This window comes from Lentzea sp. NPDC092896, from assembly GCF_044754905.1.
GTDB lineage: Bacteria > Actinomycetota > Actinomycetes > Mycobacteriales > Pseudonocardiaceae > Lentzea.
In genome coordinates this window covers 142,484-366,002 of the sequence record NZ_JBIVPX010000008.1, presented here as the reverse complement: position 1 = coordinate 366,002, position 223,519 = coordinate 142,484, and the positions used below count along the sequence as shown (strand labels likewise).

The window sequence follows — 223,519 nt, the reverse complement described above, 5'->3', positions numbered from 1 at the left end:
GAGGGGGCGATCAGCCGATGGTGAAGAGCTGCGCGCGGTGGGTGGCGCAGGTGTCCTGGTGCAGGATCGAGTTGTTGTCGAAGTCGCGGCCCGCGATGTCCAGGCACAGGCCGCTGTGACGCGCCCGGAACTTCACCGCGCCGAAGTCGGTGGTCTCGACCAGGAACTGCTGGTTCCACTTGGTGGCGCTGCAGGTGTACTGGATGGCGTCGGCGGTCCGGTCCTGGCTCGAGTCCCAGATGTCGATGCACTTGCCGCTGTGCGCGGCCTTGATCCGCACCGCGCCGCTGCCGTCGCCGACCTGCTCCAGCGTCCACTGCTGGTGGGACTTCGACGCGTCGCAGGTGTACTGGGCGATCGCGGCCTTGTTGGACCGGCTGCCGTCGGCGACGTCGAGGCACTTGGCGGAGTTGGAGTTGCGGATCAGGTCGTAGCTGACGGCCGCGGACGAGGTGCCCGCGCCGGCGAGGGCCACCGCGGCGGCCGTCAGTGCGATCGCGGCGCTCGTGCGGCGAAGAAACGTCCTGGACATCGTGCCCTCCGAAGATCTGCTGACGATCGGTCCCTGCGACCGATCTGTCGGGAATGACACTGGACGTCCGGTGTTCGGCAGATCTTCGGCAACTGTGTGATCGGCTGCTCAGCGGCCGTTCCCGTGCTCCTGAAGGGGAGTGTGGCTCGTGAAGTTCGGACTGCTCGGCGATGTCGAGGTCCGCGTCGGTGACCGGGTTCTGGACATCGGTCATTCCCGGCAGCGATGCGTGCTGGCGGTGTTGCTGGTGGAGGCGAACCGGCTGGTGCCCGTCGACGTGCTCGTGGATCGGGTGTGGGGCGAGAACGTGCCGCACCGGGCGCGCAACGCCGTCGCCGGATACGTGTCGCGGCTGCGGCAGGTGCTGCCGGACGAGGTGCGGATCGCCGGGCGGCAGGGCGGGTACGTGCTGACCGCCGACCCGATGTCCGTGGACCTGCACCGGTTTCACGCTCTCGTGGAACGGGCGCGCGCCCAGCCGGGCGAAGCCGTCGCGCTGCTGGATGAAGCGCTCGGGCTGTGGCGCGGCGAACCGTTCTCCACGGTGGACACCCCATGGCTCGCAGGGGTGCGCACGGCGTTGGAGGCGCGGCGGTTCGCGGCTCTGCTGGACCGCAACGATCTGGTGCTGGCGCAGGGAAGGCACGCCGAACTGCTGGCCGAACTCGAAGCGACGGCCACGGCGTTCCCGTTGGACGAACGGCTGGCGGGGCAGGTGATGCTGGCGCTGTACCGGTGCGGGCGGCAGGCGGACGCGTTGCTGCGCTACGAACAGGTCCGGCTGCGGCTGGCCGACGAACTGGGTGCCGACCTGGGGCCCGGGTTGCGGTTGCTGCACAGGAAGATCCTCACCGCGGACCTGGCGTTGCCGGCCGACGTGCCCCGGCAGCTGCCCGCGCCGCCGCGGTTCGCGGGCCGGGCCCGTGAGCTCGCCGCACTCGACGCCGCGCTGGCCTCGGGGCAGCGCATCGTGGCCGTGTCCGGCATGGCCGGTGTGGGCAAGACGGCGTTGGCGGTGCACTGGGCACATCGGGTCGTCGACCGGTTTCCCGGCGGGCAGCTGTTCGCCGACCTGCGAGGGTTCGGGCCGGGCGGACCGGCCGACGTGCCCGGCGCGGCGGGCAGGCGCATGCTCGTCCTGCTGGACAACGCCAGGGACGCGGACCAGGTCCGGCGGTTGTTGCCGCGCTTTCCCGGCTGCCTGGTGCTGGTCACGAGCCGCGACCGGCTGACAGGTCTGGTCGCCGCGGACGGCGCGCATCCCGTCCCGGTGGACCTGATGTCCACAGAGGACTCACGTGACCTGCTCGCCGGTCGTCTCGGCGGGCTCGCCGACGCCGGGTCCGTGACCGAGATCGTCACGAGGTGCGCCGGCCTGCCGCTCGCGCTGACCGTCGTGGCCGCGCGCATCGTCTGCACCGGGTTCGGGTTGCGGGAGATCGCGGCCGAACTGCGGGGCGGGCTCGACCCGTTCGACGGCGGTGATCCCGCCACGGACGTGCGCACGGTGTTCTCCTGGTCCTACCAGGCGTTGGGGCCGGAGGCGGCTCGGTTGTTCCGGCTGCTCGGCCACCACCCCGGTCCGGAGATCTCGGTGGAGGACGCCGCGGCACTCGCCGGAACGCCGCGGGTGCGGCCCTTGCTGGCCGAACTGGTCCGCGCACACCTGCTCGCCGAACTCCGGCCCGGTCGTTACGTCCTGCACGGTCTGCTGCGCGTGTACGCCGCGGAACTGGCCCTGCTCAGTCGCTCAGCGCCGCCACCACCGGGCACTGAGCCTGGACACCGTTCTCCGCGACGTCCAGCAACGCGAGCCGCACCCGGTCGAGGTCGCGCATCCGCTCCTCGATCTCGGCGACCTTGCCGGTGATCACGTCACCGACGTCGGGGGTCGTGGAGGCGGTGAGGATCTGCTCGACCTCGGTGAGCGTGAAGCCGAGCCGTGCCGCGCGGCGGATGAACTTCAACCGCTTCAACGCTTCCCGGTCGTAGTGGCGGTAGCCGCCGTGGGTGCGGGCGGTGGGCACGACGAGGCCGCGGCGTTCGTAGAACCGCACGGTGCTGATGCCCACCCCGGCGGCGCGGGCCAGTTCGGATATGCGCACCACCGGACGCTACCTCCGGACCAGTGCGCGCAGCTGCGCCGCGCCCCAGAACAGCTCCAGCACCAGGAACCCGGCCAGCGCCGGTGTGTGCCCGTTCCACAACGCCCACGCGAACCAGAGGCTGAACAGGGCGCGCCCGGCGGTGTCGGCGGCGATCAGCAACGGTTCGGGGCGCAGCCAGCGGACGATCGACCACATCACCACCACCGTGCCGAACAGCGTGGAGAACAGGAGTGTCTCCTTGGTGCGGGGCGTGCCGAGGAGGTCCAGCACCAGTGCGCCGGTCCAGGGCGTGACGAACGCGATGCTCGCCACGAGGTCGTACAGCGCGCCTGCTTTGCCCCAACGGGTCACGTGATCTTGTGTCATGCCGTTCACGATGAGCCCTGCACCGTGGTGCAGGGTCAAGCCCTATTTCCTGGTCAGCCAGAGGTATCCGCTGCCGAACACGACGGCCACCAGCCCCGCGCCCCACACGGTGAGAATCCCGAGACCTTCGTAGTTCTGTCGCGCCTCGGGACCGTAGACGGCTTCGTGGGCGCCGACGTCGTAGGCGCGCACAACGCTGCCTCGGCCGAGTTCGGGCCCGGTCGTGCCGTCCAGCCGGACGTCCTCGCGAGTCACCTTGCCGTCGTCGCTCGTGAAGGTGCCGTGCGGGCTGCTGCATCCGGCGCGCTTGCTGCAGGAGAAGCCCTCACCGATCACGTAGTTGCCCGGTGCGCCGAGGTCGAAGAGGACCCTGGCACCCAGCCACGCCCCCTGCGCGCAGAACAGCACCAGCAGGAATCCGGCCACGATCGACGCGCCGATCACGCCGCGGTGTGAATCGTCCACTTCCCACCCCCTGTCACCACTAACGTTGGCAGGCGAGTGGTTGTTGACCTGGAGGAGCCACGTGACCGGCCAGATCGTGCGCCACGCCGGCCAGATCGAGGCCGTGCGCGTGCGGTTCGCGGCCGTGCACCAGGCCAGCGCGGTCGTCGTCGGCGACGAGACCGTGTACGGGCGGCTGTGCCGATGGATCATCCACCCCGTCCTGGAGAAACACGCCCGGCAGGACGAGCTGGTCGCCTACGTCGAGGAGAACCTGCGGCTCATCGTGACCGGGTTGTACGACCTCTACGGCGTGCGGCCGCCTGATCCCGACCCCGTGCGGGAGGCCGCCGTGCCTTCGCTGGTCGCGCCGGTCGAGGACTCGGCACGGGCGGCGATGGAGCTGATCGGGCCGTTGCGGGACGTGCTGGACGACCTCACCGGACTGCCGGACGTCGTCGCCGCACACGCGATGACCTGGTACAACATCGCGGCCGAACAGCAGGACATGGCCGACGAGCTCGAAGGCCTGCTGGAGTACGACGCTCCTGAGTGGAGTGGTGCTCTGGAGCATCTGCGGTTGATGGGCCACAACATCGAGGCGATCCGCGGGCTCAGTTCGGTGTCGGCGGCGTTCGGGGAGATCACCGAGAGCGTCGGGGTGCTCGTCGCGCAGACCCGGCGGCTCGTGCGGGAGCTCGTGATCAGCCTGGCCGTGGCGCCGACGGACGCGACGCTGTGGCGGCTGGCGTGCCGGATCGCGGTGTACGGGGTGGCGCTCAACGCCACCCTCACGCACCTGGAGGACCGCCTCGAGGGTTAGGCCGCCCGTTGCGCGCGGCGGCGGGCGATCTGCGGCAGGAACCACATGTAGACGCCCGTTCCCATCAGGACGAACAACGGCAGCAGCGGCACGTACGACACCCACACCACCGAGTTGTCCACGGTCAGCGCGACGGCCGTGAAGACGACGGTGGCCATGAAGACCATGCTCACCACGCGGTGGAACTGACGGATTCCCTTGCTGCTGGCCATTTTCGCTGTCCTCCAGGGTCGTTGTTGAGGACAACGGTAAGAGAGCGGCGCCGGCCCCGCTTCTCGATTCCTGACCGGCTGCGGAACCAGGGCCTAGTACTGTCGGGCGCCATGCAGTTCCAGTCCCCGGTGCTGGTCGGCCGGGTCGAGGAGACCTCAGCACTGCGGGCCGCGGTGACCAGGGCCGAGCACCGTCGCGGCGGTGCGATGTTCCTGGTGGGGGAACCGGGGATCGGCAAGTCGCGGCTGGCGTCCGAGATCGCCGGGCACGCCTCGGGCCGCGGGTTTCGCGTGCTCAGGGGGCGGGCGAGCCGGGCGGTGCCGCTGCGGGCGCTGTGCGAGGCCGTTCTGTCGGCATTTCGCAAGGTCGGCGCACCCGATGAGCAGCAGCTCGGCGCCTATCTGCCCGTGCTGCTGCGGATGACCCCGGACGCGCCCGCCGGCGTTCCCGATCCGGCGGTGGTCAGGGCCGAGGCCGTCCTGCGGCTGCTCACCGCCGAGAAAACCCTTCTGGTGCTGGAGGATCTGCACGACGCGGACGGCGAGACCCTGGCCGTCGTCGACTACCTGCTCGACAACCTCGCGGACGAACCCGTCCTGCTGGTGGCCACGCTGCGGACGCATCCCGATGGCGCGCGACGACTGGCGGACGAGGCCACCGCACGCCGGGTGGCCGGGACACTGAGGCTGGCCGGGCTGACCGACGCAGAGGTCGCCGAACTCGCCCGCCACTGCCTGGGCGAACCCGCGCCGGCCGACGTGGTGAAGCAGCTGGCCGAGGTCTCCGACGGGGTGCCGTTCGTCGTCGAGGAGCTGATCAACGGTGACCTGCGGGCCGTGCCGCCCACCGTTGCGGCGGCCACACTCCACCGCGTCGACGCACTCGGGCCCGAGTGCGTCGCGCTGCTCGAAACCGCCGCGATCTTCGGGCGGACGTTCCCGCCCGACGTCGTCGCGGCCGTCGCGAACAGCACGGACGAGCTGTGGCAGGACGCCGAACGCGCGCAGCTCGTCCACGGCCACCAGTTCCGGCACGCGCTGACCGCCGACGCGATCACGGGCCGGATGACGCCGACCGCGCGGGCGACGCTCGCCAGAAGAGCCGCGAGAGCCGCGGAAGCGTTGCGTCCCACCGAGTTGGAGCTCATCGCCGAGCTGTGGGAGGTGGGCGGCGAGACCGCGAAGGCCGTGGGCTGCCTGGTGCGGGCCGGGAAGCACGCCGCCGCGCTCGGCCGGTTCGGCACCGCCGTCGAGCTGCTCGAACGCGGCCAGGCCCTGACCGGCGACCCGGACCTCACCGCGGATCTGCTCGACGCGCTCGCCCTCGTCCTGCCGCTGGCCGCGGTCGTCGTTCCCGCCGACAACGGCGCCAGGGCCTTCGCGCTGGGAGAACGACTGCAGCAGGCCCTGACCGCGGCCCACGCCCAGCCCGAACGCCGCGCGGCCGTCCGGCTCGCGCAGGCCAGGGTCGCCGCCGTCGCGGGCCAGTGGGAACGCGGCCTCGACCTGCTCGCGACGGCCAAGGAGACCTGCGCGACCGTCGACGTCGTCAAGGCGACGCTCCTGCTCGGGCTCAACCAGCTCGACCTGCTGCCCAAGGCCCGCGCGCTGGCCGAACGCGCCGCCGCCACGGGCACGCCGGAGATCGTCTGCGAAGCCCTCGAAGTGCTCACCCGGTGCACCAGAGGGCAGGACCTCGCCGAGGCCCGGCAGCACATCCAGCGCTGGCTCCAGGTCGCCGAACAGCACGGACTGGCGGCGTGGCGGCTGCGGGCGTTGCTGGAACTGGGGATCACCGACAAGTACCTGACGGCCGGCGTCGACACCCTGCTGGCCGCCCGCCAGGCCGCGTCGGACACCGGCGCGATCGTGATCCTGATAGCCGCCGATCTGCACCTGGGCGCCACCTATCTGGTGCGCGGCGAGTACGAGGAGTCCGCGAAGTACGGCGCGAGCGCGGGGAAGGCCGCCGGGAAACTGGGCCTGCACGCGTTGAAGGCGCTGGCCGTCGCGATCGAGGCCGGCATCGCCGCCATGCACGGCAACCGCAAGGCGACCGACCAGGCGCTGGCCCGGCTGCGTGACCACGGCGGGTCCGAGGAGATCTGGGCGTACAGCTCGGCGGTCTGCGCGTTGATGGAGGAGCAGTACGACCGCGCGCTGGCCGAGTTCGACGAGCTGGAGAACGCCGTCACGGAACCGCGCATCCTCCGCGGCACCTTCTACCAGGGCCCGCGGCTGCTGGTGCGGGTCGCGCACGGCCTCGCCGCCCGGCCGGAGTACGAACGACTGGCCGAGTCGCACCTGTCCCAGGTCCGGCTGCACCGCACGTACTTCGCGTGGAGCCGCGCGATCCTGCTGGGCCGCGAAGGCCAGGTCGCAGGGGCCAACGCCGCCGCCGCCGAGGCGCTCGACCTGAGCACCGGCCTCGGCCTGCCGCGCTACCTGGGGCTCAGACTCGCCGGGCCGAGCGCGCTGGCGGACGGCTGGGGCGAACCGCTCGAGTGGCTGCGCGAGGCCGAGGAGCACTTCCACCAGGAAGGTGTGCCCGCCGTCGCCGCCGCCTGCCGGGCCGTGCTGCGCGAGGCCGGCGCACCGCAGCAACGCCGCCGCCGTGACCACGAGACCGTGCCCGCCGACCTGCGCAAAGCCGGTGTCACCGTCCGCGAGTACGAGGTGCTGTGCCTGGTCGTGGACCGGTTCGGGAACGCCGAGATAGCGGAGCGGCTGTTCCTGTCCCCTCGAACGGTCGAACGCCACGTCGCGAGCCTCAAGGTCCGCACCGGCCGGCAGAGCCGGGCCGACCTCATCGCCTACGCCCGTCCGCTAATTGGGGGCTCTGTACCCATGTGAGCCGGGCCGCCGCCGGGAAGACTCCGTCACCTGACCGGCGGCGCTGGACTCGGTGGGGTGTTCAGCGCCGCCGTCACTCATGCCGGAAACTTTCTTGGCGCGAGATGTCGATACCGGGCATCTCCCGTTCGACGCACTGATGAGAGCAAGCGCGAACAACCAAGGAGAACCAGATGCGCACCCTGATCGCCACCGCCTTCGTCTCCCTCGACGGCGTCGTCGAGGCGCCCGGTGGCGAGCCCGGCCACCGCAGCTCCGGCTGGACCTTCAAGGACATCGAGTTCGACGAGGCCGCCTACGAGATCAAGGGCCGTGAGCAGGAAGAAGCCGCGGCCATGATGATGGGCCGGGTCAGCTACGAGGCGTTCGCGCCGGTGTGGCCGACGCTCGACTACTTCCCGCAGTACAACGCGATGCCGAAGTACGTCGTGTCCAGCACGCTCAAGGACGACCAGCTGGTCGACAACTGGGGCGACATCACGATCCTGCGCTCGCTGGACGACGTCGCCGCGCTCAAGGAGACCGAGGGCGGCCCGATCTCGTTGCACGGCAGCGCGACGCTGAACCGCAACCTCTCCGACGCGGGCCTGATCGACCGCTACCACCTGCTGGTGTTCCCGGTGCTGCTCGGCGCGGGCAAGCGGCTGTTCAGCGAGACCGACAAGGACAAGCAGATGCTCAAGGTCGTGGAGAGCGAGACGTACGCGAACGGCATCCAGAAGCTGGTCTACGACGTCGTGCGCTGAATCAGGTGCACTCTCGCACCGCGGCCACCACGCCGGCGAACGAGTCGACCAGCCAGGTCGGGTTCGCGCTGAGCAGCTGGTCGACGCTGTGCACGCCGTAGCTGACGGCGACGGACGACATCCCGGCACCGTGCGCCATGTGGATGTCGTGCGTGGTGTCGCCGACCATGACCGCGTTCGCCGGTGCCACGCCGAGCCTGCGCAGCACGAGGAGACCGGACTCCGGATCGGGCTTGGGTTTCGCGACCTGGTCCGCGCCGACCACGACGGAGAACTCCTCGCGCAGGCCGGCGGCGGTGAGCAGCGCCTCGGCGTTCACGATGAACTTGCTCGTCGCGACGGCGAGCCGGAAACCGTCCTCCCGCAACGCCTGCAGCCCGTCGTACACACCGGGGAACACCAGCTGCGTCGCCATCGGCAGCACGATCTTGCGGAACGTCGCCTGGTAGACCTCGACGCAGGCCGTGACGACCGGCTCGTCCTCGGGGACCCCGAGGACCTTCGCGAACGCGGACGGCAGCGGCAGCCCGATCGTGGCGCGGATGGTCGCCGAGTCCACCGTGGGCAGGTCGAGCTGGGCGAACACCGCGGCGAACGTCGTGACGATCCCGCGCGGGGAGTCGACCAGCGTGCCGTCCAGGTCGAAGATCGCGCAACGGTTCACGAGGAGAACTCCTTCGCGTGGGCGGCGGCGAGCTCCCCGGCGACCTCGGCGGTGTTGATCAGCACCGCCATCGTCGCCTTCGCGGAACGCCCCTCCGTCGCGCGGTCAACGGCACGCTCAAGGTACTTCGTTCCCGCGGCGAGCACGGCTGTGATCACGGCCTCCATCTCGGCGCTGTCGATGGCGTCCGCGGGCTTGGTCGGTGTGGTGACGAGGAACGAGCCGCGGCTGCCGAGCGACCAGTGGCTCTCGATCGCACGGGCGAGCACGGCCGGTTCGTCGACGCGGTGCGGACTGCGCAGTCCGCTGGACACGCAGTAGAACGCGGGGAAGTCGTCCGACCGGTGGGCGACGACCGGAACGCCGTGCGTCTCCAGGAACTCCAGCGTGAGGCCGAGGTCGAGGGTGCTCCTGGCACCCGCGCAGACCACCGCGACCTTCGAGCGGGTGAACTGGACCAGGTCCGGCGAGACGCGGCGCGCATCGCGGTGCACGCCGCCGATCGCGGCCGTCGACAGGAACTTCAGCCCTGCCAGCTCGGCCGCGATCAACGTGGACGCGACGGTGGTCGCGGCCGTCGTCCTGCGGGCCAGCACGACCGGGAGATCCCGGTTGCCGGCCCGCGGCACACCTGGTGTGGAAGCGAACCGCTCGAGCTCGGTCTCCGAGAGACCGACGAGGATCCGGCCCTTGTCGACGCCGATCGTGGCGGGCACCGACCCGCTCGCCCGCACCGCGTCCTCGACCAGGCGCGCGGTCTCGGCGCTGTCCTGGCCGGACCTGAGCACGTCCGACGGCAGCGCCACGACGGGTTGCCCCGCCGTGATCGCCTCGGCCACTTCCTCGCCGTACACCAGGGGAATGTTCATCGGCACCTCAGTAGCTCGGGGTCTTGCGCAGGAACTCCTTGCGTTCCAAGATCTCCGGCGCGTAGACCTGTTCCTGCCACGCCTGCGGGTCGACCGGTTCCACGGCGATCGACACGACGCCCTCGTCGCAGCCGAACGCCCGTGTCACCGCCTCGGTGATGGCCGAGACCAGCTCGGACGTCTGCTCCTCGTTGAGCGGGGCGGGGAAGTGCTTGATGTTCACGTGCGGCACCGCGACCTCCTCACGACTGGCCTCCCGCGATGGCGAGAGTGACCGCCTTGGTGACGGCCGCGATCAGTTCGGCCATCTGCTCGTCGGACAGCAGCACCGGCACCGCCGCCGCTTCCTTGCGCACGGTGGCGTTCTGCTCCATCGACGCCAGCAGCTCGTCGATGTCGGGCTCGCGCAGCAGGCTGTAGTGGTCGGCCTCCAGCTCGACGACCACCGGGTCGGTGACCGAGAAGCCCTCGCTGCCCTCGATGAACGAGTAGTCGTCGCCCTGCGCCTTGAAGATCGTGAGCGGCGCGGTGATCGTGCGCTGGGCCAGTTCGCTGAAGGTGTACTTGAAGGAGAACGTCTCGGTGACGATCTTGATGATCCGCCGCACGAGCTCGCTGTCGAGGTCGCGGAACTCACCGCTGATGAACGCCGCGAAGCTGTCCTCGTCCTTCGCGACCTCCAGGCACCGGCTCAGCCGGGCGTCGGTGATGCTGCCCGCGAAGACCGAGAACAGGATCGTCACGAACGCGCTGTTGTCGTAGGAGGCCTCGTCGCTGTCCCGCTCCGAGCGCACCTTCGGCGACCCCGGCGCGATCAGGTACAGGTTCGCGATCTCCTCGCCCGCCTGCTCCAGCTGGTAGGCCGTCTCGAACGCGACCCGCGCGCCGAAGGAGTAGCCCCACAACGTGTACGGGCCCTCCGGCTGCACTTCCTTGATGGCCTCGATGTCGGCCGCGGCCATCTCGCGGATCGTGCTGTACGGCGTCTCGCCCGCGTTGATGCCGTGCGCCTGCACGCCGTAGAACGGGCGCTCCGAACGACTTGCGAGCGTGCGCAGGTTCATCGGGTAGCCGCCCAGACCCGGCCAGCAGAACACCGGCACCGCGTCTCCGTTGGGCTGCAACGGGACCAGCCGGGAGATCGGGCCCTCGTGCAGGCCGTCGACGCGCCGGGAGAGCTGCTCGATGGTCGGCGACTCGAACAGCACCTGCAACGGCAGGGTGGTGCCGAAGTCCTTGTTGATGCGGTTGACCAGGCCGACCGCGATCAACGAGTTGCCGCCGGTCTCGAAGAAGTCGTCGTGCGTCGAGACGGTCTCGCGCTTCATCAGCTTCTTCCACATCTCGCTGATGCGGCGCTCGGTGATGGTGCGCGGCGCGACGAACGGCCGGTCCTGGTCGTCGACGTTGGTCTTGTCCGACTTCTCCAGGGCCTTGACGTCGATCTTGCCGTTCGCGGTGACCGGCAACGCGTCCAGCACCACGACCTTGTTCGGGATCATGTAGTCCGGCAGGAAGTTGACCAGGTCGTCGCGGATCAGCTCGGCCGGGCCCTTCATGTGGACGACGTCCTCCTTCATCCCGGGGCTGCGGCGCTGGTCGTAGGAGACCTTGCCGCCCAGGAAGAAGTACGACGGCCCGTCGCTGCGGCCGGCGGCCTTCAGGATGTCGCAGATGCGCTTGGCCGACGGGAGGTCGTTGTTCGACTTCGAGCTGTAACCCGACGACATGAAGCCGAGGTCGACGTCGTTGGCGGACAGGCGGTGCATCGTCCGGCCGAGGTCGATGTAGCGCCGCCACAGCTCCGTGGACCGGCCGATGGCGCTGATGCCGAAGCTCGCGCGCTCGTACACCGCCTGGTTGATGGCGATGACGTGCTTGCGCAGCACCAGGTCGTCGGACACGCGCTCGAACTCGCCGTCGGCGTAGCGGTATTGGCCGCCGGGCAGGTTCGTGACGCGGCCGGGGTGCGTCTGGACGTAGACGTCGACGTCGTCCTCGCGGATGCCGGTGTAGGCGCACAGTTCGAACGTGCCGAGGTAGTAGTCCTCGTCGGCGACGTCCAGCTGGTCCTTGGTCTCCGGGGTGTGCGCGGCGGCCGTGATGTCGAGTCCGTAGCCGGGCAACACCTCTTCGAAGAGCCCGACCATGTGGCCGGTCTCGATCTCCAGGACCTCCTGGATGTTGTTGAGGTACACCGACTCGATCGCTGCCTTGCGTCCGATGAAGTGCAGTTTCGCCTGCGCCTCATAGCTTTCCGGCAGTGACGAGATCAGCACGAGCTGGTGGCGCAGCGGGTGGTAGTAGTACAACCCGCTCGGCAGGCCCGCGATGTGGTGCAGTTCCAGGTGGAGCTGGGTCGCGTAGAGCGAGCCCGGTGACGCGTAGCCGTACTTCGGCAGCAACCGCTGGTCGCTGAAGTGCGCGCCGAAGTAGCGCAGGATCTCGCCCAGTTCCGCGAAGTGGATGGCCTTCGGGTCCTTGGAGCCCGCGCCGATCGGCTTGCGCTCCAGCAACCGCCGCAGGTCGGCGTCGGTGACCTGGCCGCCCTCGTAGAAGCGGTAGGACTTGCGCGAGAAGACGACCTTCCGTTGCAGGCACGAGGCTTCCTCGCCGGGCAGTTCGAAGCTCTGCCGCTCGCTGAGGTCGTCGCGCACGCCGGGGTTCGACAGCTGCGCGCGGACCTGCAGGCGGCTCGACTTCGACTGGTGGTGCGAGCCGGAGTTGCCCTGGTCCATCAGGGCGGCTTCCTTGGGGTTCAGCTCCACGCACGCGATCAGGTTCTGGAACCCCGTGCGCTCGTCCTCCTTGACGATCACCGCCGCGTTGCGCACCCAGTCGTGCGTCTCGATCGCGAGCCGGATCTCGTCCAGCTCGACCCGGTAGCCGCGCAGCTTGACCTGACTGTCGGCCCGTCCGGCGAACTGCACGGTGCCGTCGAGGTTCTGCGTCACGAGGTCGCCGGTGCGGAACATGCCGTCCACGAACCGTTCCTCGGTCAGCTCCGGCTGGTGCAGGTAGCCGCGGGCGACCTGGACGCCACCGATGTAGAGCTCGCCTATCTCGCCCGGCGTGACCATGTCGCGGTTGGCGTCGAGCACCAGGTACGTCGTGTTCGCGACCGGGAGGCCGATCGAGATGGACTTCGGCGCCTCGGCGAGTTCGGCGGGGTCGACCACGTGCGACGACGAGTTGATCGTCGTCTCCGTGGGGCCGTAGAGGTTGATGAGCCGGACGTTCGGCATGTCCGCGACGAACGCCTGGGCCAGTGTGCGGGACAACGCCTCGCCACCGCTGAATACCTGCTTCAGCGACGTGACGGTGTGGAACTCCTCGGTGTCGATCAACGCCTGGAGCAGCGTCGGCACGCACTGCAGCGTGGTGACGCCGTGCTCCCGCATGGTGTCGATCAACATCTCGGGGTCGCGGTAGATGCCGGGACGGCCCATCACCACGGTGCTGCCGACCGCGGGGGCCAGGATCTCCCACTGCGCCGCGTCGAAGCTCATCGGCGTCTTCTGCACCACGCGCTTCGTGCCGTCGATGGCGTGGGTGTCGTGCAGCCACAGCATCTGGTTGACGATGCTGCGGTGCTCGATCATCACGCCCTTGGGCCGGCCGGTGCTGCCCGAGGTGTAGATGATGTACGCGAGGCTGTTGTGAGCGGGGGAGAAGCCGTCGTCGAACGCCTCGTCGCAGTCGTCGAGCGTGACGATTCTCGTGGTGCTGGGCGCGAGTTCGGCCAGGCGTTGCTTCAGCGCGGGCTGCGTCACGACGACCTTCGTGCGCGAGTCCTCGATCATGTACCGGAGCCGCTCCTCCGGGTACTCCGGGCTCAGCGGCAGATAGGCGCCTCCTCCGCAGAGGATTCCCCAGGCGCCGACCACCAGGTCGAGCGATGGTTCGACGAACATGCCGACGCAGTCGTCCTCGCTGATGCCGAGGCGGCGCAGATGCGTGGCGAGCGCGGAACTCTGCTCGAAGAGTTCGCCGTAGGTGATGCTTTCTTCACCGAAGACGACGGCTGTGCGATCGGGGTGTTCCTCCACCTGCTTGCGCAGCAGGTCCGGGAGGCAGCCGCCGTCCACTTCAGCTTCGTGCGACATCTCAGAAATCCCCCAAGCGGTCGACAGGCATGAGTGGTGCGAGCGCGTTCTTGGTTAGTTGAAGAACGTATGAGTAACGGCTCGAAACCCACTGGAGTGATCTGCCCGGTGGTCAGCCGAGGAGGTCTACCAGAACAGCCTTGAACGGCAACGGATTCCCGCCCGTTGAGACGGGTGGTTCGGTGGCGAATGGTTGCCTGACCGTCCACAGTGGTGTTGGGTAGACGCCAACTTCGAGGGCGGGGCCACGAGGATGAATGTTCTGCAGTACGTGGCCGATCGGTGGGATCGGCTGTCTTTGCAAGCGTTTTTGCACGTCAGTGCCGTTGTGCAGTGCACAGTCCTGGCGACTGTGCTCGGTGTGGCGATCGGGGTCGCGGTCTATCGCAGCCCGGCCGGATCAGCGCTGGCCACGGCGTTGGCGAGCACGATTCTGACCATTCCGTCGTTCGCGCTGCTGGCGTTGCTGATTCCGGTGTTCGGGCTGGGCGCGAACACGACTGTCGTCGCATTGGTGCTTTACGCCTTGTTGCCAATAGTTCGCAACACGGTCGTGGGACTGGCCGGAGTGGATCCGGCTGTGAGTGATGCCGCAAGAGGGATTGGGATGAGCAGATTCGGGGTACTCGCGCGCGTTGAGTTGCGCTTGGCGTGGCCCACGATTCTGGCCGGAATGCGGGTCGCGACGCAGATGCTGATGGGTATTGCCGTGATCGCGGCGTATGCGAAAGGACCGGGTTTGGGATCAGAGGTGTTCTCCGGACTCGCGAACGCGGGCAGTGCGAACTCGATGAACCAGGCCCTCACCGGAACGATCGGCGTGGTGATCCTCGCCCTGCTGCTCGACGGCGTGTACGTGCTGGTCAACCGTTTCACCGTGTCGAGGGGCGTCCGTGGCTGAAGGCATCGAGATCCGGCTCGACCACGTCACCAAGCGGTATCCGGGGCAGAAGGCGGCGGCGGTCGACGACTTCTCGATGGTCGTGCCCGCCGGGCAGATCGTCGTGTTCGTCGGGCCGTCCGGCTGCGGCAAGACGACGACCATGCGGATGATCAACCGGTTGATCGAGCCGACGTCCGGCACGATCACGATCGGCGGCGAGGACGCGCTGAGGATCGACCCGGACGACCTGCGACGGCGCGTCGGCTACGCGATCCAGCAGGCGGGGTTGTTCCCGCACTTCACGGTGGCGCAGAGCATCGGGATCGTGCCGGGGCTGCTCGGCTGGGACAAGAAGAAGATCGCGGCCCGCGTCGAGGAGATGATGGACCTCGTCGGGCTCGATCCCGGCGAGTTCTCCGACCGCTTCCCGCGTCAGCTCTCGGGTGGCCAGCAGCAACGGGTCGGCGTCGCCCGCGCGTTGGCCGCCGATCCGCCGGTGCTGCTGATGGACGAACCGTTCGGCGCGGTCGACCCGATCACCCGCGGTCACCTGCAGGACGAGTTGCTGCGGCTGCAGAGCGAGCTTCGCAAGACGATCGTGTTCGTCACGCACGACTTCGACGAGGCCGTGAAGCTCGGCGACAGGATCGCCGTGCTGGGTGACCGGTCCACGATCCTGCAGTACGACACCCCCGACGCGATCCTCGCCAACCCTGCGGACGACACGGTGGCCGGGTTCGTCGGCGCCGGTGCGTCGTTGAAGGCGCTGACGCTGACGCGGGTGCGGGACGTCGAACTGGGCCAGGCCGTCACGGCGCGCGCGGACGCCGATCCGTCCACTGTGGAGACCGGTGACGCGAAGTTCGTGCTGGTGCTCGACCAGCGCGACCGGCCGGTGCGGTGGGTGCGGGCGAGCGAGCTGAAGCGTGCGACGTCGCTGCATCGCATCGGCCAGCCGGTGCAGGACTCGGTGTCGCTGCAGTCGACGTTGCGGGACGCGCTGGAGGCGATGATCACCGAGGGAGGCCACGCCGTCGTCACCGGTGGCCGCGGCGAGTACGTCGGCACGATCGACCTCTCGACCGTCACCGAGGTCGTGCAGCAGCTGAGGGCGAACGCATGACGGCCGGGCGGATCCGGTTCTGGGCGCAGCCCGTCGCGGTGCTGCTGATCGTCGGCGGTGTGCTGGCGTGGGTGTTCTCCGGTGAGCTGACGGCGACCGAGAAGGGCACGCTGAACGCGTCGTCGTTGCTGACCGCGCTGCGCGACCACCTGGCGATGACGGTCGTGGTGACCGCGATCGTGGTGGTGGTCGCGGTACCGGCCGGGATCGTCGTGACCAGGTCGTGGGCCCGCTTTCTCGCACCGGTGTTCCTGGCGGTCGCGAACGTCGGCCAGGCCGCGCCCGCACTGGGCGTGCTGGTGCTGTGGTTCCTGGTCACCGGTGCTTCCGGCGGGCTGTGGGTGGCCGCGCTGCCGCTCGCGTTCTACTCGCTGCTCCCCGTGCTGCGCAACACGATCGTCGGCATCCAGCAGGTCGATCCGTCCCTTGTGGACTCCGGCAGGGGCATCGGCATGTCCGCGTCCGCCGTGCTGTGGCGCGTCGAGCTCCCGCTGGCCGTTCCGCTGATCCTGGCCGGTCTGCGCACCGCGCTGGTGCTCGCGGTCGGCACGGCGACGTTCGGCCTGTTCGTCAACGCGGGCGGGTTCGGTTTGCTGATCGACACCGGCTACAAGCTGAACCTGGTGAAGGTCCTGGTGACCGGCTCGGCGCTGGCGGCGGGACTCGCGCTGCTGGTCGACTGGGTCGGCGCGGTGATCGAGCAGTGGTTCGGCCCCAAGGGGGTCCGATGAGGAAGTTCGCACTCGTTCTGGTGCTCTGCTTGGCCGGCTGCGGCCTGGACGTCAACAGCGCGTTGCCCTACAAGGTGCTGCCGGGCTCGATCCAACCCGAGCAGTCCCTCCAGGGCGTCGAGATCACCGTGGGGTCCAAGGACTTCACCGAGAACATCCTGCTCGGCTACCTGGCCGAGATGGCGTTGTCCGCGGCGGGTGCCGACGTCGTGGACCTGACCGACCTGAAGGGCTCGCAGACCGCCCGGCAGGCGTTGCTGAACGGCGAGGTCGACGTCACCTGGGAGTACACCGGCACGGGTTGGATCAACTACCAGGGCAACGAGCTTCCGGTGCCCGGCGGCGAACAGGCGCAGTACGACGCCACGAAGAAGGCCGACCTGGAGAGGTACGGCGTCGAGTGGCTGGCCTACTCGCCGCTCAACGACCAGTACGCGTTCGCCGTCACCGAGGCCTATGGCGAGCAACACGGCCTGAAGACCACCTCGGACCTGGCGGCGTTCCTGACCCAGAACCCGGACCAGGCGGTGTTCTGCCTGGAGACCGAGTTCACCAGCCGTCAGGACGGTTTCCCGGCCGCGCAACGTACCTACGGCCTCCCGACGACCGAGGTGAAGAACTTCGGCATCGGCACGATCTACTCGGCCGTCGCGGGCGGCACCTGCCCGGTCGGTGAGGTGTTCACGACCGACGGCCGCATCGCCGCGCAGAAGCTCCGCGTGCTGGAGGACGACAAGAAGGCGTTCCCGCAGTACAACGTCGCACCGACCGTGCGCGCCGAGTTCCTCGCCGAGTACCCGCAGATCCGCGGCCCGCTGGAGGAGGTGAGCGCCGCGCTGACCAACGACCAGATGATCGAGCTGTGCCGTCAGGTGGACGTGGAGGGCAGGGACGCGGGCGAGGTGGCGCGCGACTGGATGGTGTCGAAGGGGTTCATCAGGACGGACTGATCAGCGCATCGCCCGTCCGACCGGCGGCAGCACCGAGACCATCGCGGCGGCCAGCCACAGCATCAGCGCGATGCCCGGCACGATGATCAGCGTGCCGCCGTGGTTGATCGTCAGCCGGACGACGGCGAAGACGTAGTAGGCGACCACGAGGAACCCGAGCCCGGCGAGGATCCAGCGCGCGAACCCGAGCCGGGCGATCACCAGCGCGGCGAGCAGCAGCACCACGCCGCCCGCGACGTAGGTCGCGACGATCGCCGGGTCGCCGTTGGCGATGAAGCCGCGCCCGAAGGCCAGTCCGAGCAACGCGACGGCGGCCTCCGGGGTCTGCCGGATGCCCTTGCCGTCGGCGGAGTTCAGCCCGGCCAGCACGAAGCACAGCACCGCGACCAGCAGCCACAGTCCACCCGCGAGGAACGCCGGCGCGACACTCGGGCGCAACGGCTGGCCCCAGCCGGGGGCGGGGCCGTAACCCTGGCCGTGTCCCTGCGGCGGCTGCTGCGCCTGCCAACCCTGGTTCGGATGCACGGCAGCCACCCTACGAGCCGTGAGGCCAGGCCGCAGGGAATTCGCAGAAGGCTCAGAGCGGCAGGCGTTTTGCCCGATTGACGTTGCCTGTCCGGCGCGGGAGGTTGTGGGGAAACCGAAGGGGGAGAACCGAATGCGCACAACCCTGTTAGGTGTCGTGCTGGCCTTGGGCGGCATGGTGGTCGTGGTAGGACCGGCGAGCGCGGCGGGACCGTGCTCGGTCAACTCGACGCGGGCGACTCCGGGCGGCTACGTCGCCAAGATGACCTGCTCCAGTCCGGACACGTTCATCGACGGGTACGGCAGCACGACCGGTGACGCGAACCGGGAAGGCTTGCTGCTGCGGCAGTTCCAGAGCAACGGCGGTCCGTTGTGCAGCGGCGACGGCAGCCGTGCGGACGTCGGCGGTTTCAGGATCAGCATGTCGTGCGCCAAACCGACCTCGTTCGTCGACGCGTTCGGCACCACGCTCACGGACGCGGCGCGGGAAGCCCGGCTGCTCAAGGAGATCGCGCCCGGCCGGTTCTGCACGCACGACCGCGTGCGCGCCGTCTCCGGCGGGTACGAGGTCTCGGGCGGCTGCACGAAGCCGACCATCTGGTTCAGCGGTGTCGGTGCCACCGTGACGCAGGCCGCGGAGAACGCGCGACTGTCCTCAGGCGTCGGCTGAGTTCTTGCGATCGGTGTGGCCCAGAGACCGTTCCGGCGCCACCCGGTCGCGCACGAGCTGCTTGAGCACGGCGAGGTCCGGGAAGCCCTCCTGAACCTTCCGCGACCACAGGGTCTCGCCGTCGAGCCGCACGTCGAACACACCTCCGGTGCCGGGGATCAGCGCGACCTCGCCCAGTTCCGCGGTGAACGTGGTCAGCAGCTCCTGCGCGGTCCAGCCGGCACGCAGCAGCCAGCGGCACTGGGTGCAGTACTCGATCTCCAGACGCGGTGTCCTCATGCCTGAGTATGAACAGACGTCCCGGTGCGGGTCGCGTCCTTGCCCCAGCTGGCCAGCAGCTGCAGCGCCTCGGCGGACGGGGTGCCGGGCTCCGCGTGGTAGCTGCTCAGGAACAGGTCGGGCTCGGACGGCATCCGCAGCGTCTCGTAGGAGAGCGTCATCTCGCCGACGAGCGGGTGGCGGAGCGTCTTCGTGCCGAACGTCTTCTCCTTGACGTCGTGGCGGGCCCAGAGCTGCCGGAACAGCTCGCTCTTCACCGATAGCTCGCCGATCAGGCCGGTCAGCTCGGGGTCGTTCGGGAAGCAACCCGCGTCCATCCGCAGGAACGCGACGACGTCGGCGGCCTTGCTCTCCCAGTTGACGAAGAGCTGCTGGCAGGAGGTGTTCAGGAAGATCAGCCGCGCCCAGTTCCGGTCGCGTGGCTCGAGCTCGGACCAGTCGCCGAACAACGCCGCGGCCATCGGGTTCCACGCGTAGATGTCCGTGCGCCGCCCACCGATGTACGCGGGCACACCCAGGTTGTCGAGCAGGTGCCTGAGCGCCGGCCGGACCTCGCGGGTGACCCTCTTCTTCCTGCTGTTGCCGTACGGGCAGTTCGTGAGGTTGCGCAGGTGCGTCTGCTCGGTCTCGTTGAGCCGCAACGCACGTGCGATCGAGTCGAGCACCTCGTCCGAGACGTTGCGGCCGTTGCCCTGCTCAAGCCGTGTGTAGTACGCCACGGAAACGCCTGCGAGCTGCGCCAGTTCCTCACGGCGCAAGCCCGGCACACGGCGCGTGCGGCCGTAACGGGGCAGCCCGACGTCGTCGGGGGACAGCCGCGCCCGGCGGCTGCGCAGGAACTCGCTCAGCTCGGTGCGCGGGTCTACGTCCATGCGTCCGAGTATCCCCGGCCAGGGCGAACCGTGCCTGCTACTGCTGGTAGTAGGCACGCCAGACGTACGAAGAGCAGGTGTCTGGGTAGCTCTCCCGAAGCGGCGCAGTGTCTACATCGACACGACAACGAGGAGAAACCTGATGAGCACCGTCGCTGCCTACGCCGCTCCAGCACCCAAGGCACCGCTGGAGCGCACCACCATCGAGCGTCGCGCGGTCGGCGCGCACGACGTTCTGATCGACATCAAGTTCGCCGGCATCTGCCACTCCGACATCCACCAGGTCAACGAGGGCTGGGGCCAGGGCATCTTCCCGATGGTCCCCGGCCACGAGATCGCCGGCGTGGTCGTCGAGGTCGGTTCCGAGGTCACTCGCCACGCCGTCGGCGACCGGGTCGGCGTCGGCTGCATGGTCGACTCGTGCCGTGAGTGCGAGTTCTGCCTGCGCGGGCTGGAGCAGTACTGCGCGAACGGCAACACCATGACCTACAACGGCGTCGACCGCCGCGGCGACGTCACCTACGGCGGCTACTCGCAGCAGATCGTGGTCGACGAGAACTACGTCGTGCGCATCCCGGACGCGCTCCCGCTCGACGTGGCCGCGCCGCTGCTGTGCGCGGGCATCACGCTCTACTCGCCGCTCAAGCACTGGGGCGTCGCACCGGGCAAGAAGGTCGCCGTCGTCGGCCTGGGCGGGCTCGGCCACATGGGCGTCAAGATCGCCGCCGCGCTCGGCGCCGAGGTCACCGTGCTGTCGCAGTCGTTGCGCAAGAAGGACGACGGGCTCAAGCTCGGCGCCCACGACTACCGCGCCACCAGCGACCCGGCCACGTTCACGGAGCTGGCCGGCAAGTTCGACGTGATCGTCTCCACGGTGTCCGCGCCGCTGGACTTCACCGCCTACCTCGGGCTGCTCAAGACCGACGGCGCCCTGGTGAACGTCGGCGCGCCGGAGGAGCCGATCTCGATCAACCTGTTCGGGCTGCTCGGCGGCCGCAAGACGCTGGCCGGTTCCATGATCGGCGGCATCGCGGAGACCCAGGAGATGCTGGACTTCTGCGCCGAGCACGGCCTCGGTTCGGAGATCGAGCTGATCAACGCCGACCAGATCAACACCGCCTACGACCGCGTGCTGTCGAGCGACGTGCGGTACCGGTTCGTGATCGACACCGCCACGATCTGACGTGTGCGCCGTGCCCGCTCAGCTGGGCGGGCACGGCACCCCGGTCGCGTAGGCCTTCGTGGCACCCGCGATCACCGCGTCGAGCTGCAGGAGCGTCTCCTGCAGCTCTTCGATCTGCTTCACCACCGACGACCGGTGCCCGTGCAGCTTGGCCAGCACCTCCGGCGCCGCGACCCCCGTGACCACGCACGGCAGCATCTCCAGGATGGACGCGCTGGAGATCCCCGCGGCGTAGAGCTGCTGGATCAGCTTGACCCGGCCGACGGCGTTCTCGGCATAACGCCGTTGCCCACTTCCGGTGCGTTCGGAAGCGAGAAGGCGCTGCTCTTCGTAGTAGCGCAACGCGCGCACGCTCACGCCCGTGCGTTCCGCGAGCTCACCGATCCGCATTGAGACCTCCGCCACAAAACCTACCTCTGACGTCAACGTCAGGTTTCTACCTTAGCTCTCATGCTGCTCACGAGCTACGAACTCGGAAACCTGACCCTGCCGAACCGCCTCGTCATGGCGCCGATGACCCGCGCACGGGCCGTTGACGGCAAACCGACCGAGGCCACGGCCACCTACTACGCCCAACGCGCCACGGCCGGGCTCATCGTCACCGAAGGCGTGCACCCGAACGAGGTCGGCCAGGCCGGTCCGTTCATGCCCGGCGTCCACAACGACGAGCAGGTCGCGGCCTGGCGGGTGGTCACCGACGCCGTGCACGCGAACGGCGGCCGCATCTTCGCCCAGCTCATGCACGGCGGCCGCATCGGCCACGCCGAGGTCGCCGGGCACCACCCCGTCGGTCCGTCGGCGATCGCGGCCGGCACCGACGTGTTCACCCCGACCGGCATGAAGCCCGCACCGGTGCCGCGAGCGCTGTCGGCGGCCGAGGTCGCCGACCAGGTCCAGGCGTTCGGTGACGCGGCGCGCAAGGCCGTCGACGCCGGGTTCGACGGGGTCGAGCTGCACGGCGCGAACGGCTACCTGATCCAGCAGTTCCTGTCCTCCAGCGCGAACGAGCGCACGGACGGCTACGGCGGCTCGATCAGCGGCCGCATCCGGTTCGCCGTGGAAGCCGTCGAAGCGGCCGTGGACGCCATCGGCGCGGACCGCGTCGGCATCCGGCTCTCACCGGGCGGCGAGATCCAGGGCATCGTCGAGGAGAACGTGCCCGCGCTCTACGGCGAGCTGCTGAAGGCGTTGCCGGACATGGCTTACATCCACGTGCTCGCGACCGTGGACGACGAGCGGCTGATGGAGTTGCGCAAGGCGTGGCCGAGCGCGTTCATCCTCAACCCCGGCGGCCAGATCGGCCCGAACGAGAGCACGCAGGAGCAGGGGGAGCGCTGGCTCGCCAACGGCGCCGATCTGATCAGCTACGGCCGCGCGTACATCGGCAACCCCGACCTCGTCGAACGGTTCCGCCAGGGCCTGCCGCTCGCGAGCTCCGACCAGGAGACCTGGTTCCAGGCGCCCACGGGTTACGTCGACTACCCCGCCCATCAGCACTGAAGCGCGCGCAGCAGGTGGTCGACGAGCCGTTCGAGGTAGTCGGGCTCGACCTCGGCCCGCCGGACCGACAGCCGCCAGTAGACCGGGGCCGCGACCAGGTCCAGGGCGATCTCGAAGTCCAGATCCGCCGGTAGCTCGCCCCGGTCGACCGCCCGCCGCAGCGTGACGGCGCCGAGCGCGCGCCGGGGTTCGCCGATCGTCGCCGCGATCGCGTCGGACAACGCCGGCGTGCGGACGGCCTCGGCGGTGAGGTCGGGCAGGATCGTGGCGAACCGGGGGTGCGTCAGCCAGTCGTGCACGGCCGTGACCGTGGCCAGCAGATCGCCGCGCAACGACCCGGTGTCCGGCACCTCGGCCAGTGGCACGGAGAACTCCGACAGCGCCGCGACCACCATGTCCTGTTTGGACGGCCACCGCCGGTACAGCGCGCTCTTGCCGACCTCCGCGCGCTTGGCCACCGCCTCCATCGACAGCCGGCCGTAGCCGTGCAGGGCGAGCTCGTCGAACACGGCGTCGGTGATCGCCTGCGTCACCTGGGGCTGCAGGACGGCGGCGCCGGTCGGGGTGCGCTTGGTCATGACGCACATCATAGGACTGGACGAGACGGTCCCGTCCCGCCTAACGTTGTGGACGGGACGGGACCGTCTCGTCCACTTCTTTCGGAGGGCTTCCGTGGATCTCATCCCGAGGGCACTGCACCTGCTGCTGGACAAGGACATGATCGGGTTCGCCGGACTGTGGGCCGAGGACGGCGTGATGGAGTTCCCGTTCGCCCCGCCCGGCTGGCCGGCTCGGGTGGAGGGGCGCGCCGCGATCGAGGACTACCTGCGCGACTACCCGAAGATGCTCGACATCCAGGGCTTCCCGAAGCAGGTCGTGCACCAGAGCACCGACCCGGACGTGCTCATCGCCGAGTTCGACGCCGAGGGTGTCGTGGTCGCGACGGGCGAGCCCTACCGGGCCTCGTACATCGCGGTCATCACGACCCGCGACGGCGAGATCGTGAGCTACCGCGACTACTGGAACCCGCTGCTCGCGCAGGAACTGGCATGACCGCGTTGATCATCGGTGGCACCGGGACGACCGGCAGCCGCCTCGTCTCGCTGCTGCCCGACGCCCGCGTCGCGACCAGGAAACCGGTGCGGCCCGGCCAGGTCCGGTTCGACTGGGACGTGCCGGCGACGTTTGAGAACGCGCTGGAGGGGATAGATCGTCTTTACCTGATCCCCCCGGTCGGCGTCGTCGACCCCGCGCCGGTGGTCGAGTCGCTGCTCACTCGAGCGCGGCTCGTGCGGCGAGTGGTACTGCTGAGCTCGTCCGCGGTGCCGGAGAGCGCCACGGGGATGGGCGCTCTCCCGGCGCTCGTGCGCGCCAGGCCGGAATGGGCGGTGTTGCGGCCGTCGTGGTTCATGCAGAACTTCACCGGCGACCACCTCGTCGCCCAGGGAGTCCGGTCCGGCGAGATCGTCACCGCCACCGGGGACGGCAGGATCGGGTTCATCGACGCCGCCGACATCGCCGCGGTGGCCGCGCGGGCGTTGACGGATCCGTTGCCGCACAACACCGATCACCTGATCACCGGCCCCGAGGCGCTCAGCTACGCCGACGCCGCCGCGATCATCACCGAGGTCACCGGGAAGCCCGTGCGGCACCGTTCGGTGAGCACCGGGGAACTGGCCGAACGGATCGCGTCGGTGCTGCCGAAGGAGTTCGCCGTTCTTCTCGCCGCGCTCGACGAGGACATCCGCGGCGGTGCGGAGGACCGGGTCACCACGACCGTCGAGGACGTGACGGGCAGGCCCGCCCGGTCGTTCCGCGACTTCGTCAGGCGAACGTCCAGCGAGTAGCGCCGGCCGGCTCCACGGTGGCCACGGAGTGCGCGCTGCGCAACGTGATCCGGTAGACGTACCAGGGACCCGCGCCGCCGCTCGGTGCCATGAAGGGCGCGGTGAACGCCGCGCCCTCGCGCTGCGCGGGCCAGCCCGACTCGCGGTACCTCGCGGCGACCCTGTCCAAAGTGGACTCGTCGCCGACCAGGTGCGCGTCGCCCTCCAGCACGAGGTCCATTCCGGTCAGCCGCACCGCGATCGTGCAGGCCGGGTTCTCCGCGAGGTTGCGCGACTTGCGGGTGTCCAGCCCGCTCACGAAGAACAGGGTGTCCTCGAACCAGATCGCGCCGATGCCGACCGAGTGCGGCCTGCCGTCCGGTCGCACGGTGTTCAGGAAGAACGGCACGTCCTTCGCCGCGGACTCGGTGGCGAGCAGATCCCGCGCCTTGCTCCACGGCAGAGCCGCGTTGCCGTAGCGGTCGAGGTTGCGGGTCTCAATCGTCGAGTTCGTCATGCAACTACGTCGAACGAGGATCCGCGTTTTCGACGAGTCAGCGCACCGATTCGCACGGAACGATGAAGAACCAGTCGTCCGGCGCGTGCTCCAGCCGTGCCTCCGTCGCTCCCGCGGCGCATTTCGCACGGGCGTTCGCGAGGCTCTCGTCCCACGGAACGCCCCTGAGCACCGTCTCCGGCTCCCGCAGGTAGGCGAAGACGCTGACCACCACGAGGAATCCGATCAGGTAGCGGCTCCCGGCGACCACCGCGCGTTCCCAGGTCTTCGCCGGCGTCGCGTCGAGGCCCACGAAGATCGCGGTGAACAGGAACAGGCACGGCGCGATGCTGTAGCGCTGCGCGGCCATCACCACGTCCTCCGCCTGCACCTGCAGGACCTGCGTCCAGTTCAGCACCAGGCACGCGACGATGAGGATCACGCTGTAGGCGAGCGCGACCAGCGCGAGCGTTCGCCCGACCCGGTCACCGAACCGCAGCCCCGCCGCGATCGGCACGGCGGCGGCCAGCAGCGAGCCGAGGATCAGCAGGTTGCCCATCGCCGGGTAGAGCTCGCCGACCCGTTCGGATCCCGTGAACGCCACCACGGGCACCCGCAGCAGGCTCGCCAGCAGCACCTGCACCGGGTCGACCTCGTCGTGCGAGTACGGCGTGCGCGACGCGAACAGCATCGTCAGCCCCTGCACGACCAGTCCGGCGAGGAACGCGATCGGCACCTCCCTGCGCGGCTGGAAGAGCCGCAGGAGCGCGATCGGCGCCAGGACGAACACCAGCGGGCTGGACAGGGCGGCGAGGACCACGAACAGCGCGACCGGCACCCGTGGGGCGTTGCGCCACAACAACGCCCAGAAGGCGCCGTAGAGCAGGAACCAGTGCAGGTTCGCCATGTTGTTCAACGTCTCGGAGTTGCCCGCCGGCAACACGATGACGAGCGCCGCCAGCGCGAACCGCATCGGCGCCGACTTCAGGTACGCCTTCGAGGCCGCGAACGTGATCAACGCGATGAGCGCCCGCAGCACCGCGGCGCAGACCGCGAACCCCACCGCCGTCCACTCCAGCGGCAGCAGCGCGACCAGTTGCGCGACCAGGCGCGGCAGCATGTGCAGGTAGCCGCCGTACGGGTCGGTCAGGTTCGACAGCACGGGCGAGCGCACGGCGTCGACCATGAACCGGGCGCCGTCCTCGGCCCACAGGTGGTCGAGCCGGGACCAGCCGGCGGGGATGAGCAGCAGGAACGCCATCGCGGCGACGAACCCGCCGAGCATGCCCAGCCAGGTCAGTTCGTGCCGCGGTTCGTCCGGCACCGGCAGCACGCTGTCCGCGAGCGCCCTGGGCCGTTCCGCCGTCAATGCCACCAGTCGGTCCCCCGTGTCCGATTCGAAGCCAGGGGAGAACGTAGCCGGTCAGGGCCGGACGAGGTCCGGCAGGCGCTCGTAGGCGGCCCACTGCTCCGCGGACACCGTGCTGATCTGGGACGAGTTCAGCGACGCGAGCTCGGTCGAGTTGACCACCCACAGCTTGCCGTCGAGCAGCAGCCCGACCGCGCCGTCCGGGTTGCTCACCGCGGGCGCGCCGGCCGGGACCTTGGCCGTGAGCTTGAACGAGTCGACGCCCTGCGGACGGGTGCCGAGCACGCCGCGGGAGAACTTCTCGGCCACCGAGCGACGTTCGAACCGCATCAGGTTGCCGCCCGCGACGACGTCGAGCGTGCGTTCCGGGGACGGCACCGCGAAGCCGTTGAGGACCCTCGCCTCGGCCGCGGTGGCGCATCCCCTGATGCCCCGCACGTCCATGCCGAAGTGGGAGATGTTCGTCGGTCCCGCCGGGCCTTCGACGGTGCCGCGCAGCACGTCGATCGCGACTCGGCCGCACGGGTCCTTGGCGTTGATCGGCGCGTGGCCCTCCGGCGTGCGCAGGAGGCCGGGGCCTTCCCTCCACGGGCCGGGGATCAGCACCGGTTCGAACGGGTGGCGGGTGAAGTCCCTGTTCCAGAAGGTGATGGTGGTGCCGTTGTCGGTCTCGTGGGCGATGGCGAACGACGACACCGCGTCGATCCACATCCAGTCCGAGCTGAACGCCTCGACCACCGACCGGGTGCGCGGCCCGTTGTTCGACGTCACCGGCTTGAAGCCCTGCTTGCCGAGCGCCTCGACGCCCTTGGCGAACGTCGGGTCCTTCGAACGCAGCACGTACTGCCCGGCGCCGTTCTGGTGCGAGGCGAGGCCGGTGGTGTCGGTGAACATCAGGTACACCCAGCCGTCGAGGTAGATCGCCGACTGCTGGCCCGCGCCGTAGGTGTTGTCGCGGATGATGTCCCCGGCCGGGCCGAGGATCGACTGGCCGCCGTTCTCGCGCGTCCAGGTGATGCCGTCCTTGCTGGACGCGACGCCCGCCGAGCTGCCGTTCGCGTGGTTGTCCCGCGACGCGCCCGTGTAATACATGTAATAGACGTCGCCGATCTTGATCACCGACGGGTCGCACGTGTGCATGGCGTCGAAGCTGCCGCCGCTGCCGGAGAACACCGGGACCGCCGTCGAGAACGGTCCACCGACGCCAGGGCCCTCGCTGTAGAGGATGTCGTCGCCGCCGGGAGGGGCCGCGCTCAGCTGGCTGCACCACCAGGCGCGCACCTTGCCGCCGTCGAGCATCACGGCGGGCGCGTAGTTGTACGGCGCGTCACCGGCCCCGGCGATCACCGTGCCACCGCTCTGGCGGTTGTTGTCGATCGCGAGCTTGAGGTTGTCCCTGGGCGGCGGTGCCGGTGCAGGGTCCTTCGACGACGTGGGCTTCTTCTGGTCGGACGGTGCTCCGACCGGGTCGCCGACCGCCGCGTTGGTGCACGCCGTGACCGCACTGACCAGCGCGAGCGCAGCGAGTAACGCGAGAGGCCGACGACTCAGGGACACTCACCCATCATAGTGATCAAGTCCTCCGTACGGGTGAAGTGCGTTGGCGCAAACCCATTCATGTCCTCTCAATTAGCCCTTCTCGACGCCGTGAAAAGCGCGATTCCGCTGCCCAAGTGCCCAATTCCGGCGATCAAAGGCGCTGGCGGAGAGGTCTCGGTGTTAGCCGGTCTTCGTGGGTGGAACGCGAGTGGCGATACCAGGTCGTGAGGCGTTCGGTGATCGGCGGCTGACCGGCTGGGCCGGGCTGCTGCGGTAGGGCTGAGCAGGACGAATCCAGGGTCGGCGTGAGGTCGTCGAGCCTGTCGCCGGGCCCGTGGAACCCGGCGACCGTCTCGGCGTTGGTGAGGGTGGTCTTCACGTCTGTGACGGTGAGCACACCCGCGTCTTTGGTCCGGCGTGCTGTGGGTCCTAGCTGGCCGGCGGGTGTTCGCGGACCGCGCAGCGGCGGCGGAACCAGGCGAGGAACTTCGCCGGGTCGCCGGCCTGCCGGAGTGCGGACACCGCGCCGGTGAGCGGGAACATCGCGGCGTGCGTGCGCGCCCGTTCGTAGTCGGCGGGCCGGACCCGTTTGACCAGCGGCCAGCCGTAGCTGGCGAACGCCGCCGCGTCGAGAGCCGGATCGCCGGCGCAGGCGAAGTCCCAGTCGATGATTCCGCTGACCTTTCCGTTGTGCCAGCGCAGGTTCACCGGTGCCAGGTCGCCGTGCACGAATCCCGTTGCCTCCGGCAGGTCCGCGAACCGTTGCAGGACCTGGGAGGCCTGGTCGCGTTCGTCGGCGTCGAGCAGCGGGAACACCAGCTCGGTGATCTCCTCCGCTGTTCGCCGGCCGCCCGCGTGGTGCAGTGGTTCGTCCAGCAGGGCACCGAGTTCGGCGTCCGGCTTCACCGCCGCGAGCGCGTCCAGCACCTCGCGGACGGCCTCGTCGCTCGCGGTCTCCGCGGGCTCGCCGGGCAGGTAGGAGAGGACGACGTGGGCCTGGCCGAGCGGCAGGTCGAGCCGGTCCTCGAGGACCTCCGGCACGGCGAACGGCAGGTCGAGCCGCGAGATCCGGCGGAGTGCCCGCGCGCGACGCCTCGCGTCCGTGAGGTCTCTGCGGGGGAACCGGGCGACCCACTTCCCTTGCGCCACAACGGCATCGTTGAACGTGCCGCGCGCCAGCACCGCGCCCGGCGTCCTGAGCAGGTCGTCGATCGTCATCAGCTGCCCAGGTAGCGGACGACGGCCATCACGCGGCGGCTCACTCCGGACGAACCGGAGAGACCGAGCTTGTCGAAGATGGCGTTGATGTGTTTCTCCGCGGCGCTCTGCGAGATGTGCAGCTGGGTGGAGATGCTGGCGTTCGTGAGGCCTTGGGCCATCAGTTCGAGGACGTCCTTCTCCCTCGCCGTCAGCGTTTCGAGCGGGTCGACGTGGGTGGTTCTGGTCAGCAGCCTGCGCACGACCTCCGGGTCGAACGCCGCGCCGCCCGCAGCGACCCTGTCCAGCGCCTCCAGGAACTCGTCCACCTGCGCCACGCGATCTTTGAGCAGGTAGCCGACCTTGCCGCCGGTGCTGGTGATCAGCTCGGTGGCGTAGCGGTTCTCGACGTACTGGGACAGCACGAGGACGCTGACCTCCGGCCACCGTTCGCGGATCTCCAGCGCGGCGCGCATGCCGTCGTCCTTGTGGTCCGGCGGCATCCGGACGTCGGTGACCACGATGTCCGGCCGGTGTTCCTCGGTGGCCTTGACGAGCTCCGGCGCGGTGCCGACGGCGGCCACGACGTCGTGCCCCTCCTCGGCGAGCAACCGGATCAGGCCCTCGCGCAGCAGCGTCGAGTCCTCGGCCAGGATCACTCGCACGGCAACCTCGCGTAGATCGTGGTGGGACCGCCTTCAGGGCTGGTCACCTCGAACGTCCCGTCCACCGCCTTGACCCTCCTGGCCAGCCCGGACAGCCCGGTGCCGGTGGGATCCGCGCCGCCGAAGCCGTCGTCCCACACCATCACCGTGATGTCGGCGGGCGTCGGCCACACCGAGATCTCCACGACCGTCGGATCGGCGTGCTTGGCCGCGTTGTTGACCGCTTCGGACGCCACGAAGTAGATCACCGTCTCCAGTGCCGTGCCCGGCGACGCCTTGAGCTCGTTGCTGATCTCCACGCGCACGCTCGACCGCTCCGCCAGCACCTCGAGCGCCGTGTCCAGCCCCGAGTCGTCGAGCACGGCGGGGTAGACGCGGGTGGCGACCTCGCGCAGTTCGTCGATGGCCTCGCCCGCCGTGAGGTGCGCCTGCTGCAACAACTCCTGCAGCTGCTCCTCACCTTTGGCCCGCCGAGCCCGGCCGATCAGCATGCCGAGCGCGACGAGCCGCTGCTGAACGCCGTCGTGCAGGTCGCGCTCGATGCGCCGGCGCTCGTCGTCGATCGCCTCGATCACCTCTGCCCGCGTGCTCGTCAGCTCCGCGACCCTTTGCCGCAGCAGCGTCTGCTGGCTCGTCCCGAGCAGCGCGGTGGCGAGCCAGCGGTCCAGCACCGCCACCCCGACCACCCCGGCCGTCGTCACGAAGATGACCAGCGCACCCGGAATCGCCACCAGCGCGATCAGTGCGAGGGTGACGCGATCCCCGTCCTCGACGAGGCCCCAGTCGCCGTCGAAGAGCCACGCCGTGACCATCGAGATCGCCACGGAGTACCAGAACGCCAGCATCCAGATCACGCCCGCGCCGAGCGCGCCGACCAGCCACCGCACCGCGAGGTAACGACGGCATCCCTTTCGCGTCAACGGGTTCGTGTGCACGGCCCGGTCGAACCGCGCGATGCGGCTCAACTCGTACTCGGTCTGCCGGACCACACCCACGTCGACGGCCGCGGCGGCGAGACCCAGCAGCCCCGTCACCGACCCGATCGCGAGCCCGGCGAGCATCCGGAACCAGCCGCGCACCAGCGAACCCGCACTGAGCTGCCCCTCCTGATGCACATTCGCCACCGTACTGGCCCGTTCCGCCATCGGCATTGCGGTTTACCGCAGTATCGCCCTGCGGTTTCCCCCACGATTCCCAACGGACAACCTCATGGCCCCACCGCTTTCCCATTCCTAACGTGGACCCCGACCGAATTCACCGTTCCCGAGGGGAAATCCAATGCTGGCTGAATGGGCCGTCTCGCTGATGGAATCACTGGGAGGCGTGGGCGCGGCCGTGGTCGTGGGCCTCGACAACCTGTTCCCGCCAATCCCGAGCGAACTGGTGCTGCCCCTGGCCGGCTTCTCCGCGAGCAGAGGCGTGTTCAGCCTGCCGGCGGCCCTGTTCTGGACCACGCTGGGCTCCGTGGCGGGAGCCGTCATCGTCTACCTGGCGGGCATGCTCCTGGGCCGCACCAGAACCCGCGCCCTGGTGGCCCGAATCCCACTGGTCCGCGTAACGGACTTCGACAAAACCGAAGCCTGGTTCACCCGCCACGGCACCAAGGCCGTGTTCTTAGGACGAATGGTGCCGCTGTTCCGCAGCTTCATCTCTTTGCCCGCGGGCGTGGAACGCATGAACTTCCCGAAGTTCCTCGCGCTCACCACGCTGGGCAGTCTGATCTGGAACACCATCTTCGTGGGCGCCGGATACCTGCTGGGCGAGAACTGGCACCAAGTCGAGTCCTACGCGGGAATCTTCCAGAAGCTGGTGATCGCCGCGGTAGCCGTCGCCGTCACGCTCTTCGTCGTCACTCGGCTGCGTCAGCGCGCGTCGGGCGACCCGGAGGCGACGGCAGTCTTACCGCGCGTGAAGCGATAACGCCGCCGCGCACCGCGACCACGCTGCCGCGCACCGCGACCACGCTGCCGCGCACGGCGACCGCGCCCCGATCGCGCGTTGCCGCGCATGGCGACCGTGCTGCCGCGTACGGCGACCACGCTGCCGCGCACGGCGACCACGCTGCCGCGCACGGCTACCGCGCCCCGATCGCGTTGCCGCGCCACGCATTCCGGCGAGGCCGTGTCAGCGTCGTTTCGCACTGCGACCGCCACGTGTCTCGTGCCGCTTCACGCCGTGCCGCTTCACGCCGTGCCGCTTCACGCCGTGCCGCTCCACACCGTGCCGCCGCACACCGCGCCACCCAACACTGCACGGCCCACACCCCGACCGCGTTGCCACGCAACGCAATCCGGAGGGGCCGTGTCAGCAGCTCAGCCCGGCGCCCAGCCGATTCCGTTGGCAGGCCACCACATCGGCGACCCCGCCCGCGCCCCAGACCCGCCAACCCAAGCGACTCCCGCCCGGTCCAGGTCGCGCCCCGCCGAACACGAAGGTGCCCCAGGCCGGGGGAGTTGGCCTGGGGCACCTGGGAGGGGCTGGATCAGACGTCGTAGCGGTCCGCGTTCATGACCTTGTTCCACGCGGCGACGAAGTCCTGGACGAACTTCGCGGCGGCGTCGTCACTCGCGTAGACCTCGGCGATGGCGCGCAGCTCGGAGTTCGAGCCGAACACCAGGTCGTTGCGGGTGCCGGTCCAGCGGACGGCGCCGGTGGTGCGGTCGCGGCCCTCGAAGTTCTCCTGGTCCTCGGTGACCGACTTCCACTCCGTCTCCATGTCGAGGAGGTTCACGAAGAAGTCGTTGGTCAGGGTCTCCGGCTTGGCCGTGAGCACGCCCGCGGCCGAACCGCCGTGGTTGGCGCCCAGCACGCGCAGGCCGCCGACCAGCGCGGTCAGCTCCGGGGCGGAGAGACCGAGCAGGTTCGCCTTGTCGACGAGGAGGTACTCCGACGGCAGCGGGTGGCCCTTGCCGCGGTAGTTGCGGAAACCGTCGATCGTGGGCTCCAGGACGGCGAACGACTCGGCGTCGGTCTGCTCCTGGGTGGCGTCGACGCGGCCCGCGAGGAACGGCACCTCGACGTCGTGGCCCGCGGCCTTGGCGGCCTGCTCGATCGCCGCGGCGCCGCCGAGGACGATCAGGTCGGCCAGCGAGACCTTCTTGCCGCCGGTCTGCGCCGAGTTGAACGCCTCCTGCACGCCTTCCAGCGTGCGCAGGACCTGCGCGAGCTGGTCCGGCTCGTTGACCTCCCAGCCGCGCTGCGGCTCGAGGCGGATGCGGGCGCCGTTGGCGCCACCGCGCTTGTCGCTCTGGCGGAACGACGAGGCCGAGGCCCACGCGGTCTTGACGAGCTGCGAGACCGAGAGGCCGGACTCGAGGATCTTCGCCTTCAGCGACGCGACGTCGTCAGCGGAGACGACCTCGTGGTCGACGGCCGGCAGGCGGTCCTGCCAGATCAGCTCCTCCTGCGGCACCTGCGCGCCGAGGTAGCGCTGGATCGGGCCCATGTCGCGGTGGGTCAGCTTGAACCACGCGCGGGAGAACGCGTCGGCGAACGCCTCGTGGCTCTCCGCGAACTTGCGCGAGATCGGCTCGTAGATCGGGTCGAAGCGCAGCGCGAGGTCGGTCGTCAGCATCTGCGGCGTGCGGTTGAGCGTGCCGTCCTCGGGGTCCGGCACCGTGTTGGCGCCGGCGCCGTCCTTCGGCTTCCACTGGTGCGCGCCGGCCGGGGACTTGGTGAGCTCCCACTCGAACGCGAAGAGGTTCTTGAAGAACAGGTTCGTCCACTTGGTGGGCTGCTGCGTCCAGGTCACCTCCAGGCCGGAGGTGATGGCGTCACGGCCCTTGCCGCTGCCGTGCGTGCTGATCCAGCCGAAGCCCTGCGCGTCGATCGCGGCACCCTCGGGCTCCGCGCCGACGAGGTCGGGGTCGCCCGCGCCGTGCGCCTTGCCGAAGGTGTGGCCGCCGGCGATGAGCGCGACGGTCTCCTCGTCGTTCATGCCCATGCGGCCGAACGTCTCGCGGATGTCGCGGGCGGAGGCCAGCGGGTCCGGGTTTCCGTTGGGGCCCTCGGGGTTGACGTAGATCAGACCCATCTGGACGGCCGCGAGCGGCGACTCCAGGTCGCGGTCACCGCTGTAGCGGGCGTCGCCGCCGAGCCACGTGGTCTCCGGGCCCCAGTAGACGTCCTCGTCCGGCTCCCACACGTCCGCGCGGCCGCCGGCGAAGCCGAAGGTCTCGAAGCCCATGGTCTCCAGCGCGCGGTTGCCCGTGAAGATCATGAGGTCGGCCCAGGAGACCTTCTTGCCCCACTTCTTCTTCACCGGCCACAGCAGACGGCGGGCCTTGTCCAGGTTGCCGTTGTCCGGCCAGCTGTTGAGCGGCGCGAAGCGCTGCATGCCCGCACCGGCGCCACCGCGGCCGTCGTGGGTGCGGTAGGTGCCCGCGCTGTGCCACGCCATGCGGATCATGAACGGGCCGTAGTGCCCGAAGTCCGCGGGCCACCAGTCCTTCGACTCCGTCAGCACGGCGTCGACGTCGCGCGCCAGCTCGTCGAGGTCGACGGTCAGGAACTCCTGGCCGTAGTCGAGCGCACCACCGAACGGGTCCGCCTGGACGGGGTGCTTGCGCAGGATCCGCAGGTTGAGCTGGTTGGGCCACCAGTCTCGGTTGCTGCCGCCCTCACTGGGATGGCTGATGCGACCGTGCGCGACCGGGCAGCCGCCGGCCTCCTCCTCGTTCAGGTCTGCCAGCTTGGCGTCAGTGCTGTCGGACACGGGAATCCTTCCGGGTGTTCAGGAACTTTTCGCGGCGGTCGTGCACTCGGGGCACGAGCCCCAGTAGATGACCTCGGCCTCGTCGATGACGAACCCGTGGTCGTCGGATGCGTCCAGGCACGGTGCGTGGCCGACTGCGCAGTCGACGTCGGCGATGGCACCGCAGGATCTGCACACGACGTGGTGGTGGTTGTCCCCGACGCGCGCCTCGTAGCGGGCGACCGAACCCTGGGGCTCGATCTTGCGCAACAGGCCGGCGCCGGTCAGTGCGCGGAGCACGTCGTACACGGCCTGATGGGAGACCGCGCCGAGGTTCTGACGCACGACACCGATGATCGAGTCCGTGTCGGCGTGCGGGTGGGAGTGCACTGCGGACAGCACGGCTATCCGCGGAGCCGTCACCCGGAGCGACGCTCCACGCAACAGGCGCTCGAAATCGGAAGCCGTGGGCACGAACGCCACCCTGCCGTCTTTTCTGGAATGAGTCAAGTTAATGAACGATGCAGTTCACCCGAAGCGGTCACCGCCGTACGGCGAACACGGCGTCGGCCAGCCGCCGCACGCCCTCGGCGAGCACGTGCTCGGGTGCGCCGCCGTAGGTCAAACGAAGAAAACTGCCCGGCGGTTCAGCGGCGAACCACGGCCGCCCCGGGAACACCACGACATCGCGCGCCGCGGCGGCCGTCGTCAGCTCCAGGTCGTCCACGCCGTCCGGCAACGTCGCCCACAGGTGCAGGCCACCGGACGACTTCGCGAGCGCGAACTCCGGCAGGTGTTCGCCGATCGCCTGCGTCAGAGCGTCACGCCTGGACCTCAAGGACTGCTGGAGGGTGCGCAGGTGCCGCCGCCAGACCGGGGACGTCACGAAGTCGATCGCCGCCTCCTGCAACGGCCCCGCGACGTACAGGTCCTGCCGGGACCGGGTGTTCTTCAGCCGGGTCCCCGCCGGGCCGCGGGCACCGATCGCGGCGACGCGCAGTCCGGGCGCGGCGACCTTGGTGAGCGAGCGGACGTAGACGACGTGGCCGTCGGTGTCCTGCGAGACCAGCGTCGGCGGTGCGGTGCCGTCGATGGTGAAGCCGCGCGCCCAGTCGTCCTCGACGAGGAACGCGCCCATGCGGCGGACGATCCGCATCACCTCGGCACGGCGTTCGTCGGACAGCACGGCGCCGTGCGGGTTCGCGTGCAACGGCTGGCAGTAGAAGACCTTCGCGCCGGTGCGTTCGAATGCGGCCTGGAGCAGGTCCGGCCGCACACCGTCCTGATCCGCCGGCACCGGAACGACCTTGAGTCCGGCGTCGCGCGCCGCCGCGATCGCGCCGAGATAGGTGGGCGACTCGACCAGCACGGCGTCGCCGCGGTCGCCGAGCCCGCGGAACACCGTCGCGAGCGCTTCCTGGGCGCCCGCGCACACCGTGATGTCGCCGGCCCTCAGGTCACCGCCGGCCTCTTTCGCGAACCACGCCCGCAGCTCTTCCTTGCCCTCGACGGGAACGCGTCCCCACGACGCCGGTCGCCGCGCCGCGCGGCTCAGCGCGGCACCGAGTGCGTCGGTGGGCTGCAGTTCAGGGTCGAGATAGCCGCTGGTCAGCGGGATGGCCTCGGGTTTCGGCACCGCGACGAGGTTCGCCACCAGGTCCTCGCCCGGCCTGCCCTCGCCGAGCGCGACGGCCTGCCACGACAGGTCGCGGCCGACCGCGGTCGGCCGCGCGGCGACGTAGCTGCCGCGGCCGGGCCGCACCTCGACCAGTCCCTCGGCGGCGACGCGCTGGATCGCCTGCTGGACCGTCGCGGGCGAGGCCCGGTGCCGCGCCATGAGATCGCGCACCGAGGGCATGCGGTCACCGGCCCGGCCGGAACGTGCCGCTGCTCTCAGCTCCTCGATAACGCGGACGGCTGCGTTATCCTCATTCATGAGAGCCAAGAGTAACGTTATCCTGCCGGCGGGGGTAACACTGGGCGCGCTCGGCGTCCTGGGGTTCAGCTACTCCCTGCCCGCGACCCGCCTGGCAGTGGCGGGACTGGACCCGTGGTTCGTCGCGTTCGGGCGCGCTCTGGTCGCAGGCGTCCTGGCGATCGCCTACCTGGCGTTATCGCGGGCGCCGCGCCCGTCGGCATCGCAGATCCGCCGCCTGGTCGTCGTGGCCGCGGGCATCGTGATCGGATTCCCGCTCTTCACGTCGTTGGCGCTCACCACCCAGACCTCGGCCCATGGCGCCGTCGTGATCGCCGTGCTGCCGATGTCCACCGCGATCTGGGCCGTCCTGCGCGCCTCCGAACGCCCGCCCATCGCGTTCTGGCTCGCCAGCGGCGCCGGCCTGCTCGCGGTGCTGGCGTTCGTGGCCACCGGCGGCGGCCTCTCCGGTTCGCTGAGCCTGGCCGACGTCTACCTGCTGGTCGCCGTTGTGTTGTGCGGCTTGGGTTACGCCGAGGGAGGCGCGCTCTCCCGCGAACTGGGCGGCGCCAGGACGGTCTGCTGGGCGCTGGTCGTCTCGCTGCCCGTGACGATCCCGGTTTCCTTGTACACAGCGGACTTCTCGCGCGCAGACGGCGTCGTGTGGCTCAGTTTCGCCTACGTGTCACTGATCTCGATGTTCCTGGGCTTCTTCGCCTGGTACGCGGGCCTGGCCGCGGGCGGCGTGGCCAAGATCGGCCAGATCCAGCTGGCCCAACCGGTTCTGACGCTCATGTGGTCGGCGCTGGTCCTGAGCGAACCGGTCGGCTGGCAGGCTCTCGCCACCGCGGCCGTCGTGCTCGTCTGCGTCGTGCTGACCCAGCGCAGCCGCGTGCCCAGCAGCCAAAAATTGTCAGACCCTCCTGCCATCCTCGACCCATGCCGATCGAAGTCGCGAGCAAGCGACGCAAGCTGAAGCGCCCGGACGCGGTGGTCATCGACGTGACCTCCCGCGGTCCTGATCCGTGGGTGCGCTTCAGCCCGTTCTACCCGCACGGCCAGATCCCGGTGCCGTTGTCGCCCGGCGTGACGAGCGAGTCCGTCGAAGGCCTGTGGCAGGCCCTGAAGGTCTTCGAGGGCGCCGATGTCGATCCGTCGAAGCTCGCGGTGACGTCGATGAAGGGCCTGAAGCGCACGGTCCGCCGCTTCGGTCAGGTCCGGGGGCATCGTGCGGGCCTGGCCGGCGAGCGCCTGCTCGACTACCGCACGGCCCGGCAGGAGATCTACTTACCGGCCTACCGCTGGGTCCTGGAGCACCGGCTGCGGGAGGAGGTCGCGCGGCTGCACGAGTTGGCCGAGTCCTCCGACGTCGTGCTGCTCGACTACACGACCAACGGCGACGTCGAGGATCTCGGCACGCCGCTGTCCCACGCCGCCCTGATCGCCGACCACCTGAGGAGGCTCACCGCGCACGCGTCCTGAAAGCCGGATTTATACTTTCCGCTCTTCGGCTTTGGGGGTCGGCAGTGGCGACAACGAACAAGCAGCTCTTCAAGACCTTGTACGGGCTCCCCGAGGTGCAGCGGTCGTCCGGGCAGCAGTACGACTCGTTCCGGGTGCGGGGCAAGTTGTTCGGCTACTACTGGCCGCGCACGCAGACGGTCGGGCTGAAGCAGACGCTGTCCGAGCAGCTGGCACTGGTCGCGGAACGGCCCGACGTGTTCGAGGTGCAGTTCACGGCCGGCGGCTTCGGCTGGGTCGTGGTGTACCTCGAAGGCATCGAGGCGGACGAGATGAGGGAACTGGTCTTCGAGGCGTGGCGGTTGTCGGCGCCGGAGGAACTCGTCGCCCAGGTGCCGGATCTCGCGCGATGACCAGGGTCAAGTTCGAGTTGCCGGCTGACGATCTCGGGCGCGCGACGGCCTTCTACCGCGACGTGTTCGGGTGGTCGGCGCAGCAGTTGCCGTTCGACTACGTGCTCGTCGACACCGACGGCGCGCCCGTCGACGTCAGCGACGCCGATGGCGGGATCTCGCCGCGGACCGAGTTCGTGCGGGGGCCCGTGCTGATCATCGACGTGTCGAGCGTCGACGACGTGGCGCGGAAGGTCGAGGAAGCCGGTGGCGTGGTGCTCAACGCCAAGGAACGCGTGGGGGATTTCGGGTTCTCTCAGTACGTCAAGGACAGCGAGGGCAGTGTGCTCTGCCTGTGGGAGTCGATTCAGGACTGACGGCGCACGGCGAGCGACGAGCCGTCCGCGAACGTCAGCCTGACGACCGGCCGTGCGGGCAGGCTTGCTCCCACGCAAGGGGTTTCCAGCGATCGCACGGCGCCGCTGGGGATCTCGGCGAACGTCGTGAACACGCTGGAAGGCTTGGCCTCGAACAGATGCGTCGGGTAGACCACGGCCACGCGCTGGTCGCTCACGGCGAGTCGGGCGTTGCCGCGGCTGAAGGCGAAGTGGTCCGCCAGCGACACGGCGAGGCTCGAGGCGGCGGGCGCGTCGACCCAGTAGCCGAGCGTCGGGTCGTCGGTCCAGTCCTGCGGTGACGGGGGAGCGGGCAGCGGCCACCGCTGCTTGTCCAGTTCCAGCGCGGGCATCGGGCTCGAAGCGGTCAGCGGCAGCTGCACTGAGCCGGCGACGACACCGCCCACGTGGCCGATGACCGGGGGCAGGCCGAGCACGAGGCGTTCGCCGGGGCGCAGCCAGAACTTCGTCAACTCCGAGACGACCACCTCGTCGTCCGCGACAGCAGGGGTCTCCAGCAGGAACTCGAAGCCCGAGCCGTCCACGAAAGTCACCCGGCCAGGCCCGACCGAAGCGATCTGTGCGCGCGGGAACTCCGCCACCACCCGGTAATCCGGCACGGCGACGGGCTCGCCCTCCACGTGCTCGCCGTACTTCCTGCGGTTGTCGGCGAGGATCTTGCCGACCTCGCGGCCGAACCCGATCGCCTTTCCCAGGAACGACTTCTCCGGAGCGACGACCGGCGCGACGTGCCGCTCGGCGATCACCAGCCGGGAGGAGGTCAACGCCCACAGGCGATCCACGCGCGTGCCGGGCTCGAACCGCGCCATCGCCGACGCGGCCAGGGAACCGGCGGAAGGCCCGAACACCAGGTGATCGGCGGCCGGAGCCCTGTCGTCGCCCGAATCACCACCACCGCCCAGCACCGTCAGCGCGAAGTCGCCCACCCCGCGCCCCACGGCGGAGGCACCGCGGGCGAACAGCGAACGGCCCGGTGCGCCGAGCTGGTCGAGGCCGTCGACGGCGTAGTAGAAGGTCCGCCGGTACATCGCCCACACCAGCGCCTCGCCCGCCCGGCAGACCTGCTGCCGGGCGACGTGGCCGGGGCCCAGGAGCTCCGCGAAGATCACTCGTACTCGAATCCTCGGTTCATCGCGTCAGCACGGTCCTCGTCGGAGGACGGGTCCTGACCCTTGTTGTAGCCGTACTTGATGCCCTGCTCGACGGCGAGGCCGGGAGCATTCTCCATGACACCGTTGGTGATGGCGGTCGGCACGTGGGTCGTGCCGCTCAGGCCCGCCGTGCGCAGGCCGGCCTCGGTGAGGTTCGTCGTCAGCGAGTCCGAACCGGGGCCGTCGACGCCGAACCGGCCGGCGAAGCGGTTGCCGGTCTTGGACGCCATCGTCGCCGGGTCGGCCTTGGTGACGATCTTGGCCAGCGGGTTCGCGTCGATCTTGCGCATGAGCCACTTCTCGGCCATGTTGCCGTCGCGCAGGCCCTCGGCCTTCTCGACGAGCTTGCGCAGCGGGCCCTTGCGCAGCGCCTGCAGCAGGTCCTCCAGCTTGTCGATCAGCGGCTTGAGCTTGCCGAGCAGCTGCTTGACCTTCAGGCCCAGGCGCGCCATCGTGCCGCCGACCTGGGCGGTGGTGGCGACGCCCGCGGCGGCCATCGAGGCACCGGCGGTGATCCACGAGGCGGCCAGCGCGGCCAGCCACTCGATGATCAGGCCCATGACCAGCTCTTGCAGGATGTCGATGCAGATCTCGACGAACGCGTCGAACAGGTCGGCGGCCAGCTCCAGCATCTGCTGCAGGCCGCGGATCTCGTTCGAGAACGCCTCCGCGCCCGCGCCGAACTCGTCCATCTGCTTGCGGAACCTGTCGCCCGCCTGCCCGGTCCACGGCTCCGACGTCGCGGCGGCACGGGTCTTCTCGTGCTCGCCGGTCTGCTTCACCCAGTCCGCGACCTTGCCCCAGCCGGCGCCGGTGCTGCGCATCTGCTCCGGGTCGCCGATCGCGGGTTCGAGCACGAGCTCGACGATCGGGCTGATCACGATGCCGATCAGGAACCCGAGGCCGTTGTCGATGAACGACTGGCCGGGGCTCATCACGAACTGCAGCTGCTCCATGCGCGCGTTGACCGCCGCGATGGCCACGTCCGGCGGGCTGCCGGCGCGGGAGATGTCGCCGCTCGTGCTCACCCACGAGCTGCCGTAGCCCGCGTTCTGCTCGAAGTCGCTCTTGCGGTTGCCGTTGCCCGCGCCGTTCAGGTCCGCGAGCGAACCAGGGCCGCCACTGCTGAACTGCTGCAGCCCCTGGTGGATCGCTTCCTCGACGTCGCGGTAGGTCTGCGCCGTCTGGTCGGTGCGCTCGGCCACGCCCTCCAGGAAACCCTTGGCCTTGTTGGCCATCTCCTGGCATTCCTGCAGGCCCTCGAAGTACTTGAACGCCATCAGCTCGCCGAGCGGACCGAAGCAGTCGTCGCTCACGCGTGCCTGGTCGAGCAGGGTCGCCAGCTGTCCGAAGTGGCCTGCGGCCTCCCGCGAACCCTGGCCGTGCGCCGTCAGCGCACCGCCCTGCACCTGAAATCCCGTCATGCCCCCATCACCTCAGGATCGAGTTGCCGCCGAAGTCGTCGTCGTCTGAGACCGGCCTCGGCCTCGGACGGTTCCCGGCAGGCGGTGCGGGCGGCGTCACGTTCTGCGGCACGTACGGCGCCGCGGGAGGCGCGGCATGAGGTGCGGGAGCGTCCGGCACCATCACGGCCGAGTGCGCGCTGAACGCGTCCTTGAACCGCTCGGCCTGATCACCCAGCACGGGCGTCACGGTGTCCTGCAACGCCTGCGCGGCCTGCTGCGTCGCCGCCCTGATGGTGGCGAGGATCTCCTGCTGCAGCTGCGTGTGGCTGTACCTCATCGCGGTCGGCGACAGCTGCAACCCCAGCACCGCCCCCGACGGCGCGACGGTCACGGTGACGGAGCCGTCACCGCTGCGAGCCTGGCCGCGCAGCTCCGCGATCTTGTCCTTGAGCTGGCCCGCCCTGGCGGCCTGCTCCTGGAAAGAGCGGATCTTCTGCTCGATCTGTGCCCTTCTGTCCGGCACGGCGACCCCTTCCCCAGTGTCTGAACAGGTCGCTCACCACCGTAGCAACGCGGTCTGACACCTCACTGACGCTTCAGCGGAAGAGGATGCGGGTGATCTCCGTGTCCGTGGCGCGGCCCTCGTCGTAGGCGCCCTCGCCCTTGAGGTTGTTCATGATCGCGAGCGTGTACCGCGCGTCCTGCCCGACGAACCCGACCGAGTTCATCACCCAGCCGCCCTCTTCCTCCGACCAGCCGTTCTTCGCGCCGGAGTCCGGTCCCCAGACGCCCCACTGCTGCACGGCGCCGACCTGGCGCATCTGCCCGACGATGTACTCGCGGTCGTCGGCGGGGACGCTGTCGAGGATGTAGTTCATCAGGCGGTCGAGGTCGTTCGCGGTGCACTTCTCGAAGCCCCAGTAGGGGAACGTGGCCGTATATCCCTTTTGCGGCACCAAATCGGTCATTCCGTACTTGCCGAACGCCGCGTTGAACGTCGCACCGTTGTACTTCTTCCACAACGAGTCCGCCGCGTCGTCGTCGGACGTGTGCAGCATCGCGTTCATCAGCGAGCGGTCCTCGCCGCTCAGCTTGATCTTGCCGGCGCGGTGGCGCTCCAGCAGGTTCACGACCATCGCGAGCTTGATCGTCGACGCGGTCCACGTCATGTCGCCGGCGTGGTCGTTGCGCCAGGTCGCCCCGTTCTTGCGGTCGCGCAGCACGAAACCGACGGATCCCGGCCTGGTCTCCGCGTAGTCCTGGGCGGCCTTGAGGCGCTTCTGGAAGTCGCACTCGAACCCGCTGTCGGGCAGCGGGCAGACCTCGGGCGTCGCGACCAGAGGCGCTGCCGCAGGCGTGTGGGACGGCGGCTGCGTGCGTGCGGCGGCGGGAGGTTCCGCCGTCACTGCGTGGCCACATGCCGTGAGGGCAAGCGCGCACGCAACAAGGATCGGACGGAGCATGCGCCGCACGCTAATGGGTCCGATCGGAGGTAGTCGACCGCCATACGGACGCGTTGATCACGAAAAGGTTAAGTCAAAGATGTTTGACACGGTGTCTGCTTCGCTTTACCTTGGTGATGTCAGGTTTCTTTGACATCAGGAGCGGGACCATGGCGTTCGAGGAGAAGCGGGCCTGGGCCTTGGCGGTCATCGCCGTGGTCGGTTATGCCGTGTACGTCGGGCTTGTCCTGACTGGAGCGGCAGGCCGTCCGCTGGTCGAGGCGCCGTACATCAGTGCGATGGTGTGGACGATCTCACTCGGAATCGTCGCCGGCATCGTGTCGGGCATCTGGTTCGGCATCGCCTCACGCAACGACGGGCTGCAGGCCGACGAGCGGGATCGCGAGATCGGCCGGATCGCGGACGGCATCGGTCAGTCGTTCGTCGTCATCGGCGGGGTGTCCGCCATGGTGCTCGCGATGCTCGAGGCGCCGTACTTCTGGATCGCCAACGTGCTCTACCTGTGCTTCGTGCTGTCCGCGGTGCTGGGCTCGCTGGCGAAGATCATGTTCTACCGGCGGGGGATGGCGTGAAGCCGACCAAGGTCACGAACTCCATCCGCGCCCTGCGGTTCGCGCACGGCGAGATGAAGCAGGCCGATCTCGCCACGGCCATCGGCGTGACGCGGCAGACGCTGATCGCCATCGAGCAGGGCAAGTACTCGCCCTCGCTGGAGGTGGCCTTCAAGATCGCGCGCGTGTTCGAGGTGTCGCTCGACGACGTGTTCCAGTACCCGGAGGAGGAAGAGCTGTGAAGGCTGTCGTGCAACGAAGATACGGATCGGCGGTGCCAGGTGACCTCGATGTGCCTGTGCCTGGGAACGGTGAGGTTCTGCTGGAGGTGCGGGCGGCGGGCGTCGACATGGGCGTCTGGCACCTGCTCACCGGGAAGCCGTACCTGGTGCGCTTCCTCGGGTTCGGGTTCCGCGGGCCGAAGTCGCCGGTACCGGGCAGGGACGTCGCCGGTGTGGTGAAGGAGATCGGGCCCGGCGTCAGCGAGTTCGCGGTCGGCGACGAGGTGTTCGGCACGTGCGAGGGGTCGTTCGCCGAATACGCCGTCGCGCCGGTCTCGCGGCTGGCTCGCAAGCCGGAAGGCATCTCCTTCACGGAGGCCGCGGCGCTGCCGATCTCGGGCGGGACCGCGCTGCAGGGGTTGCGCGGAGTCCAGCCGGGGCAACGGGTTCTGGTGCTCGGCGCCGGCGGTGGCGTCGGATCGTACGGCGTCCAGATCGCGAAAGCCCTTGGCGCGCACGTGACAGCGGTGTGCAGCACGCGCAAGGTCGAGCTGGCCAGGTCGCTGGGCGCCGACGAGGTCTTCGACTACACGGTCGCTGACTTCACCGGCACGTACGACCTGATCCTCGACTGCGGTGGTGCCAGGCCGTTGTCCAGGCTGCGCGGGGCGACGAACGAGGGCGGCCGGATCGTGCTGGTCGGCGCGGAGACCGGGGGATCGATCACGGGAGGGTTCCACAAGTCGATCGGCGCGTTGCTCCTGAACCCGTTCTCGTCCAGGAAGTTCGTGCCGTTGATGTCGAAGGAACTCGGCGTCGTCTTCGACGAGCTGCGCGTCATGGTCGAGGCGGGCACGCTGAAAGCCCCGGTGGACGAGGTCTTCCCGCTGTCAGAGGCGCTGAACGCGGTGGACCACGTCTACTCTCGGCGGTCGGTCGGCAAGACGGTCGTCGCGATCTGACCACCGATCACCACGGTCGTCACGTGGTGCAACGCCGTGATGTTCCGCATGGGATCTCCTTGCACGGCAATGATGTCAGCATCCCAGCCAGGTCTCAGCACGCCCTTGCTGACGCTCAGCGCCTTCGCCGCCTGGCTGGTGGCACTGGCGAGCACGACCGCGTTCGGAATGCCCGCCTCGATCATGTGACCGAGGGCGTGGGCGGTGATCCCGTGCGGTTTGCCCGCCCCGATCCCGCCATCGGTGCCGGACACCGCCCGAACACCGCGGTCGTGCATGCGGCCCAGGATGTTCAGCTTCGCGGCGATGCTCATCCCGGCGCGTTCGAACGCCTCCTGGACGTGCGGCGGCGGATCCTGCGTGTTGCCGAGGGTGTGGCAGACGGCGATGTCCGCCTCGGCCAGCGCGTCCATCAGCTCCACCGGCATGCGCATTCCTCGATCGGTGAGGCACGTGCAGTGCTCGATGCCGTCCACGCCCGCGGCCACGGCCCGCTGGATCGCGGCCAGGCTGTGCGCGTGGGCGGTCACCGGCAGGCCGTGGGAGTGCGCTTCCTCCACGACCACACGGAGTTCGTGTTCGGTGAACTGACAGTCGTCGACGGCGGTACCGGGCGTCGCGAACCCGCCGCTGGCCATGATCTTGACGACGTCGGCCCGCCGTTCGGCCCGTTCCCGCACGGCACGGCGGAGCGCGTCGTCGCCCGTGGTCTCGCCGCCCATCGACCAGCAGTGCCCGCGCGGGGAGGTGATGGGCGGGCCGGAGGCGAGAACGCGCTGGCGGTGCCTCGAACGCTGGTCGAGCACCGACCAGTTCCGGTCACCGAGATCGCGGACGGTGGTCACGCCGGCCCGCAACTGGCGGTCGAGGCTGTCCTCGATCACCGCGTCCAGGTGTTCGGCGGTGAACTCGGGCAGCCGGTCCAGCGCGCCGTTCTCGCTGTCCGCTCCCAGGTGGACGTGGGTGTCGATCAGTCCGGGCAGGACGGTGGCAGTGCCGAGATCGACGACCTCGGCACCGGCGACGTCCGGATGCCCCTGCTCGACGGCCTTGATCGTCCCGTTCTCGGTGATGACCGTGACGGGTCCCGCGATCGACCGTTCACCGTCGAACGCACGCCCTGCCCGCAGCGCCAGCATCGAGACATTCTGAGCGCCACATGCTGGGAAAGCAATGGTCAGCGTGCGTGCGGCAGGGTGGTGAACTCGTCGACCTGAGGCAGGTCGTGCCCGAGCCGGTCCCGCTTCGCCGTCAGATAGGCGATGTTGTGGGCGTTCGGGGTCATCAACGACGGCACGCGCGCCGTCACCGAGATTCCGTGGGACTCCAGCGCCGCGATCTTGTCCGGGTTGTTGGACATCAGCCGCACGGACTGCACGCGCAGATGCTTGAGCACGCGGGCCGCGGGGGTGTAGTCGCGCACGTCGACAGGCAGGCCGAGGGACGTGGCCGAGTCCAACGTGTCCATTCCGGCGTCCTGCAGCACGTGCGTGCGAATCTTCGACACCAAACCGATTCCGCGCCCTTCGTGCCCACGCAGGTACACGAGGATGCCGTTGCCCTCACGCACGATGGTGTTCAGCGCGGCGTCGAGCTGCTCGCCGCACTCGCAGCGCATGGCGGCGAAGATGTCGCCGGTCATGCACTCGGAGTGGATGCGCACGAGGACGTTCTCACGCAGCTTCGTCTTGCCGTAGACCAGCGCCATGTGCTCGTGACCGTCCGCGCGGAACGCGACTGCGCGGAAGGTGCCACGCCGTGTCACCAGATCGGACTCCGCAACGTCTTCCTCGTTGAAGGCCTGTTCGAACATCTCCGGTCCCCTTGTCGCCAGGCGCCTTCCGAACGTGCAGCTACGCTCGGATGGAGGTCGCACCGTAACCCGACCGCACAGCGGAGGTCATCCTGTTCAGCATCACCGTCCGCGATCACGTGATGATCGCCCACAGTTTCCGCGGCGAAGTCTTCGGTCCGGCACAACGTCTGCATGGAGCAACGTTCCTGGTGGACGCAACGTTCAAACGTGCTGAGCTCGATTCGGACAACATCGTCGTCGACATCGGACTCGCCACCCAGGAGCTGAACAAGGTCCTGGCCGCCTTCAACTACCGCAATCTGGACGAAGAACCCCAGTTCGCGGGCATCAACACCTCCACGGAGTGGCTCGCGAAACACATCGCGGACCAGCTCGCGGACAAGATCTCCGAGGGCTCTCTGGGTGAGGGCGCTCACGGGATCGATGCGATCGCCGTCACACTTCACGAGTCCCATGTGGCGTGGGCCGGCTACGAACGTGCACTTCGTCCTTCCGTCTGACGTCGAGGATGCGGGCAGTCCCAGCGGCGGCAACGTCTACGACCTGCGTGTGAGCGCGGGCCTGAACCGCCTGACCGTCGCTGGTGACTGGCCGCGTCCGAGCGACACCACCGCGTTGCGGCAAACGCTTGCGGCGATCCCAGACGGCGCTGTCGTGCTCCTCGACGGCCTGGTCAGCTGTGGAGTACCCGAAGTCGTAGTCCCTCACGCCGAACGGCTCAGACTCGCTGTGCTCGTGCACCTGCCGCTTGCCGACGAGACAGGTCTGGACCCCGAGACCGCACGCGTCCTCGACGCCTGCGAGGGGCAGGTCCTGAGAGCCGTCAGCGCGGTCATCGCGACCAGCCCGACGGCCGCGCGCGACGTCGCGCGAAGGCACGGGCTCGACCACGTGCACGTCGTCGTCCCCGGCACCGATCCGGCGCCACTGGCGCGGGGCACGGACGGTGTCCACCATCTGCTCTGCGTCGCGTCCATCACACCCCGCAAAGGCCACGACCTGCTGGTCAGCGCGTTGCGGCGGATCGAACACGACTGGCGGCTGACGTGCGTGGGCCCGCACCGGCCGTTCCTGCGCGAACTCCCGCGAGACGAGCGCGTCAGCTTCCCGGGGCCACTCGCCGGCAAGGCCCTGACCAGCGCATATGACCGAGCGGACCTCTTCGTCCTGGCCTCTCGGAACGAGACCTACGGCATGGTCGTCACCGAGGCCCTCGCCCACGGTCTGCCGGTCATCGCGAGCGCTGTCCCGGACGCACTCGGCGACGGCGGTCTGCTCATTCCCGCCGGGGACGAAAATGCATTGGAAGCTGCGCTAACGCGCTGGTTCCAAGATCAGGAATTCCGGGCTGAGCTGCGCTCGAGGGCGCTCGCCCGACGGGCCGTTCTGTCCACTTGGGACGAATCCACAGAGGACCTCCGGAGGGTGCTGGCTACGCTCCGGCCATGACCTTCGCCCCGGAATGGCTGGCACTGCGGGAAAACGCCGACGCACAGGCACGCTCGACCGAGCTCGCCGACGTGGTCCGCGAAACTCTGGTGAACCGAAACCCCCTGACGATCCGTGACCTCGGTTGTGGAACGGGATCGATGGGACGATGGCTCGCCGGGAGGCTCGGCGGCGTGCAGCACTGGGTGCTGCACGACCGCGACCCCCGGCTGCTCGGGCTGGCCGAGGCCGGCATGAGCGCCATGGAGAACGTCACCGCCGAGACGCGTGAGGGCGACCTCACGTCCCTCAAAGCCGCCGACATCGCGGGCGCTGACCTGGTCACTTGTTCCGCGTTGCTCGACTTGCTCACTACTAACGAGATGAACGCTCTGGCGGTTGCATGCGTAGAAGCACATGTGCCCGCTCTGTTCACGCTCTCGGTGGCAGGCCGGATCGACATCGATCCGGCCGAGCCGCTCGACGCCGCCTTCCAGGACGCGTTCAACGCTCACCAGCGCCGCGTCGTGGACGGGCGCCGTCTGCTCGGACCTGATGCTCCAGCCGCTGCCGAAGAGGCATTCGTGGCAGCCGGCGCTTCGGTTCGGACGGCTCAGAGCCCCTGGCGGATGCACGGCGACGCCCTGCAGTCCGAGTGGCTGAAGGGCTGGGTCGACGCCGCGGTGGAGCAGGAACCCACACTCGCCACCGAGGCCTCCGAGTACCTGCGCCGCAGGTCAACGGCCTCCGTGACAGTCCACCACGTCGACCTGCTAGCGATACCGAGGTCTGTCTGATGAAGAAGTTCTGGCCGTGGCTTCGCCTGGTGCTGGCGTTGGCGATCCTGGTCGGCCTGGGCGTGCGCCTGGGCACCGGGGCGTTCCTCGACGGACTGCGGGCGATCGACGCGTTCTCCGTCGCCGCCGCACTGGCGATCGGGCTCGTGACGACGGTGCTCAGCGCGGGTCGCTGGGTCCTCGTCGCGCGTCGCCTCGGCCTGCCGCTGTCCATGAGGTCCGCGGTCAGCGACTACTACCGCGCTCAGCTCGTCAACGCCGTGCTGCCCGCCGGCGTGCTTGGCGACGTGCATCGCGCGGTCAACCACGGCCGTGAGTCGGGCGACGTCGGACGGGGCGTGCGCGCCGTGTTCTTCGAGCGCTTCGCCGGCCAGATCGTGCTCATCGGGATCGGGCTCGCGGTGCTGCTCACGCACCCCGCGCCCGGCCTCGACCTCGCGCCGGACGGCACCACCGCCGGGCTCGTTCTCGCCGGTCTGGCCATCGCCGCGGTCGTCGGCTGGCAGATCGGGCCGGTGCGCCGCGTCCTGGTCAACACCCTCGCCGACGGCATCAGGCTGCTGTCCTTCCGGACCTGGCCCGCGGTCATCGGACTGTCGGCCGCCACCGTCGCCGGGTACGTCGCGATGTTCCTGGTGGCCGCCCGCGCCGCCGGGTCGAACGCCACGATCGCCCAGCTCGCGCCGGTCGTCGTGCTGGCGCTGCTGATCATGGCCATCCCGGTGAACATCGGCGGGTTCGGCCCGCGCGAGGCGTTCCTCGCCGTGGCGTTCGGTGCCGCCGGTCTGGGCGCCGCGCAGGGCTTCACCACGGGCATCGTCTACGGCGTGCTGGCGCTCATCGCCGCGCTGCCGGGTGCGGTCGTGCTCTTCCTGTCACGCCGGAAGACCGAAGAGGTCCAGGTAGTGACGGAACGACTCGGCGAGTCCCGCGAGCAGGAGCTCGCCCTTGCGCGCTGACGCGAGCGAGGGCCGCCCGATGACGCCGGAGGACGTGTACGGCGCCAGACCCAGGGTGAGCATGTGCCGCCGGTCCTCAGCCAGGTGGTCAGAGCCTTCATAACCGGGACGGATCAGATCGGGGTGCGCGTGCAGCAGGATCGAGGTCTCCAGCTCACCGGCGTGCATGTCGCTGTACGCCGAGGTCTCGATGCTGGCCTTCTCCCGCGCGAACGCCCAGTCGTCCCGTCCCGGGAACAACGCCAGACCCTCGCCCTCCTGCACGATGTTCGACAGCACGTAGTTGCCGCCGTGGCCGTTGACCAGCACCAGGTTCGTGACACCGTTGCGCCGCAAGGACTCCGCGATGTCCGTGACCACTGAGATCAATGTGCGCGCGGAGATGCTGACAGTCCCCGGCCAGTCGGCGTGCTCCTGCGAGCAGGAGAACTGGATCGGCGGCAGCAGCCGGACCTCGGGGTGCCTGGCCGCGATCTCCGACGCGATGGTCCAGGCGATCACCGAGTCCGTGGCCAGCGGCAGGTGCGGGCCGTGCTGCTCGGTGCTGCCGACCGGGAGCACGGCCACGCTCTTACCCCGGACGTCGACCGTGGTGTCACTCGGAAACATGAGCCTGACCGTAGTCAATCCGGTGGCACAGCGCCGGAATCTCGCCGTCCGCGAGCTTCGGCATCACGTCCGGGAGCTCCTCGAACGAGCTGTGGCCGGTGATCAGCGCGTCGAACCTGGCGTCGGCCAGCAGATCCAGCGCGACCGCCATGCGTTCGGCGTAGCTGCGGTCGGGACGGCCGACCGCGCCGACCTGGCTGCTGCGGATCGTGAGCCGGCGCGAGTGGAAGAACTCGCCCAGCGGCACGGAGATCTTCCTGTCGCCGTACCAGCTCAGCTCGATCACGCGGCCCTCCGGCGCGAGCAGGTTCAACGCCGTGGTGAGGCCGGGCTCGGTCGCACTGGCGTGGAAGACCAGATCGCAGCCGTCGAGAGCGTTGCCCGGCAAGGCGAATCCGACACCGAGCTCGCGGGCAACGGTTTCCCGAGCCGGATCGGCGTCCACGAGCTCGACGCGGGCACCGGGGAACGTCGCCAGCACGGCCGCGATGCTCGACCCGACCATACCGCCGCCGACCACCGCGATCCGGTCGCCGATCAACGGACGCGCGTCCCACACGGCGTTGACCGCGGTCTCGACCGTGCCCGCCAGCACGGCCCGTTCGGCCGGAACCGCCTCCGGCACGAGCGTGACCGCGGTTTCCGGGACGACGTAACGAGTCTGATGTGGATAGAGGCAGAACACCGTGCGCCCGCGCAGGTTCCCGGTTTCCACGACGCCGACGTTGAGGTACCCGTACTTCACCGGCCACGGGAAGTCGCCCTCCTGGAAGGGGGCCCGCATGACCGCGTACTGGTTCTCCGGCACGCCACCGCGGAACACGAGGGTCTCCGTGCCGCGGCTCACGCCGGAGAACAGCGTGCGCACCTCGACCTCACCGGGACCGGGCTCGGCCAGTGTGACCTGCCGAACTTCCCCTTTTCCCGATTCATTGAGCCAAAAGGCACTCGCCGTACGTGTCACTCACAACACCTCCGCCGCACGAAGTTCGTTAGGGGCACCTGATGATCACACTTCAGCACACCAGGACGGCACCCGTCCTGCGGGAGCCTGCCATCTGGGCAGGGCTTCAGGTCCTCGCGCTGGGCGTGGTCGGTGCCACAGCCGGTCTCGGGCCGCTCGGCTGGGCCGCCGGTCTGGCCTACGGGTTCGCCACGTGGGCGTTCCTCGGCTACGGCATGCAACGGCACCGCACCTCGGCGTTGGGGCCGGCTGACCGGGTCACGCTGGCCCGCGGCCTGATGGTCGGCGCGGTCACCGCCCTGGTCGCGGACCGCGCAGGGCAGGACGTGCCGGTCGCGCTGGTCGTGACGCTGGCCGCCGTCGCGTTGTCACTCGACTGGGTGGACGGTCAGGTCGCTCGCCGCACGGGCACCTCGACCGCGCTGGGTGCCCGGTTCGACATGGAGGTCGACGCGTTCCTGATCCTCGTGCTCAGCGCGTACGTCGCCGTGCACCTGGGTCCGTGGGTGCTCGCGATCGGGCTCATGCGGTACGTGTTCGTGGCCGCTTCCTGGGGTTTGCGCTGGATGAACGCGCCGCTGCCGGGCAGCTACGCCCGCAAGGTCGTGGCCGCGGTCCAAGGGATCTTCCTCGTCGTGGCGGCCTCGGGCCTGCTGCCGTACGCGGCCGTCCTCGTCGGTCTCGCGCTGGCATCGCTGGTGTGGTCGTTCGGTCGCGATGTGCTCTGGCTGTGGACCAACGCCGCTGTCCGAGTGGGACAATCCCGCCATGTCTGAGCAGACCTCGACCACGGCGAAGATCGGCAACATCGTCGTCTGGATCCTGCAGATCGTGCTCGCCGTGCAGTTCGTGATGAACGGCTACGCGTTGTTCACCGACTCGTTCGTCGCCAAGTTCGACGACATCGGCTTCGGCCAGTGGTTCCGGTACTTCACCGGCGTGCTGGAGATCGGCACCGCGATCGGCCTGCTCATCCCGCCCATCTGCGGCCTCGCGGCGCTGGGCCTCGCGGGCATCATGGCCGGCGCGGCGCTGACCGAGCTCACGCTGGTCACCAACGGCGGCTTCGACGACGCGCTGATGCCGCTGATCTTCATGGTGTGGGCGCTGGTGATCGCGGTCTACCGCCGCGAGCAGATCCTCGGCGCGCTGAAGCTCGTCAGGAAGTGACTTTCGGGAAGTAGCGGAGCACCGCGACGTCCCCGACTTTCGTGACGTCCTCCAGGTGGAATCGGCGTGCCGGTCCACCGGGGAATTCGGCGGGATTCACGAAACGCGGGGCCGTCGCCTGTCCGATCAGCATCGGTGCCACCGCCACCCGGATCTCGTCGGCCAGTCCGGCTTCGAGGAACGCCGTGTGAATGCTCGTGCCGCCTTCGACCATGAGCTTTCTCACTCCACGCGCGCCGAGATCGTCCAGGATTTCTGAAAAGTCACTGAAGGTCTTCGTTTCGGCGAGGTGCCCGACCGTGGTCTCGGCGCTGCGCGAGTAGACCAGCCGCTCACCACCGCAGTGCCAGAACCGCAGGTCAGGATCCAGTTGGCCGCTGCGGGTGACCGTGACTCGCAACGGGAACTCGGGTTTGCCGTCCGCTATTCTCCGCGCGCGCCGTTCGTCGCTGTAGACGAGCAGCCGCGCGTTGTCGCGCCGCAACGTCTCGGCCCCGGCCAGAATCGCGTCCGACTCCGCGCGCATCCGGTCGACGTGATCGAAGTCCTCGTCGTTGGAAAGCGGAAACCTCTCGGTGCCGCGATCGTCGATGTGGCCGTCGAGGCTGACGGCGACGCTCAGCAGAACGTGCGGGCGGGTCACGAGAACCGATCGTAGAGCAGGTGAACCGTTCGCGGGCCGCGCCGCGTTTACCTCATAGGGTCTGGAAAGGGGAGTCTCGGTGAGGATGTTGCTGCGGCGGACGGTCACGGTCCTGGCAGGGCTGTTCGTGTTGTTCGTGCTCATCGCACCGAGCGACCTCGAGAAGTTCTCCTTCGAGGCGTTCCTGAGGGTGCCGCTCGAAGGTCTCATCGGCGTGATGGTGCTGGTGCTGCTGCCGGACCGGTTCCGCAGGCCCGCGGCCATCGCCGGTGGCGTCGCGCTGGGCCTGTTCACGGTCGTGAAGATCATGGACATCGGCTTCGACATGGTGCTGTACCGGCCGTTCGACCTCGTGCTGGACTGGCCGTTGCTGGTGCCCGCCATCGACTTCGTGGACGTGACGTTCGGCCGCTTCGCCTCCGTCCTGGCGGTCGGACTCGCGGTCGCGCTGGTCGGCGGAATCGTGTTCGTGGCGGCGATCTCGGTGCAGCGCCTCAGTTCGGTGGCCGCCGGACGGCGCCCGATCGCGATCCGCGCCGTGGCTCTGGTCGCGGTCGCCTGTGTTTCGCTTGCCGTGCCAGGAGTTCCGGTCTACTCCGACGCCGCAGCCACGTCGTTGGTGGATCACGCGCGCCGCGTTCAGGCAGGTCTGAACGACAAGGAGGTGTTCGCGGCGGAGGCTTCGGTCGACGCGTTCCGCGGGCATCCCGGGCTGTTGTCCTCGTTGCAGGGCAAGGACGTCGTCTTCACGTTCGTGGAGAGCTACGGCAAGTCGGCGCTCGACATGCCGGACGTCGCGTCGAAGCTGGCTCAGGGCAATGATCGCCTGAAGACGGCCGGCTACTCGGCTCGTTCCGCGTACCTGACCTCGCCGACCGCGGGCGGTGGCAGCTGGATGGCGCAGGCGACGTTGCTGTCCGGGCTGTGGATCGACAACCAGCAGCGCTACCGCAACCTCGTGGCCTCCGACCGGCTGACGCTGCCGCGCGCGTTCCGCGAGTCGTCGTGGCGCTCGGTCGGTGTCGTCCCGGGCATCACGCAGGCGTGGCCGGAGGGCGACTTCTTCCACTACAACCAGATCTACGCCGCCCAGGACCTCGGTTACAAGGGACCGCGCTTCGGCTACGCGACGACCCCTGACCAGTTCACCTTGGAGTCGTTCCAACGCAACGAGCGCTCGAAGGCGCACAGCCCGGTGATGGCGGCGATCCCGATGGTGTCCTCGCACGCGCCGTGGTCACCGACGCCGGACTCCGTGGAGTGGGACGAGCTCGGTGACGGCTCGATCTACTCGACCATGCCCGCCTCGAACGACCCGCCGGAGTCGATCTTCGGCCGCGACCCGGCGGCCGTGCGCGCCGACTACGCGCACTCCATCTCGTACTCGCTCGAGTCCGTGCTCTCCTACATCGAGAAGTACGGCGACGAGAACCTGGTGATGGTGTTCCTCGGCGACCACCAGCCCGCGCAGATGGTGACCGGCGAAGGAGCGTCGCGGGACGTGCCGATCACCATCGTCGCCAAGGACCCGGCCGTGATGGAGCGGGTCGCGGACTGGAAGTGGGACGACGGGATCAAGCCGGGAGGGTCGGCCCCGGTGTCGCGGATGAGCGACTTCCGGGACCAGTTCCTCTCGACCTTCTCGCCGCCGAAGGCTTAGCCCATGGTCTTCTGACCGTCGATCGTCTCGCGGATGATGTCCGCGTGGCCCGCGTGCTGCGAGGTCTCGGCGACGATGTGCACGAACACGCGCCGCGCCGACCACGTCTTGCCCTCGGGGAACCACGGGGCGGACGGCAGCGCGTGGGAGAGGTCCATGTCGACCGTCTCGACCAGCTTGTCGGTGTAGGCCGCGATCTCGTTGTACTGGGCGATGATGCTCTCCAGCGTCTCGCCCGGCTCCATCCGGAACGTGCGCGCGTGGTTCTCGTAGTCCTCGGACTCCGGGTCGGTCTCCATGGCCGCGGTGCCCTGCTCGATGAACCGCACCCAGCTCTGCTCCACCGTGCCGACGTGCTTGATGAGCCCGCCGATGCACAGAGCGCTGGCCGTCGGGCTCGACGCCGCCTGCTCGTCGCTCAGACCCTGCGCGGTGAACGTCAGGAACCAGCGGTGCTGATTGAGGGTTTCGAGGAGGTCCGCGCGCTCGCCGGTGAGGGTCTCGGTGGTGGTCATCGCTTCTGTCCTTCGCTCGTTTGTCCCGACATGAACGACTCTAGGACCACTTGAGGTCAGCTTGTGTCCTAGACGATGGGCCGCTCTAGCGAAACTTGAGCGCCGTTCAAGCGATACGCAGCTGACCTGTGGTCACTGTCCGTGAATCAGTCGAAAGTGCTTTGTTCGGGCCCGAAGTCGAGCATCATCTCGGGATGCGCCTGGCCCTGTCCCTGCTCCTCGTGCTGACCGCATGCTCGACCACGCCCGCTGATCCGGTGGCCCTGCTCCGGGAGTGGCAGCAGACCGCCCAGAGGCAGGGATCGGTGCGGTTCGACGTCAGGATCGAGGTCGAGGGCAAGGATTCGCGCAGGCAGACCTACGCGGGCGTGCTCCACGTCGGCAACGGCGGTGCCACGACGCAGGAGGACGTGACCGCGCACGTCGAGAACAGGTACCGCACCACCGACTACCGCTGGGTGACCGTGGGCGACGTCGGGTACCTGCAGCACAGCGGGCTCACCCTGCCGCCGGGCAAGGCCTTCACCAGCATGGGACTCAACGACGCGCCCTGGGTGGGGCCGTACGCCAGGGACCTGTCGATGGCCACGCAGGACTACCACCCCGGCAACCTGTTCGGAGACGTCGACCGCGACACCCTCCGCCTCATCGAACGGGACGGCGGCCGGTACGTGTTCGCAGCGGGCGGAGTGCCGCACTCGGGCGGCTACACCAACGGCGACGTCCGTCTCGTCGTCGAGGTGGACGACGAGAACCGGGTGGTCCGGGTCGAGCAGAGCGGGCCGTCGCCCGACAAGCAGCAAGCGCGGCTCACGGCCGTGTACAGCCAGTGGGGGACTGCACCGGACGTGCTGAGGCCTCCCCAGGAGACCGTGGCGAAACCGAAGGAAGTCGTCGCCGTCCAGCGTTAGTGTCGAGGCCATGATTTCCGAGGACCTCCAGCGCTATCTGCAGGCTTGCCGCGACTCGATCGTGTCCTCTTTGGACGGACTCGCCGAGTACGACGTCCGGCGACCGCTCGTGCCCAGCGGCACCAACCTGCTCGGTCTGGTGAAGCACCTCATCGGCATCGAGTTCGGGTATCTGGGCGCGAGCGCGGGCCGCCCGGCGCCGGTCACGCTGCCGTGGGTCGAGGACAAGTCGATCTGGGAGAACGGCGACATGTGGGCCAAACCCACGGAGAGCCGCGAGTACCTCGTCGACCTGTACCGCCAGGCCTGGAAACACTCCGACGAGTCGATCGCGGAACTGCCGCTGGACGCGCCCGCCGAGGTCGAGTGGTGGCCGGAGCACAAGCGGCAGACGACGTTCGGGCACCTGCTCGTGCGGGTCACGGCGGAGACCGCGCAGCACGCCGGGCACTGCGACATCGTGCGGGAGCTCGTCGACGGGCGGTCCGGCGCGGACAACCCCGACGGCTACTACGACCTGGTCCTGAGCATGGCGAGCGCGCCGACCACCGGCCCCGGTACGAGCAACAAGAACGCGTAACGCCAGGTCACGACCTCGGCGAGCAGCGGAACGAGCTGGATGCTGACCACGGTCAGGCCGAACCCGACGGCGGTCAGCGCGGTGAGGGCCGTCCCGACGTAGCGAGGGTCGGCGACCTCGCTCAGCGACGCCGAGAACACCCCGGAGTCCGCGATCACCGAGGCGCCCCACACCGCGCAGAACGCGATCAGCAGCGGCGTTCCCCAGACCAGCGGCGAGAGCAGGCAGCAGAGCCCGCTCACCGTCAGCGCCCCGACGGCGGCGGGCGCGCGGCCGAACCGGTCCGCCGCCCAGCCGCCCACCAGGCAGCCGGCGAACCCCGCCACGCCCATCGTCAGGAACACGGTGAGACCGACGGGTTCACCCGAGCTCAGCAGGAACGTCGGCAGCCACGTCCACAGCGCGTACAGCTCCCACATGTGGCCGAAGTAGCCGAGGTTCACCAGCCGCGGCTTGCGCTCGCGGAACATCTGCACGGCATAACGCGGGTTGAGCTGCGCGGTCGTCCCACTCACGAACGGCCCCGGCCGCACGAACAGAAGCGCGACCACGGCACCGAGGAACGCGATCAGCGCGGCCGCGACGAGCACCTCGCGCCACGGCAGCCGCCCGAACACGTGGGGGAGCGCCGACCCCAGTGTCAACGCTCCGATCAGCACCCCCAGCGCACGGCCGCGGGTGCGGGTCTCCGACCAGGACGCCATCAGCTTCATGCCCACCGGGTAGACGCCCGCGAGCGCCACCCCGGTCAGGAACCGCAACGGGATCGCGGCGGCCAGCCCGTCCACGAACAGCCCGAGCACCAGCGTGAAGGCCGCACCCAAGGCCGCCGAACCGGCGATCAGCAGGTGCGGGCGGACGCGGTCGGCCAGGTTGAGCACCGTGGCCCCGACCGCGCCCACCACGAACCCGAGCTGCACGGACGCGGTCAGCCACACCGCCGCGCCCGCGCTGATGCCCCACTCGACCCGCAGGGAGGGAACGACGGCGGACATCGAGAACCACACGGCCAGACCGAGGACCTGGACGAGTGCGATGGCCGCCCGTCTCATTAGCAGACCGAGTCGCTCGGCTGCGGGTTCGCGAGCCCGAACAACGGCCGCAACCTCAGCCCGATCCACGTGCCGCCCAGCGCGAACACGCCCCACAGCCACCCGTGCAGCGACCCGACGGAGATGCCGCCGAGGTACGCGCCGATGTTGCAGCCACCGGCGAGCCGAGCGCCCACGCCCATCAGCACACCTCCCAGCACCGCCGCGAGCGCCGTCCGCCACGGGATGCTGCTGTGAATCTTCCACGCTCCGGCCGCCGCCGCAGCGATGGCGGCGCCGATCATGATGCCGATGTTCGTCAGCGACGTCTTGTCCGTCCAGATCGGAGCGGCGAGCGCCTTGGCGTTGGCAGGCGTCTGCCAGAACTCCCACGCCTCGGGGTGCAGCCCGAGCAGCTGCACGACCTTCGCACCCCACAGCGCGAACGCGAACGTGACGCCCCAGATACCACCGGACACCAGGAACACCGCCGCCGCCAGCACGCCGAGCACCAGCGCGCCGACCAGCAGAGGCCACGAACCACGGACCACGCGGGCGAGCCCGTGCGCGGTCGGCACCACGTCGGCCGGCGGCGGGTTGCGACGGGCCTGCGCCAGCCGCGTCACGAAGAAGATGGCCGTGAGCGCCGCGATCGTGATGAGCCACGAACCCCACCAGCCGACGTGCTCGGACAGCACCACGGCGGGGAACGCGGGCCAGCCGTCGAACAGCGGGAACGCCCAGGTGTAGAGCACGGACCCGGCGATGAAACCGAACAGCGTCAGCACGATCGTCGACTGCCCCGACCCGACCGCGAACAACGTGCCGGACGCACAGGCGCCGCCGAGCTGCATGCCGATCGCGAACAGCACCGCGCCCACCAGCAACGCCAGTCCCAGGGGATTGCCCACGGCCTTGGGCACCGACCCGAAGAGCCCGGAGCCGGTCGAGATGATCAACGCGATCAGCGTGGCCGCCGTGCCGAGCAGCACGGTGTGAGCGCGCAGCCCCGCCCCGTTGCCCACGGCGATCAGCTGCCGCCACGCCGAGGTGAAACCGAAGCGGGAGTGGAACAACGCCAGGCCCAGCGCCAGGCCGAGCGCGAGCAACACGCCCTGCTTGGCGCCGTAGGAGGCCCACACGAACCAGGTCAGGCCGACCGCCAGGAGCCCGGCGACGACCAGCGGGACGGTGCGGACCGGTTCCTCCGGAGAGGGGACCGGGGCCGCGCACGATGTCGGGAAGTACTGCGTCGTCACCGGGAACTCCTGAACGGGACTAGTTGGGGATGATGAAGTTGGGGGCCTTGACCACGGACTCGATCAGCCCGAAGACCGGGACGCCCAGCGGCGCGGTCGTCCACTTGTTGTTGAGGTCACTGGTGTCCGGCTTGTCCACGACCACCGGGTCGGCGAGCGCGGGCGAGGCGAAACCGGCGAGCACGGCACCGCTGAGCACAGCCGCCGCAACGATCTTCTTCATGGAACTTCCTTTCCTGGAGGGAAAAATCAGCCGCCGACGAACTTGAGCAGTTCGAAGATCGGTGCCAGAGCGGCGGGAACGCCGATCGTCGGGTCGAGCACGGAGCCCAGGTCGAGTCCGGGCAGGACCCAGATCGGCACGGACTCGGTGAGGAACTGCGTCGCCATCTCTCTCCTTCACGACAGCACCGGACTGACCGGTACGACGGTGGCTTTCGGGACCCATTGCCCCGCCAGCTCTTCCTGCATGGGCATGCCGGGACCGTGCGCCTCGCCCGGTCCCATCGGCATCGCGGTCACCTGCGCGACCGCGTAGATCTGCACCTGGTCGCCGGCGGACTGACCGCCCAGCCACGACCGGAACCCCGCGGGCGTCGGGTTCGCGCCACCGAACTCGTTGCCGATCTCGATCGCGTAGCCGATCGGCAGCTGTTCGCGCGGGTCGAACCGCAGAGGCACGGCCAACGTGGTCACCGAGGTCGCGATGGGGGTCGTCAGCAACCACGGCGCGACGTACAGGCCGTGCGGGTAGACCGGGCTTTCCGCCTGCTCGACGCCCGCCCGTGACAACGCCCTGTACCCGTCCGACCAGCCGGACAGCACCACCAGCGCGTCGCCGGAATCGCTCACCGGCAGGGAGGAACGCACCAGCGCGGCGGCCCGGACGCCGCGCGGTGTGCCGTCCTCGACGAGCTTGACGCTGGTGACGCCCTTGTTCTTCAGGAACGTCACCAGCTTCGCCAGCGAGTCCGCGTCCTCAGTGGACAGTTCGTCGGCCGGGCACGACGTGAGCACGTCCCGCCGGCCGCTCACCAGACCACCGAGAGCCGCGGACGCGCACTCCTCGCCGGCCGCCGGACCAGGCGCTGTTCCGGTGTCGAACGAGACCCCGAAGTCGTCCTCGCCCGTGACCACCGTGATCTCGCCACGCCCGGCCGGCAGGTCGACCAGAGCCCACGTGCCGTCCGCGCCCGCCGAGGGCACGGCCGCGATCTCCGGCCCGTCCCCGACCTTCACCCGGTGGTTCCCGGACGGGAAGTGCACCAGGTTCTGGCCGGGCCGGTGCGGGCTGATCAGCACCGGAACGCCGCCCGCCGACGTCAGCACCGGAACACCGGGAATCGGGAGCTCCTGCGGCGAGGGGATCGCGGCCAGCCCGCTCCAGGCGAGCAGCGAGGCCGCGACCACAGGAGTTCCGTACCGGCGAATCCCCAGTGCTGCCAACGGAAGCAGCACCACGACCACCAGCCCGAGGCCGAGCACCGTCTCGTGGATCCGCCGGTCGAACGCGAGCCCGGAAGACACCAGCCGCACCAGACCCGCCAACGCCAGCACGACACCCAGCGACAGCGCGTGCTGCCGGAAACGAGCGCCCGGAGCCAGCGTCAGCGCCACCCACGCGACCGCACCGGCCACGTAGACGGTGTTGGCCACCAACAGCAGGCCGGAGTCCCCCACGGAGGTCTCGATCACCAGCAGCAACGTCAGCGCGGCCGCCACCCACCGGGCAGCGGGTTTGCCCAGCAGCACCGGCACAAGCACCACCAGCACGCCGTGCGCCACCGCGCCGAGCACGTGCGCGTCGAACGCCACGAGTGACACCGTGGCGAGCCCGGCAGCGACCGCCGCGAGTGCGAAGTTCGCGGCCCTCACCCATTTCGGGACCGTGACCGCGAGACCGGAGCCCGCGATCAGGGCCGACACGAGCAGCAGTGCGAGCCGCACGACGACGACCCAGACCGAGACGCCCTCGGCGGCGTCGAAACCTCCGTGGGGATGATCCATTACTTCACGTCCGCATCCGCGATCACGAACAGCTCGGAGTGCGGCTTCGCGTTGCCGAACGGGCCGTGCGGCCAGTCCTTGCGGTTGAAGTTGATGCCGACCTGGCCGGAGAACTCGTCCTTGAACGACGTGTCCAGCGCGAGTTGGCCGTTCGGGCCGATCTTCACGATGTTGACCTTGTGGTCACCGTCGAGACCGGTGCGCGCGACGAAGTAGTTCGACACCGCGATGCGCTTCGGCGAGGTGATCTCGCGGTAGAAGCCGTCGGAGCCGAGCTCGAAGTTGTCGTACGCGCCCCAGTGCGGACCCGCGGCGGGCGTGCCGGGGTTGATCGGGACGGCACCGGCGAGCGACGGGCAGTCGGACTCGGCGCCACCGTTCTGCGCCTCGGCCAGCGTGTCGATGCGGCACTTGAAGTTCGTGCCCGCCGCGAGCAGCTTCTCGATGTTCAGCACGTACACGCCACCGGTGGTGCCGGGGTCGTTCGGGCCGAGCGCGCCCTTGCCCCGTCCGGAAATGGCGCGGTAGAGGTACTTGTCGTCGGGCGAGGTCTGGATCCACCCGCCGTTCGAACCGCCGCCGTTCGAGTCGTTGCCCGCGTGGATCGCCTTGCCGGCCGATCCGTCGTCGAACACCTCGTACCAGTGCGGCTCGGCGGCCGTGATGTCCGGCGTGTAGTGCACCGCGCCGCCCTGCATGGTCTGGGCGAACGCGCCCTTGTGACCGGGCAGGTTCGTCACCGTCGTCTCCATGACCGCGCGGCTCTCCTGGTGCAGCGGGTCGGCGGGATCGGAACGGGGACCGTTCTGCAGGTAGCTCACGGCCCTGAGCTTCGGGTTGTTCCGGTCGGAGATGTCCCACGTGCGCACCGTCGGGCGACGCAGGTAGGGCGAGGGCGCCTTGACCGGGTCGAGAATGATGTTGCGCGGCTCGGCGTAGTCCGAGGTCACGAGGATGTTCAGGTCCTCACGGGCCTGGATGCCGTGAGGGTTCGCACACGAAGGAGCGCCGAGCCGTGGCAGGTTCGCGCACAGCTTCGGGTCGTCGCCCTGAGGTGTCGCCGCCGACACCTGGGAGAGCACCTTGCCGTTTTCGTCGAACCGCAGCAACGCGCCGGGCGAGCCCGCGAAACCGTTGCCCACCACGGTCTGCCCGTTGCCGTAGATGTACGGACCAGGCACCACGGGGCCGCCCATGTAGGTGCCGTAGGCCGTGCCGTCCTTCAACGTCCAGTAGGCGTCCGGAACCGAGCCGCCGAGCGTGTTCGTCGGCAGGCTGATTCCCTTGAGCTTCAACTGGGGCAGTGCGCTCACGTCGAACGCGTAGGTGGCCGCCGCGAACAGCGCGCCCGCGTAGATCGTGTCGCCCTTGTGCCACACGTACTGCATGTGGTGCGGCTCGTTCTCGACCAACGGCCCGACGGTCGCGGTGTTCACGACCTTGCCGTAGTCCGGCGAGCCCTCCGTCGCGTCGATGACCGCGAGGAAGTCAGGCCCCGGCAGCGCGTTGGTGACCTTGCCGAGCCCGCCGGTCAGCGATCCCGGCAGATTCTTGAGGTCCTTGACGAGCGTGTCCGCGATGTTCTCGTCTCCAGCCCAGACGAGAAGCCACTTCTTCCGTTCGCCACTGCTGCTGCGCGTTTGTGCCTGCGGGGTGAGGTGGTTCTTCACCCAGTACTGCTTGCCGTCCGACGCGGTCTTGCTGTCCACGAACGTCTGCACATCGGCATAAGCGGGGGAGTTGTCCCCGCTGGCCGTGACCACACCGGCCGCGAGTACCGCAACAGCGGCTCCGGCCAGAGTTTTTCGCCATCGCATTGCGTTGTTCTCCTTGTTTCGGGCATGCCGAATTCGCCGGGTGAACGGTTGCGGCACGGCAACCGGCCCGGACGTCTCAATACAAATGCGGAGAGGTGCTCAGAAGGAGCGACAGAGCGCGCTGGCCTGGTGACCCAGGTCCACGTGAAGGCGTCCTACCAGGACGACACCGGTGCGCATGGCGCTGAGGATCTCGATAGTCGGCCGATGTTGTCAATCTGGTGACCAAAGGATGAGAAGCCGCTCGGCGGTGTTCTCTTTCAGCCTTTCGGCGCAGCACACTCACGCATGGTGAGGAAAAGCGAATATCGGTTACGGATTATCTCGGTCACCGATGATTCACCTTTGTCATGTCATTTGTAGCACGTAGTCATGAGGAGTGCTCAGTGTCGGAAAACGGAGTGAAGTTCGCTTACTGGGTGCCGAACGTGAGTGGCGGACTCGTGGTGAGCGGCATTGAACAGCGCACCGACTGGTCCTACGAGTACAACCGCGACCTGGCTGTTCTCGCGGAGAACAACGGTTTCGAGTACGCGCTCTCGCAGGTGCGTTATCTGGCTTCGTACGGCGCCGCGTACCAGCACGAGTCGACGTCGTTCTCGCTCGCCCTCCTGCTCGCCACGCAACGGCTGAAGGTGATCGCCGCCGTGCATCCGGGCCTCTGGCAGCCAGGGGTTCTGGCGAAGCTCATCGCCACCGCCTCTCACCTGTCCGGGGGACGGGCCGCGGTGAACGTGGTCTCCGGCTGGTTCAAGGGCGAGTTCACCGCCTTGGGTGAACCGTGGCTGGAGCACGACGAGCGCTACCGGCGGTCCGAGGAGTTCATCCGGGTGCTGCGCGCCTCCTGGGACACCGGCGAGTTCCAGGGCGACTTCTACCGCCTGCACGGCTACGACCTGAAGCCGAAACCCGTGGGCGCGCCCGAGATCTTCCAGGGCGGCAACTCCACGGCCGCCCGCGCGATGGCAGGCCGCGTGTCCGACTGGTACTTCTCGAACGGCAAGGACTACGACGGCGTCTCCGAGCAGATCGCCGAGGTGTCCAAGGCTGCGCAGGACAACGGTCGCAGGGTCCGGTTCGGGCTGAACGGCTTCATGATCGCCCGCGACACCGAGAAGGAGGCGCGGGAGACGTTGCGCGAGATCGTGGCGAAGGCGGACGTGCCCGCGGTGCAGGGATTCCGCGACGCCGTGCGGCAGGCGGGCGCGTCGACCGGCGACAAGCGGGGCATGTGGGCGGACTCGTCGTTCGAGGACCTGGTGCAGTACAACGACGGCTTCCGCACGAAGCTGATCGGCACGCCCGAGCAGGTCGCCGAACGGATCGTGGAGTACCGGCGGCGCGGCGTCGACCTGCTGCTGCTCGGATTCCTGCACTACCAGGAGGAGGTCGCGTACTTCGGTGAGCACGTGCTGCCGATCGTCCGCGAACTCGAAGCCGACCTTGTCGAAAGTTAGGTCCGATCGGTTCCGAACGGCAGAGGCGCCGGCACCGCGGCCTTCGTAGGTTCGGCTGGGTGACCTGGCTGACTGTGGGTACCGACGCGGTGCTCGGTGTGTTCGCGCTGATGTTCTTGTTGTTGTGGTTCAAGCACAAGCTGCGGGCGTTCCTCGCCGGCGCGGGTGTGGTGGTGGCGTACGCGATCAGCGAGGTGATCAAGCTGATCGTGCAGGAGGACAGGCCCTGCCGGACGCGGCCGTCGATGGCGGAGTGCCCGGAGGTGGGCGACTGGTCGTTTCCCAGCAACCACTCTGTGATCGCCGGTTCGTCCGCGATGGCGATCTGGGCGCTGCACCGCACCTACGGCTGGATCGCGGCGGTCTGCGCGATCGCGGCGGCGTCGTCGCGCGTCATCGTGGGTGTCCACTATGTACACGACGTGATGGCCGGACTGGCGCTGGGAGCGTTGGTGTCGTGGGGGATCGCGGTGCTGCTGAAGAAGAGGCAACGCAGGGTGGTGACCAACGCCGACGCGCCGACCGTGGTGATGCAGCGACTGCGATGATGGGTGCCGTGTGGGTTCGGCTGGTCCTGTGGGTGTGCGCGGCTTCGCTGGTGGTGGCCGCGGCGGCGACCTCGCGGCCCGGCCGGCTCGCGGTCTGGGAAGTGGTGCTGTACCTGGCGGTGCTCGGGGTGGCGTTCAAGGTCGTGCCGCGCAGACCGGCGGTGGCGCTCGGACTCGCACTAGGCGCCTGGCTGGTCTGCTACCTCGTCCGGGTCGAGTTCGACAGCGCCACCGGCATGATCGCGCTGGCGCCCGCGCTCGCCATCACGAGCTTCCTCGCCGGGCGGCATGCCCAGGATCCACGCGCGACCGCGATCGCCCTGACCGTTGCCGAGATCGCCGGCGTCGTCGTGGCCCTGACCGAGCGCGGCGGCTCCGACACCGCGCTCGCCGTGACCTCCGGCGTCGGCGTGCTCGGCGTCGTCCCCTGGGCCTTCGGGCGGTTCCGCCGCCGGTACTGGGAACTGCGGGAGGTCGGCTGGGAACACGCCTCCTTGCTGGAACGGGACGTCGACAACGCGCGCAACGCCGAACGTGCCCGGCTCGCGGGCGAGATGCACGACCTCGTGGGCCACGAACTCGCCCGAGCCGCGCTGCTGACCGGTGCGCTGGAACTGGAACCGACGCTCACCGCACAACAACGCGAAGCCGCCAAGACCGCCCGTGCGAGCGTCACGGCCGCCGCGGAACGGCTGGCGGACGTCATGCAGGTGCTGCGGGCCGACGAGGACGAACCCGTCGCGACGATCGAGGAGGTCGTTGCCAGAAGCGGACTCGACGCCGACCTCACCAACGGCCGCACGACGCCGATCGACGGCATCATCGCGCGGACCGTGCACCGGGTGGCCGCCGAGGCGCTGACGAACGTGATCAAGCACGCCCCCGGCGCGAAGGTCACCGTGACTCTCACCGCGAACCTCGAACTGCGGATCACGAACGGCCCGGCGCCGAGGACCCACGCGGTCGGCAGCGGCAAGGGACTGGTGGGTCTCGCCGAACGCGTCGCGCTCGTCGGCGGCTGGTTCGAGGCGGCGCCCTCGGACGACGGCGGGTTCGAGGTCAGGGCGAAGCTCCCGGAACGCCCACGTGCGCGGAACACGCCCACGCACGTGCGTCGCGAGCGCACGGAGAAGGAGCTTCGCAAGAGCGCGCGCCGGACCGTGCTGATCACATCGGTCGTGTGCGCGGGAATCGCGATCGGTGTGCCGGGCTACATGGTGTTCGACGCGGTGACGTCCGTTCTCACGCCGCAGCAGTTCGAACGGGCACAACTCGGGCAGAACGAGGACGACATGGACCTGCCGCTGCGCACCCGCGTCGACAACCCGCTCGGCGTCACCGCGCCGCCCGGCACCGAGTGCCGCTACTACAGCACGCACCCCAACCCGTTCGACGGCGACCGCCACGACCTGCACCAACTGTGCTTCCGGGATGATCGGCTCGTGTCCAAGCAGTGGCTCGCCAGGAGGAGCGGTTGATCAGGGTCGTGCTCGCGGACGACGAACCGGTGGTCAGGTTCGGCGTCAAGGCAGTGCTCGCGACCGCGGGAGACGTCGAGGTGGTCGCGGAGGCCGAGAACGGCAGCCAGGCGATCGACCTCGTCGCGCGGCACCGGCCCGACGTCGCCGTGCTCGACATCCGGATGCCCGTGTTCGACGGCCTGGACGCGGCCAAGGTGATCCGCGAGTGCCATCCGGGCACGAAGACGCTGGTGCTGACGACGTTCGCGGACGACGCGTACATCAGCAGGGCGCTGGGGGAGGGCGCGGCCGGGTTCGTGCTGAAGACCGGCGACCCGCAGGAGATCATCTCCGGCGTCCGCGCGGTCGCGAGCGGCGGCGCGTTCCTGTCTCCCGTGGTGGCCAAGCGAGTGGTGGACCAGCTCTCCCGCGCACACCCGCGACCGCTTGCGACGCAACGGATCGAGGTGCTCACGGCACGCGAACGCGAGGTGCTCGGCCTGGTCGGCGCCGGCCTGTCCAACGCGGAGATCGCGGCCCGCATCCACGTCGTCGAAGGCACCGTGAAGGTCTACGTCAGCACGATCTTCCGGCAGCTCGGCGTCCGCAACCGCGTGCAGGCCGCGATCATCGCCCACGAGTCCGGGATCATCCCCGCCGGATAAGTCCGATGTGGGTTGAATGTTCTTGCGGCACAAGCGAAATCACTCGCATGTGCCGCAGGTCACCGTACACTTCGGACCCGTCTTCCGAACGAGAGAACTGGGGGCCTGTGGTGAGCGGTGCCAAGGTACTGGTGGCAGGGGCGAGCATCGCGGGACCCGCGCTGGCCCACTGGTTGCGGCGGCGCGGAGCCGAGGTGACCGTGGTCGAACGGGCTCCCGGGTTGCGTCCCGGCGGTCAGGCGGTGGACGCGCGCGGGGTGGCCAAGGAGGTCATCGCGCGGATGGGGCTGGACGCGACGATTCGCGCGGCCTGCACCGACACCGCCGGCGCGTACACCGTGGACGTCGACGGCACCGTGCTGGAGACCTACCGCGCCGACGACGACGGCGGTGACGGGTACATCGCGGACATCGAGATCCTGCGCGGAGACCTGTCCCAGGTGCTCTACGACGACACCCGCGACGGTGTCGAGTACGTCTTCGACGACCGGATCGCCGAGCTCACCCAGGACGCGGACGGCGTCGACGTGACCTTCGCGAGCGGCGGGCGGCGGCGCTTCGACCTGGTGGTCGGGGCCGACGGGCTGCACTCGTCGTTGCGCGGGATGGTCTTCGGACCGCGTGAGGAGTACCTGCGCCACCTCGGGCTCGTGCTGGCCTTCTACACCGTGCCCAACGAGTTCGGCGTGGACGGCTGGATGATCGACTACCAGGACCAGGCGACCGGGCGCTCCGCCGGTCTGCGGCCGCTCAAGGACGCCACCAAGGCGATGGCGATGTTCTCGTTCCCCGCGGCCGACTTCGACATCGACCACCGGGACATCGAGGGGCAGAAGCGCCTGTTGCGCGAGCAGGCGGAAGGGCTGGGCTGGTTGGCCCCGCGCATCCTCGCCCACGTCGACGACAGCCCGGACTTCTACCTCGACCAGGTCGCCCAGGTCGTGATGGACCGCTGGTCGGACGGACGGGTCGGGTTGATCGGCGACGCCGCGTTCAGCTCGTCGCCGATGTCCGGCGGCGGCACCGGACTGGCCCTGGTCGGCGCCTACCTGCTGGCAGGGGAACTGGCCGCCGCCGACTGGGACCCCAAGGCCGGGTTCGCCGGCTACGAGGAGCGGATGCGCCCGTTCGTCGAGGCCAACCAGGAGATCGGCCGCCTGCACGTTGACAGCCGCCGGCCCGACGCCGAGCCGCCTCAGGAGGCGGACATGGAGGCGCTCATGGCCGTGGTCGGCCGCGCGATCAACGGTGTCGAACTGCCGGACTACGCAGACTGAGAATCAGGTGCGGGCGCCGATGCCGGAGATCGCCCGCACCTCCATCTCGGCTGCCTTGGCGGTCATCTCCGGCTCGCGCTTCGAGAAGATCGTGGCGAGGAACCCGCACAGGAACGAGAACGGGATCGACACGATGCCGGGGTTGCCGAGCGGGAACCACGCGAAGTCGATGTCCGGGAAGATCGACGTCTTCGCGCCGGACATCACCGGCGAGAAGATGATCAGCACCAGGCACGAGCCCAGGCCGCCGTAGATGCTCCACAGCGTGCCGATGGTGTTGAAGCGCCGCCAGAAGATCGTGTAGAGGATCGTCGACAGGTTCGCCGAGGCGGCCAGCGCGAGCGCCAGCGACACGAGGAACGCGACGTTCTGCCCGTTCGCCGCGATACCGCCGATGATCGACAGGATGCCGACGACGACGGCCGTCAGCCGCGCGACCCTGATCTCCCTGCGCGGCTCCGCGTTGCCGCGCTTGATCACGTTCGCGTAGACGTCGTGGGCGAACGAGGCGGAGGCCGCCAGGGTCAGGCCCGCGACGACCGCGAGGATCGTGGCGAACGCGACGGCGGACACGATGCCGAGCAGCACCGCGCCACCGATCTCGAACGCGAGCAGCGGCGCCGCCGAGTTCTCGCCACCCGGTGCCGCGGCGATCTTGTCCGTGCCGACCAGTGCCATCGCGCCGAAGCCGATCACCAGCGTGCACAGGTAGAAGATGACCATCGTCCAGGTCGCCCAGACGACCGAGCGACGGGCCTCGGAGGCGTTCGGCACGGTGTAGAAGCGCATCAGCACGTGCGGCAGGGAGGCGATGCCCAGCACCAGTGACAGCGCCAGCGAGACGAAGTCCAGTTTGGACATCGCGCTGAAGCCGTACTTCGCGCCGGGGTCCAGCACCGCTTCGCCGAGCTTGTTGTTCTCCGTGGCCTGCTGCATGATCGCCGACAGGCTGAACCCGAACTTGCCCAGCAGGAACACGCTCATCAGCGTCACGCAGAGCAGCAGCAGAACGGCCTTGATGATCTGCACCCAGGTCGTGCCCTTCATGCCGCCGACCAGCACGTAGAGCACCATCACCATGCCCACCAGTGCGATCAGGATCGCCTGGCCCCACTTCGAGGTCACGTTGAGCAGCAACGCGATCAGGCCGCCGGCGCCCGCCATCTGCGCGATCATGTAGAAGAACGAGATCACCAGCGTCGCGTTCGCCGCGGCCGCGCGGACCGGGCGCTGCCTCATCCGGAACGCCAGCACGTCGCCGACGGTGAAGCGGCCGGTGTTGCGCAGGCCCTCCGCGATCAGCAGCAGGCCGACGAGCCACGCGACGACCCAGCCGACGGAGTAGAGAAAGCCGTCGTAGCCGTGCGCCGCGATACCGCCGGAGATGCCGAGGAACGACGCGGCGGACAGGAAGTCGCCGGACAGCGCCACGCCGTTCTGGGCGCCGGTGAACGAGCTGCCGGCGGCGTAGTAGTCCGACGCCGTCACGTTCCGGCTCGAAGCGCGGTAGACGATGTAAAGGGTGATCAGGACGAACACCGCGAAGACGCTGAGGTTCAGCACCGGGTTGCCGGTGGTGGGCATGCCTTACTCCTCGACGCCTGTCATCTCTGCGAGCAATTGACGCTGCGGGTCAAGCCGTCGCTTTGCGTAACGGGCATAACCGAGCGTGATGATGATCGAAGTCACAAACTGTCCGAGGCCCAGCAGGATCCCGAGGTTGATCACCCCGATCACCTTGGTGCTGACGAAGTCTTTCGCGTACGCGGACAGCAGTACGAACGTCAGGTACGACGAGAGGAAAAGCGCGGTCATCGGGAAGATGAACGTCGTGAGTCGTCGACGCAGGACGCGGAATTCGTCGGTCTGCCGAATGAGCTCGAACTTCGGGTTGCCGTCGGAATCGACGTACGACAAAGTCTCGGGGTCGTCGAACGACGCGAAACCCCGGATTTCCCGGTACTCGTGCTGCGCTTCGCCAGGCGACCTCATCGCCTTGGTCATGTACCCCTGCCCCTCGTGTGCGGCGCCCACTGTAGCGCTCTCACGTGTGCAGTCAACGTCGCGGAGCTCCTGGAAACGGACGAAACCGGACCAATGCCGGGCGGTCATCGGACTGAAACCGGACTGAAAACCGGATGCCTCATTCGTCTCAAATGGTACGTCCCGACGTTTGTCTCAAGTGGAGTGTCCGAGGTTGCGCCGGGTGCAACACCTGAAGCCTTGGTCAAGCCCGTTGTCGCACGTGTGCACCTGGCCTAGGATCGATCGGTCCGCGTATTTGGTGACGGTTGGGGATAAAGTGGGGTTCTTAGCGCGCGAACGCCAAGTCGCGCCTCCCGGATGGAACCGCTGGCTCGTTCCGCCCGCAGCACTGGCGATTCATCTCTCCATTGGTCAGGCCTACGCCTGGAGCGTCTTCAAGACTCCCCTGGAGAAAACTCTCGGCATCACCGGAACGCAGTCCGCACTGCCGTTCCAGCTCGGCATCGTGATGCTGGGGCTCTCCGCCGCGGTGCTCGGCACGACGGTCGAGCGCAGGGGCCCGCGCTGGGCCATGCTGATGTCCCTGATCGCGTTCTGCTCCGGTCTGCTGATCTCGGCGGCCGGCGTGTGGGCGGGTCAGTACTGGGTCGTCGTCCTCGGCTACGGCCTCGTCGGCGGCATCGGTCTCGGCATCGGCTACATCTCGCCGGTGTCCACGCTGATCAAGTGGTTCCCCGACCGGCCGGGCATGGCGACCGGCATCGCGATCATGGGCTTCGGCGGCGGAGCGTTGATCGCGTCACCGTGGTCGACCTCGATGCTGACGGTGTTCGGCGCCACGTCGACGTCGGGCATCGGCAAGGCCTTCCTCGTGCACGGCATCGCCTACGCGGTCTTCATGAGCGTCGGCGTGCTGCTGATCCGCCTGCCCTCCCCGGAGTTCACGGCGGAGAAGGCGGCGCTGCTCAAGGACAAGCCGAAGGCGACGGTCTCGTTCAACGTCTCCGCGAACAACGCGATCAAGACGCCGCAGTTCTGGCTGCTGTGGGTCGTGCTGTGCTTCAACGTCACCGCGGGCATCGGCATCCTGGAGAAGGCCGCGCCGATGCTGGTCGACTTCTTCAAGGAGTCCTCGACGCCCGTGGCCGCGACCGCCGCCACCGGCTTCGTCGCACTGCTGAGCGCCGCGAACATGGCCGGCCGGTTCATCTGGTCGTCCACTTCGGACATCGTGGGCCGCAAGAACATCTACCGCCTCTACCTCGGCGTCGGCGCGCTGCTCTACCTGGTGCTGCTGACCGTCGGCTCGACCAGCACCCCGCTGTTCGTGATCGCGGCGATGGTGATCCTGTCGTTCTACGGCGCGGGCTTCGCGACCGTCCCGGCGTACCTGCGCGACCTGTTCGGCACCTACCAGGTCGGCGCGATCCACGGTCGCCTGCTGACCGCGTGGTCGGTGGCGGGCGTGCTCGGGCCGCTGATCGTCAACGCCATCGCGGACGCGGGCAAGAAGGCCGGGCACGTCGGCCCCGACTTGTACGCGACGTCGTTCTACATCATGATCTCGCTGCTGGTCGTCGGTTTCGTCGCGAACGAGTTGATCCGCCCGGTCAACCCGAAGTTCCACGAGCCCAAGGCGGCCGAGGAGACCGAGAAGCCCTCGCCCAAGGGCGATGACGAGGCCACGGTCGCCAAGTGGAACGAAGCCGAGGCCGCCGACGCCGCTGAGACGGCCGGCAAGGAAGACGCTGAAGACGCGGAAGGCGTGGTGAAGAAGTGAGCTCACCCCTGGAGAACCGATCGAGCACGTTGCTGCTGATCGGTGCGTGGCTGTGGGTGGGTCTGCCGCTCGCCTACGGCCTGTACCGGCTCTTCCTGAACGCGGCCAAGCTCTTCGTCTGATGTTCAACGCGCTCGTCAACTGGCGCAACTGGCGCCTGCCGGTGAAGCTCGCCGCGGTGTTGATCGTTCCGGTCACCATCGCGGTGGGCTCCGGCGTACTGCAGATCAATTCACAGATTGATCGTGCCGAGTCCTATGCGGCGCTCCAGCGACTGGTGAAGGTCCGCGCCGCCCTGATCCCCGTGATCGAGGGCGTGCAGGCGGAACGGCGGATCGTCGCCGAAGGCGTCGGCCCGCAACTCCTCGCCGAACAGACCAAGCGCACCGACGACGCCCGCGCGGCGTTGCGCGAGGAGATCGCGAAGACCTCGCTCGGCGAGGTCGTGACCGCCCGCATGAACGACGTGCAGGGCAGGATCGGCGACCTGGCGGCGTTGCGCGAGCGGACCGACGACGTCCCCGCCGTCATCAAGACGTACAGCGAGCTCACCGAGTCGTTGCTCGACGTGGACGAGGTGATCGCCAGCGAGTTCGGCGACGCCGCGCTGCTGCGCACGGCGATGGGCCTGCACCACGTGGTGCACGTGCGGGACCAGGTCCTCTACCAGCAGGCGGTCGTGCTGTCCGGGCTCACCCGCGGCCAGCTGACGACCGCCGAGGTGCGGGCGCTGGTCGAGTCGAACGTCAAGCTCGGCTACATCGCGGGCGAGTTCGCCGCGCTCGCGACCCCGGAGCAGCTCAGGACCTACGGCAAGAACTTCAACGGCCCGGACATCGAGGCCCAGCGCACGATGCTGGCCGCCGCGGTGCTGCACCCGACCTCGGACGCGCCGAACGCGGGCACCAACACCGGCAACAACAAGGCCAGGCCGTTGCCGATCGCGGCGGCGGACTGGACCAAGGCGTCGGGCGCCGTCGTGACGTCGATGGACGGCGTCGTGCAGGGTCTGCAGACCGACCTGCGCGACACCGCGAACCGCCTGCGCGACGAGAGCAGCGACGCGGCCGGAACGGCGTCCGCGATCCTGTTCGCCAGCCTGATCCTGGCCGGCACCATCGGGTTCGTCGTCGGCCGCTACCTGCTGCGTTCGCTGAACGCGCTGCGCCGCTCCGCGCTCGACGTGGCGTGGGAGAAGCTTCCCGAGATGGTCGCGACCGGACGTGGTAGCACCGAGATCGAACGCGTGCCGGTGGACACCACCGAGGAGTTCGGCCAGGTGGCGCGCGCGTTCGACGAGGTGCACCAGCAGGCCGTCAAGTCGGTCATCGAGCAGGCCGGCATGCGCGCGAACATGCGCAACATCTTCGTGAACCTGTCACGGCGCAGCCAGAGTCTCGTCGAACGCCAGCTCAAGCTGATGGAGGAGCTGGAGAAGTACGAGGAGGACCCGGACCAGCTCGCGAACCTCTTCAAGCTCGACCACCTCGCCACCCGCATGCGCCGCAACAACGAGAACCTGATGGTGCTCTCCGGCGGCGACGTCGCGCGGCGGTTCCACAAGCCGATCCCGCTCACCGACGTGCTGCGCGCGGCGGCCGCGGAGATCGAGCAGTACCAGCGGGTCATGGTGCACACGGCGCCCAACGCCGAGGTCGTCGGTTACGTGGCGAGCGACCTGGTTCGATTGCTGGCCGAACTACTTGACAACGCAACGGCTTTCTCGCCGCCGCACACCCAGGTCTCGATCAGCGCGTCGATCGAGGCGGGCGACATCGTGCAGATCGACGTCGTCGACCAGGGCATCGGCATCGACCCCGAGGCACTCACGGGCGTGAACGAGCGCCTGGAGGCCGCGGGGGAGGGCGTGGACGTCCAGGTCTTCCGCGAAATGGGTCTTTTCGTCGTGGGAAGGCTCGCCGCACGCCACCAGATCGTGGTACGTCTGGACGCCAAACAGGGCCAAGGGACTCGCGCGATCGTGTTGGTTCCGGCCGAACTGGCACCAAGGCGGGAAGAGTCCTGGGAGTCTTTCCGAGGGGAGACGATCGATCGGCAGCAGGCTTCGTGGTTCCAGCAGACGACGCCGGCCGCCGCACCGCCGCCTCCCCCCGCACCTGTACGTCAGACGCCGGAATCGGCCCGGGGCTTCCTCGACGCCTTCCAGCGTGGTGTGCAGCGCGGCCTTCCCGACCACCAGGAGAGTCGATGAGCACGCAGGTGGACCAGTTCGGCTGGCTGGTCACCAACTTCGCCGAACGCACACCCGGCATCGAGCACGCCGTGGTGATCTCGGCCGACGGCTTGGTGTTGATCTCGTCGTCGAAGTTGCCCGACCACGTCGCACCGCAGTTCGCGGCGATCGTGGCGGGCGTGGTCTCGCTGGCCGACTCCGCGTCGAAGTGCTTCGCCGGTGAGTCGGTCGTGCGCACCGTCGTGCAGATGGACCGGGGCGTGATGCTGCTCTCGGCGATCAGCGACGGCTCGGTCCTCGCGGTGCTGGCGTCGTCCTCTGCGGACGTCGCGCAGATCGCGTACGAGATGACCGTGGTCGTGCGGCAGGTGGGCCAGCTGCTCACGCCGGAACTGCGGGCAGAGCTGGCATGAGCAGAGAGCCTGACGATCAGGTCAACTTCGGCGACCTGATCAGCGGTTTCAGCTTCGACAGCGAACGGATCCGCAAGCGCGGCAAGAAAGCCCAGCGCGCGCCGGAACCCCCGCCGGAGCAGCCGGACCCGTACGCCACGGCGCCGTTCGAACCGGTCCCGCCGCTGCCGTCGATCGAGGACGACGCGTCGTCCTCGATCGTGCGCGCCTACGCGTGGACCGGCGGCCGCACCACGTCCGACGTGCATCTGGAGATCGAGACCCTGGTCTCGGTGAACGAGTTCTCGGCCACCGCCGTGCGCCCGGAGCACCAGGACGTGCTGGCCCTGTGCTCGCAGCCGCGGTCGGTGGCGGAGATCGCCGCCCTGCGCGGGCTGCCGCTGGGTGTCACCAAGGTGCTGCTCGGCGACATGGCCGGGCACGGGCTGATCGACGTGCACCGGACGGCGTCGTCCTACGGCGGCGACCGGCCGGACGGGATGCTGCTCGAACGCGTGCTGGCGGGTCTGCGCAGGCTCTAGCCCTCAGGAACGGCCCGGCCGCTGATACGGTCGTGGCTCGACTATCTGGGGGTAGCGATGGAGTTCCAGGACGTGGTCCGCCGCCGGCGCATGGTGCGGAAGTTCACCGACGAGCCGGTCAGCGACGAGAGCGTTCAGCGGATCATGCGCAACGCCGTGCGCGGCCCGTCCGCCGGGTTCTCGCAGGGCCAGGGGTTCCTGGTGCTGCGGGACGAGCCGTTGCGGCGGTTCAGCGAGAAGTTCGAGTGGTGGGGCGGGGAGGACGCGAAGACGGCGCCGGTCGTCGTCATCCCGTTCTCGGCCAAGGACGTCTACCTCGACCGGTACGCGCAGGCCGACAAGGGCTGGACCGACCGCGCCGAGGACCACTGGCCGGTGCCCTACTGGGACATCGACACCGGCATGGCGTCGCTGCTGATCCTGCAGACCGTCGTCGACGAAGGCCTCGGCGCCGTGTTCTTCGGGACGGACAAGGACACCTGGCCGGAGCTGCGCGCGGAGTTCGGCGTGCCGGACATGTACGTGCCGATCGGCGTGATCGCGATCGGGCATCCCGCCGAGGAGGGCATCTCCGAGGGCGCCTCCCCGCGCACCCGCAAGCGCCTGCCGTTCGACGAGGTCGTGCACTGGGGTCAGTGGAAGTGAGGTCGTTCGGCCTGCTCGGGCCGTTGGACGTGGTGCTCGACGGGCACCGCGTCCACATCCCGCCCGGCAAACGCCGGGTGGTGCTCGCCGCGCTTCTGCTGCGGCCGGGGCAGGTGGTTCCCGTCGACGAACTGGTCGAGCTCGCCGGCGGTTCGCGCAACGCCCTGCAGACCACCGTCGGCCGGCTCCGCGAGGCCCTGCCGGGGCTGGTGCTGACCAAGCCGGGCGGGTACCTGCTGGACGTGCGGCCCGACGAGGTCGACGTGCACCGGTTCGACCGGCTGGAGCCGCGGGAGGCGCTGGCGCTCTGGCGCGGCCGCCCGTTCGCGGACATCGGCAGCGACGCGCTCGAACGCGACCACGTGCCCGCGTTGACCGAGAAGTACCTCGTGACCCTGGAAGCGCGGATCGAGGCCGATCTGCGCGCCGGCGGGCACGAACGGCTGGTGCCCGAACTGCGCTCGCTCACGAGCCGGCACCCGACCAGGGAACGGATGTGGGCCCAGCTGATCGTGGCGCTGCACCGCTGCGACCGGCAGACCGAGGCGTTGCAGGCCTACGACGACATCCGCGGCAGACTCGCCGCGGAACTCGGCCTCGACCCCGGCAAGGACCTGCAGAAGGCCCACCAGCAGGTGCTCACCGCAGACAACCGCCCGCGCGCCCGCAACGACCTGCCCGGCGACATCGCCGACTTCGCGGGCCGCGCCTCCGACCTGGACGAGATCCTCGCCGCCGTGCCGTCCGGCTGCGTCGCGATCACCGCGATCGACGGCATGGCGGGCATCGGCAAGACCACGATCGCGGTCCGTGCCGCCCACCGGCTGGCCGCGCGCTTCCCGGACGCACAACTGTTCGTGGACCTGCACTCCTACACGGCGGGCGTCGGACCGCGCACCCCGTCCGACGCACTGCTGGCGTTGCTGACCGCACTCGGCGTACCGGCACAGGACATCCCGGACGGCCTGGACGCCCGCGCCGCCCGGTGGCGGGCGGAAATGGCGCACCGCAAGGCACTGGTCGTGCTCGACAACGCGGGCAGCACCTCCCAGGTCCGCCCGCTGCTGCCCGGCACCGGCCTGGTGCTGGTCACCAGCAGACGCCGGCTCGTCGACCTGGACGCCGCGCACACGATCTCGCTGGACGTTCTGTCCGAAGAGGACTCGCTGAACCTGCTGGCGAGCATCGTCGGTCGCACGAAGCTGGACCAGGACCTGGACTCCGCACGCGAGATCGTCCGGCTCTGCGGCTACCTGCCGCTGGCCGTCCGGATCGTCGGTGCCCGCTGGCGCACCAGACCGGCGTGGTCCGCGCAGGACCTGACCCGCCGTCTCACCGGGCAGAGACTGAGTGAGCTGACCGCGGGCGAACGCAGTGTCGAGGGCGCGTTCGCCCTGTCCTACCAGCAACTCACGGCCGAGCAGCAACGCCTGTTCCGGCGGCTGGGCCTGCACACGGGCGAGGACTTCGACGCCCACCTGGCCGCCGCGGTGATCGGCACGACGCGTGCGGAGGCCGAACGGCTGCTGGAAGAACTCCTGGACGCGCATCTGGTGCAGCAGAAGGAGAACGGCCGCTACCGGTTCCACGACCTGGTGGCAGACCACGCGAAGGCCAGCGTCGAGGAGGACGAGAAGGCCGAGGCCACCACCCGCCTTCTGGACCACTACCTGCGCAACGCGGCCGAGGCCGCGGACGTGCTGAACCCCGGCCGGCCGCGCATCGACATCGTCGTCCAGTTCGAACCGACCGGCCCGCTGCGGTTCGCGACGCACGCCGACGCGGTGGCATGGCTGGAGAAGGAGCGGCTCAACCTGAAGGCGGCCGTGTACCTCGCGGCCTACCAAGGGCACTACCGGCACGCGTGGCAGATACCGCACCTCATCGCGTACTTCCTGCTGATGCGCGGTTACGGCCGCGAACGGGTGGAGCTGCAGAGCCTCGCCCTGGCGGCCGCTCACCAGCTCGGTGACCTGAAGGCCCGCGCGGAAGCGTTGCGGGGACTGGGATCGGCGTACATGGAGGACAGCGACCCGCGTGCGGTGGAACACCTGCACCAGGCGCTCGACCTGATGCGGCAGATCAAGGACCTGCGCGGCGAGGCCTCGACCCTGGGGATTCTCGGCAACATCGCGCGGGAGCGCCGCGAGCTGGACAAGGCGATGGTGTACTTCCAGCGCGGTCTCACGCTGATGCGTCACATCGGCGCGAGAACGGGCGAGGCGAACGCGTTGCACAACATCGGCATCGTGTACGCCGAGCGAGGCGAGAACGACCAGGCCCTGGTCCACATCCAGAAATCGCTGGAGTTGCTGACGGAGCACGGCGACGTGCGGTCGTGCGCGGTGGTCCTGCACGACATCGGTTACGTGCACTACAACGAGTACAGGGACGAGGAGGCCGTCGAGTTCATCGAACGTACCCTCGCGGTGTACCGGGAGTCGGGCGACTGGCGCGGCGGGGCGATGGCCATGGCCGACTTCGGCTACCTGCTGTACGCCATGGGCAGGCTCGACCAGGCCCGCGAGATGATGCGCGTGATGCTCCGGCAGACCCGCGAGTCGATGGGCCGGCCGGACGACGAGTCCGTCCTCGCCGCCATGGAGGACGTCAGGGATCACCAGGGCGGGATCGCGATCCTGATCTCCCTCGCCCTCGACGCCGAGCTGGCCGGACGGCTGAGCGCGGCGGCGGGATACGCCCAGCGGTGCCTCGACATGGTCCGCCGCAACAAGCGGGGCTGGGGTGAGGCGCGCCTGCTCATCCAGCTGTGCGGCCTGCACCACGCGCTCGGCGAGACCGCCGCCGCGATCCGCTGCGGCGAGGAGGCGGTGCAGGCCGCCGAACGCCTGTGCCAGCGGCGGACCGTCGACCGCGCGAAGCAGGCACTCGCTACAGCGTCAGCCCCAGCGTCACCAGCGTGATCACGGCCGCCGCCAGCACGGCGAAGGCCACCCACTGCCGCACCCTGTCACCTGTCGTACGCATCCCCGGCTCCCCTCGGTGGTGATGCCACCGAGGGTGGACAGGCCCGTCCCCACCTCGTCCCCACCGCGATCACACGGCCCGTGAAGCCGCGCGAATTCTGTGTGAGACTGAATTCCCCTGACTGGTCCCCGGCGGAAGGGAGCGATGTGCAGACCGCGCTGTTCCCCCGCCCGCACCAGCTTCCCGCCGCCGTCGCCGACTTCGTGGGACGCGAGGAGCTGCTCCAGTCCGTCGTCGACCGGATCATCCCGTTTCCGCAGGTCGTGCTGCTGACCGGACCGGTCGGCACCGGCAAGACGACGCTCGCGGTGCACGCCGCGCACCGGGTCGCGAACGGCCACTTCCCGGACGGTCAGCTGTTCGTGCGGTTGCGCGGGACGACGCCGTACGAGGTGCTCGGCCGGTTCCTCACCGCGTTCGGACTGCCCGCTCCCGGCGATTTCGCCGCCCGGCTGAGCGCCTATCGAGACGCTGTCGTGCGCCAGTCGCTCCTGCTGGTGCTGGACGACGCGACGAGCGTCGACCAGGTGAAGCCGTTGCTGCCGCACGCGCCTGGATGCGCGGTGCTCGTGACTTCGCGGCACACCTTGAAGTTGCCGCACGTCGTCGAGGTCGGTCCGCTGGAACCCGCGCAGGCCATGATGTTGCTGGGCAACCAGATCGGCCCCGACCGGCTGGCCGCCGAGGACGCCGGGGAACTGGTGGCGGCTTCGGACTGCCTGCCGCTCGCGGTGCGGATCGCCGGCGCGGTGCTCGCGGCGCGTCCGCACTGGCCTCTCTCCCTGCTGACCGGCCAGCTGCGCGAATCGCGGCTGGAGTCCCTGTCGCACGGCGGTTTGTCGGTGCGGGCGAGGCTGGAGGAGACGGCGGGGGACCTGAGCCCGCACGCCCGCCGGTTGCTGGGCCTGCTCGCGGACGTGGGCGTGCGGCGGTTGCCTTCCTGGGCGCCGGTGGCGGCGTTCGGCGACGTGCGCGGACAGTCCGCTGTGGACGAACTGGTGTCGGCGCACCTCGTGTCGGTCAGGGCGGACGGCTACGCGGTGCCCGGGCTGGTGCGGGAGTTCGCGGCGGGCCAGTCCGCCGCCGGCGAGGCCCTGCGCCGCGTGCTCGGCGGCTGGCTGTACCTGCTGGACCAGGCTCGCACGGCGGTGTACGGCGGCGACTTCTCCGTAGTGCGCGGCTGTTCCGCCCGCGAGGTGGTGCGGCCGGAACGGCTGCTGCGCAACGATCCGCGGGAGTGGCTGGAGTCCGAACGCGAGAGCCTGTGCGACGCGGTCGAGCTGGCCGCCGCGGCCGGTCTGGACGAACCGGCCTGGGAACTGGCGCACCGGCTGGTGACGTTGTTCGAGACGAGCAGCGGCTTCGAAGGCTGGCAGCACACGCACGACATCGCGCTGGCGGCGTGCGAGAAGGCGGGCAACCGGCGCGGTGCCGCCGTGCTGCACTGCTCGCTCGCGTCGTTGCACATCAGCCAGAGCCGCTACGACCTGGCGCACGAGATGACCTTGCTGGCCAAGGACTTCTTCGAGGACCACGACGACCTCGCCGGCCTCGGGCTCGTCTACCGCAACCTCGGCATCGTCGCCCGCTCGTCCGGCGAGCTCGCCGCCGCCCGCCGGTGGTACCAGCGCGCGCTCGCGGTCTACGAGCGCTTCAGCGACCCGGTCGGCGAGGCGTCCGTGCTCCAGAACCTCGCCCAGATCGACCTGTACGACGGCGACCAGGCCGGTGCCAGGGAACGCCTGAGCACCGCGCTGGCCGCGTGCGACGGCGCCGGCCCGGCACGGGTGCTGGCGCAGATCAACTACCGCCTGGGCAAGCTGCTGGCCGTGGACGGGCAGCACGACGAGGCGTTCGACGTGCTGACCACCGCGCTCGGCCTGGCCCGTGCCGCGCGGGACCGTCGTGGTGAGAGCTTCGTGCTGTACGCGTTGGGGCGCAACGAGTTCGTGCGCTGCCGGCTCGACCAGGCGCGCACCCTGCTGCGTGAGGCGGCGGTCATCTGCGAGGCGACCTTCGACCTCGTGGGCGCGGCCAGGGCCCGCCTGGAACTGTCCCGCGTGCACCGGGCGTGCGGCGAGGTCCAAGTCGCCGACGAGTTGGAAGCGGCGGCCCGTGCGGTTTACTCGGAATTCGGTCTGAAACCCGTGCTCGGCGATTTGATCTTTCAGCCGTAAGACTGGTGTGAGGTATTGCTCCAACCGAGTGCTTGGCTCACCCGTAAGATTCCGTTAGGGTCGCATTCGCGAGCAATTGGCAGGGCGGACGACGTTATCAAAAATCGCCCGAAAATTGATCAAAAATTAGTCACTTGTTCGTTTGCAACCATGATGCTGCTCCGTCCGGGTGGTGCCTTCCACGGCAGGACCAGTCGCTGCTCACCCTGCGGGACGGTGTTGACGGAGACGTGTGCGTGCAGTGGTGCGGGGTCGGCCAAAAGGGGCTTGCGAGTCGTGAGAATCGGACCAGTCTTGTCTAATGGCATCGCCGGGATCCGTCCGGCGGACAGTGGCCTCGACACGGGGGTGGAACGCACCATGGGTGGTGTCCCTACGTTTCCCCACGGCAGACCACTGACGTGGGCGGACCTGGAGGCGATGCCTGATGACGGGCACCGTTTCGAACTCGTCGACGGGGTGCTCGTCATGAGCCCCTCACCCCGCCCCGTGCACCAGCGGGTGGTCGCCCGGCTGCTGGTGGCGCTGACCGCTGTCTGCCCACCGGAGCTGGAGGTCCTTCCCGCTCCGGTCGACGTCGTGCTCGCCGACGACACGGTCTTCATCCCCGACCTGGTGGTGGGCCGCCGCGAGCAGTTCTCGAAGCAGGCGCTCATCGGACCGCCGGTGCTGGCGGTCGAGGTCCTGTCGCCGCGCACGCGACACGTGGACCTCGAACTCAAGCGGGCGAAGTTCCAGGAAGTCGGCTGCGAGAACTACTGGATGATCGACTACGACAGTCCGTGGCTGCGGTGCCTGCACCTGGAGAACGGCGTCTACGTCGAACAGGCGCGCTCCGACGGCGAAGAGATCATCGAGCTGCAGTTCCCCTTCGCGGTGAAGCTGAGCGCCCAGTCGCTGGTGCGCTGAGTGTTCGCCGGTCGGAATCGACTGGGCTGAACGGGCGACGTCGATCTACGAACGTGTGGATCAACGTTTCACCATCTGGCGTCCTCGCGCGGAGGGCTGGTTGCGTGCAACGCGACACGTCCACCGCGCGGAGGTTCACACCACATGCAGCCGTTCCAGCTGCCGGAGTTCTACACGCCCCATCCGGCCAGGCTGAATCCGAACCTCGAACGCGCCCGCGTCCACACACGGGCCTGGGCGCACGAGATGGACATGATCGACGTGCCGCAGCACGGGACGGTGATCTGGACCGACGACGACCTCGAGTCGCACGACTACGCGCTTCTCTGCGCGTACACCCACCCCGACTGCGACGGTGAGACGCTCGATCTCGTCACCGACTGGTACGTGTGGGTCTTCTACTTCGACGACCACTTCGTCGAGCTCTACAAGCGCAACCCGGACATCAAGGGCGCGCAGGCCTACCTCGACCGGCTGCCGTTGTTCATGCCGGTCAACGGCGTGATCACCGAGACGCCGACCAACCCCGTCGAGAAGGGGCTCGCGGACCTCTGGCGCCGCACGGTCGGCAAGCACTCGCTCGACTGGCGCGAGCGGTTCGCCGACAACACCAAGCACCTGCTCGACGAGTCGATGTGGGAGCTGCACAACATCAGTGCGAAGCGGCTCAGCAACCCCATCGAGTACGTCGAGATGCGCCGCAAGGTCGGTGGGGCGCCGTGGAGCGCGAACCTGGTCGAGCACGCGGTCGGTCTCGAAGTGCCGGCGTCCATCGCCCTCAGCCGCCCGATCGGGGTCCTCCGGGACACGTTCAGCGACGCCGTGCACCTGCGCAACGACCTGTTCTCCTACGAGCGCGAGGTGCTCGACGAGGGCGAGCTGTCCAACGGCGTGCTGGTGTTCGAGAAGTTCCTCGACATCCCCACCCAGGAGGCCGCGGAGGCCGTCAACGACCTGCTGACGTCCCGGCTGCACCAGTTCGAGCACACGGCGCTCACGGAGGTGCCGATCCTGCTGGACGAGCACGCCATCGACCCCATCGGGCGCGCGGCCGTCCTGGGCTACGTGAAGGGCCTGCAGGACTGGCAGGCGGGCGGCCACGAGTGGCACCTGCGGTCCTCGCGGTACATGAACAAGGGACTCGCCGCAGAAGCCACGACCCCGTTCGGCATGTCCGCGGCGAACATCCTCGGCTCGTACGCCAAGACCATGCCGCAACGGCTCAAGCAGTTCAGCAGCACGCCGAAGGTCGTTGAGCCGTACGTGCTGCCGTCCTTCGACGTGCCGTTCACCCTCACGCTGTCCCCGCACCTCGACCAGGCGCGCGAGGAGGTCATCACCTGGGGCCGGGAGATGGGCATCCACGGCGAGGGCATCTGGGACGAGGCCAAGCACCGCGGCTTCGACCTCGCGCTGTGCTCGTCGGGGCTCGATCCGGACGCGACGCCGGAGGAGCTGTTCCTCTCGGCGGCCTGGCTCACCTGGGGCACCTACGCCGACGACGTCTACCCGTGGGTGTTCGGGCGGCTGCGGGACCTGGCCGGGTTGAAGATCCAGACCGCGCGGCTCAAGCAGTGCATGCCGCTGGACATGGTGCTGACCGTGGCGCCGGTCAACGCGATGGAACGCGCCCTGGCCGACCTGTGGCAGAAGACCGCCGGTCCCATGTCCGGCGAGTTCCGCGCGACGTTCCGGCAGACCGTGGACGACATGGTGGACGCGTGGGTGTGGGAAGTGGTCAACATCCAGCAGAACCGCGTGCCGGACCCGGTCGACTACCTGGAGATGCGGCGGTCGACCTTCGGTTCCGAACTGACGACGTCGTTGTCGCGCTTTTCGCATTCGACGACGGTGCCGCCGGAGATCTGGGGAACCAGGGTCATCCAGACCATGGAGCGGTCGGCCATGGATTACTGCTGCCTGCTCAACGACGTCTTCTCGTACTTGAAGGAGATTCAGTACGAGGGCGAAGTGCACAACATGGTGAAGGTGATCGAGACCTTCCTCGGCGTTTCTCAGTCCCGCGCGTTCGAACTGACCTACGCGTTGATGGACGCCCGCCTCGGGCAGTTCGTCGCCTCGGTCGACACGCACCTGCCGAAGATGTTCGAGGACCTCTCGCTGGACTCGGCCACGCGGGCGTCGCTGACCCGCTACGCCGACGAGCTGAAGGACTGGATCGTCGCGATCATCAACTGGCACGAGGGAACCAGCCGGTACGGCGAGGACGAGATCCGGACCCCGGTGAACTCGGCGGTGTTCAGCCAGGGCCCGTCGGGCATCGGCACGTCGGCCGCCCGGCTCCTCGTCCGGTAAGTCGCTGTCAGGCGCTGACCGCCGATGGTCAGTGGACGGTCAGCGCCTGCCCGCACCTTGTGAGCAACACCGACTCACAGGGGGCAACACCATGAAGAACGTCCTGATCTCCGGCGCCAGCATCGGCGGACCCGCGCTCGCCTACTGGTTGCGCCACCACGGTTTCGACGTCACGGTCGTGGAGCGGGCCCGCGGCATGCGGCCCGGCGGCCAGGCCATCGACGTGCGCGGCCCGGCCCTGGAGGTCATCGAGCGCATGGGTCTCGGCGACCAGCTGAAGTCGTTCAGCACCAACATGCGCGGCATGAACGTGGTCGACGCCGACGGCAACGAGCTGTACCGCTCGACCACGCACACCCTGAGCGGCGGCGACCTGTCGAGCCCCGACGTCGAACTGCTGCGCGACGACCTCGCTCGGATGATCTTCGACGCGGTGGACGGCGTCGAGTACCTGTTCGACGACACGATCACCGCTGTCGACGGCACCCGCGTCATGTTCGAAAAGGCGGCACCGCGCGACTTCGACGTCATCGTCGGCGCCGACGGCCTGCACTCCAACGTCCGCAAGCTCGTGTTCGGACCCGAGTCGGACTTCATCACGCACCTCGGCATGAACCTGGCCGTCTTCACCGCGCCGAACTTCCTCGGCCTCGACCACTGGCAGACGTTCCAGCAGGGCGAGGTCGTCGGCGGCGGCATCATGAGCGCCCGTGCCAACGCGGAATGCCGTGTCTACATGGGTTTCAACGGTGTGACCGAGTTCGACCACCGCGACGTCGACGCCCAGCGCGCCCTGATCGCCGAGAAGTTCGCCGACGCCGGCTGGGCGTGGCCGACCGCGCTCAAGCACATGTGGGAGGCCCCGGACTTCCACTTCGACTCGATGAGCCAGATCCGGATGGACTCCTGGTCACGCGGCAACGTCGTGCTGCTCGGCGACGCCGGCTACTGCGGTTCGCCGTTGTCCGGGCAGGGCACCAGCATGGCCCTGATCGGCGCGTACGTGCTCGCCGGAGAACTCGCCAAGGACCCGTCGACCGCCTTCCAGCGCTACGAGGAGATCCTGCGGCCTTACGTGGTCGCCAACCAGGACATGGCGCTGAAGAACCAGGAGAACGGCGGCGCGCCCACCGAGGAGTTCGCCGAGGTCGTCAACAGCCTCACCCTTCCGGCCTACTGACCAAGTCACGAGCAAAGAATTGGCTCAGACCATTGACGACAAAAGGGATGTTTGAGCAGGCTGGAGGCAGGGTCGCCGCCCCCGACTCGTGAGGAGGAGTCGTGAGAACTCGCGTTCTCGCCGCGGTCATCGCTGTCACGGCAGCGTTGTCCGTCAGCGCGCAGTCGCAAGCCGCGGAACCACTGCAGAGCCTGGTGCCGGTCCCGGTGTCGGTGCAGGCCAGGAGCGGTGTCACGCACACCCTGACGGCAGCCACGAAGATCTACACGGCCCCGGCCGCACGCGACGTCGGCACCTTCCTCGCCGGAGTCCTGCGGCCCTCGACCGGCTACGCCCTGCCGGTGTCCGACACGACAGGAACGCCGGCCGACGGCATCTCGCTCCTGCTCTCGGGCGCACCCGGCACGGTGGGGGACCAGGGCTACCAGCTCGACGTCGCCGCGAACAGCATCGTGTTGCGCGCCAACACGTCCGAGGGTCTGTTCACGGGCGTGCAGACGCTGCGGCAGCTGTTGCCCGCCAAGGTGGAGAGCACGACCGCGCAGGCCGGTCCGTGGACCGTGCCGGGCGCGTTGATCGTCGACTACCCGCGGTTCTCCTACCGCGGCGCGATGCTCGACGTGGCCCGTCACTTCCACCCGGTCTCGACGGTCAAGCGCTACATCGACCAGCTGGCGCTCTACAAGATCAATTACTTCCACCTGCACCTGAGCGACGACCAGGGCTGGCGGATCGTGATCGACAGCTGGCCGAGGCTCGCGACGTACGGCGGCAGCACGCAGGTCGGCGGCGGCCCCGGCGGTTACTACACCAAGGCGCAGTACAGCGAGATCGTGCAGTACGCGGCCTCGCGCAAGATCACGGTGATCCCCGAGATCGACCTGCCCGGCCACACCAACGCGGCACTGGCCTCCTACGCGGAGCTCAACTGCAACGGCCAGGCTCCGCCGCTGCGCACGGACATCGAGGTCGGCTACTCCTCGTTGTGCGTGAGCAAGGAGATCACCTACCAGTTCCTGGACGACGTGATCCGCGAGATCGCGGCGCTCACGCCAGGCCCGTACTTCCACATCGGCGGCGACGAGGCGCACTCGACGCCGGACGCCGACTACCAGACGTTCATGAACCGCACCCTGCCGATCGTCAAGAAGTACGGCAAGACCGCGCTCGGCTGGCACGAGTTCGTGAAGACCACGACCGACACCACCGCCATCCCGCAGTACTGGGGCACCACCACGTCCAACGCCGTGGTGCAGGCAGCGGCGGCACGCGGCCACAAGGTCATCATGTCGCCCGCGAACAAGGCGTACCTGGACATGAAGTACAACTCCAGCACGCCTTTGGGCCTGTCGTGGGCCGGTCTGATCGAGGTCCAGACCGCGTACGACTGGAACCCCGGCACGCACCTGAGCGGTGTGCCGGAGTCCGCGGTCCGCGGCGTCGAGGCTCCACTGTGGAGCGAGACGCTGGTGACCGGCCGCGACATCGAGTTCATGGCGTTCCCGAGGCTCGGCGCGATCGCCGAACTGGCCTGGTCGCCGTGGTCGACGCACAACTGGGACCAGTTCAAGGTGCGCCTGGGCAACCAGGGCCCGCGCTGGACGACCATGGGCATCAACTTCTACAAGTCCACCCAGGTGCCGTGGGACACCGGCGGCGGCCCCGGTCCCGGCCCGTGCGCGGAGCCGGCGTGGGAGCGCGACAAGGTCTACACCGGCGGCAACGTGGTCTCGCACAACGGCCACAAGTGGAACGCGCAGTGGTGGACGCGAGGTGAGGAGCCAGGCACCACCGGCCAGTGGGGAGTCTGGCGCGACGCGGGCGTCTGCTGATTGAGTTGTGAGGGCCGCGGGACTCTTCCCGCAGCCCTCACCACGTTCTACGGGGGTCCTGATGCGCGTTCTGGTCACCAACGACGACGGCATCGACTCGCCGGGGCTCTACGCACTGGCCCGCGCGGCCTCGTCGCTCGGCTGGGACGTGCTGGTCGCGGCACCCGCGGAGGAGGCGAGCGGAACCGGCACCAGCGTCGCCTCGCACTCCGGCCGGGGCAGGATCGCGATCGAACGCAGGCAGACGGAAGGGTTCGAGGCGCTGGCCGTCGCCGGGCACCCCGCGCTGATCTCGTTCGTCGCCTGCCAGGGCGGGTTCGGTGAACGGCCTGACCTGGTGCTGTCCGGCGTGAACCTCGGTGCGAACACCAGCACCGGGATCCTGCACTCCGGCACGGTCGGCGCCGCACTCGCCGCGGGCGTCCGCGGGGTCTCGGCGATGGCGGTGTCGCTGGACGTGGCGTGGGACGGAACGACACCGCTGTGGGACACGGCGACCGATGTCGCACGGGCGGTGCTGCCGATGCTCGCGGAGATGCCGGCCGCGACCGTGCTCAACCTCAACGTGCCGAACACCGCCACGGTGCGGGGCATCGAGTGGGCGAGCATCGCGCCGTCGAGTCCCTACGAGGTGCAGTTCGAGATGAACGGCGACGAGCTGAAGGTGCGGGGCGCCAAGACCGGACTCGAACCGGTTCCCGGCACCGAGGTCGCGTTCCTGGCCGACGGTTACGCGGCGTTGACGCCGTTGCTCTCCGTCACCGCGGGCCCTGCCGAGGGCCTGCTTTCGCCGGCCTGGCCAGCGTGATCAGAAGCCCGATCAGGGCCGTCCGCACCTCGAGAAAACTTTCGGTCGTCACGTCGTTGAGCGAGAAAGCCAGCATCCCGAACGACAACAGCAGAAGAATCCCGTACATCCGCGCGAGGTCGTGCCGCCACGCCATCGCGACGCCCAGTGCCCCGACGCCGATCTGGATCACGTGGTAGTTCGGGTCCAATCCGAACACGTCGAACCATCCGAACGCGAGCTGCAGCAACCCTGCCGTGAGGGTGAGCGCCTGCGGCCTCGTGAACTCGAACTGATCGTTCAGCAAGGCCATAGGTCTCTACCCTTCGGATCGCCGCCAGACCGCGTCGTACTGCGCTTGTCGTTCGCGGTCCCGCACGGCGTTTCGATCCCGGCGACCCTGAGTCGCCGCCCCTCGTGGATACCCGTACTTCGTGAGCCGGTAGTCCACACTTTCGGGTGCGTAGGAGAGCGCGAAGTACAGTCCTACAACGAAACCGAGCGCTCCGCACGCAATTGCCAGTGGCCACGCCGAGCCGAGTCCGAAGACCAGTGCCAGCGTGATGGCCGTCGTCAGCGGCGTGACCTGCACGAGACTGCGCACCGTGAAGCGCATCAACCACTTCGGACCGGTCACGTCCTCGAAGACGAACTCCCGGTACTGCTGCGGAAGTCTGCCGCCCGCGTAGTACCAGAGCTTGAGCGCGGGGTTCATCGGACGGCCTTGGCGATCACCTTGTGCAGCACCTGGTTCAGCTGCGCGAGCTCTTCGAACGTCATGTCGAGCTGCTCCACGACCTTGAAGGGAATCTTCAGCGCTTCCTTGCGGAGTTCCTGCCCTGCCTCGGTCAGGGTGAGCGCGAGCGCGCGCTCGTCCGCCTTGTCCCGCTGCCGCTCGACGTACCCGACCGCCTCCAGTCGCTTGAGCAGCGGGCTGAGGGTGCCGGGGTCGAGCTGCAGGACGTTGCTCAGGTCCTTGACGGTGCGCGGCGACCGTTCCCAGAGCGCCAGCATCACCAGGTACTGGGGATGCGTGAGGTTCAGCGGCTCCAGGATCGGGCGGTAGACCGCGATCACCGTCCGGCTGGCCACGGCCAGCGCGAAGCAGACCTGCCGCTCCAGTTCGAGCGGGTTCTCCGGAATACTTGGTGTACTAATCATTGGTGTACACACTAACTCGGAGGCGCGTTCGGATCCAAGAGGTGTGGTGCAGGGCTCAGGGGTGGACTACTTCAGAGCTTCGGCGAGGACCTCTGCGGTGACGGCGGCGCCCGCGCGGGTCATCACGGTGCCACCGTGGTCGACCTCGTTGATCAGCACGGGTTCGCGCAGCACGGGCAGGGCGGCGCGGAACTCCCGCGCCTGCTCGACGGTGTAGGCGGGCGGGCTGTCCGGGCCGGTGCTCCACTCGGCGTGCAGGAACCAGGCCGGCACGGTCAGTTCCCGCCAGCGCGACTTGCCGAAGATGACGTCGGTGGCGTCGGCGATCAGGGTGTCGGCCGGGAGCCGCAGGTGGCCGTCGGCGGTCAGGTCGTGAGCGAAGTAGTCGCGGACCAACGGGTCGGTGGCGTCGATCAGCGGGTTCGCCGCAGCTTGGACGGCGAGGTACTCGTCGACGGTCCAGGTGCGTTCGCGCGCGGCCACCTGCGGGGCGAACGCGGCCGAGAGCAGTTCCTCGGTCATCTGGGCGTGGGCGGGCATGGGAAAGCCGCCGTCCACGAGCACGAGCGAGCGCACGCGGTCCGGGTGGCGCACGGCCAGGTCGACGGCCACGTACGCACCCATGGACATGCCGCACACCGTCACGGTCTGGAGGTCGAGGGCGTCGAGCACGCGGACCATGTCGTCGGCGTGCTGCCCGATGCCCGCGCCGGGCACCTCGAAGCTGTCGCCGCGGCCGCGCAGGTCCGGCGCGATGAGGGAGAAGCGGTGTGCGGCCACCCAGTTCCACAGCTTGCGGCTGCCGCTGACGCCGTGGATGGCCAGCACGGGCGGAGTGTCGCCGTCGTGGATCTCGACGGCCAGGTCGCCACCGTCTACCGGAACGAACATGCGGACTCCTTAGGCCTTGCCGGGGTTGAAGAGGTTCAGCGGGTCGAGCGTGTGCTTGATCGCCTGCTGCACGGCGTGGGCGCCGGGGCCGAGTTCGCGGATCATGCCGTCGCGCTTGAGCAGGCCCACGCCGTGCTCGCCGGTGACGGTGCCGCCGAGCGCCAGGGCCCGGTCGATGATGTCCTCGAACGCCGCCTGCGCCGCGATCCTGGCGTTGTCGTCGCCGGGCGGGGTGATCAGCAACGGGTGCAGGTTGCCGTCGCCGGCGTGCGCGATGGTCGCGATCCGGACCTGGTGGCGCGCGCCGATCTCCTCGATGTGCGCGAGCATCGCGGGGACCGCGGACCGGGGCACGCAGACGTCCTCGGTGAGCAGCGGGCCCAGGCGTTCGAGCGCGGGGTAGGTGAGGCGCCGGGCGGCGAAGAGGGCCTCGGCCTCGGTCGAGTCGGTGGACCGCTCCGTCCAGACGGCGCCCGCGTCGGTGAAGGCCGCGACCAGGCCGTCGGCGTCGTCGGGTGTTTCGGCGCGGGCCAGCAGCATCGCCTCGGTGTCCGGCTCGATGCCGAGGTGCTTCCAGTCCTCGACGGCCTGCAGGCACGCACGGTCGATCAGTTCCAGCGCGGCAGGTTGCAGGCCTCGGCTGGTGCTCAGCGCAACGGCCTGACCTGCGGCGACGAGGCTGTCGAACGCGCCGACGACGGTGCCGGCGGGACGCGGGGCCGGGCGCAGGCGGACGGTGATCTCGGTGACGACGCCGAGCGTGCCCTCGGAGCCGACGAGCAGGCTGGTCAGGTCGTAGCCGGCGACGCCCTTGGTGGTGCGCCTGCCCAGGCGCACCGCGGTGCCGTAGTCGACGGGGCCACCCAGCACGGCTTCCAGGCCGAGCACGTAGTCGCGCGTCACGCCGTACTTCAGACAGCACAGGCCGCCCGCGTTCGTGGCGACGTTGCCGCCGATCGTCGACCACGGCGAGCTGGCCGGGTCCGGCGGGTACCAGAGTCCTTGCGCGGCAACGGCTTTCTTGAGGTCGTCGTTGACGACGCCCGGCTGCACCACGGCGAGCAGGTTGTCCCGGTCGATCTCGAGGATCCGGTCCATCCGGCTCAGGTCGAGGACCAGGCAGCCGTCCGTCGCGTTGGCGCCGCCGGACAGACCCGTGCCCGCACCTCGCGGCACGATCGGGACGTTGTGCTCGGCGCACGCTTTCACGGCCTGCCGCACGTCCTCTGTGGACTGTGGCCGGAGCGCCGCGTACGGCGTGCCCGCCGGTGCCCACTCGGCCTCGTCATGACTGAGGCCGGCCAGCGTGTTCGGGTCGGTGATGAGTCCAGGCAGCTTCATGACCGCTCCAACGCGCCGTGCGCGGCCTTGTGCGCGACCCGTTCCAGCTCCGCGCCCCATTCGGCGGGCGTGGTGCCGGCGTGGATCGGGACCGCGCCCATGCCCGCCACCGCGAACCGGGCGAAGAGCACCAGGTCGAAGGCCTGCTCGGGGGACGCGAGCGGGGGAGTCAGGATCGTCGCGATCTGCGCGGCGCCGGTGTTGAGTTCCTGCGTGCCGGTCGCGATGAGGTCCGGTTCCCTGACGATCACCGCGCGGCGGCCGAGTTCCAGGGCCCACTGCTCGGGGGTGATCGTGTCGATGGCCGTGCGCACGGCTTTGCTCAGTGCGGCAACGGGATCCGGGTCCGGGGTGAGGGCGCGGACGACCCGGCTGAGGAACGCGTCGTACCAGAAGATCGCGGCCTTGGTGCCGAACGTGCGGAACAACGTGCGTTCGGAGACGCCCGCGCGGTCGGCGATCGCCTTGGTCGACGTGGCGGCGAAGCCCTGGTCGAGGCACAGGGCGATGGCCGCCTCCTGGATCGCGAGGCGGGTGCGCAGGTCCTTCGCGGCGCGCGTGGTCAAGGTGTCCACGTCGCCACGGTAGCGCGAAATGTCAGTTACTGCCAGAAGTTCTGGCAGTAACTGACACTTTCTGGAGTCTTAGAGCGCGCGGACGGCCGCGCCGAGGCGGGTGATGCCCTCGTCGATCTGCTCCGGCGTGACGCCCGAGAACGCGAGGCGGAGGGCGTTGTCGCCGCCCTCCAGCAGGAAGTCCGAGCCCTTCACGAACTCGACGCCGTGCTCCTTGGCGACCGGCACCAGCTTGTCGATGGACACGCCCGGCAGCTCGACCCACATGAAGTAGCCGCCCTGCGGCGCGGTGAAGACGGCTTCCGGCAGTTCGCGCTGCAGCGCGGCGACGAGAGCGTCCCTGCGGGCGCGCAGCGCCGTGCGGACGTTCACGACCGACTCGTCGAGACGGCCGGAGCGGCAGTACGAGTTCACGATCGACTGCGCCACCATGTTCGGCGAGATGTACGTGGTGGTGGCGATGTCCTGCACGGCCTTGATGACGGCCTTCGGGCCCACCAGGTAACCGCAGCGGATGCCGGGCGCCATGGTCTTCGAGAACGACGACGCGTAGACGACCTTCTCGTTCTTGTCCTGCGAGAGCATCGTCGGCAGCGGCTCGCCCTCGAACCGGACCTTGACGTACGGGTCGTCCTCGAACAGCACGAAGTCGTACTTGGCCGCGAGGTCGAGCAGGCGGGCGCGCTTCGCCTCGGACAGCGTGTAGCCGGCCGGGTTGTGGAAGTTCGGGATGATGTGCGCGAGCTTCGGGCGCACACCGCTCTCCAGCAGCTTCTCGAGCGCGTCGACGTTGATGCCGTCGGTCTCCAGCTCGATCGCGTGGATCTTGGCGCCGCGCTGGCGCAGGTTCAGCAGCGTGCGGTCGTAGGTCGGAGCCTCGACCACCACGTCGTCGCCCTGCCCGACGAGCAGTTCGAACAGGAACGCGTCGGCCTGCATCGAGCCGTTGGTGACGAGCACCTGCTCCGGCGCGACGCCGTGCTGCTCCGCGAGCCAGGTGCGCAAAGGCACGTAGCCGACGCTCGTGCCGTACGCGAAGGTGCCGCCGGGGTCGTCCGTGAAGGCTTTCTGCGCTGCTTCGCGCAGACCTTCCTGGTCGATGATGTCGAGAGAGGGCGCTCCGCGCGTGAACAGGATCGAGGCCATGCGCGGAGCGTACAACTCCCACAATCTGGGCTACGGCCTATATACGTATGAGTTGAGCAGGCTCACCGCCGCCTGGGCATTGCCCAGGTGATAAAGATCGACTGCCAGGAAGTTCGGCTTCTTGCGCGCCGCGGGCTGGCAGAACTGCTGCGCGCGGTTCGCGAGCTTGCCGTTGTCCGTCGTGGCCGTGCTCGTGAACGGAACGTCCCGGAAGTGGTTCATCACGAACAAAGGCTGGAAGCTGCCCGTCGCGGTGAGCGGTTTTTCATCCCATCGGCTGTAACAGGACCAGTCGGAACTGCCCAGGCCCGAACCCATCGACCAGTAGTTCTCGACCGTCCAGTCCTTCTGGTAGAGCACGCCGCTGTCCTCACGCCCGTCCTTGCCGTGGTCGGTGAAGATGATCAGCCGCTTGTTGCCCGCCTGCAGCTGACTGCGCGTGGGCCACCCGTTCTGCTGCACGCCTTCCGCCCGGTACAGGACGTCGTTCAGCCCCTGCACCTTGCGCAGTTCGGCGCGCAACGTGTTCGCGTCGACGTAGTCCTCCAGGAAGACCGTGATGATCTCGCCGCGGTTGTTGCGCAGGAAGTCCACGATCCGCTGGACGTCGACGTTGAGCGCGACCGGCTTGCTCACGAGCGTGCAGCTGTTGTGGCACAGGATCGCGCCGTCCGAGGTCTGGTGAATGTCCAGCATGAAGCCGCGAACGCCGTCACTCAGCTGCTGCACGATGCCGCGCGTCTGGTTCTTGGCGAGGTCGACGAACGGCGGCGCGAACCCGCCGTCCACCCCGTTCGCATAGGCGTTGTGGGCGGTCAGGAACGTCATCTGGTCGAGCCGCGGATCCGCCGGCATCGCCTCGGTCTGACCGCTGACCGGCGTCAGGTACCAGCGCGACTCGCCATTCAGGCTGAAGAATTCCCATTGATCACCGAACTGACGGGGCTCGTGAACCGTATCCCCTTGTGAACACGAACCCATGGTGAGCTGACGGGTGATGCACTGACCCGGCGAGTCGGTGTTCTCGAACCTCCCGTCGCTCAGCCGCCACTGCTGGCGGTCCTCGTTGCCTTTGGGGCGGTGCAGCGCCAGTCCACTGCCGCTCTGGGCGACGTTGAGTCCGGTCCTGACACTGGTGACGTAGAACGTGCCCGCGGGAGCCGCGTCGGCGGTGGCGGGCACCAGGGGAAGTAGCAGCAGGGCTGCGATGGCAGGGAGGTATCGCATGGTGACCAGAGTCATCCATCAGGGTGAAACATGAAACGCTTTCAAGGGTGTGGACGTTTAACACTGTGGGTATCCCCACCATCGTGAATCGCTCTTAGCGAGCAGAGGCACCAGGCGGGAACCGCCACCAGCACGTCGCAGTACAACTCCACGGCAGCCGTCGCCCAGCCGAAGGGTTAGGGCCGGTACTCGGGCGCCGCCTTCACAAGCCGCGCAGGGTTCGACTCCCTCGGTTGCCACTTGCTCCGGGTGCTTCCCGTGAGCGCGCGTCGTCGACATCCCGCGGCGGCAAGGCAGGCGTCGTGGCCGACGGGCCGCGGCGCCTGTGTCGTTTCAGAACGGCGGTTCGCCGCTGAACGTCGTGCCGGTGTCGCGGTCGCGCGGGGTGCGGGACTCGCCCAGTGCGCGCAGCTGATCACCGACGTGTCTCAGGCCCTCGCGCAGTTGTTCCTTGCTCGCCGCGGCCCGGCGGTCTACGCCCATGACGCCGTTCAGTTCGCTGTTCACCGCGCCGGGATAGCGGCCGGTCTCCGTCGCCAGCAGGAAAGCCGCCTTGTTGAGGGACTTCCGCAAGCTGTGCGAGGTGGTGGTCCTGGGCGCGGAGCGGCTGGGGCGCCAGGGGAAGAGCGCGGCCTCGCGTCGGGGGAGCGCAGGCGCCGCCCGGTCCCGCCGCTCGCGGTTCGCACGGCAGGTCGTGCGTTCGGCCGGGGTCAGGTGGGTCCAGCACGCCTTCGGGTCCGCTGTGGGATCGGCGGGGTCAGGTGCGCCCCAGTCCGCCGCGCGGGCCTCGCAGCGGCGGCCGTCCCCGCGCTGCCGGACGCACTGCCGCGCCGTCACCGCGCGGCCTGCTCGCGCGGCAGGCGATCGCGGCGTTCAGGGCGGCGTGAAGCAACGGAATACATGGGCGGTACCAGGCCTTTCGGTCGTCGTGGCTCTCCAAACGAGCTGATGTGTCCACGATGACAGAGGGGTCTGACACTCCCGAAAACCGTCCGGGCACAAAAGAAGCCCGCCCGGCGCGAAGCCGAGCGGGCCTCGAAGAAGCTGAATCAGATGGCGCGGACGTCCTGCGCCTGCGGCCCCTTCTGACCCTGGCCGATCTCGAACTCCACGCGCTGCTGCTCTTCCAGCGACTTGAAGCCCGAGCCGGAGATCTGCGAGTAGTGCACGAACACGTCCGGACCGCCGCCGTCCTGCGCGATGAATCCGAAGCCCTTCTCGCCGTTGAACCACTTCACGGTGCCCTGCGCCATACCGAATGCTCCCTAGATGTTGGTCCCTCGCCAAAGCGAGGTGCGCGGGCAGTCTGCCAGTCGACGGTCTCTCTCACATCGTGGTTAGCCCGGTGGTGTGACGAAGTAAGTTGAACGTGGTACCCCGAGAGGAGCAGGAATGACGAACTGGCTGGACGTCGCGCACGAGGTTGCGGCGACGCTCAGGTCCGACGCGGCGGACAGGGACCGGGCGAACCAGCCACCCACCAAAGAGGTGGAACTGCTCCGGCAGAGCGGCTTGCTGAACGTCAGCGACTGGACTCAGCAGCAGCGGATCGGCCGGATCATCGGCGCCGCCGACGCCAACGCCGGACACCTCCTCGGGTACCACTACCTGCAGATCTGGCGCAGCGGGCTGTTCGACGCGCCGTTCAGCGTCCGGCCAGACCAGTTCTGGGCCGGCGTCAGCAACCCGCTCGACGCGGCGCTCGAACTCAGCCCCGCCGAGGATGGTTTCGTCCTCAACGGTCGCAAGACCTTCGCCACCGGAGCCGCCGTCGCCGACCGCCTCGTGGTCAGTGCGACCCGCACGGACAACGGCGAGAAACTCACGTTCCTGCTCGACGGAAAAGCCGATGGAATCACCTACTTGGACGATTGGGACAACATCGGCCAGCGCCTCACCGCGTCCGGTGGCGTGACCTTCGAGAACGTCGCGGTCTCCGAGATCCTCGGCGTCCAGCCGGCCAACGAGGACCCGCGCATCAGCCTCGCCGCGATCGGCTTCCAGCTCGTGCTGGCCCAGCTCTACGTGGCCATCGCGGAAGGCGCCCTGCGCGAGGCCGCCGACTACACCCGCACCAAGACCCGCCCGTGGTTCGTCAGCGGCGTCGAGGCGGCCACCGAGGACCCTTACATCGTCGCGGCCTACGGCGAGATGGTGTCGCAGACCAGGGCCGCCGGGTTGCTCGCCGACGAGGCCGCGCGGCAGCTCTGGGAGGCGTCCGAACTCGGCAGGCACCTGACCCCCGCCAAGCGCGGCGAGGTCGCGGTCACGATCTCCGAGGCCAAGGTCGTCAGCACCAAGCTCGTCAACGAGGTCACCAGCCGCATCTTCGAGCAGGTCGGCGCGCGCGGCACAGCGGCCAAGTACGGCGTGGACCGCTTCTGGCGCAACGCCCGCACGCTCACGCTGCACGACCCCGTCGTCTACAAGGCACGCGAGGTCGGCGAGCACTTCCTCACCGGCGCGCGCCCCGCGCACACCGGGTACAGCTGATGCAGCCGGTCCTCGCCGACTCGGTGAAGCTCACCGACGACGGCGTCCTGATCCTCGACCGGCGGCAGTTCCCGTTCGAACGGAACTGGGTGCTCTGCCGCACGGCCGAGGAAGTCGCACGGGCCATCGAGGACATGGTCACCCAGTCCTCCGGCCCGTACTTCGCGGTGCTGTTCGCCATGGTGCTCAAGGCACGCGTCCTCGAAGGCCTGCCGTTCGAGCACGCCCGCGCGCAGCTCGCGGACACCGCCCGGATGCTCGAGAACACCAGGCGCACCAACAACGCCCTGCGCAAGGCGACCAAGATCGTCCTCGAACACGTGGACGCCGCCCAGGACGTCAGGCACGCGTTGGGCGGCGCCGAGGAGGGCGACCGCAGGTACCGCGCCAAGAGCCAGGCGCTGGGCGAGCACACCGCGAACCTGCTGCCCGCCGACGCCACGGTCATGACCCACTGCTGGGCCGACCTGTACCTCACCGAAACGGTCAAAGCCGCGCAGGCGCAAGGCAAACGGCTCAGCTTCTTCTGCACCGAGACCAGGCCGTACCTGCAGGGAGCCCGGCTCACCGCGGAGACGTTGATCGAGATGGGCGTCGACACCACGCTCATCACGGACGGCATGGGCGCCGCCGTTCTGCAAAGCGGACAGGTCGACGCGTTGGTCACGGCGGCCGATCGCGTCACCATGGACGGGCACGTCGTCAACAAGGTCGGCACACTGGGGCTGGCCGTGGCGGCGCACGCGTTCGGAGTACCGTTCCACGCCCAAGTGCAGGCACCCGATCTGCTGGCGCCGACGACGGAGCACGTCGAAATCGAGTACCGCGACGGCTCGGAAGTGTTGCAGGTCCTCGGCAGGCCCAGTGCCACGCCGAGGGTGAAAGGGCACTACCCGGCGTTCGACGTGACACCGCCGCGCTTCGTCACGACCGTGGTGACGGACCGGGGTGTTTACGACGCCGGTGCGCTCGACAAGTACTACGAGGGAGAACAGCGGTGAGCAAGTGGGTCGTGCTCGACATCGAGGGCACGCTGAGCGCGACGGACCAGGTGCTGGTCGTCCTCTACGACTACGCCCGCCCCCGGCTCGGGCCGTGGATCGAGCAGCACGGTGACGACCCGGTGGTCGTCGATGCCGTGCGGCAGATCAAGGAGCTCGCGGGCCACGACGACGTTGTCAAAGCACTGCACGACTGGATGGACGCCGACCAGAAGGTCACGCCGCTCAAGACGTTGCAGGGCCTCATCTGGCAGCAGGGCTACGCGCAGGGCGACCTGGTGGCGGAGTTCTTCCCGGACGTCGTCCCCGCGATCCGCAAGTGGCACGACGACGGCGTGAAGCTCGCGATCTTCAGTTCCGGCTCGGTCGCGGGCCAGGTTGCGTTCTTCCAGCACACCACCGACGGCGACCTGACCCCGTTGCTGGAGCACCACTTCGACACGGTCAACGCCGGTCCGAAGCGCGAAGCCGCGTCGTACCACAAGATCGCGGAGACGCTCCAGAGCGACGACATCACCTTCTACAGCGACGTTCCGGCCGAGCTGCACGCCGCGCAGGAGGCGGGCTGGAAGACGGTCGGCGTCGCCCGCGCCGGTGAGCCGTACGGCAACGCAGACTTCACCCCGCACCCCACGGTCTGGGAACTGTCGTGACGGCGGAACTCGCCCGCGAGTGCGTCCGCTACGCCCAGATGGGCTGGATGCGCGGCACGAGCGGCAATCTTTCGGTTGTCCTGCAACGTGATCCGCTCCGGCTCGCGGTCACGGTCAGCGGCGTCGACAAGGGCGAGATCACCGCGGACGACAGCGTGGTCATCGACGTCGACGGCAACGCGGTGGACAGCGACAAGGTCCCGTCCGCCGAAGCCGGTCTGCACGCGCGGATCGCTCACGTCGCCGGAGCGGGCGCCGTCGTGCACGTCCACGCGCTGGCAGCCGTTGTCGCGGCGGAACACTGGCCCGACGGCGTGGTGCTGCGAGACCTCGAGATGCTCAAGGGTTTCGGCCGCTACGACCACGAAGAGGTCGTCATCCCGGTCGTGAGGAACTCCCAGGACATGCTCGAACTCGGCGACGCCTTCGAGAAGGGCTTCGACCCGAAGGTCCCGGCCCTGCTCGTCGCACGCCACGGCGTGTACGTGTGGGGCGAGGATCTCATGCAGGCACGGCACCGCCTGGAATGCCTGGAGTGGTTGCTGCGCTTCAAGGTGGAGACGCGAGACATCTTTACGGGGAGGCACTCATGACGTTGTTGACCGTGTGGCCGGAAACCGGCCCCGAGGAGACCGTCCTGCGCACCACCGACGCCGAGGAGATCGCCACCGCGCTCAAGGAGCACGGCGTGCGCTTCAGTCGCTGGTCCGTTGTGGACGGTGTCACCGCCGAGAACGCCCTGGAGATCTTCGAGAAGGACATCGCCCGCGTCAGTGAGACGGAAGGCTACGGCTACGTCGACGCGATGGAGATGACCCCGGCCGACACCGACGAGTACCGCGCGAAGGCCGTCGAGTTCCGGAACAAGTTCCTCGCCGAGCACACCCACGACGACGACGAGGACCGCTACTTCGCCCGTGGCGCAGGGGTTTTCTACCTGCACATCGGCGACAAGGTCTACGCGGTGTTCTGCACGGCGGGCGACCTGCTGAGCGTTCCGGCGAACACGACGCACTGGTTCGACATGGGCACGACCCCGGACTACGTCTCGGTCAGGTTCTTCCACGACGACGACGGCTGGATCGGGAACTTCACCGGAAGCGACATCGCGAAGAAGTTCCCGACCTTCGACGAGATCAGTTCAGGAATGTGAAACGTTCGCCTATCTGAACATTGTTCCGGAAACTGAACGAAGTATTGATTCCCTCCGTCCTCTGACCTCACAGTGGTACAGACCACTTATCGAAGGTCGGAGGGATTCACCGTGGAAACCCCTGCACTCCACACGCGACGATCCGTGCTCGCCCTCGCGCTGACCGCACCCCTGCTCGTGGCCCCGGCGGCTCAGGCCCTCGCTCAGCCGCCGTCCGCGCAGTGGGTGTCGGCGCCGTACACCTACACCGTCCAGAAGCCGTACAACCTGGCGCTGAGCAGCCGTTACAAGCTCGAAGGCGGCGTCCACACGATGTGGGTGTACGACTACGACCAGCCGCACACCCAGGGCAGCCCGACGGATCCGCGCACCGAGATGCGCTTCAACCAGGAGTACTCCAGCGGTTCGCGCGCCTGGGAGGGCGAGATCTACATCCCGGCCGGCGTCAGCGGCCCGACCGTCGTGCAGATCCTGCGCGGCAGCCGTCCGGACGGCACCCGCGCCACCGACGTGATGCTCAACGTCGCCAACATCAACGGCGGCACCCTGCGCAAGGACAGCAACCAGGTCATCGCGACCGGCATTTACAACAAATGGTTCAAGATCCGCGTCGAACACACCGCGGTCGCGGGCGGCCGGGGCACCGTGAAGACCTACTACAACGGCGCTCTGAAACTGACCCATCAGGACGAGGGCCCGGCGACGCGCTATTTCAAGAACGGCGTCTACCACCACGGCAGCGGCCGCGCGGAGGCCCGTTTCCGCAACATCACCTACTGGCGCCAGTAACCCTAGAGTGAGGGCATGAGCTCACAGGTGGCGGTGGCATCGCTCGGCGGCACGATCACGATGACGGGCTCCGGTGCGGTGTCACCGACCCTGGGCGCCAAAGACCTGGTCCAGGGCCTGGAAGTGGGCGAGATCGCCACCCTCGCCACGATCCCCGGCGCCTCGCTCACGTTCACCACGCTGCTGGACGCCTTCGACTGGGCCGACAAGCAGGTTTCCCAAGGCGCGCAAGGCGTCGTGATCATCCAGGGCACCGACACCCTCGAAGAGACCGCGTACTTCTTCGACTGCCTGTGGCCGCACGAGGAACCGATCGTCGTCACCGGCGCGATGCGGCACCCCGGACTCCCCGGCGCGGACGGCCCCGCCAACCTCGCCGCGGCCGTTTCCGTTGCGGCCGCACAGAACTCACGCGGGCGCGGAGCGTTGCTCGTGCTGAACGACGAGATCCACGCCGCCCGCTGGGTCCGCAAGACGCACAGCAGCCTGATGAACGCCTTCACGTCGTTCCCCGGCCCGCTCGGACTCGTCGTCGAAGGCGCGCCGCAGTACTTCCACCCCGCGCACCGCCTGGCGGCGTTGCCACGACCTCTCGAAGCACCAGCGGTTCCGCTCATCGAGGCCACTGTGGACGATGACGGCTCCGTCCTCGACTGGCTCAACGTCAAAGGCGCCGTCGTCGCGGCCGCGGGCGTCGGTCACGTGTCGGCCGGCATGGCCGAAGCCATCTCACGGGCCCAGTTCCCGGTGGTCGTCGCGACGCGGACGGGGGCAGGGACGACGTTCCGCGACACCTACGGCTTCACCGGATCCGAGTCGGACCTGATCCGGCGCGGCGTGGTCATGGCAGGGTGGTTGTGCCCGCGCAAGGCACGCGTGCTGTTGCGGCTCGTGCTCGGCTCGCAGAGTCCGATCGAGGACGTGTTCGCGGCCCGCGGTGGCGTCTTCTGAGCTTGGTGCGGGACACGAAGAACGCGAGCGGTGCGGCACTCGCGTTCTCCCACTGCCTGGCGCGCCCTGATCAACTCGCTCTGACCACCGACGTGTTCGCCGTCTCGACCGTCACCCGGACGGTCTGAGGCGCGAGCGACTGCAGGTACTGCGCGTGGTCCGAGCCGATCGTGTCGCTGAACGCGATGAACGCCAGGCGCGGCAGTTCGAACGCGGTCGTGGCGCAGAACTCCTCCAGGCGGTCGAAGCCGCGCCGGATGCCGGTGGCGTCGAGGCCGAACACGGCGTGCTGGCCGAGCTTGGCGGCACCGATGTCGAGCAGGTGCAACGCGTGCATGGCGTGCGTGAACGCCATCGCGCACACCTCGATGCGCGAGCACGACATCAGCAGCGTCCGCACCATCGACGGGTGCAGCGACTTGCCGGACGTGCGCAGGACCACGTCGATTCCGGCGGCGCGGAACAGTTCGACGATCTCGAACAGGCCGGGGACTCCCAGCGGTTCCCCGCCTCCCAGCGTGACGGTCTCGGGGCGCATCGAGATGAGCGCCTGTGCGATGTGCAGCATTCGGTCGTGGCTGAGCCGCGCGTGTGCGACGTCCCAGGTGATGTCCATGCGAATCGGGCCCCCTTCGGCGGATACGCCGATCCAAACGAGGGACCAGTCCCGTCGTCAGGTGACCGGTGTCCCTAGTGGGAGGGACTTCCGAGCCCGGCCTCACGGGCGCGGACGATCGCCTGCGCGCGATCGGCCACCTGGAGCTTGGTGAAGATCGCGGAGACCCGGTTGCGCACGGTCTTGCCCGACAGGCTGAGCTTGTAGGCGATCGAGGGGTTGTCGAGCCCGGACGCCATCAGCTCCAGCACGTCCCGTTCGCGGTCGGTGAGCTGCGGGAACAGCACCGCCTTGGACGAGGAGATCGCGGTGAAGTAGCCCATCATGCGCTGGGCGATGGTGGCGCTGAAGATCGCCTCGCCGGCTCCTATCGCCTGCACCGCGCGCACGATCTCGTCGTCGTCCGTCGTCTTGACCAGGTAGCCCCGCGCACCGGCCTTCATCGCCGCGAACACGAGTTCGTCGTCCTCGTGCATGGTCAGCACGAGGACGCCGATGTCCGGCAACACCTCACGGATCTGCTTCGCGGCCTCGACGCCACCCAGCACGGGCATGTGCAGGTCCATCACGACGACGTCGGGCTCAAGATCCAGGACGACCTTCACGGCCTCCTGGCCGTCGGCGGCGTCGCCGACGACTTCGAGGCCGTCCTCGCCGTCCAGCAACGCTTTCAGGCCGCGCCGGAACACGGGGTGGTCGTCTGCGATCACAACCCGGGTCACTGGGCCTCCAACGGGATCCGCGCCACCACCCGAGTGCCGTGTGGTTCCGCGGGTCCTACTGTGCACGATCCACCCAGCTCCGCGCACCGTTCGCGCATCGAGTCGAGGCCCACTCCCGGCTTGGAATCGGCGGCGACGCCGCGGCCGTCGTCCACGATCTCGACGATCAGGTCGCCATCGGCCCGCACCGTGATCACGCACGTCGACGCGCCCGAGTGGCGTGCGGTGTTGGTCAGCGCCTCCGCGACGATCCGGTAGGCCGCGACCTCCACGGCCGCGGACAGCCCGTCGATCTCCTCGGCCTCCACCTGAACCCGCAGGTCGCCGTTGAAGCGCGCGGCCTCGTCGCGCACGGCCAGGGCCAGGCCCTGGTCGAGGATCGGCGGCCGCAGCCCGTCCACGAGGCTGCGCACCTCGCCGGCCGTCGAGTCGACGTCGCCCAGCACCGGGTCCAGCACGTCGCCCAGCGAGCGGCGCAACGCCTTGAGCTGCAACCGGATCCCGACCAGCGCCGGTCCGACGCCGTCGTGCAGGTCGCGCCGCAACCGCAGCCGTTCCTCCTCGCGGGCCCGCACCAGCCGTTCGCGGGCGAGCTGCAGATCGGCGGTCAGCTTGATCGACTGCGCGGCCGGGGCGGTGGAGCGGGCGAGGTCGACGAGCAGGCTCAGTTCCTGATCGCTCAGCCGTTCGTCCGGCGCCCGCGGCTCCACGACGAGATCACCGACGACAGAACCCCGATAAGTCATGGGAAAGCGCAGCTGCGGCCATCCGCGACTACGTCCGTGCTCGGCCAGCACCGACCCGCCGCGAATCGCCACGTACGGCAGCTTCAACGACTCCGCGACGGTCTGCGCGACCGTCGGCAGCACGTCCTGCGACCGTTCGAGCTTCTCGCTCAACGTGGACAGCGCCGCGTAAGGATCCGAGCGCTGGCCGTACAGCCACTGGTCGAGCTTGCGCTGCACCCAGCTGCGAATCGGCGCGAACGCGAGCCCCGCCGCGACCACGCCGATGACCTCGGCGTCGTTCGTGAACAGCTCGCCCGCGCCGACCATCACACCCAGGTAGACGAGCAGCAGCACCACGGTCAACGTGCCGTAGAGCAACGACCGGTGGATCAGCAGGCTGATGTCGTACAGGCCGTACCGCACGATCGCGATGACCGCGGCGGCCGGAAACGCCAGCACACCGACGATCCACGCGATGTGCCCGTCCGTCGTCTCCACGACCGTCGCCACACCGGCCAGCGTCAGCAACGCGAACGCCCAGACGAGCAACCGGCGTTCGTCCCCTTCAGCCCTCCGCCACCGCAGAGCCAAGGACACCACGGCCGCCAGCACGGAGACCCCGGCCGCGAGCACGGCGACCAGCGTGAGCGTCTTCGCGAGCCCGCCGCCGCTGCTCTGCCAGAACGAGGCGGGATCGCCCCACGACGCCCAGGCGATCCCGACCGTGCCGGCGACAGCGCTGAACAACGACGCGCCGATGGCGATCCACCAGCGGTTGCTCAGCGGCTTGCCGTTCGGGAAGACCAGTGCCACCGCGGGCAACAACGCGTACGTGGGCCACCAGACCCACGCCTCGACCCATCGGGCGGGATGGTCCGCGGGCTGACCGGCGACCGCGATGGCGACACCGCCGAACACGCCCATGGCCAGCAGCAGCCACCCGACGGACGACCTGCGGACGTGGCCGATCACCCGCACCCCGAGCAGGGTGCAGGCGAACGCGACCAGCCAGTTCCGCGGATGCGAGACCGCGCCGGTGACCGCTGTGTGCACGACGGCGTAGAGCACACAGGCGGCCACCAACGCGCCGATGACCCGGGCGAGTGTGACCTCGCGCCGAGCTAGTGCGCTGGTCACGATCCCCACCGCGATGCACCCGTCTGACCAGCGAAAGACGCGGCGGGGGTTGGTGACCAGCGCACTAGTCGCTGAGCCAGTGCCACAGGTTGTGGAACGGAGAACCGGCGTCGAGGGTGGTGAGCCCACCCGGCCAGCCCTGGAACGTCATGATCCGCTGGCGAAGCTCTTCGACCGTCACCGGCTTGGCCGGCTGGTGAGCGTGGTCGAAGTCGACGTCCCCAGGCGGCGCGTTCATCGCGCGCGCCTGAAGCTCCGCGTACCAGGCGAGGAGCTCTTCGTCGGACATGTGCGAGAAGTACGGCGGTACTTCCACGTTCTGCCGGGGTTTCGACATGCCTGGAAGGAGTCATGGGCACTCGTCTGGATACACGAGTGCCCACGAACTTCTGAGAACTTTCTCGGATCAGCTCACGGCAGGACCTGGATCTTGCGGCCCTTACCCGCCTTGAACTGGTCCAACGCCCCCGCGTAGTCGGCCAGCGGCACCCTGTCACTGATGAAGATCTCGGGGTCGAGTACTCCGGTCGCGAACAGATCTGCCGCCCGTTCGAACGAGTGCAGCACCGCCATCGAGCCGGTGATGGTGATCTCCTGGTTGTAGATCTTGTACGGCTCAATGGTCACGCGGGCCGAGTAGTCCGAGACGCCGAACTGGAGGAACGTGCCGCCCTTGGCGACCCGCCCGATCCCGTCCTGGATGGCCTTCTCGTTGCCGGTGGCGTCGATGACGACGTCCCAGCCCTGCGGCCGGTCCAGCTCGTCCGCGTTCGCCGCGACCGCCGTGACGCCGAGCTGGCGGGCCGTTTCGAGGCGTTCCGCGTTCAGGTCCACGACCTCGATCGACGACGCGCCGGTCAGCTTGCCAAGCTGCAGCATCATCAGGCCCATCGTGCCCGAGCCGTAGATCAGCACCCGCGACGCCATCTGCGACCGCAGCACGTCGTAGCCGCGCACCGCGCACGACAGCGGCTCGATCAGCGCCGCGTCCTCGGTCCGCACGTGGTCCGGCAGCTTCACGCAGTTCGCCACCGGGGCCTTCGCGAACTCCGCCGCGCCACCGGACGTCGTGACGCCGATGGCCGCCCAGCGCTCGCAGAGGTTGTTCTTGCCGGAACGGCACATCCGGCACTCGTAGCAGTAGAGCGACGGGTCGACGGCCACGCGGTCGCCGACCTTCAGCTCGTTCACCTGCGAACCGATCTCGACGATCGTGCCGGCGAACTCGTGGCCCGGCACGACCGGCAGGGTGGGAGCGAACTCGCCCTGCAGGATGTGCAGGTCCGTGCCGCACAACCCGCAGGCCGCCACGTCGACGACCACTTCGCGGGGACCGCAGGTGGGATCGTCCACAGTGGTCACTTCGACGGACCCGACGCCGGTGATCACTGCTGCTTTCACTTGACTGCTCCCAACGAGAGGCCCTGGACGAGCTTGTCCTGAGCGGCGAACCCGGCGATGAGCACCGGCAGAGAGACCACGACCGCCGCGGCGCAGACCTTGGCCAGGAAGAGGCCCTGCGACGTGACGAACCCGGTCAGGTACACGGGAGCGGTACCGGCGACGACACCGGTGAGCACCCGTGCGAAGAGCAGCTCGTTCCAGCTGAAGATGAAGCAGATCAACGCCGTCGCCGCGATGCCGGGCATCGCGATCGGTGCCACCACCCGGCGCAGGGTCGTGATCAGCCCGGCGCCGTCGATCGAGGCCGCCTCGAGGATCTCCTTGGGGACCTCGGCGAGGAACGACCTCATGAGCCACACCGCGATCGGCAGGTTCATCGAGCAGTACAGCAGCGTGAGGAACGAGATGTTGTCGAGCATCCCGGAGAACTGCGCGATCAGGTAGATCGGCAGCAGCGCCGCGACGACCGGCATCATCTTGGTGGACAGGAAGAAGAACAGGACGTCCGTCCACTTCTCCACCGGCTTGATCGACAACGCGTACGCGGCCGGGATCGCCAGCAGCAGCACGATGATCGTCGATCCGATCGAGGCGCTGAACGAGTTGATCAGCGGCGGCCACGCACCGGCGTTGAAGAACTCCTCGTAGCCGTCGAGCGTCAGCGGCGCCGCGATGGACGGCGGGTTCGTCGCCGCGTCCGACTCGCTGTGCAGCGAGGTCAGGAACATCCAGGCCACCGGCGCGAAGAACACGATGCCGGCGAACCAGGCGAGCACGCCCCAAATGCGGTTCATCGCTTCTCCTCCTTGAACAGCGAGGACACCGTGCGCAGCGCGAACGTCGCGATCAGGATCGACCCCGCCACCACGATGACGCCGGCTGCGGAGGCCTCGCCGTACTCGTGGGCCTGGTAGAAGGTCTGGTAGATCATGTACGGCAGGTTCGCCGTGCCCAGACCGCCCGACGTGATCGTGAAGACCGCGTCGAAGTTCTGCACGATGTAGATCGACCCGAGCAGCCCGCCGAGCTCCAGGTACTGGCGCAGGTGCGGGAACGTCAGGTACCGGAAGATCTGGAACGACGACGCGCCGTCGATCGTGGCCGCCTCGACGGGTTCGATCGGCTTGGACTGCAGGCCCGCCAGCAGGATCAGCATCATGAACGGCGTCCACTGCCACACCAGCGACAGCACGACGGCGCTCATCGGCATGGTGGAGATCCAGTCCGGCTGGGCGTCGAAGCCCAGCCAGTTCAGGATTCCGTTGAACAGGCCGTACTCCGGGTTGTAGAGCACGTGCTTCCAGATCAGCGCCGCCGCCACCGGGACCACGAGGAACGGCGCGATGAGCATGGTGCGCACGAACCCGCGGCCCTTGAACTTCTTGTCCAGCAACAACGCCAGCCCGAGTCCGAGGATCAGGCTGATCAGCACCACCGACGCGGTGAGCACGATCGTGTTGACGACCGAGGACCGCAGATCGGGGTCGGTGAAGACGTTGACGTAGTTGTCGAAGCCCGCGAACCCGCGGCTGTTCGGGTCGAGCGAGTTCCACTTCATGAACGAGATGACCAGCGTCGCCACGAACGGCAGCTGCGTCACGATGATCAGGAAGATGAGCGCGGGCAGCAGAGGTGCCCGCCTCGTCCACTTCGAGTAGTTCCTGCGGGGGACGGGGGGCGGCCGGTCGACGACCGACCGCTCCTCTCGCGTCAGGACCGCCATGTCACTGCCCCTTGTACTTCGCTGCGACCTTCTCGGCGAGCCCCTGACCGTTGTTCAGCGCGTCGTCCACGGACGTCGCACCCGCGATGGCGGAGCTGATCTGCTGCGACACCTGGGTTCCCAGGTCGGTGAACTCGGGGATGCCCACGAACTGGATGCCGGGGGCCGGACGCGGCTGCAGACCGGGGTCGTTCGGCTTCGCGCCCTTGATCGCGGCCTCGGCGGCCGCGGCGAACGAACCGGACGACTGCTTGTACTCGGCGCGCTGGTAGGTCGAGGAACGCTTGCCGTCAGGCAGCTTGGACCAGCCGAGGTTCTTGCCGACGAGCTCCTCGTAACCCTTGCCGGACGCCCACGAGATGAACTTCCAGGCGTTGTCCTGCTTCTTCGACGCCTTCTGGATGCCGAACGCCCAGGTGTAGAGCCAGCTCGAGGTGTCGGTCTTCACGACCGGCGCCTGGGTGAAGCCGAGCTTGCCCTTGATGGGGGAGTCGTCGGCTTCGAGCAGGCCGGCGGCGACCGTGGCGTCGTACCACATCGCGACCTTGCCCTGCGTCATGTTGTTGAGGCACTCGGCGAACCCGGCCTGCGGAGCGCCCGCCTCACCGTGGTTGCGGACGAGGTCCACGTAGAACTTGGTGGCCTCCTTGAACTCCGGCGCGTTGACCTGCGCCTGCCAGTCCTTGGTGAACCACGTGCCGCCGAAGGTGTTCACGACGGTCGTGAGCGGCGCCATGACCTGGCCCCAGCCCGGCTGGCCGCGCAGGCAGATGCCGCGGACCTCGGGCGTGGCGACCTTCGCGGCGGCGTCGGCGACCTGCTGCCAGGTCGGCTTGTCGGGCAGCGAGACGCCCTTGGCCTCGAAGATGTCCTTGCGGTACATGAGGAACGACGACTCGCCGTAGAACGGCTGCGCGTAGACCTTGCCGTCGGCCGCGGTCAGCGACTGCCTGATCGGCTCCAGGATGTCGGCCTGGTCGAACCCGCTGTCCTTGGACACGAAGTCGTCCATCGGCGCGAGCCAGCCGTTCTTGGCGTACATCGGCGTCTCGTAGTTGGAGATCGTCGCGACGTCGTACTGGCCGGCCTGGCTGGAGAAGTCCTGGCTGATCTTGTCGCGGACGTCGTTCTCCGGCAGCACGGTGAAGTTCACCTTGATGCCCGTGTCCTTCGTGAAGTTGTCCGCGGTGAGCTTCTGCAGGTCCTGCATCTGCGGGTTGTTCACCATCAGGACGTTCACCGAGTTCTCACCACCACCCCCGCCACCGGCACCCGAACAGGCGGACGCGAGCAGCAACACGGCGGTGGCGGCCCCGAATGTGCGAAGTGGTGTGCGAATCGACGGCATCGTCGGTTCCTTTCAAGGGTTTTTGGGCGCGTCAAACAGAGGGGGGATGCACCCAAAGGTGGGGGCGTTCAGTGCCCGAAATGATCAGGCGCGGATGACCTTGGGGCCTAGCAACGTGTAGCGGTGGGCCTCGTGGGCGGACAGGCCGCTGTCCGTGACGACCGCCTCCAGATCGGAGACCTCGGCGAACCGGTGGAAGCTGGAGACGCCGAACTTCGTGTGCGTCCCGACGAAGATCTTGCGCCGGGAAGCGCTGAGCGCCTTGGCCTTCACCGCGCCGACCGCCGGGTCCGGGGTGGTCAGGCCGTGCTCGCGGGAGATGCCGTTCGCGCCGATGTAGGCGAGGTCGATGACCATCTCGCCGAGCATCCTGGTGGTCCAGTGGTCCACAGTGGCCAGTGTGTGGCCCCTGACGCGACCGCCCAGCAGCAGGACGGTGCACGACGGGTGCTCGGACATCGCCGCCGCGGTCGGCAGCGACGCGGTGATGATCGTGAGCGGGTTGGTCGTGGGCAACGCCTCCGCGACGAGTTGTGGCGTGTAGCCCTCGTCGATGAAGACGGTCTCGGCGTCGTCGAGCCGTTCGGCGGCGGCCTTCGCGATGCGGCGCTTCTCCGGGACGTGCGACCCGGCGCGGAACCGGAGTCCTGTCTCGAAGCCGGCGCTCTCGACGGGGACACCGCCACCGTGCGTGCGGCGCACGAGGCCGTGTTCGTCCAGTACGCGCAGGTCACGCCGGACCGTTTCGGGCGCGACGTGCAGTTCCTGCGCCATCTCCACCACGTCGACGCGGCCGTCGGCGCGGGCCCTGGCCAGGATGCGCCGCTTGCGTTCTTCGGCTCGCATGTCACCTGCCCACTCGGCTCTTGGGTTGCCCGTTCGGGCCGTGCATAGATGAAACACCCTCGAAACATTGTGGTGGGTGCCACAACTGGGTGAGATCCTGCCCGATTTATGCCCGGCTTGCAGTGTGTAACGGTCTGTTCACGCAGGTCGAGCAGAGCGGGCACGCCCGAATCCGGTCGGCTCTGTGCCCGTATTGCCCCCATGTGGGCAAAATAAAGGAGCGGTTGTGGTCACAGTTCGACCACAACCGCTCAATGGTTCTCAGTTCGTTCCTAGCTCAGCCAGGCCGCCGCGTCGGGCGGCAGCTGGCCGTTCGTCAGCGGGATGCTTGACAACGTTGGCACGCTCGGCAGATCGATCGGCTCGTCCGACAGGTTGACGACGCACGTGTGGTCGCCGCGCTTGAACGCCAGCACGTTCTCGCCGAGGTCGAGCCACTCCAGGTCGCCGTCGATGCCGCGGCGCTGCGCGAACACCTGGCGGTACAGGGCGAGCATCGATTCAGGGTCGTCGGACTGGACCGCGACCGAGAAGTCCTGCCAGTTCCCCGGCTGCGGCAACCAGCTCGGGCCGTCCTCAGTGGACCAGGGGAGCGGCACGCGGCAGCCGTCGCGGCCCCGGTCGGTGAAGCCGGAGCGGTGCCACACCGGGTCCTCGCGCAGCTCGTCCGGCAGGTCCTCGACCTCCCAGAGACCGAGTTCCTCGCCCTGGTAGACGTACACGCCACCGGGCAGCGCGGCCGTCAGCATGATCGCCGCACGAGCGCGGCGGGTGCCCAGTTCGAAGTCGGTCGGGGCGCCGTGCTGCCTGTCCGCGAAGGAGAATCCGGTCTTCTCGCGGCCGTAGCGGGTCACGTGCCTCGTGACGTCGTGGTTGGAGAGCACCCAGGTCGGTGGTGCGCCAACGGGTTCGTGCGCGGCGAGCGTGCTGTCGACGACCTTGCGCAGTTCGTCGGCGTTCCACGGGCAGCAGAGGAAGTCGAAGTTGAACGCGCTGTGCATCTCGTCCTGGCGGAGATAGCGGGCGAACCGGACCGGGTCCGGCAGCCACATCTCGCCGACGAGGATGCGGTCGCCGTCGTACTCGTCGACGATCTGCCGCCACCTGCGGTAGATCTCGTGCACGCCGTCCTGGTCGGAGTAGGGGAGATCCGCGTCGGGCTTGCTGAAGTCCTTGACCAGGCCGTCCGCCACGTCGATGCGGAAGCCGTCGACACCGCGGTCGAGCCAGAACCGCAGGATGTCCTCGAACTCGTCGTGGACGACCGGGTTCTCCCAGTTGAAGTCCGGCTGCTCGGCGGCGTAGAGGTGCAGGTACCAGCGGCCGTCCTCGAGCTTGCTCCAGGCGGGGCCGCCGAAGCGCGACTGCCAGTCGTTCGGGATCTCCTCGGTGTCACGGACGTGGAAGCGGTCCCACAGGCCGTCCTTGAACCACGGGTGCTGGTCGCTGCTGTGGTTCGGGACGAGGTCGATGATGATCCGGATGCCGAGTCCGTGCGCGTCCGCGATGAGCTTCTCGGCGTCGGCGAGCGATCCGAACACCGGCTCGATGTCGCGGTAGTCCGCCACGTCGTAGCCGCCGTCGGCCAGTGGGCTCGGGTACCACGGGTTCAGCCAGATCGCGTCGAAGCCGAGGCTCGCGATGTGCTGGAGCTTGGCGCGGAGGCCGGCCAGGTCGCCGATGCCGTCTCCGTTGCCGTCCGCGAAGCTGCGCAGGTAGACCTGGTAGATGGATGCGTTGCGCCACCAACTCATCTGGTGTCCTTTCAGCCTTTTACGCCGCCCGCGGTGAGCCCCGCGAGGATGTGCCGCTGGAACGCCAGGAACAGCGCCACCATCGGCAGGCTCGCCAGCACGAGGCCCGCGAGCAGGAGGTTGATCGGGGTGTCCGGAGCGAAGCGTTGAAGCGCGACGCTGAGCGTCTGCTTCGCCGGATCGGGGAACACGAGCAGCGGCCAGATGAAGTCCTTCCACGCCGCCACGACCGCGAAGATCGAGACGACGGCGAGGATGGGGCGAGAGATCGGCAGCACGATGCGGACGAGGGTCGTCCACGTGCCCGCGCCGTCGATCCTGGCCGCTTCGAGGAGCTCTTCCGGGATCTGGTCGAAGAAGCGCTTGAGCAGGTACACGTTCAGCGCGTTCGCCGCGGCCGGCAACCAGATGCCCGCCGGGTTGTTCAGCAGATCGAGGTCGGTCAGCGTGAGGTACACGGGGACCAGCACGGCCGTCGACGGCAGCATCAGCGTCGCCAGCATCAGGCCCATGATCGCGTTGCCGAAGATCGGGCGGAGCTTGCTGAGCGCGTAGGCCGCGGGCACGATCACGGCCATCTGCACGGCCCACGCGCCGATCGCGACTACGAACGTGTTGAGGAAGAACCGGCCGAGGTCCATGTAGTTCCAGGCGTCGACGTACGCGCCCGGCTCCCAGGTCTCCGGCAGGATCGTCGGCGGTTGCTGCGCCAGTTCCGCCGGCGGTTTGAACGCGCCGATCAGCACCCAGACCAGCGGGAGCAGGAACGCCGCGGTGAACAGGACCAGCGTGCCGGCGAGAACGATCCAGTACGCCGGACCCGTTCCCCTGGTGAGAGTCCTCATGCGTCGGCCTTCCGGGTGATCTTGAGGTACAGGAAGGAGAAGACGCCCAGCACCGCGAAGAGGATGAGGCTCAGCGCGCTCGCGGTGCCGAAGTCGTTGTAGTAGAAGGCGTAGCGGTACAGCAGCAGGAGCACGGTGACCGTGGACTCCTCCGGGCCACCGCCGGTCATGATGAACGGCTCGGTGAAGATCTGCATCGTCGCCACGACCTGGAGCAGCAACAGCATCAGGATCACGAACTTGGTCTGCGGGATCGTGACGTGCCAGACCTTCCTGACGATGCCCGCGCCGTCCAGGTCGGCGGCCTCGTACAGCTCACCGGGGATGGTCTGCAGCGCGGCCAGGTAGATCAGCGTGGCCGAGCCCATGTTCGCCCAGGTGATCACCAGGACGAGGCTGATCATGCTGGTGCTCGCGGAGTCGAGCCATTGTGACGTCGGGAGCCCGAGGCCTCGCAGGATCGAGTTGAACAGGCCGGGGCCCGGGTCGTAGAACCACTTCCACAACAGGGCCGTGACGACCGGCGGCAACATCACCGGCAGGTAGACCAGCAACCGGAAGTAACCCTTGGCGTGCCGCAGTTCGTTGAGCACCACGGCCGTCAGGAACGGGACGCCGAAACCCAGGACCAGCGCCAGAAGCGTGAAGTACAGCGTGTTGCGCCACGCCACCCCGAACAGCGGGTCCGCGAAGAGTCGCTCGAAGTTCTCCCAGCCCACCCAGTCGGGACTCGTGACGAAGTTGACCTGCTGGAAGCTCAGGACCACCCCGCGCACGATGGGGTACCAGGAGAACACCGCGAAGACGACCAGCGCGGCACTCAGGAAGCCGTACGCGGTGACGTGGCGCCGCACTTACTTCACCTGCGCCAGAACGGCGTTGACCTTGGTCTCGGCGTCCTTGAGCAGTGCCGAGTGGTCAGCGTCCTTGTTCGTCAGCACGGCCTGCACGACGGTGTCGAGAATCGCGTAGACCTGCTGCGCCTGCGGCGGTTCGAGCGAGCCCTTGGTGGACTCCGAACCGTCCACATAGGCCTGGAAGTTCTTCACCGGCATGGTGGCGTACTTGGCCTTCAGGTCTTCCTGCTGCTTGCGCGGGTCACCGGTCCAGATGTCCGCGATCGGCGGGATCGGCAGTCCGACGGGCTGACCGCGGTCCTTGTACTTCTGCAGGTTGCTCTCGAGGCGGTCCGGGTTCAGGTACTTCCACTGGATCCACTTCAGGCCCGCCTTGATCTTCTCCGGCGTCGCCTTCGGGTTGATCATGTAACCCTCGCCGCCGAGCAGGGTGCCCTTCTGCTCCGGGATCGCGGCCAGGCCGTAGTCGTCGTACTTGCCCTTGAACTGGTTGACGATCGCGGCGACGTTGTCCGGCGCGGCCAGGTACATGCCGAGCTGCCCGGCGCCCATCATGTTCTGCACGTCGCCGATCTCCAGGAGCTGCTTCTCGCCCATGGAGTTGTCGTCCCAGCGCATCTCCTTGAGCCTGCGCAGGACTTCCTTGCCCTTGTCGTTGTTGAAGTCGGCCTTGTAGGTGTCGCCGTCCTTGCGGGCGATGTCACCACCGACGGACTTCATCCAGGTGGTGAAGTGCCAGCCACCCTGGTTGCTCTTGCTGTACTCGGCGAACCCGGTGACACCGGCGTCCTTGAGCTTCTTGGCGGCGGCGCGAACCTCGTCCCACGTCTTCGGCGGGGAGTCGGGGTTCAGGCCGGCCTTGGTGAAGTTGGTGCGGCTGTAGAGCAGACCCATCGTGTAGTTCGCGGTGGGCAGCCCGTAGACCTTGCCGCCGACCGTGAAGACGTCCTTCAGCTCCTGCTTGAGGTCGCCGTAGTGCGGGACGTCCTTGACGTAGTCCGTGAGATCGGCGGCCTGTTTGCGGGCGATGAGCGCCGCGGGATCGGTGAAGTAGACGTAGAAGACGTCTTCGAGCTGACCGCCGGCGAGCTTGGCGGAGAACGTCTTCGGGTCCATGAATCCCTCGTGCGGCACGAGGTCGATGTCCGGGTTCTTGCTCTCGAACTCCGCGACGTCCTCGTCGAAGACCTTGCGGTCGAACGCCTGAGTCTGCGGCGGCTGACCATTGATGTTGATCGTGACCTTGCCGCCGGGCTCAGTCGTGGAACCGCTCCCACAGGCGGCGGTGCTCAGAACGAGGACACCGCCTAGCAGCACGGCAGCGGACTTCTTCATGGTGGGGCCGCCCTTCTCGCGAGCGCGTCGATGTGACGGCGACCATAAGTCCCCGTTACATCTGAACGCAATATCCAGACGAAAACTCGCAAGAAGACGACTGTGCTCGTTACCTCACCGGCGCACTGGACGCCCGCACCACCAACTCCGGCTCGAACAGCAACTCGTCCGGCGCCACCGCGTTGCCGGAGATCTGGTTGGCCAGCAGCTCGACGGCCGCCCGCCCCATCGCCTCAATGGGCTGCCGCACCGTCGTGAGGGGCGGATCGGTGCAGGTCATGAACGCCGAATCGTCGTACCCGATGATCGACACGTCCTTGGGCACGTCCAGCCCGGCCCGCCGGACGGCCCTGATGGCGCCGAGTGCGAGCGGGTCGCTGGCGCAGATGATCGCCGTGACCCCGCGCTGCACGAGCTTCATCGCCGCGGCCTGCCCGCCCTCGAGGCTGAACATCGCGTGCTCGACATCCGCGCCACCGCACTTGTCGATGGCCTGCATCTTCCGCTGACTGGGCACGTGGTCCGGCGGCCCGAGCACCGCCCCGATCCGCTTGTGCCCGAGCGACGTGAGGTGCCCGTACGCCTGCTCGACGGCCACCGCGTCGTCACACGACACCCGTGGGAACGCCAGGTCGTCTATGGCGGCGTTGACCAGCACCGCAGGCAGCTTCCGCGCCATCATCTGCTGGTAGTGACCGTGACTCGCGTCCTTCTGCGCGTACAGCCCGCCCGCGAACACGATCCCGCTGACGTGCTGCTCGAGGAGGAGCTCCAAGTACTCCGCCTCCGTCACCCCGCCGGCCGTCCGCGTGCACAGCACGGGCGTGAAGCCCCTTTGCGCCAGCGCGTTCCCGACCACGTCCGCGAACGCGGGGAAGATCGGGTTCTGCAGCTCGGGCAACACCAGCCCGACCAGCCGCGCCCGTTCGCCCCGCAGCTGCGTGGGCCGCTCGTAACCCAGCACGTCAAGTGCCGTCAGCACCGCACTCCGCGTGGCGTCCGAGACCCCCGGCTTGCCGTTCAGCACCCGGCTGACGGTGGCCTCGCTGACCCCGACCTTGGCCGCGACCTCGGCCAGCCTCCGTTGCGTCATGGCGCAAGTGTACGCAATTTCTTGCGCTCGCTTGCAGCACCACGCTCACCCTCCTGGCAGGCGCCCGCCGGGGCACGTCGTGGCTAGGCTCGGATGCCATCCGCAGGCGAGGGAGACCGAGATGGCCACCGACCCGCTCAAGCCCGTCCCCGTGCCCGTTCCGCAGGAGCCGAAGGACACCTGCTGGCCGCAGAACCCGGTGCGCGGAGTCGACTGGTTCCGACGCATGCCGACGGGCGGCGGCACGGTCTACGTGCGGCCGGCGGACTGAACGGTCAGCCGCGGGCTTCGCGCCACAGCAGCGCGACGCCGTGGCCCGGCAGCATCCACGACCGCACGTCCAGGTCCCCGAGCTCGTCCGCGCGCAGCCACTGCGCCGCCTCGGTGCCGGACCGGAACGTGAACGGCATGATCCGGAACTCGTGGCCGGGGGAGTGGTCGACCGCGAGCTCGGTCGCGTCGAAGCTGATCGTGTCCACATAGGACGGATACGGCGACTGCCAGTACGCGAAGCCGTCGTTGGTGCGCTGCAGCGAACGTGACGACACGGTCAGGCCCAGGATCGCGCGCACGACGTGGTCGTCGGCGATGCCGCTGAGGTCGCACTCCAGGATGCGCAGGTCGCTCATGTGGTCCAGCGGGCTGAGCTTGGGGAGCGGGGCCATCGCCTCGCGGAAGAACGTCAGGTAGTTCGCCCACTGGTCGAACCTGACCTCGATCGGCGGGATCTGGCTCGGCTCGGCCGAGCGGCTCTGACCGTCGTGGTCGAGGTAGTCGATGGTGATCTTGGTCGAGTCGCGGATGTCGTCGACCGAGTCGAGGAACAGCGACGCGTCCGGCATGAAGTAGAGCTCGAACAGGGGATAGCGGCAGGCGGCGCTGATCGTGTCGCGCAGGGTGGCGTTGCTGGTGGCGAAGATGACGAACCTGTCGACCGGGACGCTGTGCCGGAAGTGGTGGGTCTGCGTCGTGGTCAGGTGGTAGGTCTTGGTGTCGACGCCCTGCAACGCGAGCCGGACCGTGGTGCGGGTGCTGATCGTCAGGTCGTCGCCCTTGGGGCGCATGCCGTTGCCGCCGAGCACGCCCGACACCACGTCGTCGTTGCGCTGGCCGGTGCCGTAGATCCTGGACAGGAACGCCTTGAGCACCTCGCTCGGCAGCAGGTGCTCGACGATACCGGGGCCGGAGATGCGGCCGAGTTCGCTCACCAGCCGCTGGTGCAGGAACAGTTCGTAGGTGCCCAGCAGGAAACCCGCCAGCGCCGGCAACGGCCACAGCACGACCAGCACGTCGTGCAGCACGCTGCGTGAGGCGGGTTGCCACAGCAGGACGGCGGTCAGGTCGACGGCCGCGACGACGACCAGAAGGATCGCGACGGCGAGCGCTTGCCTGTGCCTGCGCGCCATCGCCACCTGGTCGCCGCCCCCTCACTCCACCGGTTGTCCATACATGGTGGGAGTGAAGGGGGATCAGCGCCAGACCCTTTCGGTCCTTGTCGTATCAGCAACGCCTCAGCGCGGCTTGCCCCAGATGGGGTTGTCCGACACCCCGACGTAGGTGCTCAGCGACGCCCGCGGCTGGGTGTCGTCGGCGGCCACGTCGTTGTACAGCCCGAGCAGGTGGGTGGTCATCGCGCTCTTCGCGCCCACCTCGTCGTGCCGGCGGAGGAACCAGATCACCTGTTCGTGCTCGTTCGCTGAACGGTTGTGCACCTCGCGGGACGGATGCGCGTGCCGTTTGCAGTCCTGCAGACCGGGCACGAGCACCTGGTACGTCTGCTCCAGCAACTCGTTGTGCGACGCGCGGATCAGCGCCGAGTGGAACTCCTCGTCCGACTCGATCACCTCCTGCATGTCGTCGATCGGCGCGCGCTGGTAACGGCGGTTGAGCTTGGCCAGTTCGTCCAGCTCACCGTCACCGGCGCGCACCGCGGCGAGCGACGCGGCGGTGGTCTCCAGCGCGATCCGCACTTCCAGCAGGTCGGTGTGGGAGAACTGCCGCGCGGCGAGCCTGCCCTCGAGGTGCTCCTCGACGGCGGCGAGATCGGTGCGGCGGACGTACCAGCCCAGGCCACGACGGACCTCGACGATGCCCTGCAGCTGCAGTCGCTGCAGCGCTGTACGCAACGACGACCGGGCGACATCCAGTTTGCGGGCCAGTTCCGGTTCGGTGGGGAGGCGGTCGCCGGCCTTGAGCGTGCCGCCGATGATCTGCTCCCGGAGCTTCTGCTCGATGAGTTCCGGGAGGGGCCGTCGCGAATCAGGCGAGAGCGACCAGCTCTCGCCGAAATGGACGTCGTCGGCGGGCATTGGTCCAGGGTAGGCCTGTTGCCTGTCGGTTGCAACTTGTCTGGCAACCTGGCGACCGTTGACAGACAACCTACAACGCGGGACCCTGAATATCAGGCGAGACGCCCAGGACCGCCCACACCTGGGAGCACGGGCTCGCTAGTCGGGAGGGAACGAGATGTCCACAGGGAGTGCACTCGGAATCGCCGGAGCCGTCGCAGTCGCCGTCACCGCCATCGGATGGCGCACCGTGCTCACGATGGTCGCTGTCTCGATCATCGCGCTTGCCGTCGTCGGCTTCGTGAACGTCACCAGCATCATGTTCAGCTGATGAGCAGACCAACCTGAAACGTGCCCCGGACGTGTCTCCCACAGGACGCGGCCGGGGCACCGGCATTTTGTAGGGACATCCAATGTGTTCTGCATGGTCGCGCTTGCTCTACAGTTGCGCCGCATCAGGGCCGCGCTGATGTGGCGGGGCCATGACTCCACGGCGTCGGGGGACGTGAGTTACGGGGTCTTCGCTGATGGGTTCGCCCACCGTGAGCACGCATGTGGTGCATGCGGCGCTGGTTCCTGCGCCCGTTCTGGTGGACGAGAGACGCACCCTGTACCGCCTCGCGGCCGAGATGTTCGCGCCCGGGACGGAGTTGTCCGACAACCTCGCGGATCACCCGATCGTCCGATACGAGATCGGCAGGGCGCTCGCCGGCCACGGTGGTGTGGATCCCGCGGAGCTGACTCGGGTCGCCTCGATGAAGGTGCGTGACGTCGGCGTGCTGGTGGCTTCGGACCCGGCCGCGGCCGAGGTGCTCGAAGCGCCGTTGCGCATCGTCGCCCCGCCCGGAGTGCGTCCGGAGCCGCTGACCGAAGCGGATGGCGAACGGTTCGAGCGTGCACTGGCGATCGTGGCGGAAGGTGTCCTGCTGCTGGGCAAGTTCGCGCCGGACATGGCGGAGGACCTCCTCGCCCACGTCTCGATGCTCGCGGTGCTCAAGCGGGAGACCTCTGGCGGGCTCGTGTCGGCGTCGTCGCGGTACGTCCCCGGCATCGTGTTGATCGACGAACCCGTCCTTCCGATGGACGTGGCCGAAGCGCTGGTTCACGAAGGCGCGCACGAAAAGTTCTTCGACCTCGCCATCGCGAAAGAATTTCTTGACGTGAACGCTGAGGACGCGGATTATTTCGAGACTTCGTGGTCGCACGTACGATGGCCACTGGAACAGACCTTCGCGGCTTGGCACGCCTACAGCTGCCTCGCGCAGTTCACCTTGTCGATTGGTGCCGAACAATGCGGCGCCGACTCATTGCTGGCGAAAGCGAGCGGCCGTGCCGGCGAGATCGGCACGTGGTTGCTCGCCCACGAGAACGACCTGTGCGCGGACGCGCGCCGGCTCCTTCACGCCCTGATGGGCGGCTCGGTTGAACTCAGTGGTGAGGCTGTTGCGCGGTCCCAAGTGGACGGTGTCACACTATCCCCTGAGATTTCGCAGGACCTCCACTTCCACCTGCTCCCGGACGTGCGTTACAAACGCGCGGCCTCAGGTCGAATGGTGGCGGGTAGGGCATCACAACCGCCCCAGATGTTCTGGCTCGACGATGATGCGAGCTGGACTCTGGACCAGTGGCGTAACGATAGGGCGGCGAAAACGTTCGGGTGGATGATCACCCGAGCCGTCGAGGAATGGCAGGTCGACGCCGCTGTGGCGGCTGTTCGGCTTCGAACGGCACTCGATTCACTGCAGAGCTCTTCGATCGTCGGGTCGCCCGAAGCACATTGAATACGTCTCCCGAGTAAGCCTCCCGAGAAGGAACAATGACCTCCCCGAACCAGCCTTCACGCCTGCCGCAGTTCCCGCAGAACGCCGGCATGCCTGTCGCTCACCCCGTGCCAGGGGTGGGCCCGGTGATCGGTCAGCCGGTCACCCCCGTTCAGTGGTTCAGGCGTATGCCTACCGGGGGAACGGTCTACGTGAAGCCCGCAGAGGGCTCGCAGAGCTGATCTTCGCGTTGATCTTCGAACGCCGCACGGGACCGCAATCCGGCCCCCGTGCGGCGTTCGGTCGTTTGGGGATACGGCCTCACGGAGGGATAACAACTCGGCCACAAGGGCGAAGTCCTTCGTCATCTGGACCGTTCGGGGGACGTCGATCGTCTTAGATCGCCGCATCCGCCAACCCCCACGGAGCAACCCGATGCGTCTGACGCCTCTGAGAAGATCCGGCCTGCTCGGCGCCACCGCCTTGGCTGCCCTGGCCACCCTCGCCCTGGTGACCACCGCGTTCGCCCAGCCTGACAAGCCGGCTCCGACGTCCGGTGACAGCCGCGCGGTCGCGTACGCGGGCAACGTCGACATCAGCCACAAGGACGCCTGCACCGTCGGCGGGCTGACCGGCACCCCGATCGCGCCCGGCGAGTTCACCTTCACCGGCGGTGTCGACCAGCAGGACGTGGACATCACCGCCGCCCCCGCGGGCGTGACGGTCACCGGTGTCGTGGTCAAGGGCGCAGATGCCTACAACGTCTACCTCGCCGACAAGCTCGGCTCGCTGCCGTGGAACGACCTGCGGTCGCCGGACAAGAACGGCAAGGCTCCGGCCATCAGCCACTGGTACGGCTGCGGCATCAAGGACACGACCACCACCACGAACACGACGACTTCCACGACGACCTCCACGTCGACGGTCACGCACTCGTCCCCGAGCTCGACCACGAGCACCACGACGACCACCACCTCCTCTGGTGAGGTCACGCCGACCACGACCACGACGGTCGTGCCCGTGCCTGTCGCCAACGAGGACGACCTGGCCTCCACCGGATTCGGGTCCGCCTGGCTGCTCGGCCTCGGTGCCGCGCTCGTCGCCGCTGGTGCCGCTGTGCTGCTCGTGATGCGCAGGCGTCGCGCCCAGTAGCACCCACGTCCGAAAAGCCGCCCCGCCGTAGATCTCCACGGTGGGGCGGCTTTCGTTTGGGGTTGCACCTCACGGAGCAGTAACAACTCGGCCACAGGGGTCACTGTTGATCGTCATGTAACCCGATTGGGGGACGTCGATCGTCTTAGATCGCGGCATCCGCCGAGCCCCACGGAGTGACCCGATGCGTTTGACGTTCCCGCGAAGATCCGGCCTGCTCGTTTCGGGAGCCCTGGCCGGGGTGGCCTCGCTGGTGCTGGCGACCAGCGCGTTGGCCGACGGGGTGAGCACCGATGACCCGCGTGCGCAGCCCTTTCTTCAGTTCGTCGACTTCAACCACCCCGAGGCCTGCACCGCGGGCGGGCTGACCGGGACGCCGATCCACCCCACCAAGTTCACCTACACCGGTGGTGACAACCAGCAGAACCTGGACATCACCGCTCTGCCGGCGGACTTCAAGGTGACGGGCATGGTCGTGCGGGCTGGGGACGTGTTCAACGTCTACCTCGCCGGCAAGCTCGGTGAGGCGTTGCCGTGGAAGGGGCTGCGGGCCCCGGTCCTGGGCGACTCGACCCTGCCGGAGATCGGCGAGTGGTTCGGGTGCGGTGTGGCCGTCGAGAAGCCTCCGGTCACGACGACGACCACCACCACGACCACGACGACGACTGCGAAGACCTCGACTCAGTCCCCGACGTCGACCACCGCCCCGACGTCGTCCGCGGAAGTGGTCGTGCCCACGACCACGACCACCGAGGTGCCGGTCGCCCAGGTCGCTCAGACCGGTGGACTGGCGGCCACCGGGTTCGGGTCCGCGTGGCTGCTCGGCCTTGGTACCGCGCTCGTGGCCGCCGGTGGTGCCGTGCTGCTCGTGATGCGCAGGCGGAAGGCCTAGGAATTCTCCATCAGCAGGCCCCAGAGCGTGCCGAAGAGGATTCGCACCTCTAGTTGGAACTCCACGTCCGAAGTAGCCGCCCCGCCGCCGTAGACGTCCACGGCGCGTTGGGCGGCTTCTTTGCCTCTGGCGCCTGCCAGGCAGGCCAGGTCCCAGCCGATCGGGCCGCGCCAGGTGTCCTCGAAGTCGTTCCAGACCGGGCCCGCCGGGGTCATCAGCAGGTTGCCGTAGTGCGAGTCGCCGTGCAGCGGCTGGACGTCGTTGTAGTGCGCGTCCCACTCGGACAGGAGTTCGGCGCGGCGGGAGCGGAACTGGTCCAGGTCCGGCACGCCCAGGCCGTCGAGGTAGGTCAGGGTGTTGTCCACGTCGTCGATCGGGCCGCGCGTGGGCAGAGCACCGTCGTAGTGGCGAAGTTCGGCGTGCAGTTCGGGCAGGAGCTTGAGCACCTCAGGGCGGGTCAGCTCGGCCGAGGGGTCGTGCGGGACGTACGTGCTGAACGTGAACACGAAGCCATCGCGCGTGTGAGGTCCGGGAGGAAGCTCGTCGGAAGGCGTCACGACCGGTACGCCGCGTGAGGCCAGGAACGCCGAGATCGACAGGTCGCGCGCGAAGTGGTCACGGACGGTGGGACGGACCAGGGCCGTGCGTGCGGCGATTCGAGCCACGACCGGGGCCGGGCGCAGGTGCACGATGACGTTGCTGCCGTCCTGCAGCACGACCGGATCGACGGAGACCACGCCGTGTGAGGCCGCCGACGACACTGCGGCTTGTACGGCTCCTGAAGTGCTCACGGCTAGAAGGCTGGCATCAGCCCTGAGGGAGAAGCGACTCCATTTCCGCGATCTCCTTCTCCTGGTGACCGACGACGTCCTGGGCGAGCTTGCGGGTCTCGGGGTCGGTGCCGGCCGAGAGGTGCTTCTGCGCCATGTCCACGGCGCCGCGGTGGTGCTGGATCATCAGCGACAGCCACTGGCGGTCGAAGTCGGTGCCGTCCAGCTCCGCCAGGTTGCCCAGCTCGACCATGCCGTGCGACTCGGCGTGGCCGTGCGCGGTGTGCGACGACGCCTGCACCGGCGCGTTCCACGTGCGAAGCCAGCCGTTCATGCGGTCGATCTCGGGCTTCTGCGCGTCCGCGATGCGCTTGGCCAGATCGATCACGTGCGGGTTCTCCGTGCGCGACGCGACGAGGCCGGACATCTCCAGCGCCTGTTCGTGGTGCGGGACCATTCCCCGCGCGAACTCGACGTCCGCGGAGTTGTGCGTGGCGGGAGAGCCGCAGGCGGCCAGCAACAGGACAGAAGCGACAGCGAGCAATCGGAGCACGGCGGCAGGATACGTGTGACGTGCGCTACGCCGCTGGCCACCGGCCATGGCCCACCCGAATGGAGCTGATCGTCGCCGTCTAATATCCCGGGGAGTTTCCCGAACGAACTGGTCCCACCAAGGCCTGGAGGCACCGTGACGGCCGTAGCCCCGCAGCCGATCGCAACGCGTCCTTATCCGACGCGCACTGCGGTCAAGGGGTCCTTCCTGCTGCGGATGTTCCGCACCACGGACCACAAGCAAATCGGCATCATGTACCTGGTCACCTCGTTCGCCTTCTTCATGGTCGGCGGCGCGATGGCCATGCTGATGCGGACCGAGCTGGCCCGGCCCGGAATGCAGTTCCTCTCGCAGGAACAGTTCAACCAGCTCTTCACGATGCACGGCACCGTGATGCTGCTGCTGTACGCGACGCCGATCGTCTTCGGCTTCGCGAACTTCGTGCTGCCGCTGCAGATCGGTTCGCCCGACGTGGCGTTCCCGCGACTGAACGCCTTCTCGTACTGGCTCTACCTCTTCGGTGGCCTGATCGTGATGGCGGGCTTCATCACCCCCGGTGGTGCGGCTGACTTCGGCTGGTTCGCGTACACGCCGCTGAGCAACGCGATCCACTCGCCCGGCGTCGGCGCCGACCTGTGGATCTCCGGCCTGGTGGTCGGTGGTCTCGGCACCATCCTCGGCGCGGTGAACATGATCACCACCGTGGTCTGCCTGCGCGCGCCCGGCATGACGATGTTCCGGATGCCGATCTTCACCTGGAACATCCTGGTGACGTCGGTGCTGGTGCTGCTCGCGTTCCCGATCCTCACCGCGGCCCTGCTGGGCCTGCTGGCGGACCGGCATCTCGGCGCCCACGTGTTCGACCCCGCCAACGGCGGCGTGATCCTGTGGCAACACCTCTTCTGGTTCTTCGGGCATCCGGAGGTCTACATCGTCGCCTTGCCGTTCTTCGGCATCGTGTCGGAGATCTTCCCGGTGTTCAGCCGCAAGCCGATCTTCGGTTACAACGGCCTGGTCTACGCGACGCTCGGCATCGCGGCCCTGTCCGTCGCCGTGTGGGCGCACCACATGTACGCGACCGGCGCCGTGCTGCTGCCGTTCTTCGCCTTCATGACGTTCCTCATCGCGGTCCCGACCGGTGTGAAGTTCTTCAACTGGATCGGCACGATGTGGAAGGGGCAGTTGACGTTCGAGACGCCCATGCTGTTCAGCATCGGCTTCATCGTCACGTTCCTCTTCGGTGGTCTGTCCGGCATCCTGCTGGCCGCGCCCGCGATCGACTTCCACGTGTCGGACACGTACTTCGTCGTCGCGCACTTCCACTACGTGCTCTACGGCACGATCGTGTTCGCGACCTTCGCGGGTATCTACTTCTGGTTCCCGAAGATCACCGGCCGCTTCATGGACGAGCCGCTCGGCAAGCTGCACTTCTGGACGACGTTCCTCGGCTTCCACGCGACGTTCCTCGTCCAGCACTGGCTGGGCAACGAGGGCATGCCGCGCCGGTATGCCGACTACCTCGCGTCCGACGGCTTCACGACGCTGAACATGATCTCGACGATCGGCGCCTACATCCTGGGCGCGTCGACGCTGCCGTTCATCTGGAACGTCTTCCGGAGCTACCGCTTCGGCGAGGTCGTGAAGGTGGACGACCCGTGGGGCTACGGCAACTCGCTCGAGTGGGCCACCTCGTCCCCGCCGCCGCGGCACAACTTCACCGAGCTGCCCCGGATCCGTTCGGAGCGCCCGGCGTTCGAGCTGCACTACCCGCACATGATCGAGCGGATCCGGAACGAGGGCCACGTGTCCTTCACCGGCAAGACGATCGCGCACAAGGACGCGAAGGCGGCTCCGTCCGAGCTCGCTGCAGCGGCCATCAAGTCTGGTACGGCCTCCGAGAAGGAAGATCCGAACCACGACAAGTAACCTGCCATTAACAGGTTCAACGCTGAGCCCCGGTCGCTGTCGCGGTCGGGGCTCTTCGCGTCTTACGAGGAGACTGCGACGTGAAAACGCCCGTGCTCATCACCGTGACCGGCCCCGACAAGCCTGGTGTCTCCTCCGTGCTGTTCGCCGTGCTGACACGGCACGGTGTCGAGGTGCTGGACGTGGAACAGGTCGTGATCCGGGGCCGTCTGGTGCTCGGCGCGCTGGTCTCGACCGACCACGACCCCGAGGGCCTGCAGGAGTCGGTCGAGCAGGCCATGGCCACCGTCTCGATGCACGTGGAGATCGAGATCGGCGCGGACTCGAAGCGCACCGCGCGCCTGGAGTCGTCGCACGTGCTGATCGTGCTCGGCCGCCCGGTGACCGCGAAGGCGTTCACCGAGGTCGCGCGCCGGCTGGCGTCGCTCGGGGTGAACATCGACGCGATCCGCGGCGTCGCCGACTACCCCGTCACAGGCCTTGAGCTGCGCGTTTCGGTCGCGGACGACACGATGGAGAACGACACGCAGCTGCGGTCCGCGCTCGCCGAGGTGTCGGTGCGGGTGGGCCTCGACATCGCGGTCGAGCGCGCCGGCCTGACGCGGCGGGCCAAGCGCCTGGTGGTGTTCGACGTCGACTCCACGCTGATCCAGGGCGAGGTGATCGAGATGCTGGCCGCGCACGTCGGGTGCGAGGAGCAGGTGCGCGAGATCACCGAGGCCGCGATGCGCGGTGAGCTCGACTTCGCCGAGTCGCTGCGGCGCCGGGTGGCGTTGCTGGAGGGTCTCGACGAGAAGGTGCTGGAGGAGGTCGGGGCTTCGTTGGAGCTCACGGCCGGTGCGCGCACGACGATCCGCACGTTGAAGCGCCTCGGTTTCTTCTGCGGTGTGGTGTCCGGCGGCTTCACGTCGGTGATCACGGGCCTCGCGGACGAACTGCAGCTGGACTTCTGCGCGGCGAACACGCTGGAGGTCGTGGACGGCAAGCTGACCGGTCAGGTGATCGGCGAGATCGTCGACCGGCCGGGCAAGGCCGTGGCGCTGCGCCGGTTCGCTGAAGAGGTCGGCGTGTCGCTCGCGCAGTGCGTGGCGGTCGGTGACGGCGCGAACGACATCGACATGCTGAGTGCGGCCGGTCTGGGCATCGCGTTCAACGCCAAGCCGGCGTTGCGCGAGGTGGCCGACACGGCGCTGTCGCACCCGTTCCTGGACGCTGTGCTGTTCATCCTCGGTGTGACGAGGGCTGAGGTGGAGGCCGCGGACGCCGCGGACGGCTTGGAGCTGACTCGGCTGTGATGATTCTCGACCTGATCGCCTCCCGGAACTACGCGGAGGAGTCCGAAGTCCGCGCGATGCCGATGGTGTTGCGCATCGAACGTGTTGATCCGCCGTCCCGGACGGCGTTGCTGGAAGCCGCGGCCGCTTCGGCGGTCGCGGTGTGCCTCGACCCGCGCGCCGACGTCGGTGGCGAGTGGCACGAGGCCGTGCGGGCGTGGGTGGCAGGACGGATCCGCAAGGTGTCGCGGCGGGCCCGTGGCGTGCAGTGGGAGGCCGTGCAGGACCTGCCGGGCGTGACGATCACAGTGGACGGCGCGTCGGTCCGGTCGTTGCTGCCGGTGCTGGTGACCGAGACGCCTCGGGAGGTCGCCAAGCTGCAGATCTCCGGGTCCGACCTGCCTGCTGACGAGCCAGGAGCGGTGCCCGAGGGTGCGCGGCTGCTGTACGTGAACCCGCGCGTCGAGATGTCCGCCGGCAAGCTCGCGGCCCAGGTCGGGCACGCGTCGATGCTGCTCGCGCCGCGCCTGTCCGAGACCGACCTCAAGGCGTGGGCGTCGCTGGACTACCGGTGTGCCGTGCGGACGCCGTCCGTCGCGGAGTGGGACGCGCTGCTCGGTCGTGACGACGTCGTGGCGGTGCGGGACGCGGGTTTCACGGAGGTCGAGCCGGGCACGACGACGGTGATCGCCGTTTAGAAGCGCCCGAATCGGGTAAATCCGCGTGTCGTGGGCTTACTCGACGTTCTTGACGCCCGGCTCGGAGACGGGCTGGAGAACATGCTGTGCTCGCACCACACCCGTCGGTTGCGGCGGCTGGGGTGGGGCGACGTGCTGTCCGGTGACGGCACGGGGTCGTTCACCCCGCGCCGGCCGGTGCAGCACGGCAACAAGATCGAGATCCTGATCGACGGCGCCAACGCGTTTCCCGTCGTGGCGCAGGCGATCGAGAACGCGCAGAAATACGTGCACATCGCGAACTGGCACGCGTCGCCGGACTTCCAGCTGACCCGCGAGCCGGGTGCCCCGCAGTTGCGCGAGCTGCTTTCGGCTGCCGCGGAACGGGTTCCGGTGCGCGTGCTGCTCTGGGCCGGTCCGCCCTTCCCCATGTTCGAACCGACGCGCAAGCGTGCTTTGGCCGCCCAGAAGGCTTTCTGGGAATCCGGTGCCGTCCGGTGCGAGCTGGACGCGCGCGAGCGGACCCTGCACTGCCACCACGAGAAGATCGTGATCGTGGACGACGTGGCGTTCGTCGGCGGCCTCGACATGACCGCGGTGGAGGGCGACCGGCACGACTCGCCGGAGCACCCGCCACGTGACCTCGGCTGGCACGACCACGTGGCCAAGCTGCAGGGACCGGTCGTGGCCGAGGTTGCCGCGCACTTCGCCGCGCGCTGGCTGGAGATCGCGGGGGAGACCCTGCCCGCGCCCGTCGTGCCGCCCGAGGCCGGGTCGTCGTCGGTGCAGCTGGTCCGCACGATTCCGGAGAAGACCTACTCGTTCGCGCCGCACGGCGATTTCAGCCTGCTCGACGCTTACCTGCGGGCGTTGCGGTCCGCGGAGTCGTTGATCTACGTGGAGAACCAGTTCCTGTGGTCGCCGGAGATCACCGAGGTGCTGCTCGAGAAACTGAGCAACCCGCCGACGCCGGAGTTCCGGATGGTGTTGCTGCTGCCGCAGAAGCCCAGCAACGGCGCCGACACCACCCGTGGGCAGCTGGGCCGGTTGATCGACGCGGACACGGACAAGCGACTCGTGGCCGCAACCCTTGTCTCCCATGGAGACGCACCGGTCTACATTCACGCGAAACTGGCCATTGTGGACGATCGGTGGCTCACCGTGGGCTCGGCGAACCTGAACGAGCACTCGCTGTTCAACGACACCGAGGTCAACGTCGTGACTGACGATCCGGAGGTGGCCCGGTCGACCCGTCTGCGGCTGTGGACCGAGCACCTGGGTGCGGACGTCTCCGGGCCCGCGCACGTCGTGGTCGACGAGATCTGGCGGCCTGCTCTGGAGCGTCCGGCGCGGGTCACGCCGTTGCCCGGTGTGTCCCGCCGTGCCGGAAGATTGCAAGGACCGTTACGTGGATTGCTGGTCGACGGCTGACCTGCGCCGCTAGCGTGGCGGCGTGGCCAACGAGGTGACGATCCCGCTGCTGCCGTGTGCCTCCATCGACGAGGTGGCCGAGTTCTACGTGATGCTCGGGTTCACGGTCACGTACCGGCAGTACCGGCCGAACGCGTACCTGTCGGTGCGTCGTTCGGAAGTCAACCTGCACTTCTTCGGCATTCCGGGCTACGAGCCCGCCGAGTCGTACAGCTCGTGCCTGATCCAGGTCGAGGACCCGCGGGAGCTGTACGAGGCGTTCGCGCACGGCATGCGCGCGGTCTACGGGCAGGTGCTGCTCACGGGCATTCCGCGGATGACGCGGCCGCGGCGGGACGGGTTCCTGATGGTCGATCCCGGCGGCAACTGGATCCGGGTGGTGCCGGCCGTGCGCGAGCGGGAGGCCACGCGCAACGGGCTGACCAGGGCGTTGACCAACGCGGTGACGCTGGCGGGATCGCACGGGGCCGAGCGGCAGGCGTTGAAGATCCTCGAAGGGGCGCTGGTGCGGGAGGTGCACGCTTCGGAGGAGGAGCGGGCGTCGGCCTTGGAGTTCCGCGAAGAGCTGCTTGAACGGCTTAATCTACATAGGTAGTCTTAGTGGCGTGGAGCCACTGCAACGCATCGGCAAGGCCACCGTCGACGTGCTCGAGGTGCTGCTCGGCGCCGACGAGCCGCGCTGGGGCCTGGAGATCATCAAGCTCACCGGCAGGCCGTCCGGCAGCGTCTACCCGTTGCTGGACCGGCTGGAACGGGCCGGCTGGGTCACGTCCGCGTGGGATGACGACGCGGAACGGCGTGGGCCGCGCCGGCGGATGTATCGGCTGACCGGCGAGGGCGCCGCGGAAGCCCGTCGAGTCGTCGCTCGGGCGGCTCCGGCGCCTCGGTTCGTGCCGAGGACGGCGCAATGAGAGTCGCGTTGTTGTTGGTGCGGTTCGCGGCTTTGGTCGTGGGTGATGAGCGCTATCGCGAGCAGTGGGAAGCGGATGTCGTCGGCGCGCGCGAACTGGGTATGTCGCCGTTCGCGGTGGCGTTCGGGGCTGTGCGTGCCGCTGTTGCCATACCTTCGAAAGGGGCTGTCGTGGCTGGTGTTGGTCCGTTGGGCATCGCCTTGAAGCACGCGGGGACGTCGCGTGGGCGGGTGCTCGTGATCGCCGTTGTGTCGGCGTTGTTGTTGGTCGGCGGAGTGGTCATGCTGTTCGCATGAGCAAATAGCTCCGTGTCGTTTTGGCTGATCCGGGCATAGCTTCGGGCGGTGGCAAACGAACTGACGATTCCGCTCCTGCCTTGCAAAGACATCGACGAAATCGCGTCCTTCTACGAGATGCTCGGATTCTCGATCACCTATCGGCAGACGCGGCCGAACCCGTACGTCTGCATGCGGCTCGAGGACATCAACCTGCACTTCTACGGGATGGATGTGCATGTTCCGGAGCAGTCGCACAGCACGTGCGTGGTCATCGTGGAGGACACCGGGCCGCTGTACGAGGATTTCGCGGCTGGAATGCGTGCTGTGCACGGGAAGGTGCTCATCGCCGGCATTCCGCGGATGACCCGGCCCCGGTTGCGCAACGACCGGTACACCGGGTTCGCCGTCGTCGATCCGGCCGGCAACTGGATCCGGATCAGCAAGGCCACCCAGGAGCCCGAGGCTCAGACGAAACTGGCCCGTGCCATGGAGAACGCGGCACGGCAGGCGGACGCGCGCGGGAACGAGCAGCAGGCGTTGAAGATCCTCGAAGGCGCGCTGAAGCAAGCCGACGGTTCCGAACCGGAACTGCCGGAGGTTCGGGCCTACCGCGACGAACTGATCGAGCGGATCAGCGGGTCTGAGCCTCGTCCAGGCGCTTGAGGGCGCCGCGGACCACCTCGGGGTCGTAGGTGGTCCAGAACGGGGGGAGTGAGGCCCTGATGAATCCGCCGTAGCGAGCGGTGGCGATGCGCGGATCGAGGACGGCGACGACGCCCTTGTCCGACATCGACCGCAGCAACCGGCCCGCGCCCTGGGCCATCAGCAGGGCGGCGTGCGTGGCGGCGACGGTCAGGAAGCCGTTGCCGCCGCGTGAGCTCACCGCCTTCTGGCGGGCGGAGGCCAGCGGGTCGTCCGGCCTGGGGAACGGGATCCGGTCCATGATCACGAGTTGGAGGCTGGGGCCTGGCACGTCGACGCCCTGCCAGAGCGACAGCGTGCCGAAGAGACACGTGCGCTCGTCCTCGGAGAACTTCTTGACCAGCAGGCCCGTCGCGTCGTCGCCCTGGCACAGGATCGGGTACTCGAGCTTGTCCCGCAGCGCTTCGGTGGCCTGTTTCGCCGCGCGCGTCGAGGAGAACAGGCCGAGCGCGCGGCCGCCCGCCGCGTTCACCAGGCCCTCGATCTCGTCGAGGTACTCCTGCGGAAGGCCGTCGCGCCCCGGCTGCGGCAGATGCCTTGCCACGTAGAGGATGCCGCTCGTGCCGTGCTGGAACGGCGAGCCGACGTCGAGGCCGGACCACTTCGGACCGTCGATGTCCTTGTCGGTCGCCGCGCCCTCGATCTTGCGGACCTTCTCCGACGGCGGCAGGCCCCACTGCCGCGCCATCGTGTCGAAGGCGCCGCCGAGCGTCAGCGTCGCGGACGTCAGAACGGTGGTGCGCTTGGCGAACAGCCGTTCCCTGAGCAGGCCGCCCACGCCGAGCGGCGCGACCCTGATGGACGGAGCCTTCTGGTTGAAGTCGCCCGACACCCACACGACGTCGCGTTCCTCGTCGAACGCCTCCAGCACCCGCACCGCGCAGTCGTGGACCTCCTCCAGCAACGCCAGCGCGAGCTTGCGCGCCGTCGCCCCGTCCGGGTCCTCCTTGCGTTCCGACCCCATGGCCGTCATGCAGGCGTGCGCCGCGTCGCGGGTGGCCGCCAGCGCGCCCGCGAGAGCCCGGGGCAGCGCGTCCAGCCGCCCGGACGGCATGTCCTCGAGGATCATCGCCAGCCCGTCACTGGCCTCGGCCAGCCGGTCCGCGATGTCCTGGTCGATGAGACGCCCGCACCGCCGCGCCGCCATCGAGACGCTTGAGCCGCTCAGTTCCTCCGTGGCCACCGACGTGATGCGATCGACCAGGTCGTGCGCCTCGTCGATCACCACCACGTCGTGGTCGGGCAGAACCTGGTAGCCCTCCAACGCGTCGATGGCGAGCATCGCGTGGTTCGTGACCACCACGTCCGCCTTGCCCGCCTCGGCCCGCGCCCGTTCCGCGAAGCAGTCGGCCCCGATCGGGCACTTCGACACCCCGAGGCACTCCCGGGCCGTGACGCTGACCTGCCGCCACGCCTGCTCGCTGACGCCGGGCACCAGCTCGTCGCGGTCCCCGGTCTCGGTGTCCGACGACCACTCGTGCAGCCGCTTCACCTCGCGCCCGAGCTTCGACACCGCGAACGGGTCGAACAGCGCGTCCTCCTCCGGCTCGTCCGGAGCCCCGTTGTGCACGCGGTGCATGCACAGGTAGTTCCTGCGCCCCTTGAGGATCGCGAACGTGGGCTCCCGCCCCAGATCCTTCTTCAGCGCCTTGGACAGCCGCGGCAGATCCCGGTCGACCAGCTGCCGCTGCAACGCGATCGTGGCCGTCGAGACCACCACGGTCTCGGCCTCGGCCACCGCGTGCCGGATGGACGGCACCAGGTAGGCCAGCGACTTGCCGGTACCCGTGCCCGCCTGCACCGCGAGATGCTCGCCCGTGCGGATCGAGTGGTCGACGGCCTCGGCCATCTCCACCTGACCAGGACGCTCCGCGCCACCCACGGCGTGGACGGCGGTTTCGAGCAGGCTCAGGGTGGGGGGAACTTCAGGCACGAGACAGACCGTACCCGGCAGGTCCGACAGTCTCGGTCAGGAGTCGCTGACAGGTCCGCGCCACCGGTAGATCGACAGGTGGTAGCCGCTTCCGGTCAGACTGCTGACCAAGTCCCCGTCCGGGGCGGCGAAGCGAACTTCCCGGATCTCGTCGTTGCTGAGGTACGCGCGCTCGACGGGAAAAGCGGTGCCTTCGCGGTCGATTCGGCTGGCGAGCTGGCCTCCGAGGTACTCGGCCAGGCTGTTCCGGAGTCCTAGGCCCGCCCCGCCGAGAACTTTGCCCAACCGCTCCGCGAGGCCGGGGTGAGCGCGTTCCAGCTTGATCGCGAGCTGGTAGGCGGTCATGTAGGGCCGGCCGTCCTGCCGCAGCGCCGCCGTCACCTTGGGCAGAAGGTCGTGCTCGTCCCACTTGCTCATGCCGCGCCTGTCGGGTTCGGCGCTCAGGCCGTTACGACGTCAGTCGCCGCCGCCTCCACCACATCCGCCGCCACAGCCGCCGCCTCCGCAACCGCCGCCGCTGTCACCCGACGAACAGCCGCTGTCGGACGAGCAACCGCCCCCGCAGCTGCTGCTGGTCGTCGTGTCGCGGCCCGGCAGCGTCGCGATCATGACCGCGCTGAGGCCGAACATGCCGGCGACCGCGACCCCGCCGATCCGGCCGCGCAGTCCGCGCACGGCGACCGCGCCCACCGGGTCCTGCGCGCTCACCCGGCGCTTGGCCCGTTTCAGCAGGACGTAGCCGGCCCTGGTGCGCAGGCGGCCCGGCTCGCGGGCCTTCAGGACCAGGGCCCAGACGAGCGCTACCGCGGCGGCCGCGAAGAAGTACCAGAACGGGAACTCGGTCAGCGGCGGGCCGAAGTCCAGGAACTCCACCAGGAGGTGCGGAGCCACGGCGCTCATCACCCCGGCGATCATGAGCACCGGCGCTGCCAGGAACAGCCACGGGTAGAGGCGGGGGCGCATCGAGCGGCGGCGCCGGAGCAGGCCGCGGTTGATCAGGTGTGCGCGCAGGCCCTCCGCCTCCGGCGAGCTGAACGCGCCGAGGATGACGTCGTTCAGGTGGCGGCCGTGGCGCAGGCCTTGCAGGATCTGCGCCTCCAGCGGGGTCGCCGGGCGGGCGCCGGGCACGTGGACGGCGCTAAGCAGGCCCTCGCGCGAGACCCGGACGAGGCCGACCTGGATCAGGCGGGCCAGGGCCACCTCGGCCGCGCGGGCCGGGCCGCCTGCCAGGCAGCCCAGCTCTTCGGGGGTATGCGTGGTCACGCGGATTTCTCGGCCGCGGAGGTCAGGTCGTTACGTCGGCCAGGATTCGGTCGAACAGAACGAGGGCGGCCTGGGCGTGCGCGACCGTCAGAGGCACGTCCGAGCCCTGCCGGGAGGCCACCAGGTCGAGGATCGGCAGGTCGGGCCAGCGGGCGGCGGCCAGTTCACCGGCGCGCGACTTGCCGGCGATCTTGAACGGCGGCGAGAGGCAGGGCCCCACCCTCCCGGGGGCTGACCGCCACGCAGTCACAACCTCAAGCTAGCCGCGCCAGCGAGCTGTCAAGGCCCCGTTCGGCGATCTGTGGACAACTCGAACTTCGCGGCGAGGTTGTCCACAGATTGGCAGGCAGCGCCTTGACAAGGCGATTTCGCGAATAGGCTGGAGGCGTTGGCCGGTCTGCCCCCTTGGGAGGGCGGGGCCCTGCCCACCGCGCGAGAGTGCCTTGGCGACCACATCGGCGGCGCAACCGGCTCCATCACCTGGACCGCAAGCGCAGCGGGCCATCCGCGCACTCCATTGTGGACGCGGTCAGCTCGCGTGGAGCTCGATCACGACGTCCAGGTCCGAGTCGGCGACGACGTCGTCCAGCACGGTCGACCCATGAACATGCGCGCCTGCCACAAGACCCGGCAGACGCGCATCCAAGAACGACAAGTACTCCCCAGGTGTCACCACCCGGTCCAAACTACCGGCGGCGCACGAGGGCCCAGGCTCCCGGCAGCACGCCCGCGGCCAGCGCGATCTTCAGTGCGTCACCGATCAGGAACGGCAGCACTCCCACGGCCAGGGCCTTGCCGAACGACATCCCGGTCATCGCCATCAGCCACGGCACGCCGACTGAGTAGATCGCCAGGTTGCCCAGCGCCATCGTTCCCAACGTGCGCAACGGCGTACGGTCGCCGCCGCGGCCGGCCAGGTAGCCCACGAGAGCACCGGCGAACACGAAGCCGACGACGTAACCGAGCGAGACCGGAACGCCGGACGAGCCGCCCTGGAACCACGGCACGCCCGCGACGCCCACGATCAGGTACAGCAGCATCGAGGTCGCTCCGCGCTGCCAGCCGAGGGAGGCGCCGACGAGCAGGGCGGCGAACGTCTGGCCCGTCAGCGGAACCGGGCTGCCGGGGATCGGCAGCGCCACCTGGGCGGCGAGACCGGTGAAGGCAGCACCGGCGACGACCAGCATCAGGTCGCGGGCCAGTGCGCCCGGCACGAAGTCGGCGAGCACGGTGCGACGGGGCGCGAGTGCGAGAGCCACGTTCCCTCCCAGACGGAATCGAGTGAACCGAGGTTAACCACGGAAGCTCGAGAACGTCTTTGTTCGATCTCCACAAAGTGACCGGTCACACACGCCCGTCACACGTCGAGCGCGACCTTGCCCGCCACCCGGTCCTCGTTGCGGCGCGTTTTGGTCCAACCGTTGTTGCCGCGCACCAAACGGATCAACGCGCGCCACGACGTGATGTAGAAGGTGTAGATGTACAGCGCGTAGCCGAATCCGTACGCAACGGACTTCCAGAACCCAACGGGCACACAGCGTGCGCGGTACACCGGTCCCCACAGGACGAACGGCATGAGCCCGAACGCGCCGTACACGGTGAAGAGGATCCAGGCGCCGTCGAAGAACCACGACACGACTTCGGTGGGGGACACCGCGAACCGGTACGCCATCATCGCCATCGGAATCGGGTAGATGAGCGTGCCGAGCAACTGCATCCACGGTTGGGCGAGGTAGTACATCATCTCCGCCGCGCCCAACGTGGTCAGGTGCTCGGAGTCCCAGATGCGCCGCAGATAACGCATGCACTGCATGGTTCCCTGGCCCCATCGCGTGCGTTGCGCCAAGAAGCGTCGCAACGAGTACAGCGCCTCCTGGTTCACGTGCGTGTCCAACGAGAAACCGGTGTGCCAGCCCGCGGTCAGCAGGTGCACGCCGAGCTCGAAGTCCTCCAGCAACGAGCCGCGCCACGGGCTTCCGGTCGGTCCCGCGATCGAGTCCAAAGCGGACAGCCGGGTGAACTGACCGTTGCCGCCCATGGAGATCGTGCCGGTGGCACCGCGCGACATCTGAATCGCCGCGATGGCCGTGCGGAACTCCAGGTCCTGCATCCGCACGAGCCCGGCACCGAACGCGCGCCGCCACCACGTCACGCCCGGCTGCCGCTGACCCGCGTTGATCATCCGCACGTCCACCTGCACGGCGCCGATCCGCGGGTTGCCGAAAAGATGGCCGGCCGCACAGACTTCCAGGCAGTTCGGCGCCGGTCGGCCGTCCGCGTCCACCACCACGACGATCGCGCGGTCGGCGTCCGCGCGCCGGCCCATCCACATCTTCAACGTGCGGTACGCGTCGTTCAGCGCGTTTCCCTTGCCGGTGCGGGCGTACGGGCGTTGGCGTTGCACGAGGTGGATCTGCGGGTCCCGGATACCGCCGTTGCGCTTCAACGTCCGCACGACTCCGGCGGTGCGGTCGTCGGAGTCGTCGTCGATGACCCACACGTGCGCGATGGGGAAAGTGCCCCGCAGGTACCGGATCGTGTCGCCGATGACCGCCTCCTCGTCGCGGCACGGCACGAAGAAGTGCCACTCCAACGACGAAGGTTCACCGATGGGCGCGGGTTTGCGCCGCAGGTACGGGATCACGATCACGAACACGTACGTCACGAAGGCGACGCTCATCGTCAGGGCGAGCGCCTGCGTGAACCCGAGAACGAGGTCGAGGCTCACTTGCGCGTGGCCAGCCAGACGAACGCGACCAACGCCGCCGCGCCACCGAACACGCTCACCATCGAGCCGAGCAGGGTGTGACCCCAGTAGTAGCCGGTGTCGACGCCCAGCCACTGCACCAGGCCCACCAGCGTCAGCACCCGGAACTGGTTGACGATCACGACCGCGAGCGCGGCGACCCCCAGCGCGAACAGCACGCGGTTCTGGATGCGCGGGCGCAACGCGATCATCACGGCGCCGACCACGATCAGCGGCAGCACCAGGAACGCGGACGTGCACTCCGGCGTCATCCGCAGGCCCAGCGGGGTGTCCGAGCCCAGTCCGAAGTAGACGGTCTGGCGTTCGGGGATCACGTCCACGCCGTAGGAACTGATGACGCTCAGGACGGCGCCGGACAGCGAGATCTCGGCCGTGCGGTACAGGCGGTGTGCGAACACGAGTCCCGCGGCTACGGCGAGCAGGACGACCACCGTCACCCGGCTCGGGAATGTGGCGCGGCGCAGGGCAAGCGTCACCCGAGGATCCTTTCCACCGATGAGGGAGCGCCCAGACGGGCTACTTGACGTTCCATCGGTAGACGCAACGTCATCCCTCACCCCCGGATCGGGTGACGCCGTAACCGGAAATTGATCAAAAAAGCCACGATGGGTGGCGCCGACTGGGCGAGTCGAGTGGTCGTGTCGCCCGATACGGGGAGTAACCCTCAGTTCCCTCGAAATAACGCCGATGCCGGTAATTGCCCCCGGAAAGCGTGAAACCACATTGGTATCAACGCGCCCTGGGGCCGGAGGAATCAAGGGAAGGAGTTTCATGCGTGTCCGAATGACGGGACTGGCTGGAGTCATCGCGATTGCCGCACTCCTGGTCGGTGCCGCACCTGCTTCGGCCGCTCCGGGGGACGCCTCGGCTTACGGTGCGAGGCTCAACGTGACGCTGCTCGGCAGCCCCGCGGTCAACGCGGAGCCTTTCGCCGCAGCCAATGCGAACGGTCCGACGCAGAACACGTTCGCAGGCGTCGACCTCACCGGGATCCTGAAGACCGGTGTCATCAACGCTTCTGCGTCACGAGACGAGAAGTCCGGCGGCGTCTACTCGCGGGCGAGCACCGCGGACGTCCGGGTCGACCTGCTGTCCAAGGTCACCGGCAAGATCTCCGCCGAACTGGTGGAGGCGGAGTGCACGGCGACCCAGAAGGGCCTCGCCGGCAAGTCCAAGCTCGCGGGCGTGAACCTCGGCAAGCTCGGCCAGGTCAACGCCGATCCGGCGGCCAACACCAAGCTCGACGTGCAGCTGGCCGGAATCAAGATCGCTGAAGTGATCTTCAACGAGCAGATCAAGAACGACGACGGCAGCCTCACCGTGAACGCGATTCACATCAAGCTGCTGCAGGGCGTGCTCGGCGGCATCGGCACGGGCGACGTGATCCTCTCGTCCGCCACGTGCGGCCCCGCGGGCCTGCCCATTCCGATGGCGTCGGGGGCGGGCCTGTGGATCGGCCTCGGCCTGCTCGGTGTCGTCGCCGCTCCGGTCGCGTTCGTGGCGCTGCGCCGTCGCGCGTCGCTCAACCCGGCCTGATCGAGGAGAGCGGCGGATGTACAAGGTCCCCGGTACGGGCGTTGGTGTCGGCACGAGCGTGGGCGCCCTCGCGGTCACCGGTGCGGACGTGACGTGGTGGATCGTCGTCGGCGTCGTGCTCTTGCTCGCTGGTGCGTTCCTCATGCACAGCACGCGCAAGAAGCGCCGAGCGGCCCCGATCCAGGTCAGACCGAACCGAGCTGGCTGACATGGTCCGCCTGGGGTTGCCCCCGGCCCCAGGCGGACCTCCCGGTCTCCCCGAGAAGAGGACAACGGTGAGGAAAGAAGTTCTGCTCGTGGCCGGCACCCGGCCGGAAGCACTGAAGATCGCCCCGGTCGCCATCGCGCTGAAGGGACACCCCGGCCTCCGTCCCACGGTCGTCCACAGCGGACAGCACGCCGACATGGTCGACCAGGCGCTGCGCGCGTTCGACCTGGAACCGGACGTGCGGCTGGACGTTCCGCGCGTAACCGGGACGCAGGCCGAGCTGGTCTCCCGGTTGCTGCCCGAGTTCGACGCCCTGCTGGAGGAGCGGGACCCGGCGGTCACCCTCGTGCAGGGCGACACCACGACGACCCTGGCCGCGGCGCTGGCCTCGTTCTGGCGCGGAATCCCCGTGGCCCACCTGGAAGCCGGTCTGCGCACCGGCGACCTGTACGGCCCGTTCCCCGAGGAGGGGAACCGGCAGATGATCTCCCGCATCACGTCGTTGCACCTCGCGCCGACCGACGACGCCGCGAACGCGCTGAACACCGAATCCCTGCCGGACAGCCACATCGTCGTCACCGGCAACACCGTCGTGGACGCCGTGCAGCGCGTCGCGTCCCAGGACCTGCCCGCGGCCAGCCCGGACGTCGTCGCCCTGGAACGCTCCCTGGACGCCACCGGCGGCCGCCTCATGCTCGTCACCGTGCACCGCCGTGAGTCGTGGGGCCGTCCGCTCATGCGCGTGCTCAACGCCGTGCGCGCCATCGCCGACCGTCACCCCGACCTGCACGTGCTGATCCCCGCGCACCCGAACCCCGGTGTGCGCGAACAGGTCGTGTCGCTGCTGGGCGGCCACGAGCGCGTCGTGATCACCGACCCGCTCGACTACCCGGACCTGGTGCGCGTGCTGCGCCGCTCGGCCCTCGTGCTGACCGACTCCGGCGGCATCCAGGAGGAGGCGCCGACGTTCGGCGTGCCGGTGCTGGTGCTGCGCGAGACCACCGAACGCATGCTCGCCGTCGACGCCGGGTGCGCCTGGCTCGTCGGCACCGACACCACCCGCATCCTCGCCGAGGCGGGCTGGGTGCTCGGCTCCCGGCTGCGGCTTCCCCTGGGGCGCAACCCGTTCGGCGACGGGCGTGCCGCCGTGAGGGTGTGCTCCGCGTTGGAGAGGCTGGCCGGCCTCCCTACCGCCCTGCCGCGCCGGGAGCCGTTCGCCACGCTGGCCGGGGTCCGCTAGGGCTCCGTGCCGGCGGTGAGATTCCGGTCAATTCCAGTGGCGAAAGCGGGTGATCCTCAGCTTAATCGTGACTTCCTTTGGTGACGAACAGCTCGCCAGTCACCGGTTCGGGTAATTGCGAATTCACGAACGGGTGACATGGGGTGCCGAGCTGCCGTCATCACGGGACGGCACCACGATTATCGGTCGGTGGAATCGAACACCAGGCGAGAGGACTTGAAGTGCGCAGGAGTTTGATCGCCGGAGCCGTGATCGCGTTGACGTTCGCGACAGCGGCTCCCGCGTTCGCCAGCAACCCGCCGGGCACCGCGTCGTCGGGTTCCGCCGACTTCGCCAAGGCGGACCAGACGTTCAAGGTCGCCCCGCTCGCGGTGTGCGACGTGAATCCGGACGAGGCGGGCACCGTCACCGGCGCCAGCCCCGCTGTGAGCAGGACCGGGCTCAAGATCGGTGAGACCAGTTCGTCCTGCGCGACCGAGGTCGTGGACGCCTCCCAGTTCCTCACCAGGACCAAGTCGGTGGCCAAGGGCGCGGGCTTCGACCTGTCCGCGCTCGCCGGACTGTCCGGCGGGAACAAGGGACCGCGGCTCAAGATCGCCGAGTGGACGATCACCTGTGACGCCACCGAGAAGGGCACCAGCGCCGGCTGGGAGCTCAAGGGCATGTCCGGGTGGACCGGGCTGCCGCAGAACATCACGCCCGGCTACGTGCACGACGTCAAGGCCACCAACGGAACCGTGCTCGCCAAGGCCAAGTTCACCGACACGGTGTTCCCGGTGCCGAACGACGGCAGCATCGCGATGACGCTGTTGAAGATCACCTTCGAACCGTCGTCCGGCTACACCGGCAGCATCACCGTCGGCACGGTGGCCTGCTCGCCGACTCCGTAGAGGACTCAGACGACACCGACACCCGCGGCGAGCAGTTCCTCAACTGCGGCGTCGCGGGTCGTCGGTGAGACCGCCGCGGTGAGGTCGACGAGGACCGTCGTGCGGAAGCCGTTGCGCTGCGCGTCCAGGGCCGTGGCGCGGACGCAGTGGTCGGTCGCGATGCCGACGACGTCCACATCGGTCACGCCGTTGTCCGTCAGCCAGCCCGCGAGGTCGTTCTCCGCCTCGAAACCCGAGTAGGCGGCGGCGAACCGGCCCTTCGAGAAGACCTGTTCCACGCGTGCGACGTCGAGCTCCGGGTGGAACGACGCGCCGGGCGTGCCCGCCACGCAGTGCACCGGCCACGAGTCGATGAAGTCCGGCGTCAGGGAGAAGTGCGAGCCGGGATCCACGTGGTAGTCGCGCGTCGCCACGACGTGGTCGTACGGCGTAGTGGCGATGTGCTGCGAGATGGCCGCGGCGACGGCCGCACCGCCGTTGACGGCCAGCGAACCGCCCTCGCAGAAGTCGTTCTGGACGTCGACGACGATCAGTGCCTTGGTCATGTCAGCCTTCCAGGTAGATCGTCGGGATCGCGGGCTCACCGCGCGAGAGCTTGAGGCCCTCCCACGGCACGCTCACCAGCGCCGCGCGCAGGCGTTCGCGGTTCTGCTCCAGCGTGGGGACCTCGTCGGTGATCTGCCCGCCACGCATCAGCGGAATCTGCACGAGCCTGTCGTACGGGCCGAGTTCGGGTTCGGCCGAGGCCTGGAACACGACCTCCTCCAGTGCCGTGCCGGTGTCCTTGTGGCGGCGCAACGCCTTCTTCCAGCCGCCGCGCGACTGCTTCGACGTGCTGCGCTTCTCGACGTGCCTGCCGTCGACCTCGACCAGCTTGTAGACCATGCCCGCGGTCGGCGCGCCCGAGCCGGTCACGACCGACGTGCCGACGCCGTACGCGTCCACGGGCTCGGCGCGCAGGGCGGCGATCGCGTACTCGTCGAGGTCGCTGGACACGACGATCCGGGTGTTGCGGGCGCCCAGCGAGTCGAGCTGGTCGCGGGCCTGCCTGGCCATCACGCCCAGGTCGCCCGAGTCGATCCGGATCGCGCCGAGGTCGGGACCGGCCACCGCGACGGCCGTCTTGATGCCCTCGCTGATGTCGTAGGTGTCGACCAGCAGCGTCGTGCCGACACCCAGCGCTTCGACCTGGCTGCGGAAGGCCTCTTCCTCGGAGTCGTGCAGCAACGTGAACGCGTGCGCGCACGTGCCGGCCGTCGGGATGCCGTGACGGCGGCTCGCCTCGAGGTTGGAGGTCGCGTGGAAGCCCGCCAGGTACGCCGCGCGGGCGCACGCCACGGCGGCTTCCTCGTGCGTGCGGCGCGAACCCATCTCGATCATGTGGCGGCCGTTCGCGGCGGTCACCATGCGGGCGGCGGCGGACGCGATCGCGCTGTCGTGGTTGAGGATCGAGAGCGCGAGCGTCTCCAGCACGACGCCCTCGGCGAACGACGCGCGGACCGTCAGCACCGGCGAACCGGGGAAGTACAGCTCGCCCTCGGGGTAGCCGTCGATCTCGCCGGAGAACCGGTAGTTCGCGAGCCATTCCAAGGTGGAATCGTCGACCACGGCGTTGCGGCGCAGCTGGTCGATCTCCTCCTCGCCGAAGTGGAAGGCCTCGATCGCGTCGAGCAGCCTGTTCGTGCCCGCGACCACGCCGTAGCGCCGTTCGTTCGGAAGCCTGCGGGCGAACAGCTCGAACACGCACGGACGGTCACCAGTGCCGTCACGCAGCGCGGCCGCGAGCATGGTGAGCTCGTAGTGGTCTGTCAGCAACGCCGTCGAGTTCATGGTCACCAACCCTAAGGTCGCATCCGGTTTACCCGCACGCGGTCTCCGTCACTGCGGCGAACATGACACCATTGGCGGTATGACCACGCCCGTCGAACAGGAACGGACGCAGCCGGAGGCCGTCGGCGAGGAGATCGCCGCCGAGGACCGACCGTGGCAGACCGTGGTCTGGAACGACCCGGTAAATCTGATGTCCTACGTGACGTACGTGTTCCAGAAGCTGTTCGGGTTCAGCAGGGACCATGCGACCAAGCTGATGCTCGACGTGCACCACAAAGGCAAGGCGATCGTGACATCGGGCACCAAGGACAAGGTGGAGGCCGACGTGGCGAAACTCCACGCGGCAGGGCTCTGGGCGACCATGCAGCGGGCCTCGTGAAGAGGTGGATCCGCGACGGCGACGTCGTCGTCGGCAGGCTGGATCGGCAGGAGGCCGCAGTCGTGCGCGGTCTGGTCAGCCAGATCCAGGACATGCTGCTGGCCCGCGCCGAGGACGCGCCGCAGGACGAACTCGCGGAGCTGACCGGCATCAGGACGGGCCCGTCGGAGGCACCCGACGATCCGATCCTGGGCAGGCTGTTGCCCGACTTCCACCGTCTCGACGACGACGCGCCCGACCCGGACGAGGTCAACTCGGCGTCGGCGCTGCGCTCGTTGCACGAGCCGGAGCTTCTGGACCACAAGACAGCCGCGGCCGAGACCGTGCTGAAGACGTGCTCGCCCGACGGCGGTGAGCTCCGGCTGACCATCGCCGAGGCGGAGGCCTGGATGGCGTCGCTCAACGACGTGCGCCTGGCCCTGGGCACCGCGCTGGACGTCACCGAGGACATGCCGGACGAACTGCCGCCGGAGGACCCGCGCTCGCCGCACCTCGGCGTCTACCACTGGCTGACCTGGGTGCAGGACACGCTCGTCGAAGCGATGATGCCGTGATTCCCGGCGTCCTCGTCGGCCACCACCACCGCGTCGAACCGGGCTGGGCGACGGGCACGACCGTCGTGCTGGTGCCGGCCGGAGCCGTCGGCGCCGTCGACGGCCGCGGTGGCGCGCCCGGCACCCGCGAGACCGACCTGCTGGACCCTTCGAACCTGGTCCAGCAGGTGCACGCGATCTGCCTGTCCGGTGGCTCCGCCTACGGGCTCGCGGCCGCGGACGGCGTCATGCGCTGGCTCTCCGAACGCTCGATCGGCTTCCAGGTGGGCGCCCGGCCGCACCACGTCGTGCCGATCGTGCCGGGAGCGGTGATCTTCGACCTGCCGATGTCGGAGTGGGGCAACCGGCCGGACTCCTCGTTCGGCTACGCGGCCTGCGAGGCGGCCTCTCCGGACTTCGAACTGGGCTGCGTCGGCGCGGGCGCCGGTGCGCGGGTCGGGTCGCTGAAGGGCGGCGTCGGCGTCGCGTCGACCACGGTGGGCGCGCACCAGATCGGCGCGCTGGCCGTGGTGAACGCGGCCGGTGAGGTCGTCGACCGCGCGTCGGGCCTGCCGTGGCTGCCCGCGCTCGGGACGTCCGCGGTGGCGTTGCCCGAACGCAAGCCCGACGGCCTGAACACCACGATCGGCGTCGTCGCGGTGGACGCGGACCTGTCCAAAGCGGAGTGTCGGCGGCTCGCCATGGCCGCGCAGGACGGCCTGGCCCGCGCCGTGCGGCCGGCGCACTCGATGTTCGACGGTGACACGGTGTTCGCGCTGGCCACCGGTGCCGTTCCGCTGGCAGAGCCGCGGGTGTTCGCGCTGGACGCGCTGTGCGCCGCGGCCGCCGAGGTGTTCGCGGACGCCGTGGTGTCCGGTGCTCGTGAGGCCACTTCGCTGAACGGTGTGACGGCGTTCCGCGACCTCTGAGCGGTGGTATCTCGCATACCGAGACAACTCCGGCCAGCCCGTAGGATTGAGCGCGTGCTGGTGATTCGCCGTGACCTGGTGGACGCGATGGTGGCCCACGCGCGCCGCGACCATCCCGACGAGGCGTGCGGGGTGATCGCCGGGCCGTTCGGGTCCGATCGCCCTGAGCGCTTCATCGAGATGGAGAACGCCGAGCGGTCGCCCACGTTCTACCGGTTCGACGCGGCCGAGCAGCTCAAGGTGTGGCGCGGGATGGACGCGAACGACGAGGTGCCGGTGGTCATCTACCACTCGCACACCGCGACGGAGGCGTACCCGTCCCGCACCGACATCTCGTTCGCGGGCGAGCCGGAGGCGCACTACGTGCTGGTCTCCACGCGTGACCCGATCGAGCACGAGCTGCGGTCGTACCGCATCGTCGACGGTGTCGTGACCGAGGAACCGGTCAAGATCGTCGAATCCTGAGTTGCACCCGTTTCCCGGAGGTAGAACCACCATGGCAGTCACCGTGTCGATCCCGACCATCCTGCGCACCCACACCGGGGGCGAGAAGTCGGTGTCCGCTGCCGGTACGACGCTCGCCGAGGTCATCGACGACCTGGAGAACAACCACGGCGGCCTCAAGGCCCGCCTGGTCAAGGAGGGCACGCTGCACCGCTTCGTCAACGTCTACGTCAACGACGAGGACGTGCGCTTCTCCGGTGGCCTCGCGGCCGAGGTGAAGGACGGCGACAACGTCACCATCCTCCCGGCCGTCGCGGGCGGCTGATCTTCTCCATGGCCCGCTACGACTCGCTCCTGGACGCGCTCGGCGGAACACCGCTGGTGGGCCTGCCGCGCCTGTCGCCGTCCGAGAACGTGCGCATCTGGGCGAAGCTCGAGGACCGCAACCCGACCGGCTCGATCAAGGACCGGCCGGCGCTGGCCATGATCGAGGCGGCGGAGCGGGACGGCGTGCTGCGTCCCGGCGCGACGATCCTGGAGCCGACGTCCGGCAACACCGGCATCTCGCTCGCCATGGCCGCGAAGCTCAAGGGCTACGGCCTCGTGTGCGTGATGCCGGAGAACACCTCGACCGAGCGCAAGCAGCTGCTGCAGGCGTACGGCGCGCGCATCGTGTTCTCGCCTGCCGCCGGCGGGTCGAACCAGGCCGTCGCCACGGCGAAGGAGATCGCGAAGCAGAACCCGGACTGGGTCATGCTCTACCAGTACGGGAACCCGGCGAACGCGGAGGCGCACTTCCGCGGCACGGGCCCGGAGATCCTCAAGGACCTGCCGGAGATCACGCACTTCGTGGCCGGTCTGGGGACGACGGGCACGCTCGTCGGCGTCGGCCGGTACCTGCGCGAGGCCAAGCCGGACGTGCAGATCATCGCCGCCGAACCCCGGTACGGCGAGCTGGTCTACGGGCTGCGCAACCTCGACGAGGGCTTCGTGCCGGAGCTGTACGACGAGTCGGTGCTGACCGGGCGGTACTCGGTCGGTTCCTACGACGCGTTGCGCCGCACCCGGCAGCTGCTGGAGACCGAGGGCATCTTCGCCGGCATCTCGACGGGCGCGATCCTGCACGCCGCGCTGGCCGTGGCGCAGAAGGCCGAGGTGGCGGGGAAGGCGGCGGAGATCGTGTTCGTGGTGGCCGACGCGGGGTGGAAGTACCTGTCCACCGGCGCCTACGCCGGAACCCTGGACGAGGCGGCCGCCAAACTCGACGGCCACCTCTGGGCGTGAGCAGTTCTCTCAGACAGCGCCCTTCCAGGCCAGGTCCTCACTCATTTCGCATCCCCCAGAATGCTCATTGAACGACGGTGAACCGACAAGTGATCTTAACTTGCCGGTCCACCGTCGTACGAGTGATTTGCGCAGCTCTAGCCGTTGAACGCGACGCTCGGCACGCCCTGGCCGACGCCGGGCAGCACCAGCACGGAGCCGTTGAGCTGCCGGTCCATCAGCGTCTGGTCGGACAGACCGGAGCGGGCGGACGTGACGTAGAGGTCGGTGAAGTCCTGGCCGCCGAAGCAGCACGCGGTCGGGTTGTCGACCGGCAGTTCGATCTCGCGGTCTAGGTCGCCCTGAGGCGTGTAGCGGCGCACGGCGTGGCCGCCCCACAGCGCGACCCACACGCACCCGTCGGCGTCCACGGTGAGCCCGTCCGGCCAGCCGTCGGTGTTGCCGACGTGGGTGAGGGGGCGGCGGTTCGCGACGGTGCCGGTGGCGTTGTCGAAGTCGAGGACGTCGATGCGGCGGGTCGGCGTGTCGATGAAGTACATGAGCTTCGCGTCCGGGCTCCAGCCGACGCCGTTGCTCGTGTTCACCTTGTCCACCATGACCTTCGCGGCACCGTCGCCGGTGATCCTGGCGAGCCAGCCCTCGTCGGCGGCCTGGTCGTAGCGCATCGTGCCGGCCCACAGCCGGCCCGACGGGTCGATGCCCGCGTCGTTGCCGCGCACGCCCTCGCGCGCCCAGTAGACAAGCCAGCTCTTGGCGCCGTCGCGGTCGATCAGCGCGATGCCGTCCCGCAGGTTGCAGACGATCCCGCCCTGCGCGCGCGGCTTGGCGGCACCCACGTGCTGCGGCACCACGAGCACCGCGTCGTCGTCCCGCGAGGGTGCGTACCGGTGCACCTCGGAGGCGAGGATGTCCACCCACAGCAACGTGGAACTGCTGTGGTCCCACGTCGGCCCCTCGCCGAGCTGGGCGGACGCGCGTACGGCTACTTCGATCGACACCCAACCACCCTAATCGGCACGTACCCTGGACGAGTGGACCGCACCGCGCTCGCGAAACGGGTAATACCGCCGCATCCAGTGCTGTCGTTGCTCGTCGTGGCGGGATTCGTCGGGTTCCTCTACCTAGTCGAGGCCTTCGACGTGGCGACCGGCGGCTCGCTGGAGGACGACGGCGTGCGGCCGCGCGACTTCAGCCAGTGGGACAACCTGCTGTGGATGCCGTTGATCCACGGCGACTGGAGCCACCTCACCGGCAACGCCGTTCCGTTGCTGCTGCTCGGGTTCCTCGCGACCTCGGGTGGGCTGAAGCAGTTCTTCCAGGTCACCGCGGTCATCTGGCTGGCCTCGACGCTCGGCGTGTGGGTGTTCGGCAGCCCCGGCAGCCACATCGGCGCGTCCGGGCTGGTGTTCGGTTTCCTGGCGTTCCTGCTGGTGCGCGGGATCTTCGCGCGCTCGTGGCTGCAACTGGTGATCGCGGTCGGCGTGTTCGCGCTGTACGGCGCCGCGCTGTGGGGCGTGCTGCCGGGCCAGCCGGGAGTGTCCTGGGAAGGCCACCTGTTCGGCGCAATCGGCGGCGTTTTGGCTGCGTGGGGTGTTTCCCGCGACAACCGTCGCACCAGCGCACCGGCTACATTCACGGCGTGACGATCGGGATCATGGACTCGGGCGTCGGCGGCCTGACGGTCGCCCGCGCGATCATGGACCAGTTGCCGGGCGAGTCGATCCACTACATCGGCGACACGGCGAACGGTCCCTACGGGCCGCTACCCATCGCGCAGGCGCGCAAGCACGCCCTGGAGATCTGCGACCGGCTCGTGGACGAAGGCGCGAAGATGTTGGTGATCGCGTGCAACACCGCGTCCGCCGCCTGCTTCCGCGACGCCCGTGAGCGCTACGACGTGCCGGTGGTCGAGGTGATCCTTCCCGCCGTGCGCCGTGCGGTCCGGACGACCCACAGCGGCCGCGTCGGCGTGATCGCGACGCTCGGCACGATCAACTCGCACGCCTACCAGGACGCGTTCCAGGCGGCGCGCGACGTGACGGTGACGGCGGCGGCGTGCCCGCGGTTCGTCGACTTCGTGGAACGGGGCATCACCTCGGGGCGGCAGGTGCTCGGGCTGGCGCAGGCCTACCTGGAACCGTTGCAGCGCGCCGAGGTCGACACGGTCGTGCTCGGCTGCACGCACTACCCGTTGCTGACCGGCGTGATCCAGATCGTCATGGGCGAGCACGTGACCCTGGTGTCGAGCGCCGAGGAGACGGTGAAGGACGTCGTGCGGCTGCTGACCGAGCGAGACGAGTTCGCCTCTGAGCCTGCTCTGCACCGGGTGACGTGCACCGGTCCGCCCGAGCGGTTCGCGAAGCTCGCCGCCAGGTTCCTGCCGACCTTCGAACAGTGGGGCTGATGTGCTGCTGACCGTCCTCGGCTGCTCCGGCAGCATTCCCGGGCCCGGTGCGGCGGCGTCGGGGTACCTGCTGGAAGCCGACGGGTTCACGCTGGCGCTGGAGTTCGGCAACGGCGTGCTGTCGCGGTTCCAGGAGGAACGGTCGCTGTTCTCGATGGACGCGCTGGTGCTCTCGCACCTGCATCCCGACCACTGCGTCGACGTGTCTTCTCTTTACGTGGCGAGGAAGTACCATCCGCTGCCGCCGTCCGGGCCGTTGCCGGTCTACGCGCCCGCAGAGGCGCACTCGCGGTTCATCGCGGCCTACGCGCCGAACGAGGCCGAGCGGTCGTCACTGGACTTCAGCGACGTGTTCTCGTTCCGCGGCCTGGGCTCGACGGTCCGGATCGGACCGTTCACAGTGGACTCGGCCGTGGTCGCACATCCTTGCGAGGCCTACGGTTTCCGGATCTCCTGCGGCGAGGTGTCGCTGGCCTACACCGGGGACAGCGGGCCGTGTCCCGCTTTGGACTCGCTGGCGTCCGGCGTCGACGTGCTGCTGAGCGAGGCGAGCTGGACGCACGCCCCGGACCGGCAGCCCGGCCTGCACCTGTCCGGGCGCGAGGCGGGGGAGCTGGCCGCGCGAGCGGGCGCCGGGCGGCTGCTGATCACGCACGTGCCGCCGTGGACGTCGCGCGAGGACGTGCTGGCCGAGGCGCGGTCCGCGTTCGGCGGGCCGAGTGAGCTGGTCGTGCAGGGCGGCCGGTACGAGGTGGGGGAGCGGACATGATCAACCTGGAGCGCGTCGGCGAGCACGAGTTCGTCGCATCCAACGGGCGCGGCGCGTCGGTGCGGATCGGGCGAAAGGGCCAGGAAGGCTCGTTCAGCCCGGTGGAACTGCTGGTCGCGGCCGCCGCGGGCTGCGCGATGGTGACGTCGGAGACGGTGATCCTGCGGCGAACAGGCGGCGATCAGCTGACAGCGGAGGCGGACGCGGTCCAGTCCGAGAGCGGCAACGAGGTGATCTCCATCCCGGTGACGCTCTCGTACGACCTGTCCGCCGTGGACGACCCGGAGGCACTGGAGACCGTCGTCCGGCGCGCCGTGGAGCAGTTCTGCACGGTCACGCGGACGTTGAAGCAGTCGGCGACGTCGCCGCTTCAGCTCCCGGCGCCCTTCCAGACCGCCTCCGAACCGCTGTGACCTGCCCGCACGGTCTGCACCGTCGTGCCGACCGCGAGCAGCACGACCAGCACGGACACCACGACTGAGATCACCCGCCACGTCTTCGTGGTGGGTGCCTCCGCCTGGCGTTCGCGGTCGGCCAGCCGTCCCGCGACCAGCAGCACGATCACCGCGACGCCGAACCCGAGAGCGATGGGCAGCAGCATCGTGCCGAGGTCCGCGTGGGTCTGGATGGCGGGGTTCTGCACGCCGTTCTTCGCGAGCGCGGCCTGGAAGTCCTCGCCGGCCTGCTTGGCCAGCGGAACCGCCGCGACACCGGCCAGCGTGACCCCGAGAACGGGCCACGCGTATCGCCGTCGCCAGGCCGGGACCAGCGCGATCGCGACCGCGCTGAGCGCCGCGAGAGGCAACAGCACGACCACCGCGTGCACCAGCAACGGGTGAAGCGGAATACCGTCGATCGTCAGCATGTCTCTCCCTACGCCATGGCGCTCCGCAGGGTTCATTAGGGTAGGCGCCGTGGTGCGAACCGACGGCCGAAACGACGACGTGTTGCGTGACATCCGGATCACGCGTGGATATCAGACCTGGCCCGCGGGCTCGGTCCTGATCGAGTTCGGGAACACCCGCGTGCTGTGCGCCGCGAGTGTCACCGAAGGCGTCCCCCGGTGGCGCCAGGGCTCCGGCCTCGGCTGGGTGACCGCCGAGTACGCGATGCTCCCCTCGGCCACGCACAGCCGCAGCGACCGCGAGTCCGTGAAGGGCCGCATCGGCGGCCGCACGCACGAGATCTCGCGCCTGATCGGCCGTTCTCTGCGGGCCTGCATCGACCTCGCCGCCCTGGGCGAGAACACCATCGTCATCGACTGCGACGTCATCCAGGCAGACGGCGGCACCCGTACCGCCGCGATCACCGGCGCCTACGTGGCGCTGGCCGACGCGGTGACGTACCTGGGCGCGGCCGGCCGTCTGGCCGACCCGTCACCTCTGTCGTGCGCGGTGTCCGCCATCTCCGTCGGCGTGGTCGACGGCCGCGTCCGCCTGGACCTGCCGTACGAGGAGGACTCGCGCGCGGAGGTCGACATGAACGTCGTCGCCACCGACGCGGGCACGTTGATCGAGGTCCAGGGCACCGGCGAGGGCGCCACCTTCGCCCGCTCCACTTTGGACCGCATGCTCGACATCGCCCTCCAGGGCTGCGCCGAGCTCAACCGCCTGCAGGCCGAGGCCCTGGCCAAGCCCTACCCCGGCATCCTGCCGGAGCCCAAGGCGAGCAAGCGATGAAGCTCCTGCTGGCTTCCCGCAACGCGAAGAAGCTCCGCGAACTCCAGCGCATCGTGGTGTCGGAGTCGCTCGACGGCATCGAGGTGCTGTCGCTCTCGGACGTGCCTGAGTTCCCGGAGGCTCCGGAGACCGCGCCGGACTTCGAGGGCAACGCGCTGGCCAAGGCCCGCGACGCCGCCGCGGCCACTGGGTTGGTTTCGGTGGCGGACGACTCCGGGCTCGCAGTGGATGAGCTGAACGGCATGCCTGGCGTGCTCTCTGCCCGCTGGTCGGGCCGCCACGGCGACGACGACGCCAACCTGGACCTGCTGCTGGGGCAGCTGGGCGACGTGCCGGACGAGCGCCGCGGTGCCGCGTTCGTGTCGGTGGTCGCTCTCGTTGTTCCCGGTGGCGAAGAGGTCGTCGTGCGCGGCGAGTGGCGCGGCACGTTGCTGCGGGCTCGTCGTGGCACCAACGGCTTCGGCTACGACCCGATCTTCGTGCCCGAGGGCTACGAGGTCACTTCAGCCGAGATGACGGCGGAGGAGAAGGATGCGGAGTCCCACCGGGGCCGCGCCCTGAAGCTCCTGGTCCCGTACCTGCGCAAACTGGCCTAGATTTCCCACTGAACTTCTACGTCGGGGCCGAGATCTTCGACCCCGATGTAGGTGTTCCGTTGATCCAGCATCAGTGTCAGCGACCGGCCGCGCACTGGACGGAGGTCGATCGGTTCGTCGCTCGTGGGGCCGAGAACCTTCAGGCCAGGCAGCGCGGAGGCGATCTTCGCAACGTTCCAGCCCTTGCAGTAGAGGCCATGCAAGCCGATCACTTCCCTGAGCGCGCTCAGGTCACAATCGGGAGCCACTGCGCTCAGGTGAACGAACCGCGCCTGCTTGCCACGCAGGAAGTCGAGACTTCGCCATTGCTCGTTCTGGTACAAGCCCAGGTTGGCGGCGTCTGGTAAAAGCTCGAGGTTCGTATAGCGCTGTGCACCCCGTAGATAGATCATCTTCCTGGTCACCTGCGCAAAGGGGCTGAGATCGATCTCGCCCGACGTCCATGCGAAGAAGTCGCGTACCGGAGGCAGGTCCTTGACAAGGCTCAAGCTGCCCAGCGATTCGTTGCGTGGGAGCCAGACCTCCACGCTCTCCAGATGCCTGAGCCGGAACAGGTGCGGAAACAGGCGGATCGACTCGACTCTGGCGATCCCGTTTTCCAGCGGTGCGTCTGCCAGAACCACTTCCGCATACCTTTGAACATCGAAGCTCAGCCAAGCATTGATCAACGCTCGCTGGACCTCCTGCCTTGGATCGCGCGCATATGCGGCGAGCCTGGCGATTGCTTCCGGTGAAGCGACCAACGCGGCACTACGCACCGTTGCGACGGCCATGGCAGAGGAGAGTTCCTCGAGCGAGGCCGGCAGATAACGGAGCACTCGGTGGCCGATGGTGGCCAGCGACGTGGTCTCCTCCGCACTGCGTGGCGGCACGAGCTGGTCCCGGATGATCGCGTCGATCCTGTCGCACACATCAGGGTCGACGTCGCGGACGGTTTCCAAGCACGCGGCTGCCAGCAGCTGAAGCCGGCGGGCTTGGCCTGCATCACGGTCGGCAAGGTCGAGAATCGCGGTCAGCAGTTCGGTCACCTGGGTTCGTTGACCATGTCCGCCAGCAAGGATGATGGTCTGCGTCCAGGAATCCTGATGGGCGTGGGCGACCAGGGTCTCGACCTGGCCGTCTTGCATCGCCTCCTCACCGGCGAGGTATTCCTGGAAGGTCCTGTGCACGAAGTCGACCTGGCCTGGAACTGGTTCGCGGATCACACCGCTGCGTTCCAGCAGGTGGGTTACGACGGCGCTGGGTTCCTCGTCGACGTTGGGCATCGAGCGAATCTTGCGCGCCACGTGTTCGTGCACCTTGGCGGTCGGCAACTGCGACAGTTCGCCCAGCGTCAGCCTCCAGGCAAGATCCCGAAGCAGCACGGTCTTGTCCGAGGTGGTGAGGATGCGGGCAATACCGCGCTCGGCGTCGCGTAGATCCAACAGCATCGTGAGGGCTGCTGCGTACAACTCCATGCGGCTCTGTGGCAGTTCCGAGACTCTGCCCAGGTTCAGCGCGCACAACATTGCGCACAGCAAGGGCGAGGACGCCAAGCTCTGCAGGTGTTCCCGGCTCTCGAGTTGTGTGACGAGTCGCCGTTGAGCCTCTTCGGGTGCTCCGGCGGCCTCGTGCCAGCGCTTCAGGAACACCTTCACGTCGCCCGGGCTCATCTGCCCCAACTCGACAGAGGAGAAGTCCAGTTCTGCCAACCACTTCTCATCCGTAGCGGCGGGGCGCGCTGTAACCACTACTCGCGCTGCCGGAAAGGTCTGCACGAGTTCGCGCAACCACTCTCGGACGTTCGTGCGCTTCTCCGGGCGGACCTCGTCGACTCCGTCTACGAGCAGCAGTGCTTTGCCAGACTGCAAGGCGCGGTGGACCCAACCTGCGGGCATGATTCCGGCCAGCCAACCAGTGACGAACTCTTCGGGCTTGGTGGGCAAGGAAGTGTCGGCATAGGCGCGCAGCCGGACTGGGAAGGGCACCATCCCGTTCCACTCCTGCAGGTTGCCGGTGAAACCGCCACGGGCGGCGGTGACGGCAAGCCAGTCCAGAAGCGTTGTCTTGCCTGAACCCGCTTCGCCACGCACATAGGTTCGGTTGACCAGCGCTGACTCGACTCGTACGCCTGAATGTGCTTGGCGGTCGGGTTCGCTGAACCAGTTTCCGCGCTGCTGCTTCTTGCCTGAAACAGTGAGACTGAGATAGGCAACGCTCAGCGCTAGGCGAGGGCGGTCCTTCATGGACAGACCCAGAAGTTCCAGGCGATCCAGGTTGGCGCCGATGTAGCGCAGGTACTCCTCGCGGAACTCGTCGTCGTTGTCGGTGCCCTGCGGTGCGTACAGCGAGGTTCGGGGGAGCCGGGCGAGAATGTCGTCGAGTTGAGCGGCTTGGGCGGTGGCGCGGGAGAGGACCTCAGCCAGGGCACGCGGCTGGAACGACGGCAGGTTCCTGACGATCTGCACCAGGTAGCGGCACGACTGATCCAGTGCGATCTCGTAACAGCGGCCCAAGTCTTGGCGTGGCAGAGAGCGGCGGATGCGCTGGGCCAGCACCTCGGGGTCGGCATCGTCTGCCAGGAGTGCGGTGTCAGACAGGTCGACGGATGACAGCGCCTCCTCCACTGCGGTGAGGGAAGAGGCGATGTCGTCGGTAAAGCGTTCGAGGGCCGATTCGAGTTGTTCGGTCACCTGGTGGCCGATGTGCTGGATCAGGGTGTCCAGCTTGGCTCGTTGGGTGGGCCTGGATAGTTCGGCCGCGGCCAGTTCCGTTAGCGACGCGGTGCGCTCGTCGGTGTGGCTCGCCAGCCACTCGGTGGCGGCTCGGAGCGCTACGGACTGGCCGAGTTTGGAGACGGCCTCGATTTCTAAGCCCACCCAAACGAGATTAGACGGCTGCCTGGGCGTGGGAGGCCACCGACACGACGCAGACGCCTGCGGCGATCAAGGCCATGCCGGCGAGCATGGCCAGGTTGAGTGGGTCAGAGAAGAGGACTCGGCTGGTGATGGCCACCAGGGCTATGCCTGCGCCTGCCCAGATGGCGTAGGTGATGGCGACGGGCACGCCCATTCTGATCACCTGCGATTCCAGGTAGAGGGCCGTTAGGAAGCCGACACCCAGGCCCGCTGTGGGCCAGGGTTTGGTGAAGCCGTCCGAGTATTTGAGGCAGAGGGTCGCGAAGACTTCCGCGCCCACGGCGAGGGCTAGCAGGATCCACTTGAGCATTGAATTTTCCCAGCACGAAATGCACGCAGCGCTAGGCGTGCGTGTTGAAGAGAACGGGTGATAGGCAGGCGAAAGGCCTGGTCAGCCGCCGCGCGTGGGGAAGTGGACTCGCAAGATGAAATCAGACGGGATGTCGGGGCCGTTAGGTGCCGTCAAACGACACACGGTGTATCACCCTCACCGGAACAGGGGCGGCGTTGTTGCGCGCCCTCCAACCCAACATACCTGAAAAAAGGGCCGCCGTCGCAACAAAGCGACGGCGGCCTCAGGTGTGGTGAAAGGTCAGGCGGGGAGTTCGCGCAGGAGCTTGGCCACGTGGCCGGTGGCGCGGACGTTGTACATGGCCTTGACGATCTTGCCGTCCGGGCCGACGAGGAACGTCGAGCGGATCACGCCCTGGACGGTGCGGCCGTAGTTCTGCTTTTCGCCGAAGGCGCCCCACTCGGTGAGGACCTTCTTGTCCGGGTCGCCCAGCAGCGGGAAGGTCAGGCCTTCGGCGTCGCGGAACTTGGCGAGCTTCTCCTGCTTGTCCGGCGAGATGCCGACGACCTCGTAGCCGGAGTCGGCGAGGACTCCGAGGTTGTCGCGGAAGTCGCAGGCCTGCTTGGTGCAGCCCGGGGTGCTCGCGGCCGGGTAGAAGTACACGACCACGGACTTGCCGAGGTAGTCGGACAGGGACACCGGCTTGCCCTCGCTGTCGGGCAGCGTGAACGCGGGCGCCGTGTCACCAGGTTCGAGACGACTGGTCATGCCCCCGAGCCTATTCGGGGGACTACGCCTGGCCCTCGAAGACGGTGGGCGCGTCCTGGCCCTGTCCGCCCGGCTGGATCGTCAGCTCCATCCGCACGGCCGACTCCGGTACCGCGAACGCCAGCTGGAGCTGGGTGTCGCGGCCTGGTGGGAGTTCGGCGACGGCGGCGGCGAGGCCGTTGAGGCCCTGTACCGAATCGACGAGCTCGGCGGCCGGCTGGCCGTCCGCCAGTGCGCGCACGGCGAGCTGGGAGGAGCGGTAGGGCGACTTGGAGCCGTTGTAGACGGTGATCGTGAAGACCGCCGTGCGCTTGGCCGGTGGGATCGCCGTCGCGGACGGCGCGAGGGAGCGGGGAGCGGACACCACGACGGACAGGCCCGAGGCCCACACGCGTTGTGTGCCGAACGCGGCGGCACCGGACGCGCTGGGCGTCTCAGCTCGCTGCTCGACAGTCAGGTTCTCGTTGGGGGTGACGGCGACACTGGGGCCCGCACATCCCGCCACGGCCAGCAACAGGCACAGGCCCGCGGCCGATTTGGCGAACTTCACGAACTCCCCTTTCCCACCCCGGCGGTGGGTGTGAGCGACTCACGTCAACTGTGACGGTGCCGAAGAGGGAAGTGCGAACGAAAGTGGCCTCTGAAGCGGACCTGGTGCCGGGACGTGGCCGACTCGTAATGGGCGGCGTGGGCGGCGCCACACAGTGCGCCGGCCCCACGCCGTCCGATGCGACCGAGGTCGCTGGTGATGCTAGGGAGCGCGTCGGGGGGCGTGCGCGCTCATACCGATCATCGCCCACTGTGTGCCACGCGCTACAAGCGGAGCCGTTTATCACCCGTTCAGACCAGTGTCAGTCGTACAAAACGTGAAGGTCACGCCTGACCGACTCACGTATGTGCGGCTGAACGGCCCATCGACGGCGTCCGTTCGGCCACCTCGCTGAGGAGTTCGAACGAACGAAGGCGGTCTTCGTGCCCGTGCACGATCGTCGTCACCATGAGCTCGTCGGCCGCCGCCGACTCCATCAACTCGTCCAGCCCGGAACGGACCGTTGAGGGGGACCCGATGATCTGGCTGGACATGCGGTCCTCGATCACCAGCTGGTCGATCTCGGTGTACGGGTAGTCCGCGGCCTCCTGCGGCGTGGCGAGCGGCGCCGGGCTGCCCTGGCGCAGCCGCACGAATGAGAGCGCTCCCGGGCCCGCGATGTACCGCGCGTGCTCGTCGGTGTCGGCGACGATCACCGAGGCGCACACCATCGCGTAGGGCTCCTGCAGGACCTCGGACGGCCGGAAGTGTCGCCGGTACAGCTCCAGCGCTGGCAGCGTGTTCTGGGCGCTGAAGTGGTGGGCGAACGCGAACGGCAGGCCCAGCAGACCCGCGGCCTGCGCGCTGTAGCCCGACGAGCCGAGCAGCCAGATCGGCGGCTTGTTGCCCGCGGCGGGCACGGCGTTGAGGTCCGCGGTGCCCTCGAAGTACTTGATCAGCTCGGTCAGCTCCTGCGGGAAGTTCTCCGCGGACAGACCGGCCTCGGTGCGCCGCAACGCCCGCGCCGTCTTCTGGTCGGTGCCGGGCGCGCGGCCGATGCCGAGGTCGATGCGGCCGGGGTGCAGCGCTTCGAGCATGCCGAACTGCTCGGCGACCACGAGCGGCGCGTGGTTGGGCAGCATGACGCCGCCGGAGCCCACGCGGATCGTCGACGTGGCGTCCGCGATGTGCCCGATCAGGACGGCCGGCGCGGACGAGGCGATGCCGGGCATGTTGTGGTGCTCGGCGAACCAGTAGCGCGTGTAGCCGAGGCGTTCGGCCTGCTGAGCGAGTTCCCGCGAGTTCCGCAACGCGGTCGTCGCGTCCGACCCCGACGTGATGGGCGCGAGGTCGAGTACGGACAGCGGGATCTCACTCAGACGGCTCATGCATCGATCAACACCGATGCTTGGTCACTTCTTCCGTGAGCTGGGTAACTCGTTTCGCCGCCTTCTCGTAGGTGGTGCCCTCGGGGTGCAGCGTCAGCACCACGACGATGCTGAACAGGCACGTTCCGGACGTGTGCAGGGCCGGCGACTTCGTGTCCAGCTCCCACTGGATGCGCGGGCGCGGCCTGTCGACGCACGGCTTCGTCGGGTCGCCGAACCCCGACCAGCCCTGCTTGAACGCGGGCCGCCAGGTGGCCGACGGCAGCCCGAACGACTGGTCGAACCCGTCCGCCGCGCACTTCTCCGCCCGCTGCAGGTGGCCCATGATCGTGTGCCGCACCTTCGGCTTCGCGTCCTCCAGCAGGTAGCGGTAGATCTTCACGACGTCATAGGCACTCACGGCCGTGTAGCCCCACTTGCCGCGGTTCTCCGGCGGCCGCGTGTCCTTGAGCTTCAACCGCTCGGCTGTGCGCACGACCAGCTGGTCCCAGCCGTTCTCCACCCACAGTTCGCTCGCCGCGTTGTCGTCGCTGACGCGCAGCATCGGTTCGATGCGCGGGTCGTCGCCGCGCGTCTCCAGCTGTTCGATCGCGATCAGGATCTTCACCAGCGAGGCGGATCTGATCGGCTTGTGCACGTCCCGGCCGGTCAACGTGTGCGTGATCCGGTCGTAGACCGCGTAGGAGGCCGTCGTGGTGGGAACGGGCGCCGCGAGCAGCGCCATTGTCAGAAGTAGGTGCACGCTGCCGGAAGGTAACGGTCGCCCGAACCTTTTGCCCGATGTTTTGTAGCTCACAGGTGAGAAGAACCGGCTGCCTCCTTCCGTTGACCGAGATGTGACGGATGTGGTGGTGATCGGCGCGGGACAGGCGGGCCTGTCCGCCTCGTACTTCTTGCAGCGGCGCGGCGTCGAGCACGTGGTGCTGGACGCGAACGACTCGCCCGGCGGTGCGTGGCTGCACCGGTGGCCGAGCCTGCGCATGCGGACCGTGCACGGCATCCACGAACTGCCCGGCATGCCGTTCGAACAGCCCGCACCCGAAGAACGCGCGAACGAGGCCATCCCGTCCTACTTCGCCCGCTACGAACAGCTCTACGACCTGCCCGTCGTCCGCCCGGTGAACGTCACCCAGGTCGTGAACGACGGCGCGCTGCTCAAGGTCGAGACCTCGGACGGCGTCTGGACCACGCGCGGCCTGATCAACGCGACCGGCACGTGGCGTCGCCCGTTCTGGCCGTACTACCCGGGCCAGGAGACGTTCCAGGGCCGCCAACTCCACACCGCCGACTACCAGGGCCCCGCCGAGTTCGCCGGCAAGCGCGTCGTGGTCGTGGGTGGCGGCGCGTCGGCCACGCAGTTGCTCATGGAACTCGCTCCCTTCGCGGCGGAGACCCGCTGGGTCACGCGGCACGAACCGGTGTGGCGGGAGGGCCCGTTCACCGAGGACTACGGCCGCTGGGTGGTCGGCATGGTCGAGGAACGCGTCCGGGCGGGCCTGATCCCGCGCAGCGTCGTCAGCGTCACCGGGCTGGCGCTGACCGACCAGACCCGCGCCGCCATCGCGTCCGGGGTGCTGGACCGCAGGCCGATGTTCGAGCGGCTCACGCCTTCCGGTGTCGAATGGGCTTCCGGGGAGCGCTTCGACGCCGACGTCGTCCTGTGGGCCACCGGGTTCCGGCACGATCTGGACCACCTCGCCCCGCTGCACCTGCGGGCTTCCGGCGGGGGGATCCAGGTGGACGGGACCCGTGTGGTGTCCGATCCGCGGATCCACCTCGTGGGGTACGGGCCGTCGGCCAGCACGATCGGGGCGAACCGGGCCGGTCGCAGTGCTGTCCGGGAGCTGATGGGCCATCTGGACGGGCTGAAGGTCGCGAACTGAGCCACCACCGGATCGCGGGCGGCTTGTGGCTCCGGGTGTGACTTGACGGTGGCGAAGTTGGCGGCGCGGTGCAGATGCGCCTTTGGGGGTGGGGGACCGCGCCGGGCTCGCGGGGCTGGCTGCCGCTGTGTTGGCTGGGCCGCTGGCTTGGCTGGCCGGTGGGTTGATGGAGCTGGCGGATTGGGGGGGCCGGTGGGCTGGCAGGTTGGCGGGCGGCTGACGGGCTTGCCGTGCGGCGATGAGGCATGGCGCGCCCGCCAGGCTTAGCGGGCGTGGCGCACGCGGGGGCCTTGCGGGCGTGGCCGGCTCGGCGTGCCTGTACGGATTGGCGGCTCGGTGAGACTGGACGGACGTGGCCTGCCCGACGGGTTTCAGGGGTGTGAGCGGCTCGGCGCAGTGGCTCCTAGGCGCGGGAGTCGGTGCGCTTCTTCGACAGCCGGGTGACCACGAAGATCACCACGGCCACCACGGCGAGGCCCAGGACCACCTTCGAGCCGATGCCCACGTACTGCTCGACCAGGTGCCAGTTGTCGCCCAGCAGGTAGCCCGCGAGGATCAGCGCCGTGTTCCACAGCAGGCTGCCCGCGGCGGTGTAGGCGAGGAACGGCGCTAATCGCATGCGTTCGACGCCGGCCGGGATCGAGATCAGGCTGCGGAAGACCGGGATCATGCGGCCGAAGAAGACCGCGCGGTAGCCGTTGCGCAGGAACCAGGCCTCTGTCCTGTCCACATCGGACACCCGGACCAGCGGCATGCGGGAGGCGATGCGGCGCACCCGGTCGCGGCCCAGCGCGGCGCCGATCCAGTACAGCAGGACCGCGCCCGCGACGGATCCGAACGTGGTCCAGAGGATGGCGTCGAGCAGCGACATCTTGCCCTGGGCCGCGGTGAATCCGGCCAGGGGCAGGAAGACCTCGCTGGGCAGCGGCGGGAACAGGTTCTCCAGCGCGATCGCCAAAGCCGCTCCGGGTGCGCCGGCCGTGTGCATCAGGTCGGTGACCCAGTCGACCAAGTTCATGTAGTCCAAGTTACGGATGCAGAGAGCCGGGGACATTGGGGTGAACCGCAAGGTCGGGGTGGGGAAAACCCCACCCCGACCTCAGGGAGAACCACTAGGCGCAGCGAATCCTTGCGTCCGCCCAAGAAGCGTGGTCGTTCTGCGTGCCGTCACCACCGTCCAGAACCCGCAGGGTGAGAGTCCTCACGCCGGTCACGTCCACGGCCAGGTCGCGGGCCGGGGAACGCACGCCGAGCACGTCCGTGCCGGCCAGCACCACGCCGTCGCCGAGCACCTGGAACGCGACGGTGCCGCCCACGCGCTGGCGGGCCACGTCCAAACCGGCCTCGTCGTCGACACCGACCGAAGCGGCGAACGCGGTGCAGCGGGCATCCAGTGCGTAAGTGATCTCAGACGACGCGTGTGTGCCGAAGCCCTTGCCATAGGGCACGCGGCGCAGCGCGATGCCACGGCCATCACCGGCAGTGGCGCCACCGTTCGTCAGGTCCTTCTCCACCGGGCCGTCACCGCCGACGGCCGACGTCCACGGCCGGTCCGACACGTACGACCAGCCCTCCGGAAGCGGCCGGACCAGGTGCACCCGCGCGGTCTTCTCCGACTCCACCCCCGAGTTGAACGACGCCACGACGGGGATGTCGAAGTAGCCGTAGGACGAGGGCGAAGCGGGCGGCACGACGGTCCAGGTGCCGGACAAAGCCTGCCCGGGACGCACAACCCTTGCCGTGACCGGGTTTCCGAGAACCGACCATCCCGCCGGCACACGCGGCGCCAACGTCACCCCGCGCACGTCCGAGCGGGTCGTGAACAGCCCGGTCACCGTGAACCCACCGGCAGAAGCCGACACCGCAGTCGACGGCACCGCCGAAACCGGACGCTCACACGTGGAAGATCCGGCCCGGCAAGCGATGGCCGCGAAACCTCCGTTGGCAGCCACGTCCAACGTCAGCGTGTCGCCGGCGCGCAAGATCCGTGACTCGTGCACGAGCCCCGCAGGACCGTCCCGTGTGATCTCCACCAGCCAGCGGCCGGAAGGCAGTGAGAAGGGCACCGACACGGTCCGTGCGGCACCGGAGTACCCACCGCCGATGAACCACCGGTCGCCGGACCGCCGCGCGAACACCGAGTGATCCGCGGGACGTCCGGACAGCAGCCGCGTCTCGTCCCACGCGGTCGGCACCTGGTCGACGAAACGTTCGGCGACGGGCCGCGCGGCGTAGTCCTCCGGCCGCCCAGCGAGGTTCGCGAGACCCGACTCGTAGATCACGGTCAACGCCAGCTCGTGCGCGTCGGACGTGGTGCGGGAAGGACGGTGCCAAGCCAACGGCGTGTAGTCCATGCCTCCGACGACACCGCGTGTGAACGGCAAGGCGGTCAGGTGCTGTCCTGTCAGGCCTGAGGACTTCTCGCCGCCGTGCACGGCTTCCATCGTCATGACGTGCGGCCACGTGCGGTGAATGCCGTGCGGGATCGTCGAACCGTGGAAGTTCACGAGTAGATGGTGTGCGGCTGTCTCGGCGAGAATTCGGTCGTACCAGCGGTAGCGGTCCTGGCCGTCGGAGTCCATGAAGTCGATCTTCACGCCCGCGATGCCCCACCGTTCGAACAACGCCAGCCGGGTCGCGCTCTCCGCTGGCGTGTCCAGCTCGTCGTAGTGCACCCAGAGATGGATCTTCACGCCCCGTGCGGCGGCATAGGAGACCAGCGAGGGAATCCACGAGGTCTGCTCCCACGACGGGTCGTAGTCCCAGTTCGGGTCGAAGTACCAGCCCGCGTCGACCAGCGCGTACGGCCAGCCGTGCGCTGCCGCGTAGTCCACGTACTGCTTTTGCATCGCCAGGCTCTGACCGGCTTCGCGGCCACCGGCGAGCCAGCTCCAGAACACCTTGCCGGGCTTGATCCACGACGTGTCGCGCACCTTCGACCGGGGAGCCAGGTCGTCCACGAGGGTCGACGCCGACACGTCCGCCAGCGAACCGACGACAGCGGTGCGCCACGGCGACTGCCACGGTCCGTCCACCGCGACCTGCTCGTCCCAGTACTTGACCGAGTACACACCGGAACCGGCCGTGTGCGCGAGGTGCGCGCCGGAGTGCCGTCCATCCACAGAGGACTCGGTGAGCAGCGAGTACACACCGTTCGTCTCGAACAGTGCCGGATGCAGGTAGTCGGCGGTCTCCGCGGCGGCCGCGTTCGTCTGCACGAACGGGTTTTCGTAGTCACGCCGGTACTTCGCGATCCAGGCGGTGGCGGTGACCGGAATGCGGAACGTCGAAGTCTCGCGCAACACGTTGCCCAGTCCGGCAGGCAGTTCGTACCGATAGGCCACACCGTCCGCGGCGGTCCGCACGACAAGATCCAAACGCGCCGCGCCGACAAACGAGTACCGCTCTTCTTCGTGGACCACTGTGCGCTGTCGTTGCTTCCCGGACGACGCCGTGTAGTGCTCGACCACGCGGCGCGAGGTCCGGCCCGTCAGTTGGAGGCCGGTCGAAAGATCCGCTCTTTCCGTCACCACGCCCAGCGGGCTCGGTTCCACCACCGTGGTGCCGCCACGGCTCACGGACAGAGTGGGGACGCCGTTCGACAGCGTCACGACAGCTTTCGGGCGAGGATCGATTTGTGCTGCTGCTGTTGGAGGTGTGACGCTCGCTGTCAGTGCGATGACGAGCGCTCCCGCCGCGTGCCATCGCACGGTGGACAACCGCATGACCAGTCCCCTCAGACGTAGGTCGCGGCGGCGACACATCCGATGTATACGCGGTCGAGGGCCATTGGTCCACATCCCGGCGGTAAGGCCTTTCCGGCGGTTAATCGTTTGACTACGATGGACTTCGATGGCTGACCAGGTGGGGACGTGTGCGATCTGCGGCACCGCGACCGCCACCTCCCGGCGCAGACACGCGCGGTACTGCTCGAACGCCTGCCGGCAACGGGCCTACCGGCAGCGCGTCAACGAACCCGTGATGGCACTGGACAGTTTCATCGGCCGCGACGCCGAACTGCTCCGGCTCACCGGGCTCACCGACACCCGCATGCTGACGCTCGTCGGAGCGGCCGGGGTCGGGAAGACCAGGCTGATCAAGGAGTTCGTCGGAAGCCGGGCGACGCTGGTCGAGCTCGCCTCGGCGACGGACGTGGCACGGGCGTGCGCGGCGGCGCTCGGCGAGGCGACCGGAGAGCCCGGCCTGAGCACGCTGGTGCGCGCGCTGGCGGGCCGCAGGACGCTGCTGGTGCTGGACAACTGCGAGCACGTCGCGGCGGAGTGCGCGGCGCTGCTGGAGCCGTTGCTGCTCGGCTGCCCCGGCCTCACGGTCATCGCGACCAGCCGCGAACCGCTGCGGGTGCCGGGCGAGGTGCTGGTCGCGGTGCCGCCGCTGTCGATCACGAACGCGGTGGAGCTGTTCATCGACCGCGCCAGCGCGAACCAGGTGGGCCTGCGGCTCGGCGACAGGGACGTGCTGGCCGCTCTGTGCGCGCGCCTGGACTGCCTCCCGCTGGCGATCGAACTCGCCGCACGGCTGGTGACCGTGTTGCCCGTCAAGGAGCTTCTGGCGCGGCTGGACGACCGCCTGGAGCTGCTCAACCGCGGTAACCGCACCGCCGCCGAACGTCATCAGAGCCTGCGTGCGGCGATCGGCTGGAGCTACGACCACCTGAGCGCCGACGAGCAGCACGTGTTCCGGTGCATTTCGCAGGGCCCTCGCGGCTTCGGGCTCGACGTCGCGGTCCAGGCCTGCGACCTGCCCTCGGACCGGGTGCTGGTGGTGCTGTCGGCGCTCGTGGCCAAGTCGCTGCTCACGTTCACCGCGGCCGGCCGGTTCGAGCAGCTGGAGTCGGTCCGGCTCTACGGCAAAGAACGGCTCGCGGAACAGTTCGCTGGGGATGTACCCGGTGGTCCAGCGGCTAACTTGAAGGTGGTTCGCCGCGGGCCAGCCCCCGCGGCGAACCACTAGAAACCGCTGATCAATGAGGTCGGGGGGACTCGAACCCCCACTGGCTGGGACCTAAACCCAGTGCCTCTGCCAATTGGGCTACGACCCCTCGCGGGGAAGCCTATCGGCCGTTCGTGGACTCGCTCTCTCGGGTCTGACCAGGGTCGCACGAAGCCGCGCCACCGACCGTCCACTACGGTTGCGAGTAGAACCGCTGCTAGGAGGACATGTGGCTCGCGATCCCGAGACCATTCAGCGCGAGATCGAGCAGGCTCGCACCGCGCTGGCCGCCACCCTGGACGAGCTGGGCGAGCGCGCCAACCCGCAGAAGCTCGTCGAGCAGGGCAAGTCGTCCGTGCTCGACGTGCTGAGTCAGCCCAAGGTCAAGTACACCTTGATCGCGGTCGGCGTCGTGGTCGGCTTCGCGCTGGTCCGCAAGCTCTTCCGCTAGGAAACCCGCACCAACGGCAGGAGCACCTGCTCGACGACCTTCTCCACGAACGGTTCGTCGAGCGGGTCCCCGGTCAGCATCAGCCGGTAGATCAGGGCCGCGCCCGCGATCTCCACCGCCATGCCGCGCGGGGCGTCGGCCTTGAGCTCGCCCCGTTCGGCGGCCCGGTCCAGGATGCCGCGCAGCACGTCGCGCTGGGAGATCAGGAACGTCTCCCGGAACGCCGCCGCCAGCTCGGGCTCGTGGGGAAGCTCGCCCACTAGTGCCTGGGCGGCCTTGCCGATCGGTCCCGACAGGAACGCGGCGAACGACGAGAGGAACTCGCGCAGGTCTCCGGCCAGTGAGCCGGTGTCCGGTGCCGCGAGGTTCTGCGTGGCGAGCTGGGTGCACGTGTCGATCACGAGATCGAGCTTCGACTCCCAGCGCCGGTAGATCGTCGCCTTGCCCGCTCTCGCACGGGCAGCGACGGCGTCCATGGTGAGGGCCCGGTACCCGACCTCGGCCATCACCTCGAGCGCTGCCTGACGTAAAGCGTCGTCCCTGCTGGCGTCGCGAGGACGCCCCCGCTGGGGGACCCTGCCCTCGTTGAACGCCGTTGTCGACACGGCCATGGCCACCTCCTCGTACAGGGCACGGCTCATGCGTGTCCTCCCCGCCCCTTTGGCGGCACATCCTAGGCGTCTTACCCATGTCGCAGGGTGAGCAGCACCCGGTTGTTGCATCGTGTTGCGGTTGGTTGGGTCTTGCGCGATGTGCCCCAGAACTCCTACCTTTCGGGTGGTCTGGACCGAGCTGCCTCGCCGCGCAGCTGAACGTGAGCAGTTGTCATGCGCGGGCGAGGAGTGGTCAATGGTCTTGGGTAGAAGGGGTTTCCTCGGGGGAACCACCGCAGCGGTCTTGCTGGGTCAGTCGGGGGTGGCGACCGGGAAAGAGACCGGGCCATCGGAGGTCTTCGCCTGTGATGGCATGTCGAAACGCGACTGGGAAGCTTTTGTCGGCGCGCAGGATCTGGTGTGGAAAAAACCTCCGACCCGGTACGGACAGGCTCCGTTCCTCGGTGACGGGCGCCTCGGCAGCGTCGTCTACGCCGAGGAGAACGTCGTCAGATTCACCGTGCAGCACGCCGACGTGCAGGATCACCGCGCGAGCGGCGGCAGCCAGTTCGGGGTCTGCCGGCTTCCTGTCGGAAACCTGAAGATGACGGCGGCCGGCACCGTCACGGCCGTCGACTGGCGCCTCGACCTGTGGAACGCGGAGTTGCGTGGAACCGTGACCACGTCGCTCGGCGCGATCACGTTCGCCGCCTACGTCCACTCCGAACGCTCGGTGTTCTCGCTGAACGTCACCGCGACCGGCGCCGAGAAGCCGGTGCTGGAGTTCGTTCCCAGCCAGGCGATTCCGCCTCGCGCGGACTTCGACCCGCTGCCGGAGGGGTACGTCCGCAACCCGAGCCCGGTGACGGTGGCGGCCGGCCGCGAGACGCTGGTGACGCAGGCGCTCAACGCGGGCGGGCAGACGGCAACCGCTTTCCGGTTGATCACCCACGGTCGCACGCAACGGGTGCTGCTGTCGGTCGCGCACACCTACCCCGAGGCCGTCGCCGACAAGACCGTGCTGACGGCCGTGCGCGAGGCCGCGGTGCTCGGCGGACGACTGACGATGGCGCACCGCAAGTGGTGGAACGACTTCTACCGCAAGAGCTTCCTGTCGTTCGGCGACCAGCGGCTGCAGTCGTTCTACTGGATCCAGCTCTACAAGGTCGCGTCCGGTTCGCGCGCAGGGAGCCCGGTGATGGCGACGACCGGCCCGTGGCTCGAGAGGACGCCGTGGGCGGCGGCCTGGTGGAACCTCAACGTGCAGCTGGAGTACTGGCTGATCCACGGCTCGAACCACCTGGAACTGGACTCGATCGCCAGCACCCTGAAGGACAGCCAGGACCAGCTCGTCCGCAACGTCAAGGAGCAGTACCGGCACGACTCGGCGGGCGTAGGCCGCAGCACCGACCGCACGACGTCGAACGCCGGCACGCTGTACGAACCGGGCACGGGTGGCACCGGCGTCAAGGAGCTCGGCAACTTGACGTGGGCGCTGCACAACGTCTGGCTGTCCTACCGGCACAGCATGGACGCCCGGATCCTGTCCGACGTCGTGTTCCCGCTGCTGCGCCGGTCGATCAACTACTACCTGCACTTCCTCAGGAAGGGGAGCGACGGCAGGCTCCACCTCGACGTCACCACCTCACCCGAGTACGGCGACGCACCCGACTGCAACTACGACCTGCAGCTGATCCGCTGGGGCTGCCAGACGTTGATCGACTCGGCGGCCAAGCTCAGGATCAACGACCCGCTGGAACCCAAGTGGCGTGAGGTCCTGCGCGACCTGACCCCGTACCCGGTCGACGTCAACGGGTTCATGATCGGCGCCGGCGTGCCGTTCACCGTGTCGCACCGGCACTTCTCGCACCTGCTCGCGACGTTCCCGCTGATGACGGTGAACTGGGACCAGCGGGAGAACCGCGAGCTGATCGAGAAGTCGTTGCACCACTGGATGTCGCTGGAGCCCGCGCACCGCGGCTACAGCTACTCCGGGTCCGGCTCGATCGCCGCGCGCATGTTCCGCGGCGACGAGGCCTACGCGTACTTCGTGAAGATGTTCGACACCACCAAGCGCTACCCGGTGCTCGAGAACACCATGTACACCGAGGCCGGGCCGGTCGTGGAGACCCCGTTGTCCGGCGCGCAGACGATCCACGACTTCGTGTGCCAGAGCTGGGGCGGGATCGTCCGGGTGTTCCCCGCCGTGCCGTCCGCCTGGCCCGACGTCATGATCGCCGACCACTCGGCCGAGGGCGGGTTCTCGGTGACGGCCCGCCGCTCCGGAGGCAAAACCGAGTTCGTGCTGGTCCGCAGCCGCGCGGGCGAGCCTCTGGTGCTGCGGCACGGCATCGACGGACCGGTGACCGTGGCGTCGCCGGTCCGCTGTCACGACCGCGGCGACGGGACGCTGGAGATCCCGTTGCGTCGCGGGCAGGAAGTCCTGGTGCACCCCAGGGGCCGCCGCCCCGGCCTGGCCGTCCGGCCGGTCGCCATCACGACCCCCGGCAAGCCCTGGGGTCTTCCCGCGTGATGCTCGGAAAGGAAAGCCCCATGCGCACCATCGCCTTGGCCGTGCTGTCCACAGTGGTCGGCGCGGTCCTGGTCGTCCCCGCCGCGCAGGCGTTGCCGGACGGCCTCGCCCTGACCCCGCCGATGGGCTTCAACAACTGGAACACCACCGCCTGCCGCACCGAGTTCAACGAGGCGATGGTCAAGGGCATCGCCGACATCTTCGTCGACAAGGGCCTGAAGGACGCGGGCTACGAGTACGTCAACATCGACGACTGCTGGGCCGAGAAGACCCGTGACTCCGCCGGCAAGCTCGTGCCGAACAGGACGCGGTTCCCCAACGGCATCAAGGCCGTCGCCGACTACGTGCACTCCAAAGGCCTGAAGTTCGGCATCTACACCAGCGCCGGCACCAAGACCTGCAACAAGGACAACGGCTTTCCCGGCGGCCTGGACCACGAGGAGTCCGACGCGCAGCAGTTCGCGAGCTGGGGCGTCGACTACCTGAAGTACGACAACTGCAACAACCAGGGCGTCGACGCGAAGCAGCGCTACCGCAAGATGCGCGACGCGTTGAAGAAGACCGGCCGTCCGATCGTGTTCAGCCTGTGCGAGTGGGGCCAGAACAAGCCGTGGGAGTGGGCGTCGGACACCGGACACCTCTGGCGCACCACCGGCGACATCAACGACACCTGGCCGCGCACGATGGACATCTACGAGAAGAACGTCGTGCTGGACTCCTACGCCGGTCCTGGGCACTGGAACGACCCGGACATGCTCGAAGTCGGCAACGGCAAGATGAGCGCTGTGCAGTACCGCAGCCACTTCTCGCTGTGGTCGATCATGGCGGCGCCGTTGCTGATCGGCTCGGACCTGCGCAAGGTCTCCGCCGACACGTTCACGATCCTGGAGAACAAGGACGTCATCGCGGTCGACCAGGATCGGCTGGGCGTGCAGGGCAAGCGGATCCGCACCACCGGCAAGTCCGGGGTCGACGTGATCGTGAAGCCGCTCGCCAACGGGGACAAGGCCGTGGCGTTGTTCAACAAGTCCGGCTCCACGCAGACGATCTCGACGTCGCTCTCGGAGATCGGCATGTCCGGTCCGGCGGTGCTGAAGGACCTCTGGACCAAGTCGACGCGCACCACGACCGGCACGATCTCGGCCTCGGTTCCCTCGCTCGCCACGGTGATCTACCGCGTCTCCCAGGACGGCCCGCGCCCGACTCCTCCGGCCGGCACCACCGACCTGTCCGCGTTCGAGGCGTCGTCGTCGACCAACGGCTGGGGTCCCGTCGAGATCGACAGGTCCGTCGGCAACCAGGCCGCCGGTGACGGCAAGACGCTGACCATCAACGGCGTGACGCACGCGCGCGGCTTCGGGGCGCACGCGGCTGGGTCGATCGACTTCTACCTGGGCCGCAAGTGTTCCGCGCTGTCGGTGGACGTCGGGGTCGACGACGAGGTGGCCACCGGCAAGGGATCGGTGGTCTTCCAGGTCTTCGCGGACGAGGTGAAGGTCGCGGACTCCGGCAAGCTCACCGGCACCGACGCGGGGAAGAAGCTCTCGGCGTCGCTCACCGACGCCGAGAACCTGCGGCTGGTGCTGACCGACGCCGGTGACGGCATCAACTCCGACCACGGCGACTGGGCCTCGCCGCGCATCACCTGCGCGTAGCCACGGCCAGCTGGGTCATGTACCGCTTCACGACCCGGCCGCCGTGCCGCGTGTCGATCAACGACGTGATGTCGGCGATCAGCTGATCGCGCGCAGGCAGCGCGATGTGGTTCGAATACGTGAGGAGCAGGTCCACGTACGCCTCGGTGTCGTAGGCCTGCTCCCACTCGTACCGGTGGAACTCGGGTTCGTCGAAGAGCGCGCTCTCGTCGAACTCGCAGGGGATGCCCGACGCGGGGGACTGCCGCAGGTTCGGCGGCGTGGCGGGGTCCCAGCGCTCGTAGATCTCCTGCACGTCCACGAAGAACCGCTCGGTCCCGCCCGCGATGTGGTGCGTCGAGATCACGGCCAGCACGCCGCCGGGACGCAACGCGGCGGCGCACCGGGCCATGCGGGTGTGCGGATCGAGCCAGTGGAACGCCGTCGCGCACACCACGAGGTCGAACGGCGTCGCGGGCAACGGCCAGTCGTCGAAGTCCGCCACGACCACACGGGCGTCCGGGGCGTGCGAACGGGCGACAGCGGCCAGCTCAGGGCTCAGCTCCACCGCCGTCACGTCGCCCAGCGCGGTCAACGGCAGCGTCGCCTGACCGGTGCCCGGCGCGATCTCCAGGATTCGCGGGCCGTTCAGGCGTTCGAACAGCTGCGGGGGATAGGTGGGACGGGCCCGGTGGTAGCGGGCCGCGTCCTCGCCGAACGTGGTGCGCAAACGCTCGCGATCGGTCACCCGCCGAATTCAAGCGACCGGGACGGCAGCGCGTCCATCCCGTTTCGCGCGAAACCCGCCCACGTGCTCCGGATGGTCTTCGCCAGCTCGGCGTCCGGCTCCTGCCCCGCCAGCATGCCCGCGCCGATCCAGCCGTCCGGGTCGAACAGGAACGGCAGCTCCATGCAGTGGCACGAGCCCATGGGGGCGTCGGCGGGCGCCCACCGGAAGAGGTAGGTCGCGGCCTGCCCACCCGCCGCCGTCCAGTCCCGTGCCAGTTCACGGGCCCCGAGGGCGAAGATCAGTTCGGTCACCGCCGCCCAGTGCTCACGGCTCGGCACGTACGGGCTGCCGTCGTCGGCCGTGTGCCCGACGAGCAGTTCGACGCGGGACGCCGCCGCGGCGAGGTCGATCTCGTCCAGCGTCGGGGCGAACGGCATGCCGCCGGACGGGGCGAACCTCGGTCCCATCGCGACCACGGCGGCGGCCTGGGCCGCCAGCACGTCCTCCACGGAGGTCGTGGCGTCGACCGAGATCGACGCACGCAGCGCGGCCGTCATCTCCGGGCGTTCGGGGCTGCGGGTGCCCAGCGGTGCGCTCTGCAGGATCGCCCGGTGGAACAGGTTCTCGGTGTCGGTGAGCATCAGCGCGTACACGGAGTCGGCGCCCGCGGACTGCCCGAACGCCGTCACGTTCGCCGGATCGCCACCGAACGCCGCGATGTTGTCCCGGACCCAGCGCAACGCGGTGAGCTGGTCGAGCAGGCCCAGGTTGTCCTGCAGGTAACCGAAAACGCCGAGGCGGTAGCTGACATTGACCACCACAACGCCTTCGGAGGCAAGCAGACCGGCGTCGTACTTCGTCGACTCACCGCTGCCGGTCACGTAGGCGCCGCCGTGGAACCAGACCATCACGGGCAGACCGGACGCGTCGGCGGGCGCGGTGACGGACAGCACGTGGCAGTGCTCGTCGAACGTCAGGCCCTCGACGGAACTGCCGACCAGGGCGGCCAGTGCGGACGGTGGCTGTGGACAGGCGGGACCACGCTCGCCGGCGTCGATCACACCGTCCCACTTGGACGGCTCCGGCGCGGCGAACCGGGAAGCGGTCGCATATCGGACACCACGAGCTCGTACAAGACCTTCAGTGATCGCCACGGCATCGATCCTAAGCATGCGTAACCAATTGCACAGCGTCTCGATTCGGCGGGAACGGCTACATAGGAGGACCATGTAACGGTTGAGCAACGAGACAAGAGGAGGGCTCCAGGTGCGGGCTACGACGATCTACGGCACTCGCGACATCCGTGTTGAGGAGGTGCCGGACGCGGCGATCAAGGAGGCCACCGACGTCGTCGTCCGGGTCGAGCTCGCCTGCATCTGCGGCAGCGACCTGTGGGCGTACCGCGGCGTGGCCAAGCGCGAGGACGGGCAGCGGATCGGGCACGAGTTCCTCGGCATCGTCGAGGAGGTCGGCGGGGACGTGAAGAGCGTCCAGGTCGGTGACCGCGTCATCGCGCCGTTCGTGTGGAGTGACGGCACCTGCGCGTACTGCCAGGCCGGGCTGCAGACGTCGTGCCGCGCCGGCGGGTTCTGGGGCAGCAAGGGCAGCGACGGCGGTCAGGGCGAGGCCGTGCGCGTGCCGCAGGCCGACGGCACGCTGGTGAGGGTGCCCGCGGACGCGCCGGCGTCGCTGCTGCCCGCGTTCCTGAGCCTGTCCGACGTCATGGGCACCGGTCACCACGCGGCCATGGGCGCGGGCGTCGGTCCCGGCAGCACGGTCGCGGTCGTCGGTGACGGCGCGGTGGGCCTGTGCGGCGTTCTCGCGGCCAAGCGCCTCGGTGCCGAGCGGATCATCGCGATGGGCCGCCACGAGGACCGGGCGAAGATCGCGTCGCTCTTCGGTGCCACGGACCAGGTCGCCGAACGAGGCGACGCCGCGATCGAGCGCATCAAGGAGATGACCGGCGGCCTCGGGGCGTCGGCCGTGCTGGAGTGCGTCGGCACCGAGCAGTCGTGGGAGACCGCGATGGGCATCGTGCGCGACGGCGGCCGGATCGGCTACGTCGGCGTGCCGCACGAGATGAAGGGCCTGCCGCTCGGCAAGTTGTTCGGGCGCAACATCGCCATCGGTGGCGGCGTCGCGCCCGCGCGGGCCTACCTGCCGGAGCTGCTGGCCGACGTGCTCGCCGGCCGGATCGACCCCGGACCCGTGTTCGACCGGACGGTCTCGCTCGACGACGTCGCCTCGGGCTACCAGGCGATGGACGAGCGGACCGCCCTGAAGGTCATCGTGCAGCCGTAGTGAGCACGTAGTCCTCGGCGCGCACGCGCTTGGTCCGCATCCAGTACCGCCAGGTGAATCCCGGCCACACGGTGCGGTTCACGCCCTGCGCGTCGAGGTACCAGCTCTTGCAGCCGCCCTGGGTCCAGACGCCCTTGGTGAGCTTCTGCTGGATCTCCTGGTTGAACTCCTGCTGGGCCTCCAGCCGCACATCCAGCTCCGCTGCGCGGTGTGTGTCGAGGAGCTGGAGGCACTGCGAGATGTACCGGATCTGCGACTCGATCATGAACACGACCGAGTTGTGCCCGAGTCCGGTGTTGGGGCCCAGCAGGAAGAACAGGTTGGGGAACCCCGAGACCGTGATGCCGTAGTAGGTCTCGATGCCCTGTTGACGCCACTGCTTCGCGAGGTCGACGCCGCCCTTGCCCTGGATGTCCAGGTAGTCGAACGAGTCGACGACGTGGAACCCGGTGCCGTAGATGATGACGTCGACCTCGTGCTCGACGCCCGCACTGTCCACGATGGACTTCTCGCGCACCTCGGAGACCTTGTCCGTCACCAGGTCGACGTTCGGACTGCCCAGTGCGGGGTAGAAGTCGTTGGAGATCAGCACGCGCTTGCAGCCCATGGTGTAGTCGGGCTTCAGCTTCTTGCGGAGCTTCGGGTCCGGCACCTGCTTCTTCATGTGCCGCAACGCGATTCCCTGCGCGAACTGCATGATCTTCGGGTTCACCGCGAAGCCCAGCGCTGACGACTCGCGCGTCCAGTACACGAAGTCGCGGTAGAGCCGTTGCGTGAACGGCAGGGCGCGGAACAGCTTCTGCTCCCAGCCGTTGATCTCGCGGTCGGCCTTGGGCATGATCCACGGCGGCGTGCGCTGGAAGATCTTCATCGACGCGACCTGCTTCGCGATCTTCGGCACGAACTGGATCGCGGACGCGCCCGTGCCGATGACGGCGACGCGCTTCCCGGTCAGGTCGTGGTCGTGGTCCCACTGCGCGCTGTGGAACGTCTTGCCGCTGAAGTTCTCGATGCCCGGCAGTTCGGGGACGTTCGGGATGTGCAACGCGCCGACGCCCGCGACCAGCGCCTGGGCGGTGTAGGTGTCACCCTGCTCGGTGGTGACGTTCCAGCGCTTGGCCTCGTCGTCCCACTGCGCGCCGGAGACCTTGGTGTTGAAGCGGATGTGCGGCCGCAGCCGGTACTTGTCGGCGACGTGCTGCAGGTAGTCGAAGATCTCGCCCTGGCGCGCGAACATCCGCGACCACCTGGGGTTCATCTCGAACGAGAACGAGTACATGTGCGACGGCACGTCGCACGCGCAGCCGGGGTAGGAGTTGTCGCGCCAGGTGCCACCGAGGTCGGCGGCCTTCTCCAGCATCACGAAGTCGTGCTCACCGCGGCGCTTCAGCTCTATGGCCATGCCCAGGCCGGAGAAGCCGGTGCCGATGACGAGCACTTTCGTCTCTCGGTGCATGGGGAAGTCCCTCCGCTCGCGGTGGCTACTTCTCAGTAGGTTACCCCGAGTAAGTTACGAGCGGTAGACTCCATTTGTGACAGCCCCCCGGCGCCGAATGCCCAAGGCCCAGCGCATGGCTCAGATGCTCACCGTCGCTGAGGAGATCTTCGCCGAGCAGGGCTATCTCGCAACCTCGATGGACGAGATCGCCGAACGCGTGGGCGTCTCGAAGCCGATGCTCTACGAGTACTTCGGCTCGAAGGAAGGCCTGCTGATCGGCTGCATCCACCGGGCGCGCACGGAGCTGCGGGAGAAGACGGCGGCGGCGATCGCGGGAGCGCAGAGCCCGGAGGAGTTCCTCCGGCTGGGGCTGCTCGCGTTCTTCGAGTTCATCGACGAGCACCGCCGCTCGTGGGCGTTGCTGCGGCAAGAAGCGGCCGTGGCGGTGCCGTCGGCGCAAGAAGAGGTGGAAGGCATCCGTCAGCAGCAGACGGACATGATCGGGGCCGTGCTGGCGTCGTTCACGCCGGAGATAGACCCGCTGGAGGCGGAGGCGTTCGCCGAGATCGTCGTCGGCGCCACCGAACGCCTCGCGGTGTGGATGGAGCGCAGGCCCTCGGTGGGACCTGCGCTCGCAACCGACTACGTGATGGCCGTGATCTGGCCGGGTGTCTCAGACCGCCTCATGAAGCAGCCTTCACCCGCTCAGCCCGCATAGCGGACACGGCGGGGAGGTCCAGCGGCGCGAGCTTCGTGCCCGTCGCCCACTCGATCAGCAGATCGGCGAGCTGCGGGTTGCGCGGCAACACCGGGCCGTGCAGGTAGGTGCACAGGATCCGGCCCTGGACGGCGCCCTCGACGCTGCCGTCGTTGCCGGTGCCGACCTTGACGTGCGCGAGCGGCTTCGCGGCCGGGCCGAGCACGGTGCGGCCCTGGTGGTTCTCGAAGCCGGTCAGAACGCCGGAGAACAGGCCGTTCGCCGGCTCGGCGAGGACCTCGCCGATCGCGCGGCTGCCCCCGGCGTGCGAGGTCGAGTCGATCAGGCCCATGCCGGGGTGGGTGATGTTGTCGGCACGGGTGAAGCTCTCGCCGAAGATCTGGATGCCGGCGCAGACGCCCAGCACCACGGCGTTCTTCGTGACGGCGCGCTGCAGGCCGGGGTGCTCGCGCAGGTGCTTCACCGCCAGCGTCTGCGCGGTGTCCTCACCGCCGCCGACGACGTAGATGTCGCACGAGTCCGGCACCGGCTGGCCGTAGTTGATCGGCACGATCTCGGCTTTGATGCCGCGCCACGTCATGCGCTTCTCGAGGACCACGGCGTTGCCGAAGTCGCCGTACGTGCCGAGGAGATCCGGCAGCACGAGCGCGATCTGGATTGTCGACTCACTCATCAGCGGCAGCCCTGGCATTCAAGTCGCGGAACGCGGTGTAGTTGGCGATGACCTCGACCGCGCCGGGAGGCATCTGGTCGATGGCCTTCAGCGGGTCGGGCACGATCGTGTGCTGGACCTCGGCGTAGGTCAGGCGGACGGCGAGATCGGTCGCGCGCTCGCCGGCCGCGATGACCGTGCGGCCCTGCAGGCGCTCGAACGGGACGTCCCAGAGCCACGACAGGTCGCGGCCGTCGGCCTCGTTGGCGTTGATCACCAGGACGGCCGGGTGGTTGGCCTCCTTGACGACCGTGAGGGTCTCGCTCCAGCCCGCCGGGTTCTTGCTGAGCAACAGGCGCGCGCTGCGGCCGTTGCGCTGGATCGTGCGGTAGCGGCCACTCACGTTGGAGACGCCGCGCAGCCGGCGGACCGCCTCGTCCGCGGGCACGCCCATCGCGTGGGCGGCCGCGGCGGCCATGACGGCGTTGGCCTGGTTGAACTTGCCCGGCAGCGTGAGGCGCAGTTCGAGCTTCTGGTGCTCCGGCGTGATCATCGCCTCGTCGGCGGTGATCCAGTTCGGGTGCGGGCGCGCGAGGTCGCAGCCCGTGCAGTGCCAGTGCTCGCCCTGCCAGCGGATCGGGTTGCCGCAGCGCGGGCAGCTCGCCGAGTCGTGGTGCCAGCCGGTGCCGGTGGCGACCCAGATGACCTTGGAGGCGTTCCAGGCCGCGCTCGTCACCATCACGTCGTCGCAGTTCGCGACGATCGTGCAGTTCTGCAGCTTGTTGACGGTGTCGCGCAGCGCGCGCTCGATCGTGCGGACCTCACCGACGCGGTCGAGCTGGTCGCGCGAGAGGTTCAGGATCACCGCGACGGACGGGTTGCTGGCGCCCGCGACGGCGGGGAAGTAGCCCTCGTCGCACTCCAGCACCGCGTACGGGGCGTCCGGCTGCTTCGACAGCGCCGTGACGTGACCGTCGGGCATGTTCGCGCCGCTGTGGTTCGTGGCGACCTCGCCCAGCGCGCCCACGGCCCGCGCCAGCATCATCGTGCTGGTCGTCTTGCCGTTGGTGCCCGTCACGACGGCGACGTTGCGGCCCTGGGTGAGGCGGTTGAGGGCCTGCGGGTCGAGCTTCAGCGCAACCCGGCCGCCGATCATGCCGCCGGCGCCGAGGCCCATCTTCTGCGACAGCGTGGAGCTCAGGTTGCCCAGCTTCACGGCGGCTGCGGTGCGCAGAGGGAGGCGGGCGGGGGAATCGTTCACCCTGGCGATGCTACCGGCGTTGCTCTTTGCCCCTTTTCGGACGGTCGTTGCGTTGGTGTGAACGGGCTTCGGTACAACTAGCGGCTCAGCTAACGACTCAGTCCGCGCAGGATCCGGATGAGCTCCACCGTGGGCAGCTGGCAAATGTTGGAGTCATGTTCTCCAGCGTTGACTGACTGGGCGCCTGTGCTCTTCATCGGGCGAGACCACGCAGGATCCGGATGAGCTCCACCGTGGGCAGCTGGCACAGCTGCGCCATGTTCTCGAGCGCGGGCAGGTCGAGGTGCACCTCCGGTGAGGCACTCGGCGGCAGCGCGTGCAGCCGTCCGGCCGCCCACCGCTTGAGCGGCAGGACGCGCGGGTTGTCGGTCGCGGCGATCGAGGTGAGGCTCAGCGTCAGGTGGCCGGCGGGGGTGTCGCCGAAGAAGCGTTCGTGCACGCGGGCGAGGACCTCGTGCGCCGGAACGTCGAGGGCGTGACAGATCTCCACGAGACGCACGACGGAACACTGCCGCGTGCCGAGCTCGTAGGTCGCCAGCGTCTGCAGCGAGATCTCGGTCTGCAGCCGCTTGTTCAGCTCCTTGCGGGTCCATCCGCGCTGCTTGCGAAGACTGCGGATCTCATCACCGAGCACGCGCTGGTACGCCACTGTGTCGATTTGGCCGTTCGCAGTTTGCACCCTGGTCCTCCACCCCGTGAGCGGGTCTCACGGTGATGGAAGGCGCCAGTGCTTCGTCGCTTACGCAACTTACTGGGAGAATCCCCCGAACGGGCTATACATCTCTACTCTGAGTATCAGTTTACGCAGCGCACGCCGTCTGCGGAGATGGGCGCGGGGGGCGCCGGGTCAGCCGGTTGCTGACGAGCACCGTCCAGGGCGAGTACTCCAGAACCGGTGAAACCCTGCGCGCCGGGACCCGAGTAGTCCGATCCGAGGAAGACGCGGGCGGCCCCTGCGGGCACGTTCACGTCCTCTTCGATCTTCAGGCCGCCGAGGGCCTCCTGGACCGCGTTGGCGCCCGCCTCGCCGCCCTTGCCGTAGCGGACGACGGACTTCGCCATGGCCTCGGCGTTGCCCGTCTGGCCCTCCTTGAAGCCCTTCGCGACGAGCGACTGGAGCACCTGGCCCGCGAGGCCCGGCTGACCGGAGGCGTTGCGGACGTCGACGGTCACCGTGGACTTGTCGAACTTGGGGTCGGCCGGGTTCGACGTCGCAGGGGCCTTGCCGAGGTTCTTGACGAACGTGCGCACCTCGGACTCGGTCACCTCGACCGCGGAGCCGTCCTCCGGCGTCTGCAGGTCGGGGTTGCCGGTCGGGATCGTCTGGAACGTCATGTTGCCGCCCGTCATGTCCTTCATCTGCAGGGCGAACTTGGTGATGTCCCAGCCGTCGTCGAGCACGATCGCGCCGCTCACGGCCTTGATCATGTCGCTGCGCTTGGTGCTGTCGGTGAGCACGCCCGCCGACAGCATCTTCTTGGCGAGGCCCGCCATGAAGACCTGCTGGCGCACGACGCGGTCGAGGTCGCCCATCGGCAGGCCGTGCCGCTGACGGACGAACGCGAGCGCGTTCTTGCCCTCGATGGTCTGCGGGCCGGCCTTGAAGTTCGCGCCGGAGAAGCTGTCGCGGACGTTGTTGGTGAGGCAGACGTCGATGCCGCCGACGGCCTTGGTGATGTCGTAGAAGCCGACCAGGTTGACCTCGGCGTAGTGGTCGATCGTCGAGCCGGTCAGCGTCTGGATGGTGTCGATCAGGTTCTTCGCGCCGGCCTTGCGCGACTCCATCTCGATCTCGGGCGCGGGCTTGCCGCTGCCCTGCAGCTTCTCGGCGGCTTGACCCTTGGCGTAGCCGTAGGCAGAGTTGATCTTGTGCCGCCCGAACCCGCCCGCGATCTTCACGTAGGAGTCGCGCGGGAACGACACGGCGTAGGCCTTGCCGCTGTCGTTCGGGATGTGCAGCAGGATCAGCGTGTCCGTGTTGAACCCGCCGTCGTCGCTGCCGCCCGCCTGCAGCTCGTTCAGGACGTTCTGCGGCAGCGGGTTGCCCTTGGAGTCGGTGCGGCTGTCCATGCCGACCAGCAGGATGTCGATCGCGCCGTCGGCGGGCTTCTCGCCCGCGTCGGCCAGGTTCAGGTCCTGCTTGGTCAGGCCGTCTGTCAGCGCCGTCAGGTTCTGCCACGCGATGCCGGTGACCAGCAGGATCGTGGCGGACAGCATGCTGAGGAAGATCTTGGCGCCGGTGGACGCGCCACGTTCGGCCTTGCTCGGCCTGCGAGCCGCGGCGGGCCTGGGCCTCGGCCGGGGCGCGGCGGCTGTCTTCGCGGGGGCGGTCTTGACCGTCGGGCGGTCGGCCACGGGACGCGGGCGCGGCGCGGACGACGAGGCGCGGCCCGTCTCACGGGGGCGCTGGGACTCCCGGCGCGGAGGTTCGCTCCGACTCGCCGACTCGCGGCGCGGAGGTTCGCGGCGGGGCGGTTCGGAGCGGCTCACCGGCTCGCGGCGCGGTGGTTCGGCGCGCTTCGGCGGCTCCCGGCGTGGGGGTTCCGCCTTGCCGGGCTGCCTGCGCGGGGGCTCTGAGCTGCGCGGCGGCACCTGGGGACGGCGGGGCTGGCCCGCCTGGGGACGCGGGGTGGCAGAGGGTCGCCTGGGATTCCCGTTCGGGTCTCCTGGCCGCGGCGGCCGGTTGTCCACACCCACTCCTCTCGGCGAAATCGGGTACACCAAGTAGACGTGCGGGGCCGCCACTCGGTTGTGCACAGGGTGACACAGTGGCGGAGCCCACCCGATCAAGGCCCCTTGACCAGCGGTTTTGTCCGTTTCGTAGACTCGTCGCCGTGTTGACGATGCAGGACGCGCTGCTCGCGCTGACCAAGTACTGGACCGACCGAGGTTGCATCGTGGTGCAGCCGTTCAACACCGAGGTCGGGGCGGGAACGCTGAACCCGGCCACCGTGCTGCGGGTGCTGGGTCCCGAGCCGTGGCGCGTCGCCTACGTGGAGCCGTCCGTGCGGCCCGACGACGCCCGCTACGGCGAGAACCCGAACCGCCTGCAGACGCACACCCAGTTCCAGGTGATCCTCAAGCCCGACCCGGGCGACCCGCAGGAGCTCTACCTCGGTTCGCTGGAGGCGCTCGGCATCGACGTGCGCGGGCACGACGTCCGGTTCGTCGAGGACAACTGGGCCTCGCCCGCCCTCGGCGCCTGGGGTCTCGGCTGGGAGGTCTGGCTCGACGGCCTGGAGATCACCCAGTTCACCTACTTCCAGCAGGCCGGCGGCATGACGCTCGACCCGGTGTCGGTGGAGATCACCTACGGCATCGAGCGGATCATGATGGCGCTGCAGGGCGTCGACCACTTCAAGAAGATCGCCTACGCGCCCGGCATCTCCTACGGCGAGGCGTTCGGCCAGGCCGAGTACGAGATGTCGCGGTACTACCTCGACGACGCGGACGTGGAGGCGAACAAGCGCCTCTTCGAGGAGTTCGCGGCCGAGGCCAGGCGCATGCTCGACGCCCGCCTGCCCGTTCCGGCGCACAGCTTCGTGCTGAAGTGCTCGCACATCTTCAACGTGCTGGACGCGCGCGGCTCGATCTCCACGACCGAGCGCGCCCGTGCGTTCGGCCGGATGCGCGGGCTGGCGCGGGAGGTCGCCTCGCTGTGGGCCGAGCGTCGTGCCGAGCTCGGGCATCCGCTGGGTGTGGCCGAGCTTCCCGCTGCTGTTGTCAAGCCTTCGTCCTTCGTGGACGTGGTCGCGCCGGCGACGCTGCTGTTCGAGATCGGTACCGAGGAACTGCCGCCGCACGAGGTGCTGCGGACCGTGGACGCGGTGCGTGCGGCGGTTGGCTCCAAGCTGGATGCCACTCGGCTGACGCACGGCTCGGTGACCGTGCACGGCACGCCGCGCCGGATCGTCGTGCTGGTGCCCGCGGTTTCGCCGCGGGAGCCGGACGCCGAGCGCACGGTGCGTGGTCCGCGTGTTTCCGCGGCTTTCGATGCCGACGGCAACCCGACGAAGGCCGTGCAGGGCTTCGCGCGTGGCCAGGGCGTCGAGGTCTCTTCGCTGGGGCGTGTGGTCGAGAACGGCGTCGAGTTCGTGGCGCTGACCAAGTCCGATGCCGGTCGTGGCGCCGTCGAGGTGCTGAGCGGGCTGCTGGCCGAGGTCGTGTCGGACCTGCGGTCCGAGAAGAACATGAAGTGGAACGACCCGAAGCTGTCGTTCACCCGGCCGATCCGCTGGCTGCTCGCGCTGCTGGGGGAGACCCCGGTGCCGGTCGCGGTGTCGTCGCTGGCGTCCGGGACCACGACTCGGGTGCACCGGACCGCTGCTTCGCCGGTGGTTCCGGTGTCCACCGCGGACGGTTACCTGGAGTTCCTGGAGTCGCACGGGATCCAGGTCGATTCGGCTGCTCGTTCGGCCGCGATCGTGGAAGCCGCGCAGGAGCTGGCGGCGTCGGTCGGCGGTGTCGTCGAGGTCGACGGGCTGCTGGACGAGGTGACGAACCTGGTCGAGTGGCCGACGCCGATCCTCGGTTCGTTCGAGGAGCGGTACCTGGAGCTGCCCGCGCAGATCCTCACCACCGTGATGCGCAAGCACCAGCGGTACCTGCCGGTGCGGTCGGCTGACGGCTCGTTGCTGCCGCACTTCGTGGCTGTCGCCAACGGGTCCATCGACGCCGATCTGGTCCGGGCGGGCAACGAGGCCGTGCTGCGGGCGCGGTACGAGGACGCGGCGTTCTTCTGGCGGGCGGATTTGAAGACGCCGCTGGAGGAGATGAAGTCCGGGCTCGCGAAGCTGACGTTCGCGGACAAGCTCGGTTCGATGGCGGACAGGGCCGGGCGCATCGCTTCGCTCGCGGGGCGGTTCGCTTCGGTGGTCGACGTCGACCGCGAGACGCTGGATCGCGCGGGTGCGCTGGCCAAGTTCGACCTCGGCTCGCAGATGGTGATCGAGCTGTCGTCGCTGGCCGGTGTGATGGCGCGGGAGTACGCGGCACGGGCGGGGGAGACGTCCGAGGTCGCGCTGGCGTTGTGGGAGATGGAGCTGCCGCGGTCGGCCGGTGACGCGCTGCCGTCGTCGGTGCCGGGCGCGCTGCTGTCGCTGGCGGACCGGTTCGACCTGCTGGCCGGGTTGTTCGGGATCGGTGCGCAGCCGACCGGGTCGTCGGATCCGTTCGGGCTTCGCCGTGCGGCTCTTGGTGCGGTCACGGTGTTGCGGGCGTTCCCCGACCTGCGGGCGATCACCCTGCCGGTGGCGCTTTCCCTTGCTGCTGAGGGGCTTGAGGTGTCCGCCGAGGCGTTGGAGACCGCTCGGGAGTTCGCGGTTCGGCGTTATGAGCAGGCGTTGCTCGATGCTGGGCACGAGCACCGGTTTGTTCAGGCGGTGCTGCCGTTGGCCGACTCGCCGGTGTTGGCTGATGAGACGCTGGCGCAGTTGGAGTCGTTGGCGGGCAACGAGTCGTTTGACGCGTTGGCTGCGGCTTTGCAGCGGGTGCGGCGGATTGTGCCTGCGGCTGTTGAGGGGTCCTACGACGCCTCGGTGTTGTCGGAGCCTGCGGAAGTGGCGCTGCACAAGGCGTTCGACGGGGTTTCGCGGGATGTTGTTGGGCTGGCTGCGTTCTTCGGTGCAGCTGAAGGGCTCACCGGGCCGATCAACACGTTCTTCGACGAGGTGCTGGTGATGGCCGAGGACGAGGGCGTCAAGGCTGCTCGGCTTGGGTTGCTGGCGTCGATTCGGGACTTCGCGGCGCCGGTGCTGGACTGGACTCAGCTGTAGGTCGGTTCGGGATGCGTGGGTCGATTTGCGTTGGCCTGTTTGCGTTCCAGCGGGGTGGGTCGCCTTTGGTTGGCGGCTCACCTTGCGAGGGTGGGCGCGTGGGTCGTGACGAAGTGCGGGGTTGCGATTGGGGCTTGACCTTGAGCCTCTAGCTGGGCGCGTAGTCGGCCTCAAAGACCGGGGTTCAAAGCGCCCCGGCCGAGCCCAGACAGGGTGGCACCCAGCCCCTCAAGGTCAAGCCCCAATCGCCATGAGCGGGGTGCACCGCTACCCAGGCGGCAGAGGTTCACACGGCTCGCTTCGCATCGCCACGCCAGGATTCGTGCGTGGTTGCTTTGCGAGGGCCGCGCCTGTCGGCACCGCGCGCCGGGCCCTCGTAGGTGGTCGCCTTGCGTTGGCGGGCGCCGGGTGGGTTTCGCTACTTGATTTCGAAGCTCTGGCCGTAGACCTTCCACTTGAGTGGCGTGTTCAGGTCCAGGTTGCCTGCCTTGAGCCACACGCGTTGTGCCGTGTCCACGCGACTGGTGTTCTCGTGTGCGGGTTCCTGCTTCATGGTCCACACTCGGGCGTCCATGAAGGCGTTGAGCCACGTGGTCTCGTTGCCGCCCTGCGACGGTGGCTTTGCCTTGGTCAGTGCGCGTTTGCGGATGCTGGAGAAGTCCAGGTTGCCCCAGCCGTCGCCGTGCATGACGATCGCGTCGTAGTACGCGAACTGGCCCAGGGCGCGCACGCCGTCGGCCTTCGCCTGGCGTACCGCCGGGTTGAAGTAGACGCGGTCGCGTTCGGACTCTTGTGCCGCCTTGAAGACGGAGTCCGAGGCCGCGGTCTTCCAGTCCCTGGTGTAGTTGGGATCCAGGCCCGAGTGCGAGTCGGTGCCGTTGACCCTGCGCAGTGCGGGGAGGTACTTCTCCAGCACGTTGCCGGGTTTGCGGGTCTTGTAGAGCTCGACCAGGTCGAGCATGTCGCCGGTGCCGCTGCAGAAGCCGATGATTCCGGCGGTGTAGCCGCGTCCGTCGTCGATGTCCTCGATGTAGCTGAACTGCGCTTTCCAGTTCGTGGACGAGTTCTCCGCGCTGGACACGATCTGCATCGCGATGTCCTTCATGCGCGGGTCGTTGAGGTCTGCCGCTTGGGCGGTGCCCGCGGTCGCGGTGGCGAGCGCGACGCAGAGCAGAACGGCGGCCAGCGTGCGGCCTGGGATCTTCACGCGTTCCTCCCGGGGTGTCCCGGGCGGCGGTTCGGCAACCGTAAGGGGTCTGGACCTTCAGCGGCAAGGATGTTCATTCGATTACGAACTTGTTGTCACACATGAGAAAGAGGGGCGCCCCCGACCGGGGGCGCCCCTCTTTCTCATGTGTGAAACGGTGGAGCTAGTTGATCGTGAAGCTGTCGCCGTAGACCTTCCACTTGAGTGGCGTCTTCAGGTCGAAGTTGCCGGCCTTCAGCCACACGCGCTGCGCGGTCTCGATGCGGGAGACGTCCTCGTGGGCCGCTTCCTGCTTCATGGCCCACACGCGGGCGTCCATGAAGGCGTTGAGCCACGTGGTCTCGTTGCCACCCTGCGACGGGGGCTTCGCCTTGCCGAGCGCGCGCTTGCGGATGTTGCTGAAGCTGGTCTTGTCGCCGCCGTCACCGTGCACGACGATCGCGTCGTAGTACGCGAACTGGCCCAGGGCGCGCACGCCGTCGGCCTTGCCCTGTGCCACAGCGGGGTTGAAGTACACGCGGTCGCGTTCGGACTCCTGTGCCGCCTTGAAGACGGAGTCCTTGGCCGCGGTCTTCCAGTCCTTGGTGAAGTTGGGGTCGAGACCCGAGTGGGAGTCGGTGCCGTTCACCTTGCGCAGTGCGGGAAGGTACTTCTCCAGCACGTTGCCGGACTTCTTCGTCTTGTACAGCTCGACCAGGTCGAGCATGTCACCGGTACCGCTGCAGAAACCGATGATGCCCGCGGTGTAGCCGCGGCCGTCGTCGATGTCCTCGATGTAGCTGAACTGGGACTTCCAGTCCGTGGAGGAGTTCTCCGCGCTGGACACGATCTGCATCGCGATGTCCTTGAGGCGCGGTTCGTCCAGATTGGCCGCGGAGGCGGTGCCAACCGTGGTGGTGAAGAGAGCGGCGCACGTCAAAAGTGCGGCCGCGATGCGACCAGTGATTTTCACGGATTTCCCTCCGGGGCAGGGACGTTGGGGGCCCGGGCGGCGTGAGAGCCACGGTAAGGGGTCCATACCTTTATTGGCAAGAGTCTTTACTAATTCGCGAAACGGACAATTGCCCTCAGTCGATGCATTCCGGCGGAAACGCTTGCCCTGCAAACGTTTCCGCCGGGACGTCAGGTCAGCGGATGTCGAACTGCTGCCCGTAGACGTGCCACTGCAGGGGGCGTTCGAGGTTGAGCTTGCCCTCGTTGAGGAACCGGCGCTGGGCCGTGTCGACCCGGCTGGTGTCCTCGTGCGCGGGCTCCTGCTTCATCGCCCACACCCGTGCGTCGAGGAACGCGTGCAGCCACTGCACCTCGTCGCCGCCCTGGGCCGGCGGGCGTGCGCCGGTGTTGAGCGCGCGCTGGCGGATGCTGGAGAAGTCCAGGTCACCCCAGCCGTCGCCGTGCATCACGATCGCGTCGTAGTACGCGAACTGTCCGAGTGCCTGCACACCGTCCTGCTTCGCGCGGTTGACCGCCGGGTCGAAGTAGACGCGGTCGCGTTCGTGCTCCTGCGCGCCCTGGAACGTGCCGTCCTGGGCCGCCGACCGCCAGTCGCCCTGGAAGGTCGGGTCCAGGCCGTCGTGCGACGGCGTGCCGTTCACCCGTTCCAACGCGGGCAGGTACTTCTCCAGGACGTTGCCCGGCTTCCAGTCGCGGTAGAGCCGGACGAGGTCGAGCATGTCACCGGTGCCGCTGCAGAAGCCGATGATGCCGGCGGTGTAGCCGCGGCCGTCGTCGATGTCCTCGATGTAGCCGAACTGCGCGCGCCAGTCCAAAGAGGAGTTCTCCGCACTGGACACCAGCTGCATCGCGATGTCCTTGAGCTGCGGGTCGTTCAGGTCCGCCGCCTGGGCGGTGCCGGGCGTGACGAGGGCCGCCGCGCACAGAACCGTTGCCGCGAGCCGTGTAAACGTCTTCATGCCGCTCCGTTCCACAGTGGAATCGGCGGCGACGTGGGCCCGACCGTAGCGTGAGAGCGCGGACACGGCAAGGGCCCGGCTCGCGAGCGAGCCGGGCCCTCCTCTGTCATCAGCCGTTCTCGGCAGCGCACTTCTGGTCGTTCGGACGCTGTCCGCCGAGCAGGTACTCGGTGACCTTGTCGTTGGCGCACTTGTTCTTGCCGAAGATGTAGGCGCCGTGCCCGCCCTGGTCGATCGTGATCATCGCGGCCCTGTCGCCGAACGCGCGGCGCGTCGACTGGGCGCCGACCAGCGGCGTCGCGGGGTCGCGCTCGTTCTGCACCAGCAGCACGTTGCGCGGGCCCCGGTCGGACGGCAGGACCTGCTTCTCCACCGGCTTCGGGAAGAAGGCGCACGGCTGGATGTTCGCGGCGCCCGCACCGAACATCGGGTTGCGGACGCGGTCGATCGCCACGTTGCGCTCGTACGTGCCGACCGACGACGGCCAGGTCGAGTCACCGCAGATCACGTTCAGGCGACCCGCCAGCAGGGCCTGGACGCGCGGGACCTCCGGGTACTCCTGCGGCGGCTGCGGCTGGCCGGTGTCGAAGGCCTTCCACGATGCGGCGAGCTTCGAGAAGGCCTCGTCGCCGGTGGCGTAGAGAGCCGTGAAGGTGAGGAAGCGGAACAGCCTGCCGTCGATGCCCTCCACCGAAGGCTTCTTGTCCAGCCGTGCGGCCAGGTCGAAGAACTTGGCGCGCACCTGCTGCGGAGTCGTGCCGAGGTTGTACTCGGGGTGCGCCGCCGCCCACTTCGCGAAGTCGGGGAACGTGTCCTCGACGCCGCGGCCCATCAGCCGGCCGCCCTCGACGTCCCAGCCGCCCTTCGGCAGGTTGCTGTCGATCACGACCCGCTCGGAGGTCTTCGGGAACAGCGTGGCGTACACCGAACCCAGGTACGAGCCGTACGAGTACCCGAGGAACGACGCCTTCTTCTCGCCCAGCGCCGCACGGACCGAGTCCAGGTCACGCGCGATGTTCGCGGTCGTGTTGTACGGCAGTTCGCCGGCCGAGGCTGACTTGAGGCACTGCTCGGCGATCTTCTTGACCTCGTCGGCGCGCTGCCGCACCTCGGCGGAGTTGTTGGCGTACGGAGGCACGCTGCCGTCCGCCATCTGCTCGTCTGTCAGGTCGCATGTGGACGGTGAGCTGTAACCGATGCCCCGCGGGTCCATGCCGATGATGTCGTACGCGTCCTGCACGTCCTGCGGCAGTCCGACCGCCTTCAGCACGAACGGGAACGTCAGGCCCTCGCTCGGCCCGCCGGGGTTGGTCAGCAGGATTCCCTTGCGCTTCGCGGGGTTCTTGCTGGCCAGCCGGGTGAACATCACCTCGGTCCTGCGGCCCTCGGGCTTGCGGTAGTCGAGCGGCAGCTGGAGCTTTCCGCACTCCAGGCCTGGCAGCGCCACGTCGGTGGGACAAGCGACCCACTGCACCTCGGGCTTCGGCGTGGCGGCGGTCGACACCCCCGGCACCGCCACCAGCCCTGCGGCGGCCGTCACGACCGCGGCCAGAGACAACGATTTTCGCATTAGCAAATTCCTCCCCGACGACGCGCCCCCTCGGCGCGCCGAACCAATGGAATGTCAGCCGTTCATGCGGACGAGAACGTCCAACTGGGCCTTGTTGTAAAGCTCGACCAGCACCTTGATGACGGTCCGTCTCGCGTGCTCCACGCCTCGTGGCGCGTCGCTGTACAGACCGGCCGGATCCGGGAACACCGCACGCATCTGCGCCATGTACGGCATCTCGCGCATGCCGTCCGCGACGGCCTGCCGGGTCTGCTCGTCCGCGTCCTCCGGCAGGTTGTCGAACGCCACGACCGCCGGATCCCGCGCGTAGTCCTTCAGCGTCCCGGCGTACCTCGCCAGCGTCTCCGGCGAGAGCAACTGGGCCAGTACGACGGTGAACGAGCGGTCCTGCGGAGACAGGTTCGCGTTCTCGATCATCGCCGCGACGTCCGGCGGCAGGTCGGTCGGCGCCTCCTGGCGCAGCACCAGTGCCAGCTCGGCCCTGATCCGTTGCAGACGTTCGATCTGCGCCGCCAGTTCGGTGTCGAGCTCCCGCAACGCCTCGCGGGGATGTTCGTCCCCGTCACCGAGGTCCGCGATCTGCGTGAGCGACAACCCGAGATCGGTGAGGCGCTTGATCCTGAGCACCCGCACGAGATGGGGCACGCCATAGCTCTTGTAGCCGTTGGCACGGCGTTCGGGCTCGGCGAGCAGGCCCACCTCGTGGTAGTGCCGGATCGTGCGCAACGTCGTGCCGGCGAGATCGGCCAGCTGGCTGGTGCTCCACCCCACGACGTCTCCCTCTCCGTTCGGCCCTGACACGACTCAGTTGAAACTATGCCGCTACGGCACGGTCAAGGCAGGCCGGGACAGTTCAGACGAAGGTGTGAGGGAGCGACGACTTTCGTCGCAAGCAAAAGGCCCCCGTCAAGAACCCGGGGGCCTTTCGTTGTCCTACAAGGACTTACAGGAACTGACCACCGCGGGTGACAGCACCGTAGGCGTCCACGATGCCGTGACCGTAGAAGCCGTTGAACTTCGAGTCACCTTCACAGGTGGCGTCGAACTCCGGCGTGCGGCCCACGTTGACGTACGAGACAGTGCGCGGGTTCGGGCAGGCGCGCTGCGTCGCGGTCTTGTAGAGCACCTTCTCGACCTTGTCGGGGTCGAGGGTCAGACCGGGGTTCTTCTTGTCCTTCTTGCCGTACTGGCTGACGATCAGCGCGGCGACACCAGCGGCGTGCGGGGCGGCCATCGAGGTGCCCTGCAGGAACTGGTAGTAGCCGACCTTGTCGCCCTGCACGGCCTTCTTCACGCCGGCGGCCAGACCGTCGGGCGTGATGTTGCCTGCCTCGTCGATCGCGCCTTCGGCGAGAGCGACGTTGCGCGGGTAGGTCGACAGGATCAGGTTCTCGTTGGTGCGGTACCACGGCGTGCCGAGGCCGTCGCGGAAGTAACCACCGGGAGCCGAGATCGCGGTCTGCTCGAGGCCGTAGTTCGAGTAGTCGGCCTTGGCGGTCGACGGGCCCAGGGCGGACACGGAGATGACGTGGTTGCCCTCGGTCGGGAGGTTGAGGCACGTCGCGTTGTCGATCGGGCGCGGGCGGTTGTGACCCGGCGGGTAGTTCGGGCTCACGGTGTCCTGGCGCGGCTTGCCCAGGTCCTCGTGGTTGTTGCCACCGGCACCGATCAGCGTGACGCCCTTGCGGTGCGCGTAGTTCAGCGCGCGCTGCACGGTCGCGATGATCGTGCGCTGCTCCAGCTGCTCCTCGGCCGAGGCCGTGGGGTCGTTGGCGCAGTTCATGTACCAGGGGTCGACGTAGAACGACATGTTGATGACGTCCAGGCCGATGTCGGCGCCGTAGGTCAGGGCGTCGACGACGGGCTGCAGGAAGAACGATCCCGCGTCCTGGCCGCCGCGGATGTTGACCAGCGACACGTTCGGCGCGACGCCGGAGATGCCGAAACCGTTGGCAGCGGCGCCAATGGTGCCGGCGACGTGCGTGCCGTGGCCGCCGTCGTCCCAGTTCGCCGGGTCGACGCAACCGCGGAACTCACACGGGCCGTCGAACACGCCACCGTCGGAGTCGTTCGGGATGTCGACGGTGAAGTTGCGCGAGAGCTCGTTGTTGAAGTTCGGCGCGATGTCCGGGTGGGAACCGTCCACACCGGTGTCGAGAATGCCGACGTACACGCGCTTGTCGCCGGCCTGCTTGGCCCGCGCGATGTTGGAGCGAACGAGGTTCAGGCCCCACAGGTCGCCGTCGAGCGGGTCCATGCCCGCCGTCGACTTCGACGGAGCAGGAGCCTTGTTCGCCTGCTCTGCCTTGTTCTCCTTCTCGACGTTGTCCCGCTTGACCTTCTCGGCCTTCGCCGCGGGCGCGTGCCCGATCGGCTTGGTCCGAGCGGCGCCGACGATCGCGCTCGAAGCGGAAACCTTCTCCGCGAAGCCGTTCGCGGGCGCCTTGACCGTCAGCAGGCCGACGGCGTCGTTGCTCCGCACGACCTCGCCGCCCGCCGCTTCCACGGCGTCGATCGCGAAGTCGCGGTTTCCGGGTTCTTCCAGAAGGACGGTGTACTCCGTAATCGGCCCTGTGGAGGCCGGCGCGGCCCCCGCCGCCGAAGTGCCCGCGGCGATCAGCGACACCGTTGCCGCCACCGCCATCACGGTTCTGCGCGTTCTCACCTAGCTGTCTCCTCACACCCGGTCAGGGCTGGATCCAACAACACGGTGCGGCCCCCGATTGCCGCCCAAGTTGGACACACTGACACGAAAATTCGCCGCACATCAGCGCCTTTCGTACGGAATCGAACTGTAGCCGATCGGAAGCGGAGCGTGATGTTATGAGAAGAAATCTTGACTTAACAAGATTCAAGGACTGGACTCCGCGTTTATGCGAAGACGGGTAATGGCATCGTCGGCGTGCCTGCTCTTTCTCCTGACTGCCTGTGGTGAAGCTGGTCAGGGCTCTCCGACGCTGCCTACGCGCGGTCCCAAACCAATCGTCGGGGTAATCCTTCCCGACCGAACGACATCCGCGCGTTGGGAAGAGCAAGACCGCCCACTGCTCACACAGGCGTTCAACTACGCGGACATCGAACCGTTCATGGAGAACGCCGAGGGTGACGAGGCGAAGTTCGCGCAGATCGCCGACGAGATGATCCGCCGCAAGGTGAAGGTCATGATGATCACGCCGTTGTCGGCGGCGGGCGGCCTCTCGGTGCAGAAGAAGGCGAAGGCGGCGGGCATCCCGGTCATCGACTACGACCGCGTGACGCTCGGCGGCCAGGCGGAGTACCACGTCGGTTTCGACAGCGTGAACGTCGGCCAGTTGCAGGCGGACGGTCTGCTGGGCTGCCTCGGTGACAAACCGGGCGCCAACATCATCGAGATCGAGGGCGCTCCGACCGACCACAACGCCACGCTCTTCACCCAGGGGCAGAAGTCGCGGTTGTCCTCGAAGTACGACAGCGGCGCGCTCAAGCTCGTGAAGTCCCAGCCGGTCGCCGACTGGAACAACGAGCTCGGCGGGCAGCTGTTCGAGCAGATCCTGAACGACAACCAGGGCAAGGTCGACGGCGTGGTCGCGGCCAACGACGGCCTGGCGGGCGCGGTCATCGCCGTGCTCAAGAAGAAGAACCTCGCGGGCAAGGTCCCGGTCACCGGCCAGGACGCCACTGTGGACGGCCTGCGGGCCGTGCTGCGCGGCGACCAGTGCATCACCGTCTACAAGCCGGTGCGCGACGAGGCCGAGGCCGCGTCCAGGCTGGCGATCGCCATCGCGCGGGGCGACCTGGAGGGTGCCGACGACCTCGCCACCGGCAACCTGCGGGACCCCGTCGCACGGCGTGACATGAAGTCGGTGCTGCTCGGCGCGACGCTGATCAAGAAGGAGAACGTCCGGACGCTGGTCACCGAGGGCATCATCAAGCCGGCGGAACTGTGCGCCGGTGACCTCGCCGCGGCCTGCGCCCAGCAGGACATCGTCGGGAGCTAGCGGCGTGACCCAGAACGTTGGCTGGGTAATTCACGCCCAGCAGGGCGCCTCGCGGCGCCGCTAACGGACCGTCACGGCCTGTCCTGATCGGGCAGGTCGTGACGGCCCGAGATGAACTCCTGCACGGCGATCTTCACGCGGATGATCGGCTGCCTGATCCGCGCCTCCCGGCGGTAGGCGCGGGTCAGCTTGCGCGAGCCTTCCGGGTAGCGCCAGCGCGCCCACGGTGAGCCGGGCCTGGCCAGCCGCACGGCGCCCACGGCGGGCACCACCGGCACGAGCAGGCCGAGCAGCCCGGTCCAGATCTTGCCCTTGAGCAGGGCCACGATCGCGAGGCACAGGTTCACCGAGATGGCGATCAGCCGGAGCGTGAACGTGGACGCCGGCGTCGTCTCCGGGTTGAGCTGCAGCACCTCGTCGTAGCCGAACGGGCGTGCGCCGAGCAGGAACGTCCCGGTGAGACCGACGGCGAGGAACACGGCGTCCACGGACAGCCGGCCCGCCTTCGTCCAGTACACGTCCCTCAGGTGCAGGATCAGCGCGAACTCGTCCAGCACCAGTGCCGCACCCACGCCGAGAACGGCCGCGGCGGCCAGTCTGGCGCCGTGCATGTCGTCCGGGATGACGAGGCTCGTGACGCTCGACAACAGCAACAGCACGGTGCCGAACACGACGTGATGCACGTGCGTGTCGCCGTGTACGAAGTTGCCCGGCCACCAGCGGACTTTGGCTCTGATCAAGCGCACGCTGATGCGGATGAACACGAATGTGGTCACCAAGCCGATGAAGAAGAAGAGCAGTCTGTCGCTGCCGGTCAAGCCGCGGCCCCCTGGGTCAACGACCCTCCAGGTTACCGGTCCCGGTAGTTGACGTCCCCGTGCACGTTGCCGATCTGGAAGAGCGTGCCGTGGACGGGTCCGCTGGACTTGTTGACCACCGTCGGGCGGCCCTTGCCCTGGGTCTCCCGAGCCTGCTTCACGAGGTACTTGGTGACCAGTCCGAGCAGGCCACCCGCCGTCCGCGGCGCGACTGTGACCGTGATCGACAGCTTCATCTGCTCGGGCACGGGTACCTCCGCGAGATCATTTGGAGTCTCACGATAGCAGCGAGATCAGTGAGATCCATAGCTCGACTGATGACGGGGACCCATGGTTGACTGTCCATGGTCGTACGTTGCGTGTTCGTGGATTTCCCCGCTCGCGGAACGAGGTCGCGAGTGTGTGGTTTCTCCAGGTTCCGGAGAAGGCGCCGTCGCGTCCTGACCCGGTGGTCGCGAGCGCGATCCGGCACCTGTTAGAGGAGAAGTAGCAAGATGGCAGTACAGGGCACCGTCAAGTGGTTCAACGCGGAGAAGGGCTTCGGCTTCATCTCCCCTGACAACGGTGGCGCCGACGTGTTCGTCCACTACTCCGAGATCCAGATGAACGGCTACAAGGCTCTCGAAGAGAACCAGCGGGTCGAGTTCGAGATCGGTCAGGGCCAGAAGGGCCCGCAGGCCCAGGGCGTTCGCGCCGTCTGAGTCCGACTGGTCAGCACATCTGATCTGTATCTGACAAGCCGCCTGTCCACTATCGGACAAGCGGCTTTGTCGTATCTTGTGCCCGATTGATCGCGATCAGTAGCGTCGCGGCATGGGGAGACTGTTCGTAGCCGCTCTGTTGCTCTTCGTGGCCGGATGCGCCGGCGGTGAAGGTGCCGTGCCAGGTGGGAGCAAGATCGACGCTCTGCTGGCCAAGGCACCCGTCTACGCAGGTCAGGTGGCCCCCGGCTCGGCCGTGGACCGCATCAGGAAGCGCGGCGAGCTGATCATCGGCGGCTCCCAGGACGCCCCGCTGCTCTCGCAGCTCGACCCGATCAGCGGCGAGCTCACCGGCTTCGACGCCTACCTGGGCAAACTGCTCGCGCAGTACATCGTCGGCAAGCCCTCCACGGAGCTGCTCTCCGCGACCTCCGAGACCCGCGAACCGTTGCTGGCCAACGGCACCGTCGACGTGATCATCCAGACCTACACGATCACCCCGCAGCGGGCCGAGCGCGTGGCGTTCGCCGGTCCCTACTACCAGTCGGGGCAGTCCATCGCGGTGCGCAAGGGCACGTCCGGCATCGGCGAACCCGCTGATCTGGCGGGTAAGACCGTCATCGTCGGCGCCAACACCCCCGGGGTGAAGGCGGTGCAGGACGCGGCGCCCACCGCGAAGATCCTCGAGTTCGGCTCCGATCCCGAGTGCCTGACCGCGCTGAAGCAGGGCCGCGGCGACGCCTACGTGCAGGACCAGGCGATTCTGGTGGCCGACGCGTCGAAGGACAGCGAGCTGCAGCTCGTCGGCGAGCCGTTCACCGAGGACCCGTACGGCATCGGCATCAAGCACGGCGACGCCGAGTTCACGAAGTTCGTCAACGACTGGCTGCGCGAGATCGGCAAGTCGGGGCTGTGGCAGGAGGTCTGGAAGCAGACGATCGGCACCGTGGTCACCGGCGACGCGCCGGCGCCACCCGCGATCGCCTCATGAGCCTGGTCCTCGAAGGCTTTCTGAACACCGTCGCCCTCACCCTGCTGTCGTTCGCCGGCGCGTTGCTCGTCGGGTTGCTGGTGGCCGTCCTGAGGATCGTGCCGGTGCCGTTGCTGCGGGGCGTCGGCGCGGTCTACGTCGAGGTGTGGCGGAACATCCCGCTGCTCGCGTGGCTGGTGCTGTTCGTGTTCGGGCTGCCGGAGGTGGGCGTGAAGATGCCGTTGTTCTGGACGGCCTTCACGGCGATCGCGTTGTACGAGGCGGCTTTCGTGGCGGAGGCGCTGCGGTCGGGCGTGAACTCGGTGGCGTCCGGGCAGGGTGAGGCCGCGCGGGCGCTCGGGCTCTCGTTCCGGCAGTCGCTGCGGCACGTGATCCTGCCGCAGGCCTCCCGGCGGGTCGTGCAGCCGTTGGCGAACATCGCGATCGCGTTGACGATGGCGACGGCGCTGGCCGGAGTCGTCGGTGTGGTGGACATGACCCGTGCGGCGCAACGGATCAACCTGGAGCTCGCGCAGCCGTTGCTGGTCTTCACCGGGGTCGGGCTCTGTTACCTGGTGATGGCCGCGGGCATCGGGTTCGGCGCGCGGGTGCTGGAACGGCGGCTGGCCTGATGTTCGACGCTCCCGGACCACGTGCGCGCCGCCGGATCTTCTGGATCTCGGTGGTGGCCGTGCTCGTGCTGGCCGGACTGGTGGCGCTGGGGTTGCGGCAGTTCGCGGCCGGTGGCCAGCTGGATCCTGTCCGGTGGAGGCCGTACCTGACCTGGCCCGTCTGGCGCTATCTGCTCACGGGCCTGTGGTCGACGGTGCTGGCGGCGTGCGCGACCGGAGTGCTGGCGATGGCGGGCGGGTTGCTGCTCGCGTTGCGGCCCAACCGGTTCACCCGCGCCTACGCCGAGGTCATGCGCACGGTTCCGGTGCTGCTGCTCGTGTACGTGATGCTGTTCGTGCTGCCGTCGTTCGGCGTGAACCTGCCGCTGTTCTGGAAGCTCGTGGTGCCGCTGGCGTTGTCGCACGCGGCCTCCTACGCGGTGATCTTCCGGGCGGGCGTCTCGTCGGTCGATCCCGGCCAGCGCGAGGCTGGGTTGTCGCTGGGCATGCCGGACGGTGTGGTGACGCGGTTCGTGGTGCTGCCACAGGCCGTGCGGCACATGACACCGTTGCTCGTCACCCAGGCTGTCAGTCTGTTGAAGGACACCTCGCTGGGATATGTCGTGTCCTACACGGAGTTGTTGTTCAACGGCCGGGTGCTCGCGAACTACAACGGTCTGCTGATCCAGACCTTCATCGTCGTCGCGTTCGTCTACCTCGTGGTCAACCTGGCGCTGTCCAGGCTGGCCCACCGGCTGGAGGCCGCTCGTGCCCGCACTGCTCGCTGAGGTCACCCGGTCCGGGTTCGTGGAGAGCCTGCACCACGGCAGCGTCGTCGGCCTGCTGCCGTCCGGTGACGTGGGCTTTTCCGTGGGTGCGGTGCAGGACCCGGTGCTGCCGCGGTCGTGCATGAAACCGTTCCAGGCGCTGGCGTGCCTGACCGCCGGAGCGCCGCTCGAGGGTCCCGCGCTGGCGATCGCGGCCGGGTCGCACACGGGGGAGGACCGGCACGTCGAACTGGTGACGCGGCTGCTCGGCGAGTTGCCGGTGGAGCTGTTGCGGTGCCCGCCGTCGTGGCCCGAGGACGAGGAGACGCGTCAACGGGTGCCGAAGCCCTCGCGGGTGCGGATGAACTGCTCCGGCAAGCACGCGGCGATGCTGGCGGCGTGCGTGGCCGCGGGGTGGCCGGTCGAGACCTATCTGGAGCCTGCGCATCCGTTGCAGCAGCTGGTGATGCGGACAGTCGAGGAGCTTTCGGGCGAGTCCGTCGCGCACACGGCGATCGATGGCTGTGGTGCGCCGGTGTACGGACTGTCGTTGCACGGCTTGGCGCGCGCGATGCAGGGGCTGGTGCGCACGCCCGTTGCCGAGGCCATGCGCGCGTTCCCCGAGTACGTCGGCGGAACCGGGCACGTGAACACGGTGGTCATGCAGCAGTTGCCGGGTGTGGTGGCCAAGGGCGGCGCGGAGGGGGTGCTGGTGCTGGCGACCTCCGCCGGGCACGCGGTCGCGGTGAAGGTGCTGGACGGCAATCCCCGTGCCACGACGGCGATCGGGCTCACGGCGCTGGCGGCGCTGGGGTTTGACGTGTCTCCGGCCAAGGAATCCCTGTCCGTGCCGGTGCTCGGTGGCGGGCAGGTGGTCGGCGAGGTGCGCGTGGTCCTCTAGAACTTCTCGGGGACGTCGAGCATGCCGAGCTGGCTCATGACCGTCGCCGTGTCGCCGTAGACCCGTTCGCAGACAAGAACGTCCTTGTCGAAGAGGAAGAAACCGACCATCCTGACCTTGAACGACCGTCCGGTGACCTCTTCGCCGGTGAGGCTGCCGAGGTGCGTGCCCTCCAGCTCGAACTCGAGGATCACGGCGTTGTCGGCGTGATGGACGTCGATGACCTTGTTGCGCTGGTCGGGGAACGCCGCACGGGTGCGTTGCCAGTACCCGCGGACCTCGTCCACGCCGTCGAAGACCTGGCCGGACGCCATGATCTCGTAGCGGGGGTGCGGAAACGTGTTCAGGGAGGTGTCGAAGTCGTGGTCGTTCTGCGACTCCATGTGCTCCAAGACGATCGCTTCGCGCAGCGCTCTGAGCGCCTTGGACTCGGTCATGCCGGCTGACCCTCCTACGTACGCCGTACGTCGCAGGGAAGTTACTCCACGTCGTATGGTCTCCGCCAGTGTCCTCCTCACGTGAACCGTTGACCCGTGCCCGCATCGTGGATGCGGCAGTGCGGTTGATCGAACGCGAGGGCGTGGAGGCCGTCTCGATGCGTCGTCTCGCCGCCGAGCTGGGCGCGGGCACGATGTCGCTGTACAACCACGTGCCGAACAAGGCGTTGCTGGTGGATCTCGCGGCCGAGCGGATCATGGCCGAGGCGCAGCCGTACACGGTCGACAGCGACGACTGGCGTGATCACATCCGGGCGCACGCCCGTGCGGTGCGGGAGCTGGCGCGCCGGCACCCCCGCGCGTTCGTGATGCTGGCGACGCGGCGGCTGAGCACCGAGGCGGGGTTCCGCACGATCGAGTTGGCGCTGATGAACTTCGACCGCGCCGGGTTCCGGGGCAAGATCGCCGTCGGGATGATGCGGGCGATGGTGTCGTACCTGCTGGGCACGCTGATGAGGGAGGTCGCGACCTCGCCGGAGCTCGGCGGGATCGCGTTGTCGCCCTACGTCGAAGTCGACATGGCGGCGTTCCCGTTGTCCGCCGGGGTTCTCGACGAGCTGGGGACCTACGACCACGATCACGAGTTCGAGTTCGGGCTCGAACTCATGATCGCGGCCTTGGAGCGCTACCAGTCGGGTTAGCAGGTGATCTTGAGGTCACCCCAGTCGGCGTGGTCGTTGGTGTTGCCGTTGCCGCCGTCGAGGACGACCAGGCGCACGACCGTCGCTCCGGACACGGTGGCCTCCAACGACTTCGCGGCGTCCGCGCCGCTGACCGGACCGCTGTCGTAGACCTTCGTGGCGTCCGCCCACACCTGGTAGCTCACCAGGCTCTGCGCGTTGACCTTCCGGTCGTCGATGCCGATGGTCGCGGTCACCTTCGAGCAGGCGTTGCCCGCGTAGTACTCGACGTGCGCCGGCGCGTGCGTGCCCAGACCCTTCGCGAACACCTCGCCGCGGATGGTGATCGGGCCGCCGTCACCGGCCGCCGTCTCGCCGTTGGTGGCGTCGACCTCGACCGGGCCCCAGCCGTTGGTGCTGCGCAGCCACTTCAGGTCGCTGACGAAGTTCTCGCCCTTCGGCGCCGCTCCGGGTACCAGCACCTCGGCCGAGGACTGCCTGGTCACCGGGTTGTTCTCGTGCGGGCTGTGGAAGGTGAAGTGCGCGCCGACCGGGAACTTGCCCGGCGCCGCGCCTGCGGGAACGTTGACCTGCCAGGTGGTGGTGAACGTCTTCTGACCTGCGAGAACCGCGGCGAAGCTCGGCGTGGTGGCCTTCACCGTCCAGCCTGCGGGGACGGTCAGGCTCGCCTGGACCAGGCTGACCGGCAGGCGGCCGGAGTTGGTCACCGAGGTCGTGTAGGTGAGGGGTTTGCCGGGTTGTGCGATCGGCAGTGCCCCGGGGTAGAGGAGTTCGCCGGACGCGCCCGCGGCGACGGCCGGCGGGTAGCGGTACCAGTCGTTCGCCTTGCTGACGCGGTACATGGCCGAACCGTGCGGCGGAAGCGCCGCGCTGATCGAGCCCGCGGTGTGCGTGGTGGTCCTGGCCCAGAGGTCGCGGATCTTGTAACCGGTCGCCGTGGTGAGGCCGAGTTCCTGGGCGGTCACGGACGCGGTGGTGGCGCTGTCGTTCTCGTTGAACAGAAGTACGGCCCTGTCGCCGTTGGACAGTGGTTTGACGAGCACGTGGGTGCCGCCCTCGTTGCGGATCACCTTGCCCTGCAGGCCGAGCTCGTCCTGGTTGACGGCGATGACCTCGCGGTTCTCCAGGATCTCGAACGTCTCCGGGGTGACCTTGCGCAGGTCCGCGCCGATCAGCAGTGGTGCGGCCATGATCGACCAGAGGCTGAAGTGGCTGCGGTACTCCACGTCCGTCATGCCGCCGTTGCCGACCTCCAGCATGTCCGGGTCGTTCCAGTGGCCGGGGCCCGCGAAGTCGGCGAGTTCCATGTTGCGCTTGGCGATCGACAGCATCGAGCTCCAGCTGTCGGTGATGTCGCCGGTGGTGCGCCAGAGGTGGCCGACGTCCTTCGCCCACTCCCACGGCTTGTTCTCGCCCCATTCGCAGAGGCTGAACACGATCTCGCGGCCGGTGGCGTTCAGGGCGTCGCGCATCTTGGTGTAGCGGTACTTCGCGTCGACGCCCTGGTTGTTGCAGTTGTCGTACTTGAGGTAGTCGACGCCCCAGCTCGCGAACAGCTTCGCGTCCTGCTCCTCGTGGCCCAGACCGCCGGGGAAGCCGCCGTTGTTCTCGCAGGTCTTGGTGCCTGCGCTGGTGTAGATGCCGAACTTGAGGCCCTTGGAGTGCACGTAATCGGCGACTGCCTTGATGCCGTGGGGGAATCGCGTCGGGTGGGGGACGAGGTCGCCGTTCACGTCGCGTTCCGGCAGCGCCCAGCAGTCGTCGATGTTGACGTACTCGTAGCCCGCGTCCTTCAGGCCCTTGGTCACGAAGATGTCGGCGATGCCCTTGACCATGTCTTCGTTGAAGTCGTTGCGGCAGTGCGTGCTGTTCCAGTTGTTGAAGCCCATCGGCGGTGTCAGCGCCAGGTCTGGTTTCTGCGCGTGTGCCTGGGGCGTGACGAGGGTGCCTGCGGCGATGAGGGTGGCGACTGCGGCTGTGCGCCAACGGCGGAGATCCACTTGCGCGCTCCAATCTGCGGAGTGCGGCGGCAGAGACTCAGGTAAACGTTTGTGCAACACGCGCGTCAAGGGGGCGGAACCTGTCGGCTCCGCCCCCTGCGTCTCGTTCGGTGCTTACGGGCGCATCTCGTACTGGCCCGAGAGCGCCGCGACCTGCTGCCAGACGGCGTCGAAACGGGCCTGGTCGACGTGCGGCTTGCGGATCTGCGCGACGGCCCACTGCTGCTGGGCCTCGGTGCTGCTGGCCTTGCCGTGCAGGGCGGTCGCGTAACCGGCGAAGTCGCGGACCAGGACGTCGAAGATCTGGTCGAGGACGCTCTGGTCGGTGTTCGTGATCTTGGCCTGCTCCAGGACCAGCTGGCCGTAGACGACCAGGGTGAACAGGTGGCCGAGGTTGAGCAGGAAGTCGAGGTCCTTCTGCTGGTTCTCGTCCGGAGCGGCGGTGGTGAGCAGGATCTTGATGGCGTTCGCCTGCTCGTGGAACAGCTTCACGTTGGGCAGGTGGGCGTGCTCGGCGTAGATCGGCTCCCAGTCGTGGAACTGGATCTTGCCGAGGCCGCGCGCGGGACCCTGGTGCCAGAAGAAGTCGTCGTCGGTCGCGTCGTGACGCGTCGGGACCTCTTCGTACTGCGCGGGGTTGAAGAGGTAGTTCGGCATGAACTTCAGCACCAGGGCCAGGTTCACGTGCACGGTGCCCTCGAGCTTGGGCAGCGCGCGGATGTCGGCCGTGGCGCGGGTGAAGTAGGTGTCCTTCTCGAAACCCTTGGCGGCGATGACGTCCCAGAGCAGGTCGATGACGTTCTCGCCCTCGCTCGTGACCTTCATCTTGGTGATGGGGTTGAAGAGGAGGTAGCGGCGGTCGTTCTCGCCGGCGCTGCGGAAGTAGTCGACCGACCTGTCCGCGAAGAGCTTCATCGCGGTGAGGCGCGCGTAGGCGTCGACGAAGTTCTGGCGCACGTGCGGGAAGTTCGTGACCGGGTTGCCGTAGAGGATCCGGTTGTGGGCGTGGGTGATCGCCTCGTAGAACGAGTGCTCGCAGATGCCGATGCTGGCCGTGCAGAGGTTGAACTTGCCGACGTTCACGGTGTTGAGCGCCGCGCTGAACGCGTCGGGGCCGCGGTGCAGGACGTCCGCGTCGGTGATCGGGTAGTCCTCGAGGCGGAACTCGCTGACGAACATCTGGCTGTCCACGACGTTCTTGACCAGCTTGAAGTTCTCGTGCTGGCTGTCGACGGCGAAGAAGAGGTACTCGTCGTCGATCTTGCCGAACACGCTGACCATGCCGGCGACGTTGCCGTTGCCGATGTAGTACTTGCTGCCGTTGGCCCGGTAGCCGTCGTCGGTCTTGGTGACGATCATGTCGGTGCTGTAGACGTCGGCGCCGTGCTCCTTCTCGGAGAGGCCGAACGCGAAGACCGCGCCGCTGTCGAGGAGGGCCGCCGCCTTCTGCTTGGCCTCCTCGTTGCCGCTCATCCAGATGGGGCCGAGGCCGAGAACCGTGACCTGCCAGGCGTACCAGTACTGCAGGCCGTAGAAGCCGAGCACCTCGCTGAACGCGGCGTTGCGGGCGGCGTCCCAGCGCTTGGTGCCGTCGACGCTCGCGGGCGTGCAGAAGGTGGCGAAGAGCTTCTCGCGCTTCACGAAGTCGAGGAACTCGGTGTACCAGACCTTGTCCTGCGCGTCCGCGATGAGCTGCCGCTTGCCGCGGGCCTCGAACCAGTCGACGGTCGCCCTGAGCAGGCGCCGCGTCTCGTCGTCGAGGTGGGCGGGGTCGTAGTGGTTCGGGTCGAGCAGCACTGGCGCCTCCTTGCGTCTCTTCTTTCGGACGCTACCAGTGAGTAACTTGTGGGTCTACGTGGGGTTTCCCTCGTGCTCAGAAATTGTCAGACCCCCGGCGTAACGTGCTCCGCATCACATCTTCTGACCTGGGAGGCTGCGTTGCGATGACGGTGGTCGTGGCGATCGGTACGCGCAAAGGACTGTGGCTCGCCCGTAGTGAGGACCGTGTCTCGTGGCAGGTCGACGGGCCGCATCACGCGATGCAGGAGGTGTACGCGGTCGCGTTCGACGCGCGTGCGGGCCTGCGCCTGATGGCAGGGGTGTCCTCGCCGCACTTCGGCCCCGGCGTGTCCATCTCGGACGACCTGGGTGCCACCTGGGAGGAGTCCTCGACGCCACCGATCGCGTTCCCGGTGGAGGACGCCGCGTTGGAACGCGTCTGGCAGCTCCAGCCGGCGCCGGCCTCACAACCGGGCGTGGTCTACGCGGGCACCCAGCCGTCGGCGCTGTTCAAGTCGTCGGACGGCGGCCGCTCGTTCGAGTTCGTCGAGGGCCTCTGGAACCACCCGCACCGCCCGGAGTGGGACGCGGGCTTCGGCGGCCAGGCCGTCCACACGATCGTGCCCGACCCGGTCGACCCGGACCGGATGCTGGTGGCGATGTCGACCGGCGGCGTCTACCGCACCGCGGACGGCGGCAAGTCCTGGGAGGCCCGCAACAAGGGCATCAAGGCGTACTTCTTCCCGGACCCGTGGCCGGAGTTCGGCCAATGCGTGCACAAGGTCGCACAACACCCGGCTTCGCCGTCGCGCTTCTACGCCCAGAACCACCACGGCGTCTACCGCAGCGACGACGGCGGCGACACCTGGCAGTCCATCGCCGCCGGCCTGCCGACCGACTTCGGCTTCGCGATGGTCGTCCACCCCCACGACCCGGACACGATCTTCACGTTCCCGATCGAGGCCGACGGCCGCCGCTTCCCACCGGAGGGCAAGTGCCGCGTCTACCGCTCCAGAGACGCCGGTGAGTCCTGGGAAGCCCTGGGCGAAGGCCTCCCCGATGCCTTCTGGACAGCCGTGATGCGCGACGCCATGTGCGCAGACGACGCCGAGGTCCCCGGCGTCTACTTCGGCTCCCGCTCGGGCGAGGTCTACGCCAGCCCGGACGAGGGCGACACCTGGCACCAGGTAGCGGCCCACCTCCCGGACGTGATGTCGGTCCGAGCCGCGGTGATCCCGACGTGAAGGTCACCGTCCTGATCCCAGGCGTCCTGCGCAACGCCACCGACGGCGCCGCCCACCTGGACGTGGACGTCCCAGACCCAGCCACCCTGGGAGCGGCCCTGGACGTCCTGGCAGACACCTACCCGGCCCTGAACCGCCGCCTGCGCGACGAACAGTCCACCCTCCGCCGCTACGTGAACTTCTACGTCAACGGCGAGGAGTGCCGCCGCCTCTCCGGCCCGGCCACCCCACTCCCGGCAGGCGCCGAAATCCAGATCCTGCCCTCGGTGGCAGGAGGCTGACCGCCCAGCCGGGGTGCGCCGACCGGGGATGGCGGCGCACCCCGGCCAGGCCTCGACGGCTCGCGTTCGCGCAGAAGCATCTGCCGAGCAGCCTGCTGGCTGCGGGATCCACGCCCGCTCCGTCCCCCGGACGGGTGAACCTGGTCCTGATCCACGCCTGGCGCCGTCTGGTAGGTGTCCGGAAACCATGGTCATCTTCGCCCCGCAAGCGGAAGGGGCGGAGGGCGGCGGCAGGTGTCGGTCAGAGCGGCAGGTGAGCGAGGAGGCCCAACCGGACGGGAGGAACCCTGGATCGGTCATCTCTGAGTCGGCCATCTCCGGAGTGAGCGCCTGGACTGACCACCTCCGGGACAAACCCCCGGACTGCCTGGCCGTCGGACTGCCTGGCCGTCGGACTGTCTGACTCTCGGACGCCCGGCCCCCGGACTGGCCGCCTCTGGACTGGCCGCCTCTGGACTGGCCGCCTCTGGACTGGCCGCCTCTGGAGCGAGCACCTGGACCGCCCGACCCTCTGCCCGCCCGGCCCTCTGCCCGCCCGGCCCTCTGCCCGCCCGGCCCTCTGCCCGCCCGACCCCCCGGACCGCCCGGCCCTCGGACTGGACCGACCGCCCTCCGGCTGACTGCTCCTCAGCCGGTTGCCCCGCGTAGGCCCACCCTCCGTGCGCGGGACCGGTCAGATCAACAGGAGCGACTTGCCGAGCGTGGTGCGTTCCTCCAGCGACCGGTGCGCCTTCTCGGCCTCCGCCAACGGGTACGTCGCGCCGATCACCGGCCGAAGCCGGCCCTGCGCGGTGAGCGCGAGCGCCTCCGTGTGGAGGTCGCGCAAGGTCGCCGGGTCGGGTGCCCCGGCCGCCAGCACGTCGTCCACGTGCACCCGTCGGCGGCTGGCCAGCTCCGGGTCGATGGCGGCGAACCCGCCCGAGCTGCCGTAGGTGACGAAGCGGCCGCCGTCGGCCACGGCCTCGAACACGGCCCTGCCGAGTGCTCCTCCCGCGCCGTCGAAGGCGAGGCCGACCCCGCCGGTCGCCTCGCGGACCTGGTCCTGCCAGCCGTCGAGCGAGTAGTCGACGGCGTGTTCCGCGCCCAGGTCGCGACTCAGCGCCAGCTTGCGTTCGCCGCGGGCCGCGGCGATGACGCGGGCTCCGGCGTCGCGCAGGAGTTGCACCAGCAGCGAACCCGCGCCGCCCGTCGCGGCCGCCACCAGGACCCACTCGTCCTTCGGGATCTCCACGCGGCGGGCCAGCAGCAGGGCTGTGGCGCCGTCGTGCACCATGGCCGCGGCCTCGGCCGAGCCCAGGCCGTCCGGGACCTCGACGATCTCGTCCGCCGGGAAGAGGGTCTGCTCCGCGTAGCCGCCGGCTGCGCGGGCCAGGACGCGGCGGCCCAGCCAGGCCGGATCCACGCCTTCGCCTACCGCGCGCACGTGGCCGACGCCGCCTCCGCCCGGTACGTACGGGAGGGTCAGCGGGAAGTACTCGCCGCCCCAGCCGCCGCGCAGCAGCGTGTCCAGGAGGATCACGTCGGCCACCTCCAAAGCCACCACGACCTGGCCCGGTCCTGCTTGCGGGGCGGGGATCTCCTCCACTTGGAGCACCTCGGGGCCACCGAACTCGTGCACACGGACAGCACGCACCACAACCACATCCCCCACTCGGTCAAACCTGGTCGTGGTCCACCGTAGAAGCTCCAGTTTGGTGGAGATCAAGGCCGAATTCAGCAGGTGGCGAAGTCGTCCAGGAGTGCCGAGGCCACCTCCACGTCCGGGCTGAGCTGGCGGTCGGACATGTCCGGGTTGAGCTTCGACTCGGCTGTTTCGAAGGCGGATCGCAGCGAAGGGGTTTGTGGGGTGATGCCGCGCAGCCGCAGGGCTCGGACGGCGGCTACCACCTCGCAGGCCAGGACGAGGCGGAACGCGGTCAGGGAGCGCAGGGCCTGGGACGCGGACTGGAAGGCGAAGCTCGAGTTCTCCTCCTGGCCTCGCGACACGACGGCGTTGCCGATGCTCGCGGGCTCGGCGAGGGTGCGGACTTCGGCGAGGGCCGAGTTGGCGCTGTACTCGAGGATCATCACGCCCGAGCTGCCGGGCACGCCCTCCGCCAGGAATGGGCGCAGGCCGGTGAAGCTCGGTTCCACCAGCGTCGCGAGGCGGGCGGTCGAGATGTGGCCGGTGTGCAGCATCGACAACCGGAGCCGGTCCAGCGCCTGGCCGAGGTACGCGCTGTGGAAGGCGCCGTGGTGGTAGGCGGCGTCGTCCTCCGGGCCGAAGTGGTCGGAGACGATCAGCGGGTTCTCGGCGGCGGCGTTGAACTCCACGTCCAGGACGCGGGCCAGGTCGGTGGCGGCGTCGACGGCCGGGCCGTGGATCTGCGGGAAGCAGCGGTAGCCGAACGGGTCCTGGATGCGCGCGGCCGGGCGCTGGGGATCGCCGATCAGGCGGCGCATCTCTGCGGCGACCGCTACCTGGCCTGGGTGCGGGCGGCCCTGGTGGACGCGTTCGTCGTAGGCCTCAGCGGCTCCGTCCACGGCCAGGAACGAGAGCGCGGCGACCACGTGCGTGGCCTTCAGCAGGTGGTGCGCGTCCTGCCAGGCCAGGCCCGCCATGCCGATGGTGAGCGCGTTGCTGCTGATCAACGCCAGCGCGTCGCCCGAGTCGAGCTCGATCGGGTCCGGGGTCTGCGTGGAGCCGAGCCAGTAGCGCTCGCCGAGCAGGGTCAGGCCCGTCTCGGCCAGCGCCGTGAGGTCGCCCGTGCCGATGGCGCCGTACTCGTGCACGCCGGGGTAGCAACTGCTGTTCAGGGCGGCGAGCAGTGCGTCGGCCACGGCTCTGCGCACGCCTGCGCCGCCTGCGAGGAGTTGGTTGAGACGCACGACCATCATGGCGCGCACCTGTTCCTCGGGGAGCATGCCGCCGAGTCCGCCCGCGTGGCTGCGCAGCAGGCGCAGGCCGTGCTCGGCCCAGCCTTCCGTGCTGACGATCTGGTCGCGGTTCGCGCCCACACCGGTCGTACGGCCGTAGACCTGTCGTCGCACCACGAGCCGCTGGCTCGCACCCCATGACGCTTCGAGGCGTGCGACGCCATCAGCGTGCAGAGCTACCGGGGAGTGGTACCGCGCGACGCGCACCACGTCGTCGGCGCTGAGGGACTGACCGTCCAGCACGACAGGGGAGTCTTCGACCATGGCACCAATGTGAGCACATAGGGTTCGGAGGTGCTCGTACTGCATGGCCTGTGCACGACCGACGGCGTCCTCGCGCTGTGGGCCGAAGACTCCGGGCTGCCCGCACGCAGTGAGAGCACGCGACGGGACGCACCACACCCGTTCGCGGCGACGGCCGAGTCGCTGGCCGGCGCGCTCGGGCAGGAACCGCTCAAAACGACCACGCGAGCGTTGCTGTTGCCGTCGTTCTCGTCGGGTCCGATGGCCTCGCCCGAGCTGGTCCGCGACCCGCTGACGGCGGGACGGGCGCCGCGCGGCAAGGTCCAGTTGCGACAGTGGGGTGTCCCCACGATCCGCCTCGACGGTGCCCCGGAACTCGGCGGCGAGATGCGGCTGAGCGACTCCGCGCGGTTCGTGTTCGACGTCGCCGGGTTCGCCGCCGACCTGGTCGATCGCGGCCGCGTGCTGCCCTCGGTCGCGCCGGAACGGGCCGTCGCGCGGTGGGTGCCGGTGCTGTCGGGAACGGACTCGGCGCGGTTCGCTGCGCTGCAGGCCGCGATGCCGCCCGCCTGCCGGTGCGAGGAGATCGTCAGCGACCCGGCGGAACTCGTGCGCGCGGCCCTCACGACCGCGGTCGACGAGCAGGTGCGCAGCCGGTTGAACGGCGCGGCGCTCGCCCCGGACCGGCGAGGCCGCGTGACGACGGCGGAGTCGTGGCTCGCCGCGCTCACCGGTGAGCCCGCGTTCGACGCCGACCCGGTCGAGCTCTACGAACTGCGCGAGCAACTGGACCGTTGGCGGGACAGCGCCGGCAACGAGAGCCCGGTGCGCACGTGCTTCCGGCTGCGCTCCCCCGAGCAGCGCGAGGACGACGAGTGGGCCATCGAGTTCCTGCTGCAGGCCGTCGACGAACCGAGTGTTCTCGTGCCGGCGCAGCAGGTGTGGTTCGCGGACGACGGCGTGCTGCGACGCTGGATCCCGGCGCCGCAGGAACATCTTCTGGCCGACCTCGGCCGTGCGAGCAAGCTGCATCCCGAGCTGGACGAGGCGTTGCGCGGCTCGCACCCGGCCGAGCTGGAGGTCGACGCTGAAGGCGCGTACCGGTTCCTGACCGCGGCGCCCGTGCTCGCGCAGGCCGGGTTCGGCGTGCTGCTGCCGTCGTGGTGGCAGCAGACGACGAAGCTCGGCCTGAAGCTCACCGCGAAGAGCCGCGGCACGGCCGGAACCGTCGCCAAGGAGAGCGAGATCGGCCTGAAGTCCATTGTGGACTACAAGTGGGAGCTCGCCCTCGGCGACGACACGCTGACCGACGCCGAGCTCGCCGAACTGGCCAGGGCGAAGGTGCCGCTGGTCAAGGTGCGCGGCCAGTGGGTGCAGGTCGACCAGAAGCGACTCGCCGCGGGACTCGCGTTCCTCAAGCGCGGCGGCGGGCAGATGACCGCGGCCGAGGTGATGCTCCACAGTGGACTCACCGAGGAGGACGAGAGCCTGCCGCTGCCGCTGATGTCCGTCGAGGCCGACGGCTGGCTCGGCGACCTGTTGTCCGGCAAGGCCGACGAGCAGATCGAACCCGTTGAGCCGCCGGAGAACTTCCTCGCCCAGCTGCGCCCCTACCAGCAACGCGGCCTGGCCTGGCTCGCGTTCCTCGACAAGATCGGCCTGGGCGCGTGCCTGGCCGACGACATGGGCCTCGGCAAGACGGTTCAGCTGCTGGCGCTGGAAGCGTTGAACCGCAGCCACGGCAAGAGGCCGCCGACGTTGCTGATCTGCCCGATGTCGGTCGTAGGCAACTGGCAACGCGAAGCGGCGCGGTTCACCCCGGAACTCTCGGTGCACGTGCACCACGGCGCGGACCGCCTGGACGGCGACGCGCTGCGCGAAGCGGTGGAGAGCAACGACCTGATCCTCACCACCTACGCGCTGGCGGCCCGCGACGCCGACGCGCTGAGCGACCTCACCTTCGACCGCGTGGTGCTCGACGAGGCGCAGAACATCAAGAACAGCGCTACTCGCCAGTCCCAGGCCGTGCGCCAGATCAAGGCACGCCACCGCGTCGCGCTGACCGGAACGCCCGTCGAGAACCGCCTGGCGGAGCTCTGGTCGATCATGGACTTCGCCAACCCCGGTGTGCTGGGCACGGTCAACACGTTCCGCGCCCGCTTCGCCGTCCCCGTGGAGCGCCACAACGACCAGGGCGCCGCCGCGCGCCTGCGCAAGATCACGAACCCGTTCGTGCTGCGCCGCGTGAAGACCGACCCGCGCATCATCAGCGACCTGCCCGACAAGGTCGAGATGCGCCAGCTGTGCAACCTCACCACCGAGCAGGCCTCGCTCTACCAGGCCGTCGTCAACGACATGCTGGAGAAGATCGAGGAAGCGGAAGGCATCGGCCGCAAGGGGTTGGTGCTCGCGACCATGTCGAAGCTCAAGCAGGTCTGCAACCACCCGGCCCACTTCCTCGGCGACGGCTCCCGCGTCGCCGGCCGCTCCGGCAAGCTCGCGCGCCTGGAGGAGGTGCTGGAGGAAGTGCTCGCCGAGGGCGACAAGGCGTTGTGCTTCACGCAGTTCACCGAGTTCGGCAGCATGCTCGTGCCCTACCTGGCCGCGCGCTTCGACACCGAGGTGATGTTCCTGCACGGCGGCACGAACAAGGCGTCCCGCGACCGCATGGTCGAGCGCTTCCAGGACAGCAAGGGTCCGTCGCTGTTCCTGTTGTCTCTCAAGGCGGGCGGCACCGGTCTCAACCTCACCGCCGCCAACCACGTGATCCACCTGGACCGCTGGTGGAACCCGGCGGTCGAGGACCAGGCGACCGACCGCGCGTTCCGCATCGGCCAGCGCCGCAACGTGCAGGTGCGCAAGTTCGTCTGCATCGGCACGCTGGAAGAACGCATCGACGCCATGATCGAGGAGAAGCGCGCTCTGGCCCAGCTGGTGGTCGGCGCCGGCGAGAACTGGCTCACCGACCTGTCCACCTCGCAGCTGCGGGACCTGCTGACGCTGTCCGGGGAGGCCATCGGTGAGTGAGCACTGGTCGGGCGAACGCCCCCGGTACGGCAAGACCATCAAGGTGGACAACGGCATCAAGGCGACGAGCAAGCGCGGTGACATCGGCGCCACCTGGTGGTCGCGGCGGTTCATCGAGGTGCTGGAGTCGTTCGGCATGGGCGGGCGGCTGACCCGCGGCCGCAACTACGCGCGGCAGGGCCAGGTTCTGTCGTTGTCGCTGTCCACGAGCATGGTCGTCGCGCTGGTGCAGGGCTCGCGTCCCACCCCGTACAAGACGCGGATCGCGATCAAGTCGTTCACCGGCCAGGAATGGCAGCGCATCGAGCACGCCCTGGCCGGAAAAGCCCTGTACGCCGCCAAGTTGCTGGCCGGCGAGATGCCCGCCGACATCGAGACGCTGTTCGCCTCGCTGGGGCTGCGGCTCTTCCCCGCGACGCAGCGCGAGCTGACGATGGACTGCAGCTGCCCGGACTGGGAGGTGCCGTGCAAGCACCTCGCCGCCACCTGCTACCTGCTGGCCGAGTCGTTCGACAAGGACCCGTTCGAGATCCTCGCCTGGCGCGGCCGCGGCCGTGAGGAACTGCTCGACCGCCTCCGCATGCTGCGCGGGACCGTGCGTTCCACCGTGGTTCGCGAGGAGGCGCCGCCGCTGACGAGGTGCCTGGACACGTTCTGGCAGAAGCAGACCGCCACGAGCATCAACCTCGGCGATCCGACCGCGGCGGTGCGCACGGACGCGGTGCTCGACCAGCTCGACGGGGTGCCGATCACCGTCGGCCGGTCGTCGCTGGCCGAGCTGTTGCGCCCGGCCTACCTCGCCCTGAAGCCCGGCGACTAGAACAGCCGGCCGAGGCGGAGGAACACCGACTCGCCGGGAGCGTCGTCGAGACCGTCGTTGTCCACGACGCCGACCAGCCGCTTGACGGGGCCGTCGCCGATCACGGCGAGACCTTCCGGCTTGTCGTGCGTGGCGGCGCCGTCGGCCTTGAGCGCGGGGACGAGGTCCTTGGTCAGTTTCTTGGACACCAAAGGCTTTTCGGCTCCTGCCGGCACCGGCGTCAGGCCGCTGATGTCGACGCGGTAGACCTTCTTGGTCCTGGCGGCGTCGCCGCGCTGGTTGTCGCGTTCGAGGATCAGGAGCGTGCGGTCGTTCAGCGCGGTGATCTCGGACAGGCCGATCCACGCACCCGTTTGCGGGGCGTCGAGCGGGTACGCGGCGAACGCCCACTCGCCGGTCGCCGGGGTGAACCTGGCCAGCGTGGCCTGGCCGGGCTTGTCGGCCTTCCACTCCCGTTGCACGGCCAGCCACACCTGCTCGGACCTGCCGCCGCCGATCACGGTCACGCCTTCGAACCCGTTGCTGGTGGCGGTCTTCGCGATCGCCTCCGGCAGCGGGATCTCCCTGGAGACGGCGCCGTCGGGGCCGACCTCGACGAGCAGGTTCGGCTTCTGCTTGCCGTCGCCCTCGACCGCGATCCAGTAGCCGCCGCCCTTGCGCGCGGCGATGCCCTCGCCGTCGTAGCCGACCGGCTTGCCGTCCTTGGTGAGCGTCAGTTCCCTGCGGACCTTCGCGGGTGCCGAGATGGTGTCGATGGTCAGGATCCGGGTCGGGCTGTAGGCCGAGTCCGTCACGGCTGCGACGTCGCGGTGGTTGCCAGGGACTCCGGAAAGTCCTGACAGCGCGCCGAATCCGATGCCGTCCGACACGATCGACGGCGTGCCCTGGTTGTGCGCCAACGACAACGCCAGCGGTGTGCGGGTCAGGCGGTATCCGCTGAGTGATGAGCGGATGCCGTCCGCCGCCGAGTCCTCTTCTGCGGCGACCACGAGTGTGCCGGTCGCGGGAATCGGCAGCAGGCCCTCCGGCCCGACGCCGGTCGGCAACGCCTGCAGGAAACGCGGCCTGCGCGGGTTGCTCACGTCGTACACCGCGACGAGGTTGGCGCGTTCCATGCCGACGAACGCGTACCTGTCGCGCCCGAAGGTGGCGACGGCCAGGCCTTCCGGCTCGACGCCCTTGTTGTCGGATCGGCCGTCCGGGTACTGGCCCTGCCTGACGGCGATCTGCTGAAGCTCGTTGCCCGAGGAGAACACGACCTTGCCGGAGTCCGCGTCGAAGATCGTCCACGTGCGCGAGCCGCCGAGGTAGTCACCCTCGTCGGCGGTGCCGAGCGTGTGGTCGTCCAGCCAGGCGACGGCGTCGGGCTCGCGGGCGGCGGTGATGGTCTCGGTCGGCGAGAACTTCCCGTCGTCCTTGGTGTCGACGCCGCCGACCGTGGCCGTGCCCGCCGAGAAGTGCCGCACGATCCTGCTGGAGCGCAGGTCCACGATCGCGATGTGGTTGTTCTCCTGCAGCGTGACGGCCACCTGGTCGCGCCCGTTGATGCTGACGTACTCCGGCTCGGGGTCGGTCGGCGCGACCTGCGCGATCCCGGTCAGCTCGACCTTGCGCAGCTGCCACGACGCCGGCCCGCGCCCGACCAGGTCGACGATGGTCAGGAAACCCGCGGGAGCCTGCGGGATCGCACCCTCGTTGACGTCCTCGTCGCGCTCGTTCTCGATCGCGATGGCCGCGTACCGGCCGTCCTTGGAGATGTCGATCGAGTCCGGCTGGCCACCGAGGTCGTGCGTCGCGACGACGTCCCGCCTGCCGAGGTCCACGACCACCAGCACGCCCGACGGCTCGGCGTACGACTTCGACGTGTTGACCGCGACCAGCGCGAGCCCGCCGATGATGTCGACGGACGTCGGCTCGCCGGGCATCGGCAGCACACCGTCCGGCGTGAACTTCTGACCCGCCTTGGCGAACCCGATCCGGCGACCGGGCGAGTCGGTGTAGACGACCAGCTTGCCGTCCGCGGTGGCGGCCGCGATCTCGGCGGCCGTGTGTTCGCCCGCCGAGCTGTTCCGGAACACCGACATCGTGTCGAAGCGCTGGAACCGCGACGGCACCGACGCCTCGGCCGGCGCGGCCGACACGAGCAACACCAAGGCCACCAGGCCTGTGCACAATCGGACCACTGGTCCTCCTCGAACAGCTCGGAGGCGCGCAGTGTGGCTGATCGAGTCGTCCGCGGGGTGAACGTTCGCTGATCTTCTGGGGTGGTTCGGGTTCAGGGCGGACGGCATTGGCCGGGGGAGTGGGCAGATCGGGCCTGGGTGGGCCTCCTTTCGGCAGCGGCTGGGTCAGCGGCTTGCGGGGGATTCGGAAGTGGGGGCGGATGGGGTGGGGCGGACCGGGGTGGGGTTGTGGGCGGCAGATTCGGGGGTGAGGGGCGGCAGGTTGGGGTCAAGGGCGGACAGGTTGGGGTTGAAGACGGACGGTTGGGGTGGTGAGTGGCAGGTTGAGGGCGGAAGTTTGGGGTTGGGGGCGGACGGTTCGGGTTGAGGGCGGATGACTTGGGGTCGGGGCGGACGGTTCGGGGGTGATGGAGCCGCGTCTAGTCGGAAGGTGGTGGTGTGAGTTGAAGTGATGTGGTGGCGGCGGGCGGCCCGGTGCCGTCGCTGTGGATTCCGTTGAGGCGCCGGGTGCCGTCGCTACGGCATTGTTGAGTCGCCTGGGACTGTCGCTGCGGATCCGTTGAGGCGCCGAGTGCCGTTGCCCGGGGACGGTGGCGTGGTGACGAGATGCGTCGGTTCGATGGCTGTGGCGATGGATTCCGTGCCTGCGGATCCGTGACGGGTTGGGCGCAGGTGTTCGCGACGCGAGCGCGGCGCAGCCTGGATCGCGGCAGTCGCGGACCAGATTTCGCCGGTCGGTGGCGAGAGACAGCCATCCGCTGATGTCGCGGGATCCGTTGGGGCGCTGGGGTTCGGCGCGTCAAGGCGCGGGAGGCAGCGCGGCTCGGATCGATGGCGGCAGCTGGCGAGCTATGTGCGGGGGCCGGGTGCGTCGGCTGGGGACCCGTTGGGCGCCGTGCGGTCCGGCGCGGTGGCGTGTGGGCGCGCGGACGGCGTGGCGGCTCGGGTTTGGGCGGACGGGTGGGTGGGCGGCCGTAGGGCCGCCCTTGCCCGGAGGGTCAGCGGTGGAGTTTCGGCTTGGAGCGGTTGGCCAGCAGGGTCACGCCGGCGCCGGCGAGGCCTACCTGCAGGGCCAGTTCGATCCAGTCGATTCCCGAGGTGTTCGCGACGCCCAGGACCGTGGCGGCCGCGGTGCCCAGCAGGGCGGCGACGATGCCTACGAGGATGGTCGCGAGCAGCGAGACGTGTTGCCTGCCTGGGATCACCAGGCGGCCCAGACCGCCGATGATGGCTCCGAAGAGCAGCGCGGTGAACAAGCCGCCGATTTCCACTGTTTACCCCCTGAGACTCTGGTGCCTGCTACTCCAGAGTGCGCCGGGCGCGGGCCTCGCGAATCAGGTCTTTCCCTGAGTGGCCCCTGACTTTCCCCCTAGCAGCACGGCGGCTGTGGCGGAGAGTTCGCGGCCGGGCACGTCCGGATCGCAGCCCACCCTGGCCAGGCGGGCGCGGATGGCCGTGGGGGAGCGCTCCATGGTGTCGGCCAGGGACCTGATGAGCGTGGGGGAGGGCAGGTCGGTCGGGGTGAGCCAGGTGGTGCGCAGGTCGGTGTCGAGGGATTCCGTCCAGGGCTGGTTGGCGTTCGCGTGGCGGGACGAGCGGCTGCGCAGGCGCGTGTGGGCGCTCAGCACGCGGCCGAGGAGCTTGCCGATCGTGGTGCCGCCCTCGACCGGCAGCCGCAGGCGGCCGTCCGCGACCACCTCGCCCGAGTCGAGCGAGCCCAGCAGGTCGAGCACCATCGATTCGTCGGAGTCGGTCGTCGCGCTCAGCCGGTAGTTGACCTCGCCGAGCTTGATCTCGTTGTGGAAGGTGGATGTCATGGGGTCGACGTTAGGGAGGGGGTCTGACTCTTTTTCCGGGGTGGACCGCCGGGGAGGCCTTTGTGCGCGGGGAGTTCACTCGAAGGGGTGGGGGTCACGCCTGGCCGGACGTCACGGCACTTCTGCCACCACCGATGTCGGCGCGGTCGGCGGCCGCACGTCCCGCGCCCCATCCCGCGGCGGACCGCACCGTCACACGTGAGGTGCGCGTGCGCGTGAACATCTGCTCGAACAACGTGTCCACGGCCTGCTTGCGGTCCGCGAGCACCGGCAGCAGCCGCTCGTCCGAGACGATCGGGTCGTCCGGGGACACCGGCACGGCCGCCATCGCCTCCAGCCGCTCCCCGATCCGCGACGCGTACGCCACCAGGAACGCCTTCCGGAACGGCCGTGAGCGCGCCTCGCTGCCCTTCCCGGCCGGTCCGCCGATGGCCACCATCGCCCGTGTCGCCTGCACGAGCAGAGACGTCGACAGGAGCTCCACGCTCTCCAGGTCCACCTCGTCACCCACGAGAGCGATGAACCCGAACCCGTCGTAGGCCACCGCCCGCGACCGGAACGCCTCCGCGACCACGTGCACGAGCTGCGACTTCTCCTTGAAGTAGCTCTTGTCCAGCCACATCCGCCGCGACGTCGCCTCCGCCGGCAGATCCGCGTCGAGCATCGCCCGCTCCAGCGCGTGCCGGTTCATCAGCTCCTGCGCCTTGGCCGACAGCGCTTCCGCCTCCTCGGGGAACGCCGTCGACTCGGCCTTCGCGAGCAGCCCCCGGACCCGGTTGAGCACCTTCGGGTCCAGACCCGCGCGCACGGCGGACATCAACACGTCGCCCGGCAACGGCAGGATCTGCGGCAACGAAGGCAACCGCCCGAGGAACTTCAACAGCTCGGCGGCCGTGCGATTCGCATAGGCCCGTGTCTCGATGTGACGCGTCGCCCACGCCTCCAGCAGCAGCCCCTCCCACCACACGGAGGCGCCGATCTCGTCGAGCTGACGCTGCCACCGCGGATGCACCGTCGCCTCGTGATGCGGCGAACAGGACAAAGCGATCACGTCCACCACGAGGGACGCGGCCGACTCGTCGAGCGAACGCGACACGATCTCGCGAAGGTCGTACGGCAGCCAGCCGCGCTGCCAGAGCGCGTCGACCGCTTTCACCAGTTCCACGCCATGCAGTATGAGACGTCCGCCATGTGCAAAGGTCGGGGACCACCTGGTAGACACGGGATGTGATCGAGCTCCAGTTCCGCGGCCGGACCGTCGTCCGCGACCACGCGCTGGTGATGGCGATCATCAACCGCACCCCGGACTCGTTCTACGACAAGGGCGCCACCTACGCCGAGGACGTGGCCATGGAGGCCGTGCACCGCGTCGTGGACGAGGGCGCGGACATCGTGGACATCGGCGGTGTGAAGGCGGGCCCCGGTGATCTGGTCGACTCCGGCGAGGAAGTGCGTCGCGTCGTGCCGTTCATCGCCCGCGTGCGCGCCGCCTACCCGGATCTGATCATCAGCAGCGACACCTGGCGCGCCGACGTCGGCCGGCTCGTCTGCGAGGCCGGTGCCGACCTGCTCAACGACACGTGGGCGGGCGCGGACCCGCAGCTGGCCGAGGTCGCCGCGGAGTACGGCGCCGGCTATGTCTGCTCGCACACGGGCGGTGCGCGGCCCCGCACGCGTCCGCATAGGGTTAGTTATCCGAACCTCGTCGCGGACGTCATCGCGGAGACGACGACGCGCGCGGAGAGGGTGGTCGCGCTCGGTGTGCCTCGCAAGAGCGTGCTGATCGACCCCACACACGACTTCGGCAAGAACACATGGCACAGCCTCGCGCTGGTGCGGCACACGGACGAGCTGGTGGCGACCGGGTGGCCGGTGCTGATGGCGTTGTCCAACAAGGACTTCGTCGGGGAGACCCTCGGCGTGGAACTGCACGAGCGCGTCGAGGGCACCCTCGTCGCGACCGTGATCGCGGCGTTGGCGGGCGCCGCGGTCTTTCGCGCGCACGAGGTGGCGCGCACCAGACGAGTACTCGAGTCCGTCGCTCGACTCTGAGCTGGAGGTAACAGGTGGACGACGTCTTCGCCCGGTTTTCGGACGACCGGTGGGACGACTTCCTCGACGAACTCGACAAGATCCGCGTGAGCGTGGTGGATCCCGCGGAACGGCAGCAGATGAAGGCGACCGCGCGCCGCGACGCACGAGAAGCGGGCACCCAGCCGTTGCTCGTGCGGATGGCCCTCGCGGACCACTACCTGAACCTGCTCGCCATCGGTGTGTGGGCGGGCGACGAGAGCTGGCGTGCCGATCTGCGCGACCTGGTCGTCTCTCTCGTGCCCGAGGACGACGAGTCACGTGACGACGCCCTGCTGAGCTCTGTCATCGCCGTGGTGCTCGCACAGCTGCTGCAGGACGCACGGCTGCGCGGCGGTTCCGAGGCCGATGTCATCGCACGGTCGGCGTGGGAGAAGGCCCAGGAGTGGGCGGCCTACGCGGAGGACCGCCACGTCGAACGGCTCCTGCACGCCTCCACCGAGGCCGGTGCGCGCGTCGTGACGGAGTCGGAGGTGCGGGAGGTCGTCGAACTGGCCACGGCCGCGGCGGACGACCAGCACGCCGAGACGATCGCCGCGCTGGAGACCGAGGGGTTCACCGCGGAGTTCATGAACGGCGTGTGGGTGGTCGAGGGCGAGTTCCGCAACGCCGTGCGGGCCGCTGCGCGCGCGATCACGCTCACGGGCCACGGCTGCGTCCTCGCGCGCAACATTCGGTCATCCGCCGTGATGTTGTGGCACGAGAACACTCTCGCCATGGCGGACTCGAAGGTGCCGCGCTGGCGCGTCTACCCGATCCTCGCGCCCGTTACGCCGCAATCGAAGTTTTCGGGCGGTGAAGGCCTCCCGTTCACCCGCGAGACACACCCGTTGGCACCCGCTCCGGAAGTCGTGCGCCGGTTGGCGGACGCCGTTGGTGTCAACCTGTCCCATCTGCTGGCTGCATTGCGGTGAAAGGGTGATCTTTGCCTTTCCGCTACCTCGACTCGTTATCTTGGTGTCATGCCCAGATTTGCCGAGTTCGATGTGGAAGGCCTGCGTAAATCCAGCGCCGTCGCCGACTTTCCCTGGTCAGAGACGTGGGTCACGTTGATCCGCGTTGATGCCAAGGGAGTTGTGCGGCAAGCCAAGTCGTTGACTGAGAAAGCTTCTTTGCTGACGGTCGCGTCAGACAAGGACCTGGTCATCGCGTCCTGCCCCGAGATTTACGCGGTCGACGACCTGGTGGCGGCTCGTGCCGCTGTCAGGGCTTCGGTCGCACGCGAAATGATCCCAAGCCTCGGATGAATGACTCCCGCCACTCGGGCTCAGCGGCGAGCACGAGTTCCGGGAATCGTCGAAGGAGCGTTCCGAACGCGATCTCGCCCTCGATACGCGCCAGCCGCGCCCCCACGCAGTAGTGGATCCCGTGACCGAACCCGACGTGTGGGTTTCGACCCAGCTGCAGCACGTCCGGATCGGAGTACCGGGACGGATCCCGGTTCGCCGCCCCAAGTGAGACGGTGACCTGCGAAGATCTCGGAATCGTGACCCCTCCGATCACCACGTCGGCAGTGGCGACACGACCCACGCCCACAGCGAACGGACCGTCGTGGCGCAGGAACTCCTCGACGGCCTCCGGAATCAGGATCGGATCGTCGACCAGCGACCGCCTCAGGGCGGGATCGCGCAGCAGGGCGAGCAGGCCGCTGCCGATGAGCTGCGAGGTCGTCTCATGACCCGCTGTGATGAGCAACACAAGGGTGTTCACGAGGTTCGGTTCGTCGCGGAGCTCGGTGATGACGTCGTCACCGGGCTCTTTGGTGCGCACGAGATCCTGCGCGTAGGCGGTGAACCTGCCGTAGGCCTCGGCCATGGTCGCCGGTGCGAGCAGCTCCGCGGTCAGCTTCCGGACCTCGTCTCTGTCCTCTTTGGGCACACCTAGGAGTTCACAGATGACGGTGATCGGCAGCGGATAGGCGAACGTCTCGACGACGTCCACCTCCTCCGCGCCCTCCCACGCGTCGAGCAGCTCGTTGGCGATCTCCTCGATGCGTGGCCGTAGCGCTTCCATCCGCCGTGTGGAGAACGCGCGCGCGATGGGCTTGCGCAACCGGGTGTGCTCCGGCGGGTCGGTGTGGTTCAGCATGCCGCCGGGGATGATGGCGCTGCTGAGGTCGGGGTGACCGAGTGCCTGCACGACGTCGTCGTAGCGGCTGATGATCCACGACCTCTGGCCGTCCGGGGTATCGATCAACGTGGGCCCCCGCTCACGCCACTCGTCGAAGTACGGGGTCGGATCGGTGAAGAAGCTCATGCCGTCATCGTGGTGTTCGCGCTGGTCAGAGGCATGAGTAGGTGATCACCCATCTTGATGGCGGGGATCACCTAGCCTGACGGGGTGGGGTGGCCGTTCGTGGGGAGGGACGCCGAACTCGCCGCGGTCCGGCGCGCGCTGCGTGGTGCGGGGCTGATCGTGGCTGGTCCTGCCGGCGTGGGCAAGACACGGCTGTTGGACGAGGTCGGGTGTGACGTCCGGTTGCGTGCGACAGCGGCGATGTCGGAGATTCCACTGGGCGTGATGGCGCCCTTCTTGCCGTCGGCCGATCCCTCGCCGTTGGCGATGTTGACCGCCGCACGGACCGCGCTGCGCGATCGCGTCGTGGTGGTCGACGACGTTCATCTGCTCGATGACGCGTCGGCGGCACTGTTGCACCAGCTCGTGCATCACCGGGAAGCCGTCGTGGTGGCGACCCTGCGGTCGGGCGAACGCGCGCCGGATCCCGTGGTGGCGCTGTGGAAGGACGAGCTGCTGCCGCGCATCGAGCTCGAGCCGCTCGGACGCGCCGCGGTCGTCGAGGTGCTGGAGACAGTGCTCGGCGGCGTGCTGGACAGCGCTACCGCCGATCGGTTGTGGACGGCGTCAGCGGGAAACATGTTGCTGCTGCGAGAGATGCACTTCGCCGCGCAGTGGGTGTCGCACGGCGGTGTGTGGTCGTTGGACGGTCCACTGCCGTTGTCGCCACGGCTGGTGGAGCTGATCGAGGCGCATCTCGCCGAGGTACCCGCCGAGGAACGCCGGGTGCTGGAGCTGCTCGCGTTCGGCGAGCCGCTGGACCTGGCCGCGTCGGAAGCGTTGGACGGGCTCGTGACCGTGACCGATGACGGACTGAGGCTCGCGCATCCGTTGTACGGCGAGGTGTTGCGCGCGCAGTGCCCTCCGCTGCGCAAGCGCAACCATCAGCGGTACCTGGCTTCTGTGCTCGACGATCCGTTGCGAGTAGCTGTGTTGCGTCTGGACAGCGGTACGGCGGACGATCCCGAACTACTGCTGAGAGCTGCGAATCTTGCCAGCGCGACGGGTGGCGTTGTTCTGGCAGAACGACTCGCACGCGCCGCATGGTCCGTCGGTGGTGGCGTGGAGGCCGCACGGCAGTTGGCATACGTGCTGGTGTTCACGGATCGCGCGGAGGAGGCCGAGGAGATCTTCGCGCGAGTCGCGAGGGACGACGACCCGATCGAGGTCCGCACCATGCGTGCGATGAACCTGGGGTGGGGGCTCGGACGCACAGAAGAAGCCGCCGAGATGATCGTCATGCCGGCGGGCCGGGCCGCGCTCCTGTTCTTCGCCGGCAGGTACGACGAGGCTCGCGCACTGCTCTCGGACTCCGATCCCGGTGAGGCGGCGATCCTCGCGATGATCGACGTCGTGCAGGGCAGGTACACGGGGCCGTTCCCGGTCGTCCCACCGAACCCCGACGTGGGGCTGGGCGCCGAGATGAACGCGTTCTCCGAGGTGTTCGTGCACGCCTTGCACGGTGAACTGGTCCGTGCGGATCGTCTTGCCGTGCAAGCACATCGGGAGAAGGCCGAGTGGGATTCCATGCGGTCGAGCTGGGCTGTTTCGTGCGCAGGCCTGGCACGGGCGGGTGGCCGTTTGCTCGAAGCGCGGCGCCTGCTGCGAGAGGCGCGGCCCGTGCAGCCGTTCGTGCGGCTCTGCGAACTCGCCCACGTGGAGGCGTTGCTGGGCAACGACGCGCGTTCGCTGCTCGCTGAAGCGGAAGAGCTGGCGCCGCCGGGAGTGCGCCCGTACGGCATCGGGCTGTGGCAGGCGCGGATCTGGGCGGGCGGGACGTCGCCGTTCGAGGCGGCCGAGGACGCCAGGGCGCACACCGAGTTCGCCGCCGAGGCGGTGTTCCTGCACGAGGCAGTCCGGCTCGGCCACGCCTCCGACGCCCTGGAACGACTGCGCGAGCTCGCCGCCACGACGACCGGGCTGCTGGTCCCGGTGTACGCCGCACATGCGGAGGCGTTGGTGCGCAACGACTCCGCGGCGCTGGAAGAGGTGGTCGCGCGGTTCGAGAAGGCCGGGTACCTGCTGTTCGCGGCAGAAGCGGCCGCTGAGTCGGGCAACCGGGCGTTGTTCGCGCGGCTGGTGAGGCACTGCGAGGGCGCGCGGACGCCCGCGTTGGCGAGGATGACGCTGACACAGCTCACCCGCCGTGAGCGCGAAGTGGCCGTGCTGGCCGCACGAGGACTGACGAACAAGGAGATCGCCGAGTCATTGGTGATCTCCGTGCGGACCGTCGACAACCACCTGTCCAACGCCTATGCGAAGCTCGGCATCGCGACCCGCGGTGAGCTCGCGTTGGTCCTTACGGATGACCTCGGCGGACGGGGATAACGCTCGGCACGGGTCCGAACGACAGGTCCGGCATGAGCAACGGCTATGCGGTCGTCGACGTCGAGACCACCGGACTTTCACCTGGTCAGCACCACCGGGTGATAGAGGTCGCCGTCGTGCACCTCGACGCGTCCGGCCGCCGCGTGGACGAGTGGTGCACGCTGGTCAACCCGCGCCGCGACCTCGGTGCCCAGCACGTGCACGGCATCAGCGCCGCGGACGCCCGGCGCGCGCCCGACTTCGCCGGCATCGCCGCTGAGCTCGCCGCGAGGCTGTCGGGACGGGTGCTCGTCGCGCACAACCTGTCGTTCGACCTGCGGTTCCTGCGGGCCGAGTTCGCGAGGCTCGGCCACGAGCTCTTCGCGGAGGGCCTCTGCACGATGGACCTAGCCGGCCGGTATCTCGGTGCTTCGTCGCGGTCGCTCGCCGCGTGCTGCGAGGTGGCCGGAGTGCCGATGGGCATCGCGCACTCCGCGCTGCACGACGCGCGGGCGTCCGCGGGGCTGCTGGCGCGTTGCCTGGACCGCGTCGGGGACGTGGAGCCCGTGCGGCTGACGGTACCGCGCACCCTGAACGCGTTCGCCGTGCAACGCAGTCACCCGCACGGAGCCGAACAGCACTTCCTGGCGAAGCTCGTGCGGCTGCTGCCTCGCGTGGAGACCGCGTCGGGCGACGAGTACCTCGACGTGCTCGACCGGGCGTTGGTCGACCGGCACCTGGCCCTGGAGGAACAGGAAGAGCTGCTCGAAGTGGCTCGTGCGCTCGAACTCGGCCAGCCGCAGGTGAAGGAGCTGCACCGCGGCTATTTCGCCGCGCTCGCCGACGTAGCCGGGGAGGACGGCGGGGTGACCGCGGACGAGGAGGCGGACCTGCGGCTGGTCGCGTCGTTGCTCGGCGTGGACGTCGGCGACGCGTTGCGCGGGCCGGTGCGGCTCTCGCTGAGCGGGTCGGCATGAGCGCGATGGACCAGGTGGCCGCGCTCATCCAGGAACGCAACCGCATCGACGCCGAACTGTCGACGTGCATCGGGCGGCCCGCGTTGACCGGGCACCTCGGCGCGTGGATCGCCGCGCAGGTCTTCGGAATTAGCGATGGCAGGCTCGGCGACGGCCGGACCGTGGGCGTCCGGTGGTACACGAAGCGGGAAGGCCTGCTGGACATGAAGGAGAAGGGGCCGGACCTCTACCTCGTGCTGGCCGGGCCGAAAGCCGAGCCGGCCAGTTCCCGCGGTACGACCAGGCCGTTGGTCGTCGACGCGGTCTACCTGTTCGACGGCGCGGCCGTGGTGGCCGACCTTCAGTCACGTGGCCTCAAGATCGGCGTCGCGTCCAGCGTGCGCACGGAACTGTGGGAGGCCGCGGAGATCTACCCGCGGCGCAACCCGTCGTTCCCGCTCACTTCCGAACAACGCGAACTGCTCGCACTGCTCGGTAGTTAGTCATCGGCCGTGAGGCTGTGCCCGTCCCAGGTGAAGCGCACGGTCGTCACGGCGTCGTCCCCGTCCGTGCCGGTCGTGAGCTGGTGGATCGCGATGCCGGTCAGCTCCCGGTAGTCGCACCACTCGTGGTCCGACGTGAGCACCAGGTCGAGGTCGAAGTTGACCAGCAGTTCCAGCAGCTGGCCGCGGTTGGTCGCGTCGACGCCGACGAAGACCTCGTCCAGCAGGATCAGGCGGGGTGCGGTCGGCGTGGCGTGGTAGTGCGCGGCCGCCGCGGCGAACAGCGGGAGGTGCAGCACGATGGCCTTCTCGCCGCCTGACAACGCGCCGTGCACCCGTTTGGTGACCGGGACCCAGCCTTCGCCCCTGTCCACCTTCACGACGAACTGGTGCCATGTCGTGTAGTCGAGCACCTGGGCGAGTTGTTGTTCCCAACCCGTTGCGGAGTCGTGCGCGCGGGCCTCTTCCACGCGCTCGCGGAAGAACTGGTGCAGCAACTCGCGTTCGGCGTCGTTCAGGTCCGATCGCAGCAGGAGGTCGCGGGCCTCTCGGGTGCCCGGCGGTAGCTGGGGATCGACCTGCCAGTCGAGCTGCACGCGGATGCCGGACGCGGTTTGGACGCGTTCCAAGCGCTGGTTCATGATGCCGACCAGCTCGGACGCGCCCTGGATGCGCTGGGCGATGTGCCTGCGCGTGTCGCCGGTGAGGGTCTGGTCGAAGAGGTCGCGTTCGACGTCCGTGATGTGCGTGCGCACGCGGTCGCGTTCGGCCTGCAACGTCTGAAGCAGGGCGTGCGCACCCATGCGCGCGCCGTCCAGCGTTGCGGTCAGCACCGTCACGTCGTCGTCGGGGTCGAGCGACAGGTCGATGCGGCCGGCGAGTTGTTGCCTGGCCTGGTGCACGGCGAGGCCGAGGCGGGACTCGAAGTCGCGGATCAGGCGCGGATCCACCACGTCCTCGGGCACCTCACCGGCGTCCGCGGGCAGGTGTCCGCTGGTCAGGTGCCGGTAGCGGGCCTCGGCCGCGTCATGCGCGACGGCGGCCTCCGCGGCACGTGAGGTGTCGAGCTTGCGCTTTTCCTCCAACGTGCCGAGTGTGCGCGCCAGGCCGGTCTGCTTGTCCTGCAGCATTTCGCGTTCCTCGGTCAACGCGAGTGCCTTGGTGCGCAACGAGATGAGCTGCTGGTCGAGGGCGTGGAACTCGGAGTCCGCGGACCGTTCGACGGTCTCCAGCGTGATGGCGAGGTCGGCGGCTTCCTGGTGCCGGGCGGCCGACGTCTCCTCGGCCTCGTCGGCCAGCGTGCTGCTGAGCGAGGCACGGTTGCCGGCGTCGATCGACAGCGCCTCCGCGGCGAAGGCGTCGTGACGGTCGTCGAGCCAGCGATGGCCCGTGGTGCCGAACGCGGACAGCGCCTCCACGTCAGGGACCTCGGTGCTCAGGCTGTACCGCGCGACGGCGGCCTCCGCGTCGGCGACCCGCCTGGTCGCGGCCGCGACGGCGTCCTTCCTGGCCGCGCACCGCAACTGGGCCTTCGTGCGCTGGTCCTCGGCGATCTCGATCGGGTCGGCCGAGGGTTGCCTGGCCAGTTCGCCCGCCAGAGTCGCCCGGCGCACCGCGATCTGGTTCAGCGCGGCGTCCACACCGGACAGATCGGTGGCGAGCTGCTCGATCAGCCCGGTGAGCTCGGCGATGCGGCCCGCGCGGGCGCGTTTGCGCGCGTCCGCGCCGATGTAGGTGGGGAAGGGCTTGGACCAGCGGCCGTGCGCGTTGGCCAGGCGCCACGTCCCGTCCGCGCCGATCGCGATGGCGTGGCCGGTGGCCGTCTCGCCGAACGCGATGCCTTCGAGGAACCGGTGACAGCGCTCGTCGTCGGTGACGAGCACCTCCAGCAGCGTGTAGCCGGGAGCGGGAGGCGCCAGCGTCGGTTCCACGAAACGGTCCTGGTCGGGGAGGAGACCGAACGAGTTGTCCGCCGCGAGCCACGCGTCGAGCAGGCCGGAGGCCTCCAGCGCCGCCTCGACCGCGGCGCACACGGCCGCCGGCGTGCCAGGACGGAAGTCGACCAGACGCCACAACGGAGCGCCCGCAGCGGAAAGGCGGTAATCGCCGGCGCGCGTGTACGGCGCGGGTGGCGGCACGTCGACCTGATTGGCGAGCTTCTCGCGGATGGAGTTGTACTGCGAAAGCTGGCTGTTCAACGCCGTGCGCGTCTCGTCCAGGCGCGCCTCGATGCGGCTGAACTCCTCGCGGGCGAGAGCGGCGGCCTCGACGATCTCGCTGTGGTCGGACACGTTCAGCTCAGAGCAGCCGTGCGCCCACGTCTCGAAGTCCGCTCCGAACTTCGCAAACGCTTGCTCGAACGCCTGCTGCGCCGCGATCTCCGCTTCCGTGGCGAGGTCGAGCTCGTCGCGGGTCTCCTCAAGCCGTTGGCGTGCGGCGTCCCGTGCGTCGACTGTTCGCCCATGCGCGGCGACGGCACGCATGATCGACGTGATCTCGGCGGAACGGGACTCGACGGCGGCGGTGAGCAGCTGCCGTCCCGCCCGCGCGTCCGCGCCCGACTCGATCTCCTCGAAGACCGACGGCATGCCGGCCCGTTCGGCGGCTTCCCGTGCCTGCACGGCGGAACGGCGCAGCTCATCGGCTCGTGCGGCCGCGTCGGACTTCGCCTGCGCGGCCTGTTCGTCCTCGGCAACGGCCCGTGCGCGCAGTTTCGCGGCGTGCCCGGCGGCCTCCGACGCGCGCAGGGTCGCGGCGGAAAGCTGTTGCCGCAACAGGTCGAGCTGCTTGCCCTCCTGGTAGGCGGGCAGGTCGGAGATGCCGGAGATCTCCGCGTCGACCGCACTCGCCTCGCGCCCCAGCGCGGCGAGCTGGTCGAACGCCTCGTCGGTCAGCGTGATCTGGCGCTGGTAGCGCCGTTCGCTCATCCGCGCGGCCCGCGTCAGGTCCTCGAGCTGCTGGGTCGTCGACTCCAGTGTCCTTGCGGCCACTCCAAGAACGCGCTGGGCGTAGACGCGCTGCACGTCCGCGAGTCGTTCGGTGGTGGCGATCTCCTCGTCGAGGCGTCGCAGCCCCTCGCGCCGCCGGTCGAGCCGTTCGAACCCCTCGGCGATCTCGGTCAGATCGGACTGATCCAGCGGCG

The 223,519-nt window shown here is 68.7% G+C and carries 225 protein-coding genes, 1 tRNA gene and 1 pseudogene (1 of these 227 only partly in view); 109 read left to right on the top strand and 118 right to left on the bottom strand.

The window, feature by feature from the left end:
* Positions 1 to 10: 10 nt before the first annotated feature.
* Complete coding sequence (locus ACIQF0_RS34455) at positions 11 to 532, bottom strand: RICIN domain-containing protein (RefSeq protein ID WP_401036639.1); 522 nt, start codon at positions 530 to 532, stop codon at positions 11 to 13.
* Positions 533 to 671: 139 nt separating this feature from the next.
* Between ACIQF0_RS34455 and ACIQF0_RS34450 the strand changes: the two are divergent.
* A pseudogene (locus ACIQF0_RS34450) lies at positions 672 to 1,937 on the top strand (BTAD domain-containing putative transcriptional regulator); the annotation flags it as partial.
* 337 nt (positions 1,938 to 2,274) lie between these two features.
* Here the strand turns inward: ACIQF0_RS34450 and ACIQF0_RS34445 are convergent.
* The 3 genes from ACIQF0_RS34445 to ACIQF0_RS34435 are packed head-to-tail and all read right to left on the bottom strand — an operon-like array spanning position 2,275 to position 3,471.
* Positions 2,275 to 2,637 carry a MerR family transcriptional regulator gene (locus ACIQF0_RS34445; RefSeq protein WP_360039766.1) on the bottom strand — a complete coding sequence of 121 codons (363 nt, stop codon included), beginning with the start codon at positions 2,635 to 2,637 and terminating at the stop codon, positions 2,275 to 2,277.
* A gap of 9 nt (positions 2,638 to 2,646) precedes the next feature.
* Complete coding sequence (locus ACIQF0_RS34440) at positions 2,647 to 3,006, bottom strand: hypothetical protein (RefSeq protein WP_401036636.1); 360 nt, start codon at positions 3,004 to 3,006, stop codon at positions 2,647 to 2,649.
* 42 nt (positions 3,007 to 3,048) lie between these two features.
* Positions 3,049 to 3,471 carry a hypothetical protein gene (locus tag ACIQF0_RS34435; RefSeq protein ID WP_401036634.1) on the bottom strand — a complete coding sequence of 141 codons (423 nt, stop codon included), beginning with the start codon at positions 3,469 to 3,471 and terminating at the stop codon, positions 3,049 to 3,051.
* 61 nt (positions 3,472 to 3,532) lie between these two features.
* On the opposite strand from ACIQF0_RS34435, the gene ACIQF0_RS34430 reads away from it, so the two are divergent.
* Positions 3,533 to 4,273 (top strand): hypothetical protein, encoded by a 741-nt coding sequence (locus ACIQF0_RS34430; protein WP_360039775.1) that lies wholly within the window; start codon positions 3,533 to 3,535, stop codon positions 4,271 to 4,273.
* Here ACIQF0_RS34430 and ACIQF0_RS34425 read toward each other — a convergent pair.
* Positions 4,270 to 4,485 (bottom strand): hypothetical protein, encoded by a 216-nt coding sequence (locus tag ACIQF0_RS34425; protein WP_401036631.1) that lies wholly within the window; start codon positions 4,483 to 4,485, stop codon positions 4,270 to 4,272. The genes ACIQF0_RS34430 and ACIQF0_RS34425 overlap by 4 nt on opposite strands.
* A 111-nt stretch (positions 4,486 to 4,596) precedes the next feature.
* On the opposite strand from ACIQF0_RS34425, the gene ACIQF0_RS34420 reads away from it, so the two are divergent.
* Together ACIQF0_RS34420 and ACIQF0_RS34415 are read left to right on the top strand one after the other, a co-directional pair.
* The gene (locus ACIQF0_RS34420; RefSeq protein ID WP_401036628.1) at positions 4,597 to 7,338 is read left to right on the top strand and encodes an ATP-binding protein; all 2,742 of its coding nucleotides are present in this window, start codon (positions 4,597 to 4,599) and stop codon (positions 7,336 to 7,338) included.
* Positions 7,339 to 7,511: 173 nt separating this feature from the next.
* Entirely contained in the window at positions 7,512 to 8,084 is a 573-nt protein-coding gene (locus ACIQF0_RS34415) for a dihydrofolate reductase family protein (protein ID WP_401036626.1), read from the top strand.
* A 1-nt stretch (position 8,085) separates the two neighbouring features.
* Here ACIQF0_RS34415 and ACIQF0_RS34410 read toward each other — a convergent pair whose 3' ends face one another.
* From ACIQF0_RS34410 to ACIQF0_RS34395, 4 genes are read right to left on the bottom strand one after another with little or no spacing between them, the layout of a single operon-like run.
* A complete protein-coding gene (locus tag ACIQF0_RS34410) occupies positions 8,086 to 8,748 on the bottom strand; it encodes an HAD family hydrolase (RefSeq protein WP_401036623.1) in 663 nt (220 codons plus the stop codon).
* Entirely contained in the window at positions 8,745 to 9,617 is an 873-nt protein-coding gene (locus tag ACIQF0_RS34405; protein WP_401036620.1) for a pseudouridine-5'-phosphate glycosidase, read from the bottom strand. The genes ACIQF0_RS34410 and ACIQF0_RS34405 overlap by 4 nt, the downstream gene beginning before the upstream one ends.
* A gap of 7 nt (positions 9,618 to 9,624) precedes the next feature.
* On the bottom strand, positions 9,625 to 9,849 hold the full coding sequence (locus ACIQF0_RS34400) for a tautomerase family protein (RefSeq protein WP_360039792.1): 225 nt from the start codon (positions 9,847 to 9,849) through the stop codon (positions 9,625 to 9,627).
* 10 nt (positions 9,850 to 9,859) lie between these two features.
* Positions 9,860 to 13,723 carry an amino acid adenylation domain-containing protein gene (locus ACIQF0_RS34395; RefSeq protein WP_401036617.1) on the bottom strand — a complete coding sequence of 1,288 codons (3,864 nt, stop codon included), beginning with the start codon at positions 13,721 to 13,723 and terminating at the stop codon, positions 9,860 to 9,862.
* Between the two features lie 253 nt (positions 13,724 to 13,976).
* On the opposite strand from ACIQF0_RS34395, the gene ACIQF0_RS34390 reads away from it, so the two are divergent.
* From ACIQF0_RS34390 to ACIQF0_RS34375, 4 genes are read left to right on the top strand one after another with little or no spacing between them, the layout of a single operon-like run.
* On the top strand, positions 13,977 to 14,624 hold the full coding sequence (locus ACIQF0_RS34390; RefSeq protein WP_401036615.1) for an ABC transporter permease: 648 nt from the start codon (positions 13,977 to 13,979) through the stop codon (positions 14,622 to 14,624).
* A complete protein-coding gene (locus ACIQF0_RS34385) occupies positions 14,617 to 15,729 on the top strand; it encodes an ABC transporter ATP-binding protein (protein ID WP_401036612.1) in 1,113 nt (370 codons plus the stop codon). The genes ACIQF0_RS34390 and ACIQF0_RS34385 overlap by 8 nt, the downstream gene beginning before the upstream one ends.
* Positions 15,726 to 16,460: an ABC transporter permease gene (locus ACIQF0_RS34380; protein ID WP_401036609.1), complete on the top strand. Its 735-nt coding sequence runs from the start codon at positions 15,726 to 15,728 to the stop codon at positions 16,458 to 16,460. Before ACIQF0_RS34385 ends, ACIQF0_RS34380 begins: the two co-directional genes overlap by 4 nt.
* Positions 16,457 to 17,410 carry a glycine betaine ABC transporter substrate-binding protein gene (locus ACIQF0_RS34375; RefSeq protein WP_401036606.1) on the top strand — a complete coding sequence of 318 codons (954 nt, stop codon included), beginning with the start codon at positions 16,457 to 16,459 and terminating at the stop codon, positions 17,408 to 17,410. Before ACIQF0_RS34380 ends, ACIQF0_RS34375 begins: the two co-directional genes overlap by 4 nt.
* Here the strand turns inward: ACIQF0_RS34375 and ACIQF0_RS34370 are convergent, their stop codons facing one another.
* A complete protein-coding gene (locus tag ACIQF0_RS34370) occupies positions 17,411 to 17,935 on the bottom strand; it encodes a hypothetical protein (RefSeq protein WP_401036603.1) in 525 nt (174 codons plus the stop codon).
* Positions 17,936 to 18,068: 133 nt separating this feature from the next.
* Here ACIQF0_RS34370 and ACIQF0_RS34365 point away from each other — a divergent pair, with 133 nt between their 5' ends.
* Positions 18,069 to 18,605 (top strand): hypothetical protein, encoded by a 537-nt coding sequence (locus tag ACIQF0_RS34365; protein ID WP_401036601.1) that lies wholly within the window; start codon positions 18,069 to 18,071, stop codon positions 18,603 to 18,605.
* Here ACIQF0_RS34365 and ACIQF0_RS34360 read toward each other — a convergent pair.
* Together ACIQF0_RS34360 and ACIQF0_RS34355 are read right to left on the bottom strand one after the other, a co-directional pair.
* Complete coding sequence (locus tag ACIQF0_RS34360) at positions 18,591 to 18,884, bottom strand: SelT/SelW/SelH family protein (protein ID WP_319977958.1); 294 nt, start codon at positions 18,882 to 18,884, stop codon at positions 18,591 to 18,593. The two genes, ACIQF0_RS34365 and ACIQF0_RS34360, sit on opposite strands and share 15 nt — an antisense overlap.
* On the bottom strand, positions 18,881 to 19,756 hold the full coding sequence (locus ACIQF0_RS34355) for a helix-turn-helix domain-containing protein (RefSeq protein WP_401036597.1): 876 nt from the start codon (positions 19,754 to 19,756) through the stop codon (positions 18,881 to 18,883). Before ACIQF0_RS34355 ends, ACIQF0_RS34360 begins: the two co-directional genes overlap by 4 nt.
* A 142-nt stretch (positions 19,757 to 19,898) precedes the next feature.
* On the opposite strand from ACIQF0_RS34355, the gene ACIQF0_RS34350 reads away from it, so the two are divergent.
* Complete coding sequence (locus ACIQF0_RS34350; RefSeq protein ID WP_401036594.1) at positions 19,899 to 20,939, top strand: NAD(P)-dependent alcohol dehydrogenase; 1,041 nt, start codon at positions 19,899 to 19,901, stop codon at positions 20,937 to 20,939.
* A gap of 18 nt (positions 20,940 to 20,957) precedes the next feature.
* Here the strand turns inward: ACIQF0_RS34350 and ACIQF0_RS34345 are convergent, their stop codons facing one another.
* Positions 20,958 to 21,329: a MerR family transcriptional regulator gene (locus tag ACIQF0_RS34345; RefSeq protein WP_401036592.1), complete on the bottom strand. Its 372-nt coding sequence runs from the start codon at positions 21,327 to 21,329 to the stop codon at positions 20,958 to 20,960.
* A gap of 60 nt (positions 21,330 to 21,389) precedes the next feature.
* Between ACIQF0_RS34345 and ACIQF0_RS34340 the strand changes: the two genes are divergently transcribed.
* Positions 21,390 to 22,439, top strand: a complete 1,050-nt coding sequence (locus ACIQF0_RS34340; RefSeq protein WP_401036590.1) for an alkene reductase — start codon at positions 21,390 to 21,392, stop codon at positions 22,437 to 22,439.
* On the opposite strand, the gene ACIQF0_RS34335 is transcribed toward ACIQF0_RS34340, so the two are convergent.
* Positions 22,430 to 23,017, bottom strand: a complete 588-nt coding sequence (locus tag ACIQF0_RS34335) for a TetR/AcrR family transcriptional regulator (protein WP_401036588.1) — start codon at positions 23,015 to 23,017, stop codon at positions 22,430 to 22,432. The genes ACIQF0_RS34340 and ACIQF0_RS34335 overlap by 10 nt on opposite strands.
* 94 nt (positions 23,018 to 23,111) lie before the next feature.
* Here ACIQF0_RS34335 and ACIQF0_RS34330 point away from each other — a divergent pair, with 94 nt between their 5' ends.
* Both ACIQF0_RS34330 and ACIQF0_RS34325 read left to right on the top strand, forming a co-directional pair.
* Positions 23,112 to 23,492 carry a nuclear transport factor 2 family protein gene (locus ACIQF0_RS34330; protein ID WP_401036585.1) on the top strand — a complete coding sequence of 127 codons (381 nt, stop codon included), beginning with the start codon at positions 23,112 to 23,114 and terminating at the stop codon, positions 23,490 to 23,492.
* On the top strand, positions 23,489 to 24,286 hold the full coding sequence (locus ACIQF0_RS34325) for an ergot alkaloid biosynthesis protein (RefSeq protein WP_401036583.1): 798 nt from the start codon (positions 23,489 to 23,491) through the stop codon (positions 24,284 to 24,286). Before ACIQF0_RS34330 ends, ACIQF0_RS34325 begins: the two co-directional genes overlap by 4 nt.
* Here ACIQF0_RS34325 and ACIQF0_RS34320 read toward each other — a convergent pair.
* The 7 genes from ACIQF0_RS34320 to ACIQF0_RS34290 form a co-directional block, all read right to left on the bottom strand.
* Complete coding sequence (locus ACIQF0_RS34320) at positions 24,264 to 24,782, bottom strand: pyridoxamine 5'-phosphate oxidase family protein (protein ID WP_401036581.1); 519 nt, start codon at positions 24,780 to 24,782, stop codon at positions 24,264 to 24,266. The two genes, ACIQF0_RS34325 and ACIQF0_RS34320, sit on opposite strands and share 23 nt — an antisense overlap.
* 37 nt (positions 24,783 to 24,819) lie before the next feature.
* Positions 24,820 to 26,136 (bottom strand): hypothetical protein, encoded by a 1,317-nt coding sequence (locus ACIQF0_RS34315; protein WP_401036579.1) that lies wholly within the window; start codon positions 26,134 to 26,136, stop codon positions 24,820 to 24,822.
* Between the two features lie 48 nt (positions 26,137 to 26,184).
* On the bottom strand, positions 26,185 to 27,687 hold the full coding sequence (locus ACIQF0_RS34310; protein WP_401036578.1) for a beta-xylosidase: 1,503 nt from the start codon (positions 27,685 to 27,687) through the stop codon (positions 26,185 to 26,187).
* Positions 27,688 to 27,820: 133 nt separating this feature from the next.
* A complete protein-coding gene (locus ACIQF0_RS34305; protein WP_401036576.1) occupies positions 27,821 to 28,048 on the bottom strand; it encodes a hypothetical protein in 228 nt (75 codons plus the stop codon).
* Positions 28,049 to 28,098: 50 nt separating this feature from the next.
* Positions 28,099 to 28,887, bottom strand: coding sequence for a phosphotransferase family protein (locus ACIQF0_RS34300; RefSeq protein ID WP_401036573.1), 789 nt, complete (start codon positions 28,885 to 28,887; stop codon positions 28,099 to 28,101).
* A complete protein-coding gene (locus tag ACIQF0_RS34295) occupies positions 28,887 to 29,531 on the bottom strand; it encodes a response regulator (RefSeq protein ID WP_401036570.1) in 645 nt (214 codons plus the stop codon). Before ACIQF0_RS34295 ends, ACIQF0_RS34300 begins: the two co-directional genes overlap by 1 nt.
* Positions 29,522 to 30,646 carry a sensor histidine kinase gene (locus tag ACIQF0_RS34290; RefSeq protein ID WP_401036567.1) on the bottom strand — a complete coding sequence of 375 codons (1,125 nt, stop codon included), beginning with the start codon at positions 30,644 to 30,646 and terminating at the stop codon, positions 29,522 to 29,524. The genes ACIQF0_RS34295 and ACIQF0_RS34290 overlap by 10 nt, the downstream gene beginning before the upstream one ends.
* A 163-nt stretch (positions 30,647 to 30,809) precedes the next feature.
* Here ACIQF0_RS34290 and ACIQF0_RS34285 point away from each other — a divergent pair, with 163 nt between their 5' ends.
* Positions 30,810 to 31,451, top strand: a complete 642-nt coding sequence (locus ACIQF0_RS34285) for a DedA family protein (RefSeq protein ID WP_401036565.1) — start codon at positions 30,810 to 30,812, stop codon at positions 31,449 to 31,451.
* Positions 31,452 to 32,013: 562 nt separating this feature from the next.
* Here the strand turns inward: ACIQF0_RS34285 and katG are convergent.
* The 3 genes from katG to ACIQF0_RS34270 all read right to left on the bottom strand — a co-directional run bounded on the left by katG (position 32,014) and on the right by ACIQF0_RS34270 (position 36,160).
* Positions 32,014 to 34,245 carry a catalase/peroxidase HPI gene (gene katG / locus ACIQF0_RS34280; RefSeq protein WP_401036562.1) on the bottom strand — a complete coding sequence of 744 codons (2,232 nt, stop codon included), beginning with the start codon at positions 34,243 to 34,245 and terminating at the stop codon, positions 32,014 to 32,016.
* Between the two features lie 18 nt (positions 34,246 to 34,263).
* On the bottom strand, positions 34,264 to 34,698 hold the full coding sequence (locus ACIQF0_RS34275; RefSeq protein WP_090068208.1) for a Fur family transcriptional regulator: 435 nt from the start codon (positions 34,696 to 34,698) through the stop codon (positions 34,264 to 34,266).
* A 67-nt stretch (positions 34,699 to 34,765) separates the two neighbouring features.
* On the bottom strand, positions 34,766 to 36,160 hold the full coding sequence (locus ACIQF0_RS34270) for a PLP-dependent aminotransferase family protein (RefSeq protein ID WP_401036559.1): 1,395 nt from the start codon (positions 36,158 to 36,160) through the stop codon (positions 34,766 to 34,768).
* Here ACIQF0_RS34270 and ACIQF0_RS34265 point away from each other — a divergent pair.
* From ACIQF0_RS34265 to ACIQF0_RS34250, 4 genes are read left to right on the top strand one after another with little or no spacing between them, the layout of a single operon-like run.
* On the top strand, positions 36,159 to 37,115 hold the full coding sequence (locus tag ACIQF0_RS34265; protein ID WP_401036557.1) for a DMT family transporter: 957 nt from the start codon (positions 36,159 to 36,161) through the stop codon (positions 37,113 to 37,115). The genes ACIQF0_RS34270 and ACIQF0_RS34265 overlap by 2 nt on opposite strands.
* On the top strand, positions 37,079 to 37,621 hold the full coding sequence (locus ACIQF0_RS34260) for a DUF6939 family protein (protein WP_401036556.1): 543 nt from the start codon (positions 37,079 to 37,081) through the stop codon (positions 37,619 to 37,621). Before ACIQF0_RS34265 ends, ACIQF0_RS34260 begins: the two co-directional genes overlap by 37 nt.
* Before the next feature lie 44 nt (positions 37,622 to 37,665).
* Complete coding sequence (locus ACIQF0_RS34255; RefSeq protein WP_401036553.1) at positions 37,666 to 38,013, top strand: MmcQ/YjbR family DNA-binding protein; 348 nt, start codon at positions 37,666 to 37,668, stop codon at positions 38,011 to 38,013.
* A complete protein-coding gene (locus ACIQF0_RS34250; protein ID WP_401036550.1) occupies positions 38,010 to 38,369 on the top strand; it encodes a VOC family protein in 360 nt (119 codons plus the stop codon). The genes ACIQF0_RS34255 and ACIQF0_RS34250 overlap by 4 nt, the downstream gene beginning before the upstream one ends.
* Here ACIQF0_RS34250 and ACIQF0_RS34245 read toward each other — a convergent pair.
* The 4 genes from ACIQF0_RS34245 to ACIQF0_RS34230 all read right to left on the bottom strand — a co-directional run bounded on the left by ACIQF0_RS34245 (position 38,360) and on the right by ACIQF0_RS34230 (position 42,371).
* Positions 38,360 to 39,517: a hypothetical protein gene (locus ACIQF0_RS34245; protein WP_401036548.1), complete on the bottom strand. Its 1,158-nt coding sequence runs from the start codon at positions 39,515 to 39,517 to the stop codon at positions 38,360 to 38,362. The two genes, ACIQF0_RS34250 and ACIQF0_RS34245, sit on opposite strands and share 10 nt — an antisense overlap.
* Positions 39,514 to 40,983: a WXG100 family type VII secretion target gene (locus ACIQF0_RS34240; protein WP_360039873.1), complete on the bottom strand. Its 1,470-nt coding sequence runs from the start codon at positions 40,981 to 40,983 to the stop codon at positions 39,514 to 39,516. Before ACIQF0_RS34240 ends, ACIQF0_RS34245 begins: the two co-directional genes overlap by 4 nt.
* 7 nt (positions 40,984 to 40,990) lie before the next feature.
* Positions 40,991 to 41,488: a YbaB/EbfC family nucleoid-associated protein gene (locus ACIQF0_RS34235; protein WP_360039876.1), complete on the bottom strand. Its 498-nt coding sequence runs from the start codon at positions 41,486 to 41,488 to the stop codon at positions 40,991 to 40,993.
* 73 nt (positions 41,489 to 41,561) lie between these two features.
* On the bottom strand, positions 41,562 to 42,371 hold the full coding sequence (locus ACIQF0_RS34230) for a tat pathway signal sequence (RefSeq protein WP_401036545.1): 810 nt from the start codon (positions 42,369 to 42,371) through the stop codon (positions 41,562 to 41,564).
* Between the two features lie 206 nt (positions 42,372 to 42,577).
* On the opposite strand from ACIQF0_RS34230, the gene ACIQF0_RS34225 reads away from it, so the two are divergent.
* The 3 genes from ACIQF0_RS34225 to ACIQF0_RS34215 are packed head-to-tail and all read left to right on the top strand — an operon-like array spanning position 42,578 to position 44,162.
* A complete protein-coding gene (locus ACIQF0_RS34225; RefSeq protein ID WP_401036543.1) occupies positions 42,578 to 43,000 on the top strand; it encodes a hypothetical protein in 423 nt (140 codons plus the stop codon).
* Between the two features lie 53 nt (positions 43,001 to 43,053).
* Positions 43,054 to 43,221, top strand: coding sequence for a helix-turn-helix transcriptional regulator (locus ACIQF0_RS34220; RefSeq protein ID WP_401036811.1), 168 nt, complete (start codon positions 43,054 to 43,056; stop codon positions 43,219 to 43,221).
* A gap of 50 nt (positions 43,222 to 43,271) precedes the next feature.
* Positions 43,272 to 44,162: an NAD(P)-dependent alcohol dehydrogenase gene (locus ACIQF0_RS34215; RefSeq protein ID WP_401036541.1), complete on the top strand. Its 891-nt coding sequence runs from the start codon at positions 43,272 to 43,274 to the stop codon at positions 44,160 to 44,162.
* On the opposite strand, the gene ACIQF0_RS34210 is transcribed toward ACIQF0_RS34215, so the two are convergent.
* Entirely contained in the window at positions 44,120 to 45,301 is a 1,182-nt protein-coding gene (locus tag ACIQF0_RS34210) for an amidohydrolase family protein (protein WP_401036539.1), read from the bottom strand. The genes ACIQF0_RS34215 and ACIQF0_RS34210 overlap by 43 nt on opposite strands.
* Positions 45,302 to 45,339: 38 nt before the next feature.
* A complete protein-coding gene (gene ribA, locus ACIQF0_RS34205; protein ID WP_401036537.1) occupies positions 45,340 to 45,975 on the bottom strand; it encodes a GTP cyclohydrolase II in 636 nt (211 codons plus the stop codon).
* A 92-nt stretch (positions 45,976 to 46,067) separates the two neighbouring features.
* On the opposite strand from ribA, the gene ACIQF0_RS34200 reads away from it, so the two are divergent.
* The 4 genes from ACIQF0_RS34200 to ACIQF0_RS34185 are packed head-to-tail and all read left to right on the top strand — an operon-like array spanning position 46,068 to position 49,162.
* The gene (locus ACIQF0_RS34200; protein ID WP_401036808.1) at positions 46,068 to 46,478 is read left to right on the top strand and encodes a 6-pyruvoyl trahydropterin synthase family protein; all 411 of its coding nucleotides are present in this window, start codon (positions 46,068 to 46,070) and stop codon (positions 46,476 to 46,478) included.
* A complete protein-coding gene (locus tag ACIQF0_RS34195) occupies positions 46,432 to 47,427 on the top strand; it encodes a glycosyltransferase family 4 protein (protein WP_401036534.1) in 996 nt (331 codons plus the stop codon). Before ACIQF0_RS34200 ends, ACIQF0_RS34195 begins: the two co-directional genes overlap by 47 nt.
* Positions 47,424 to 48,203, top strand: a complete 780-nt coding sequence (locus ACIQF0_RS34190) for a class I SAM-dependent methyltransferase (RefSeq protein ID WP_401036532.1) — start codon at positions 47,424 to 47,426, stop codon at positions 48,201 to 48,203. Before ACIQF0_RS34195 ends, ACIQF0_RS34190 begins: the two co-directional genes overlap by 4 nt.
* Complete coding sequence (locus ACIQF0_RS34185) at positions 48,203 to 49,162, top strand: YbhN family protein (RefSeq protein ID WP_401036530.1); 960 nt, start codon at positions 48,203 to 48,205, stop codon at positions 49,160 to 49,162. The genes ACIQF0_RS34190 and ACIQF0_RS34185 overlap by 1 nt, the downstream gene beginning before the upstream one ends.
* On the opposite strand, the gene ACIQF0_RS34180 is transcribed toward ACIQF0_RS34185, so the two are convergent.
* Together ACIQF0_RS34180 and ACIQF0_RS34175 are read right to left on the bottom strand one after the other, a co-directional pair.
* On the bottom strand, positions 49,079 to 49,771 hold the full coding sequence (locus ACIQF0_RS34180) for a creatininase family protein (protein ID WP_401036528.1): 693 nt from the start codon (positions 49,769 to 49,771) through the stop codon (positions 49,079 to 49,081). The two genes, ACIQF0_RS34185 and ACIQF0_RS34180, sit on opposite strands and share 84 nt — an antisense overlap.
* The gene (locus ACIQF0_RS34175) at positions 49,758 to 50,735 is read right to left on the bottom strand and encodes a zinc-binding alcohol dehydrogenase (RefSeq protein ID WP_401036525.1); all 978 of its coding nucleotides are present in this window, start codon (positions 50,733 to 50,735) and stop codon (positions 49,758 to 49,760) included. Before ACIQF0_RS34175 ends, ACIQF0_RS34180 begins: the two co-directional genes overlap by 14 nt.
* 41 nt (positions 50,736 to 50,776) lie before the next feature.
* Between ACIQF0_RS34175 and ACIQF0_RS34170 the strand changes: the two genes are divergently transcribed.
* A complete protein-coding gene (locus ACIQF0_RS34170; protein WP_360039908.1) occupies positions 50,777 to 51,511 on the top strand; it encodes a CDP-alcohol phosphatidyltransferase family protein in 735 nt (244 codons plus the stop codon).
* Positions 51,504 to 51,905, top strand: a complete 402-nt coding sequence (locus tag ACIQF0_RS34165; protein WP_401036522.1) for a DoxX family protein — start codon at positions 51,504 to 51,506, stop codon at positions 51,903 to 51,905. Before ACIQF0_RS34170 ends, ACIQF0_RS34165 begins: the two co-directional genes overlap by 8 nt.
* On the opposite strand, the gene ACIQF0_RS34160 is transcribed toward ACIQF0_RS34165, so the two are convergent.
* Positions 51,895 to 52,656 carry a RibD family protein gene (locus tag ACIQF0_RS34160; protein WP_401036520.1) on the bottom strand — a complete coding sequence of 254 codons (762 nt, stop codon included), beginning with the start codon at positions 52,654 to 52,656 and terminating at the stop codon, positions 51,895 to 51,897. The two genes, ACIQF0_RS34165 and ACIQF0_RS34160, sit on opposite strands and share 11 nt — an antisense overlap.
* Between ACIQF0_RS34160 and ACIQF0_RS34155 the strand changes: the two genes are divergently transcribed.
* On the top strand, positions 52,634 to 54,208 hold the full coding sequence (locus ACIQF0_RS34155; protein ID WP_401036806.1) for a sulfatase: 1,575 nt from the start codon (positions 52,634 to 52,636) through the stop codon (positions 54,206 to 54,208). The two genes, ACIQF0_RS34160 and ACIQF0_RS34155, sit on opposite strands and share 23 nt — an antisense overlap.
* Here ACIQF0_RS34155 and ACIQF0_RS34150 read toward each other — a convergent pair.
* Positions 54,205 to 54,723, bottom strand: a complete 519-nt coding sequence (locus ACIQF0_RS34150; RefSeq protein ID WP_401036518.1) for a DinB family protein — start codon at positions 54,721 to 54,723, stop codon at positions 54,205 to 54,207. The two genes, ACIQF0_RS34155 and ACIQF0_RS34150, sit on opposite strands and share 4 nt — an antisense overlap.
* Positions 54,724 to 54,917: 194 nt before the next feature.
* On the opposite strand from ACIQF0_RS34150, the gene ACIQF0_RS34145 reads away from it, so the two are divergent.
* Both ACIQF0_RS34145 and ACIQF0_RS34140 read left to right on the top strand, forming a co-directional pair.
* Positions 54,918 to 55,634 carry a hypothetical protein gene (locus ACIQF0_RS34145; protein WP_401036516.1) on the top strand — a complete coding sequence of 239 codons (717 nt, stop codon included), beginning with the start codon at positions 54,918 to 54,920 and terminating at the stop codon, positions 55,632 to 55,634.
* Between the two features lie 10 nt (positions 55,635 to 55,644).
* The gene (locus tag ACIQF0_RS34140; RefSeq protein WP_401036513.1) at positions 55,645 to 56,214 is read left to right on the top strand and encodes a DinB family protein; all 570 of its coding nucleotides are present in this window, start codon (positions 55,645 to 55,647) and stop codon (positions 56,212 to 56,214) included.
* On the opposite strand, the gene ACIQF0_RS34135 is transcribed toward ACIQF0_RS34140, so the two are convergent.
* The 6 genes from ACIQF0_RS34135 to ACIQF0_RS34110 are packed head-to-tail and all read right to left on the bottom strand — an operon-like array spanning position 56,145 to position 62,328.
* On the bottom strand, positions 56,145 to 57,266 hold the full coding sequence (locus ACIQF0_RS34135) for an MFS transporter (protein ID WP_401036510.1): 1,122 nt from the start codon (positions 57,264 to 57,266) through the stop codon (positions 56,145 to 56,147). The two genes, ACIQF0_RS34140 and ACIQF0_RS34135, sit on opposite strands and share 70 nt — an antisense overlap.
* Positions 57,266 to 58,504, bottom strand: coding sequence for a YeeE/YedE family protein (locus tag ACIQF0_RS34130; protein ID WP_401036508.1), 1,239 nt, complete (start codon positions 58,502 to 58,504; stop codon positions 57,266 to 57,268). Before ACIQF0_RS34130 ends, ACIQF0_RS34135 begins: the two co-directional genes overlap by 1 nt.
* Before the next feature lie 19 nt (positions 58,505 to 58,523).
* On the bottom strand, positions 58,524 to 58,727 hold the full coding sequence (locus ACIQF0_RS34125; RefSeq protein WP_401036505.1) for a hypothetical protein: 204 nt from the start codon (positions 58,725 to 58,727) through the stop codon (positions 58,524 to 58,526).
* 26 nt (positions 58,728 to 58,753) lie between these two features.
* Positions 58,754 to 58,894 carry a hypothetical protein gene (locus ACIQF0_RS34120; RefSeq protein ID WP_360039932.1) on the bottom strand — a complete coding sequence of 47 codons (141 nt, stop codon included), beginning with the start codon at positions 58,892 to 58,894 and terminating at the stop codon, positions 58,754 to 58,756.
* Positions 58,895 to 58,903: 9 nt separating this feature from the next.
* A complete protein-coding gene (locus ACIQF0_RS34115; protein WP_401036503.1) occupies positions 58,904 to 60,511 on the bottom strand; it encodes a hypothetical protein in 1,608 nt (535 codons plus the stop codon).
* Positions 60,511 to 62,328 (bottom strand): hypothetical protein, encoded by a 1,818-nt coding sequence (locus tag ACIQF0_RS34110; RefSeq protein ID WP_401036500.1) that lies wholly within the window; start codon positions 62,326 to 62,328, stop codon positions 60,511 to 60,513. Before ACIQF0_RS34110 ends, ACIQF0_RS34115 begins: the two co-directional genes overlap by 1 nt.
* Positions 62,329 to 62,714: 386 nt before the next feature.
* Here ACIQF0_RS34110 and sfnG point away from each other — a divergent pair, with 386 nt between their 5' ends.
* The 5 genes from sfnG (at position 62,715) to ACIQF0_RS34085 (ending at position 67,735) form a co-directional block, all read left to right on the top strand.
* Positions 62,715 to 63,785, top strand: a complete 1,071-nt coding sequence (gene sfnG, locus ACIQF0_RS34105) for a dimethylsulfone monooxygenase SfnG (RefSeq protein ID WP_401036497.1) — start codon at positions 62,715 to 62,717, stop codon at positions 63,783 to 63,785.
* Positions 63,786 to 63,844: 59 nt separating this feature from the next.
* The gene (locus ACIQF0_RS34100) at positions 63,845 to 64,333 is read left to right on the top strand and encodes a phosphatase PAP2 family protein (protein WP_401036494.1); all 489 of its coding nucleotides are present in this window, start codon (positions 63,845 to 63,847) and stop codon (positions 64,331 to 64,333) included.
* 8 nt (positions 64,334 to 64,341) lie between these two features.
* Entirely contained in the window at positions 64,342 to 65,811 is a 1,470-nt protein-coding gene (locus tag ACIQF0_RS34095; RefSeq protein WP_401036491.1) for a sensor histidine kinase, read from the top strand.
* Complete coding sequence (locus tag ACIQF0_RS34090; RefSeq protein ID WP_093599291.1) at positions 65,808 to 66,458, top strand: response regulator transcription factor; 651 nt, start codon at positions 65,808 to 65,810, stop codon at positions 66,456 to 66,458. The genes ACIQF0_RS34095 and ACIQF0_RS34090 overlap by 4 nt, the downstream gene beginning before the upstream one ends.
* Before the next feature lie 110 nt (positions 66,459 to 66,568).
* Entirely contained in the window at positions 66,569 to 67,735 is a 1,167-nt protein-coding gene (locus ACIQF0_RS34085) for an FAD-dependent monooxygenase (RefSeq protein WP_401036488.1), read from the top strand.
* A 3-nt stretch (positions 67,736 to 67,738) separates the two neighbouring features.
* Here the strand turns inward: ACIQF0_RS34085 and ACIQF0_RS34080 are convergent, their stop codons facing one another.
* Positions 67,739 to 69,319, bottom strand: a complete 1,581-nt coding sequence (locus ACIQF0_RS34080) for a cation acetate symporter (RefSeq protein WP_401036486.1) — start codon at positions 69,317 to 69,319, stop codon at positions 67,739 to 67,741.
* 3 nt (positions 69,320 to 69,322) lie between these two features.
* Positions 69,323 to 69,739: a DUF485 domain-containing protein gene (locus tag ACIQF0_RS34075; RefSeq protein ID WP_093598522.1), complete on the bottom strand. Its 417-nt coding sequence runs from the start codon at positions 69,737 to 69,739 to the stop codon at positions 69,323 to 69,325.
* 298 nt (positions 69,740 to 70,037) lie between these two features.
* On the opposite strand from ACIQF0_RS34075, the gene ACIQF0_RS34070 reads away from it, so the two are divergent.
* The 13 genes from ACIQF0_RS34070 to surE all read left to right on the top strand — a co-directional run bounded on the left by ACIQF0_RS34070 (position 70,038) and on the right by surE (position 87,484).
* Positions 70,038 to 71,501 carry an OFA family MFS transporter gene (locus tag ACIQF0_RS34070; protein WP_401036482.1) on the top strand — a complete coding sequence of 488 codons (1,464 nt, stop codon included), beginning with the start codon at positions 70,038 to 70,040 and terminating at the stop codon, positions 71,499 to 71,501.
* Positions 71,498 to 71,623: a hypothetical protein gene (locus ACIQF0_RS34065; RefSeq protein ID WP_401036479.1), complete on the top strand. Its 126-nt coding sequence runs from the start codon at positions 71,498 to 71,500 to the stop codon at positions 71,621 to 71,623. The genes ACIQF0_RS34070 and ACIQF0_RS34065 overlap by 4 nt, the downstream gene beginning before the upstream one ends.
* Positions 71,623 to 73,713, top strand: coding sequence for a nitrate- and nitrite sensing domain-containing protein (locus tag ACIQF0_RS34060; RefSeq protein ID WP_401036476.1), 2,091 nt, complete (start codon positions 71,623 to 71,625; stop codon positions 73,711 to 73,713). The genes ACIQF0_RS34065 and ACIQF0_RS34060 overlap by 1 nt, the downstream gene beginning before the upstream one ends.
* Positions 73,710 to 74,108, top strand: a complete 399-nt coding sequence (locus ACIQF0_RS34055) for a roadblock/LC7 domain-containing protein (protein ID WP_401036473.1) — start codon at positions 73,710 to 73,712, stop codon at positions 74,106 to 74,108. The genes ACIQF0_RS34060 and ACIQF0_RS34055 overlap by 4 nt, the downstream gene beginning before the upstream one ends.
* Complete coding sequence (locus tag ACIQF0_RS34050; protein WP_401036470.1) at positions 74,105 to 74,629, top strand: DUF742 domain-containing protein; 525 nt, start codon at positions 74,105 to 74,107, stop codon at positions 74,627 to 74,629. Before ACIQF0_RS34055 ends, ACIQF0_RS34050 begins: the two co-directional genes overlap by 4 nt.
* A 57-nt stretch (positions 74,630 to 74,686) precedes the next feature.
* A complete protein-coding gene (locus ACIQF0_RS34045; RefSeq protein ID WP_360039961.1) occupies positions 74,687 to 75,274 on the top strand; it encodes a nitroreductase family protein in 588 nt (195 codons plus the stop codon).
* Positions 75,265 to 78,198 (top strand): BTAD domain-containing putative transcriptional regulator, encoded by a 2,934-nt coding sequence (locus ACIQF0_RS34040; RefSeq protein ID WP_401036466.1) that lies wholly within the window; start codon positions 75,265 to 75,267, stop codon positions 78,196 to 78,198. Before ACIQF0_RS34045 ends, ACIQF0_RS34040 begins: the two co-directional genes overlap by 10 nt.
* A gap of 210 nt (positions 78,199 to 78,408) precedes the next feature.
* Positions 78,409 to 80,439, top strand: a complete 2,031-nt coding sequence (locus tag ACIQF0_RS34035) for a tetratricopeptide repeat protein (protein ID WP_401036463.1) — start codon at positions 78,409 to 78,411, stop codon at positions 80,437 to 80,439.
* 360 nt (positions 80,440 to 80,799) lie between these two features.
* A complete protein-coding gene (locus tag ACIQF0_RS34030) occupies positions 80,800 to 81,348 on the top strand; it encodes a Uma2 family endonuclease (RefSeq protein ID WP_093599297.1) in 549 nt (182 codons plus the stop codon).
* Between the two features lie 144 nt (positions 81,349 to 81,492).
* Positions 81,493 to 83,664, top strand: coding sequence for a germacradienol/geosmin synthase (locus ACIQF0_RS34025; protein WP_401036459.1), 2,172 nt, complete (start codon positions 81,493 to 81,495; stop codon positions 83,662 to 83,664).
* A gap of 91 nt (positions 83,665 to 83,755) precedes the next feature.
* Positions 83,756 to 84,844, top strand: coding sequence for an FAD-dependent monooxygenase (locus ACIQF0_RS34020; RefSeq protein WP_401036456.1), 1,089 nt, complete (start codon positions 83,756 to 83,758; stop codon positions 84,842 to 84,844).
* 101 nt (positions 84,845 to 84,945) lie between these two features.
* A complete protein-coding gene (locus ACIQF0_RS34015) occupies positions 84,946 to 86,676 on the top strand; it encodes a family 20 glycosylhydrolase (protein WP_401036453.1) in 1,731 nt (576 codons plus the stop codon).
* 61 nt (positions 86,677 to 86,737) lie between these two features.
* Positions 86,738 to 87,484 carry a 5'/3'-nucleotidase SurE gene (gene surE / locus ACIQF0_RS34010; RefSeq protein WP_401036450.1) on the top strand — a complete coding sequence of 249 codons (747 nt, stop codon included), beginning with the start codon at positions 86,738 to 86,740 and terminating at the stop codon, positions 87,482 to 87,484.
* Here the strand turns inward: surE and ACIQF0_RS34005 are convergent.
* The 10 genes from ACIQF0_RS34005 to ACIQF0_RS33960 form a co-directional block, all read right to left on the bottom strand.
* Positions 87,435 to 87,776, bottom strand: a complete 342-nt coding sequence (locus ACIQF0_RS34005; protein WP_401036449.1) for a hypothetical protein — start codon at positions 87,774 to 87,776, stop codon at positions 87,435 to 87,437. The genes surE and ACIQF0_RS34005 overlap by 50 nt on opposite strands.
* A 6-nt stretch (positions 87,777 to 87,782) precedes the next feature.
* A complete protein-coding gene (locus tag ACIQF0_RS34000) occupies positions 87,783 to 88,178 on the bottom strand; it encodes a DUF5313 family protein (protein ID WP_401036447.1) in 396 nt (131 codons plus the stop codon).
* Complete coding sequence (locus ACIQF0_RS33995) at positions 88,175 to 88,624, bottom strand: MarR family transcriptional regulator (RefSeq protein ID WP_319978024.1); 450 nt, start codon at positions 88,622 to 88,624, stop codon at positions 88,175 to 88,177. The genes ACIQF0_RS34000 and ACIQF0_RS33995 overlap by 4 nt, the downstream gene beginning before the upstream one ends.
* A 66-nt stretch (positions 88,625 to 88,690) precedes the next feature.
* Entirely contained in the window at positions 88,691 to 89,515 is an 825-nt protein-coding gene (locus tag ACIQF0_RS33990) for an alpha/beta fold hydrolase (RefSeq protein WP_401036445.1), read from the bottom strand.
* A 9-nt stretch (positions 89,516 to 89,524) separates the two neighbouring features.
* Positions 89,525 to 90,856 carry an FAD-binding oxidoreductase gene (locus tag ACIQF0_RS33985; protein WP_401036443.1) on the bottom strand — a complete coding sequence of 444 codons (1,332 nt, stop codon included), beginning with the start codon at positions 90,854 to 90,856 and terminating at the stop codon, positions 89,525 to 89,527.
* Positions 90,853 to 91,431 carry a TetR/AcrR family transcriptional regulator gene (locus tag ACIQF0_RS33980; protein WP_401036440.1) on the bottom strand — a complete coding sequence of 193 codons (579 nt, stop codon included), beginning with the start codon at positions 91,429 to 91,431 and terminating at the stop codon, positions 90,853 to 90,855. Before ACIQF0_RS33980 ends, ACIQF0_RS33985 begins: the two co-directional genes overlap by 4 nt.
* 69 nt (positions 91,432 to 91,500) lie before the next feature.
* On the bottom strand, positions 91,501 to 92,577 hold the full coding sequence (locus tag ACIQF0_RS33975; RefSeq protein WP_401036438.1) for a PLP-dependent aminotransferase family protein: 1,077 nt from the start codon (positions 92,575 to 92,577) through the stop codon (positions 91,501 to 91,503).
* A 30-nt stretch (positions 92,578 to 92,607) separates the two neighbouring features.
* The gene (locus ACIQF0_RS33970) at positions 92,608 to 93,804 is read right to left on the bottom strand and encodes a PI-PLC domain-containing protein (RefSeq protein WP_401036436.1); all 1,197 of its coding nucleotides are present in this window, start codon (positions 93,802 to 93,804) and stop codon (positions 92,608 to 92,610) included.
* A gap of 333 nt (positions 93,805 to 94,137) precedes the next feature.
* Positions 94,138 to 94,641, bottom strand: coding sequence for a hypothetical protein (locus tag ACIQF0_RS33965; RefSeq protein WP_401036433.1), 504 nt, complete (start codon positions 94,639 to 94,641; stop codon positions 94,138 to 94,140).
* Between the two features lie 212 nt (positions 94,642 to 94,853).
* Positions 94,854 to 95,057, bottom strand: a complete 204-nt coding sequence (locus ACIQF0_RS33960) for a cold-shock protein (protein ID WP_030479286.1) — start codon at positions 95,055 to 95,057, stop codon at positions 94,854 to 94,856.
* Between the two features lie 139 nt (positions 95,058 to 95,196).
* Here ACIQF0_RS33960 and ACIQF0_RS33955 point away from each other — a divergent pair, with 139 nt between their 5' ends.
* The 7 genes from ACIQF0_RS33955 to ACIQF0_RS33925 all read left to right on the top strand — a co-directional run bounded on the left by ACIQF0_RS33955 (position 95,197) and on the right by ACIQF0_RS33925 (position 100,844).
* Complete coding sequence (locus tag ACIQF0_RS33955; protein WP_401036430.1) at positions 95,197 to 96,297, top strand: acyl-CoA dehydrogenase family protein; 1,101 nt, start codon at positions 95,197 to 95,199, stop codon at positions 96,295 to 96,297.
* The gene (locus ACIQF0_RS33950) at positions 96,297 to 97,298 is read left to right on the top strand and encodes a s-methyl-5-thioribose-1-phosphate isomerase (RefSeq protein ID WP_401036427.1); all 1,002 of its coding nucleotides are present in this window, start codon (positions 96,297 to 96,299) and stop codon (positions 97,296 to 97,298) included. Before ACIQF0_RS33955 ends, ACIQF0_RS33950 begins: the two co-directional genes overlap by 1 nt.
* Positions 97,295 to 97,951 carry an acireductone synthase gene (gene mtnC, locus ACIQF0_RS33945; RefSeq protein WP_401036426.1) on the top strand — a complete coding sequence of 219 codons (657 nt, stop codon included), beginning with the start codon at positions 97,295 to 97,297 and terminating at the stop codon, positions 97,949 to 97,951. Before ACIQF0_RS33950 ends, mtnC begins: the two co-directional genes overlap by 4 nt.
* Positions 97,948 to 98,544, top strand: a complete 597-nt coding sequence (gene mtnB, locus ACIQF0_RS33940) for a methylthioribulose 1-phosphate dehydratase (protein WP_401036424.1) — start codon at positions 97,948 to 97,950, stop codon at positions 98,542 to 98,544. The genes mtnC and mtnB overlap by 4 nt, the downstream gene beginning before the upstream one ends.
* Positions 98,541 to 99,104: a 1,2-dihydroxy-3-keto-5-methylthiopentene dioxygenase gene (locus ACIQF0_RS33935; protein ID WP_401036422.1), complete on the top strand. Its 564-nt coding sequence runs from the start codon at positions 98,541 to 98,543 to the stop codon at positions 99,102 to 99,104. Before mtnB ends, ACIQF0_RS33935 begins: the two co-directional genes overlap by 4 nt.
* A gap of 111 nt (positions 99,105 to 99,215) precedes the next feature.
* Positions 99,216 to 99,893: a polysaccharide lyase family 7 protein gene (locus tag ACIQF0_RS33930; protein WP_319978036.1), complete on the top strand. Its 678-nt coding sequence runs from the start codon at positions 99,216 to 99,218 to the stop codon at positions 99,891 to 99,893.
* A gap of 15 nt (positions 99,894 to 99,908) precedes the next feature.
* Positions 99,909 to 100,844 carry an asparaginase gene (locus ACIQF0_RS33925; RefSeq protein ID WP_401036419.1) on the top strand — a complete coding sequence of 312 codons (936 nt, stop codon included), beginning with the start codon at positions 99,909 to 99,911 and terminating at the stop codon, positions 100,842 to 100,844.
* 70 nt (positions 100,845 to 100,914) lie between these two features.
* On the opposite strand, the gene ACIQF0_RS33920 is transcribed toward ACIQF0_RS33925, so the two are convergent.
* The 14 genes from ACIQF0_RS33920 to ACIQF0_RS33855 form a co-directional block, all read right to left on the bottom strand.
* Positions 100,915 to 101,460, bottom strand: a complete 546-nt coding sequence (locus ACIQF0_RS33920) for a hypothetical protein (RefSeq protein WP_401036416.1) — start codon at positions 101,458 to 101,460, stop codon at positions 100,915 to 100,917.
* A 74-nt stretch (positions 101,461 to 101,534) separates the two neighbouring features.
* Positions 101,535 to 102,182, bottom strand: coding sequence for a response regulator transcription factor (locus tag ACIQF0_RS33915; RefSeq protein ID WP_330270649.1), 648 nt, complete (start codon positions 102,180 to 102,182; stop codon positions 101,535 to 101,537).
* Positions 102,179 to 104,047 carry a sensor histidine kinase gene (locus tag ACIQF0_RS33910; protein ID WP_401036414.1) on the bottom strand — a complete coding sequence of 623 codons (1,869 nt, stop codon included), beginning with the start codon at positions 104,045 to 104,047 and terminating at the stop codon, positions 102,179 to 102,181. Before ACIQF0_RS33910 ends, ACIQF0_RS33915 begins: the two co-directional genes overlap by 4 nt.
* Positions 104,048 to 104,111: 64 nt before the next feature.
* Positions 104,112 to 104,384 carry a hypothetical protein gene (locus ACIQF0_RS33905; protein WP_401036411.1) on the bottom strand — a complete coding sequence of 91 codons (273 nt, stop codon included), beginning with the start codon at positions 104,382 to 104,384 and terminating at the stop codon, positions 104,112 to 104,114.
* A gap of 74 nt (positions 104,385 to 104,458) precedes the next feature.
* Positions 104,459 to 105,448, bottom strand: coding sequence for a zinc-dependent alcohol dehydrogenase family protein (locus ACIQF0_RS33900; protein WP_401036409.1), 990 nt, complete (start codon positions 105,446 to 105,448; stop codon positions 104,459 to 104,461).
* Positions 105,445 to 106,245, bottom strand: a complete 801-nt coding sequence (locus ACIQF0_RS33895) for a carbohydrate ABC transporter permease (protein ID WP_401036406.1) — start codon at positions 106,243 to 106,245, stop codon at positions 105,445 to 105,447. The genes ACIQF0_RS33900 and ACIQF0_RS33895 overlap by 4 nt, the downstream gene beginning before the upstream one ends.
* Positions 106,242 to 107,174, bottom strand: a complete 933-nt coding sequence (locus ACIQF0_RS33890; RefSeq protein WP_360040043.1) for a sugar ABC transporter permease — start codon at positions 107,172 to 107,174, stop codon at positions 106,242 to 106,244. The genes ACIQF0_RS33895 and ACIQF0_RS33890 overlap by 4 nt, the downstream gene beginning before the upstream one ends.
* A 1-nt stretch (position 107,175) precedes the next feature.
* Positions 107,176 to 108,522 (bottom strand): sugar ABC transporter substrate-binding protein, encoded by a 1,347-nt coding sequence (locus ACIQF0_RS33885; protein WP_360040046.1) that lies wholly within the window; start codon positions 108,520 to 108,522, stop codon positions 107,176 to 107,178.
* An 84-nt stretch (positions 108,523 to 108,606) separates the two neighbouring features.
* Positions 108,607 to 109,368: a DeoR/GlpR family DNA-binding transcription regulator gene (locus ACIQF0_RS33880; protein WP_030479266.1), complete on the bottom strand. Its 762-nt coding sequence runs from the start codon at positions 109,366 to 109,368 to the stop codon at positions 108,607 to 108,609.
* 272 nt (positions 109,369 to 109,640) lie between these two features.
* On the bottom strand, positions 109,641 to 111,122 hold the full coding sequence (locus ACIQF0_RS33875) for a glycoside hydrolase family 13 protein (protein ID WP_401036402.1): 1,482 nt from the start codon (positions 111,120 to 111,122) through the stop codon (positions 109,641 to 109,643).
* Between the two features lie 11 nt (positions 111,123 to 111,133).
* Complete coding sequence (locus ACIQF0_RS33870; RefSeq protein ID WP_319978050.1) at positions 111,134 to 111,967, bottom strand: carbohydrate ABC transporter permease; 834 nt, start codon at positions 111,965 to 111,967, stop codon at positions 111,134 to 111,136.
* On the bottom strand, positions 111,964 to 112,821 hold the full coding sequence (locus ACIQF0_RS33865) for a sugar ABC transporter permease (protein WP_360040055.1): 858 nt from the start codon (positions 112,819 to 112,821) through the stop codon (positions 111,964 to 111,966). The genes ACIQF0_RS33870 and ACIQF0_RS33865 overlap by 4 nt, the downstream gene beginning before the upstream one ends.
* Entirely contained in the window at positions 112,822 to 114,159 is a 1,338-nt protein-coding gene (locus ACIQF0_RS33860; RefSeq protein ID WP_401036398.1) for an ABC transporter substrate-binding protein, read from the bottom strand. It abuts the gene before it with no gap.
* Positions 114,160 to 114,268: 109 nt separating this feature from the next.
* A complete protein-coding gene (locus tag ACIQF0_RS33855) occupies positions 114,269 to 115,252 on the bottom strand; it encodes a substrate-binding domain-containing protein (protein ID WP_360040061.1) in 984 nt (327 codons plus the stop codon).
* A gap of 121 nt (positions 115,253 to 115,373) precedes the next feature.
* Between ACIQF0_RS33855 and ACIQF0_RS33850 the strand changes: the two genes are divergently transcribed.
* Positions 115,374 to 115,523, top strand: coding sequence for a hypothetical protein (locus ACIQF0_RS33850; protein WP_401036395.1), 150 nt, complete (start codon positions 115,374 to 115,376; stop codon positions 115,521 to 115,523).
* Positions 115,524 to 115,527: 4 nt separating this feature from the next.
* Here the strand turns inward: ACIQF0_RS33850 and ACIQF0_RS33845 are convergent, their stop codons facing one another.
* Both ACIQF0_RS33845 and ACIQF0_RS33840 read right to left on the bottom strand, forming a co-directional pair.
* Positions 115,528 to 116,658 carry a hypothetical protein gene (locus ACIQF0_RS33845; RefSeq protein ID WP_360040067.1) on the bottom strand — a complete coding sequence of 377 codons (1,131 nt, stop codon included), beginning with the start codon at positions 116,656 to 116,658 and terminating at the stop codon, positions 115,528 to 115,530.
* 105 nt (positions 116,659 to 116,763) lie between these two features.
* Positions 116,764 to 117,561: a FadR/GntR family transcriptional regulator gene (locus tag ACIQF0_RS33840; RefSeq protein WP_401036392.1), complete on the bottom strand. Its 798-nt coding sequence runs from the start codon at positions 117,559 to 117,561 to the stop codon at positions 116,764 to 116,766.
* Positions 117,562 to 117,718: 157 nt separating this feature from the next.
* Here ACIQF0_RS33840 and ACIQF0_RS33835 point away from each other — a divergent pair, with 157 nt between their 5' ends.
* From ACIQF0_RS33835 to ACIQF0_RS33820, 4 genes are all read left to right on the top strand, one after another.
* On the top strand, positions 117,719 to 117,871 hold the full coding sequence (locus tag ACIQF0_RS33835) for a hypothetical protein (RefSeq protein WP_360040073.1): 153 nt from the start codon (positions 117,719 to 117,721) through the stop codon (positions 117,869 to 117,871).
* Positions 117,872 to 118,082: 211 nt separating this feature from the next.
* Entirely contained in the window at positions 118,083 to 119,321 is a 1,239-nt protein-coding gene (locus ACIQF0_RS33830) for an aKG-HExxH-type peptide beta-hydroxylase (protein ID WP_401036388.1), read from the top strand.
* A gap of 414 nt (positions 119,322 to 119,735) precedes the next feature.
* A complete protein-coding gene (locus ACIQF0_RS33825; protein WP_401036385.1) occupies positions 119,736 to 120,452 on the top strand; it encodes an LPXTG cell wall anchor domain-containing protein in 717 nt (238 codons plus the stop codon).
* Positions 120,453 to 120,636: 184 nt separating this feature from the next.
* Positions 120,637 to 121,344 (top strand): LPXTG cell wall anchor domain-containing protein, encoded by a 708-nt coding sequence (locus ACIQF0_RS33820; RefSeq protein WP_401036382.1) that lies wholly within the window; start codon positions 120,637 to 120,639, stop codon positions 121,342 to 121,344.
* On the opposite strand, the gene ACIQF0_RS33815 is transcribed toward ACIQF0_RS33820, so the two are convergent.
* Positions 121,341 to 122,135, bottom strand: coding sequence for a phosphotransferase family protein (locus tag ACIQF0_RS33815; protein ID WP_401036379.1), 795 nt, complete (start codon positions 122,133 to 122,135; stop codon positions 121,341 to 121,343). The genes ACIQF0_RS33820 and ACIQF0_RS33815 overlap by 4 nt on opposite strands.
* Positions 122,136 to 122,151: 16 nt before the next feature.
* Entirely contained in the window at positions 122,152 to 122,667 is a 516-nt protein-coding gene (locus ACIQF0_RS33810) for a DUF305 domain-containing protein (RefSeq protein WP_360040085.1), read from the bottom strand.
* A gap of 135 nt (positions 122,668 to 122,802) precedes the next feature.
* Between ACIQF0_RS33810 and ctaD the strand changes: the two genes are divergently transcribed.
* The 8 genes from ctaD to ACIQF0_RS33770 all read left to right on the top strand — a co-directional run bounded on the left by ctaD (position 122,803) and on the right by ACIQF0_RS33770 (position 129,827).
* The gene (gene ctaD, locus ACIQF0_RS33805; protein ID WP_360040088.1) at positions 122,803 to 124,593 is read left to right on the top strand and encodes a cytochrome c oxidase subunit I; all 1,791 of its coding nucleotides are present in this window, start codon (positions 122,803 to 122,805) and stop codon (positions 124,591 to 124,593) included.
* An 80-nt stretch (positions 124,594 to 124,673) separates the two neighbouring features.
* Positions 124,674 to 125,888: a phosphoserine phosphatase SerB gene (gene serB, locus ACIQF0_RS33800; protein ID WP_401036376.1), complete on the top strand. Its 1,215-nt coding sequence runs from the start codon at positions 124,674 to 124,676 to the stop codon at positions 125,886 to 125,888.
* Positions 125,888 to 126,565 carry a peptidyl-tRNA hydrolase gene (locus ACIQF0_RS33795; RefSeq protein WP_401036373.1) on the top strand — a complete coding sequence of 226 codons (678 nt, stop codon included), beginning with the start codon at positions 125,888 to 125,890 and terminating at the stop codon, positions 126,563 to 126,565. The genes serB and ACIQF0_RS33795 overlap by 1 nt, the downstream gene beginning before the upstream one ends.
* Positions 126,566 to 126,595: 30 nt before the next feature.
* On the top strand, positions 126,596 to 127,975 hold the full coding sequence (locus ACIQF0_RS33790; protein ID WP_401036371.1) for a phosphatidylserine/phosphatidylglycerophosphate/cardiolipin synthase family protein: 1,380 nt from the start codon (positions 126,596 to 126,598) through the stop codon (positions 127,973 to 127,975).
* 22 nt (positions 127,976 to 127,997) lie between these two features.
* The gene (locus tag ACIQF0_RS33785; protein ID WP_401036368.1) at positions 127,998 to 128,570 is read left to right on the top strand and encodes a bleomycin resistance protein; all 573 of its coding nucleotides are present in this window, start codon (positions 127,998 to 128,000) and stop codon (positions 128,568 to 128,570) included.
* 10 nt (positions 128,571 to 128,580) lie between these two features.
* Positions 128,581 to 128,886, top strand: coding sequence for a helix-turn-helix transcriptional regulator (locus ACIQF0_RS33780; RefSeq protein WP_360040103.1), 306 nt, complete (start codon positions 128,581 to 128,583; stop codon positions 128,884 to 128,886).
* Positions 128,883 to 129,182, top strand: coding sequence for a hypothetical protein (locus ACIQF0_RS33775; RefSeq protein ID WP_401036366.1), 300 nt, complete (start codon positions 128,883 to 128,885; stop codon positions 129,180 to 129,182). The genes ACIQF0_RS33780 and ACIQF0_RS33775 overlap by 4 nt, the downstream gene beginning before the upstream one ends.
* 48 nt (positions 129,183 to 129,230) lie before the next feature.
* Positions 129,231 to 129,827, top strand: a complete 597-nt coding sequence (locus tag ACIQF0_RS33770) for a hypothetical protein (RefSeq protein ID WP_401036364.1) — start codon at positions 129,231 to 129,233, stop codon at positions 129,825 to 129,827.
* Here ACIQF0_RS33770 and ACIQF0_RS33765 read toward each other — a convergent pair.
* The 8 genes from ACIQF0_RS33765 to xrtP all read right to left on the bottom strand — a co-directional run bounded on the left by ACIQF0_RS33765 (position 129,796) and on the right by xrtP (position 136,305).
* Positions 129,796 to 131,715, bottom strand: coding sequence for an ATP-dependent DNA helicase (locus ACIQF0_RS33765; RefSeq protein WP_401036802.1), 1,920 nt, complete (start codon positions 131,713 to 131,715; stop codon positions 129,796 to 129,798). The two genes, ACIQF0_RS33770 and ACIQF0_RS33765, sit on opposite strands and share 32 nt — an antisense overlap.
* Positions 131,716 to 131,835: 120 nt before the next feature.
* Positions 131,836 to 132,216, bottom strand: coding sequence for a hypothetical protein (locus ACIQF0_RS33760; RefSeq protein ID WP_401036363.1), 381 nt, complete (start codon positions 132,214 to 132,216; stop codon positions 131,836 to 131,838).
* A 39-nt stretch (positions 132,217 to 132,255) separates the two neighbouring features.
* Positions 132,256 to 133,062, bottom strand: a complete 807-nt coding sequence (locus ACIQF0_RS33755; RefSeq protein WP_401036360.1) for a TIGR04222 domain-containing membrane protein — start codon at positions 133,060 to 133,062, stop codon at positions 132,256 to 132,258.
* 22 nt (positions 133,063 to 133,084) lie between these two features.
* Complete coding sequence (locus ACIQF0_RS33750) at positions 133,085 to 133,282, bottom strand: hypothetical protein (protein WP_401036359.1); 198 nt, start codon at positions 133,280 to 133,282, stop codon at positions 133,085 to 133,087.
* A gap of 309 nt (positions 133,283 to 133,591) precedes the next feature.
* The gene (locus tag ACIQF0_RS33745) at positions 133,592 to 133,717 is read right to left on the bottom strand and encodes a hypothetical protein (RefSeq protein WP_401036356.1); all 126 of its coding nucleotides are present in this window, start codon (positions 133,715 to 133,717) and stop codon (positions 133,592 to 133,594) included.
* Positions 133,718 to 133,748: 31 nt separating this feature from the next.
* Positions 133,749 to 134,249: a biotin transporter BioY gene (locus ACIQF0_RS33740; RefSeq protein ID WP_401036800.1), complete on the bottom strand. Its 501-nt coding sequence runs from the start codon at positions 134,247 to 134,249 to the stop codon at positions 133,749 to 133,751.
* 170 nt (positions 134,250 to 134,419) lie between these two features.
* Entirely contained in the window at positions 134,420 to 135,742 is a 1,323-nt protein-coding gene (locus ACIQF0_RS33735) for a glycosyltransferase (protein WP_401036798.1), read from the bottom strand.
* 44 nt (positions 135,743 to 135,786) lie between these two features.
* A complete protein-coding gene (gene xrtP / locus ACIQF0_RS33730) occupies positions 135,787 to 136,305 on the bottom strand; it encodes an exosortase P (protein ID WP_360040120.1) in 519 nt (172 codons plus the stop codon).
* Positions 136,306 to 136,600: 295 nt separating this feature from the next.
* Between xrtP and ACIQF0_RS33725 the strand changes: the two genes are divergently transcribed.
* From ACIQF0_RS33725 to ACIQF0_RS33710, 4 genes are all read left to right on the top strand, one after another.
* On the top strand, positions 136,601 to 137,365 hold the full coding sequence (locus ACIQF0_RS33725; RefSeq protein ID WP_401036353.1) for a choice-of-anchor P family protein: 765 nt from the start codon (positions 136,601 to 136,603) through the stop codon (positions 137,363 to 137,365).
* A 16-nt stretch (positions 137,366 to 137,381) separates the two neighbouring features.
* The gene (locus ACIQF0_RS33720) at positions 137,382 to 137,573 is read left to right on the top strand and encodes an LPXTG cell wall anchor domain-containing protein (RefSeq protein WP_401036351.1); all 192 of its coding nucleotides are present in this window, start codon (positions 137,382 to 137,384) and stop codon (positions 137,571 to 137,573) included.
* A 67-nt stretch (positions 137,574 to 137,640) separates the two neighbouring features.
* The gene (gene wecB / locus ACIQF0_RS33715; RefSeq protein ID WP_360040129.1) at positions 137,641 to 138,813 is read left to right on the top strand and encodes a non-hydrolyzing UDP-N-acetylglucosamine 2-epimerase; all 1,173 of its coding nucleotides are present in this window, start codon (positions 137,641 to 137,643) and stop codon (positions 138,811 to 138,813) included.
* 221 nt (positions 138,814 to 139,034) lie between these two features.
* Positions 139,035 to 139,703, top strand: coding sequence for a hypothetical protein (locus ACIQF0_RS33710; RefSeq protein ID WP_401036348.1), 669 nt, complete (start codon positions 139,035 to 139,037; stop codon positions 139,701 to 139,703).
* Positions 139,704 to 139,708: 5 nt separating this feature from the next.
* Here ACIQF0_RS33710 and ACIQF0_RS33705 read toward each other — a convergent pair whose 3' ends face one another.
* Together ACIQF0_RS33705 and ACIQF0_RS33700 are read right to left on the bottom strand one after the other, a co-directional pair.
* Positions 139,709 to 140,248, bottom strand: a complete 540-nt coding sequence (locus ACIQF0_RS33705) for an isochorismatase family protein (protein ID WP_401036346.1) — start codon at positions 140,246 to 140,248, stop codon at positions 139,709 to 139,711.
* Between the two features lies 1 nt (position 140,249).
* Positions 140,250 to 141,533: a nicotinate phosphoribosyltransferase gene (locus ACIQF0_RS33700; protein WP_360040325.1), complete on the bottom strand. Its 1,284-nt coding sequence runs from the start codon at positions 141,531 to 141,533 to the stop codon at positions 140,250 to 140,252.
* Between the two features lie 79 nt (positions 141,534 to 141,612).
* Between ACIQF0_RS33700 and clpS the strand changes: the two genes are divergently transcribed.
* The 6 genes from clpS to ACIQF0_RS33670 are packed head-to-tail and all read left to right on the top strand — an operon-like array spanning position 141,613 to position 145,102.
* Positions 141,613 to 141,912, top strand: a complete 300-nt coding sequence (gene clpS / locus ACIQF0_RS33695) for an ATP-dependent Clp protease adapter ClpS (protein ID WP_093598701.1) — start codon at positions 141,613 to 141,615, stop codon at positions 141,910 to 141,912.
* Positions 141,909 to 142,466, top strand: a complete 558-nt coding sequence (locus ACIQF0_RS33690) for a DUF2017 domain-containing protein (protein ID WP_360040138.1) — start codon at positions 141,909 to 141,911, stop codon at positions 142,464 to 142,466. Before clpS ends, ACIQF0_RS33690 begins: the two co-directional genes overlap by 4 nt.
* Positions 142,463 to 143,374, top strand: coding sequence for a P1 family peptidase (locus ACIQF0_RS33685; protein ID WP_401036342.1), 912 nt, complete (start codon positions 142,463 to 142,465; stop codon positions 143,372 to 143,374). The genes ACIQF0_RS33690 and ACIQF0_RS33685 overlap by 4 nt, the downstream gene beginning before the upstream one ends.
* A gap of 54 nt (positions 143,375 to 143,428) precedes the next feature.
* Positions 143,429 to 143,839, top strand: a complete 411-nt coding sequence (locus tag ACIQF0_RS33680) for a M67 family metallopeptidase (RefSeq protein ID WP_360040144.1) — start codon at positions 143,429 to 143,431, stop codon at positions 143,837 to 143,839.
* Positions 143,840 to 143,870: 31 nt separating this feature from the next.
* Complete coding sequence (locus ACIQF0_RS33675; RefSeq protein WP_030479225.1) at positions 143,871 to 144,143, top strand: MoaD/ThiS family protein; 273 nt, start codon at positions 143,871 to 143,873, stop codon at positions 144,141 to 144,143.
* Between the two features lie 8 nt (positions 144,144 to 144,151).
* Positions 144,152 to 145,102 carry a PLP-dependent cysteine synthase family protein gene (locus ACIQF0_RS33670; protein ID WP_093598711.1) on the top strand — a complete coding sequence of 317 codons (951 nt, stop codon included), beginning with the start codon at positions 144,152 to 144,154 and terminating at the stop codon, positions 145,100 to 145,102.
* Between the two features lie 137 nt (positions 145,103 to 145,239).
* On the opposite strand, the gene ACIQF0_RS33665 is transcribed toward ACIQF0_RS33670, so the two are convergent.
* A complete protein-coding gene (locus ACIQF0_RS33665; protein ID WP_401036338.1) occupies positions 145,240 to 146,100 on the bottom strand; it encodes an SMP-30/gluconolactonase/LRE family protein in 861 nt (286 codons plus the stop codon).
* A gap of 33 nt (positions 146,101 to 146,133) precedes the next feature.
* On the opposite strand from ACIQF0_RS33665, the gene ACIQF0_RS33660 reads away from it, so the two are divergent.
* From ACIQF0_RS33660 to ACIQF0_RS33645, 4 genes are read left to right on the top strand one after another with little or no spacing between them, the layout of a single operon-like run.
* Entirely contained in the window at positions 146,134 to 146,745 is a 612-nt protein-coding gene (locus ACIQF0_RS33660; RefSeq protein ID WP_360040153.1) for a rhomboid family intramembrane serine protease, read from the top strand.
* A gap of 11 nt (positions 146,746 to 146,756) precedes the next feature.
* Positions 146,757 to 147,506 carry a glutamate racemase gene (gene murI, locus ACIQF0_RS33655; protein WP_360040328.1) on the top strand — a complete coding sequence of 250 codons (750 nt, stop codon included), beginning with the start codon at positions 146,757 to 146,759 and terminating at the stop codon, positions 147,504 to 147,506.
* Position 147,507: 1 nt separating this feature from the next.
* Complete coding sequence (locus tag ACIQF0_RS33650; RefSeq protein ID WP_401036337.1) at positions 147,508 to 148,275, top strand: MBL fold metallo-hydrolase; 768 nt, start codon at positions 147,508 to 147,510, stop codon at positions 148,273 to 148,275.
* Positions 148,272 to 148,688, top strand: coding sequence for an OsmC family protein (locus tag ACIQF0_RS33645; RefSeq protein WP_360040158.1), 417 nt, complete (start codon positions 148,272 to 148,274; stop codon positions 148,686 to 148,688). The genes ACIQF0_RS33650 and ACIQF0_RS33645 overlap by 4 nt, the downstream gene beginning before the upstream one ends.
* Here ACIQF0_RS33645 and ACIQF0_RS33640 read toward each other — a convergent pair.
* Complete coding sequence (locus ACIQF0_RS33640) at positions 148,646 to 149,140, bottom strand: DUF2231 domain-containing protein (RefSeq protein ID WP_360040161.1); 495 nt, start codon at positions 149,138 to 149,140, stop codon at positions 148,646 to 148,648. The two genes, ACIQF0_RS33645 and ACIQF0_RS33640, sit on opposite strands and share 43 nt — an antisense overlap.
* Positions 149,141 to 149,189: 49 nt before the next feature.
* On the opposite strand from ACIQF0_RS33640, the gene rph reads away from it, so the two are divergent.
* Together rph and rdgB are read left to right on the top strand one after the other, a co-directional pair.
* Positions 149,190 to 149,954, top strand: a complete 765-nt coding sequence (rph, locus tag ACIQF0_RS33635) for a ribonuclease PH (protein WP_401036334.1) — start codon at positions 149,190 to 149,192, stop codon at positions 149,952 to 149,954.
* On the top strand, positions 149,951 to 150,550 hold the full coding sequence (gene rdgB, locus ACIQF0_RS33630; protein ID WP_401036331.1) for an RdgB/HAM1 family non-canonical purine NTP pyrophosphatase: 600 nt from the start codon (positions 149,951 to 149,953) through the stop codon (positions 150,548 to 150,550). The genes rph and rdgB overlap by 4 nt, the downstream gene beginning before the upstream one ends.
* On the opposite strand, the gene ACIQF0_RS33625 is transcribed toward rdgB, so the two are convergent.
* The 6 genes from ACIQF0_RS33625 to ACIQF0_RS33600 form a co-directional block, all read right to left on the bottom strand.
* Positions 150,547 to 153,408, bottom strand: coding sequence for an NACHT domain-containing protein (locus ACIQF0_RS33625; protein WP_401036329.1), 2,862 nt, complete (start codon positions 153,406 to 153,408; stop codon positions 150,547 to 150,549). The two genes, rdgB and ACIQF0_RS33625, sit on opposite strands and share 4 nt — an antisense overlap.
* A 10-nt stretch (positions 153,409 to 153,418) precedes the next feature.
* Positions 153,419 to 153,757: a multidrug efflux SMR transporter gene (locus ACIQF0_RS33620; protein ID WP_360040173.1), complete on the bottom strand. Its 339-nt coding sequence runs from the start codon at positions 153,755 to 153,757 to the stop codon at positions 153,419 to 153,421.
* Positions 153,758 to 154,039: 282 nt separating this feature from the next.
* A complete protein-coding gene (gene bcp / locus ACIQF0_RS33615) occupies positions 154,040 to 154,507 on the bottom strand; it encodes a thioredoxin-dependent thiol peroxidase (protein ID WP_360040176.1) in 468 nt (155 codons plus the stop codon).
* A gap of 22 nt (positions 154,508 to 154,529) precedes the next feature.
* Entirely contained in the window at positions 154,530 to 155,057 is a 528-nt protein-coding gene (locus tag ACIQF0_RS33610; protein ID WP_319978095.1) for a hypothetical protein, read from the bottom strand.
* Positions 155,058 to 155,395: 338 nt separating this feature from the next.
* Positions 155,396 to 156,424, bottom strand: coding sequence for an LLM class flavin-dependent oxidoreductase (locus ACIQF0_RS33605; protein ID WP_401036325.1), 1,029 nt, complete (start codon positions 156,422 to 156,424; stop codon positions 155,396 to 155,398).
* Positions 156,425 to 156,431: 7 nt separating this feature from the next.
* Positions 156,432 to 157,166, bottom strand: a complete 735-nt coding sequence (locus ACIQF0_RS33600) for a hypothetical protein (RefSeq protein ID WP_360040183.1) — start codon at positions 157,164 to 157,166, stop codon at positions 156,432 to 156,434.
* A 94-nt stretch (positions 157,167 to 157,260) separates the two neighbouring features.
* Between ACIQF0_RS33600 and ACIQF0_RS33595 the strand changes: the two genes are divergently transcribed.
* Positions 157,261 to 158,307 (top strand): FAD-dependent oxidoreductase, encoded by a 1,047-nt coding sequence (locus tag ACIQF0_RS33595; RefSeq protein ID WP_401036324.1) that lies wholly within the window; start codon positions 157,261 to 157,263, stop codon positions 158,305 to 158,307.
* Positions 158,308 to 158,710: 403 nt separating this feature from the next.
* Here ACIQF0_RS33595 and ACIQF0_RS33590 read toward each other — a convergent pair whose 3' ends face one another.
* A complete protein-coding gene (locus tag ACIQF0_RS33590) occupies positions 158,711 to 159,325 on the bottom strand; it encodes a DedA family protein (RefSeq protein ID WP_401036322.1) in 615 nt (204 codons plus the stop codon).
* A gap of 94 nt (positions 159,326 to 159,419) precedes the next feature.
* Positions 159,420 to 161,918, bottom strand: a complete 2,499-nt coding sequence (locus ACIQF0_RS33585) for a glycoside hydrolase family 97 catalytic domain-containing protein (protein WP_401036319.1) — start codon at positions 161,916 to 161,918, stop codon at positions 159,420 to 159,422.
* 241 nt (positions 161,919 to 162,159) lie between these two features.
* Here ACIQF0_RS33585 and ACIQF0_RS33580 point away from each other — a divergent pair, with 241 nt between their 5' ends.
* The gene (locus ACIQF0_RS33580) at positions 162,160 to 163,278 is read left to right on the top strand and encodes an ATP-binding protein (RefSeq protein ID WP_401036316.1); all 1,119 of its coding nucleotides are present in this window, start codon (positions 162,160 to 162,162) and stop codon (positions 163,276 to 163,278) included.
* A gap of 14 nt (positions 163,279 to 163,292) precedes the next feature.
* On the opposite strand, the gene ACIQF0_RS33575 is transcribed toward ACIQF0_RS33580, so the two are convergent.
* Positions 163,293 to 163,366, bottom strand: a tRNA-Leu gene (locus ACIQF0_RS33575).
* A gap of 120 nt (positions 163,367 to 163,486) precedes the next feature.
* Here ACIQF0_RS33575 and ACIQF0_RS33570 point away from each other — a divergent pair.
* Entirely contained in the window at positions 163,487 to 163,708 is a 222-nt protein-coding gene (locus ACIQF0_RS33570) for a DUF3618 domain-containing protein (RefSeq protein ID WP_360040197.1), read from the top strand.
* Here the strand turns inward: ACIQF0_RS33570 and ACIQF0_RS33565 are convergent.
* Positions 163,705 to 164,349 (bottom strand): TetR/AcrR family transcriptional regulator, encoded by a 645-nt coding sequence (locus tag ACIQF0_RS33565; protein ID WP_245822135.1) that lies wholly within the window; start codon positions 164,347 to 164,349, stop codon positions 163,705 to 163,707. The genes ACIQF0_RS33570 and ACIQF0_RS33565 overlap by 4 nt on opposite strands.
* A gap of 325 nt (positions 164,350 to 164,674) precedes the next feature.
* Here ACIQF0_RS33565 and ACIQF0_RS33560 point away from each other — a divergent pair, with 325 nt between their 5' ends.
* Positions 164,675 to 166,834: a glycosyl hydrolase family 95 catalytic domain-containing protein gene (locus ACIQF0_RS33560; protein ID WP_401036313.1), complete on the top strand. Its 2,160-nt coding sequence runs from the start codon at positions 164,675 to 164,677 to the stop codon at positions 166,832 to 166,834.
* A gap of 20 nt (positions 166,835 to 166,854) precedes the next feature.
* Positions 166,855 to 168,489 carry an NPCBM/NEW2 domain-containing protein gene (locus ACIQF0_RS33555; RefSeq protein WP_401036310.1) on the top strand — a complete coding sequence of 545 codons (1,635 nt, stop codon included), beginning with the start codon at positions 166,855 to 166,857 and terminating at the stop codon, positions 168,487 to 168,489.
* Here ACIQF0_RS33555 and ACIQF0_RS33550 read toward each other — a convergent pair.
* Together ACIQF0_RS33550 and ACIQF0_RS33545 are read right to left on the bottom strand one after the other, a co-directional pair.
* The gene (locus ACIQF0_RS33550) at positions 168,476 to 169,216 is read right to left on the bottom strand and encodes a class I SAM-dependent methyltransferase (RefSeq protein ID WP_401036308.1); all 741 of its coding nucleotides are present in this window, start codon (positions 169,214 to 169,216) and stop codon (positions 168,476 to 168,478) included. The genes ACIQF0_RS33555 and ACIQF0_RS33550 overlap by 14 nt on opposite strands.
* The gene (locus tag ACIQF0_RS33545; protein ID WP_401036305.1) at positions 169,213 to 170,352 is read right to left on the bottom strand and encodes a carboxylesterase family protein; all 1,140 of its coding nucleotides are present in this window, start codon (positions 170,350 to 170,352) and stop codon (positions 169,213 to 169,215) included. Before ACIQF0_RS33545 ends, ACIQF0_RS33550 begins: the two co-directional genes overlap by 4 nt.
* A gap of 112 nt (positions 170,353 to 170,464) precedes the next feature.
* Between ACIQF0_RS33545 and ACIQF0_RS33540 the strand changes: the two genes are divergently transcribed.
* Positions 170,465 to 171,499, top strand: coding sequence for a zinc-dependent alcohol dehydrogenase family protein (locus ACIQF0_RS33540; protein ID WP_360040212.1), 1,035 nt, complete (start codon positions 170,465 to 170,467; stop codon positions 171,497 to 171,499).
* On the opposite strand, the gene ACIQF0_RS33535 is transcribed toward ACIQF0_RS33540, so the two are convergent.
* Positions 171,483 to 172,955 carry a flavin-containing monooxygenase gene (locus tag ACIQF0_RS33535; RefSeq protein ID WP_401036303.1) on the bottom strand — a complete coding sequence of 491 codons (1,473 nt, stop codon included), beginning with the start codon at positions 172,953 to 172,955 and terminating at the stop codon, positions 171,483 to 171,485. The two genes, ACIQF0_RS33540 and ACIQF0_RS33535, sit on opposite strands and share 17 nt — an antisense overlap.
* A 115-nt stretch (positions 172,956 to 173,070) precedes the next feature.
* On the opposite strand from ACIQF0_RS33535, the gene ACIQF0_RS33530 reads away from it, so the two are divergent.
* Positions 173,071 to 173,655 carry a TetR/AcrR family transcriptional regulator gene (locus ACIQF0_RS33530; RefSeq protein ID WP_401036795.1) on the top strand — a complete coding sequence of 195 codons (585 nt, stop codon included), beginning with the start codon at positions 173,071 to 173,073 and terminating at the stop codon, positions 173,653 to 173,655.
* Here ACIQF0_RS33530 and ACIQF0_RS33525 read toward each other — a convergent pair.
* The 4 genes from ACIQF0_RS33525 to ACIQF0_RS33510 all read right to left on the bottom strand — a co-directional run bounded on the left by ACIQF0_RS33525 (position 173,621) and on the right by ACIQF0_RS33510 (position 178,259).
* Positions 173,621 to 174,328: a glutamine amidotransferase gene (locus ACIQF0_RS33525; protein ID WP_360040218.1), complete on the bottom strand. Its 708-nt coding sequence runs from the start codon at positions 174,326 to 174,328 to the stop codon at positions 173,621 to 173,623. The genes ACIQF0_RS33530 and ACIQF0_RS33525 overlap by 35 nt on opposite strands.
* The gene (locus tag ACIQF0_RS33520) at positions 174,321 to 175,568 is read right to left on the bottom strand and encodes a MurT ligase domain-containing protein (RefSeq protein WP_401036298.1); all 1,248 of its coding nucleotides are present in this window, start codon (positions 175,566 to 175,568) and stop codon (positions 174,321 to 174,323) included. Before ACIQF0_RS33520 ends, ACIQF0_RS33525 begins: the two co-directional genes overlap by 8 nt.
* Positions 175,569 to 175,761: 193 nt before the next feature.
* Complete coding sequence (locus ACIQF0_RS33515; RefSeq protein WP_360040224.1) at positions 175,762 to 176,247, bottom strand: helix-turn-helix transcriptional regulator; 486 nt, start codon at positions 176,245 to 176,247, stop codon at positions 175,762 to 175,764.
* Positions 176,248 to 176,363: 116 nt separating this feature from the next.
* Positions 176,364 to 178,259, bottom strand: coding sequence for an LCP family protein (locus tag ACIQF0_RS33510; protein WP_401036295.1), 1,896 nt, complete (start codon positions 178,257 to 178,259; stop codon positions 176,364 to 176,366).
* Positions 178,260 to 178,411: 152 nt separating this feature from the next.
* Between ACIQF0_RS33510 and ACIQF0_RS33505 the strand changes: the two genes are divergently transcribed.
* The gene (locus tag ACIQF0_RS33505; protein WP_401036793.1) at positions 178,412 to 181,342 is read left to right on the top strand and encodes a glycine--tRNA ligase; all 2,931 of its coding nucleotides are present in this window, start codon (positions 178,412 to 178,414) and stop codon (positions 181,340 to 181,342) included.
* A 418-nt stretch (positions 181,343 to 181,760) separates the two neighbouring features.
* On the opposite strand, the gene ACIQF0_RS33500 is transcribed toward ACIQF0_RS33505, so the two are convergent.
* The 6 genes from ACIQF0_RS33500 to ACIQF0_RS33475 all read right to left on the bottom strand — a co-directional run bounded on the left by ACIQF0_RS33500 (position 181,761) and on the right by ACIQF0_RS33475 (position 188,676).
* A complete protein-coding gene (locus ACIQF0_RS33500; protein ID WP_401036293.1) occupies positions 181,761 to 182,549 on the bottom strand; it encodes a chitosanase in 789 nt (262 codons plus the stop codon).
* A 163-nt stretch (positions 182,550 to 182,712) separates the two neighbouring features.
* Positions 182,713 to 183,501 carry a chitosanase gene (locus ACIQF0_RS33495; protein ID WP_396425433.1) on the bottom strand — a complete coding sequence of 263 codons (789 nt, stop codon included), beginning with the start codon at positions 183,499 to 183,501 and terminating at the stop codon, positions 182,713 to 182,715.
* Between the two features lie 175 nt (positions 183,502 to 183,676).
* Positions 183,677 to 184,462, bottom strand: coding sequence for a chitosanase (locus tag ACIQF0_RS33490; protein ID WP_401036290.1), 786 nt, complete (start codon positions 184,460 to 184,462; stop codon positions 183,677 to 183,679).
* Between the two features lie 109 nt (positions 184,463 to 184,571).
* Positions 184,572 to 186,032 carry an alpha/beta hydrolase gene (locus ACIQF0_RS33485; RefSeq protein WP_401036288.1) on the bottom strand — a complete coding sequence of 487 codons (1,461 nt, stop codon included), beginning with the start codon at positions 186,030 to 186,032 and terminating at the stop codon, positions 184,572 to 184,574.
* 54 nt (positions 186,033 to 186,086) lie between these two features.
* A complete protein-coding gene (locus ACIQF0_RS33480) occupies positions 186,087 to 186,803 on the bottom strand; it encodes a MerR family transcriptional regulator (RefSeq protein WP_401036285.1) in 717 nt (238 codons plus the stop codon).
* 172 nt (positions 186,804 to 186,975) lie between these two features.
* Positions 186,976 to 188,676: a S8 family serine peptidase gene (locus ACIQF0_RS33475; RefSeq protein ID WP_360040340.1), complete on the bottom strand. Its 1,701-nt coding sequence runs from the start codon at positions 188,674 to 188,676 to the stop codon at positions 186,976 to 186,978.
* A gap of 229 nt (positions 188,677 to 188,905) precedes the next feature.
* On the opposite strand from ACIQF0_RS33475, the gene ACIQF0_RS33470 reads away from it, so the two are divergent.
* On the top strand, positions 188,906 to 190,009 hold the full coding sequence (locus ACIQF0_RS33470) for a sugar ABC transporter substrate-binding protein (RefSeq protein WP_396425432.1): 1,104 nt from the start codon (positions 188,906 to 188,908) through the stop codon (positions 190,007 to 190,009).
* A 71-nt stretch (positions 190,010 to 190,080) separates the two neighbouring features.
* Here ACIQF0_RS33470 and ACIQF0_RS33465 read toward each other — a convergent pair whose 3' ends face one another.
* Positions 190,081 to 190,785 (bottom strand): hypothetical protein, encoded by a 705-nt coding sequence (locus ACIQF0_RS33465; protein WP_401036281.1) that lies wholly within the window; start codon positions 190,783 to 190,785, stop codon positions 190,081 to 190,083.
* Between the two features lie 74 nt (positions 190,786 to 190,859).
* The gene (locus ACIQF0_RS33460; protein ID WP_401036279.1) at positions 190,860 to 191,075 is read right to left on the bottom strand and encodes a hypothetical protein; all 216 of its coding nucleotides are present in this window, start codon (positions 191,073 to 191,075) and stop codon (positions 190,860 to 190,862) included.
* A 246-nt stretch (positions 191,076 to 191,321) separates the two neighbouring features.
* On the opposite strand from ACIQF0_RS33460, the gene ACIQF0_RS33455 reads away from it, so the two are divergent.
* From ACIQF0_RS33455 to ACIQF0_RS33435, 5 genes are all read left to right on the top strand, one after another.
* Entirely contained in the window at positions 191,322 to 191,528 is a 207-nt protein-coding gene (locus ACIQF0_RS33455; RefSeq protein ID WP_030468404.1) for a cold-shock protein, read from the top strand.
* Between the two features lie 112 nt (positions 191,529 to 191,640).
* Positions 191,641 to 192,519: a glutamate ABC transporter substrate-binding protein gene (locus tag ACIQF0_RS33450; RefSeq protein ID WP_401036275.1), complete on the top strand. Its 879-nt coding sequence runs from the start codon at positions 191,641 to 191,643 to the stop codon at positions 192,517 to 192,519.
* Complete coding sequence (locus tag ACIQF0_RS33445) at positions 192,516 to 193,130, top strand: amino acid ABC transporter permease (RefSeq protein WP_401036272.1); 615 nt, start codon at positions 192,516 to 192,518, stop codon at positions 193,128 to 193,130. Before ACIQF0_RS33450 ends, ACIQF0_RS33445 begins: the two co-directional genes overlap by 4 nt.
* Positions 193,130 to 193,897, top strand: coding sequence for an amino acid ABC transporter permease (locus ACIQF0_RS33440; RefSeq protein WP_401036270.1), 768 nt, complete (start codon positions 193,130 to 193,132; stop codon positions 193,895 to 193,897). Before ACIQF0_RS33445 ends, ACIQF0_RS33440 begins: the two co-directional genes overlap by 1 nt.
* Positions 193,878 to 194,777 carry an asparaginase gene (locus tag ACIQF0_RS33435; protein WP_401036268.1) on the top strand — a complete coding sequence of 300 codons (900 nt, stop codon included), beginning with the start codon at positions 193,878 to 193,880 and terminating at the stop codon, positions 194,775 to 194,777. Before ACIQF0_RS33440 ends, ACIQF0_RS33435 begins: the two co-directional genes overlap by 20 nt.
* Here ACIQF0_RS33435 and ACIQF0_RS33430 read toward each other — a convergent pair.
* Positions 194,774 to 195,214, bottom strand: coding sequence for an ester cyclase (locus ACIQF0_RS33430; protein WP_360040265.1), 441 nt, complete (start codon positions 195,212 to 195,214; stop codon positions 194,774 to 194,776). The genes ACIQF0_RS33435 and ACIQF0_RS33430 overlap by 4 nt on opposite strands.
* 68 nt (positions 195,215 to 195,282) lie before the next feature.
* Here ACIQF0_RS33430 and ACIQF0_RS33425 point away from each other — a divergent pair, with 68 nt between their 5' ends.
* Entirely contained in the window at positions 195,283 to 195,915 is a 633-nt protein-coding gene (locus tag ACIQF0_RS33425) for a TetR/AcrR family transcriptional regulator C-terminal domain-containing protein (protein ID WP_360040268.1), read from the top strand.
* Here ACIQF0_RS33425 and ACIQF0_RS33420 read toward each other — a convergent pair.
* Positions 195,912 to 197,915: an NPCBM/NEW2 domain-containing protein gene (locus tag ACIQF0_RS33420; protein ID WP_401036265.1), complete on the bottom strand. Its 2,004-nt coding sequence runs from the start codon at positions 197,913 to 197,915 to the stop codon at positions 195,912 to 195,914. The two genes, ACIQF0_RS33425 and ACIQF0_RS33420, sit on opposite strands and share 4 nt — an antisense overlap.
* A gap of 114 nt (positions 197,916 to 198,029) precedes the next feature.
* Positions 198,030 to 199,712 carry an acyl-CoA dehydrogenase gene (locus ACIQF0_RS33415; protein WP_401036261.1) on the bottom strand — a complete coding sequence of 561 codons (1,683 nt, stop codon included), beginning with the start codon at positions 199,710 to 199,712 and terminating at the stop codon, positions 198,030 to 198,032.
* Between the two features lie 146 nt (positions 199,713 to 199,858).
* Between ACIQF0_RS33415 and ACIQF0_RS33410 the strand changes: the two genes are divergently transcribed.
* Both ACIQF0_RS33410 and ACIQF0_RS33405 read left to right on the top strand, forming a co-directional pair.
* Entirely contained in the window at positions 199,859 to 200,938 is a 1,080-nt protein-coding gene (locus ACIQF0_RS33410) for a WD40/YVTN/BNR-like repeat-containing protein (protein ID WP_401036258.1), read from the top strand.
* Positions 200,935 to 201,219 carry a ubiquitin-like small modifier protein 1 gene (locus ACIQF0_RS33405; RefSeq protein WP_401036256.1) on the top strand — a complete coding sequence of 95 codons (285 nt, stop codon included), beginning with the start codon at positions 200,935 to 200,937 and terminating at the stop codon, positions 201,217 to 201,219. The genes ACIQF0_RS33410 and ACIQF0_RS33405 overlap by 4 nt, the downstream gene beginning before the upstream one ends.
* Positions 201,220 to 201,892: 673 nt before the next feature.
* Here ACIQF0_RS33405 and ACIQF0_RS33400 read toward each other — a convergent pair.
* Positions 201,893 to 202,852: a zinc-binding dehydrogenase gene (locus ACIQF0_RS33400; protein WP_401036254.1), complete on the bottom strand. Its 960-nt coding sequence runs from the start codon at positions 202,850 to 202,852 to the stop codon at positions 201,893 to 201,895.
* Positions 202,853 to 202,932: 80 nt separating this feature from the next.
* Complete coding sequence (locus tag ACIQF0_RS33395; RefSeq protein ID WP_401036251.1) at positions 202,933 to 204,399, bottom strand: aromatic amino acid ammonia-lyase; 1,467 nt, start codon at positions 204,397 to 204,399, stop codon at positions 202,933 to 202,935.
* Between the two features lie 30 nt (positions 204,400 to 204,429).
* Between ACIQF0_RS33395 and ACIQF0_RS33390 the strand changes: the two genes are divergently transcribed.
* Both ACIQF0_RS33390 and ACIQF0_RS33385 read left to right on the top strand, forming a co-directional pair.
* Positions 204,430 to 207,405 (top strand): DEAD/DEAH box helicase, encoded by a 2,976-nt coding sequence (locus tag ACIQF0_RS33390; RefSeq protein WP_401036248.1) that lies wholly within the window; start codon positions 204,430 to 204,432, stop codon positions 207,403 to 207,405.
* Entirely contained in the window at positions 207,398 to 208,225 is an 828-nt protein-coding gene (locus ACIQF0_RS33385; RefSeq protein WP_360040291.1) for an SWIM zinc finger family protein, read from the top strand. The genes ACIQF0_RS33390 and ACIQF0_RS33385 overlap by 8 nt, the downstream gene beginning before the upstream one ends.
* Here ACIQF0_RS33385 and ACIQF0_RS33380 read toward each other — a convergent pair.
* From ACIQF0_RS33380 to ACIQF0_RS33365, 4 genes are all read right to left on the bottom strand, one after another.
* On the bottom strand, positions 208,222 to 210,408 hold the full coding sequence (locus tag ACIQF0_RS33380; RefSeq protein WP_401036246.1) for an esterase-like activity of phytase family protein: 2,187 nt from the start codon (positions 210,406 to 210,408) through the stop codon (positions 208,222 to 208,224). The genes ACIQF0_RS33385 and ACIQF0_RS33380 overlap by 4 nt on opposite strands.
* Before the next feature lie 998 nt (positions 210,409 to 211,406).
* On the bottom strand, positions 211,407 to 211,679 hold the full coding sequence (locus tag ACIQF0_RS33375; RefSeq protein ID WP_401036244.1) for a GlsB/YeaQ/YmgE family stress response membrane protein: 273 nt from the start codon (positions 211,677 to 211,679) through the stop codon (positions 211,407 to 211,409).
* Positions 211,680 to 211,742: 63 nt separating this feature from the next.
* The gene (locus tag ACIQF0_RS33370; protein ID WP_401036242.1) at positions 211,743 to 212,225 is read right to left on the bottom strand and encodes a hypothetical protein; all 483 of its coding nucleotides are present in this window, start codon (positions 212,223 to 212,225) and stop codon (positions 211,743 to 211,745) included.
* A gap of 94 nt (positions 212,226 to 212,319) precedes the next feature.
* Entirely contained in the window at positions 212,320 to 213,390 is a 1,071-nt protein-coding gene (locus tag ACIQF0_RS33365; RefSeq protein ID WP_401036240.1) for a DUF2786 domain-containing protein, read from the bottom strand.
* Positions 213,391 to 213,452: 62 nt separating this feature from the next.
* On the opposite strand from ACIQF0_RS33365, the gene folP reads away from it, so the two are divergent.
* The 3 genes from folP to ACIQF0_RS33350 are packed head-to-tail and all read left to right on the top strand — an operon-like array spanning position 213,453 to position 215,563.
* Positions 213,453 to 214,277, top strand: a complete 825-nt coding sequence (gene folP, locus ACIQF0_RS33360; protein ID WP_360048870.1) for a dihydropteroate synthase — start codon at positions 213,453 to 213,455, stop codon at positions 214,275 to 214,277.
* Between the two features lie 14 nt (positions 214,278 to 214,291).
* Positions 214,292 to 215,230, top strand: a complete 939-nt coding sequence (locus ACIQF0_RS33355) for a hypothetical protein (protein ID WP_401036237.1) — start codon at positions 214,292 to 214,294, stop codon at positions 215,228 to 215,230.
* Positions 215,231 to 215,278: 48 nt separating this feature from the next.
* Positions 215,279 to 215,563, top strand: a complete 285-nt coding sequence (locus tag ACIQF0_RS33350; RefSeq protein ID WP_093598851.1) for a hypothetical protein — start codon at positions 215,279 to 215,281, stop codon at positions 215,561 to 215,563.
* Here ACIQF0_RS33350 and ACIQF0_RS33345 read toward each other — a convergent pair.
* On the bottom strand, positions 215,520 to 216,572 hold the full coding sequence (locus ACIQF0_RS33345; protein ID WP_401036234.1) for a cytochrome P450: 1,053 nt from the start codon (positions 216,570 to 216,572) through the stop codon (positions 215,520 to 215,522). The two genes, ACIQF0_RS33350 and ACIQF0_RS33345, sit on opposite strands and share 44 nt — an antisense overlap.
* Positions 216,573 to 216,671: 99 nt before the next feature.
* Between ACIQF0_RS33345 and ACIQF0_RS33340 the strand changes: the two genes are divergently transcribed.
* Genes ACIQF0_RS33340 through ACIQF0_RS33330 form a run of 3 tightly spaced genes read left to right on the top strand, consistent with a single transcriptional unit; the run spans position 216,672 to position 220,377 of the window.
* On the top strand, positions 216,672 to 218,939 hold the full coding sequence (locus ACIQF0_RS33340) for a LuxR C-terminal-related transcriptional regulator (protein ID WP_401036232.1): 2,268 nt from the start codon (positions 216,672 to 216,674) through the stop codon (positions 218,937 to 218,939).
* A gap of 32 nt (positions 218,940 to 218,971) precedes the next feature.
* On the top strand, positions 218,972 to 219,895 hold the full coding sequence (locus ACIQF0_RS33335) for a PolC-type DNA polymerase III (RefSeq protein ID WP_401036229.1): 924 nt from the start codon (positions 218,972 to 218,974) through the stop codon (positions 219,893 to 219,895).
* Positions 219,892 to 220,377 carry a hypothetical protein gene (locus ACIQF0_RS33330; RefSeq protein WP_401036227.1) on the top strand — a complete coding sequence of 162 codons (486 nt, stop codon included), beginning with the start codon at positions 219,892 to 219,894 and terminating at the stop codon, positions 220,375 to 220,377. Before ACIQF0_RS33335 ends, ACIQF0_RS33330 begins: the two co-directional genes overlap by 4 nt.
* On the opposite strand, the gene ACIQF0_RS33325 is transcribed toward ACIQF0_RS33330, so the two are convergent.
* Positions 220,374 to 223,519 carry the 3' portion of an SbcC/MukB-like Walker B domain-containing protein gene (locus ACIQF0_RS33325; protein WP_401036225.1) on the bottom strand. It continues 631 nt past the right edge of the window, so the window shows 3,146 of its 3,777 coding nt (coding positions 632-3,777); its start codon lies off the right edge, out of view — the gene reads right to left on this strand; its stop codon occupies positions 220,374 to 220,376. The genes ACIQF0_RS33330 and ACIQF0_RS33325 overlap by 4 nt on opposite strands.

Coding starts and splice junctions, on each gene's coding strand:
- ACIQF0_RS34455 (WP_401036639.1), bottom strand. CDS start 532: ATGTCCAGGACGTTTCTTCGCCGCACGAGCGCCGCGATCGCACTGACG.
- ACIQF0_RS34440 (WP_401036636.1), bottom strand. CDS start 3,006: ATGACACAAGATCACGTGACCCGTTGGGGCAAAGCAGGCGCGCTGTAC.
- ACIQF0_RS34425 (WP_401036631.1), bottom strand. CDS start 4,485: ATGGCCAGCAGCAAGGGAATCCGTCAGTTCCACCGCGTGGTGAGCATG.
- ACIQF0_RS34420 (WP_401036628.1), top strand. CDS start 4,597: ATGCAGTTCCAGTCCCCGGTGCTGGTCGGCCGGGTCGAGGAGACCTCA.
- ACIQF0_RS34415 (WP_401036626.1), top strand. CDS start 7,512: ATGCGCACCCTGATCGCCACCGCCTTCGTCTCCCTCGACGGCGTCGTC.
- ACIQF0_RS34405 (WP_401036620.1), bottom strand. CDS start 9,617: ATGAACATTCCCCTGGTGTACGGCGAGGAAGTGGCCGAGGCGATCACG.
- ACIQF0_RS34395 (WP_401036617.1), bottom strand. CDS start 13,723: ATGTCGCACGAAGCTGAAGTGGACGGCGGCTGCCTCCCGGACCTGCTG.
- ACIQF0_RS34390 (WP_401036615.1), top strand. CDS start 13,977: ATGAATGTTCTGCAGTACGTGGCCGATCGGTGGGATCGGCTGTCTTTG.
- ACIQF0_RS34380 (WP_401036609.1), top strand. CDS start 15,726: ATGACGGCCGGGCGGATCCGGTTCTGGGCGCAGCCCGTCGCGGTGCTG.
- ACIQF0_RS34375 (WP_401036606.1), top strand. CDS start 16,457: ATGAGGAAGTTCGCACTCGTTCTGGTGCTCTGCTTGGCCGGCTGCGGC.
- ACIQF0_RS34365 (WP_401036601.1), top strand. CDS start 18,069: ATGCGCACAACCCTGTTAGGTGTCGTGCTGGCCTTGGGCGGCATGGTG.
- ACIQF0_RS34360 (WP_319977958.1), bottom strand. CDS start 18,884: ATGAGGACACCGCGTCTGGAGATCGAGTACTGCACCCAGTGCCGCTGG.
- ACIQF0_RS34355 (WP_401036597.1), bottom strand. CDS start 19,756: ATGGACGTAGACCCGCGCACCGAGCTGAGCGAGTTCCTGCGCAGCCGC.
- ACIQF0_RS34350 (WP_401036594.1), top strand. CDS start 19,899: ATGAGCACCGTCGCTGCCTACGCCGCTCCAGCACCCAAGGCACCGCTG.
- ACIQF0_RS34345 (WP_401036592.1), bottom strand. CDS start 21,329: ATGCGGATCGGTGAGCTCGCGGAACGCACGGGCGTGAGCGTGCGCGCG.
- ACIQF0_RS34340 (WP_401036590.1), top strand. CDS start 21,390: ATGCTGCTCACGAGCTACGAACTCGGAAACCTGACCCTGCCGAACCGC.
- ACIQF0_RS34335 (WP_401036588.1), bottom strand. CDS start 23,017: ATGACCAAGCGCACCCCGACCGGCGCCGCCGTCCTGCAGCCCCAGGTG.
- ACIQF0_RS34325 (WP_401036583.1), top strand. CDS start 23,489: ATGACCGCGTTGATCATCGGTGGCACCGGGACGACCGGCAGCCGCCTC.
- ACIQF0_RS34320 (WP_401036581.1), bottom strand. CDS start 24,782: ATGACGAACTCGACGATTGAGACCCGCAACCTCGACCGCTACGGCAAC.
- ACIQF0_RS34300 (WP_401036573.1), bottom strand. CDS start 28,887: ATGACGATCGACGACCTGCTCAGGACGCCGGGCGCGGTGCTGGCGCGC.
- ACIQF0_RS34285 (WP_401036565.1), top strand. CDS start 30,810: ATGCTGGCTGAATGGGCCGTCTCGCTGATGGAATCACTGGGAGGCGTG.
- ACIQF0_RS34265 (WP_401036557.1), top strand. CDS start 36,159: ATGAGAGCCAAGAGTAACGTTATCCTGCCGGCGGGGGTAACACTGGGC.
- ACIQF0_RS34270 (WP_401036559.1), bottom strand. CDS start 36,160: ATGAATGAGGATAACGCAGCCGTCCGCGTTATCGAGGAGCTGAGAGCA.
- ACIQF0_RS34260 (WP_401036556.1), top strand. CDS start 37,079: ATGCCGATCGAAGTCGCGAGCAAGCGACGCAAGCTGAAGCGCCCGGAC.
- ACIQF0_RS34250 (WP_401036550.1), top strand. CDS start 38,010: ATGACCAGGGTCAAGTTCGAGTTGCCGGCTGACGATCTCGGGCGCGCG.
- ACIQF0_RS34240 (WP_360039873.1), bottom strand. CDS start 40,983: ATGACGGGATTTCAGGTGCAGGGCGGTGCGCTGACGGCGCACGGCCAG.
- ACIQF0_RS34225 (WP_401036543.1), top strand. CDS start 42,578: ATGGCGTTCGAGGAGAAGCGGGCCTGGGCCTTGGCGGTCATCGCCGTG.
- ACIQF0_RS34220 (WP_401036811.1), top strand. CDS start 43,054: ATGAAGCAGGCCGATCTCGCCACGGCCATCGGCGTGACGCGGCAGACG.
- ACIQF0_RS34210 (WP_401036539.1), bottom strand. CDS start 45,301: ATGCTGGCGCTGCGGGCAGGGCGTGCGTTCGACGGTGAACGGTCGATC.
- ribA (WP_401036537.1), bottom strand. CDS start 45,975: ATGTTCGAACAGGCCTTCAACGAGGAAGACGTTGCGGAGTCCGATCTG.
- ACIQF0_RS34195 (WP_401036534.1), top strand. CDS start 46,432: ATGTGGCGTGGGCCGGCTACGAACGTGCACTTCGTCCTTCCGTCTGAC.
- ACIQF0_RS34190 (WP_401036532.1), top strand. CDS start 47,424: ATGACCTTCGCCCCGGAATGGCTGGCACTGCGGGAAAACGCCGACGCA.
- ACIQF0_RS34185 (WP_401036530.1), top strand. CDS start 48,203: ATGAAGAAGTTCTGGCCGTGGCTTCGCCTGGTGCTGGCGTTGGCGATC.
- ACIQF0_RS34180 (WP_401036528.1), bottom strand. CDS start 49,771: ATGTTTCCGAGTGACACCACGGTCGACGTCCGGGGTAAGAGCGTGGCC.
- ACIQF0_RS34170 (WP_360039908.1), top strand. CDS start 50,777: ATGATCACACTTCAGCACACCAGGACGGCACCCGTCCTGCGGGAGCCT.
- ACIQF0_RS34165 (WP_401036522.1), top strand. CDS start 51,504: ATGTCTGAGCAGACCTCGACCACGGCGAAGATCGGCAACATCGTCGTC.
- ACIQF0_RS34155 (WP_401036806.1), top strand. CDS start 52,634: ATGTTGCTGCGGCGGACGGTCACGGTCCTGGCAGGGCTGTTCGTGTTG.
- ACIQF0_RS34150 (WP_401036518.1), bottom strand. CDS start 54,723: ATGACCACCACCGAGACCCTCACCGGCGAGCGCGCGGACCTCCTCGAA.
- ACIQF0_RS34145 (WP_401036516.1), top strand. CDS start 54,918: ATGCGCCTGGCCCTGTCCCTGCTCCTCGTGCTGACCGCATGCTCGACC.
- ACIQF0_RS34140 (WP_401036513.1), top strand. CDS start 55,645: ATGATTTCCGAGGACCTCCAGCGCTATCTGCAGGCTTGCCGCGACTCG.
- ACIQF0_RS34135 (WP_401036510.1), bottom strand. CDS start 57,266: ATGAGACGGGCGGCCATCGCACTCGTCCAGGTCCTCGGTCTGGCCGTG.
- ACIQF0_RS34125 (WP_401036505.1), bottom strand. CDS start 58,727: ATGAAGAAGATCGTTGCGGCGGCTGTGCTCAGCGGTGCCGTGCTCGCC.
- ACIQF0_RS34120 (WP_360039932.1), bottom strand. CDS start 58,894: ATGGCGACGCAGTTCCTCACCGAGTCCGTGCCGATCTGGGTCCTGCCC.
- ACIQF0_RS34115 (WP_401036503.1), bottom strand. CDS start 60,511: ATGGATCATCCCCACGGAGGTTTCGACGCCGCCGAGGGCGTCTCGGTC.
- ACIQF0_RS34110 (WP_401036500.1), bottom strand. CDS start 62,328: ATGCGATGGCGAAAAACTCTGGCCGGAGCCGCTGTTGCGGTACTCGCG.
- ACIQF0_RS34080 (WP_401036486.1), bottom strand. CDS start 69,319: ATGCCCACCACCGGCAACCCGGTGCTGAACCTCAGCGTCTTCGCGGTG.
- ACIQF0_RS34075 (WP_093598522.1), bottom strand. CDS start 69,739: ATGACCAAGGCGATGAGGTCGCCTGGCGAAGCGCAGCACGAGTACCGG.
- ACIQF0_RS34060 (WP_401036476.1), top strand. CDS start 71,623: ATGTTCAACGCGCTCGTCAACTGGCGCAACTGGCGCCTGCCGGTGAAG.
- ACIQF0_RS34055 (WP_401036473.1), top strand. CDS start 73,710: ATGAGCACGCAGGTGGACCAGTTCGGCTGGCTGGTCACCAACTTCGCC.
- ACIQF0_RS34050 (WP_401036470.1), top strand. CDS start 74,105: ATGAGCAGAGAGCCTGACGATCAGGTCAACTTCGGCGACCTGATCAGC.
- ACIQF0_RS34045 (WP_360039961.1), top strand. CDS start 74,687: ATGGAGTTCCAGGACGTGGTCCGCCGCCGGCGCATGGTGCGGAAGTTC.
- ACIQF0_RS34030 (WP_093599297.1), top strand. CDS start 80,800: ATGGGTGGTGTCCCTACGTTTCCCCACGGCAGACCACTGACGTGGGCG.
- ACIQF0_RS34025 (WP_401036459.1), top strand. CDS start 81,493: ATGCAGCCGTTCCAGCTGCCGGAGTTCTACACGCCCCATCCGGCCAGG.
- ACIQF0_RS34020 (WP_401036456.1), top strand. CDS start 83,756: ATGAAGAACGTCCTGATCTCCGGCGCCAGCATCGGCGGACCCGCGCTC.
- surE (WP_401036450.1), top strand. CDS start 86,738: ATGCGCGTTCTGGTCACCAACGACGACGGCATCGACTCGCCGGGGCTC.
- ACIQF0_RS34005 (WP_401036449.1), bottom strand. CDS start 87,776: ATGGCCTTGCTGAACGATCAGTTCGAGTTCACGAGGCCGCAGGCGCTC.
- ACIQF0_RS34000 (WP_401036447.1), bottom strand. CDS start 88,178: ATGAACCCCGCGCTCAAGCTCTGGTACTACGCGGGCGGCAGACTTCCG.
- ACIQF0_RS33995 (WP_319978024.1), bottom strand. CDS start 88,624: ATGATTAGTACACCAAGTATTCCGGAGAACCCGCTCGAACTGGAGCGG.
- ACIQF0_RS33990 (WP_401036445.1), bottom strand. CDS start 89,515: ATGTTCGTTCCGGTAGACGGTGGCGACCTGGCCGTCGAGATCCACGAC.
- ACIQF0_RS33985 (WP_401036443.1), bottom strand. CDS start 90,856: ATGAAGCTGCCTGGACTCATCACCGACCCGAACACGCTGGCCGGCCTC.
- ACIQF0_RS33975 (WP_401036438.1), bottom strand. CDS start 92,577: ATGGCCTCGATCCTGTTCACGCGCGGAGCGCCCTCTCTCGACATCATC.
- ACIQF0_RS33970 (WP_401036436.1), bottom strand. CDS start 93,804: ATGCGATACCTCCCTGCCATCGCAGCCCTGCTGCTACTTCCCCTGGTG.
- ACIQF0_RS33960 (WP_030479286.1), bottom strand. CDS start 95,057: ATGGCGCAGGGCACCGTGAAGTGGTTCAACGGCGAGAAGGGCTTCGGA.
- ACIQF0_RS33955 (WP_401036430.1), top strand. CDS start 95,197: ATGACGAACTGGCTGGACGTCGCGCACGAGGTTGCGGCGACGCTCAGG.
- ACIQF0_RS33950 (WP_401036427.1), top strand. CDS start 96,297: ATGCAGCCGGTCCTCGCCGACTCGGTGAAGCTCACCGACGACGGCGTC.
- ACIQF0_RS33935 (WP_401036422.1), top strand. CDS start 98,541: ATGACGTTGTTGACCGTGTGGCCGGAAACCGGCCCCGAGGAGACCGTC.
- ACIQF0_RS33925 (WP_401036419.1), top strand. CDS start 99,909: ATGAGCTCACAGGTGGCGGTGGCATCGCTCGGCGGCACGATCACGATG.
- ACIQF0_RS33920 (WP_401036416.1), bottom strand. CDS start 101,460: ATGGACATCACCTGGGACGTCGCACACGCGCGGCTCAGCCACGACCGA.
- ACIQF0_RS33905 (WP_401036411.1), bottom strand. CDS start 104,384: ATGTCGAAACCCCGGCAGAACGTGGAAGTACCGCCGTACTTCTCGCAC.
- ACIQF0_RS33895 (WP_401036406.1), bottom strand. CDS start 106,245: ATGAACCGCATTTGGGGCGTGCTCGCCTGGTTCGCCGGCATCGTGTTC.
- ACIQF0_RS33890 (WP_360040043.1), bottom strand. CDS start 107,174: ATGGCGGTCCTGACGCGAGAGGAGCGGTCGGTCGTCGACCGGCCGCCC.
- ACIQF0_RS33885 (WP_360040046.1), bottom strand. CDS start 108,522: ATGCCGTCGATTCGCACACCACTTCGCACATTCGGGGCCGCCACCGCC.
- ACIQF0_RS33880 (WP_030479266.1), bottom strand. CDS start 109,368: ATGCGAGCCGAAGAACGCAAGCGGCGCATCCTGGCCAGGGCCCGCGCC.
- ACIQF0_RS33875 (WP_401036402.1), bottom strand. CDS start 111,122: ATGAGTTGGTGGCGCAACGCATCCATCTACCAGGTCTACCTGCGCAGC.
- ACIQF0_RS33870 (WP_319978050.1), bottom strand. CDS start 111,967: ATGAGGACTCTCACCAGGGGAACGGGTCCGGCGTACTGGATCGTTCTC.
- ACIQF0_RS33860 (WP_401036398.1), bottom strand. CDS start 114,159: ATGAAGAAGTCCGCTGCCGTGCTGCTAGGCGGTGTCCTCGTTCTGAGC.
- ACIQF0_RS33855 (WP_360040061.1), bottom strand. CDS start 115,252: ATGACGCAACGGAGGCTGGCCGAGGTCGCGGCCAAGGTCGGGGTCAGC.
- ACIQF0_RS33850 (WP_401036395.1), top strand. CDS start 115,374: ATGGCCACCGACCCGCTCAAGCCCGTCCCCGTGCCCGTTCCGCAGGAG.
- ACIQF0_RS33845 (WP_360040067.1), bottom strand. CDS start 116,658: ATGGCGCGCAGGCACAGGCAAGCGCTCGCCGTCGCGATCCTTCTGGTC.
- ACIQF0_RS33840 (WP_401036392.1), bottom strand. CDS start 117,561: ATGCCCGCCGACGACGTCCATTTCGGCGAGAGCTGGTCGCTCTCGCCT.
- ACIQF0_RS33835 (WP_360040073.1), top strand. CDS start 117,719: ATGTCCACAGGGAGTGCACTCGGAATCGCCGGAGCCGTCGCAGTCGCC.
- ACIQF0_RS33825 (WP_401036385.1), top strand. CDS start 119,736: ATGCGTCTGACGCCTCTGAGAAGATCCGGCCTGCTCGGCGCCACCGCC.
- ACIQF0_RS33820 (WP_401036382.1), top strand. CDS start 120,637: ATGCGTTTGACGTTCCCGCGAAGATCCGGCCTGCTCGTTTCGGGAGCC.
- ACIQF0_RS33795 (WP_401036373.1), top strand. CDS start 125,888: ATGATTCTCGACCTGATCGCCTCCCGGAACTACGCGGAGGAGTCCGAA.
- ACIQF0_RS33775 (WP_401036366.1), top strand. CDS start 128,883: ATGAGAGTCGCGTTGTTGTTGGTGCGGTTCGCGGCTTTGGTCGTGGGT.
- ACIQF0_RS33765 (WP_401036802.1), bottom strand. CDS start 131,715: ATGGCCGAGGCCGTCGACCACTCGATCCGCACGGGCGAGCATCTCGCG.
- ACIQF0_RS33760 (WP_401036363.1), bottom strand. CDS start 132,216: ATGAGCAAGTGGGACGAGCACGACCTTCTGCCCAAGGTGACGGCGGCG.
- ACIQF0_RS33740 (WP_401036800.1), bottom strand. CDS start 134,249: ATGCTGGTCGTCGCCGGTGCTGCCTTCACCGGTCTCGCCGCCCAGGTG.
- ACIQF0_RS33735 (WP_401036798.1), bottom strand. CDS start 135,742: ATGAGCGTCGCCTTCGTGACGTACGTGTTCGTGATCGTGATCCCGTAC.
- ACIQF0_RS33725 (WP_401036353.1), top strand. CDS start 136,601: ATGCGTGTCCGAATGACGGGACTGGCTGGAGTCATCGCGATTGCCGCA.
- ACIQF0_RS33720 (WP_401036351.1), top strand. CDS start 137,382: ATGTACAAGGTCCCCGGTACGGGCGTTGGTGTCGGCACGAGCGTGGGC.
- ACIQF0_RS33705 (WP_401036346.1), bottom strand. CDS start 140,248: ATGACCAAGGCACTGATCGTCGTCGACGTCCAGAACGACTTCTGCGAG.
- ACIQF0_RS33700 (WP_360040325.1), bottom strand. CDS start 141,533: ATGAACTCGACGGCGTTGCTGACAGACCACTACGAGCTCACCATGCTC.
- clpS (WP_093598701.1), top strand. CDS start 141,613: ATGACCACGCCCGTCGAACAGGAACGGACGCAGCCGGAGGCCGTCGGC.
- ACIQF0_RS33675 (WP_030479225.1), top strand. CDS start 143,871: ATGGCAGTCACCGTGTCGATCCCGACCATCCTGCGCACCCACACCGGG.
- ACIQF0_RS33670 (WP_093598711.1), top strand. CDS start 144,152: ATGGCCCGCTACGACTCGCTCCTGGACGCGCTCGGCGGAACACCGCTG.
- murI (WP_360040328.1), top strand. CDS start 146,757: ATGGACTCGGGCGTCGGCGGCCTGACGGTCGCCCGCGCGATCATGGAC.
- ACIQF0_RS33645 (WP_360040158.1), top strand. CDS start 148,272: ATGATCAACCTGGAGCGCGTCGGCGAGCACGAGTTCGTCGCATCCAAC.
- ACIQF0_RS33640 (WP_360040161.1), bottom strand. CDS start 149,140: ATGCTGACGATCGACGGTATTCCGCTTCACCCGTTGCTGGTGCACGCG.
- rdgB (WP_401036331.1), top strand. CDS start 149,951: ATGAAGCTCCTGCTGGCTTCCCGCAACGCGAAGAAGCTCCGCGAACTC.
- ACIQF0_RS33620 (WP_360040173.1), bottom strand. CDS start 153,757: ATGCTCAAGTGGATCCTGCTAGCCCTCGCCGTGGGCGCGGAAGTCTTC.
- bcp (WP_360040176.1), bottom strand. CDS start 154,507: ATGACCAGTCGTCTCGAACCTGGTGACACGGCGCCCGCGTTCACGCTG.
- ACIQF0_RS33605 (WP_401036325.1), bottom strand. CDS start 156,424: ATGAGCCGTCTGAGTGAGATCCCGCTGTCCGTACTCGACCTCGCGCCC.
- ACIQF0_RS33590 (WP_401036322.1), bottom strand. CDS start 159,325: ATGAACTTGGTCGACTGGGTCACCGACCTGATGCACACGGCCGGCGCA.
- ACIQF0_RS33580 (WP_401036316.1), top strand. CDS start 162,160: ATGGCTGACCAGGTGGGGACGTGTGCGATCTGCGGCACCGCGACCGCC.
- ACIQF0_RS33565 (WP_245822135.1), bottom strand. CDS start 164,349: ATGAGCCGTGCCCTGTACGAGGAGGTGGCCATGGCCGTGTCGACAACG.
- ACIQF0_RS33560 (WP_401036313.1), top strand. CDS start 164,675: ATGTCGAAACGCGACTGGGAAGCTTTTGTCGGCGCGCAGGATCTGGTG.
- ACIQF0_RS33555 (WP_401036310.1), top strand. CDS start 166,855: ATGCGCACCATCGCCTTGGCCGTGCTGTCCACAGTGGTCGGCGCGGTC.
- ACIQF0_RS33535 (WP_401036303.1), bottom strand. CDS start 172,955: ATGCACCGAGAGACGAAAGTGCTCGTCATCGGCACCGGCTTCTCCGGC.
- ACIQF0_RS33530 (WP_401036795.1), top strand. CDS start 173,071: ATGGCTCAGATGCTCACCGTCGCTGAGGAGATCTTCGCCGAGCAGGGC.
- ACIQF0_RS33525 (WP_360040218.1), bottom strand. CDS start 174,328: ATGAGTGAGTCGACAATCCAGATCGCGCTCGTGCTGCCGGATCTCCTC.
- ACIQF0_RS33505 (WP_401036793.1), top strand. CDS start 178,412: ATGCAGGACGCGCTGCTCGCGCTGACCAAGTACTGGACCGACCGAGGT.
- ACIQF0_RS33490 (WP_401036290.1), bottom strand. CDS start 184,462: ATGAAGACGTTTACACGGCTCGCGGCAACGGTTCTGTGCGCGGCGGCC.
- ACIQF0_RS33485 (WP_401036288.1), bottom strand. CDS start 186,032: ATGCGAAAATCGTTGTCTCTGGCCGCGGTCGTGACGGCCGCCGCAGGG.
- ACIQF0_RS33475 (WP_360040340.1), bottom strand. CDS start 188,676: ATGGCGGTGGCGGCAACGGTGTCGCTGATCGCCGCGGGCACTTCGGCG.
- ACIQF0_RS33470 (WP_396425432.1), top strand. CDS start 188,906: ATGCGAAGACGGGTAATGGCATCGTCGGCGTGCCTGCTCTTTCTCCTG.
- ACIQF0_RS33455 (WP_030468404.1), top strand. CDS start 191,322: ATGGCAGTACAGGGCACCGTCAAGTGGTTCAACGCGGAGAAGGGCTTC.
- ACIQF0_RS33450 (WP_401036275.1), top strand. CDS start 191,641: ATGGGGAGACTGTTCGTAGCCGCTCTGTTGCTCTTCGTGGCCGGATGC.
- ACIQF0_RS33445 (WP_401036272.1), top strand. CDS start 192,516: ATGAGCCTGGTCCTCGAAGGCTTTCTGAACACCGTCGCCCTCACCCTG.
- ACIQF0_RS33440 (WP_401036270.1), top strand. CDS start 193,130: ATGTTCGACGCTCCCGGACCACGTGCGCGCCGCCGGATCTTCTGGATC.
- ACIQF0_RS33430 (WP_360040265.1), bottom strand. CDS start 195,214: ATGACCGAGTCCAAGGCGCTCAGAGCGCTGCGCGAAGCGATCGTCTTG.
- ACIQF0_RS33410 (WP_401036258.1), top strand. CDS start 199,859: ATGACGGTGGTCGTGGCGATCGGTACGCGCAAAGGACTGTGGCTCGCC.
- ACIQF0_RS33395 (WP_401036251.1), bottom strand. CDS start 204,399: ATGGTCGAAGACTCCCCTGTCGTGCTGGACGGTCAGTCCCTCAGCGCC.
- ACIQF0_RS33370 (WP_401036242.1), bottom strand. CDS start 212,225: ATGACATCCACCTTCCACAACGAGATCAAGCTCGGCGAGGTCAACTAC.
- ACIQF0_RS33350 (WP_093598851.1), top strand. CDS start 215,279: ATGCCCAGATTTGCCGAGTTCGATGTGGAAGGCCTGCGTAAATCCAGC.
- ACIQF0_RS33345 (WP_401036234.1), bottom strand. CDS start 216,572: ATGAGCTTCTTCACCGATCCGACCCCGTACTTCGACGAGTGGCGTGAG.
- ACIQF0_RS33335 (WP_401036229.1), top strand. CDS start 218,972: ATGAGCAACGGCTATGCGGTCGTCGACGTCGAGACCACCGGACTTTCA.
- ACIQF0_RS33330 (WP_401036227.1), top strand. CDS start 219,892: ATGAGCGCGATGGACCAGGTGGCCGCGCTCATCCAGGAACGCAACCGC.